We start from the raw sequence: 174,016 nt of genomic DNA on the forward strand, positions 1-174,016 counted from the left end.
ACCGCGTAGAGATACGTATTCCCGTTAAGCGTTTTTAAAGCCGTATCGCCGATACCTGAATCGAGCGCCGTGCTCCCTGTTGCCACTACACTTTCGAACTGAAGCATCACAGCCATCACCTCACACGCCACCCCTGGCAGTTACGGCAAGATGACCAGATGAGCAGACCGAAACCAAAGCAGAATTGTGGTGAAAACGAGAAGTTCGGTTTCAGTTTAACTCAATTTTTTCAGGTCCGATCGCAACGGCAACAAATGGGAAAGACAGATGAGCAAAACGCCAAACAGCACATCCTTTCCTGTTGCGATGATCGCGGACACCACATGCGAGGGCAAGATGACCATAGCACCTGAGGCCAACAATCGTCCGGCGGCTGACTCAACGGACGGAGATCGCAAATCTCAAGTTCAACAATGGATCAATGGAAAGCTTGGTCGTTGGGCGGGTCGAGGCGCGGCTGGCGGCCTTATGTCCACATTGATGGCTTTGCCCGCGTTGTCGCAAGCAACCGTCGAGGAGCTGTACGCCTTCCAGTTCGCAGAAACAATTCCGGGTGTGCGATCCGCCAAACTGCTGAAAAACGGCGATGTTCTTCTGAAAATGGCTGACGGTCGGACGATGATCGTGGCGGCGGAAAACGTACAGGTTTTGGACAGCGGCGCAATCATGATCGCAGAAGAGGCAGTTGCCGAAATCGCCCAGTTCAGCGCAGCTGAAGCCGGAGCGACAGCTGGTGGAATCAGCGGTGCAGGGGCTGCACTGGGTGGCCTTGGTCTGGCCGGTGCGGCTGCCGCCGCAGGCGGAGGTGGCGGTGGCGGCGATTCCTCTGAACCCGTCGCGTCAGAGCCTGAACCCCAACCCCAACCAGAACCGAGCTACACCAGCCTGAACCTGGCCGAACTTCAGGCAACGGCATTGAACAGCGCCATTACCAATGCCACCGCTCCTGAAGGAACATCGACGGTTGAGGTCACGATAGGTTCGCTTGTCAAAAGCGTAACGCCCAACGATGAGGGCAGTTGGAGCGTTTCTCTCACTGCTGCCGAAGCAAATGCGCTTCCGCAAGGCGTCTCTACGGTGACAGTCAGACATCTGGACGATTCAGGCACGGAACTGTCAAGCGAATCCGTTCAGTTCGATATTGATACAATTCCGCCAACCCTGTCGATCACCGGGTTTTCCGATGGCGTTGTTTTGAATTCGATCGAACAGGCAACAGATCTGACAGTCACCGGAAGGACCGATGCAGAAGACGGGCAGACCGTTACCGTCTCAATGAATGGGCAAGACTATTCGGGCACAGTATCCAACGGACAATGGAGCGTTACTGTCCCGGCGGCAGACCTCTCGGCCCTACCTGATGGCTCGACGATTGCCGTTACCGCTGATGTTGCCGACGCGACGGGAAACTCCGCACCACAGGCTAGCGGAAGCTTTGATACTGATTTTACTGCACCAACTGTTTCTCTGGATCCCGTGGCTGGCGGCTCGATAGAACTGATCGACGTAGCCGGCGACCTGGCCTTGACCGGTTCCACCACGGCAGAGGACTGTCAGACCATCATCGTTACGTTCAACGGACAAGTGCATACAGGCACCGCTTCTGGCGGAAGCTGGAGTGTAACGATCCCCAATTCCGATCTGGGCAGTCTTTCCACCGGAGTGCCCGCATCGATTCTGGTTGCCGTCGAAGATGTGTCGGGCAATCCGGCAGTGCCGCTTCTTGTATCGGTTCCCGTGGACCTGACCGGCCCTTCCATTTCGATATCACCGCTTCCTGTTGGTTCCGTACTGAACGAAACCGAAGCCGGATCCGACTTGACCATCAGCGGGCTGACGTCAAATGTTGAGGATGGTCAACAAGTTACCGTAACCCTCGATGGTCAAGCATATTCCGGAACAGTATCCGGCGGGGCCTGGAACGTGACTGTGCCAACTGGGGATCTGGCGTCTCTGCCGGATGGGAGCAACTTCTCTGTTACAGCGGATGTCGACGACGCCAGCGGCGTGACGGCACCGCATGCTGAAGTGACACTTTCCAAGGATGTGACCGCTCCAACACTCAGCATCGACAGTTTCTCGGACGGAGCTGTCATGAACGCATCCGAGCGGACTACAGATCTTTCAATCTCGGGAAGCACGACAGCAGAAGACGGACAAATCATAACTGTCAGCTTGAACGGGCAGTCCTATACTGCATCGGTTTCTGGAGGCAGCTGGAGCGCGACTGTACCTGCTTCGGATCTGACAGGTCTTTCTGACGCGGCGTCCATCACCGTAACAGCGGATGTCTTGGACGCTGCCGGGAATCCAGCTCCACAAGCCAACAACAGCTTTACCACCGATTTCATGCCACCGACGATCGGAATTTCAACCGTATCCGACGGGGCTGTCATGAACGCCGTTGAACAAGGAACCGACCTGACAGTGTCAGGAACTTCCGATGCGCCGGACGGAACAGTTGTTACCGTCGAGATCACGCGCACTGACGGCACTACGGACGTTACCGGAACGGCAACGGTAACCGGGGGCATCTGGACCTATACGGCAACCGTGACAGATTTGTCTGCCCTGCAAGACATCGACACTTACAATATCAATGCGTCGATCTCGGACGCAGCGGGAAACAACAATCAAACCACAACAAGCTTTGCCACTGACTTCACAGCACCTTCAATAACCATAAACAGTCTGCCTGTGGGTGCCGTGTTGGACGTGACCGAGAGGGGCGTGGATCTTGCAATCTCGGGCACAACCACGGCTGAAGATGGCCAGACCGTTTCGGTTACATTCGGTGGGCAAACCTATACAGACGTTGCATCAAATGGGTCTTGGGCAGTTACCGTTCCCACCAGTGATCTTGGACTGCTCTCTGACGGAACGACCTATTCCATTTCCGCCACTGTTGACGATCTTGCCGGAAACAGCTCCGCAGCCGCGAACAGCTCACTCTCCACAGATTTTCGCCCCTTGTTGACGTTGAACGATATCGGGGTCAACAATTCGATTGCTCTGGGCGATGCTCAAACCTCCGGTATTACCCTCAGCGGTTCATCCGCCGGACTGACAAACGGCCAGTCGGTGGATGTCACGTTGAACGGAACTTCGGTCGGATCAGCAACGGTGACCGCAGACGGATCCTGGACATTGTCTGTCGCAGCGTCTGACTTTTCGGCTGTAGAGGCAGGTGAAGACCTTGTTTTTTCGGCGCAGGCGACAGTTGCGGGTGGGCCAGATCCACAGCCAGCCTCCGAGCAAGCCGTTGCGCACGAACCCGCCGCTTACGTGATCTCTGAAGTCGGGCGCACAGGATCTACGGTGACGTTCGCAATCTACGCCGAAGCCGAACGCGATATCTCCAGCGGTTTGGCTTTGACGGCAGAACTCGAATTTGACTCTTCAGTTGCCACATTCAACAGCGCGTCGGTTTCGGAAAACAACGCCTTCGATTTGTTTTTGGCCAGCCCGGGCGCCGGGGACACGATGAATTTTGCCGGCGCCGCGACAACCTTTACAGATCTCTCTCAGCCGCTTGTCATCTTCACGATGACAATCCAGGACGTCAGCCAGCCTATTGAGCTGACAATCAAAACGTCTGATGGCGGACCAACGACAGTTCAGTTTGGCACCAATAGTGATGACACACTCGTCGCCGCGAATACGGACACCATCACTCGCGGCGGTGATGGCGACGATACCATTGATGTTTCTGCGGCAGGACGAGACATCGTCGTCTTCGAAGCAGACCCGGCCAGCAATGGTACAGACACTGTGACTGGCTTCACGATTGGCCCGGCTGCGGATATAACCGACGCACTGATGTTCCACGGGCTGGACACCAATGCGCTTCGCGGTGATGGCACCGGATTCGATTTGCTTTCCGCTGGCGACATGTTGGGCACAAACACCGGATTTGTCGGTCTTGACACAGTACTCACCGACCTCAACCCCAGCACAATCGAAGCTGCTGTCGAGAGTTTCACCGGAGCCATGGCAGGCGATGAGCTTTACGTGATGGCAACCGACGGAACAAACAGTGTTCTGGTCAAGGTAGATTTCCAGGCGCCGGACGATGCCAGCGTTGAAACCGTGGCCACGTTCCAAGACCTGAGCGATCTGAGCGGCCTGACCGCAGATAACATCCTGCACACCGACCCAACTGGGGCAACGGCTTAACCCGACCCGGCGTACGAACGGACGGAATTCAACATCAAGAGGTGGTTATGGCACAGAATGGCTTAACTCCAGTCAGTATTCGACGACATGGTCATCGGTTCTGGAAGAGGTTTACCTCATTCGATTTCGCGCGAAATATGGCAGATTGCCCCGTTGTTGAAGCCGAAATTCTTCAGGCCGCAGCCACTTTTCCAATCATTTTTCGGAAATCTGAATACGGGTATTACCCAATGGCTGTTTTGTCCATGCATCCAGACCCGCCTACACCATTTGTATCGGCGCAGGGCAATTGGCTTGCGACTTACGTCCCATCCGCTTTGCGCTGCGCTCCGTTCCGGCCCCAACTGATTGAACCGGACGGTGACGGCAGCGACGAATTGCTTGTCGACGAAACGTCTGGGCTCATCACTGACAATCCGGATGACGAAGTATTCTTCGACAAATCAGGGCAACTTTCGCCGGAACTGAAAAAAGTCGCAGCTTTCTTTCGCGCTCTGAAAGAGTCGATGAGATACACAACTCATCTATGTCGTGTTCTTGCTGACATGGGATTGTTTAGTCCGCTTACCTCCTTCCAGGGGGTTGAGGTCCCATGCGGGCATTATGGCGTCAAGCAGAACACTCTGGAGAAAATTCCCCGGGCGCACTTGTCACTGCTTACGTCGAATGGGGGCTTGCGACTGATTCACGCTCATCAGATTTCGCTGACCCATTGTATTTGGCTGGCACATGCTCATGCCCGCGCGCATCGAGTAACTGATGGTTCTCTGACACAAAAGACCACCGGTGTTTCAGGGTTTTTGGACGCGTTGGTTGCGGCGCAACAGAAAGAAGAAGCCATGGACCGTTGCAGGCAGGAGGGTCTCCATGCGTTCCAGTAAGGCAATGCTATCTTGGGTTGCGTTCGCTGTGTTTGCGATACTGCTGTCCGCCTGCACACCCCCTCCTGATTTGTCTTCTGTGGCAGTATCCTTTGCACCCAGGACCACCGGTGCCGGTGCAACAAAGCCATCGGCAGAACTTAGTCAAAGCGCGTTCGGGCAACGCGTGCGCCAGGCGGTAGAGACAAGCCCGACACTGGCACAAAGCGATACCAGAATGGATGTCGCATCAGCCAATCGAGATGCAGCTGAAGGCGCATTTCTTCCGCAGATATCGTTGGGGATAAATGCGCGGTCTGAACGGGTTGAGTCGGATATTGCAGATGTTTCACCTTATCTGAGAATCTCGCAATTGGTTTATGACGGTGGGGCCGCATCAGGAGATCTGACGGCAGCGCGAGCACGCGTTATGGAAAGCCGGGGTGATCAGATTCAAACGGCATCGGCCACGGCGCTGGCGGCCGTTGAGACCTATGTACTTGTCCTTGATCAAAGGAAGATACTCCGTATCGCAGCCGACAATGTCTCGGTCCATGAAGAACTGGTACGTCAAATTTCAGACCGTACAGCGGGTGGGGCGGGTTCAAATGCAGATGTTCTGACCGCTCAGTCCAGAATGGCAGATGCGCGCACAAGACTGGCGGATGCACGAGCACGAACTGATCGGGCCGAAGAGCGATTCCGCGAAGTGTTCGGGACTTTTCCCGGCTTATTACCCCCACCCGTGCCCGCTCCTCCGCTGAATAGAAGTGACGCCCAGATTGTGATGAACAGCCCTCAGATACGCAGGGCTGACGCTGGCTTGCTGGCGGCCAAAGCCGAGTGGTCAGCAGCTCAGGCACGGCGTAAACCGAACGTTCGGGTCGCAGCATTTGCCAACCAAGATGACACTCGGGATGCAAATTTTGGCGTGGATCTTTCATTCAACTACGAGTTGGATAGTACTGGTCAACGCCGTGCCGCCATCGCAGCAGCTGAAGCGGAAGTGAAAGAAGCGGAATTTGCACGAGAGCAATTGGTTCGCGAAATCATGCGGGAACTGGGCTTTATTCGATCCGATCAAAAAGCAGGAGCGGAAAGACTGCGTGCGGCCCGTATTGCGGCGACCGCCAATGCCGACAGTGTTACAGCATCCCGCGCGCAGTTCTCAATTGGGCGTCGCAGCCTGATAGAAATCCTGGACGCTCAGCGCGATTACGTAAATGCGCAAGAACGCCTGATCCTGGCCGAGCAGAGCTTTTTTCTGACCAACTACGCAGCTCTGAGCCTCACCGGAGACATTTTGGATCTGCTCGGCATATCGCCCGGCAACTGGAGCGAGGAGAAATGAGCACGTTGAAATCAATGCAAGACCGCCCTCGTTTGACAAGCTTCGAAGCCTGCCTTCTGAATATTGCCACTACACTTGAACGCCCCCTGACCCTCGCAACAATACAGGCGGCACAGACAGGCGCAGACGGGGATCTGACAATTCGTGACATCGTCGCCGTAGCGCAAAACACTGGTTTACAGGCGGGATATGGCGAGCGGCGCATTACGAAATTTGACGAGACGTTGGCTCCGGCCTTGTTGCTGATGGTCGAAAACAAGGCTATTGTGTATCATGGCCGGGCAAAAAACGGGGCCTTGCTGGTCTTTGACCCGGATCTTGGTGAAGGAATCGGTGAAGTTTCGGAAGAACAGTTGACTGAAACCTACACCGGTTACGCAGTCTTGTTCCGCCGAAATCATACAGATGAATTGGACGCTGGTAACGCGCCTTACCGCGGTCATTGGTTTCGCGCGGCACTATCCGCCAATCGATGGACCTACATTCAGGTCGCGCTCGCTGCGGCGCTGGCAAACCTTCTCGGCTTATCGACGTCAATTTTCATTATGGTCGTCTATGACCGTGTGTTGCCCAATGAGGCAACCGAATCGCTCATTGCCTTGACGGCAGGCGTGGCTCTGGCGCTTCTTTTTGACTTCGCGCTAAAATTGCTGCGGGCAGCGTTTATCGACAAGGCCGGGCAAAAAGCCGACTTGCTCATGGGTCGGCGAATTTTCGACCAAGTTCTGAATATCCAGATGAAGTCGCGCTTGGGTTCTACTGGCGCTATGACCAGTACCATTCGTGAGTTCGAGACCCTGCGCGAGTTCTTCACGTCCGCAACGCTTGTTGCTGTCGTTGATCTGCCGTTCATCGGGTTGTTCATATTTGTGATTTATCTGGTCGGCGGGCAACTGGCATTGGTCCCGGCTCTGGCAGTGCCTGTGGTTCTGCTGACGGGTTTGGCGGTGCAGCCGATCCTGTCTCGCATGGCGGAAAAAAGCCTGTCTGATGGGCAATCTAAACAATCAGTACTCGTGGAAGCTGTCTCGGGTCTCGAAACGATAAAGACGACCGCTGCCGGTCGACAAATGCGTTCTCGGTGGGAGCAGGCGATAGAACGGCAATCCTCGCATGGCGCTCAGAGCCGGGCCGTTACACAATTTGCTCTCAACCTGACCGGTTTTACACAACAATCCGCTCAGGTGCTGATCGTTTTTTATGGTGTTTTTCTGATCACAGACGGTCAGACCAGCATGGGTGCATTGGTTGCCTCGGTGATGCTAACAGGGCGGGCACTGGCACCTTTGGGGCAGCTGGCTCAGACGTTGACAAGGCTTAACCAAGCCCGAAGTGCATACCGAAACCTCAACACTCTGATGATGGCGGAAAGCGAACGCCCACAAGGCCGAACATGGGTCAACCGGCCCGATTTCAAAGGAGAGATCGCCTTCAACAACGTGTATTTTTCCTACCCTGACCGAGGGGAAGATACCCTGCAAGGCGTTTCATTCACGATCAAACCGGGTGAAAAAGTGGCGATCCTGGGTCAGATTGGCTGTGGAAAAAGCACCATCGCACGCCTGATGCTGGGATTGTACGCGCCGCGTGTTGGATCTGTTACGTTCGACGGCCTTGATATCCGCCAGATCGATCCTGGCGATCTGCGCCGCAACATCGGATCTATCCTACAGGACATATGGCTCTTTTCCGGGTCCGTCCGGGACAATATCGCAAGTGGCGCAATCCGGCCAAAAGATCAGAAACTGATCGAAGCAGGCCGCACCGCCGGGGTTGAAGATTTCGTGGCCACCCATCCAGGCGGTTACGATCTTCAACTCGCGGAACGTGGCGAAGGACTCTCTGGCGGACAACGGCAGGCTATTGCCCTGGCAAGAGCACTCATCGGCCGTCCGCCGGTTCTCCTGCTTGATGAACCAACAAGCGCGATGGATGTCAAAACCGAAGCCCAAGTTATCCAGCGTCTGAAAAAAAGCTCTGCGGACTCAACCATGGTTGTCATAACGCACAGAACCAGCCTGTTGGAGCTTGTTGACAGAGTCATAATCCTTGAAAACGGGAAAATCGCAGCAGATGGTCCTAAGAGCCTACTGACACAACATGTTCGTCCGACAGGGAGGCACCTGAATGTCGCAGCATCCTGACCTGGCCGCACTGGCTAGAGAGATGCAGGGGCGCTCTCCTGTCCGGAGTTCGTTGCTGCTGCTGGTGATCCTGTTCTGCCTGATCGCCGCCGGATTGTGGGCGTATCTGACTGAACTGGACGATGTCACGCGTGTGGACGGCCGAATCGTGCCTTCAGGGGACATTCAGTTGATCGAAGCCACCGAGCCCGGCGTATTGCAGTCGTTGCATGTTCGCGAAGGTCAATTGGTCGACAAAGGTGCATTGCTGATGGAACTCGACACGACCCAGATTGACAGTCAGCTCAGTCAGGAACAACAACGCGCATTCGGACTTATGGCCCGGATCCAACGTCTTCGGTCCGAAATAGATGGGACACAACTGGAGTTCGATGTCCAACTGATCAATGGCGCGCTGACCCTCGTACAATCTGAAACTGCACTGTACCAAGGGCGACGGGCTGAATTGGAGGCAGAAATCGCCATCCTGGAGCGTCAGCGTCAACAAAAGCAAAGAGAATTTGAGGAAGGCCTGGTCGATCAAGTGACGGCAGACGAAACTCTACTGGTCCTGGCCGAAGAGAGGGCGATCATGGCTCCGCTGGTCGAGCGTCAAATGGAGCCTTCAACAACATTGCTTGCGTTGCGGCGGAGTGAAGCCGAATGGCGTGGTCGCAAGGTTCGGGCAGAAGCTGTAACCAACAGGTTGCAAACGGGCTTGGACGAAATCGACGATCGGATTCAAGCGGTGCGAAGCCGGTTTCGCAGCGCAGCGCTGACGGATTTGGCGCTTGCCACTGCCGAGCTGGCTGCTTTGCAACCCGCCTTGCCCGCTTTGCGCGACCGGGCCTCAAGAGCGCAGGTTCGGTCTCCGGTACGCGGCATTGTAAACCGAATTCATCGCTCAACTATCGGCGGCCTTGCCCGTAGCGGAGAGGACCTTGTTGAAATCGTACCGCTGGACGACACATTGCTTGTCGAAGCTTATGTAAAGCCTGAGGACATCGCGTTTTTGCACGCGGGTCAGCCTGTGAAAGTCAAAATCACGGCTTATGATTTTGCACGATACGGGGCACTGGATGGTGAAATCATTCGCATCGGCGCGGACACGATCACACGATCAGAGCGTAATGATGAAGATGTCTTTGTTGTGGAAATCCGAACCAATAACACCATGCTTGATGGCAATGGCATAGCAGTCGAAATCATACCAGGCATGATCGCTGAAGTGGACATCCTGTCTGGCCGCAAATCAGTGCTGGATTACATTCTGCAACCGGTTGTGAAGATAAAAGATCAGGCGTTGCGCGAATAAGCGAAGGGACGATTTATGTTCGACGAGTCAGTTCCAACACGGGTATCAAGTTGTCAGCAGCTTCAGCATTGAGTGCTCGAAGAGACCAAACAGATATGGAAAACAACTCATCTGACCAAGTTTCGGCCGATTGGATCAGCGCCTACTTCCAACCAACGTCACCCAAGAATATATACCCTGCTCCATAGATCGTCTTGATCAACCGCGGGTTCTTGGGATCCTCTCCCAGCTTGGTACGCAACCTGGAAATCCGAACATCCATCGCCCTGTCAAAACTGTCTCCGGCTGCACCGCCCAGGGACTCTTGCATTTGCCCCCTGCTGATCAGCCGCTTGGGGCTTTCCAGAAACAGACGCAGGACTTCCCCCTCAGCATGGCTGAACGGTGTTTCGTCACCTGATTCATTTTCAAGAACGTATCGGTCAAAATGTGCGGTCCAGCCGTTGAATTCTGCCGTATCCGAATGTGAGGTCTGAGTGCGGGGTGTTCTTAATCTTGCCCTGACCCGCGCCACGACTTCCGCAGGGTCAAACGGTTTTGTAATATAGTCGTCTGCACCAAGCTCCAATCCTGTAACACGATCCTGCACCTGCGCACGCCCTGAAATAATGATCACGGCCGCACCTTGTTCCAGCGCCAGACGATGAACCAACGCCAGCCCATCCGTGTCCGGCAAGGACAGGTCGACCAGACAGACATCAGGCGTCACACGATTGAGCGCAGCCTCGAACTCTCGCGCGCGGGAAAAACTCTGCGTTCGGAAACCGGCATCCTCCAGGGCGTCCGTCAGGATGCGTCGGACTTCGGGTTCGTCGTCGAGGATGGTAACCAGCGGTTGCGTCATCAGGCGGCCTCGGTTTGGATCAGGTCTGACAATTGAGCCTGCGAAAACGGTTTACGCAACACCGGGGCCAACGCAAGGGCGCGCCGGTACAACGGGTCCGAACTGGGCAGTGATGTCATAAGGATACATGGCAATCCCGGCTTCACCTGTCGCAATATGTCCAGACCGGTCCCACTTCCTTCCAGACGAATGTCAGATAGAACAAGAGAAATGTCTTCAACGCTGTTTATCAGCGCCAACGCCTCATCTACCGAATTGGCCTCGATGACGGCGAAGCCCAGCTCTACCAGCATATCCCGAAACTGACCCCGCAGATCTTCACTGTCTTCAACCAGAAGTACCAAACCGTTCTGCACGGGCGGAGCAGGTCGAAATGGAAGCCGCAAAACAACGGACGCGCCTGATGGCGTGTTTTTGAGATGCAAATCGCCACCGGCGAGCTTCACAGTGTCATACACCATGGGGAGACCCAGCCCCGACCCGTCGCTTCCCTTGGTGGTAAAGAAAGGATTCAACGCCTTTTCCAGCGCCTCTGGTGTAAAGCCCGGGCCAGTGTCTGATACGGTGACTTCAATCCAAATTTCTCCGATAGTATGCGCGCTGATTGTAATCTGGCCCGAACTGCCGCAGGCGTCCCGCGCATTCAGCACCAGATTCAGCAATGCATCCTGTACCATTCCCGGGTCCAGCATCAAAGCCCGGTCCGGTAAAGTGTTGACCACTGACAAACCGACGCCGCGCGGTAAAGAAGGCGAGGCCAAAATTCTCAGGTCTTCCAAAAGTGCCCTCATATCCGTGGCCTGAGGCTGTGGCGTACGGTTCCCGGTCATGTCCGCGATCCGGTTCAGCAATTGCCCACCCCGACGCGCGGTTTGCTGAGTCGCGGCAACAAGCTCGTGCGCCTCATCCGACAGGTCCATTTTGTTCAGTTTGGACTGCATCCCAAGGATGATCGTCAGCAAATTGGAGAAGTCGTGTGCCAACCCACTGGTCATTTGGGCGGCCATCGCCCGTCGGCGTGTTTGCTGCAAGACAACGCGCGCCTGCGTTTCTTCGGTGATGTCAACCGACATCACATACACGCCTCCGGCGTCATCCGGAGTGAATGAAACCCGGATGCGGCGGGAATCCTGATCCTCGTTGAACTCGAATACGGAGGTTTCTCCGTCATATGCTTTTGCCAGATGCGTTTCGACCCTCTGAAACGCGGCGGCGCCAAGCGCTTCAGATATGTGAAGCCCCAAAATTTCGGACGGACGTCCGGGCAAGACAGCGCTCAAACGGCGGTTGGAGTAATCATATCGACCAGTGCTATCCAAATGCGCGATATGAGCCGGCATCATTTCAGTCATCATGCGTGTGCGGGCTTCGATCTCGGTCAGCTCGCGTTTGGCCTCTTCCAATGCAGTGATCGTGGCCGCAAGCTTTCGGTTGGTTGCAGACAGTTCTTCGGCGTGGCCGAGCAATTGTTCCGACAATTCTTCCGATCGCGCCCGCAGCAGGTTTTCTGCACGCCGGGTGCCGGTTATGTCGGTGTAGACCGCAACCCATCCGCCCTGCGGCAGTGGCGCGCCTTCAATCGAGATAACTTGCCCGTTGGGTCGTACTCGTTCCATATAATGAGGCTCAAACGCCAAAGCCTGCTCTACACGCAGGTTGACCATTTCCTCCACTCTTTCTTCGTCACCGTATTCCCCACGGCTGGCGAGAAAATGGATGGTATCCCGAAACAAGGCTCCGCGTTCGACCAGTTCATCCGGCAGGTCGAACATTTCCTTGAACCGACGATTGCTCAGCACCAGTTTCAGCTTACTGTCATAGATCGAAAGCGCCTGACCGATGAGGTTCAGCCCGGCAGTCGTCATCGCCTTTATGCGCTGTTCGGTGATGTCCAAGTTGGTCCTCTCCACAACCCATGGGTACCATCAGAATTCATGCGCCGGTAGTGGAATTGATGAACGACAAAATGTCCAAAGCAATTTGCCTTATCCAACAGAAAAGAGGACGAAAGCGTGCAGTGATCCTAATACCTGGAACGGGACTTCGCGCCTTCGGAGGTGATGGAGTGCAACGACAAGGTATGATCCATGTTTCGCATCCGGTGGCGCAGCATCTGTCTGCCCAATCGGGCAAGATCAGCCGAAAACTCGGGGTTTTCCGCAAGATTTTCGAATTCTCCCCGGCCCTGATGATCAAACAGGATCGGCGGGAGGTCAGCTGCAAATTCGATCAACGTGAATCGTTCGTCCCGCAATATTCCCAGACATGAATCGCTGTTTCCCGTTCCCAACCGCTGTTGCCAGACGGTCGGTTCTTCGGGTTCGGAGAAATCCAGCTCGCTGAAGGAATAGCTGCGCCAGTCATCGGGGACGTCGCCATGCAACAAGGGCAGCAAAGAGCGGCCATCCATGGCGTTAGGGGCAGTCTGCCCAATCCAATCAAGGATTGTCGGTGTCACGTCAACGGATTCGGTAGGCACGGTGACTTTTGCGCCGGCCCTTGCCTCGTTCCCCGGCACGCGGATCATAAGCGGAGTGTGATAGGCCGCATCGTACACAGTCATTTTGCCCCAGCTGTACCTATCGCCCAGCATTTCGCCATGATCAGCCGTTATGACCAACATGGTATCGTCGTATTGCCCACTGTCCTTGAGATACTGAACAACGCGCCCGATATGGTGATCGACCTCAGTCGCCAATCCCAGATAAACAGCTCGCAAAGTGCGAACGTTTTCATCTGTTGGCTCAACATCATCGAAGCCATGAACAAACTTATTTGCGGTATAAGAATCCAGCTTTGGCCCGAAAAAAGGATGAAGCGCCTTTTCAGCGGTTTCACTCGGCAAGCGCTGCGGCAGCGGGATATCCGTCGGATCGTACATGTCGTTATACGGAGCAGGTGCGACCAAAGGTGGATGCGGACGGATGTAAGTCAGATGAGCAAACCATCCCTGGCCACGATAAGGTGCAATCCCGTCCAGAAACGCATCGGTCAGGAAGGCCGTGTCGCTGTGTTCAGCCCGATACATGGCCGGGTCGTTCAACTTGGGAACCTGACCATCCGGAGAGACAGGCTTGTAGACATCCCAATATGTCTCGAACGTGTAGCCATTTTTCATCAAATATGATTGCCAGGGATATGACTCTTCCAGGCGCATTTCGACAACTTCAAGGAACCCGTTCATCGATTGCTCATAAGATTTGAGCACGGGATCGTTGAGATCATGGACTCGGGGGTCGGCAGACGTATCTGTGTACCCGAACAGCATCGGCATATAACCCGCCTTTCGCATTTCCGTAGCAATGTTCGGAGTGTCATGACGCAGCGGCGTACCATTTCGCACGGAACGATGGTTCATCGCGTATTGGCCGGTCAAAATCGATGCTCGGGATGGTCCACAGGGATTGGTGACAGAGAAATGGCGCGTAAAGGTCACAGCCTCATCCATGAAGGCCCGCAGGTTCGGTAGTTTTACGTTATCGGCCAGAGCGCCGCTCAGGCAATCTGCCCTCAATTGGTCGATGATGATGAACAGAACGTTCTTGGCGTGATGCATACCGACTTCTCCGAAATTCGCACCCTGGGTTCCGCTGCGGAATGTGTCCCGCTTCCGATCTTCGCGCAACCGATTAGTCGAACAGTCCTGCGTTTTCTCTTCCAGTCTGATTTGACCCGAGAAAAACAACGCTCCCATTTCAAGTTTCGAGTATTCCTACTCACGACCCGGCGTGACGCCAAGGCCATCCTTCGCAGCAAAAACCAGGCCAAATGGCACAAAGTCATTGCGGGCATTGAGTGTTTTACTTCACATGGCACCATGACGCAGCCAACGATAACATCAGAGCGCGACGCCAGCGGCAATCAAGTGCGCATTTCTGGTGAGTTGGTCACCCAATCCCTGCAAACTGTGGAGCGTGATTTTGCTGCAGTCCAACCTTTCGGGGGCAAGGTCGTTTTTGATCTGTCCGGCGTCGAAGCACTGGATACGGGCGGAGCCTGGCTGGTTGCAGACCTTGGCCGGAGGTTCACGTCAAACGGTGCCACACTGGAGTTTCACGGTGTGAAACCCGCACATGCGGCGCTGATAGACACTGTAACCCGCAGTATCCCGGACAAACCCGGAAAGCTCGAGGAACCTCGTGGATTTCTGGACTGGGTCGCTCATGTGGGTCAGGGCACATTCGGAGCCTGGAAGGATACTCTATCGATCCTCGAATTTCTGGGCCTTACCTTGCACCGCTTGTTTCGGTCCCTGGTCATGCCGTGGCGCCTGCGAAAAGCGGCATTGGTGACGCATATGCAGGAAACTGGGGTCAAAGCCCTTCCCATCGTGGCCCTGATGGGTTTTCTGATCGGTGTCGTGCTGGCCTTTCAGGGTGCGACACAGCTGAAACAGTTCGGGGCAGAAATCTTTGTGGTCGAATTGATCTCGATCTCTATTCTGCGAGAGCTGGGAATTTTGCTGACCGCCATTATCGTTGCCGGCCGCTCGGGTTCCGCATTTACGGCCTCGATTGGTTCGATGAAAGTACAGGAAGAGATTGACGCCATGCGGACGCTGGGTCTTGACCCGATCGAGGTTCTGGTCGTTCCACGTGTTTTGGCGTTGTTGATAATGCTGCCCATTCTTGGCTTTGTCGCAGATGTTGCCGGCCTGTTCGGCGGGGCCCTTATGAGCTGGATCGATCTGGGCGTAAGCCCGGGCATGTTTGTCACTCGTTTGAAAGAAAACACCGATGTCTGGCAACTTGCAGTTGGTTTAATCAAGGCACCGTTCTTTGCATTGGTCATCGGGGTTATAGCCTGCTGGCAGGCCATGCAGGTAAAAGGGTCTGCCCAGAGTGTCGGGCAGCGTACGACAGCTTCGGTCGTGCAATCCATTTTCATGGTGATTGCAATCGACGCATTGTTTTCGATTTTCTTTTCAGAAATCGGAATCTGACATGAACGATGGCATCCAACACAAGGCCGCACACACCACAGCGCAGCGTGACGCCGTGATCCGTGTTCGCGGTCTCAGGAACCAATTCGGAACACAGGTGGTTCATGACGACCTGAACCTTGATGTCTGGCGTGGCGAGGTTCTTGGTATTGTTGGCGGGTCCGGAACCGGAAAATCCGTTTTACTTCGTACAATTGTGGGTCTGAACAAACCTGCGGCGGGCAGTATAGAAGTGCTGGGCGTCGATGTCCTGAACGGCCCCGAAGAAGATCGCCGCAGGATAGAACGGCACTGGGGCGTAGCCTTTCAGGATGGTGCGCTGTTTTCATCGCTGACCGTATTGCAAAACGTGATGGCCCCACTGCGAGAACACACGGGCATTAGTGAAAAGCTGATGGAATCGCTGGGCGCGTTGAAGATCAGCCTCGTGGGTCTACCCCAGCTGAGTTGCGGCAAGTTTCCATCGGAACTGTCGGGCGGAATGCGAAAGCGCGCCGCGCTGGCACGGGCACTGGCGCTCGATCCCGAGATCGTTTTTCTGGATGAACCGACTGCCGGGTTGGACCCGATTGGCGCGGCTGCATATGATGAACTGATCCGCGAATTGCAGCAGGCACTTGGGTTGACGGTTTTCATGGTCACTCACGATCTGGACAGCCTTTACGCCATCTGCGACCGCATTGCAGTGCTTGCAGAAAAACGCGTGCTGGTTGAAGGTCCGATTGAGGACATGACCAAAGTGGACCATCCTTGGGTGCAGGAATATTTCACAGGCCCCCGAGCCCGCGCGGCGCAACAGAAGGGTCAGGACAGGTAAAGGCGATGGAAACCAAAGCAAATTACATCCTGATCGGCGCGTTCACCCTTGCGGGGCTGTTGGGCGTTTTCGGCTTTTTCCTGTGGTTGGCGAAATTCGAAGTGACCCGGCAATACGCTTATTACGACGTATTATTCGATAACGTCTCGGGGCTTTCGGCGGCGGGTGGGGTAAATTTCAACGGCCTTCCTGTTGGGCAGGTGCTTTCTTTGAACCTGGACAAGGACGATCCGTCCAAGGTTCGGGTGCGTATAGAAGTGGATGCAGATATTCCGATCACCGAAGAAACGATCGCCCAGCTTCAATCGTTGGGCGTAACCGGCGTAGGTTACATCGAACTTACCGGCGGGTCACCGACCGCCAAAAGATTGCCGCAGGACGGCGTGATCAAAAGCAAGCGCAGCACCATCCAGTCTTTGTTTGAAGGCGCACCGAAGGTGCTGGACGAGGCCGTTACACTTCTGGAAAACCTGAACAAGGTCGTTGACGACAAGAACCGGCAAGCCGTGAGCGGCATTCTGGATAACCTTGCCTCTGCAACCAGCCGGCTGGACAAGACTTTGACAAGCTTTGACTCCGTGGCCAGCGACATAGGCAGCGCAGCCCGAGATATTGGAGAGTTTTCAAAACGTCTGGACCCTCTGATCGAAACGGCCGAGACGACCCTCAAGACCGGCACGGAGACGCTCAATTCAGTTAAGTCCGCGTCCGAGTCAGCCAAGACCGCGCTGGACGAAGCGAAAACGACGATCGAGACAGCAGACCGCATCCTGCAGCAAGACATTCAACCTTTCATCGAGCGCGGATCGCAACTGGCCGAACGGTTGACCGTCTTGTCGGATGAGGGCAGTGTCACACTTGGAATTGTGAATGAAACCGTGTTGAACGCCAACACGACACTTGGTTCGATAACTACTGCAATGGACACAGCCAAAGGCGCGCTGTCTTCGGCAGAAACAGCCTTTGATTCAGCCAATCGCGTCATGGAAGAAGATGTGGCACCCGTTGCGGAAGATATCCGAAAGGCAGCCAACCAGGTAACCGAAACAGTCTCGAACATCACAGATAAGATCGATCAAATTTCGGACGATGTCCTGAGCGCATCGAATTCTGCGTCAGAGCTGCTGGGAACAATTGACGGCATCGTTCAGACCAACCGCCGCCAGGTTTCGGATTTCCTGCGGGTTGGTCTGCCGCAATTTATCCGCTTCGTCGAAGAATCCCAACGTCTTGTGATCAGCCTCGACCGTCTGGTGGACAAAGTCGAACGTGATCCTGCGCGGTTTCTGCTGGGCACCCAAGCATCGGAGTTCCGTCAATGATCAAGCCTGCAATTGCAATACTGACGTTTGCATTGGTCGGTGGATGTGCCGGATTGGGCACTTTGAAACAAGCCGCGAAACCTAACGATCTGTATCTGTTGACACCCAAAAGCACGTTTTCGTCGGCGCTGCCGCGAATACAGAAACAGATCGTTGTTGAAGAACCAACAGCAACCGCCGCTGTGAACACGGATCAGATCGCCATTCAGCCCACCCCGTTTCAGGTTCAGTATTTGCCACGGGCGCGTTGGGTGGATCGCGCACCTCTGATCGTTCAGACGCTGTTGATCGAGAGCTTTGAGAACTCTGGCAAAGTCGCTGCCGTTGGCCGGTCAACGGTTGGATTGCGCGCTGATTATGTGATCGCACCGGACCTGCGCGAGTTTCAGGGCATTGTTGTCGCGGACCCCGAGAACGGAGACAAAATCCGTATCGAAGTACGCATGAACATAAAGGTCATTGATGAATACGACGACAAGATCATCGCTTCGAATTCGTTTCAGGAAAATGTCGTTGCCGCAAGCGACCAGACATCAGATCTGATCAAGGCGTTTGATTTAGCCCTGGGGCGCGCGATGCGGGATGCCGTTGAATGGAGCATTCGCAGGATCAACACGCATGTGGCCAACAATCCCAGATCGAACCCCAGTTAAGCTAAGCCACATGTCAAAACGGTGCGCGCGGGCGCAGTTCGCCCACACGTGTTCTGGGTAAACGGTTTTTTGTTCCGGATCCCGCCTCAGAAAAGAGATGCCGAAGCGCGTTTCCAATCCGCCGCGAATTCCTCGGGAACAACATCCGCCAGCAACGCACCATCCTCCAAATAGGTGTAAAGTTCGCCATAGGTGCGCTCATGCTCGTCCGCCGTACGACGTAGAATGTCGCGTGGATGCAGTTCGGACACTTTTTCCTTCCCCATCGCACCCAAGAGTTCACGGAAGCTTTCCAGTGTAGCGTCGTGATACCGGTGAACGCGCTGCCGCTTTTGCGGGATGTTCACCGCGCGCCCCCGAACTGTGTCCTGGGTGGCGACCCCTGACGGGCAACGGTTCGTGTTACAATGCAAGGCCTGAATGCAGCCAACCGCAAACATCATCGCCCGCGCGGCGTTGCACATATCCGCACCAAGCGCGAATTTCTCGACTATGTCGTATCCGGTCGCCACTTTGCCCGCACAAATGATCCGGATCTTGTCACGCAGCCCAACGCCACGCAGGCAATTGTTTGCGAAAATCAGCGCCTCGTTCAGGGGCATGCCCAGACGGTTGGTGAACTCGACTGGGGCCGCGCCCGTACCCCCTTCTGATCCATCAATAGTGATGAAGTCCGGCAGTATACCTGTCTCGAGCATTGCCTTGCAAATCGACATGAACTCGGACGGGTTGCCAATACACAATTTGAAGCCGACTGGTTTGCCACCAGACATTTCGCGCAGATGTTGAACAAAGTGCATCAACCCCGAGGGCCCTTCAAATGCACTGTGTGTTGGAGGGGAAATCACATCCTGATGCTCGGGCACCCCACGGATTTCGGCAATCTCAGCATCGACCTTGGCAGCCGGCAGAACTCCACCATGCGCTGGCTTGGCACCTTGGGACAATTTGATCTCAATCGCCTTGACCACATCCTTTGTGGCCTTGTCGGCGAACTTGTCCTTGTCAAATCCGCCTTCAGGCGTACGGCATCCAAAATAGCCCGTCCCAATCTGCCAAATGATGTCGCCGCCTTCGGCCAGATGGTGAGGAGACAATCCACCTTCACCGGTGTTGTGGGCGAACCCTCCGTCCTTTGCCCCGCCATTCAGCGCGCGGATGGCGTTGGCGCTCAGCGCACCGAAACTCATGGCCGAAACATTGAGGCGCGAGGCACTGTAAGGTTGTGTGCATTGCGGTCCCCCCAGCATCACGCGGAGTTCACTTTCGTCTACGTGTTTGGGCGCAAGTGAATGATTTGCGCGGTGATAACCAACCTCGTTAATGTCGTATTGGGTCCCGAAGGCCTGCGTGTCCATCTGGCCCTTTGCGCGGGAATAAACTAGCCCCCGAACGATCCGGTTGTAAGGTCGACCGCTTTCATTGGTTTCAACGAAATACTGTCGAATTTCCGGACTGACAAATTCCAGCATATAACGGAAATGCCCCAGAACCGGATAGTTGTTCAGCACATTGTGCTTGGTTGTCAAAATGTCATAAAGACCAATGACCGCGTAGGGCACCAAAAGGATCAAAAGCCAGTGAGCAGGGGGCCAGAAAAAACCCAAAAGCAACACAAGTGGCAGGCAGACATAGCTCAGAAAATAGTAGATCCTGCGTACAATCATGTTCCTGTCTCCTCGTATTTCCGACCGGCCGTTGCGCGTTCCAACAGCACCCAACGTGAAACAGATTGATTTTTAATTGCAAGCTTTTGAGAGAATTTATCCGCTCAAAGACGAAAACGTGAAAACGCGTTACGGCCTCTCAACAGTTGAACAGGGTGTCGCCAGTGGATATGCCACGCATACCAGAAGACGACAGGCACACACTTGACAAAGACGCATTCCCAACCCCGGCGCGACCGAAAGAGCCTTATGTTTCTCGCTGTCTTTGCCGGAGGGGCGCTGGGATCGTTGTTGCGCGAAGTATTCGCACTGGAAATCCCCGGCCTCAGTTTCCTCACGTCGACTTTCGGCATCAACGTGACGGCCTGTTTTGTCTTGGGATGGCTGTATTCAATACGTCACAAGGTGCACGCTCATGTGCTGCATTTGGGCGCAGTCGGGTTTTGTGGTGGGTTATCCACCTTTTCATCTTTTGTAGCTGATCTGGAACGCATTGCCGAAGGTGATCTGTGGGCCGTCCCTGTTGCCGTCGGGTTGGAAATCGCTTTCGGCATTGGCGCTGCGCTGGTCGGAGAAAAGCTGGGCAACCATTTTCATTCCGAAAGGTCACCGTCATGAATGATCTCTATCTTCATGCGATGTTCGCACTGGGAGGAGGCATGGGGGCGGTCCTACGTCATTGGCTGGCTTTGAAAGTGCGGCACGATTTGCCCTTTTCAACGCTGATCGTGAATGTAGTAGGCAGCCTGCTGCTTGGGCTCTGGATTGGCTATCTGGGCGGCCCTGTCGACATCCCCGAAGACCAAAGACGGCTGGTATTTGGTTTTTGCGGTGGGTTTACCACGTTCTCCAGCTTTGCCTACCAATCTCTTGAACTTCGGCGCGAGCGCACTCTGGTTCTGGCAGCTGGCAATATCCTGATCAGCCTGGCGCTGTGCTGGTTCGCCCTGTGGCTTGGGCTGACCTTGACGCGCTAATGCACATGAGCGGCAACATGTGACCCGGGCTTCGGAGCGCGACAAAAGAAAAGCAATAGAATTGTCGCCAAGGCAAGCAGACCCAGATTGTTGAATACGGTCAAATAGGAAATCATCTCGGCCTGCTTCATGATTTCCTGGCCCAGAATGGCAGCACCTTCAGCGCTGTCTGGCGCAAGGCCAAGCGGGCTCAGATACGCCTGGGCCGCGGGGTTATAAGGCGTCACATTCTGGCTGAGCACCGCCGTATTGGTCTGCAACCCGCGTACAACCCATGTGCCGACCAGCGAGATGCCAACCGACGATCCCAATTGCCTTGTCACGTTGAACAGACCAGAGGCTTCGTCCTGCCGGCCTTTACTGATGCTCTCGAAAGCCAGTATCGACATGGGCACGAACACAAGACCCATACCGAGGCCGCTGACGGCCCCCGGCCACGCGAGCTCCCAAAAACCGGCATTGAGGTTGATGGCCCCCATCATGAAATTCCCGACCGCCGTCAGCAACAGACCGATGCCCGCCAGCAGGCGCGGATCAAAGCGGTTTACCAGCACTGCGCCGGTCAGAACCATGGACAGCCCTGCGGTCAGGCCACGCGGAATGAACAGATGGCCCGACGCGATGACAGGGAAATCCAGCAGGCTTTGAACAAGCGTCGGCAAAATCGCGATGCCCCCGAACAGAGACACGGCAAAACCCGCGATGATCAGATTGCAAAGGGCAAAGTTTCGATCTGCGAACAGACGCAGGTCCACAACCGAATTGCGAGAGGTCAACGCGTGAAAAGTGAATCCAAACGCCCCGAGAATTGCTGCGATCACGGCCACCTGGATGACGCGGGACGACATCCAGTCCAGTGTCTCGCCTTGATCCAGAACGAATTGGAGGCACCCGATTCCAAGAGCCAGCAGAGCAAGGCCTTTCCAATCGATCTGGACCTCCTCGGTTTTGTCTTCCGGCAATTCTCCGGCCAGCAGGAGCAGTGCAAGGGCCGCCACGGGAAGATTGACGAAGAAGACCATCCGCCAGGAAAAATATTCGGTCAGGATTGCACCAACTGTTGGCCCCAGAACCGGCGCCACCACGACGCCCAGACCGAAGATGGCCATTGCCTGTCCGCGCTTTTCCCGCGGGAAGGCATCAAACAGAATTGACTGTGACAAAGGGATCAGGAAAGCGCCGAACATGCCCTGAGCCAGCCGAAAGGCAACGATGACCTCAAGGCTCCAGGACATGCCGCACATCATCGACATGACGGCAAAACCAGTCACCGCCGTCAGGATCAACCGTCGTCGGCCCACGCGTCGGGCGACGAACCCTGTCAACGGCATGATGACCACCGCGGAAACGATATAGCTGGTCAGAATCCATGTCGCCTGATCGGTCGTCGCCCCGAATGCGGCCTGGATATGCGGCAACGCCACATTGACAATCGTACTGTCCAAGACTTCCAGAATGGCGCTGAGAACAACGGCGATCACGATCACCATGTTCACATGGCCGGACGCCGCAGGGGTCATTTGCCGTCCACCGGACCTGTTGTATCTACGACAACTTTGCTGCTGCCTCCGACACGCAAGGGCGCATCGGTCGGGTCAAGCTCGATCCGAACCGGAAATCGCCGGGTGACCTTGACCCAATTCCCACTCGCGTTTTCCGAGGGCAACAAGGAAAACGTGTCCCCGGACCCTCGCCCGATTGACGCCACCTTACCTGTAAGCGTCGTCCCCGGGAGCATATCGACACGTATCGTGACCGGCTGCCCCGGACGAATGCGCGCCAATGCGGTTTCTTTGAAGTTCGCGTCCACCCACCAATCGGACGATTCGACAATCGAAAATTGCGGAGCGTTGGCGGACACCGAGGATCCGGGGCGAAGGGTCAGATTGGCGATCCATCCGTCGGCCGCAGCATGGATCTTGGTCCAGGCAAGGTTGGTTTCCGCTATTTCAAGCTGCGCCCGCGCAGACAGGATATCATCCTGTTTCGCCTGCAACCCGCTTTTCAGTGCCAACAGGCTGGACTGGCTGGTCGTCAACCTTGCAGAGGCTTGCGCGAATTCCGATGCCGTCTGATCAAGCGATGCCTGTGCGACATCGCCTGATGCAAACAATGCCTTCGCACGTTCAAAACTCTTCAATGCAGTATCGTAGGCCGATTGGGCGCTGTCCACCGAAGCCTCAGCCGCAGCAATCTGTGTGGAATAGGATTTGGCCTGTTGTATCGCACTATCCAGATTGGCTTTGGCTGCATCCACCGAAGCCTTGAATTGAGTGTCGTCGATCGTGAAAAGCAGATCGCCGTTTTTCATGGGCTGGTTTTCGATCACATGTACATCTGCCACCTGCCCTGTCACCTGCGCAGCGACATAGATGATGTTCGCGCCCAGATATGCATCCTTAGTGGACGGGTACCGCTCTTCGTGCCTCCAGAACAGAACAAGACCGACTGCAATTGCTGCAAGTATCAAAGCCACGGCTGCGATTTTGAGTGGCTTCATTTTCGTATCCCTCTCTGCACACGACCCATGAGCATCACATCACATGCATGTGCATTCTTATTGCCAGATTTCCCAACACCCAGACCGTTCCAAGGATCATGATCAACAAAACCATGGTTGAAAACAGGACCAGGTGCAGGTCTTCCCGGCTGCTGCGCCGACGATCGATGTGCAGGAAATAAACAAGCTGCAGAACAAGTTGGGCCAGACCTAGCAATCCAATGGTCAGGTAAACACCGGTTGTTTCGATCCCAAACAGGTAGGCTGCGCCAAACATTGCCACCGTCAGCAAAAGCGAACCACCGTATCCGATCACATAGCGCCGACGCTCGCGACGGTGCATTTCAGAGCGCTTATCCATAGGTCAGACCTCCGAAATAAACGATGGTGATGATCCCGATCCAGATCAGGTCGAGAAAATGCCAGAACAGTGCCAACCGCACCACGCGGGAGATAACAACATCCGTCATCCCTTTCACGCGCAGTTGGATACCCAGAACGATCAGCCACAAGCATCCTGCGGCGACGTGCACACCATGCAGAGGAACGAGCCCAAAGAAGGCCGACAAGAAACCGCTGCGCTGCGGAATGCCTCCTTTTTCCGCCATGGCCATGAAATCACGCACCTCAAGCACCAGGAAACTGATCCCCAGTAAAAGCGTGACGCCAAACCACAAAACAATGCGACCGCGCGGCAGATTGTATTTCAGCGCCAGCATGGCAAGGCCAACCGTCAGGCTGCTCGTCAACAGGATAAGCGTCTGCGCAAAGACGCTTTTGAGATCAAACAGCTCATGCGGGCCGGGACCACCGGCCTGCGCATCGATCATCGTGATGTAAGTCGCAAACATCAAGCCGAAATAGACCAGGTCACTCATCAAAAAGACCCAGAACCCGAAGGTGACAACCTCGGTCGCCTTATGAGCACTCGCGTGGCGTTCCCCCAGATTGATCCCTGGGTAGCTGTGGGTGGGCGCACGCTTCATGTGATCACCTCCAGATCGGGGCGGGCGAGGCCGCGATTCTCCGGAGACGTCTCGAAATCGCGATCCACCGCTTTTTCGCCGTGAACCCGTGCAAGCCAGGCTTTGTGATCCTTGCGCACTTCTTCCGCTGGTATGGTCAGCTCGGTGCTGTCATCGAACGTCCAGACGATCACCACCAAGATCATCAGAACCGTCATCAATGCTGCCATCCACCAGATCCACCAGACCAGCGCGAACATCCAGACGCCGCTCAGAACACACAGGACAAAGCCAATGCCTGTATTGCGCGGCAATTCGATATCTTCATAAGCGTCAGGCGTTGGGTAGGCTGCACCCTTGTCCTTTGCTGCCGCAAAATCATCCCGATCCGTAACGGTTGGAATGATCGCAAAGTTGTACGGAGGCGGCGGCGACGGGATTGACCATTCCAACGTGCGCCCATCCCATGGATCCCCAACTGGAACGCGGGTCTTTTCGCGGTCGCGGATACTGACCCAAAGTTGGATCAGAACCGAGAACAACGCGCAGGTAATCACCAGCGCCCCAACGATCGCCACTATCATGAAAGGATGGAAGGATGGGTCATCGTAACTGAAAGAACGGCGCGGCATCCCCATGAGTCCGACGAAATAGAGCGGCATGAAGGTCAGCAAAAACCCTACGGTCCAGAGGGCAACCGTGACGCGGCCCCAGAACTCGTTTAGACGAAAGCCAAACGCCTTGGGGAACCAGTAGTTATAGGCTGCCAAAAGACCAAACAGCACCCCCGGCAACAGTACGTTGTGGAAGTGGGCCACCAGAAACAGCGTATTGTGCACCTGATAATCCACAGTCGGATTGGCCAGGATCACCCCGCTCAGGCCTCCGATCACGAACAACATCAAAAACGCCAAGCCATACAACATCGGCACCGAGAACCGGATGCGCCCCCGCCATAGAGTCGCCATCCAGTCATAGACTTTTACACCGGTCGGAATGGCGATCAGCATCGTTGCAATACCAAATACAGCGTTGATCAGGGCGCTCTGCCCCATGGTGAAAAAGTGGTGCAGCCAGACCGTAAACGACAGAACCGCTATCGACATCGTAGCGATGACAAGCGAATTGTAGCCGTAGAGCCGCTTGGCCGAAAAGGTCGCAAAAACTTCGGAGTAGATACCGTAAGCAGGCAGAACCAGCAGGTAGACTTCGGGGTGTCCGAACAGCCAGAACAGATTGGCATAATTCATCATGTTGCCGCCGAGGTCGTTGGTGAAAAAGTGGAAATCCAGATAGCGATCAGCGGCCAACAACAGAGCCGCAACGCCCAAGGGCGGCATGGCAAAGACGATCAGGATCGAACTGCATATGATGGTCCAGCAATACATCGGCAGCCGCATGAACGTCATTCCCGGCGCGCGCATCTTGTAGATCGTAACAGCGAAATTGATCCCGGTGAGCGTTGTGCCAACACCCGAAACAACGATCGCCCAAATCCAATAGTCCGGCCCAACGCCCGGATTGAAGGCTGCACCGGTATACGGCGGGTAGGCCGTCCAGCCACCGGTCGAGAACCGACCCACCACCAGCGAAACCATAAGCATCATGCCAGAGGACACTGTCAGGCCCAGGCTGATCTGGTTCAACCGAGGAAACGCCACGTCCCTCGCGCCGATCATCAGCGGAACTACGTAGTTCGCGATGCCAAAGACAAAGGGCACCGCGACAAAGAAAATCATGATCGTGCCATGGGTACTGAACAACTCGGCGAAGTGTTCAGCCTCCAGGAAGCCATCGCCTGGTCCGGCGGCTTGCTGCGCGCGCATGACGACGCCCTCCAACACGCCACGCGCCAACATCACGATGGCGAAGACGACATACATGATCCCAATCTTCTTGTGATCGACACTGGTCAGCCAATCGCGCCAAAGGGGCGTCCACAACCGAAACCAGCTGAGCAGGCCGACAACGACGACAACGCCAACCAAGACGATTGCGGCAGCGGCGTTGGCAACGATCTCATTTGCGTTCGGGTTCTGGATCAACCCTGTGACCGGAAGCGCATCCCAGTTGAGGCGGCCAAAGAACCCTGTACCCGGTGAAGTCATTTCTGCGCCTCCAGCCCGAATGACGCCGTTCCCGGCTGTTGATCCACCAGAACTGCTTCGCCCCCGTGATAACGGTGCAGAATGCTGTGAAACAAATCCTCTTCCATTGTGAAGTACAACGCATCCTTCGGCATCTTTGCAGTGCCCAGCACAGCCTGAACCTCATCCCTGTCTGTCCGCATCGCAAGCGTCTGATAAGTTGCAGGGTTTAGTTGGATACCATTGTCACGAACTTTTTGGACCCATGCTTCGAACTCATCATTGTGCATCGCTACGGTGCGAAATTTCTGTTTGGTAAAGCCCCGCCCGTTGTACTGCGTGTTCTCGCCCTGCATGACTTCGGGCGCGTCTGCGACCAGATGCAGTTGGGTGGTCATGCCCGGCATCGCGTAAATCTGGCCGGCCAGTGCCGGGATCATGAAAGACTGCATCACGGTATCGGTGGTCAGTGTCATCGCCACCTGTCGTTTGGTGGGAATCCCAAATTCGCCCACACTGGCGATGCCAAGATCGGGGTAGATGAACAGCCACTTCCAATCCAGTCCGACAACCTGCACACGCAAGGCCGGATCTTCACCAAAAGCCGTCGAGTACGGATCAAGCCGATGGGTGGCCTTCCAAAGGTAGAACGAAAGCAGTGCCACAATCAAAACAGGCACGCCCCACATGAGGAATTCCAACTTTGCCGAAAAATCCCATTCCGGACGATAAGCTGCACTGCTGTTTTTTCGCCGGCGATATCGGAGTGCGATCAGCGGCACCAATACCAGAACAGGGACAACGGCCACCATGATCAATGCGGTCGCCCGCAGCAGATGCGTTTTCTGGATGGCGGCAATGGGCCCTTGCGGATCCATGAAACTGTCGCTGGCCGCCACCGTTTGCGACATCGACACCAACAGGATCACGGCCACCATGAGCAGAGGGATTGGGCTGGGCATATTGACTTGTGCCATAACAGACTACCCTTTCCTCAAACAATTTCCATTCGACTATCGGCAAGTGTGTGAATTTTCTCAAGAGTTTTTCCAAACCACAAATTGTCCGGGTCAGTCCCCAATTCAATTTCGGGTGTAACGGGTCCAGGGATGCGCGGTATGTTCCCGTTGACTTGCATTCCCAGCCGGGACAGACAAAACAATGATGCGTATTCTGTTTTTCTCTTTGGGATTAATCCTCCTTTGTCAGCCCACGCTGGCACAGGATCGTGCGGCGATCGAACGCCAGTTTCAGTTGTGGTTGCAGGAAACCATTTGGCCCCGGGCAGAGGCCAAGGGTGTGACACGCGAGACAATGCAAGCAGCCCTCTCTGGCGTGACCCTTGAGTGGAACTTGCCGGATCTGGTGCCGCCAGGTAGCGCACGCAAAACTCCCAAGGTCCAGAAACAGGCCGAGTTTGGCTCACCCGGTCGCTATTTCAATCCGGGGTCGGTACAAGGCGCAACATCGGCAGGACGGAAAATGGCACAGCGCCATGCCGCAACTCTGGCGGCGGTCGAAGCCGAAACCGGCGTTCCTGCCCGCATTGTTCTGGCGATCTGGGGAAGAGAGAGCGGATACGGACAGGTTCCGATCCGGCATGATGCTTTCAGGGTACTGTCGACCAAGGCTTTCATGAGTACCCGTGCAGACTATTTCACCGCTGAGCTTGTTGCTGCCCTGCAAATCGCGGAAGCAGGGCACCAGCCCGCGCGGCAAATGAAAAGCAGTTGGGCTGGCGCTTTGGGCCAGCCTCAATTCATGCCGTCCAACTACTTGTCGTATGCTGCTGACGGCAACGGTGATGGTGCGGCTGATATTTGGGGGTCACCTGAAGATACGATAGCTTCAATCGGAAACTACCTCATGAAACACGCCTGGGTTTCTGAACGGGACTGGGGATTCGAGGTTTTCGTGCCCAATAATGTCTCATGCGCTTTAGAAGGCCCCGATCAAGGGCGACCTATTCAGGAATGGGTTGAGATGGGGATACGTCGCGTCTCGGGCAAACCCTTTCCAGCCCATGAGTTACGTGGTGACGGGTATTTGATGATGCCCGCTGGACGACATGGTCCGGCTTTTCTTGTTACGCCAAACTTCTACGTTCTCAAGGAATACAACAAAAGCGACCTGTATGCCTTGTTTGTCGGCCATATTGGCGACCGTATTCAATACGGTATGGGCGATTTCAGTGACTCCTGGGGGAAGGTCGGCGGGCTGTACAGATCCGATATCGCCAAAATGCAGGAGGCGCTGGAAAAACAAGGGCATGATGTCGGAGGGGTTGATGGGCTACCGGGTTACAAAACACGTCGTTCGATAGGTCGATGGCAAGAGAACCTGGGGATCGCACCGACCTGTTTTCCGGACGCGCCGATGAAAACAAGCTTGGCCCCGTGAGGCAAACCAGAGTGATCAGTAGACACTGCCACCCTGCCCGTTCATTTATCCTTTGCGCCTAGATCAGGCGTTTTCAGAACCTATCGCCGAAACCAAGCGCCAATTGTTGCCCATTCGAAAACAGCGGGTAAGGGGCAAGTTAAAAACTTTGGTGAGTTGCGAAGGGCAGCTAGCAGCCCTTTCGCAAAGGAAAACCCTCGGTCCGTAAAAAACCATTGGCACGGTTTGTCCTTCAGACCATTGATACCCGAATGCGGACAGTATGCGCGGCTTTAAGAGAACTGCGTCTTCCAAGTGGGAAAACCGCATAAAAAATAGCATGATACGTGGAACCGCAACACAGTCGGATCGTTCCTAAGAAAGTGATACTCTGAAGGATACTGCAATCAGATCATTGCATATGCGTTTTCGTGATGGACTGACCATGATTTGCCTCCCTCTACAGGAGGTAAACAGCCAACTATCCAAGCATCTGATGCGCAAGTATTGTATGTATATCGCATCCGACCAGGCTTTTGACTCCTCCTTGGCAAGGTGGCACGATTTGACTGATTACATGCCTGATCCGTCAGGCATCATTGATTGACAGGGTATTGCAGCCTATGAGGACACTCCGGACATTTCCTGCTCTTCTGGCAAAACTTATATATTGAGAGGCACCATGACACGCAAAGTCACCAAAGCGGTTTTTCCAGTAGCGGGCATGGGGACGCGTTTTTTGCCAGCGACCAAATCCGTACCGAAAGAGATTATGACACTGGTGGATCGTCCGCTGGTGCAGTACGCAATTGACGAAGCCCGCGCCGCCGGGATCAAGGAATTCATTTTTGTGACATCACGCGGAAAATCCGCGCTTGAAGACTACTTCGACCACAACCTGGTTCTGGAGCAAGAGCTGAAAGCCAAAGGCAAGAACAAGCTTCTGGAAATCCTGAACAAGACAAATATGGAAAGCGGGGCGATCGCTTATATCCGCCAGCACAAAGCACTGGGACTGGGACACGCCGTCTGGTGTGCCCGACGGCTGATCGGCGATGAACCTTTTGCCGTGATGCTGCCTGACGATGTCATCGCCGCCGACAAGCCTTGTTTGCAACAAATGATCGAGGCATACGAAGACACTGGTGGCAACATGGTCGCGGCGATGGAAGTTCCGAAGGAAAAGACTAGTTCCTATGGCGTACTCGATGTTGGCGACAATATCGGATCCGTCGTCCCCACCAGAGGCATGATTGAAAAGCCCGAACCATCGGAAGCACCTTCCAATCTGGCGGTCATCGGCCGTTACGTGCTTCGGCCTTCCGTTTTGAACAACCTCAACGCAAAAAAAACGGGAAGTGGCGGTGAAATCCAGCTGACCGATGCCATCGCCCAGGACATTGCCGCCGGCGTTCCCGCCTTCGGTTACAAATTCGACGGTCAGCGTTTTGATTGCGGTTCAAAATCAGGCTTTCTGCAAGCCACCGTTGCCTTTGCTCTTGCCCGCGAAGACCTGCGTGATGATCTGAGCCAATATCTGAACGACATTGTCGCCACTGGGAAAGCTGCTCAGTAGCCATGGGTGGTTTTACTTGACTAAAAACATGGCAATACCGTCAGTCACCCGAAGCTCGAAGGAACGTGCATGACCAATACAGTCTACCCCGTCATTCTTTGCGGTGGATCGGGAACACGTTTGTGGCCCCTGTCACGCAAAAGCTATCCCAAGCAATTCGTTCAGCTGGTCGGCGAAACAAGCCTGCTGCAAAATTGCGCGGAACGGATGCTCGGACCATCTCAAGCGCCATATGCAAAGCCCCTGATTCTGACCAACGAGGCATTTCGCTTTATTGTCCCGGAACAATTGACGGCCGTCGGAATTGACCCTGGCCCCATTCTGATCGAACCCGAAGGGCGCAACACGGCCCCCGCCGTTCTTTCCGCGGCCTTGTTTTTGGCAGCGCGTGATCCGGAAGGCATCATGCTTGTGGCGCCGTCAGATCATGTGGTTCCGGACATGGAAGCCTTTCATCAAGCCGTTGCTGAAGGCGTACGGACAATAAGTGAACGGCGCGATCTGGTTACCTTTGGCATCACTCCAACACACGCGGAAACCGGTTACGGCTATCTCAAACTTCGTCATCCTCCGGAATCTACCCATGAAGTTGTCCCATTGGATCATTTTGTAGAAAAACCTGATCTGAAATCGGCCGAGGCGATGCTATCGGATGGAAGTTATCTTTGGAACTCAGGCATCTTCCTGTTTGCAGTTCGCGATATCATAGCAGCTTTTGAACAGCACGCGAGCGAACTGATCCCACCAGTTCAAAAGGCCGTTTCTGAGGCAAAAACAGATTTGGGCTTTCTCCGACTGGACCCAGCAGCCTGGGCGGGTGTGGGCGACATTTCAATAGATTACGCAGTGATGGAAAAAGCCACGAACCTAAGCGTGGTGCCGTATTCTGCCGGCTGGTCTGATGTCGGAAGCTGGACCGCGGTTCAAGAGCTATCGAATCCCGATGAAGACGGTGTAGCAACCAACGGAGAAGTAACCGCAATCGACTGCCGCAACGTGTTGATACGATCCGAGTCGCCCGCGCTGGAAGTCGTGGCAATGGGTCTTGAAAACGTAATCACCATTGCGATGCCCGATGCGGTTCTGGTCGCGAGCATGGACAAGGCCCAGGACGTGAAACAGGCCGTTACGGCACTAAAGGCCAAAGGGGTGAAACAGGCTGAATCATTGCCTGTGGATCATCGACCATGGGGCTGGTTCGAAAGCCTAGTGATCGGCGACAGGTTTCAGGTCAAGCGCATCCATGTTCATCCAGGCGCGTCGCTCAGCCTGCAGTCTCACCATCATCGTTCCGAGCATTGGATCGTGGTCGAAGGCACAGCCAAGGTCACTATCGATGATCAGGAGCGTTTGGTAACCGAAAACCAGTCAGTCTATATTCCACTGGGAGCCACGCACCGAATGGAAAACCCTGGGAAAGTTCCTATGGTTTTGATCGAGGTTCAGACCGGCACCTACCTGGGTGAAGACGATATCATCCGATACGAGGACATTTACGCCCGGGCTTAATTCTGGGCGATCCTAACGCGCGCCTATTCAGTGGCGGTTTCCAAGCTGAGGACCAAAACTTAGCAAAACATTTCTTGGGCGGTCGGCCCGGTCAGACAGGATTGACGCTATTCACGGCAGGGTAGCGCGCAACCGAAGTTTCGGACCGACGCCACAGGAGGACCCCCCGTGTCACAAACATCCCCCCGATTGAACCTGCCTTTACTGCAACCGGCACAAGCGCAAAAACATGTTACCCACAACGAAGCCCTGAGACAGCTCGATTTGGTCGTGCAACTCTCGGTACACTCAACGGATTCCGGAACCCCGCCTGTTGTCCCCGCGCAAGGCGAAGTTCATGCTCTTGGAGCCAACCCGACCGGAGACTGGGCAGGGCATGCCGGCGAACTTGCCGCCTGGTTGGACAACGCCTGGCATTTCGTGACCCCCGGCATCGGCTGGCGCGCCTGGGATGAAGCGACCGGAGTTCTGAAATACTGGACAGGAACTACTTGGGCCCCCCTGCCAGTCAGCACTCAGAACCTTGACGGAGTCGGGGTGGCTACAAATTCTGACAGTACGAACCGCCTGTCCGTTCGCAGCCCTGCGACCTTGCTGAGCCACGAAGGTGGCGGACATCAGTTAAAGATCAACAAAGCCAGCGCAGGTGATACAGCATCGCTGTTGTTTCAATCGAACTGGACCGGTCACGCCGAAATGGGACTGTCTGGCGGCACTGGATTTTCCATCAAAGTGTCTCCCGATGGCAGTTACTGGACGGAAGTGATGACCTTTGATCCTGTTGCCGGAACCGTGTCAGGGACAGCTGTTCAGGCAGATGCCAGTGATACAACCACAGGCCGCCTGATGCGCGCCGATTACGGATACGGACCCGGCAACCTTCTTGGAACAGTGACGGAAAACGCTGGTGTTCCGACCGGAGCGGTCATTGAGCGCGGCAGTAACGCCAAAGGAGATTACGTGCGGTTTGCCGACGGTACTCAGATCTGTACGGCCACGCTTGCTCCCGTGGCCTGCACGACTGCTGAGGGTACTCTTTTCAAAAGCGGCCCAATAACCTGGGGTTTTCCGGCTGACTTTTCGACGCCCCCGAACCTGAACGGCTCTGGAGGCGTTGCGACCCGGTTTACCGGGTTTGATACGCCTTCGTCGTCCCAATCGACATTCATTGTCTTCTCGGCGATCTCGGATTCGGCAGCCCTGACGCCGGCCGTCACAGCCATTGGTCGCTGGTTCTGACAGGCAGGGCCGCCTGGATACCGGATCAGGCGGCCATTCCGACCGAAGATCGGTTGCGACCCGTTCCGCGCCATCCCCGCATCACCGGGTTTGCAGCCTTTCACCACTCTGGAAAAAGCTAGATGGCTGCTGGAACTCCCGCTTAAGGAATGCAGCAAACAACGCATAGAGGGAGGTTGCACCCAGCATACTTGCGCGATCTGCCCGTCTGACGTCTCGTGCCAGGTCGAAACCGCAAACAATATTCGTTTACAATCAATCAGAAGCGGTAGGTCGCCCCGATCACCGGCCCGGACTGACTGAACTCGAAATCGTTGCCGCCGATCTCATGGTCGAAGGCGATATAGCGATATCCGCCACGGATCACCCATCTATCATTGATGGCATAATCTGCCGTCAACAGAACCTGCCAAGTTTCGCTGCCGTTGCGGAAGCCGCCATAGTCAACGAACCCGGTTCCCGTCCATTTTTCAGAGAAGACGAAACGTGCCCTTGCGCCAATGACCGGATCGACCCAATCGCCGTCAACTGTAGTCGTACGCCCCGGTGCCGAGCTGGGCGTCAGAGTGAAATTTGTTTCGGTGCTGAACCATCTGAAACCACCAGCAATGTCCAGTTTAACAGTAGGATCTTCATAGACCCGATAAGCCACGTATCCACTGAGGAATTGGGTGGTAAATGATGTGTCGAGACTGGATCCAGCCGGACCGGATCCGGTGTTGCTAAAAGATAAATTTGTATAGTTGTAGTCTGCCAGCAAGCTCCAACGCCCATTGGATGCCGCAAACGCGCCCATGAAGGCGAAATCCAGGTTGCTCAAAGCGTCAGAAAAACTCAACGTTCCGTCCAATGTCCCCGACGGCGTTTCGATAGACGTTTCTGTTTCAGGCATGAAAAGATAAACCGTAGCTTCATAGGACCAATCGCTTTGCTGCGCGGAAGCGGTTGTTCCAGTCGCCATAACCAAGGCTAAACCGATCCCTTTAATCCCATATTCTATATTCATTTCGTCCCTCCAGTATTTCAGATGTAATTCAACTTCTTAGTGATCCAGAACAGGGTTTCCGCCAACACACCAATTGCGCCGGCCTTGTCCGTTACCACAAGTGTGGTGCCAGAGGTCCCTAACGGGAGCTCATCGATATTCAACTGGTCCGGAACTTCGATCAACACCGGATAACTGGACACACCGGCCAGATCGCTCAGTGATGGGAGGCCCGTACGCAAGTCGACAGCTCCCTCTGCCGCTCCCACGGGAAGCGATACGACTGTCCCAGAATTCTCGCTGCCCGGCAAGGTTCGCAGAGCAAGGCGTATCTTGCTGCCGACGGCAACATTCATACGACTTGATTGCGGTAGGCTTGCGATCAGATAGCGGTCATCGGGGACGATAAAAGAAATAGCCCCCTGTGCAACGGACACACGATTTCCGGGACGTAGAGAAACGGCTGTGACAAAGCCGTCCTCGGGCGCGGGCAGATTTGCGGACTGTTGATCGATTGCAGACATGGCTTCCTGCAACTGGAAGGTTGTCGTTGCCCCTCGCTTTTCGAGATCGACAAAGTCGTCACGGCGCTGGACGCCAAAGGTCAATTGCGCGGTGAGGGATTCAATGTCGGCTTCCGCCGCTGCCAGGTCGGACTGTAACTGATCTGCCGCAGAACGAGCAGATTCAAGACTGGCCGTCCGGCGGGCGACCTCAATCCGAAAAGGCGTATCGTCGATCCGGAACAGCGGATCCCCTTTCGCGACCCGCTCATTGGGGCGAACTGAAACGTCAATGACGGTACCTGACACATTAGGGGCAATGTTGGTGGCAACACCCTGCGCTGAAAAAGGACCAGTCGGCGTGGTGTGGTTGAGGGCCCCGATTACAACCAGAGCAATGATTGCGGCGCCCCCGTAGACTACAGATTTCCAGAACCGGTTCCATGGAAGTAGCCCGAGCTTGGAAAACACCACCCAGATCACTCCGAAAAAGAGCCCTAAAACAACAAGCATACGCTTACTCCGGTGCGCAGAGCTGCTGATACCAGTGAGTTGCAGTTTTGGTTATGGATGCAGCGGGAATAGTACGCCAATGTTGCCCCCTAACTTGTCACTCGCATGACCGCGCATTTCTGTTGATACGCGCGGCCCTGTTTCATTGTTGCACCGAAGATCGTTTGACCATGAAAGCCTCGACTGCCTGTTGAGTTTCCGGTCGCAGGTTTCCAATTCCTTCATACGGCATACCTGTGGCAGGGCCAGTATCTGGATACAGCTCTTTTCTCGCCATGTGGCGTCCCAGTATACGGATGAACTCCTGCCCGCCCCACGCACCAACTTCGGTTGAAACCGGGTACTTTTCGTGCGTGTCGCGCATCACATCAAAGAAATCTGCAATGATCGCATTTTGACCCGGCCCGGGCAGGTTGAGCTTCAGCTTGTCCTTGACGATCGCCTTCGGAGTACTCACCGAATAGATAATCACATGATCACGCCGACCTTTGCTTTCATCTTGAAACAGGATCGAGGCAGATTGATCCACACCGTCAATCAACCGGTCTCGGGGAATATGCTGAACCGCGCCGCCGAACCGAGCCAGTGTCGTATAAAGATCAGACACATGAATAATGTTGTTGATCATGCTGTCTGGTTCAATCAGAGCCGGCCACCTTATGAAAGCGTCCACGCGAACCCCGCCCTCGGTCGTATCGCCTTTGCCTCCGCGATAGACCATTGGCGTAAAGCCGGATTCCGGTGAATACTTGGTGAAATGGCCGTTGTCGCCCATCAACACGACAATCGTGTTTTCCGCCACACCAAGCTTGTCCATGCGCGTGAAGATTTCACCCAAATACGTATCCAACTCTTGCAGTTTGTCGGCGTACAGACCGCCATTCACGCTTTCCGGTCCGTCCCGTCCAGCCCGCGTGTTGTCCAGTGGGATCATCGGCCAGTACTGCAGGAAGAATGGCTCAGTGCCGCCAGCCAAGCGTTCCAGTTCAGCAAGGGTTTTGTCCTGAAAAGCTTGGTTCATCTCGTCATATTTGGCTGCGTTCCAACGTTCACCCGGTTCCATTCGGATTTCACGAACAGGTCCGCCGGCATTTCCTTCGATCACCGTGGCCATGGCCGATGCGTCGGGACGGAACCAGTCGTCGATCGTGTAATCGTCGTCGAAATCTGCAATTCCAACCGAAACCTGTTCGCGGATTGCATCGTCATTGAAAATCGTCAATTGACCCTGCTGATGAACGGCGTGCTGCGCATAGTCGAACCCCTGGTTCATTGCCCAGCTCTCGGCAATGTCACCCATGTGCCACTTGCCGACATGCGAGGTGGCATATCCTTCGGCCTTCAGAACCTCGGCAAGCGTCACTTCCTCTCCGGGCAAACCGAAACCGGCGATGTCGACGGTCGTATCACCCATTCCGATCCGAACCGGCAGACGACCGGTCGTCTGGGCCACACGGGTCGGGGTGCAGGATGGCTCTGTATACATGCGCACCATGCGCATCGCTTCGTCAGAGAAATCGTTGATGTTCGGCGTACTGATACCGCGTACCGCGTTCAATTCTGGGATACCCATATCCCCGAAACCGATGTCATCGACCAGAATACTTATGATGTTCGGAGGATTGCCGCCGTTCTCTTCACGAAACGCCGCGAGAGCCTGATCAACGGCGGTATCATCCTGCTCCCAGGCATCCTTGTTCTGGGCCTGAAGGATATAGAATTCGGAATCATGCGCAATGGGTGCATTCTGCGCGTAGGCTGGTGCGCTGATCGCCAGAGAGCCAAGCAAAAAAAACTTTAGATCCATTTCTTTAGATATCCTTTTTTCTTGGGTTTTCTTCTCGCTCCAGACCCTGTGCGATAAGATCGTGGGCGACACTGGAAAGTGTCTGACCAGTAGACTCCGCAAGACGTGTGAGCCTGTGACGCTGTGAGGGTGTAAGAAGGGTCACGATCCGTTCGGACCGCACTTCCGCTTTCGGAAGCTGAGGGCGGCCACGTTTGGGCGAGGCAAGCGGATCGGGCAATTTCATTTGAACATATTCCTATGTTTCGACTAAGCTTTTCATGCAAACTACAGGGGAGAAATATTGGACCGCATCAAAAATTCGACAAAACAAGACTTGGCGCTGCCAGAAGCACCCCGGTTTTTTGAAGCCACTTTTCGGGATCCGAACCAGATCACCGCAATATCCAAATGGGATATGGACTTCCGTCAGATCGAAGACGGCGAAATGCAGGCGGATTTCAAAGTTAGGTCCAGCCCACTTATTTCCGTTGTAAAGTTTGGCTTCTCTCGGCGTGTGCACCAAATCGGCGCGTCTCCGAAAGGCCATCTCACGTTTGGCATCCCTACCCATTCAAAACTAACGGACTGGAAGGGTATCAGCATTGAAACACCACCGTTTCTGTCCTTCGGCAGCGGCGATGAGTTCGACTGTATCAGCGACAGCGGGTTCGGCGGATATACGATGACAGTTGAAACTGAGTATGCGATGGAAATTGTTGAAAAGTTGGGGATCGCAGCCTCTGATACAGAATTCGGGGCCTTTTTGTTACCTGCAACGCCACCTGATCGCTCAGCTGCGCTTCTGAACGACATTCAGGCTTTGTTGGCGAACCCAAGTTCGTCGGAACAGGGCGAAACCCATTTGATCGAGGAGTTGCTCCGGATCGCTTCGGGGGGCGGGGCGGATCGCAGAGAACCGCGGATTAACCGAAAAGCTCTGGCACTCTCTGCGGCAGTCGATCGGATGACGGCGACCCCGGACGAAAACGTCCCCATCAGCGAGATCTGCGGGGATATCAGTGTGTCATTGCGCACATTGGAACGCGCGTTCAACGAAAAATTCGGAATCGGCCCAAAGGCATATTACACGAGACTCCGCCTCAACTGGGTTCGTAGGTTGCTTGTGGAGCAGGGCAGCGAAATATCAATCTCCGACGCTGCAAACAGATATGGCTTTTGGCATATCGGACAGTTCTCACAGGATTACCGAAAATGTTTCGGCGAATTACCATCGGCTACTGTCGATTGAGCACCATTGTCTTTGTGTTGTCTGTGACCATGGCTTTTCATGACATCAAACCCAAAACGGCGTAAAAGTTCTGCAAGCCAGGCTCTGGCCATATTCCTCTTCAGGCACGTGCGCCGTCATGATCTACAATGTCTTGCTCAACTCTCGCGACTTCGCCGCGGTTCAAAACCCGCTCACGCGTTCTATCAGCCAGTACATTGACACTGACCCGATCCCATACGCGGTCAAAACCGTGGCATTTCTACCTACTGGAAGTGCTACCAGCCGCCAGGCCGCCAAAAGCAAAGTCAAAGCAGCAATAAAACTCAGCTGCCCAGCTTCGACACCGAGGTTAAAGGCCAGCAATGCCGCGGGAATATCGTTGGAGGGCAGTCCGATGTCAGCCAAAGCCCCTGCAAAACCAAGGCCATGCAAAAGACCGAACCCGAAACAGACGATCCAGGGTTTCTGCTTTGACAGCCGGAACCGTCCTTCACCGCCTTTGACAATCTCCATCGCCAGAAACACGATGGACAGTGCGATAACGGCCTCGACCGGTGGTCCAGGAACATTCAAAACGCCAATCGTTGCCAACGCCAATGTTATTGAATGCGCAAGTGTGAACGCTGTTACTGCCCCCACAAGTTTCCACGGATCACGGACCAGAACAAACAGCGCGAAGACAAACAGAAGGTGATCCCAGCCTTCCAGTATGTGCTCGAAACCCAACTGAGAATATGCTGCAAACACTGACCATGTCGACTGTTCAGAAGGTATGATTTGAACACTGACATCCGGGGTAAAACGAAGCGTCGCAGGTTCAGCATCCAGAGGGTGTAAACGCACCAACACATCGTTTCTCTGGGTCTCAAGGCCTTCAATGGCAATGGGTTGACCCGCGATTTCCGCGTGGCACTCGACGATCCAGGATGAAATCCACGCTCGGCTGTCGGAAACAGGATCAGGGCCACGCGCCGGAGTGCAGCCATCTGGCAATATGGCGTCAATCGCCATCGGTTGACCATTCACATCAGGCTTTCGCCAATGAACGCTCCATGTATTGGAAGCGATTTGACGAATTTCCAGATATCCCGGATCAAGCGCATGCGCAGTGGCGAAATTTGCAGACCACACGAACAGCAGCGCAAACAGCAAGCAAATCGCGGCTCTCATTTGGCAGGGCCTGAAAGATCGGGCGCCACAATCTCGTAGTTTTCGGTAAGAGAATCGTATTGCGCTTGCGCCAGAGCTTCACTCATTTCCCGACGCCAATCCCGCAGCAACGCGTCGTGGATTTCAGCCAAAGGAGGTGTTTGACTGGGCTCGATAGCAACGACCTCAACAAGGTGAATTCCGTAACCTGACTGGATCGGCCCCGTCCACTGACCTGTTTCGACCTCTGTGATGCCTTTCGAAAAACCTCCTCCAAAGACCGACTCGATAACCCGCGTCGCGGACAAGGGCATTGACGCCGGCAGCAATGTCGAACCGCCCAAATCGGAAAAGTCTTGCTGCGCGCGCAGGGTGGCCAGTGCTTTCTCGATTTCGGCCTCTCCGGGTTTCTCTCCAAGAAAGACCTGATTAAAGGCAACCATGACAGGCGTTGCATAGCGTTCCGCGTTTTCCTGAAGAAATGCCTCCAGAGCTTCGTCCTCCGGAACTACCGACGTTGCAATGGCTTCAGTCAGAAAGTCCATTTTTTGACTTAACCGGGTCCTTATCAAGGTATCTCCGCGATCCAGACCAAGCTTTCTTGCTTCCCTGACCAGAACCTCTTCCCGAATTGATGCACCGACCAAAGCTTCTAACTCCGCTTTACTTGGCGGGCGTTTCCACTGCGCTTTGAACCGAGCAGACAATAATGCGACGTCATTTTCGTCGATTGTTATCACCTCAAGATCTTCGACGGTCTCGTTGTCCGGTGCAACAATATCGAACCAAATAAAAATTGCCGTTCCAATCAAGAAAAAATGGAACAGAGGTTCTTTCAGTATTCGCATGGAGTCTCCTGCGTAAAACGTGCTCAGGTTCTACGTACAGATGCTGTCATCAACCGGTTGGGTTTTGCAAGAAAATGAGCAATCCAGGTGTTCCGGAAACGTTGTGAATTCGCCGAGGTGGAGATCACCGCCTCGGCTTTCAATTCGTTTGTTGAGCGGGTCACTCTGCCGGTGTGTACCAGATCGGGGACGAATATGCGCGTTCCTGATGGGTAAGCACTGCATCCTCGGGCAATTCGATACCATACCTCAGCTTGTCGTACAGGACCCAACGCGGGGTCGGAATTTCGATGGCGCGGACATAATAAAATGCGCGCGCGTTCGGATCGAAGTCCGGGTCTGACCATACGGTGACAAGTTCGGCCGTTCCGATTGTGTTGGTCCAGCTGGCGGTGTCCACGTCCACAGTGTTCCCGACCGCAGGGACCTTGCCGTTTTGATCAACTTCACGGTTATCCGACCACGCGACGTCATAGACCTTCTCCTGCATGACACCTTCGGAATCGAGCCATCCTTTTATCACTTGAACACGGTCCAGATTGGCACCAACCGGGTCGCGCAGGGCGGCGATCAGGAAGCTTGGCGCACCCTCACCCTCGCGCGGGCGCAGATCCGAGCCCATAGGCACCCCTTTGGTATAGCCAACATTGGCAAGGAAACGGGTTTCAACATCTGCGTCACTGAAATCCCATCCGCCAAAGAACCGCAGACCGATCCGGGGGCCGGTCGTTGCGTAGGTTTCGCGGCGCTTGAACGCATCAAAGATCGCCGCGCGCGTATTCTCGGTAGCCCAGACAGCCGTGTATCCGGAGGCGACGAGCAGGTCACCGGGAATTTCACCAAGGTCATTGGCTATGAACGGATGCTTGATACGCGAGGCTGAGGGCTCGACGCTGACGGATTTTCCAAAGAAATTGTCTTCTTCGGCGGTGGCCAAAGAGGTATGGCTGTCCGTCGCGCCGCCCATACCGAACTTGTATGGGTTCACGCCAAACTTTTCTTCCAGCATCAAACCGCGCTTCAGCGCCTCGCGAGCGTATTCACCAGCCAGCATGTCATCGGTCTTCAACTCGGTAATATCCAGATTGCCGACGTCCCAGTTCTCATAGTCCGCAAATTCGTCATCCGGGCTCAGGAAAGGGTGCGCTTCGCCGTCACCCTTGATCTGCGTGACCTCGTAATGGGGCTCCCATTTCGCGCGGGCCGCGACATATTCCTCGTCAACCTTGCCGCCGTGATACGTGTCTTCGGTTGGGAACATCCATCCGTTCGACAGGTTTCCGTTATGGGCAAAGGCCACTGCACGCCCCCCCGTTTTTTCCTGATACTCTTCAAGCCAAGCGTAAAGCGCCTTTGGATCCGTATCACCGTAGGGAGGCTGCGTGACCGGTGGCACCATTTGAAGCGCCCTGATTGGCCCATCGCGCAGCATGACATTCCGGTGCAAGTTGAACCCTTTCGGCACCGAGGTCCATTCAAAGCCGATGAAAGCAGTAAAGCTGCCGGGATCATTGTGCCGCTCGGCCGCCAGGACAATGCTTTCCCAGGTAAACGCAAAAGCATCGGCACCTGGGCTGTACGCCTCCAACAGGACTTCTGGCAGTGTCATTTGCGAAAAATTGGTAATGATGTCGAAAGCTGCTTTACCGGCTTCTTCCCCGCCGGCTTTGTACCCCTCGTACCACTCCAGTCCTTTCGGATCAGAAAGAACGCCCGGCTTACCGGCCTGCAAATCCGGCGCAAACCCCATCAGGTCCGTGTGATCCGTGAGAACCATCCAATCCAACGGTCGTGACAGTCTTACAGGTTGACCCGTTGAAGAAATGACCTGCTCACCCTTGGCGAAACGCCATGCCTCATCCGGTAATAAGGTGTTCCCGAAAGCACCCGCATCCAGCGAAAGCCCGGTGTGAAGGTGAGTGTCCCCCCATAATGGGCGTTCAGGAAATGTGCGTTGGGCGTAAGGGGAATAGGGCTGATCAGAAAACAATCCCTCAGCAGCATCTTCGCTGGGTACGGCGTCAGCGACAGCAGCAGCAGGGACCAATACGAGTGAGATTATGCAAGCAGATTTCCGAAACAAAGTGACCTCCCAGTTCAGGAATACTTAGCGGTGTGGGCGAATTTCATCGCGCCATTGTTATATTCCCATTTTCTTATATCACATTCTATCGAACAACAGGTTTTTTTAATCTGAGAGCTGCAAACCCGCGCAATCAGGAAATTTGGCGCAAGCCGCTAAGGTGATCGCGAGTCGTGTTCACCTGACAAGACCCGTCGGATCACCTTATCTGATAGTAAAATGAAAGCTTCCGGCTGACGCCCCCAGGCGGGCGCGGGAAAGGTGCGCCGGTTCGAACCTGTTCTTTGGCTGCGCGCTCTATTTCCGGCGAGCCAGAGCTTTCAACGACATCAACCCAAGCCAACGAACCATCCGGGTCAATCTGGAAAAACACACGCGCATAGCCGCGACCGGCAACGTAAACGATTGGCGCTCGATTCAGATGAACAAGAACCTGACCTGCATAGTTCGTGCTGTCCGAGTTTCCCGGCCCCCGCCCGCCTGAACGGGTGCCGCCGCGGTTTTGTCGGAAGGCGTCGATACCCTCTCTTTGATACGTCGCCAGAGGTGATTCAATCGTTTGTTCCGGAAAGCGAAGAGCTTCAAAGTTGTTCGACGGATTCAATGCCCCGCGCAATGCAGGTTGCGGACGGCGGTCTGGAAGACGTGGCCGGAGGGACGAAACCACGGCCTGTTTGGATTCATTCGCTTCTGTATCGGGTATGGGCAGTTCGGCGTCTTCGTCTAAGGGTTCCGATGCTTCATCCGGTATCACAGGTTCAAGTAGTGGCGTATTTTCCGGAGCAACCGGAACCACTTCAACCGGTAACGCGGCAATCTGTTGCTGTTCCTCGGTCACCGGTTCTTCAGCAGAAGTCGGCTCAACTGGAGCAACCGTCTCGCCAGCCGGCACCTCAGGTGTTTCGGCCACTGTTTCAGGCTCTGCGGAGGTGGCTCCGCCAGCCTCATCGGGTTCGCCCTTCTCCTCCAGGTTCTGTTCTACAGGTTCTACGATGACTTCATCCGGTGCCCTCGGCTGAATTATCGTTGAATCGCCGGTGTCCGGTGCGTAAGTCTCCTGCGGGTTCGGCGATGCAACGCGGGCATCGCTTGTCGGAATCTCCGCCTCTTGCGGCTGGGTTGGCGGCTCGACCGGGGGTGTCGGCGGCTCATTCGGCTCGGGCCGAACGGGTTCAATCCTGGTATCGGCAAACTCTTCGAACGCGTTGCTGAGTTCGATTGTGTCTGTACTGTTTTCGTCCGAAGCCTGATTTGACAACTCTGGCACTGTAAAGATCAGGCCCATGAGATGCACCAGCACGGAAATCGAAATCGCAAAGATTGCGACGAAAACGGACCGCCTGATCATTCGAGAGCCTGTTCGGTCACCAGGAATACGGATGGCGCACCCAACCGGCGCAGACTGCTGGTGACCTCCATCAATCGAGGGGCCGACGCATCCCTGTCAGGAACGATCCGCACGGGTCCCGATTCATGCGCAGCCATGAAAGCTTCTGCCTCGATCGGATTGCCGCGAAAACTCAGCGTTCCGTCCCGATGAAGAACAAGCGCATCTGGCGGCTCACGGCCTTCAAGATCCGCAGTGTTCACCAAATTCAGATCAGGATCCAACGGCGGTGCGATGGTACCTGTAATAAGAAAAAAGATCAGGATCAGAAAGACGACATTAATCAGCGGAATGGTGGAATCTCGATTTCGACCGGGTCGGATGTAGCGGATCATTGCCTCACTCCAACACTCTGACCGTCAAACCTTCGCGCCCACGCAATGGAGCAAGCAGGTCCACAAGACGTTGCGCGGATGTCTCAGGATCAAGGCTTACCAGAACCTGACCGGCTTGGACCTGATCCACCAATTCCTCAAGCGACAAGGGTTGACCGTTCAGGACCACACGTGCCGGACCAAATTGCACGAAAAGGCGCTCGGGCGGCTCAACGTCGGCTTTCCTGCCTGTGGCTGCGCTGCTCAACTCGATCTCACTGAATCGCGAAAACGTTGAGGACAGCATGAAAAACAGCAAAAGCAGAAAGATCACGTCGATAAGAGGCGTCATCGACATGCGTCGCCGCACAAAAGGCGCAGTGTTACGCATGTTCTGGGGCGACCGGGACTTGTGCGGCCGCCTCTGTGCTTTGGATGGAATGACCCGGGACCAGAACCGTACGCAAAGCCTTGTCCGCAAAAACACGCTCGCGTGCGGTTCGACTTTCAAGCCAGGACAAAACCATCGATGTCGGCATCGCAACAGCCAGACCTACAGCGGTGGTTATCAGGGCCACCCAGATCCCCCCGGCCAAAAGCGATGGATCAACCGATGACCCCGCGGTTTGCAAGCTTTGGAAGGCACTGATCATACCCAGCACCGTACCAAAAAGACCCAGCAAAGGCGCCAGCTGCGCTACGGTGTCCAACAATCGAAAACCGCGTTCCAACCCGGCAAGCGCCAGACCCGCTTCGGCATCCAGCCGGTCATCGGCCCCGGGAACCCCCGTTGCGTTCATCGCCGCGCCTACAATGGGGGCAAGATAACTGCTGCTGTCCGCCAGTCTTGCACGTGCAGCACCTTGATCTCCTGCATCCCAGGCAGCCAGAGCTTCAGACAGCACTTTGTGTCGCCCGACACCGCAGGCTGCAAATTGCCAGAGCTTGTAGAGAGTGACCGCCAGCGTCAAAACCGACATTGCGATCAATATCGCCACAACTGGCCCACCCAGTTCAAAAATCTCGCGAAGTGCGGCTAGAGGACTCATCCCAACAGCTCCATTTCCACCCTGCTACTCAGCATCAGGGTCCTGTTGCATATGTCGCTTTCGGAACCGTCTACGACGCAGGAGTTCGCGCCATTGATCAACGCTCGTCCCACTGCGTCACATGTTCTGTTTGTAAGGTCAAACTGGCGGACACGAGGCCTGTTGGCAGGCAAATCGCGGAAATCGAACAGAGTGATGTTCAAAACACCACCTTCGGCGTCGAAAATGACGGTTTGAAACACCGCGCGATCGATCGACTGCCCGGTTTCATTCTTGATCAGAAACGTCAACCGGCACGATCCGTCGACATCCTCAGCCGAATTCAGTTCCACAAACAGTCTGGCCGTGGGTTCGGCATCAGATTGCGCAAACGCGGTGGACAACAGACTGCCGGAAAACATGGCCGCGACAATAATGCGACGAAACAGCATGAACAGACTCCGTATTGCAGCGCTGGAACTCTCGGGCAGCAACCGTCAGCTTACCCATCTGCGTTTCTACCTGAGGGGCATGTCACATTAAAGAGCCGCGAATGGTGGCATAGAAAAAGGATCGTAGCGTGTGTTGATGTACATACACACACGGTAAGACATACGTTGCTCGATAAGAATTTCAACTCCGTCCAAGACTGCCCCGCGCATCAGCACAAGCAGGAAGATATTGTCGGGTCAAATCTGAAAAGCCAGCAACTCTCGCACTTTTTTGATACGGGTGCTTAACTCGCAAAAAAGAAGCGAAACTGCGCCAAATCGGGTCTTCAGGGAAGTGTGCCTAAAGCGCTGTTTGAAGGCCGTTTTCACATAAGACTTGCTTAGAATGCGAAAAGTCATGCATATTTGCCTATATTCCTGATGCTTATGAATAATAAAACTATGCTTTTTGAGGGGCAAATTTCGGGCACAGTGCAATTTGCACGTATCAAGACCCATTGGGGGAAGGGGCTCGAGTTTGTCGTTGTTAAAGATTTTCCTGGTTCTATGCGTTGTCGTAATCATACCGTCGCAGACCATCGCCAACATTGGAAAAGTAATAAGCGTCAAACAAGGCGCTCACATCACGCGAGCGGGAAAAATACAACCTGTGTATTCGGGAATGGAGGTTGTGTCGGGCGACGCACTCACCACGGATCGGACAGGCGTAATTCAAATCGTTTTTGTGGATGACACCAAGATTGCCATTGGCCCCAACGCGCGCATGGTGCTGGATGTGACCATGTTGCGAAGTAACCGCAAGGCCAAGAGCTTTGCTGTTCAGGCCTTGGGTGGCAGTTTTCGGTTTATTTCCGGGAAAAGCCGAAAGAGAGCCTACTCGATCAGGACTCCGTCGGCGACAATGGCCGTGCGCGGCACGACCTTCGACATGTGGGTCGTGTCGGAAAAACAAAGCGCGATGCTTGTCCTGCAGGGCACGGTCCGCATGTGCGGCAGCCAGGGCTCGTGCAGATCTTCGGGACGTCAATGCAGCATGTACGCAACAAGCGGAAACGGAGGTGTCGGTCAGCCTGCCGATCAGGCCCAATACGAACAAGCACTGAAAAGCGGATTTCCCTTCATTGAGTCTCAGGAAGGACTGCTGCCCCCTTTGCAGGTGCGAGTCGAAGGGTGTTCAGGTGATGGAGCCCCCATACGGCGTGTCGAGCCTGACCGGTCGGAAGCCCGTAGAGACCCTCCTCAGCAGCGAGAAGCCCAGAATACGGGCGCCGAACCTTCGCCTTCCGCAAACAATGAACCGGAAAGAGAAGAGCCGGATCGCGAGGAGCCCGAACAGGAAGAACCTGAGCAGGAAGAGCCCGATAGCGAAGAACCGGAACCTGACGAGCCAGAGCGGGAAGAACCTGAGCAGGAAGAACCCGAGCAGGAAGAGCCAGAGCGGGAAGAGACTGACCTCTAATTGCTCAAGAACTGCTGTTGCGTACGCAGGCCCGGTTCCATTTATCTGGAGGATGGTGTGAGCGACAAGGTGCGGAGATCCAAGAATGGCCGATGGGCCTTCCGCCTCGTGGGGCTGTGCCTGATCCTCTTGGGTTGCATCATCCGAGCGTGGGACCCGTACCCCGTTCGAATGACGCGTCTGATCTATTTCGACGTTTTGCAACGACTGTCTCCGCGAGAGTTTAATCCCGAACTCCCCGTGCGCGTTGTGGATATCGATGAGGCCTCGCTTGCCAGCTGGGGGCAATGGCCCTGGCCCCGAACATTGGTTGCGCAGATGGTTCAAAATCTGGGTGACTATGGCGCCGCTACGATTGCTTTCGACATGCTGTTTGCCGAACCTGACCGGTATTCGCCATCTCACCTTCTGAACGACCCATCGCTGGCGGGTATTTTGACAGTGGAACGCCATGCCGAAAAGCTGGACAATGACGTCGTGCTGGGGATGGAAATGGCCTACTGGCCCGTGGTTCTGGGCGTGGCTGCGCGATTGTCAGCTGAAGGGGAACCCATTGCGGCTAAGGCCGGAATCATTGAATTCGGGGAGAACCCTACCGAGGGGCTGATCTCGGTCCCTCATTGGACGCCAATCGCGCCACCGTTGGGTCAGGCAGCTGCGGGTGTTGGTGGGGTCAATGTCTCACCCATCGGTGGAACCGGCATCGTGAGACGTGCACCGGTTCTTTGGAACGGTCCGGACGGTCCGCTGCCAAGCCTTGGAATCGAAGCCCTCAGGGTTGCCTTGGGTGAGACCAGTATTTTCGTGGAAGGCGCGCCTGACGAAGCAGGCATCATGCTGGCCGCCGAAATCGCCGGATATCGATTGCCTACAACCGAGAATGGCGAGCTTTGGCTGAAATACCGGCGGGACACCCCCGACCTCTACATTTCAGCCAAGGATGTTCTGGAAGGCTCGGAAAACCCCGAGCTGCGATCTGAAATCGAAGGCAGAATAATCCTGATCGGAACGTCCGCTGCCGGATTATTCGATATTCATCAGACGGCACTTGGCGAAAGCGTCCCAGGTGTTTCAATTCATGCTCAGATGATCGAACAAATCCTGACCGATGAAATGCTCAGCCGGTCCGACGTGACCGCAGCGCAGGAATTGCTGGCCTTTGCGTTTCTCGGGCTTGTCGTGATTGCCGTCATGTCCAGCTTTGGCGCCATTGCATCCTTAATCGCCGGTGGCATAGCAGCCGCTGCTGTTCTTGCCATCAGCTGGCTGGTTTTTCAAAACCAGTCGGTCCTTTTCGATGCCACCTTTCCCCTGATTGGAGGAATCGCAAATTTTGGTCTGCTGGCGGGGTATCTTTTCGTATCGACCGAGCGCGAAAAGCGCGAAATTCGAAAAGTCTTTTCGCATTACGTGGCCCCGGAAATCCTTGATGAAATGGAGAATACGGGTCACCAGCTGCAATTGGGCGGTGAAAGTCAGGAAATCACCGTATTGTTTTCGGATATCCGCGGTTTCACGGCTCTGTCCGAATCCGCAACGGCCACAGAACTTGTTTCGTTGTTGAATGCGCTGTTTTCCAAGCTTGGGGATCAGATCCTGCTTCAGCGTGGTACGATCGACAAGTTCATCGGTGACGCCATCATGGCCTTCTGGAACGCACCTTTGCCCGTTGCCGACCATCCATGCCGCGCAGCGCTTGCCGCGCTCAGGATGCGGGGTGCTTTGGCACAATTCAATGCATCCGACATCATGCGGAACCGAAAGCCGATAGCGCTGGCAACAGGAATTGCCACAGGGCAGGCCTGCGTCGGCAACATAGGATCGCAGAAACGGTTCAACTATACAGTTATCGGAGATGTCGTGAATGTTTCGGCACGTATCGAACAATCCTGTCGAACAGTTGATTATGACATCGTCGTCTCAAACGGGGTTTTTCAAGCTGGACAAGATGACCTGGCATTTCTGGAGGCAGGCCACGTTGATCTTAAAGGAAAAGCCAACCCTGAACCTGTTTTTGTTCTTGTAGGTGATTCCGCTTTGCGGAAGACCACTGCATTCCAAAATCTCCTTGCTCAGCACAGTGATTTGATCTCAGCGCTTAGAACCCGAAAGCCTCAGGGTGACATCGCGCGTTTGTTTCCGCGCTGCGAAAAACTCGCAGAAGATATCGAACCCGGATTACGCCAGTTCTATCGCGCCCTGCCCGGTCGTGCAGCTGATTTCAGAACAGATTCACCATCAGGGCAAGCCATGTTCACCCGATACAATCGAATGAAGGGATCTGGATAGGCGGCGTTCCGCCCCTGTTTAATCCGAAGCTTTGCGTTCCGTCCCATGCAAACAAACACATTCGTTCCGGGCGCGGTATGCATGGGGCCTTGCTGGCCAGATAGCAATTCTGGTCATAAGCCGGAGCCGCAGTCTCGCGATACTCGCGTTCAACTTAGTTGCCCACCTCGTGACAGGTCACGATGAGCAACAAACCCACTCATGGAAGATCGCCATATTCGGACCCAAAAACGCCGACATTGTGCAATGCTCAACTTGAACAAGGTGGCGTGGCAGGAAAAAGACCGCTGATTGAACTTTCAGATCTCACCACAAGGCCCGTGCGATGAATACCGCCTGACTTCGGCAACTCATAAAAAACCCAACACACAAACCCTTCATCATCGGTTGTTATTCGAGACGGGAACCCTGAGGGTCGAAGCGGTAGACCCTGCTCGGTGAATACCCAAACCGGATGCTCTGACCGGCCTCAACCTGATGCTGCCCGAACAGGCGTGCGGTGATCTGGTGATCCTGCATCATGGCAATCACGTTGGTGTCACCGCCCAAATGCTCGACATGGGTGACGTTTGCGGCAACCGGGCCATCATCAGACAAAAACAGGTCTTCCGGGCGGATTCCCGTTGTAATGTTTGCGCTTTCGCCAATCATGCTGGCGGGAAAGAAATTCATCGACGGCGCCCCAAGGAAACCGGCCACGAACTGGTTGGCGGGGTTGTTGTAAAGCTCCATCGGGCTGCCGACCTGTTCCACACGCCCGTCGCGCAGAACGACGATCTTGTCGGCAAGAGTCATTGCCTCGGTCTGGTCATGGGTCACGTAGATCATCGAAGCGTCAAGCTGCCGGTGCAGGTTCGCAATTTCCAACCGTGTATTCATACGCAGAGCCGCGTCGAGATTGGACAGAGGCTCGTCGAACAGGAACAGCTTCGGTTCCCGCACGATGGCGCGACCGATGGCGACGCGCTGGCGCTGACCACCGGACAGTTCGGAAGGATATCTGTCGAGGTAAGGTTCGAGGTTCAGCATCTTGCTTGCCCTGGCAACACGCTCTTCGATGACCTGCCTGCTCTGGCCCTCCTGTTTCAGCGCCAATGACATGTTCTTGCGCACGTTCAGGTGGGGGTAGAGAGCATAGCTCTGGAACACCATTGCGATACCGCGCTTTGAGGGCGGGGTGAGGTTCATGACCTCACCGCCGATGCACACGTCGCCCGACGTCACATCCTCCAACCCCGCGATGACACGCAGAAGGGTGGATTTACCGCAACCCGAAGGGCCGACAAAGACGACAAATTCGCCCTCGTCAACTTCGATATTGATATCCCTGAGGACCTCGACGGTGCCGAAGGACTTGTTCACGTTTTGCAGCGTCAGGGCGGTCATATGCGTGCCTCTTTCAGCGAAATGGGTTGGCCTGTACGGATGCTTTCATCAGCGGCCAGGCAGATGGCCAGCGATTGCACCGCGTCGTTCATGTGGCGGGTCAGATCGATATCTTCGGCGATGGCGCGCAGCATATAGGCTTGCTCGGCGTCGCAGAGTTCCTGATGGCCGGGTTCATCGGGCAGGTCGATCGTCTGGTCACCTTCGGGGCGGTGAACCAGAAGACCGCCGACCTTAGTGTGACCGTCGATATCGGCCGATGCGCCCTTGTTGCCATCAGTGATCGAGACCGAGCCGTTGGGTGAGATGATATCTTTCACGAAGAACGCGGTTTCGGACATCATCGGGCCCCAGCCGGCTTCGTACCAACCGAGCGAGCCGTCTTCGAAGATCACCTGGAACTGGCCGTAGTTATACATATCTTCGGAAATCTCGTCACTCAGACGCAGACCCATGCCATGCACGCGGACGGGATCGGAGTCGGTGATCTGGCACATCACATCGACGTAATGCACACCGCAATCGACGATAGGGGACGTCGTCTGCATCAAGGCCTTGTGCGTTTCCCATTCGGCCCCGCTGCTTTGCTGGTTCAGGTTCAGACGGAAGACATATGGTCCTCCGAGTTCGCGCGCCTCCGCGATCAGGCGCATCCAAGAGGGGTGGTGCCGCAGAATGTATCCGATCACCAGTTTCCGGTCAGTTTCCACTGCTTTTGCGACCACGCGTCTGGCGTCCGCAACCGTCGTGGCCAGTGGTTTTTCAACAAAGACATGCGCGCCTGTTTCCATTGCGGCGCAGGCGAAGTCTGCGTGGCTGTCGGAATAGGTTGCGACGACGACCAGATCGGGGTTTGTCTCGGCCAGTGCCGCCTGAAAATCCGTATAGGCCGGATAGCCTGACAGATCGGTATGATCCACTCGACCTGAGCGGTTGACCAGTCCCACGAGCTGCGCTTCGGGGTGACGATGATGGGCCAAGGCATGGCTCAGGCCCATGTTGCCAAGACCAGCGATCAGAACCCGGGTCATTTGACAGCTCCTGAAGTGATGCCACGGATCAGCTGGCGCGAGAAGATAACGTAGAGCACCAAAACTGGCAGGATCGCCATGCTGAGTGCGGAAAGAACTGCGTTCCAGTCGGTGACAAACTGGCCGATGAAGACCTGGCTGCCCAGCGTCAGGGTTTTGGTCTCTTCAGCGGGTGCCAGAATCAGCGGGAACCAGAGATCGTTCCAGATAGGGATCATGTTGAAAACAGCGACGGTTGCCATGGCAGGCCGAACCAGAGGCAGCACCAACCGAAAAAAGATCGTGTATTCCGAAAGCCCATCGATGCGCCCTGCGTTCTTCAGGTCATCACTGACCTGGCGCATGAACTCGGAAAGGATGAACACGGCCAACGGCAAGCCCTGTGCCGTGTAGACGAAGATCAGGGCCCAGAGCGTGTTCACAAGCCCCGTTGCGACCATCATCTCCAGAATCGCCACTGTGCCGATGCGGATTGGGATCATGATCCCAAGTGCCAGATAGAGTCCCATCAACATGTTGCCCTTGAACCGGTATTCGCTGAGGGCAAAGGCCGCCATGGCACCGAACAGCAGGATAAAGGTCAGTGAAGCCACGGTGACGATCAACGAGTTCTGAAAGTAGAGGAAGAAATCCCCCTGCTTCATCACCGTCTGGTAGCCGATCAGGGAAAAACTTTCGGCATCAGGCAATGCGAGCGGTTCGCGAAAGATGGCACGGCGCGTTTTGAAGCTGTTGATGATGATCACGAAAACCGGGAACAGGGCGATCAGAGTGTAAAGGATCAACGCTCCATGCATTGCGGCGGTATTCAGCGGATTCGAGCGTGCTTTGTTCATTGCAGAGCCCTCACAACTGATACCGTCGCATCCGGGTCTGGATGCCGAAAAGGTAAATGCAAACACCGACAAGGATGATGGCGAACATGGCACCGGCAATGGCGGACCCCATATACGGATCACCCAATTGCAGCTGGAAGCCAAAGAACGTGCGGTACATGAAAGTGCCCAGGATGTCGGTCGAAAAATCTGGCCCCGCCAGCGCGCCCTGAGAGACATAGATCAGATCGAATGCGTTGAAATTGCCCACGAATGTGAGGATCGAGATGATCCCGATCGAGGGCAGGATCAGCGGAAGTTTTACTTTCCAGAAAGCCGAAGCTCCGGTGATCCCGTCAATCTCGCCGGCTTCAAGAATTTCTTCAGGGATCGACAGCAGGGCCGCATAGATCAGCATCATCGGGATGCCGACAAATTGCCAGACCGAGACGAGCGCCAGAGTTGTCAGCGCGTATTCTTCCTTGCCTAACCACGGAGCAAACAGGGATTTCAGGCCAACAGCGTCCAGCATCGAGGGCGCAATCCCCCAAAGCGGAGACAGGATCAGTTTCCAGGCAAAACCCACGATCACGAAGCTCAGGATCGTCGGAATGAAAATGGCCGACCGGTACAGTGCGGCAAAGCGCAGCCTCGGGTGTGACAGGATCGCGGCCAGAGCGATTCCGATGGGGTTCTGCACCAGCATGTGGATCAGGAAGAACCAGAAGTTGTTGCCCAACGCATTCCAGAATTGCTCGGACCACAGCGGATCAAAGAACAAGGTTCGGAAATTCTCCAACCCCACATACACACGTGCCTGATCGACTTCGGTGAACAGCGCGAAGCGCAGTGTATTGAACAAGGGCAGGATCATCACCGCCGTGTAGACCAGCACCGCAGGTGCAAGGAAAACGACGATGTGCCAGCGTATGCGGCGCGTCTGCATGGGATTCTCCGGGGAAAAGTGTCGGGCGCGGCGCGATGGGCCGCACCCGGAGAGAGTGGTTCAGATGTTACTGATGCGGTGCGTACCAGCTGGCCAAACCATCTTGCAGTTTTTTGCCCAAAGCCTCAGAGCTTTCGGTGCCCTTGATGGCTGCAACGGATGCACCCCAGGTCTCGTTTTCAAGGTTGGGTGTGCCGCGTGACAGGATCTGATAAGTCGAACGGATGGTGCTCTCGCACTCATCCCGCCACCCGACGATTTCCTTGGCAAGAGGATCTTCCAATTCAACCGGGGTGTTGGAAAGAGGGAAGAAACCGGGAACCGCATTGCCGAAGATGCTGGCGAATTCGGGGCTTGCGACCCAGGCCAGGAACGTGCGGGCAGCCTCCTGGTTTTCGCTGGCAGCATTCAGGCCGATGCCGATATCGGTATGGTCCGAGATATAGCAGGTGTCACCGGCATTTTGGACCGGCGGCTTGAAGGCGCCCATCTCAAAATCAGCCTGTGTGTTGAAACCTGCAATCTCCCAGCTGCCTGCCGGGTAAATTGCGGCGCGGCCCAATGTGAACAGGTTCTGGCTGTCGGGATAGGTCTGCGCCTCATATCCGTCACCCAGATAATCGGCCCATTTCGCCAAAGTGGCAAAGGGCGCGACCCACTGAGGGTCGGTCAGTTTCTGCTCGCCCCTGATCAATGCCAGTCGGCCTTCTTCACCTTTCCAGTAGTTCGGGCCGATATTGTTATAGCCCATCGTTGCGGCTTCCCACTGGTCATTCGTGCCCATTGACATCGGTATATAGGTGCCGTCTTCCTTGATCTTGTCCAACACTTCAAAGAATTCTGCCTCGGTGGTCGGAACGTCCAGACCCAATTCGTTGAACGCGTCCTTGTTGTAAATGAAACCGTGGATCACCGATGCCATCGGAACACAAAAGCTGGCCGACGCATCGTCTGTCTGCCACGCAGATTTGGCAACGTCCGAGAAGTTGTTCATCGCATCCAGATCGGACAGGTCGGTCAGATGGCCTGCTTCGTAAAGCGCCAGAGAAGCATCGAACGGGCGGCAGGTGATCAGATCACCGGCGGATCCGGCTTCCAGCTTGGAGTTCAGAACGGCGTTGTACTCTGCCGGGGCTGAAGGCGAAAAAACAACTTTGATATCTGGATTGGCCGCCTCGAATGCGGGGATGATCTTTTCCTGCCAGAGAGCGAGGTCATCGTTGCGCCAGCTTTCGATTGTCAGCGTAGCGTCTTGCGCATAGGCGCTTGTGACCAGCGCCGTGCTCATCAGAGCCAGGCTCAGAACTTTGCGTTTCATTTGGTTTCTCCCAGGTTGCTATGTTCGTTATTTTCATTCAGCCGGTTCATCGCGTGACGCAGATGGCCATTCGTTTCAGCCAGTCGCTTTTGAGCATCCTCGGCCGATACGGCACCCGCGGCGACAAGTGCCGCGCATTTCAGGTTCCCATCCGCGGCCCTCAGGGCATCATCAGCACGTTCAGGTGATACGCCGGTCAGTTGGCACACGATTCCGTTGGCGCGTGCGCGCAATTTTTCATTGTCCGCCCGAAGATTGATCATCATGCCGTCCTGAATATGCCCAAGCTCGATGGCCATCAGCGTCGACAACGTATTGAGGGCTATTTTCTGCGCAGTACCCGCCCCCATCCGGGTTGAGCCCGAGATCAATTCCGGAGGGGTCGCAAGCAGAACGGCATGGTCCGCCAGTTGCAACAATTGCGAACCCGCATTGTTTGCAATCCCGATCACGGGCGCTCCCTTGTCGCGCGCCAGTTTCGCGGCTGCAACAGTGTAGGGTGTGGTGCCGCTGGCCGAGACCGCGATGAGCATATCATTGGCATGCATATCCGACATTTCACGTGCAAGCCCATCAACAGCGTCCTCTACATCCCCCGGCATGTCTGCTTTGGTCGGCATTCCACCGGCCATATGAATGCGGATCTGTTCCGAGGGGATTGAGAACGTTCCGCCAAGCTCCAGCGCGTCCGAGGCCGCCATGAGGCCGGAAGACCCCGCCGCAAGATATCGAAGCTTGCCGCCCGACCGGATCGTCTGGGCCATGGCCGTCGCCCCGCTGCAAATCGGACCAAGTGCATCAAGCACTGCCGTCGCCGCTGACACCTGCGACCGCGCCAGCAGGCTGGCCACTTCTGCCAGCGGACGGGTATCAAGCCCATGCGCATCCTGATGCAATTGTTCTGTCGCCGGCGTAATCAAGTGATTCTCCCCCAAGAACTCTCGATATCATACCTTTTAAATACCATTAGTCTACGATTTATTTTTTTTCATATTTTTGGGCATTTTAGCGCGATAATCGCCGCTTTGGTCGCAATTAGGACTTCAAAATACAGAAAAGGTATTATAAAGGTCTTTATATGGTAAAGTCATCAAAACCCATGTTCCTGGCCGCCGACGGGGGTGGAACGCGCTGCCGCGTCGCCGCTTTTGTTGATGGCAAAACACACAGGGTCGAAGTTGGCGCGGCAAACGTGTCTACTGATTTCGACGCTGCTTGCATCGAGTTGCGGCGTGGCCTGGAAGCTCTGGCAGTTCAGACGGGCCGTTCGGCGGAGGAGCTTGCACGAGCGCCCACCTATCTGGGCTTGGCCGGGATAACAGGTGATGCGATCGCCAGAAAACTCGCAGCGGCATTGCCAATTCAGCACGTTCGGATCGAAGACGATCGTGCAGCAGCTTTGCGCGGAGCATTGGGGGCCAGAGACGGGTTTGTCGCACATTGCGGCACCGGTTCTTTTGTCGCAATGCAAAGGGGTGGCGCGATTAAGCTTGCCGGCGGATGGGGTCCGGTTCTCGGCGATCAGGCCTCCGCGCAATGGGTTGGCAAACGGGCGTTGTCCAAGGCGCTGGAGTACACGGATGACATGACGGGCCCATCGGAATTGGCGCAGGATCTGTTGTCTCGATTTGGCGGAGCCGCAGGCGTCGTTCGAGCCGCAGCCGACATGACCCCATCTGATTTTGGCGCCCTCGCTCCGCTGGTTACCAAGCTCTCCGATCACGGCGACAAGCTGGCCAGATCCATCCTGCAGCACGGTGCAGACTATCTGATCGACGTGATGAAAAAGATGGGCTGGAACGTTGGTCTGCCAATTTGTCTGACCGGGGGCATCGGCCCCCTTTACGCGCCGCACCTGCCTTCAGACATGCAATCTGTTCTGGTCCAGCCTGCGGGCGATCCACTGTCCGGCGCACTTGCATTGGCACAGGCGTATCAGGAGGAAATCGAACATGAGCATAGCTGATTTCCTGCGGCCCGAAGGATGGTTGGGGCAAAGCTCGGGCCCGCGCTATGTACAGCTCCGTCAGCGCCTCGAACAAGGGATTAAAGACGGTATCCTGCCTCCCAACAGTTCGCTGCCACCCGAAAGAGAAATCGCCGAGATCACCGACCTGTCGCGTGTGACTGTGCGCAAGGCCATTCATGAATTGGTGCGCAAGGGTGCAATCGAACAACGGCAGGGGTCTGGTTCTTTTGTTCGGGAACCCGTGGCGAAAGTTGAACAGTCGCTGTCCCACCTGACATCTTTCACCGAAGACATGGAGCGGCGCGAGCTCAAGACGACCTCGACATGGCTGGAGCGTGGGATTTTCCTGCCATCCCCGGAAGAAATGATGGCATTGGGCTTGTCGGCAAACGAACAGGTTGCACGTATCTACCGCCTGCGAGAGGCAGGAGGACGCCCGATGGCGTTGGAAAAAGCGGCCCTTCCGCTGGATATCCTGCCAAACCCCACTGAAGTGACGGGGTCGCTTTACTCTGTTCTTGAACAATCTGGTCTGCGACCGGTGCGCGCTATCCAGAAAATCTCGGCGATCAACCTTGAAGCGCCCGAGGCAGAGCTTCTGGACGTTGCGGAAGGTACGGCCGGGCTTCGGATTCAACGCACCTCATATCTGCAAAGCGGGCGGGTCGCTGAATTGACCCGCTCGATCTACCGCGGTGATGCCTATGACTTCGTGGCTGAGCTGCGCCTGTCAAATTGAAAGCCTGGGAAAATGTCTGACACAACCACTCAAATGCGGCAGGAGATCAATGAGATTCCCGACGCCGTAGACCGCCTTCTGACCGAGGGCGCAGATTTGATCGCGCAAACCGCCAACGAGATCCAGACCCGCAACCCGCGGTTTCTGATCTCGGTGGCGCGCGGATCCTCGGATCATGCCTGCAGCTTTCTGAAATACGCCTCGGAACTGCTACTTGGCTTGCCGATGGCTTCGGTCGGACCGTCGGTCAAGTCTATCTACGGTGTCGACATGCACTGCGAGGATGCGATCTGCATCTCTGTTTCACAATCCGGCCAGAGCCCGGATATCGTGCAACTCACGCAGTCGCTCACATCCGGCGGAGCTTACTCGGTCGCGATCACGAACAACACTGCCTCTGCACTGGCCGAGGCAGCCACGGCAACGCTGCCAATTCACGCGGGCCCCGAACTGAGCGTGGCGGCGACGAAGACATTCGTGACGTCTCTGGTCGCCGGGTTGTGGTTGATTGCGCAGGTGAAGCGCGATGATCATTTGTTACGCGCCATCCATGGGCTGCCGGACAGTTTGTCGACTGCAATCGCCTGCGACTGGAGCGCCGTGGCGGACGCGGTGGATGGTCGCTCTTTGTTTACACTGGGGCGCGGCATGTCTTTGGCAATTTCCAACGAAGCCGCGTTGAAATTCAAGGAAACCTGCCAGATTCACGCGGAAAGCTATTCGGCAGCCGAGGTTCTGCACGGCCCTGTTTCCATCGTGGATCAGGGCTTTCCTGTGCTTGCCTTGTCGTCCGGGGATGCAGCAGAGGACAATCTGGCTGAAGTTGCAGACGCACTGGCGTCCAAAGGCGCTGTGGTTTTCGCCACAACCGGCCGCGTGAAGCACGCAACAGAACTGCCGCATGTCCGAACGTCCCATTGGATGACGGACCCCATACCAACAATTGCGTCGTTTTATGGAATGGTGGAGAAGGTTGCCACACAACGAGGGATTGACCCGGACACACCACGCCACCTGAAAAAAGTAACGGAAACGGTATGACCAGTTCTACCATCACCTTTGCGGGCGGCCCGATCTTCGATGGCACTGAATTGCGTGAAGGATACGCCGCACGGTTCAGAAACGGGCTGTTGAATGCGTTGGTCCCCTTGGATCAGATAGCGCATGACGACCAGATCGAGGATCTGCATGGCGACATCCTCAGCCCTGGTTATGCTGATCTGCAGGTGAACGGCGGTGGTGGCGTGATGTTCAACGACGATCCATCGGTTCAGTCACTGACCCAAATCGCACGTGCTCATCGCGCGCTGGGTGCGATGAGCATCCTGCCCACCCTGATCACTGACACGGCCGAGAAAACCCGAGCCGCTATTGATTCCGCCATCAAGGCCGTTCAGACGGGTGTTTCCGGTATTGCGGGCCTGCATCTGGAAGGTCCTCACCTGTCTGAGCGGCGCAAGGGCGCACATGATGCTGCGATGATCCGCCCGATGCGGCAAACCGACCTGGAAACTTTGATCGATGCTGCAAAACACCTGCCTGCGTTGATGGTGACGCTGGCGCCCGAAAGTACAACACTGCAACAAGTTGAAGCATTGAAGCGCGCGGGGGTGATCGTCTCTTTGGGCCACACGGACGCGCCTTTTGAGACTTGCCTGGCGTTCTCAAGGGCCGGGGCGCAGTGCGCAACGCATCTGTTCAATGCGATGAGCCAGCTTGGCAGCCGAGAACCCGGACTGGTTGGCGCGGCGCTATCCTGCGGATCGCTATCGGCGGGCTTGATCGCGGATGGTATCCACGTTCATCCCGACACAATGCGGATTGCCTGGGCCGCCAAGCGCGGACCTGGGCGGATTTTTCTTGTCAGCGATGCGATGGCGGTCGCTGGCACGTCACTGGCGGAGTTTCAGTTGGAAGGGCGCCCCATCCGGCGGGAAAACGGCAGGCTGACGTTAGAGGATGGCACTCTGGCCGGGGCCGATTTGTGTCTGACAACAGCGGTACAGGTTCTGACGGACCAAGCGGAGATCCCGTTTCAAGAAGCACTCGCAGCAGCAACAAGCGTTCCGTTAGCGATGATTTCCGGCAGGAGTGCAGGACAAAAGCCAGCGCTCTCGCAGATGATACTGATTTCCCCGGATTTGTCCCGGGTCAGACCTGTGCAACCCTGATCACTTCCGGAGCCAACGAAATCGCATGTTTCAAGAATGAAACGGATGAACCGAACGTCCAGCCCGCGTAACATTCAGCCGATTTCCGACTGGACCAAACTGGCGTGAGACGGGTTGATAACAAGATCGGCGTCAACCGGCCCAAATCATCGTTGATCCGACCGGTCGTGCAGCGCGTGCGCGATGTCAGCGCTGCGTCCGTTTACTGGCGGCCAAATTTCGATTTTTCAAAACTTCGCGAATAGAGCTGTCACCTTTTTGCGGGTGGTCCGCACCGATCTCTCAGCGCATATTTCAGACATAGGACATTTTTCAGGAGCATGCATGACCGCCAAGTATTTTTCGCCACACGGTGGGCATCCTGGTCAGGAGCAATTGCTGACTGACCGCGCCGTATTTACTGACGCTTATGCAGTGATCCCAAAGGGAACGATGCGGGATATCGTGACCAGTTTTCTGCCGTTTTGGGAAGACACCCGCTTGTGGGTGATATCACGCCCGCTAAGCGGCTTTGCAGAAACCTTTTCGCAATACATCATGGAAGTTCAGCCCGGCGGTGGCTCTGACCGGCCCGAGACCGATCCCGAAGCCGAAGGCGTTTTGTTCGTGGTCGAAGGCACAGCGACCTTGACTGCCGACGGCACAACCTATGAGCTGACGCCCGGCGGCTATGCCTACCTGCCCGCTGAATACAATTGGACCTTGCGAAACCGAGGCGGCGAAATCCTGCGGTTCCATTGGATTCGAAAGGCTTATGAAGCGGTAGAAGGGCTTGACCGCCCAGACGTTCTGGTTCTCAACGAAAACGAGATCACGCCGACGCCGATGCCCGGAACGGACGGCAAATGGGCCACGACTCGCTTTGTCGACCCAAGTGACTTGCGGCACGATATGCACGTGACCGTGGTGACTTTCGAGCCCGGCGCCGTCATTCCTTTCCTTGAAACACATGTGATGGAACATGGTCTGTATGTTCTTGAGGGAAAGGCCGTTTACAGGCTGAACAATGACTGGGTAGAGGTCGAGGCCGGCGATTACATGTGGTTGCGCGCGTTCTGCCCACAGGCCTGTTATGCAGGTGGCCCGGGTAAGTTCCGTTACTTGCTGTACAAAGACGTGAACCGCCATATGGCACTGCGGCCAGGTCCAGCCGCTTACCCGCAGCACCGGCGTCTCAGGACAGCGGCGGAGTAATAGTCCCGCCGATGGCCAGAGTTAACTGATGCGCCGCCTCGATGACGGGGCGGCTTAGTCGCTGAATCTCGACTTCGCTGACGCGACTTGTCGGTCCGGACACTGAAATCCCGGCAACCGCCTCTCGGTTGGTATCGAAGACCGGCGCAGCAATGCACCGCATTCCCGCGTTCTTTTCTTCGTTGTCTATCGAGAAGCCTTGTGCCCGAACCATGGCAAGATCTTCTTTCAGCGCGGTCGGGCTGGTAATCGACCTGTCCGTGAAGGCCTGTAGTTCTGTCTTGGCCAACAGCCGGTCCAACCGATCTTCATCCATATATGCCAACAAAGCTTTCCCGATGCCCGACGCATGCATCGGAGAAAGCGTGCCCGGAGGGAAAAACGCACGAATACTGGCATGGGTTTCCACCTGGCTCAGGAATAATACCATTCCTTCTTTCTCGACCCCCAGGTTTGCGGTCTCGCCGGTGGCCTCCATCAGCTTTCGCATCACGGGTCGGGCCCGGTCCACAAGGCTGGTGCGACGCAGGAAGCGCGAGCCGATTACGAACGCACGAGGACCGATGTGCCAGACCTGCTCGTCGTGATCGAACTCGACAAGGCCCCTGCCCTCAAGTGTAACGAGTATTCGGTAAACTGTGGCGGGCGACTGGCCCATTTCGTCGGATAGCGCGGTTAACGCCTTGCCCTGCGCTTCACTCAAATACTCAAAAACTTCCATCGCACGGTCGAGAGACTTGATCGTGTTTTGCGCTGTCTTGTCATCCCATCCCCTTGGTCTTCCACGGGCTTTTCTGCGGACTTCGCGAGTATTGTCTTGAGAATCCATAAAAACCCTTTGATTATTCGTGAAAGACTAATTCATCATATGAAAAATATAAGGCACTGACAATTATAAATTATATTCGAAGCGTGGCGTTTTGAAAGTCTTTTTCAAAAATATATCAGGCTGAGTGACGGGTGTTTATCGTGTGGTCAACGACGGAAGGAGACCATCCATGAGCTTTCAAAACCCCGTTTTCATCCCGGGTCCGACCAACATCCCGGAAAGCCTGCGCAAGGCCTGTGATATGCCCACGATCGACCATCGCTCGCCGCTGTTCGGGCAAATCCTGCACCCCGCGCGTGCTGGCGTTCAGAAAGTCCTGAAAAGCAACAGCGCCCAAATCTTCATCTTCCCGTCGACCGGAACCGGAGGCTGGGAGACCGCACTGACCAACACCCTGTCGGCCGGTGACAAGGTTCTGGCAGCGCGCAACGGCATGTTCAGCCATCGCTGGATCGATATGTGCCAGCGTCACGGTCTGAATGTCGAGATCGTCGAAACCCCTTGGGGCGACGGGCTGCCAGCCGATCGTTACGAAGAGATTTTGACCGCCGACACAAGCCACGAAATCAAGGCTGTTCTTGCCACGCACAACGAAACGGCAACCGGTGTGAAATCGGATATTGCGGCTGTACGCAAGGCGCTGAATGCCGCCCGACACCCTGCCATGCTGTTCGTCGATGGTGTTTCATCGATCGGGTCCATGGATTTCCGTTTTGACAAATGGGGCGTCGACGTGGCCGTCACGGGTTCGCAGAAAGGGTTCATGCTGCCTGCGGGTCTTGCCATCGTCGGGTTTAGCCAGAGAGCGATGGACGCGACCAAGGCGGACACCCTGCCCCGCACCTTCTTTGATGTTCATGACATGGCCCAGGGGTACGCCAACAACGCCTATCCCTATACGCCTGCCGTTGGTTTGATGAATGGCCTCAACCAGGCCTGCGATATGTTGCTGAGTGAAGGTTTGGAAAACGTCTTTGCCCGGCATCACCGTATTGCCGAAGGAGTACGTGCCGCCGTGGGTGCGTGGGGGCTGGACCTTTGTGCGGCGAACCCGTCGGTATACTCTGACACCGTCAGCGCGATCCGAACGCCAAACGGCTTCAATGCGACGGGTATAGTCACCCATGCCGCTGAAAAATACGGCGTTGCCTTCGGTGTCGGCCTTGGTGAAGTCGCAGGCAAGGTATTCCGTATCGGACATCTGGGCAGCCTGACGGATGTCATGGCTCTGTCCGGGATTGCCACCGCTGAAATGTGCATGGTCGACCTGGGCCTGAACATCCAGCTGGGCTCCGGCGTGGCGGCTGCGCAGGAATATTATCGCGGTCATCCCGGTGCAGTTCAGAAGGATGCTGCGTGATGAAGGACTGCAACATGTACATCCCAACCTACGAGGACATGCTCGAAGCCCACAATCGGATCGAGCCCTTTATCCGCCGTACCCCGGTCCGAACCTCGGACTACCTGAATGAATTGGCCGGGGCGCAGCTGTTCTTCAAATGTGAGAACTTTCAGGAACCGGGTGCCTTCAAGGTGCGTGGGGCAGCAAATGCCGTGTTTGGCCTTGACGACGAACAAGCCAGGAAAGGCGTTGCAACCCATTCCTCGGGCAACCACGCCTCGTGCCTATCCTATGCGGCGATGAAGCGGGGCATACCGTGCAACGTCGTCATGCCACGCACAGCGCCGCAGGCCAAGAAAGACACAGTGCGGCGCTATGGTGGGAAGATCACGGAATGTGAGCCCTCAACCTCGTCGCGCGAGGCCACGTTTGCCGAGGTTCAGGCCGCCACGGGCGGGGATTTTGTCCACCCCTACAATGATCCGCGCGTGATAGCCGGGCAAGGCACCTGCTCGCGCGAGTTCATCGAACAGACCGATGGTCTGGACGCGGTGGTCGCCCCCATCGGTGGTGGCGGCATGGTATCAGGCACTTGCCTGACATTGTCTACTCTGGCCCCAGAAACAGCGATCATCGCCGCAGAACCTGAACAGGCCGACGATGCCTATCGCAGCTTCAAGGCCGGCCACATCATAGCGGATGACGCACCCAAGACGATTGCCGACGGGCTGCTGGTTCCGCTCAAGGACCTCACCTGGCATTTCGTGTCGAACCACGTCTCCGAAATCTACACGGCTTCCGAGCAAGAGATCATCGACGCGATGAAACTGACGTGGAAACACCTGCGGATCGTGATGGAGCCATCTTCGGCCATTCCGCTGGCTACGATCCTGAAAAACCCGGACGCTTTCAAAGGCAAGCGGGTCGGCTTGATTATAACCGGGGGCAATGTCGATCTGGACAAGCTGCCCTGGCTGAACGCGTAACATCAATCCCGACATAGGAATACGGAAATGAAAGATATGACCAATCTCGACAATTTCGAAGTAGGCTTTGACATTCCGGCCAAGCCCGGAATGGATGAAGCAGATATCCAGACTCCCAGCCTGATTCTGGATCTCGACGCGCTAGAACGCAACATCAAGAAGATGGGCGACTATGCGAGGGCGCATGGCATGCGCCACCGCGTGCATGGAAAAATGCACAAATCGGTAGACGTGGCCAAGTTGCAGGAGAAGATCGGAGGCGCCGTTGGCGTTTGCTGCCAGAAAGTTTCAGAGGCCGAAGTGTTCGTGCGCGGTGGCATCAAGGACGTTCTAGTGTCGAACCAGGTGCGTGACCCCGCCAAGATCGACCGTCTTGCCAGCCTGCCAAAGCTGGGCAGCCGCATCATCGTTTGCGTCGACGATCTGGACAACGTTGCAGATCTTTCCGGCGCGGCGGTGGATCATGGGACACAGCTGGAAGTCTTTATCGAGATCGACTGCGGTGCCGGGCGGTGCGGCGTGACAACGACCCCGGAAGTGATCGAGATTGCCAAAGCAGTAGAAGCTGCTGACAACCTGAAGTTCACCGGGATCCAGGCCTACCAGGGGGCCATGCAGCACCTCGACAGCTATGAAGCGCGCAAGGAAAAGCTCGACACCGCCATCGCCATGGTGAACGACGCCGTCGAGGGCCTCAAAGCTGAAGGCATCGAGTGCGAATTGGTCTCGGGCGGTGGCACCGGTTCATACTACTTCGAGTCCAACTCGGGCGTGTACAACGAACTGCAATGCGGGTCCTACGCGTTCATGGATGCCGATTACGGCCGCATCCTGGACAAGGATGGAAACCGGATCGATCAGGGCGAGTGGGAAAACGCCTTCTTCATTCTGACCAGCGTCATGAGCCACACCAAGGCGGATAAGGCGATCGTCGATGCAGGCCTCAAGGCTCAATCGGTGGACAGCGGCCTGCCGGTTGTCTTTGGCCGCGACGATGTCGAATACATCAAATGTTCGGACGAACACGGCATCGTCATGGATCCGAACGGTGCGCTGAAGGTCAACGACAAGCTCAAGCTGGTTCCGGGACACTGCGACCCAACCGCAAATGTACACGATTGGTATGTCGGTGTTCGCAACGGCAAGGTCGAGACCGTCTGGCCCGTGTCCGCCCGCGGACGCGCTTATTGATCTGAACTTGTTCTGTTTGGGAGGGCTGGCTCGGAAGCAGCCAGACAGCCGCCCGCGTGTATGCTCTCCTTCCGGCAGGGGCACGCGGGCGCACGAATGTTTGATTGGAGAAAGAAATGCTGATCGTACCCGAGCGTGAGATCGCTGACCTTATGACCCGACAAGCGGCTTTTGACGCGGTCGAACAGGTCTTTGCTGCAATGGCGTCCGGCGACGCCTACAACTTCCCTGTCGTGCGTGAAGCCATCGGGCACGAAGATGCACTATACGGCTTCAAGGGTGGATTTGACCGCGCTGGCCTGACGCTTGGACTGAAGGCGGGCGGCTATTGGCCAAACAATCTGGAAAAACGCGGGCTGATCAACCACCAGTCCACGGTTTTTCTTTTCGACCCCGACACTGGCAAGCCATCTGCGATGGTCGGCGGCAACCTTCTGACGGCCCTTCGAACGGCGGCAGCATCTTCGGTATCGATCAAGCATCTCGCACGTACGGACGCCAGGGTCATAGGCATGATTGGCGCTGGCCACCAGGCAGCCTTTCAGCTTCGCGCGGCATTGGAGCAGCGCGATTTTGACAAGGTCATTGGTTGGAACTACCACCCCGAAATGCTGCCGAATATCGAAAAGGTCGCCAATGAAGCAGGTGTTCCGTTCCAGGCGGTCAAGCTTGACGAAATGACTGAGGCGGATGTGATTATTTCGATCACTTCGGCCTTTGCACCCTCACTGATGGCGAACCATGTCAGCCCCGGAACTCATATCGCCTGCATGGGCACGGACACAAAAGGAAAACAGGAAGTTGAAACCGCCCTTCTGGCCAAGGCGAGCGTGTTCACGGACGAAGTCGCGCAATCCGTCAGCATCGGCGAAGCGCAGCACGCCGTGGCCGAAGGCCTGATCCAAGAAAGCGATGTGGCGCAGCTTGGCGCGGTCATCAACGGCACCAATCCGGGCCGGATATCGGACAATCAGATCACGCTGTTCGATGGCACGGGTGTGGGCCTTCAAGATCTTGCGGTCGCCGCGTCCGTGGTTGACCTCGCCGTTCGGAAAGGGATCGCGATCGAGGTCGATTTCTGAAGCCGGACGGCAACACCTCCTTGGGCATTGTCTCGGCGGTCCTTTTGGGCGAAGAGCTTTTGACAGCAGATCTCCATTAAATGGTGACAAAACAATGAAACGCGGCGCGCCAAGGCGCGCCGCTTCATGTTTTTTCCAGGACGATCAGTGTATCAGGTCGAACGCATCAGACGTGGTCGTCTTGCTCGATGGACCCAAGACCATGACCGGCCATGCCACCCGAGACCTCTTCCGTCGCTTCGTCGGAAAGTTCTTCGGGAAGAACAAGATTCAATACAATGGCGATGACGGCGGCGGGCAGGATTCCTGATGTCGCCAGAACCTTCAATGTGACGGGCAAGTACTGCAGCGCGTTGGGCTCCAGCTGCAAACCCAGCCCAAGACTCAGGGCGATTGCAAAAATCACCATGTTTCGGCGGTTCCAGTTTACGTCCGACAGCATCGAGACACCTGCCGCCACAACCATGCCGAACATCACGATCACGCCCCCACCGAGAACCTCAATCGGAATGGACGAGATTATCGCCCCGATTTTGGGAATAAGCCCGCATACGATCAGGAAAACCGCACCGATGGTCACGACCATTCGGCTCATGACGCCGGTCATCGCAATCAATCCGACATTCTGACTGAACGACGTGTTTGGCAGCGCTCCAAACAGGCCAGAGATCGCAGTGCCAAGACCATCGGCATAGGTCGCGCCCTGAATTTCCCTGTCGGTTGCTTCTCGCCCAGCGCCCCCTTTGGTGATACCGGATACGTCCCCAACGGTTTCAACTGCGGAAACAAAGGACATTGCACAGAAACCGATGATGGCCGCGACCGAGAATTCAATACCGAAATGCAACGGGTTCGGCAGAGCAAAGGATGCCGCGTTCCCGACGTTGCCCAGGTGGACCTGGCCAAGTAGGAACGCCACGGCGTATCCGACCAGCAGACCGATCAGAACAGCCGACACGGACAGGATGCCCCGTGTAAAGAATTTCAGGCCAAGCGTGACCACGATTACAGTTCCGGCCATGAACCAGTTCAGACCCGAGCCGTATTCCTCGGTCCCAATCGCAGGAACACCCCCCGCGGCATACTGAATGCCAACCTTCACAAGTGCCAAGCCAATCATGGTCACCACAAGGCCCGTAACCAGTGGCGGAAGAGCAAAGCGAATGCGTCCAATGAACAGCCCAAGGAAGGCGTGAAACAAACCACCGACAACAACCCCGCCCATCAGGACGGCAATGGCGTCAACGCCCTTCCCCACCACCAGTGGAATCATGATCGGGATAAAGGCAAACGATGTTCCCTGCACGATAGGCAGCCGGGCACCGACCGGGCCCATGCCAACAGATTGAAACAACGTGGCGACACCCGCAAAGAACATCGACATCTGGATCATATAGATCATCTGCGGGAAATCGGGGCTGTTCGAGCCAAAACCGAAACCAGCCGCACCACAAACGATAATGGCTGGCGTGACGTTTGACACGAACATCGCCAGTACATGCTGAATTCCCAGTGGCACCGCCTTTAGCAGCGGCGGAGTATAATTCGGATCGCGGAGTTGTTCCGGCGTTCCGATGGATGCATCTGACATTTGGTCTTTCCTCCCTTGAAGTTCGCAGCCGACTCCTCATCCGGCAACGCACCTCATTCTGTGATTTCAAAAGCCTCCTCGAACCAATGCTCTTCGAGGTTGGGCCCGGATCCAATTCGGTCGACCACCGCAAAAAGTCCGGGCGCATGAAGCGGGGTCAGAACGCCATGCCAAGTGTTGCGATGATAATTCACACCCTGTCCGGGCGCTGTTTTGAAGGCGATTGGCTGTCCCGGCGTGCCGTCTTCATCCGGGGCCACAACCACGACAAAAGGTTTATCCGACAAAGGCAAAAAGGCCTGGCTGCCATCAGGATGGCGTTCCACCATTTCCAATTTGATCGGCAAGCAGAAGACTTCGGACTGAAAAACGCTGATACCCGCGTGCCCATCATTGAAATCCAACGCGGCCCGGTCGTGATAGCGCGCGCATTTACCCTGATTAATGAGTTTGTCCACCTGGCCAGCCGCCTCGATGACATCGCCGAAAGGTGCAAATGCCTCTGACGTCAAAGGTCGGAGCTTCAAGGCAGCCGTCATTCCGCGAACTTCTCAATCAGGCGCAATTCGGCAATGCGCTCAACCTGACGGCAGGCTTCGGCAAATTCCCTGTCACGGTCATTGTCGATACGACGGCAAAAGGCTTCCAGAATGCTGGCTTTCGTGTTGTCCTTGACCGCGATGATGAAGGGAAAGCCAAACTTGGTTGTGTAGGCTTCGTTCATCGCCGTGAACGTCGCGCGCTCTTCATCGGTCAGCATGTCCAGGCCCGCACCGGCCTGTTCCGCAGTACTTTCCTTAGTCAGGCGGCCGGCGGCGGCCAGCTTGCCCGCCAGGTCCGGGTGGGCTGTCAGAACGCCAAGGCGCTGCTCGGACGAGGCAGAACGGAATATACGAGCCAGCGCGTTGTGGACACCAGCAGCATTGTCATGCGTCGGGCCCAATTCCAGTTCATACGCACCTTCGGCAATCCACGGGCTGTGCTCGAACACGCCACCGAATTCTGACACAAAGGTTGGTCGATCCATTTCGGACGGGGTCAGACCTTGCACAGGTGGGTGTTCCTTGGCCCAATGATCGGCAATCTGCTCGCGCGTTGCGAACCAGACACCGTCGAGTTTCCTGAAGTAATCAAGTGCGCGTTTCAGCGCCATGGCACGACCTGGGCGACCAATCAGACGGCAGTGCAACCCGATCGAAAGCATCTTGGGTGCGCCCGCCTCACCTTCGGCATAGAGCATGTCAAAGCTGTCTTTCAGATAGCTTTCGAACTGTTCCCCATTGGTGAATCCAGCCTGGATTGCAAAGCGCATATCGTTGCAGTCCAGTGTATAGGGCATGATCAGTTGATCCTTGCCCCCTGCCTTGGTCCAGTATGGCAGATCGTCGGCGTAGCTGTCGGCGATATAGGCAAAGTCGCCTTCCTCGGCGGCCAGTTCGACCGTTTTCATCGAACAGCGGCCCGTATACCAACCACGGGGCGGCTGACCCGTAACCTCTGTGTGCAGCCGGATTGCTTCGCGGATCTGGGCGCGCTCTTCTTCAGCGCCCATGTCCTTGTGTTCAATCCACTTCAAACCGTGGCTGGCTATCTCCCATCCTGCGTGCTTCATCGCCGCAACCTGGGCAGGAGCACGGGCCAAGGCGGTTGCAACGCCATAGACTGTAACAGGCAGATCCTGCAGAAGGTGATGCACGCGCCAGAACCCCGCGCGGCTGCCGTATTCGTAGATCGATTCCATGTTCCAATGCCGTTGCCCCGGCCAAGGGGCGGCTCCGGTGATCTCGGACAGAAACGCTTCGGATGCGGCATCGCCGTGCAGAACGTTGTTTTCACCGCCCTCTTCGTAATTCAGCACGATCTGAATTGCGATTTTGGCATTGGCCGGCCAGTTTGCTTTGGGAACTTGCCCACCGTAACCGGTCATGTCTCGTGGATAAGGCTTCACATCGGTTTCCTTCTTCATGAATTGATCAATACCCCAGATAATCAAATATGTTTTTCAAAAAATACTGAAAGCAGCTTCCCACAGACTGCCTTTGCCCCTTGGGGCGAAAACAGACTAGTAACTGTATAACTTGAGGAGTAGCGCAAATGACCGGTTACCTTACAACACATGTTCTGGATACGGCGCGAGGGTGTCCCGCCGAAGGATTGAAGATCGAACTGTTCCGCATTGAAGGTGCAAACCGCGAGTTGCTGAAAACTCTGGTCACCAATGACGACGGCAGGACCGACAAACAAATTCTGCCCGAAGCAGAGTTTTCAACAGGTGAATACGAACTTGTCTTCCATGCCGGAGATTACCTTGATGCCTCTGGCACACCACCTGAAAACCCACGCTTTCTGAACGTCATCCCGATCCGCTTTGGAATGTCCGAACACTCGCATTACCACGTGCCTCTGCTGCTTTCACCCTTCGGATACGCGACCTATCGCGGCAGCTGAACATCCTACCGGGACGTATTTGCTGCCGCAATCGACGACCCGATGCGTTCTATTATGAATTCCATGAAAAGCCGCGTTTTGGGGTCCTGCATACGGCGGTGTGTAAACAGACATGCCATCTGAATTGGTTCCGGCGGCGTCTTCTCTGCCACCGGAACCAGATTTCCCGCCTTGAGATGCTGCGCAATCTCAAATTTCGGCTTCAACGCGATGCCATGCCCGCCAAGCGCCCAGTCTGTCAGCACGTCGCCGTCGTCTGACTCGAAACGTCCGGAAACCCGGAACCGTTTTGGCCCCGCATCGGTCCTCAAGAGCCATTGAAACTCGGTCGCGCCGGGGAACCGCAAATTGAGACACTCGTGCTCATCAGCGATTAACGCGTCGCCGCTTTCGGGCATCCCACGTTTTTTGATGTATTTCGGAGATGCACAAAGCACCCTTTCGACATCGGCGATCTTGCGAATACGCAAGTTGCTGTCTTCTGGCTGACCCAGGAAAAAAGCCAGGTCCAGACCCTCGGTTGTCAGATCAACCTTTCGGTCCGTCAGCCTCAGCCTGACGTTCACCTCGGGGTACTCGGCAAGAAACTTTGGGACCTGCGGTGCTATCAACCGACGCCCAACCCCCAAGGGCGCGGCGACATAGAGTGACCCTTTCAGGTTCTCGGTAAGATTGACGATCTGGGCTTCGGCACTTTCGACTGCTTCTAGGATCTCTGCTGCGCCACGATAGAAAGATTTTCCCTGCTCGGTGGGCGTCAGGCTGCGTGTCGTGCGTTGGAACAAACGCACGCCAAGATGCTCTTCCAATTGCGATATACGCGCCGACGTAACAGCTGGCGAAACCCTCAAATCACGGCCCGCGGCAGACATGCTGCCCAGTTCGTAGACCCGGACAAAGGTTCTGATGTTATCAAGGTAGGACATTTTTTTGCATTTTTTGATACTGCTTGGTCTTTACCAGCAATACCAGAACAAAACACACTCGCATAGAGTAACCGGAACTATAGAATCTTAGGAGCAAAGCCATGTATGACTTGGCCGTAATGTGGGAGTGGATCGCCTTTTCCGTCCGTTGGCTGCATGTGATCACCGCGATGGCGTGGATTGGTGCGTCATTCTACTTTATCGCGCTGGACCTCATGTTGAAGCCAAACCCTGCCTTGCCGGACGGGGCCTACGGCGAAGAATGGGAAGTACATGGCGGCGGTTTCTACCACACCGTCAAGTATCTGGTTGCGCCCTCGCGCATGCCCGAGCACCTGACCTGGCACAAATGGCAGAGTTACACGACCTGGCTGTCGGGCGCGGCGTTGCTCATGATCATATATTGGGTCGGGGGCGAGTTGTTCCTGCTTGATCCGACCAAAGTGGACCTGGCGCTGTGGCAGGGGATCCTGATTTCTGGCGGATCGCTGACCATTGGCTGGCTGCTCTACGACCAGATGTGCAAATCGAAGCTGAGTGATCACCCGACCGTTCTAATGCTGCTGTTGTTCGTGATCCTGGTGATCATGTCGTGGGGTTACAACCAGATCTTCACCGGTCGCGCCGCGCTTTTGCATCTTGGCGCCTTCACTGCGACAATCATGACGGCCAACGTGTTCTTTCAGATCATGCCGAACCAAAGGATTGTGGTCGAAGACCTCAAGGCCGGTCGGACGCCTGATGCCAAATACGGCAAGATCGCCAAGGTTCGATCCACGCATAACAACTACCTGACTTTGCCGGTCGTTTTCCTGATGCTGTCGAACCACTATCCGCTTGCTTTCGGCACCGAGTATTCCTGGATCATCGCCAGCCTGATCTTTCTGACGGGCGTCACCATCCGTCACTACTTCAACTCGATGCATGCAACCGGGAAAGGCCCGCACTGGACTTGGGGGGTGACGGTTCTGCTAATGGTCGTGATCGCCTGGCTGTCTTCGGTGAGAAACACTGAGACATGGGAGGACGCCGAAGCGCGTGACCTGACGCCATACGAACAGAAATTTGCGTCAGCCGCGGGCTTCGAAAACGCCTATGACACGGTCTTGGGGAATTGCTCGATGTGCCACGCCCGCGAGCCGGTGTACGGCACCATGAAATGGGCCCCGAAGAAGGTTTATCTTGAGACACCCGGCGATGTCGCCCGCAACGCCGACCAAATCTATCTGCAAGCCGGCATCAGCCATGCAATGCCACCACCATCTGCAGTGCAAATGGATGAAGAGGCACGCCAAACCATCATCGCATGGGTGCGTGAGGTCAGAGACCAATAGACGCCTGCGCGCAAAACGAAGATTGTTAACCGGGTCGTAAGCCCGGTTTTTTTTCTTTATGCGAAAAAGCGTTTGCTGTGCTGCGCGATGTGTTCGACAAACAGACGCACCTTGGGGTCTTGCAGCTTTTTGTGCGGATAAAGACATCCGAAAATCGTTGGCAATGGGGGCGTCTCGGGCAGGACTTCGACCAGTCGCCCATCCTTTAGAAACTCTCGTACGTCAAAGCGCGGCTTGTTGACGATCCCCCTGCCCGCCAAGGCCCAGTCTGTCAGTACATCACCATCATCCGCGTCGTATTTACCGCGAACTTCAAGTTTTCGCGGACCCATATCAGTGCGGAGCGTCCAGTAGTATTCCGGAGACCTTGGATAACGCAGCAACAGGCAGTTATGGGGCATGTGCAATAAATCGTCTGGTGTTTTGGGCGTGCCAAACTGCGACAAGTAATCGGGCGAAGCGCACAGAACACGATCACAATCCGCGAACTTCCGCAGTTTCATGGTTGAATCACCGGGCTCACCAATGAAAAAGGCTATGTCCAGACCGTCGGCCAGAATGTCCACCTTACGGTCGGACAAACGCATGCGAATCTCTGTTTCCGGGTAGCGATCAGAGAATTCCGGGACAAGTGGCGCAACGATTCTGCGCCCGACACCCAAAGGCGCGGTGATGCGGATGGCCCCCCGAGGCGCGTCGGAAAAGCTGGCGACACGCGCTTCAGCGTGATCAAGCGCCAGCAGGACCGCCTTGGCTTCATCGTAGAAAACCGTCCCCACTTCGGTTGGTGTCATCGACCGGGTCGTTCTGTTGAACAGCCGTACACCCAGATGGTTTTCAAGCTCTTTCAACCGTTTGCTGGCCACCGCCGGGGTCAACCGAAGATCACGCCCGCCAGACGTGATGCTGCCCAGTTCCATCACTCGGACAAAAACACGCAGACTTTCGATGTAAGACATTGGAACCTCCCAGCAGCGAAAGAATGCGTCATGGCTCTATATTTTTCAACGATATGTTGAAAGTATTTGCCGTTTGCGGCGATTTTCCGAGTCAATCTTTGCACCTATGGTTCCAGTGACCGCCCTCCGGAAGGCAGGGCAGAGGGAGAATTCCATGACGCATCGCACCCACATCCGATTTGTCCTGAACGGCAAGGATGTCTCCGTCCCAAACGTCTCAGCAGGCCAGACACTTCTCGATTTCCTGCGCCTGGAACGTCGACTGACAGGAACGAAAGAAGGCTGCGCCGAAGGCGACTGTGGCGCGTGCACCGTGCTTGTCGGACGGCTTGGGCGCACGGGCCTGCACTATGCTCCGGTCAATGCCTGTATCCGGTTTCTTGCCTCTGTCGACGGCTGTCATGTCGTGACGGTTGAACACCTGACCGGACCTGAAGGCCGACTGCACCCGGTTCAACAAGCCATGGTCGATCATCATGGCAGCCAGTGCGGGTTCTGCACGCCAGGCTTCGTCATGGCCCTCTATGCGCTTTGGATGCAAACTCCGGAACCAACCGAAGTGCAGGTTCAAACCGCATTGCAGGGTAATCTGTGCCGCTGCACAGGGTATGAGCCTATCATCCGAGCGGCCATTGCCGTCAGCCGCTACGGCACCCCGGCTTCTGACCATCTGAACACCGAACGCGAAACCATGACGGCGCGCCTGGCGGCCCTGAAAGACGGGCGGCGCGTGGTGTCCGGTCCTGAAGACAACCTGAGCATTCTCCCGTTCAGCGTTGATGATCTTGCCGCATGTCTGCAAGCTTATCCAAACGCCACGATCGTGGCCGGAGCCACCGATGTGGGCCTTTGGGTGACCAAGTTCCTGCGCGACATTGGCCCCGCCATCTTCACCGGTCATCTCGAAGACCTGAAAACAGTTGAAAGACAGGGGTCCCTCCTCCTGATCGGTGCCGGCGCCAGCTACACCGATTGCCAGGACCTCCTGTCTGAACACCTGCCACACCTGTCCTCCTACTGGGATCGCATCGCAGGGTGGCAGGTGCGGAATGTGGGAACCGTCGGCGGGAACATCGCCAATGGCTCTCCCATCGGGGACACGCCACCGGTTCTTATCGCGCTTTGCGCCGAAATCTCGCTGCGCCGTAACACCGAAAGCCGGACGGTGCCGCTTGAGGACTTCTTCATCGATTACGGCAAGCAGGACCGCCGTTCCGACGAGTTTGTAGAAAGCATCCGCGTGCCCCTGCCCGGGCCCAATGATCTGAACGCGGCTTACAAGGTTTCCAAGCGCCGTGACGAGGATATCTCTTCCGTGGCCGCTGGCATCCACATGACCGTCAGGGACGGCATCATCAACAATGTCCGTATCGCGTTCGGCGGCATGGCTGCCACGCCAAAGCGCGCATCGAAAGCCGAGGCGGCGCTGAACGGTCAGCCATGGGCACGCGAAGGCTTTGAAGCTGCCGCTGAAGCACTGGCCGAGGATTTCTCGCCTCTCACCGATTGGCGCGCATCATCTGACTACCGAATGCTCGCTGCCCAGAACCTGCTGCGTCGGTTCTTCCTTGAAAACGACAGCCAAACCGACACCCCCGTTCAACTGGCTTGTGCCTGATCAGGAGACGAAAACATGAAAGACAACGTTTCCATCATTGGATCGACCCATACCAACGTAAACCACGACAGCGCAATCAAGCACGTCACCGGGCAGGCCGATTACACAGACGACATTGCGCTTCCAGAAGGCGCGCTGCACGCGTATCTCGGCGTGTCAGACGTCGCACACGCCAAGATCGTGAACATCGATTTCACCGATGTTCTCGCCACACCCGGCGTGATCGGTGTGCTGACCGCTGATGATGTGCCGGGGGCCAATGATATCAGCCCGACACATCTGAACGACGAACCTGTTTTCCCGACCGACGCCATTCAATTCCACGGCCAGCCGTTGTTTGCGGTGGTTGCCGAATCCCGCGACATCGCGCGCCGCGCTGCGGAACGGGCAAAGATCGACTTCGAAACCCTGCCCCATGCGCTGGATCCGATTGCCGCAAAGAAAGCAGGATATCCGCATGTCACAGCGCCCCTCAAGCTGGAGCGCGGAGACGTCGCACCGGCTCAGGCGGCCGCGTCCAACCGGATCAAAGGCCGGATGAGCGTTGGCGGTCAGGATCACATGTACCTTGAAGGTCACATCGCCTTTGCGATACCGGGCGAAGACGACGATGTGGTGGTGCATTGCTCGACCCAGCACCCGTCCGAGGCGCAGCATATGGTGGCGCATGTCCTTGGGGTGCCGTCCAATGCCGTCGTGGTCAATGTCCGTCGCATGGGTGGGGGATTTGGCGGCAAGGAAAGCCAGATGAACCTGTTCTGCGCAGTGGCGGCCATGGCTGCCAAAAAGTGGAACCGCACCGTCAAAATCCGCCCCGACCGGGATCAGGACATGACCGCAACCGGCAAACGCCACGACTTCGTGATCGACTATGATGTCGCATTTGACGACGAGGGCCGCATTCAGGCGGTCGAAGGCAGTTTTGCTGCGCGCTGTGGCTTTTCGGCAGACCTGTCGGGCCCTGTCACCGACCGGGCGCTATTTCACGCCGACAACGCCTATTTCTATCCGAATGTGCGCCTGAACAGCCACCCGATGAAAACCAACACCGTGTCGAATACCGCGTTTCGGGGGTTTGGCGGCCCGCAGGGCGTGATCGCGGCGGAACGGATGATCGAAGAGATCGCTTATGCCACGGGGCAGGACTCGTTGGATGTTCGCAAGGCGAATTTCTACGGCACCAAGGACCGCAACGTGACCCCGTACCACCAGGAAGTCGAAGACAGCATTCTCGACCGGCTGGTCGGAGAGTTGGAAGAAACATCGGAATACCGCCAGCGCCGTCAGGATATCATCGAGTTCAACAAGACATCGCCGATTCTGAAAAAAGGCATCGCGCTGACGCCGGTCAAGTTCGGCATTTCCTTCACTGCGACCTGGTACAATCAGGCCGGTGCGCTGGTGCACGTCTACAATGACGGATCAATCCACCTGAACCACGGCGGCACTGAAATGGGCCAGGGCCTGAACACCAAGGTCGCTCAGGTCGTCGCCGAGGCCTTCCAGGTCGATTTCAACCGGATCAAGATTACCAAAACAACGACCGAGAAGGTTCCCAACACCTCGGCCACTGCGGCGTCCAGCGGGACCGACCTGAATGGCATGGCAGCGTTGAACGCGGTCGAACAGATCAAGGAACGTCTGGTGAAGTTCGCTGCTGAAAACTGGAAAGTCGCTCCTGAGGAAGTCGCATTCCACGCCAATCAGGTGCATATCGGCCAAGACGTTCTGGCCTTCGATGCATTCATCAAACAGGCCTATCTGGCGCGCGTACAACTGTCGGCGGCCGGGTTCTACAAGACACCAAAAATCCATTGGGACCGAGCCAAGGGGCAAGGCCGCCCGTTCTATTACTTCGCCTATGGTGCGTCCTGTTCGGAAGTCACAATTGATACTCTGACCGGTGAATACCACGTGGATCGGACGGATCTACTGCACGACGTCGGACATTCGCTGAACCCTGTGCTGGACAAAGGTCAGGTCGAAGGCGCCTTTATTCAGGGGATGGGATGGCTGACCACCGAAGAGCTTTGGTGGGACGATGCCGGTCGTCTGCGCACCCATGCCCCATCAACATACAAAATCCCACTCGCATCAGACCGCCCGCGCATCTTCAATGTGAACCTCGCCGATTGGTCGGAAAACCGGGAACTGACCATCAAACGCTCCAAGGCTGTTGGCGAGCCGCCGTTTATGCTCGGTATCTCGGTGTTCGAGGCGTTGTCGATGGCCGTGGCTTCTGTTGCTGATTACCGGGAATGCCCGCGCCTCGACGCACCGGCCACGCCCGAACGTGTCCTGATGGCCGTTGCGCGGTTGCAAGCGGGGCCCTGAACTATGGCAGCACCGCGTTCTCTGAGCGAATTTCTTTCCGCGCAGCTTTGCGTGATCCGCGTTGCGTTGACGCGTGTACGCGGGTCTTCGCCGCGCAATGAGGGAACAGAGATGTTCGTGGCACCCGGATCGTTGTGGGGAACCATTGGCGGTGGGCAATTGGAGTTTATTGCCATCAACGCCGCGCGGGACATGCTGCGTGATGGAGCGTTGCATCGGGACATGGATGTGCCTCTGGGCCCGGAAATCGGGCAATGCTGCGGTGGCAGGGTCGAACTGAAACTGACCCGCATGCGGGCCTCAGACAAACGGGCGGCAAAAGAACGCACCGCCCGGCGCGAAGACGCTTTGCCCAAAGTCTACGTCATGGGCGCGGGCCACGTTGGTCGGGCTCTGGCCAATCTGCTTCAGTACCTGCCGGTGTGCTGCATCCTCGTCGACACCCGGCCCGAAGAGATTGAGCTTTGCACCGCAAATGTCGAAACCCGGGTCAGTGCAATCCCCGAAGCCGAAATCTGGCGCGCACCCGAAGGCAGCGCCTTTATCGTTCTGACCCATGATCACGGATTGGATTTCCTGCTGACGACCGCCGCGCTGGAACGAAAGGATGCCGCTTATGTGGGGATGATCGGTTCCGCAACAAAGCGGGTAAAGCTCAGGAACTGGGCGCAGAAACACTGTGACGGACTATCCGTCGAACAACTGAATTGCCCCATCGGGGCAAGCGGTAGCCGCGACAAGCGGCCCAGCGTCATCGCCGCCTTCGTGGTGGCCGAAGTGATGGCTGAATTGACCTCTGAAACTGCCGCGACCGCCCTGACCGGGGCAAACCAGGCGCCCCTGCGGGCCCACCATCACGACCGGAAAGGGAGATCGGCCTGACACCCGTCGGGCCAACCCGATCACATCAGAGGAGGAGACCGTCATGGACGGGAGGACCTATGAATACAAGCTGTTTACCCGCAGCGACTTCAGCGCTTTCTGGGCGCTGTTCACGGACAACCTTGTAAACCTGCTGATCCTGTCGGGGGTCTGCCAGTTCGTGTTCCAAATGCCAGCGGAAATCGTCTTTGGCCGCATCGTACCCGGCGCCGCCATCGCGATTTTGGCCGGTGTTGCGGTTTACACATACCTCGCCAAATGGGCGGCAAATGCTCAAGGTAAAGACGTAACCGCGTTGCCCTACGGCATCTCGACGCCGGTAATGTTCGTCTACCTGTTCGGTGTGATCGGTCCCATCTATTGGGCAACCAACGATCCGATGCTGGCTTGGCAAGTCGGTATCGGAGCCGGATTCATGGGCGGCATTGTTGCGGCGTTGGGCGCAATCGTGGGGCCATACCTCAAGAAGATCACGCCCCGCGCAGGAATGCTGGGAACGCTTTGCGGGATCGCTCTGGTTTTCATCGGTTCCGTCCCGCTGGCCGAAGTGTTCGAGAACCCCGTCATCGGCTTTACATCGCTGCTGTTTATCCTTTGGGGTCTGATCGGGCGCTTCCGTCTTCCCGGCAACGTACCGGCCGGTCTGGTTGCAATTACCGCTGGTACGGTGATTGCCATCATCCTTGGTGAGTCAAGGATTGATGTCAGCGGCATCGGGTTCTACCCGCCAATCCCTTACATCGGGGACCTAATTGCCGGCGTGCAATACCTTTTCGCCAACCCTGAGCTGTTTCTGGTGCTGATTCCGGTGCAGATATACAACTTCATCGAAACCATGAACAACGTGGAATCGGCCGAGGCCGCGGGGGATCACTACCCTGTTGGGCTGTGCCAGGTCACTGACGGCGCGGGCACGATGCTGGGTGCTCTGTTTGGGTCGCCATTCCCGACAACCGTGTACATCGGCCATCCGGCCTATAAACGACTGGATGCGCATGCGGGGTATATTGTCGGTGTGGCCATTGTAATTGCCGCCGCCGCCTTCCTTGGGTTCCTGTCATTCCTTGCTGGCCTGATCCCGATCGCCGCAGCTGCACCAGTACTGGTCTTTGTCTCAGTCAGCCTGATCACCAACACGGCATGGGCTGTCAAACCGATGCACATGGCTGCGGTATCCTTTGCGATCCTGCCCCATATCTCGGCCTTCCTGATGGTTAAATGGGGATCTTTGATGAACGCCCTGCGCAGCAGCGGTGTCGAAGGACTGCCGTCTTTGGGAGATGCAAATCTGACCTCGGCCCTTCTCATGGAAGGGGCTCATTACGAGGGACACCTTGCCCTGAGTCAGGGGGCGATCATCACCGGACTGGTCTGGGGCGCCATCGTGGCCGATGTGATTGACGGACGCTTCCGGATGGCCGGCGCGTTTGCCGTCGCAGGTGGGCTGATGTCTTCGATCGGCATCATCCATTCCTACACGCTACAGATGCCTCAGTTCGACGGGATAACCATCGGCTATCTGATCATCGGCGCATTCCTCTATGTCTACCCGATGTTCGCACCTAAAGAGGATCTCGAACATCGTATCATCGTACCGGATGAGCCCGATCTCATCGATGACGATTCACCCGCTCAACAAGCCTGATCGACAGCGGGGCAGTCGCACGGCTGCCCCAAAAACCTTCCAGTCCCGTTCAATCAAGGTCGTTCGCGAGGCAGAGATTGCTCTGCGACCGCTTGCCGATCTTTCTCTCGCCTTTCTCCGGGCGACGGCATGTGGTTCGGAAGGGTCTTCCAGCGGATCACCCATGGCGGTTTCTCACAACACAACTGCACCGCCTTGACTCCGTCCATCAAGAACACGATCAAAGCCTTGGCTGAGGTTACATAAAACAAACGACCGCAAGTGATTTGCGCGAGGTTATGAGCCTCAACTGTGGGCCCCGCGATCGGCCGTCAGCCGATCAAACGTGGCGAATTTTGTCGTTTGCAGGCTTTTCTGTCGCTTTCCCGCTTGTCGCGGCAAGCTGGTATGAACAAGAATACCTGCTTATGAAGAGTTGTTTTCCAAATCCTATGGACCGCCGTGCCACCGGCTGTGACCTTGTGATCCTAGCCTGATTTCAGGGCCCCTGGCCCATATGCATCAGGCTGTGACTACGGATTTTTCGGATAACCTCATGACAACTCAAGCGCTGCGCCTGGCCATCGATATTGGCGGCACGTTCACGGATACGGTTCTTGTCTCTGGCGAAGAGACGATACTTGCCTCGACCAAAACCCTGACCACGCATCACAACCCCGCCGACGGCGCCATGCAAGGCGCAGCGCGCGTAATGCAACAGACTGGGCACCATCTGAGCGAGGTCACCGGTTTTATTCACGGCACCACGCTGGCCACCAACGCACTGATCGAAAAACGCGGTGCGGTCGTGGCAACCGTGACCACCGAAGGGTTCAGGGACATTCTGGAAATCGCCTACGAGCGGCGCTATTCGCAATACGACATCAATCTGGAAAAACCTGATCTTCTGGTCCCACGTGAGCGCGCGCTGACAGTCCGCGAACGCGTTTCGGCGGATGGCAAGGTATTGATTCCGCTGGAAGGCACAGCCATCGACGCGTTTCTAAAGGACATCGACGTCAGCGGAGCGGAAGCCATCGCCATCTGCCTGATGCATGCTTATGCAAACCCCGAGCACGAGCGCAGGCTGCGCGATAGACTCGCAGACAGGCGCCCCGATCTGACCGTCTCGATCTCGTCGGACGTCAGCCCCGAGGCGCGCGAATTCGACCGGCTGTGCACGACAGTCGCCAACGCCTATATCCAGCCTCTGATGGAGACGTATCTGGCCCGGTTTGTCGAACAATTCGAGGCCCGGGGCGTCACCTGTCCGATCCTGATGATGACGGCAGGTGGCGGAATGTGCACCCTGCACACCGCCGCGCGGTTTCCGATCCGGCTTGTAGAATCCGGCCCTGCCGGCGGAGCCATTCTAGCCGCCCGCGTCGCCGCCCGCGCCGGTCTGGATCAGGTACTGTCCTTTGACGTCGGCGGCACAACCGCCAAGCTGTGCCTGATCGACAACGCCCATCCGCAGACTTCACGCCAATTCGAGATTGCCCGCGCCGCCCGGTTCATCAAAGGATCCGGAATGCCGGTACGTATACCGGTTATCGATATGATCGAAATCGGCGCCGGAGGCGGTTCGATCGCCGAGGTTGATCGGTTGGGACGGCTGACCGTGGGGCCAAAATCAGCGGGATCCGAGCCCGGCCCCGTCGCCTTCATGCGCGGTGCAACCGAACCCACGGTGACGGACAGTGATATTACACTGGGTTATATCGTACCGGACACGTTTGCCGAGGGGCATATTCAGCTTGATTCCGAAGGCTCGAAACAGGCGCTGAGCCGGTTAATCGGGTCGAAGTTGGAGCTGGAGGCCGTCGGAGCCGCCGATGGCGTCAGCCGTATCGTCGACGAAAGCATGGCCAGCGCGGGGCGGATGCACGCGGTGGAATCCGGCAAGGACCTTGGCCCACGAACAATGATTGCTTTTGGGGGCAACGGGCCATTGCACGCCAGCCGGGTGGCGCGATCCGCCGGGGTCAGCCGCATAGTGATCCCACCCAATCCGGGCGTCGGCTCGGCTGTCGGTTTCCTGTTCGCTCCGGTGTCTTTCGAGATCGTCCGCTCGCGCTATTCGTTGCTGGGCAGCATGGAGCTGAACGGAATCAACGCTTTGTTCGAAGCCATGATTTCCGAGGCAAGAGACGTCGTCTTCCAAGGGTCCGGTGAGGCCCCGACCGAGACGTCGCGTACTGCCTTCATGCGCTACCACGGACAGGGACACGAGATCGAGATCTCCCTTCCTGACCGCCCTCTGACCGCCGAAGATTTCGTGCCGCTGACCGCTGCATTCGAACAGGAATACCGCAAGCAATTCTCGCGCCCGGTACCGGGAATGCAGATCGAGATTCTCAATTGGGCAGTACGGGTCGCGACCTGTGACAGCGTCGTGCCGGCGGTTCCTGAAACGCCCCGGTTGAAGACAATCTCGGTGTCGGAAACCCGTCCGATCACGTGTGACGTGGACGGAGTATCAAAGCCAGCGGCCTTCATCGCGCGAGCGGATCTGAAGCCCGGCGACCACCTTCACGGCCCCGCACTGATCACCGAGCCGCAGACAACCACGCTCGTATCCGCCGACTTCTCGGTGCATGTGGATGCCCTTGGAAACCTCGTCCTCGTTCAGGACCAGAAAGGAGGCGCATGATGTCAGCCGATCTTTCACATGATCTGTCGCCCGCCCGAATGCAAGTGATGTGGAATCGTCTTCTGGCGGTGGTCGAAGAACAGGGCCAAACCCTGATCCGCGCCGCCTTCAGCCCGATTGTACGCGAATGCGGTGATATCTCCGCCGGGATTTTTGATGCCGATGGCCGAATGCTGGCGCAAGCCGTGACCGGCACACCGGGGCACATCAACACCATGGCCGAGGCAGTGCAGCACCTGCGCCGGGTTTTCCCGGTTCAGACCATGAAGCCGGGCGACATCTACATGACAAACGACCCATGGCTGGCCTCGGGACACCTGAACGATTTCCTGCTGATGATGCCCGCATTCAAGGATGGCAGGGTGGTGGGCTTCACCTCCTGCACCTCGCATCTCGTTGATCTGGGTGGGTTGGGCATGGGCCCCGAAGGATCCGATATCTATGACGAGGGTCTTCTAATCCCGCCCTGCAAGCTGGTTGAAGAAGGCACTCCCAACGCTCTGCTTCTGGACATCATCCGTGCCAACAGCCGCGAACCCATTGCCAATGATGGCGACATCTATGCGCTGATCGCCTGTTGCGAGGCCGGTGTTACAAGACTGCTGTCGATGATGGAGGAATTTGGCCTCGACGATCTGGACACGCTCGGCGCCTACATCATCGACACGTCGCGCCGCGGTACGCTGGAGGCCATCGCCGAAGTGCCCGAAGGTGTCTACAAGAATGTTCTGAAAATGGACGGTTATGAGAATGAGCTGGAATTGCACGCCACCCTGACCGTGAAGAAGGATGGCATGCATGTGGATTTCTCCGGTACCTCGGGCTGTTCACGCAAGGGCATCAACGTGCCGCTGAACTATGCCACCGCCTACACGGTGTTTGCCTTGCGCTGCATTGTCGGCTCGGACATTCCCAACAATGCGGGATCACTGGAGCCGTTTACCGTTGACGGGCCCAAAGGCTGCATCCTGAATGCGCAGCGCCCGGTGCCGGTTGCGATGCGGCACACGCTGGGTCAGGTCACGCCCGATCTGGTTCTGGGCTGCCTGCATCAGGCCCTGCCCAATACGGTCCCCGCCGAAGGCGCAAGCTGCATGTTCGACCTGCCCATGCGCCATGCCCCTGAAGTCGCACGAGAAGGCGGTCGCGAATTCGCTGTGGAACCCGTGCACAATGGCGGAACCGGCGCGAGACCTCATGCCGACGGTCTGTCGGCCACGGCCTACCCGTCCGGCGTGTTCGGCAGTCAGGTCGAAATCACCGAAAGCGTCGCACCTGTGACGATCTGGCGGCGCGAACTGCGCCCCGATTCCGGCGGCGCGGGCAAGTATCGCGGCGGTCTGGGGCAAAGGATCGAGATAACCTCGTCCAACGGTGCACCCTTTATCGTTTTCCTGTCGGTTGAACGGCTGAAATACCCGGCGCTTGGCCGTATGGGCGGCAAACCCGGCGCGCCCGGCCGCATCCGTTTCAGGGACGGTGCAAACGATATTCCGGGCAAAGGCGAATTGCGGGTGGAACAAGATGATTACCTGATCTTCGATACTCCGGGCGGTGGCGGCCTTGGTGACCCCGCCGAACGCGACCCGGATGCGCTGGCGCTGGACATCAAACGAGGGTTGGTGAGCGAAGAGGGTGCCAAGACTTACAGAGGTGATGCATGATCCGACCGGTTCCTTACGTTGGCGCCATGGGCGCTTATGCGCTGGCTGATCCGAGCGGCGCAGATACGATTTCACTGGCGCAGAACGAAAGCGCCTTTCCCGCAAGCCCCGCCGCCATTGCGGCTGGGCAGGCAGCGCTGGCGGATCTGGCCCTTTATCCTGATCCGGAGTGGGCCGAAATGCGCTCGGCCATTGCCGAAATACACAAGCTCCACCCGGCGCACATTTTATGTGGGGCAGGCTCAATGGAACTGATTGGCTGTCTGATCCGCGCCTTTGCCGGGCCAGGAGATCAGGTGCTGGGCACACAATATGGCTATGCCTTTGTCGCCTCGGCTACAGCACAGGCGCAGGCCGAATATGTGGCAGCGCCCGAGGTCGATTTGACCGTATCGGTGGACGCGCTTCTGGCAGCCGTCACACCTGCCACCCGCATCGTGTTTGTATGCAATCCGGGCAACCCCACCGGCACGCTGATCCCGAATGACGAAATTGTCCGCCTCCGATCGGATCTGCCCGGCGAGACGCTGCTGGTGGTGGACCAGGCCTATGCGGAATTTGCCGATGCCACGAACGATCCCGCGCAAATCTTTGCGCTGATGGACCGGGGCGACACCGTGATCACGCGTACATTTTCCAAAGCCCACGGGCTGGCTGGGGCGCGGGCCGGCTGGGGCTGTTTCCCAAGCGAAATCTCGGGCGGGGTCCGCAAACTTCTGAATCCCAACAATATCTCTATTGCCTCGCAGGCAGCAGCGGCGGCGGCGATGCGCGATCAGGCCCATATGCGCAACGTGGTCGCACGGACAGGCGAAATTCGGGACCGGTTTGCGCAGGAATGCCGCGAACTGGGCCTGAGCGTGCCGAAAAGCCACACCAATTTCGTGCTGATCCGCTTTGCGTCGACCGCGCAGGCACAATGCGCCGATGCGGCCCTGCGGGCGGAAGGCCTGCTGATGCGCGGCATGAACGGCTATGGTTTGTCGGACTGTTTGCGCGCCACAATCTGTGCGCCCGGCGTGATGGACAAGGCCCGCGACGTGTTGAAAGGAACGCTGAGATGACCGAGACCCGCACAGCCGCCAAGATCGGTATTCTGGTGCCCTTCACCAACACCAATCTGGAACCGGATATGGAGATGCTGCGACCGCCAAACACCACTATCCATTTCCAGCGTATGGGCGGCTATGACGTGGATGAAATTCCCGGCTCGGATCAAATGGCAGGTTTGGGCGCTTCGGATATCAGCCACGATCTGCGTATGATCTCAGGGGTGCGGCCCGATGTGGTGCTGTACGGCTGCACCTCGGCCACCCTGACCCATGGACCGTCTTTCGACGCTGAGCTGGCGCAACAGATCAAATCCGGATCCGGGGCGCTGTCGCTGACCGCGGCCGGATCATTGATCGCCGCAATCAAAACGCTGGAGGCCACAAAGGTCGGCTTTTCCTCGCCCTATCTGGGCGAAATAAACGCACAGGCGATGGATTTCATGGCCCAGAACGGAATCCAGACCGTTCGATGCGCCGATGTGGGCCGCAAGCTGGGCAATTACGGTCAGGGCGAGCTGACACCGGATGAAGTCTATGATCTGGCCTGTCAGGCCGATCACCCGCAGGCGCAGGCCATAATTCTCAGCTGCACCGACATGCGCGCGGTCGAGGCTATCGACCGGATTGAAGCAACGCTTGGCAAGCCGGTGGTCACCTCAAATCAGGCGATGATGTTCTGCCTTATGCGGGCTCTGAACCTGCCGCGTCGCGACGCGCTTCCAGGGCGATTGTTCGACCTGCTCTGAACGGATCAGGGCACAAGGCGACAGTGTAAAGGAGCAAGCTCGCCTCGTACACTTCTTGGATCAGCTAGGCTTGTTGCCAGCTTCAGTTGCGCGCCGCGGCGTGTTCTTGACCGAAGCTGCCGCCCAGATTTCCCGGAGCAGCCAGTCGCACAGCATCGGTCTTCAAACCCCTGTTTCGAAGCGTGACATCCTGTAGGCGGCTCCAAACAGCGCCTTGGCGTTCTGTTCAACCTGTGCAGCGGGCAGCAAGACCGGGGTCATCGCCGCCATCAGGATCCAGGGTGCCGATGTGCTGGTCGGAATGCGTTTCAACGGCATCTTCGGCAGATTTTACGTCTGGTCGGCGGGGGCGTAGATCAACGCGCCAAGGTCTGAGAATTTCGAACCTGGCGCACTCAGTCCCATAACCGCATCACGAATGGCGGCAGCACGGGATGCACCCAGCGATGGTGTCGCAAATTCCATGAACTTGTCGATCACTTCTGCCTCGTCCATTGGTGCCTCGGGTCCGCCGCGTGCGTGTACGTCGCCCGACTCAAGTATCCGCCCGTCGGTCAGGGTGATGCTGACATCGGCAAACCGGCTTTTGGGGAAACGGTCGGAATGGCGTGCTGCCTCTGCTACCGAGATGCGCTCGACGACCGAGGCGACCAAAGGGTCGGCCAGACCCGCCCCGGTGATGCTTTCGACCCCGATCCGGCCATGCGCAACCATCGTGGCGACGGCAAACGGCAGCGAATACTGCGCCTTGGACGTATCATCCGGCATGCCTTGAAAGAGGCAGGCGCTTTCCCGAAACGTGTTAACCTGGATCGCCGCAATATCCTGATGCGCTAGGTCGTTTTCACGCATCAGCGCCCGGGTGGCGTCAATCGCCGCATGAGCCCAGCGGCAAATCGGATAGGGTTTCACATATTGATGTTCCATCTGCCAGAAATGGCCCAGATCTTGCCAATGCGGGGCAACGTCTGCCGCTTCGATGGTGATGGCTGGTGCCCCGGTAAAACCTTTTTCGGCCAAAACCGCTGAAGAAATGCCAACCAACGCGCCCCAGCCCGAACCGTCATGTAGCATTGTGGGATTGGCGATCTCGCGCATCATCTGGCTGCGCGGGCCGTGGTATTCGGCAATCCCCATGGCTTGCCGCATCTGCTCAGCCGTAAATCCGCGCATGCGCGCCGCCACAGCCACCACGCCAAGCGCGTTCCAAGCTCCGGATGTGTGATAATCGCTGACAGTGTCATGCAAAGAAATACCCGCTCGTCCCGCGATCTCGTATCCAACGATCACCGCCGCCAATGCTTCGGCCCCCGAGAAGTCTTGAACAGTTTCAGCCAGTGCCGCCAATGCCGGAATAACGGCAACTCCGATGTGGCCTTTGGTTGGATTGTATCCATCATGGCCGTCCAGATTGTCGGTCTGTGTGGCTGCTGCATAGGCCGCGCCCGCGACACTGACGCGGCGACCGTCGAAAAGCATACGCGCGCTCAGCCCCGGGTCGCCCACGCCAAACAGCGCTGCCGCACTCTCGCACGCAATCCGTCCGGCCTGCATTGGGCCCGATCCTATGGTGATCCCCAGCGTATCCAGCAGCATCAACGCCGCAGCCTTACGGGCTGTTTCGGGAAAACCCTGCGCCGCACGACCCAGCGTAAAATCTGCAACGGTCTGAAAGGTATCTGTCACGGTGTCCAGTCGAGGTTTTTCTTTCGGGTTCCGGTTACAAGAAAAAGCCTATGTGAGTTTGCGCATAGCGGCACGAAAACAATCATGGGGCAATGGCCCCGGATTATTTGTGACTAGGACCAGATCGCATTTCGAGTCAGAACCATTCTTGTGAGTCGCTCATGGGCAAGACAGCAAGCTCTGGGCTTTTTAATTCTTCGCGATGTTCCTTGCCTGAGAAAAGCCTGTCATGATGAATCTTCCACACCTGACCTTTCTGCGTTCGTTCGAAGCGGCGGCACGGCACCTGAGCTTCACCGCTGCTGCCGAAGAGTTGAACTGCACTCAATCTGCCGTCAGCAATCATGTCCGCTCGTTGGAAGAGTTTTTGCAGCGCCCCCTGTTCGTGCGCCATCCCCGATCCCTGTCGCTGACAGATGTGGGAGAGGCCTATCTGCCGTCAGTGCGCCATGCCCTGCAGGAAATCAACGCCGCAACGCAATCGGTCATCGTACGCTCGCATACCCGCAAAGTGGTGGTATCTTGCCCGGTCAGTCTGGCCGAGAACTGGTTGCCGGAAGTGATCCGCGGTTTCAATGCGGTGCATCCCGATATTGATCTGACGGTTCATGGCACTGTCTGGGCGGATGTCGAACAAAATGTTTCGGATATCTCGCTGACAATCAATCATATCGACGATGTTACGCCGGACACACAACAGTTATGGGTCGAAAAGCTGGCCCTGGTCTGTGCACCCGGTTTTCTGGTCGATGGCATTCCGCTTACCGACCCCAAGCAATTGCAGAATGTACCGCTGATCCATATCCTAGGCCGCCCCTCCTATTGGGAGCATGCGGCACGGCATTTCGGATTGTCCGACCTGAGCCAGAAGGACGGTTTGCGGACAAATGCCTCGAATCTGGCGATGGAAATGGCGGCCAAGTCACTGGGGTGCGTCGTCCTGCCCCGGTCTCTGGCTCGGTCTTATGTCGAGCGGGGGCTGCTGATCGAGCCTTTCCGGTTTGATCTGAACAGCCCCTGGACTTATTTCATGCGTCTCAAGGAAAAACCGGTTTCACCACCGGTCCGGCTGTTTCAGAACTGGCTGTTGCAAGCCGCCGCTGAAATGGACAGCTGATCGACCGGTCATTTGCCGGGGCATGTCACGCGGCCCCTATTATCCCTTGCCAGCCAACTTGTTGGTGGCGAGTACGCGCAATCACTTCCGCGTGTCATCAATACCCAAGGCAGGGGCTATTCCAGCCATCAATAGCACCCTCTGTGCAACCGAGTTTCGACACCAACCGGTTTTTCCTGGTCCTCGGTTTCGCTGAACAAAGCCGACATGATCGCGATTTCGAAGGGCTTTGCACCTTCTGCGTTCTTATTGCCTCAATATCCGCAAGAATCTATGGGATGCACCACGCAACTGCTGGCAGCCATTGAAACCGGCGTCAGTTTCTTTGATTGTGCCCACGCCGTCCGTGGTAATTGGTAAGAAGGATTTTTTGGATGCGTATTGCAATGATCGGCACCGGTTATGTTGGTTTGGTGTCCGGTGTGTGCTTTTCGGACTTTGGTCATGACGTGATTTGCGTCGACAAGGCTGAGCAAAAGATCGACATGCTCAAGGCCGGAGAAGTGCCGATCTATGAACCGGGCCTGGATGTGCTGATGGCAAAAAACGTTGCTGCGGGTCGCCTGAGTTTTTCAACCGATCTGAAAACAGCAGTTGATGGTGCCGATGCGGTTTTCATCGCGGTCGGAACTCCGACCCGACGAGGAGACGGCCACGCGGATTTGACCTATGTGATGGCCGCGGCGGAAGAAATCGCCCTAGCGGTTACCGGGTACACGGTCATCGTTACCAAATCGACCGTGCCGGTGGGAACAAACAGAAAAGTTCAGGAGGTCGTTGCGGCAGCCAACCCCACAGCCGAATTCGACGTGGCCTCGAACCCTGAGTTTCTGCGCGAAGGCGCTGCAATAGATGACTTCATGCGCCCCGATCGCGTCGTGGTGGGTGTGGAAAAAGATCGCGCCGCCGAAGTGATGGCCGAGATTTACCGACCGCTGTATCTGCGTGACTTTCCGATCCTGACTACCGATCTGGAAAGCGCCGAGATGATCAAATACGCTGCCAACGCATTTCTGGCGACCAAGATCACCTTCATCAATGAAATCGCGGGCCTGTGTGAAAAGGTCGGTGCGGATGTCAAGGAAGTTTCACGCGGCATCGGTCTGGACGGACGAATTGGCAACAAGTTCCTGCACGCCGGGCCAGGCTATGGTGGCTCTTGTTTTCCGAAGGATACGGCCGCGCTGGCGCGGATCGGACAGGATCACGCTTATCCGATGCAGATCACGGAAACCGTCATTCGGGTGAATGACGAGGTCAAGAAACGGATGATCGAGAAAATCCGCGACGCCTGCGACGACCGCCTCAATGGCAAGACGGTGGCGGTTCTGGGTGTCACCTTCAAACCCAACACCGACGATATGCGCGACGCGCCATCACTGTCCATCATTCCCGCTTTGATCGGTGGAGGGGCCAAAGTGCGCGTCGTCGATCCGCAGGGCAAAGCGGAAGGCGATGCACTGTTGCCCGGAGTCGAATGGTGCGACGACCCCTATGCAGCAGTTCAAGGGGCTGACGTTGTGGTGTTGCTGACGGAGTGGAACGAGTTCCGCGCGTTGAACCTGGCCGAGTTGGCCGGTTCCATGAACTCCGCGCGAATGGTAGATCTGCGCAATATCTATTCGAAGTCACAGGCGCTGAAATCCGGCTTTGAAACTTATGTCGGCGTTGGACGCTGAACGCACACCGCCTGTTGGATCAAACACGCCCACCGGACCAGCTTGGGTCCGGCAGGGCTCAGCCTTCACGGGCTATTCGGCGGCCCAGATATTGCGGCGGCGTTCCTTGACCATTTCATTGCCTTCATCGGTGCCGTCGTGGAACGTGTTGAACCATTCATCCCAAGGGGTTTCCCAGGTGCCGTAGTTGCAGTCAAAAAACCGGTGATGCAGCTGATGAAAGAAATCCCCGACCTGCAACTTGGCCTTGTTGCCGAACTTCACATGCTCGAACCCGGCATGAGAGGTTGGTGCACCGATGCCGTGATGGAACAGCAGGAAAATGGCGTGGATCGGATGCGACGGCAGCAGAAAAAAGATCATCGTGTCGAACATCAGAAAAAAGCTCTCGACCGGATGCATCGCAAGCCCCGACCAAGGGCCGGTGTTGATATTGCGGTGATGCCAAGCGTGGACTTTTGAATAGAGCACACCCACGTGCAGCAGCCTGTGCAAACAGTAGAAATGGAACCCGGCCCAGATCGGCAAAAAAACGGTCACGGCGATGAACCAGATCGGGTTGCTGTCAAGTGTGATCATCGTGATCCAGCCATTGGCATAGGAGTATAGGATCAGACATTCCCAGAACGTCCAGAACGTCAACGCCGGGCCCAAGGTCCAGAACATATTGTCCCAGACCTGGTTTTTGAACGTGAATACCTTTGCGCCCTTCATCATCGGGCGCATGTCATAGCGGTATTCGTCCTGTTGCGTGCGGAACCTCCAAAGGGCCAGGTGCAAGCCGCCTGCGACCACCATCAGGATGCAGAAATTACGGAACCAGATTTCCACAACCCAGTCCCAGCCGAAGTTCTCAATCCTGCTCAATGAAGGCGTCAGATAGGTCCAGGTGATGACCGCAAAGACCAGCAGCAGCGCCCGCAATTCAAGTGGGTTCCAGCTTTGCAACAGGTATTTCAACGCGGCCAGAGGTTTCATCGGCCAATCCCAGTAGGGCGCAGTCTGAATCGGCAGCTGGGGCGTGTAGTTCCAGATCTTGCGCTTGGCACGTGGCGGCAGGTCGGGGTCTGACATAGTGGGCTCATTTCATCAGTTCACTGATCACAAGCCTAAGGCCAAGGATCAAAAGCTCAGACCATAATGTCTTGCCGGTGAGGCTAAGTTTTGCTTAGCCTGCTGAAATGAACACCCGTGTCCCTTCCCTCAACTGGCTGCGAGTATTCGAGGCTGCGGCCCGAACCGAAAGCTTTGCTCGTGCCGCGACCCAGTTGAACATGACACCTGCTGCCGTCAGCCAGCAGGTCAAGGCGTTGGAGACAAGACTGGGCACACCCTTATTTCACCGTCACGCGCATGCGGTTACGTTGACCGAGACCGGGCGCGCCTATCTGCCGTCGGTACAGCAATCATTGCTCATGCTTGAAACAGCAACCACCGGTCTGTTTGGCGAAACCCGCGAGCAGAGGCTTTACGTGCAGTCGGTGCTGCTTTTTGCACATGGCATTCTGGCCGGGGGCGTTCCTGAATTTCAGGCGGCACATCCTCAGATCAACCTTTCGCTTTCGACGGGCAATGTTGTGTCGGACTTTGCCAATCGGTTTACTGACCTTCAGATCGTGTTCGGTAACCCTGCGCTGTTCGGCTCGGAAAGTGACGAGTTGATGCGCGAACATCTCTATCCCATCGCCCCACCTGAGATTGCTGCTCAGATTCAAGCACCAGAGGACTTGTTCAAGTTCACCTTGGTCGAAGTTTCGACGCACCGTGCAAGCTGGCCGCATTGGTTCGAACACCTGCGGCTGCCAGCGGGACAGGCACGATACTTCTTTGCCGACAATTCGGTGATGGCGGCAGAGCTCTGTGCCAGCGGATGCGGCATTGCATTGGCGCGCGCGCCGGCATCAGATCGGATTATGAAGCTGTCCGGTTTGATCCCCTGCCTGCCAGACATCTCATGTCCGGGGCAAGAAGCCTATCACCTGGTCTACCCTTCCCGAACGGCGCTGCGCCCGGCAGCGCGTACGTTTCGCGATTGGCTGATGGGCTACAGCCCCGCCGTCCAGACGCGGTAACGCCCCTGCCCGGTGACCTCGCGAACCAGACCCCGCTGCGCGAACAGGTCGAAGTTGCGCTGTACCGCCGCACGAGAAGCCTTGGTCAGTTCTTCGGCCAACGGCGCTGACACCATGGGCCAAGCTGTCAAAGCGTCGATCAGGCGCGGTGGGGTGCGACCGCTCAGATCCTGCGTGACCTCTCTGGCCTTGTCCTCCCAGGCGCTGATCCGGTCCAGATGCAACAACCCTGCAAGGGCAGCCTGCCCTGCCCCAAGAATCCAAGCACTCAGTTTTCCCGTCGGATCCCCCGATCCGCGCAGCGCGCCGGGCCCGGACAAGGCCAACGGCATGAACAGCGCACCGCCACGCCCCATGGACGCTGCATGCCGCGCGGCAATGACGGCTGCTTCCGTGTCCTGTCCGATGCCTTGTGACACCGCCCGCCACGCATGAAACGCAATTGCTGACTGCGTCACGGGATGCAACCCTTCCGCGTTTTGCATGACCTCAGCCAGATCAACAATAGATTCAGGGGTGGCGTCTGCCCCCTGAGCAAGCCTGTCAAGAAACGCAGTCAGACCAGTTTCCCAGCCGCCGGCGGCAGGTGCTGCACCCGAACTCAGGCGCCGAACCGCCCATCCCGCCCGGAACAACGCCTGCACGTCGTCATGCGTCGCACCGATCCGCAAACCTGTCCACAAAGCCAACCGATCAACGCTGATCCGGTCTCCCGTCCACCATCCCAGATCGGATGTCTCCATCAATGCCAAGCGGTGCGTCCACCCTTCGGGACCTGCCCGCAGCCGTTCGTCCAGCGCCCCAAAAGTCAGGGTCAGATCGGCAAGTTCCGCAGAAAGTTCGGACTGCGCGGCACGCCAATCGCGCGGATCGAACAGCAGGCGCTGTTCGGGCCGCGGTCCGGGCAGGAAGAAATCATCGTCTGCCACGTCTTCATCCGGCGGCAAGAACCAAAGGTCGTCCTCTTCGGACGGATCCCCGTCAAATATACTGGCGGGGCCAAGATCTTCGGCCTCGTCTTCAGGAAGGGGCAAGGGTTTCTTCGGCGTCATACCGCGCATTCTTCGGACATTCCTGTCGGTTCACAAGGGGTATTCCGTCAGCCCGCAAAGGTTCGGGTCAGAACATCCAGTTCGCCACTTAAATCGGTCTGCGGAGAGCTACCCAACAGCATGTAACCATAGCCATCCTGTGCCCAGGTCGCTGTTGCCAAACCACTCAGAACGGCCTGCTTGACCTCTGCCTTCGGGGCGTTTGGCCCCTGACGGATAACACAGAAGGCAAAAGGTTGACCCTGCTCATCGGCGAAAACGACCTGAACCAAGGGCTTTCCCTTGAACGACAAAACCTGTGCACGCTTCAGCGCCAAACCCGGCAGGGATTCCAGCGCTTCACGGTTCAGAGACCTGCCAAGTGCTGCCTCGGCCATCGCGAACTGTTTGTGCAGCGATGCCTCGGAACTGTCCAGCGAGACAATCGTCTCGGGCACATAAAGCGACTGATAGATCGCCGCTTGCTGCGCCCAGCCCAGTTCTACCGGGCGCGTTGCCCAGAACGTCAGGGCGACGGCTGCGACCCCGGCACTCGCGGCCACGGCCAGAAGGCGCAAAAATCCGCCATTGGCGTGATGCGCCACGGGTTCCGGAAAATCGACCTTCGGCGCCTCGGTGGGCAGTTTCTCAAAAACGTCCTGAACGACAGGCGCGAACGGATCCAGCGCCATCAAGCGGCGTTCAAGCTCAACGTCATCCTCAACTGCAGCCTCGATGGCGCAGCTCTGAGCTTCATCCAGTGTGCCTTCCAGATACGCCAACAGCGTCTCGTCGGAAAACGTCATTTGCCACTCCGTCGCGCGGCGACTGCCGCATCAAACTGCATCACGGTTTTCAGTTTCTGCCGGGCATTCGACAGCCGGCTCATGATTGTGCCGATGGGAACGTCCAGCAGAGCAGCGGCTTCGCGGTAGCTGTACCCTTCGACGAACACAAGCATGACCGTTTCCCGCTGCGCTTCTGGCAGCTGCATCACTTGAGTAAACACTTCAGCCGCAAAAATATTCGTTTCTGAATCCGGCCCGATTGCGACCAGTTCCGCTTCCGGCGTCACCGACAGCGCCTGTGCCCGCCGGACAGATCGAGACCGCACTTCGTTCAACCAGATTGACCGGCAGATCGTCATCAGCCAACTGTCCAGACGATCATGCGACGTCACTTGATGATGTCGCTCAAGCGCACGCAGGCATGTGGCCTGCACCAGATCGTCCGCCACATCCGATGCCCCCGACAAAGCCAGAGCAAACCGCCAGACGCGTTTTGAATGCGCCTGCACCGCTTCTCTGACGGCCTGTTCGGAAGTCATCTCGGCACTCATCGAATAAAATGCGACCTGTGTGTGTTTGTCAGTAACGGACCCGGCCCGCAGGGCCAGAATTGACATAAACTGCGGAGGAAAGAAATGAAACTTCTGTTGAAGGCTGTCACGTTTGCGTCGGCAATTGTTGCAACACCCATTTGGGCGGAAGGATGGCTACTGGATTCCGAACGCTCGCATCTGGCCTATGGGTCGATCAAGAAAGACTCGGTGGGCGAGGTCAACAGTTTCACCAACCTCAACGGGCACGTCCGGGATGGCATGGCTGAAATCGAAATCGACCTGTCCTCGGTCGAAACCAATATCGATATTCGCAATGAACGAATGATCGAATTTGTCTTTCGCCAGGCACCCACTGCATCCCTGACTGCCGAATTCGATATGGCAAAGGTTTCAGACCTGGCCGTCGGTGAAACTACGACGGTAGATGCTGCATCCGTGCTTTCGCTGGCCGGCACGGATGTTGAGTTTGACGCAGAAATGTTCGTCGCGCGCTTGTCTGAAACTTCGGTACTTGTTTCGACAAACGACATGGTGTTTCTCAGTACGGAAGACGCCGGTCTCAACACGGGCGTGGTCACGCTTATGGAGCTGGCAGACTTACCCGGTATCACCCGAACGGTACCAATCACGGCCCGGCTGATCTTTCACAGCGATGAGGAACAGGCCGCAGCGGCATCGGATGCAACGGCTGTTGTTGCTGCCGCAACTGTCCAAGGTGACCCAACAGCCGGCAAAAAGGTCTTTCGCAAGTGCAGCGCCTGCCACAAACTGGAAGAAGGCCGCCATGGCGTCGGTCCGTCCTTGCACGGTATCCTCGGCGCAAAGGCTGGTCAGGCAGAGGGATTCAAATACTCGACAGCACTGAAAGGTTCCGACATCGTCTGGACGCATAGGACCCTGAGCGCGTTCCTGGCGGATCCCAAAGGCTATCTTCAGGGCAATCGAATGCAGTTTCGCGGCCTGAAAAAGAACGAGGATATTGTCGACCTTCTGGCATATTTGCAGGGAGAGGGGTGACAGCGACCCGTAAGAGATATGGTCTTTGCGCCAAATATCGACGTCAAACAACTGGACCCAGTAAAGGTCAGATACCTGGCCTGCGCCCGTCTCCTGTCTGTTTTCTGGACCAGTAAGGATTCAAAGTAGTCCGATATCCAGAAAACAGAGCTCTCTGTTAGCGGATTCTTGCCGAACGTTGCGAATCCTTAGCTGCGGGGCAAATCACATTTTGCGGTTTTTTTGCAAATCCAAGCATGCACCAATCTTGTCCGCACCTATACAACGGGGCAAATCGCGATGTCCATCGCTGCCTCCCGCTCTTGTCCGATCTTCAACCAGCTACTATCTAGCGAGGGTACATCTCAGATAGTCGGGATGGGCCGCTCTGCCGCAGCGTGGAATCTGTCCTTTAGGCCCGACAAAATATAGGTTATCTGAGCGTGCGCACAGTTTCACGATTTGGAGAACGCAATGATGAAGCGCGCCTGGAACAAGTGGCGATCAGGCTATATGGGCCGTCTTGTAGGTGAAAGCTTTTACGCGCAAGGCAGGCTGTATGGTGTTGCGATTCTGGCTATGATTGCCGTGGCCGTCACAACGGCCGGTTCCGCATACATGATGGAGTACATTGTCGATGCCATGACCAGCCCCGATTTGCAGGGCTGGGCGCATGTCATTGCGCTGGGGGTCGTGCTCCTGTTTTTGGTCAAAGCGATCGCATCCTATATTCAGGCAATCTACCTTGCCCGCGCAGGCAATCGGATCGTGGCAGAGCAACAGGACAAGGTTTACCGAAAACTGCTCAGACATGGCGTCTCCTTTTTTTCGAACAATGAATCATCGGACCTTCTGATGCGCACCACCCATGGCGCACAGGCGGCCAGAAACCTGATCGATGTGCTGGTCACCGGGTTTGTGCGCGACTCCCTGACTCTGGTCGGGCTGGTTGCGGTCATGGTGTATCAGCAACCCGTTTTGTCCGTCTTGTTCTTTGTCGTGGGTCCGATTGCCTTGTTGGGCGTTCGCTATCTGTTGAAGAGTGTGCGCACGATCATGCAGGCCGAATTCAAGTCGCTGGCGGAAATCATTCGGGTGCTGCAGGAGACCTCGGCAGGGATCAAGGTCATCAAAGTGTTCTCACTCGAAGACCGAATGATCAACCGCATGGATACCGCCATCCGGAAAGTTGAACAACGCTCGAACGACATCGCCAAGTTGCAGTCCATTGCCAGCCCTCTTATGGAGTTTCTGGCTGGCCTCGCCGTGGCAGGTGTACTTGTGGTCAGCACGATGGGCATCGCAGGCACCGAACAGCCCAGCGCAGGCCAGTTGATGTCCTTTATCACGGCGTTGCTGATGGCCTATGAACCGGCCAAGCGGCTGTCGAAAATGCGTGTTCAGATCGAAACCAACATGGTTGGTGTCGGCATGTTGTTCGGCCTGCTGGATCAGGACGACACAATGGTGGAAAGCCCAGAAGCCCATGACCTGATCGAAGGCCCCGGCCAGATCACGTTGCGCAATGCAACTTTCGGCTACCAGGGTGCCGTATCTGTGATCGAAGATATGAATGTCACGTTCGAGGCCGGTAAAACCACGGCGCTCGTCGGTCAGTCCGGCGGTGGCAAGTCTACGTTGTTTGGACTGATCATGCGGTTCTACGATCCAGATGAGGGCAGCGTCGAGATCGATGGTCAGGATCTGCGCGAGGTAAGCTTTGCGTCCCTGCGAAAAAAAATCTCTTATGTCGGGCAGGATACGTTCCTGTTTTCGACGTCGATCATGGACAACCTGCGCTGCTCGGCCCCCGACGCTTCGGATGAAGACGTTGTTGACGCAGCCAAAGCCGCACATGCGCATGAGTTCATCATGGAACTACCGCAGGGTTACGAAACGCAAGTCGGTGAAAACGGAACCTTCCTGTCAGGTGGTCAGAAACAGCGAATTGCAATTGCGCGCGCTATTCTGAGAAAATCAGAAATTCTGCTTCTGGATGAGGCCACAAGCGCATTGGATGCCGAGTCGGAATCTCTGGTCAAAAAGGCGCTGGACACCCTGACGAAGGATGTCACTGTCGTTGTCATTGCACACCGTCTGTCGACTGTTCTGGAAGCGGACAAAATTTACGTGGTTCAGGATGGCTCTATCGTGGAACAGGGCAGTCTGGAAGAGTTGATGAAAAAGAACGGAAGTTTCCGCAACCTTTTCGATCAGCAATTCAAAAAACACGAACCCAAGGCGGAAGTGGCCGAGTAACCCCGGTCTTTGGTCCGGTATTCGATTTTTTTCCCGGGCATGACCTGTCCGGGAAAATGGGCACATGTACCTCCAGAACTCCGGGGCCAATATTTTGGTCCGCGCGACGCAAGGAGAAGTACATTATGTATTTCGACATATGAGTTCTTCCAACGGAACCGGTGGGCCAAAAACGCCTCTGCGATGCCGGAGAGTCGCGCTGCTCCCTTATGAGACGAACGGCCCTTATGCACACAGGATCAGAGGTGGTGATCTTCGGCGGCACCGAATTGAACTTGGGGACATGATCGATCAGTCGCATTCAGAGTCAGCGCCTTTACATCAAACCTTAAGAAGTACGTCGCACGCGCGCGCCGCTCATATCGGCGCTTCGGAGAGGTTAAAAACCGTGGCGCAGATAGACACTGCCGCATTGACCACCGTCACAGCACGAACAAAGCAAACCTGTTGCACTATAGCGGGTACAGACACGCAACCTGATGCGTTTCTCCGTCCAGTTCGGGCAATGTTGCCCTGCACTGATCAGTTGCCAACCAACATCTTTGCGCGAAGGCGCAACCATTTGGAATATTCATCGGCGAAGGCAGTTCGCCCTCAAGCTTGATCCGTTCTTTTCGGGCCGTAGGATCGGCCCGGGGAGTCGTGGACAACAACGCCTTTGAATAGGGGTGACGCGGCGCGGCAAACAGTTGCTCTTTGGGCGCTTTTTCAACAGCGCGCCCCAGATACATGACGATCACTTCGTCGGCAAAATGCCGGACCACCGAAAGATCATGCGAAATGAACAGATAGGCGAGGTCAAGCCGTTCCTGTAAATCCACAAGCAGGTTCAGGATCTGCGACTGGATTGAGACGTCCAGTGCTGAAACCGGCTCATCCAGGACCAGGACCCTGGGATTCAGCATAAGCGCACGTGCAATGGCGATCCGCTGACGCTGCCCGCCAGAAAACATATGCGGATAGCGGTCATAATGCTCGGGGCGCAAGCCGACCATCTGGATCATGTCGCGCGCTTGTGTCTCGCGGTCTGCGGCGGACATGTCCGGACGATTGATGATCAGCGGCTCCTGCAAGATCTGACCGATGCGTTGACGTGGATTCAGTGATCCATAAGGATCCTGGAACACGATTTGCACCGTCTCTCGCATCTTGCTCCATTGCGACGGGGTAATGTCGACACCGTCAATCCTCAGCCTGCCCGACGTCGGTTCTTCAATCATCGTTATCAATCGCGCCAACGTTGACTTGCCGCAGCCGGACTCTCCGACGATGGCCAGTGTCTTTCCCGGTTTCAGTTCGAAATCCACCCCCGACAGGGCCCTTACCGTCGCTGACTTGGACAGCAACCCGCCCTTCACCGTGTAAAACCGGGTCAGATCTTTTGCCTGAACGATTGGGTCGGTCATGCCAATTCTCCGGCAGCAATTCTTTCAACGTGGTGGCAGCGTGCTTTGCCAAAGGCCTCGGCATGAGGGGTCGGTGGCTTTTCCGCGCAAGTTGCATCGGCAAACCGGCATCGCGGGCTGAACAGGCACCCTTTGGGGCGATCGAACTGCCCCGGCACAACGCCGGGAATCGTCGGAAGGACCTTTGAGGTCGCGCGCTCGGGCAAAGCGCTCAGCAGGGCCGATGTGTAGGGATGACGCGGCGTGCGGAACAAATCACGCACGGGCTGCTCTTCGACTTTTTGTCCAGCATATTGCACCTGAACCCGTTCGGCGGTTTCGGCCACCACCCCCATGTCATGGGTGATCAGTACAAGGCCCATGTCGTTGTCGTCACGCAAACGAACCAGCAGGTCGAGAATCTGCGCCTGAATGGTTACGTCCAGCGCCGTGGTCGGTTCATCTGCAATCAGAAGCTTGGGCTTGCAGGCAATTGCCATCGCGATCATGACGCGCTGGTTCATGCCGCCCGACATCTGATGTGGAAAGGTGTTCAGGCGACTTTCAGGCGCGGGGATGCCGACCTGTTCGAACAGCTCAATCGCGCGCTGGTGGCGGTCCTTGCGGTTCAAACCCAGATGGATGCGCAAAGCCTCTTTGATCTGGAATCCCACCGTAAAACAGGGGTTCAGCGATGACATCGGCTCCTGAAAGATCATCGCCATGTCCTTGCCGATGATCTTGCGGCGCTCACCGGCCGAAAGACCTGCCAGATCGAGCCCTTCAAAGCGCATCTCGTTAGCGGTGATCGTCGCGGTCCAGGGCAACAACCCCATCAGTGCCAACATCGACACCGATTTACCCGAGCCGCTTTCACCCACGATGGCCAGCAACTCACCCTTGTCCACCGACAGATCTACACCATCCACGGCGCGGAACTTGCCCGAGGCAGTGGCGAATTCAACAGTCAGGTTGCGGATCTGCAAAAGGCTCATGCGATCAGCTCCGTTTCAGTTTCGGGTCCAGCGCATCGCGCAGGCCGTCGCCCATCAGATTGATGGCAAGTACGGTGACAAGGATTGCCAGACCGGGGAAGGTAACCACCCACCAAGCGCGTAGAATGAATTCGCGCGCTTCGGCCAGCATGGTGCCCCATTCCGGTGTGGGCGGCTGTGCGCCCATGCCCAGAAAGCCCAGGGCGGCTGCGTCCAGAATCGCTGTCGAAAAGGACAACGCCGCCTGTACGATGATGGGTGCCAGACAATTGGGCAGCACGGTGATGAACATCAGCCGTGACCTGCCAGCACCGGCCACACGCGCCGAAGTGACATAATCCTTCTGACGTTCCGCCAGAACCGACGCGCGGGTCAGGCGCACGTAGTGGGGTTGGAAAACAATGGCGATGGCAATCATCGCGTTGGTCAGCGACGGGCCAAGGATGGCCACCAGCACCAGTGCCAACAGCAGCGACGGAAAGGCCAGAACGATATCCATCACCCGCATGATCAGCGTATCGACCCATTTGGGGGCAAAGCCCGACAGCAGGCCCACCATCACGCCGCCTGACACGGCCACACAGACGACAACGATCCCGACAAAGAAGGAATAGCGTGAGCCCATGATCAGGCGCGACAGCATATCGCGACCCAGCGGATCCGTACCCAACGGGAAAGCCCAGCTTCCGCCCTGCTGCCATGCAGGCGGCTGCAGGATGTGGTCGCGGAACTGTTCGGTTGGGTCATATGGGGCCAGAAGGGGCGCAAAAGCGGCGCAGAATACAAAAGCGGCAAAAACCCACAGCCCAATGACAGCGCCGCGGTTTTCGCTGAAGTAATACCAAAACTCGCGCAGGGCGCTGGGGCGGTCTTCCGTTCTGGGCGGGGTTGAAGATAGTTCGGCCATCACCGCCTCCGAATTTTGGGGTTGATGATGCCATAAAGGACATCGACCAGCAGGTTCACCAGCATCACGATCACCGCGATCATCAGCAATCCGCCCTGAACAACCGGGTAGTCTCGGCGGAAAATGCTGTCGACCATCCACTTTCCTATGCCCGGCCAGCTGAAGATGGTTTCGGTCAGGATGGCTCCTGCCAGCAACGTGCCCACCGACAGGCCGATCACAGTGACAACCGGAATCAGCGCGTTACGCAGCGCGTGCAACCCGTTGATCCGCGTTGGCGACAAACCCTTGGCGCGCGCGGTGCGGATGTAGTCTTCGCCCAGAACTTCCAACATCGCCGACCTGGTCTGGCGTGCGATAACCGCCAGCGGAATAGTCCCCAGCACAATCGTCGGCAAAATCAGGTGGCGCACGGCTGATCCGAATGCCCCTTCCTGACCCGACAACAGGCTGTCGATCAGCATAAAGCCGGTGACGCTGGGAAAGTAATACAACAGGTCGATCCGACCCGAGACCGGCGTCCAGCCCAGATTGCCCGAGAATACAATGATCAACAGCAGCGCCCACCAGAAGATAGGCATCGAGTATCCGACCAGCGCCGAGGACATCAGCGCCCTGTCAAAGAACTTCCCTCGGTTCACCGCCGCGATCACACCTGCCGGCAGACCCAGCGCAACGGCGAAGATCATGGCGCACAGGGACAACTCCAGCGTTGCGGGGAACAGCGAAAAGAACTCATCCCATACGGGTTTCCTGGTGACAAAGCTTTCGCCCAGATCACCTTGAAGGACTCCGGTGAGGTATTCCCAATACTGCTGCAACACCGGCTTGTCGAAACCCAGCTTTTCGACCATTTCCCGATAACGTTCTTCCGTCATGCCGCGTTCACCGGCCATCACGATGATCGGATCGCCGGGCAGCACCCGGATGAACATGAACGAAATCAGCGTCACGCCCAGAAATGTCGGAACAAACAGGCCAAGACGGGTAAGGAAATAGCCAAGCATCAGCGACCTATGATTGTAAGTTCTTTGGGAAAGCGGGTCAGTGACCGACAACCATCCCCGGTGACAAGAACATCATCTTCTATGCGAACGCCGAACTTGTCCAATTCATACAGGCCGGGTTCGTTGGTCCAGACCATGCCCGGCAGGATTATCTGACTGTTGCCGCGCATGATATACGGCGCCTCATGCACATCCCGGCCCAGACCGTGACCTGTCTTGGTCCGGATACGATCGGCAAAGGGCGAGGCCTCAAGCACGCCTGTGACGGCGTCGTCGATGTCATGCGCTGTCACGCCGGGGCGGCAGGCTTCGAACCCGGCTTTGTTGGCGCGCAAAACCGTGTCGTAGACGTCCCGGCCTTCGTCCGGGACGTCCTGTACGAAAAAAGTTCGCGTGATGTCGGCCGCAAAACCATGTTTTCGAGCGCCAAAGTCGAACAGCAAGGCGTCGCCTGCCTTGATCCGGTAGTCGGCGCGCGCCTTTCCGTGCGGTCGTGCCGAGTTGTCCCCCGCAGCCACGATGGGGGAAAAGGCCAGCGACTCGGCGCCTTCCGCGAAAAGCGCCTGTATCAGCGCCTGCTCGATCTGTTTTTCGGTCTGACCTGCACGAACACCCGCAACCACACTCTCCAACGCGCGTTCCGAAATATCGATGGCCGCTTGCAGCGCCGCGATATCTTCTTCGGTTTTGATGATGCGAAGGCCTGAGATTTCGCGTTCGGCGTCCACAATCCGCAGATCCGGAATTGCGCGGGTAAACGCGTCTGACACGAAAACCCGCATCACCTGACCTTCGACAGCCAACGATCTGATCGGACTATGCGCTGCCAGCGCGGAAAAGGCAGCGTCATAGCCGGTCTGATCGCGCCAGTCGAACGCGGCACCCTCAAATCCGACCAGATCCCATGAGGCGAGTTCCAGATTGGGCACGATCGCCGCCGGATCACCCACGGCCGGAATCACCACGACAAAAGGGCGCTCGTGGCTCATGAAGGATTTGCCCAATGCACGGGTGAAATTCGGACCGGGCACCAGGGCCACTGCGTCCACTGACATATCCATTGCCAATTGGCGGTATTCGGACAAATCCGGCATTCAGCCCGACCTCCTCAATAAGAAAGCCGGAGCCACCAATCAGGCGGCTCCGGTTGGTGAGTGGTGGTTTATTCGACGCTCACACCATAGAAGATGTGGCCGCCCAGCGGGTGCACTTTATAGCCTTGCACCTTGTTGCTCATCGGCATGTAAACAACTGAATGCGCGATGGTTGCCCACGGAGCCTGCTCTTTGAACACAACCTGCGCTTCTTCATACAGTTTGGTCCGCTCGGCCTGATCCGTGCTTTGCTTGGCCTTCAGGATCAGGTCTTCAAAGGGCTGGTGACACCACTGCGCCCGGTTGGATGCTTCGACCCCGTCACAGCCCAGCAAAACCGCCAGGAAGTTATCCGGGTCGCCATTGTCCCCGGTCCAGCCCAGCAGAACGGCACCGTCCCGGTTCAGTTCTTTCGAGCGAGACAGGTATTCACCCCATTCGTACGAGACGACTTCGACACCCACACCGATCTTGGCGAAATCCGCCTGGATAAGCTCGGCCATACGACGGGCATTCGGGTTGTAGGGGCGCTGGACAGGCATTGCCCAGATTTTCATCGACAGGTCCGAAATACCTTCGGCCTCCAGCATCGCTTTGGCAGCTTCGGGATCATAGGGATCGTCCACGATGGCGTCATTGTAGCCCCACATGGTAGGCGGGATCGGGTTCTTGGCCACTTGGCCCGAGCCCTGGAAGACCACGTCGATGATCGCCTGCTTGTCGATCGCCATGTTCAGCGCTTTACGCACCTTCGGATTGTCGAACGGCGCCATCGTGGTGTTGTAGGCCAGATATCCGACGTTCAGGCCCTCTTGTTCCAACATGCTTATGTCCGGATCATCCTTCATTGCCTGAATGTCAGCAGGGTTCGGATAGGGCATCACGTGACATTCGCCGGCTTTCAGCTTTTGATAACGCACAGATGCATCCGGTGTGATGGCAAAGATCAGGTTTTCGACCTGCGCCGGGTCTTTCCAATACTCGCCATTGGCCGCGTAACGGATCACCGCGTCTTTTTGATAAGCCACAAACGAGAATGGTCCGGTACCGATGGGTGCTGTATTCAGTTTTTCCGGCGTTCCGGCCTCCATCATTGCCTCGGCATATTCCGCGGACACGATCGAAGCAAAGTCCATCGCCATATTGGCGACAAATGGCGCTTCTGGTTTGGACAGAGTAAATTTCACTGTGTAGTCATCGATTTTTTCGATGGACTCGACCAGATCAGGCATCCCCATTCCCTGGAAATACTCCCAGGTTCCACCCGATATTTGATGATAAGGATGGGTTTCGTCTTTCTGACGCATGAACGAAAAAATTACGTCATCCGCATTGAAATCGCGGGTCGGAGTAAATTCTTCGTTCGAATGGAACTTGACGCCCTGACGCAATTTGAAAGTGTATTCCAGACCGTCATCGCTGGCCTCGACACTTTCAGCCAGACCGGGGACCACATTGGTCGTGCCCGTTTCAAATTCAAGCAACCGATTGTAGATCGGATGTGAAGAGGCATCAAAGGTTGTGCCTGCGGTGTATAGCGCAGGATCGAACCCTTCAGGCGATCCTTCGGAACAATAAACCAGAGTATTAGCCTGCGCCACGGCACCCGTCAGAGCGATCGCAGTGGTTGCGGCCAGAAGTTTGAGTTTCATGATTTTCTCCCAGAAAAGGACTTTTCAAGACAATCGCATGGCTCTTTGTCGTCAGAGCATTCAGTGACAGCATAGGTCGTTGCGATCCCTCTGCTTAATGTATCCAAAATACAAAATGTAATGTCAACAGTGTCTTTCTGCGGATGTCTCTGACGACCGTTTCTGCCGCCGCTAACTGCGTCGGGGATTTCATTCTAATCTCCGATACGCAACTAGCCTATTCTGTTCCGAGGGCGGTGATCGCAGACACTCATTGTCCGAACGCTCACTTTTTGTTTGTATGAGTAACCGCGCGCCAATCTTGTGAAGGAGGGCTTGCCAAAAGCTTTGCTGCGCGCCCCTTCATGGCTGCGGACGCAGGATCCCCGCCCCGTTCTTCATCGGCCACCTCAAACAATGCTATGGCCTGCTCGAAGTGGCATGCTCGATAATACGCAAGACCTTTTTCGTATGTCTCAATCCACTCAAATGATCCTTCAAAACTATCGGCCATCGCAATCAGTTCATAGACGACCAGTTCTTCGGTCCGTCCGAAAACTGTAAGCGTGTCCAGCTCTCGCACGACAATTGCATCCGCCGCTTCGCGCCTCGTCTCGGGACCAATCAGAATGCGTGTGCCATAATCCTTGTTCGCCCCTTCCAAACGGCTGGCAACATTCACAACGTCGCCTATAGCGGTGTAATTCAACCGCTGTTCTGACCCAATGTTGCCAACCAAAGCTTCACCGCTGTTCAGCCCGATCCTGACACGCAGGGAATTTCCGGCCTCGTCCTCGATGCCCGCATCTTCCACGGTCGCGACAAGATCCAGTGCCGCGCGGCAGGCATTCTCGGCATGGAGGGCATCCATACGCGGCGCCCCCCAGATCGCCATAACCGCGTCACCCATGAATTTATCGATCGTCCCGTCATGACGCGCGACGGCTGCAGCTGCCGCCGTGAAAAAAGGCTCCATCAACTGGATGATTTTGGGGCCGAGCTTTTCCGACAACCCGGTGAATCCGGTCACATCACAGAACAACACGGAGATCTGCTTCATATCGCCGCCTGGCTGTGTCTTGATACCCTCGGCGACCAGCATCTTCACAAGATCGGTAGGCACGTATTTTCGGAACGCGGACAATCCTGCGGCCATGCTGGCAGTGGCTGCTGATAGATTGGCCAGCTCGGACAGGTTTGAAGGCCTGCGTGAAATGTGTTCAACATCAAAGCGTTCGATTTTGCTCAGGTCTTCTGCGATGCGCGCCAATGGGTTGGCCACAATTCTACGGATCAACCAGATCGCCAGAGCGGTTGAGACGATCACGACCCCGATCAGGATATAGATCAAGTCTATCAAGGTTTCATCGATACCCGACAAGAAGGCCGATTCCGGAATGACCGTTGCGACGCGCCACCCGTAAAAACCCAAAGGCGTAAGGGCTACCGCATAAGGAACGCCATCGATCACCACGCGTTTCGTCGAACTGCCCGCAGTTTTGCCATCCGGGTCACCCAACAGTTTTTCCCCCGAAATCTTGGCAACCTCGTATAGCTCGCCCTCTCCCATGCGCGCAGGTGTAACTTCGTCCGCTTTTGCGTCGGGAACAGCTATTACTTTGCCATCGGCATCCAGAATAAAGGCGGCTCCAAATTCGCCGGGCTCGAGCGTCGCCAGAAACCGTGACAAACGGTCGGTTTCGATTGCGACCGCAAGGACACCCTGCCGTGTCCTGCTTGCATCAATCGGTCCTGCGAATGCGTATACAGTCTTGTCACTGCCCGGCAGATCGCGCGCTTCGATCCATCCCATCGTGTCCAGAGACATAAAATTACTGAACCAGGCATGATCGCGAGGATCATAGGACGTCTGAGCGAACTTCCTTTCTTCGAACTGGATATCCCCGGGGATAAAAATATACCGGTCGGTTCGCAGTTTCCGGTCGCGGATATCCTTGTCGATCTCCATCATCTCAAGCCCGCTGTCGCCCAACCGGTGCGACGCGAAAAAATTGCCGTCCGGCCAACCAAAGAAAATCCAGGAGATATTCGGCTGCGCCTGTAACTGAGATAAAAAAACGAACTCTCTCTTATCGGCCTGCCGTGTTGCGATGACATTCTGTACAAAGATCGTGCGCACCGCCGACCATGCAGCTTCGGCGGATCTGAGGGTTGCCCCGACTTCGATGCGAACGGCATTCGCAATCTGGCTGTTGATCTCAGCTGCAAGCATGCGGCTGTTGTCACGCGCGGTCGTCCACCACAGCGAATGAACAACAAATGTCGACACACCGATGGATACGGCGACCAGCATAGATACAGCAATGCCGACGCTAAACCGCATGAAAACCCCGCAAAAGACTGACTTGTACCACAGTATTCGATTGAGATCGCAAGAAGAGCAAAGCTTACTTTGCTCCAGCCCTGCAAAATCACGCAACTGTTAAGCTGATGTGTCTTCCCCGACAGGAATTCAGAGCAGTTGGTCACCTCATCCGAGGGGAAGTATGATCCACGCAGACGGCCATTAGCCAAAGCCCAGAGGCCAGACCTTGGCCGTGCCTCAATTCAATAGCCTTCTGACTGGGATTTGCGGCGTTTGGGGACTGCGTTGCCACCTTTGGCGGACTTTGTGGCCGCAGCGCGTGCACGGTTTTTCTTGCTGCTTGGCTTTCCCTTCGGCGGCGGTGGGCCTTTCGGGGCATCTCCGGTTGGCTTGGCGCGACCACTCTTTTGCTCTACGCTCCCGGCCTTGCGCTTTTTCGGTTTCGCGCCCGAAGCCTTGAACTTACTTTTTGTATCGTCGTCTGACGCTCGGAGGGTTTCTGTTGCGCGCACGGTCTTTGCCGACTGGGCCTCGGGTTTGGGCTGGCGGCGAGGGGCTTTCCGCTCAGCCGGAGCAGCGTCCCTTTTCTGTCCCGAAGGCCTGCCTTTGAACTTGCGATCAAGACCGGGCCGACCGGTTGACGACAGGTCTGGTGCCTTGTCCAACCGTACAAGGTCCTTGGTCCCTTCTATCTTCATATCTGGACCAAGGCTGGTCAGAAATCTGTCGACACTGCCTTCGCGGATTTCGACATAGGTTACATCATCGGCAATCCGGATGGCTCCGATATCATCTTTCGTGAGATCGCCCGCCTTGCATATCATCGGCAGCATGTGACGTGGGGATGCGTTCTGATTGCGCCCCTCGGACACTGAAAACCAGACGCTGGGGCCAAAAGATGCGCGCGGTTTTGGCGCGCGTTGATCGACCGCTGACAGCTCCTCCGGGGCGGAATGGCGCAGTTTGTATTGCCTGAGGTAGGCGGCTGCGATTTGTTCGGGCGTAAAACTTTCAATCAGTTTCTCAACCGACGGGCGTTCGCTTTCCGTGATTTCAGCCTGCCAGTCCTCTGATGCAAACATCCGGGCCTGATCGCGATCGTTCACCTCTTCGGCGGACGGGGCCGATCCCCAATCTGCTGTCAGCTTGGCAAATTTCAGAATACGCTCCGCCTTTTTGCGCGATGATGGCTCTACGATCAGTGTACTGACACCCTTGCGCCCAGCGCGGCCTGTACGGCCAGAACGGTGCAGCAGTGTTTCATGGCTGTTGGGCAGTTCGGCATGGACCACCAGATCAAGGTTGGGCAGATCGATGCCGCGGGCCGCAACATCGGTTGCCACGCAGACGCGGGCTCGCCCATCGCGCATTGCTTGCAACGCGTTGGATCGTTCGCTCTGGGTCAATTCACCGGACAGGGCCACGACTGAAAAGCCGCGGTTTGACAGGCGCGCTGTCAGGCGCGAAACCATCGCACGGGTGTTGCAGAAAACGATGGCATTGGGGGCCTCGTAATACCGCAGCACATTGATAATCGCGTTTTCACCGTCACGCGGGGCCACCATCATGGCACGATACTCGATATCCGCGTGCTGTGTCTGTTCGCTGACCGTGCTCACACGCGCTGCGTCGCGCTGATACCGCTTGGCCAGATTGGCAATTGCGCGTGGCACAGTGGCAGAAAACAACAACGTCTGACGATCTGCAGGTGTTTCATCAAGGATGAACTCAAGATCCTCGCGGAACCCCAGATCCAGCATTTCATCGGCTTCGTCCAGTACAACCGCGCGGATAGCGGTCAAATCGATTGAACCCCGATTGATATGGTCACGAAGTCGCCCCGGAGTGGCCACAACGATATGGGCGCCTCTGGCCAATGCGCGACGCTCATCCCGAATGTCCATACCCCCGACGCAGGAGGCCAGAAACGCACCTGCCCCGGAATACAACCAGCCAAGTTCCCGCTTCACCTGCAGTGCCAGTTCCCGGGTCGGCGCAACAACCAGCGCCAACGGCGCTTCGGGCTTGCCGAGCGTTTCTGCCTCCCCCAGCACCCTGTGCGCAATTGAAAGTCCAAACCCAATGGTTTTCCCTGATCCGGTCTGGGCCGATACCAGCATGTCGCGCCCTTCCAACTCGGGCTGGGTGACAGCGCGCTGAACTTGGGTCAATGTTTCATAGCCCTTGCGCGCTAGCGCATCTGCAATGGTTTGTTTCACGGTGGTGGTTCTTTGTATCGGCCAGGTGATAGAAGCTGTGCGGAATTGCGATCAGCGGATCATCCAAGGGTAAAGACAGCCCCATACCGGTTGCCATCCCTATTGTATAGACAGGAATACGGACATTTTCGCCGAGAAGCTTCCCAGTTGGGAACACCGAGGCGGATCGGACGCCGCGCCCCCCGACAGAACCAGACAGCGTCAATTTTCCCGCAACGCCGTCTCAATGTTTAACATTATTGACGGCGGATGACTGACGTCGAACGTCGGAATTCCGCCCCGGACGTTCACGATCATGCCGATCACTTCGATGACACGGCCCTCGTCGACCCTCTACGGACCAAACAGGGTCGGAGCGGGCTCGTTCTTGATCTTATTGAACCGAACTCAAGTCCCCGTCGCCCAATGAAGAACTCTACCCCGGGTCAAGCCATTCACTTTTTCGACGATGGCATCGGCGTCAATACAGTGGTGGCGATAGAGATCACCGATCGTTCCTGTCTGACCAAAGTGTTCGACGCCCATCGGAATGGTCTGATGCCCGCCCACAGCGCCCAGCCACGACAATGTTGCAGGGTGCCCATCAATCACGGTGACCAGATTGCAGTGCGGCGACAGGCCAGACATCAGGGTTTCGATGTGGGAAAGTGCTGCCGGGTTGCCGCGCGAGCGCGCGCGTTGCGCCGCCGTCCACCCTGCATTCAGCCGATCCGCAGACGTCACGGCCAATACGCCGATATCGCGACGGCCTTCACCAATCATGCCAGCGGCCTTGATTGCTTCGGGCGCGACCGCTCCCTGATAGACGATTGCAACTTCGCAATTTGGTCCCGGTTTCCGTAACCAGTATGCGCCGTCTATGGCGCCCTGTCGAAACTCGTCATCCACGCGTTTGCCCGGTTGTTCAATCGGGTTGGTCGTCAGACGCAGATAGACGGAGCCACCGGTTTCGTCTCGCAGCCAGGTGCGCTCGTCCGGTTGTCCTTCACCGTCGCGTTGCAAATAGTCGAAGGCCCATTCCATGATCACCGCCAGTTCATCAGCAAAGGCCGGTTCGAATGCGGCCAGCCCGTCTTGGCTCATCCCGATCAGCGGAGTGCCAATGGATTGATGCGCGCCGCCTTCAGGCGCCAGCGTGACGCCCGACGGCGTTCCAACCAGAAGAAAGCGTGCATCCTGATAGCAGGCGTAGTTCAACGCATCGAGGCCGCGACTGACAAAGGGGTCGTACACGGTGCCAATCGGAATCAATCGCTTGCCGAAAAGGGAATGCGACAGACCCGCCGCGCCCAGAAGCAGCATCAGGTTCATTTCGGCGATCCCAAGCTCTATATGTTGCCCTTCCGGCGTGAACTCCCATTTCGCAGTCGATGGGATACGGTGTTCAATGAAGGCGTCGGCTTGCGTGGATCGGGCAAACAGCTTACGCCTGTTTACCCAGGGTCCCAGGTTTGTTGTGCCGGTGACATCCGGGGAGGTTGTCACGATGCGCTCTGCCAGCGGGCCGTCGCCTTTTGACAGATCGTCAAGGATCTTGCCAAACGCCATCTGGGTCGAGATTTCACGGCTGGTGTCGATCTCGATCCGTGGCACATCCAACTTGTCATCAAAATAACGGCGCTGACCTTTGGCAAAGAAAGGCGTATTCGTGAGGAAATCCTTGAGCTTTTCTGGGTTCTGTACTGTCGCAAGCGGCTCCCATTCCTTGCCTTTTGGCACGCCCATATGCGACTGCCACGCGGCGAACTGACTGTTGTTCATCAGCCCGCCGTGATTGTCCTTGTGGCCCGCGATGGGTGTGCCCCATCCTTTGACTGTGTAGGCAAGGAAACATGTCGGGCGATAATGATCGATGGCGGCAAATGTCTGTGCCATGGTCTCGACGCAGTTGCCGCCAAGGTTTTCCATCAGCGCCGCAAGGTCGGCATCCGTCCGCCGTTCGATCAGAGCGGTCACATCCCCCTGATCACCCAGATCATCCATGAGGCGCTGCCGCCAGACCGCCCCACCCATGAAGGTCAAAGCCGAGTAGTCCTGATTGGGACATGCGTCGATCCAGTCGCGCAGGCGCTCGCCGCCCGGTTCTTCAAAGGCCGCGCGTTGCAGAACCCCATATTTCACGCGCACGACATCCCAACCGAACGCATCGAAGATTTTCTCGATCCGTTCGAACAGCCCTTCACGGACGATACCGTCCAGTGACTGTCGGTTGTAGTCAATGATCCACCACGTATTGCGCAGGTCGTTCTTCCAGCCTTCCTGCAAAGCCTCATACACATTGCCTTCGTCCAGTTCGGCATCGCCAACAAGGGCCACCATTCGCCCCATTGGCGCGTCTGCCCCCCAGCTTTTGGCCTTGATGTAATCCTGAATGATCGAGGCAAACGAGGTGATCGCGACACCCAAACCCACCGAGCCGGTGGAAAAATCAACGTCGTCGATATCCTTGGTCCGGCTGGGATAGCTTTGCACACCGCCAAAACCACGGAAATTTTCCATCTTCTCGCGGGTCTGATTGCCCATGAGGTATTGCATCGCATGAAAAACCGGAGAGGCATGGGGTTTGACTGCTACCCGGTCTTCAGGGCGCAGCGCTGAAAAATAGAGCGCGGTCATGATCGACACCATCGAAGCAGACGATGCCTGATGGCCACCAACTTTGATCCCATCCACCTTTGGCCGGATGTGGTTGGCATGGTGGATCATCCAATGCGACAACCATAGCAAGCGCTGTTCGACGATCTTCAACTGGGTGGGATCAATGTGCATGGCGGTCTCCGGGTTCAGGCGGCGCTGCGGGCAGGATAGGGCAAAGCTTGATCCAGGTCTGCGAGGATATCTTCGACATCTTCAAGCCCGACGGACAAACGGATCAAACCATCGCTGATCCCATGCTCGGCCCGTTCTTCCGGAGTATACGTCGAATGAGTCATGGATGCAGGGTGCTGGATCAGCGTTTCGGCATCGCCCAAGGACACCGCGCGCTGGATCATGTTGAGGCGGTTCATGAATTCAATCCCACCGGACAGGCCGGACTTGATCTCGAACGCGATCATGGCGCCGGATTGGGACATTTGCCGCTGCGCGACGTCGTGCTGGGCAAAGCTTTTCAGCCCGGGGAAATAAACCTCGGCGACGGCGGGATGGGCTTCGAGGAAATCTGCAACGACCCTGGCGGACGCACAGTGACGATCCAGACGCAGGTTCAGTGTTTTCAGTCCGCGCAGGATCAGCATCGCGTTGAAAGGGGCCATGACCGCACCGGTCATATCCTTCATACCGACCAGGCGGATTTCGGCAATCTGTTCGGCGGTGCCAACAACCAGACCGGCGACCACATCGCCATGCCCGCCGAGATATTTGGTGGCAGAGTGCAGAACGATATCCGCCCCGTGCTCGATCGGGCGGGTCAGATAGGGGCTGGCATAGGTGTTGTCGACGACAACCGTTGCGCCTGCCGAATGCGCAATCTCGGCGCTGGCGGCAATGTCCACCAGACGCATGTTCGGGTTGGCCGGAGTTTCGAAATAGACAACGCGGGTATTCTCGGAAACCGCCGCCTTCAGGTTCTCGGGGTCTGTCATGTCGACATGGGTGATTTTGACCCCCCATTTTGCCAAACCGTGGCGCATGAAAGCGAAGGTGCAGCCATAGAGTGTTTTGTCCACGATGACTTCGTCCCCTGGCGACAGCAGCGTCCAAAGCACTGCCGTTATCGCCCCCATGCCGCTGGAAAGGGCCAGTCCGGCCTCGGCACCTTCAAGCACGGCAATGCGTTGTTCTAGAAGGTCACATGTGGGGTTCGAAATACGGCTGTAGATATGACCTGCGCGTTCACCGGCGAACATCTCTCCACCAGCCTCTGCGGTTTCGAAGGTAAACGTGGACGTCAAATGCAGCGGTGGCGTAAGCGCGCCGTCATTTTCCAAAGGGTTATAAGCGTGGTGAATGGCGCGGGTGGCAAATCCGGTTGAACGAGTCATTGCAAGCTCCTGTTTCAAGCTGACGCCAGTTTGAGCTTTTACTTTGGGCTTTTGCTTGCAAATAATACCAAGAATACGATTATTATTGGTATTTTCTGCCAAGATTGAGGTTGAAATGGACGATAAAGACAGACAGATCATTCGGGCGCTGCAAAAGGACGGGCGCATGACGAACCAGGATCTTGCCGACGAGGTGAACCTGTCTCCATCGCCGTGTCTGCGCCGGGTCAAGAACCTCGAGGCTCGCGGAATCATAAAGGGTTACAGCGCAGATGTGGACGCCGCCGCGTACGGCATAGGCATTACCGTTTTTGTGCGGATCCGGTTGGAGCGGCACAATGAAACGGACGTTCAGAATTTCGAGAAACGCGTTCGGATGATCGACGAAGTTCTCGAATGCCACGTGCTGACCGGGGCGATGGACTACCAGTTGCGGGTGCTGGTATCGGATCTCGAGGCATATGAGGAGTTCATTCGAAACAGAATTCACCCGATCGGTGGGATTGCCTCGATCGACACAAGCTTTGTTTATGGAACGGTAAAGAAGACCGCTGTTTTTCCGCCCTGACGGACGCGTCCGCTTAATCTGCGAACTCAGGCTGAGGTGCATGTTTAACAGGCGCTGGAATCAGGATTCACAGCCAATAGATGACGATGGCGACGCGGGCGAGAGGACCTTTGAGCCTCTGTGGCACAGGGTTGCGACACGCCGCCAGTCCTTGAGCCTGTCAAACATGGCCTTGACGCGATTGGGCCGCTGGGTGTGCTTCGCAGGCAACCAACACTGTTTGCGACCCTGGACTCAGGCGCGCATCAAGGATCAGACATGTTCAGCGCTCGTTTTTCGAACCGTGAACACGCTGACCTGCCAAATTCAATGGGTTCCGGGTCTAGTAGGCGACCATCGTCAACAGCTCATATTCCGCGACCATTTCATCATCCTGCTGAGTCAGGGTGACATGCCAGCGGACTTCGCCGTACTCTTCGTTCCGCTTGGTCTTGGCCTTGACCGTCAACCGCACCTTGATGGTATCACCCGCCTCGACAGGCTTCATGAATCGCAATCCGTCGAGGCCAGTGTTTGCCAGAACCGGGCCCTCGTTCGGTTCAACAAACAATCCGGCTGCAAATGACAAAAGCAGGTAGCCATGGGCCACTCGGCCCGGGAAGAACGGGTTCCGTTCCGCCGCTGCCTGATCCATATGCGCGTAGAACGTATCGCCGGTGAAATTGGCAAATTGTTCGATGTCTTCCATCGTGATTGTACGTGGCGCCGTGTGGATGGTCTCGCCAATCGCCAGCTCATGGAACCGGCGCGTGAACGGATGGGCTGGTCCTTCGACCTCGGTCGCGCCGGGAACCCATGTATTCCCGATTGCGGTCAGCAGATCGGGCGATCCCTGAATGGCTGTCCTTTGCATGTAATGCTTCACGCCACGCACACCGCCCATCTCCTCGCCGCCACCAGCGCGTCCGGGACCGCCGTGAACCATATGCGGCAGCGGAGAGCCGTGGCCGGTAGATTCCTTCATCGAGTCGCGATTGTTGAAGTACAGGCGCCCATGATAAGCCCCTGCCCCCATGGCAACGTGCCGTGCCACATCGGCGTCACGGGTTATGACCGACGCCACCAGCGACCCTTGCCCGCGATTTGCCAGTTCGATCGCATGGTCGAGATCGCGATAGCCCATCACAGTGCTGACCGGGCCAAAAGCCTCGGTTTCGTGGACACGCCGGGCCGCATCCGGATTGGCGCAATGGTACAGCATCGGCGGCAGGAACGCGCCTTTCTCGGCATCTGCCCCATCAACCACAAAATCATCAGGGTTTCCGAAAACGCGTTCGGCTTCTTGCCCGATGATTGCCACCTTTTCCAGGACATCGCGTTTCTGACCGTTCGAGACCAACGCACCCATGCGTGTCGTTTCCAGCCTAGGGTCACCGATGACCGTTTTGGCCAGCCTCGCGGACAGGGCTTCGATCACCGCCTGCACCAGAGGCTCTGGGGCCATGATCCGACGGATTGCGGTACATTTCTGCCCAGCCTTCGTGGTCATCTCGCGCTGGACTTCTTTGACGAAGAGGTCGAATTCCGGCGTGCCCGGTTCGGCATCAGGGCCGAGGATCGAGCAGTTCAGACTGTCCTGCTCGGCCACGAAACGAACTGAATTCTCCAGAATCACCGGGTTGGAACGCAGTTTTGACGCCGTTTCTGCAGATCCGGTGAAACTGACTACGTCCTGCATGGTCAGACGATCCAGCATATCGCCCAAACCACCCGAAACCAGCTGCAACGCGCCCGCAGGCAAAATGCCGGAGTCCAGCATCAGCCGGACGCATAGTTCGGTTACGTAGCACGAGTTCGTTGCCGGCTTTACGATGGCCGGAACGCCTGCCAAGAGTGTCGGGGCCAGCTTTTCCAACATCCCCCAGACAGGAAAGTTGAACGCGTTGATATGAACCGCCACGCCGTGCAACGGGGTGCAGATGTGTTGCCCCAGAAAGGTGCCATTGCGGGACAGTTGCTCAACCTCACCGTCCAGGTAGACATGTCCGTCCGGCATCTCACGTCGGCCTTTCGAAGCGAAGACGAACATCGTGCCGATGCCGCCGTCAATGTCGATCAAGTGGTCCGACTGTGTAGCACCTGTGCTGAAAGACAGGTCATACATTGCCTGCTTATGCTGACCCAAATGAATGGACAATGCTTTGAGCATCTTGGCCCGTTCATGGAACGTCATCTTCCGCAGCGCCGGCCCACCGACATTGCGCGCATAGTCAAGCATCCCCTGCACATCCAAGGCGCTATTGCCGGCCGCGGCGATCACCTCGCCTGTGACCGCGCTTGTAATATTGCGGGCACCCGCACCGGGCGAAACCCATTCACCGGCTGCGAAGCTGGAAATCTGTTGGATTGTCATGAGCGTCTCCTCATCTGCTGTGTGATCTTCGCGCGGCCGTATGCCCGTCTCACGAAATCATAATATAAACCGTACGGTCGGTGAATAAATTGGCGAATTGGAATCGAAACCGTACATCTCAGACTTGCGCTGGCAGTCGCGCGAAACCCCGAAATCGAATGCGCCCGCCTCGTTCAGCGCCGTCAGTGATGCGATAGGTCGGAAATCGCGCCAGAAACCGTCCGACGGCCACGCGTCCCTCCATACGCGCCAAGGTCAGGCCAACGCAGGTATGGGGGCCTCCGGCAAACGCATGATGCTTGTTGGGGCGTCGATCCAATACAACTTCATCAGGTTGTTCAAACTGCCGCGAATCGCGATTGGCTGCGCCGATGCACAGGTGAATGTCTGTACCTGCTGGAATGGTCTGACCATGGAACGTCACATCTTCAGTGGTCAGACGGTTGCCAAATTGATTTGGGCTTTCCAGCCGCAGGAACTCGTCCACCGCCGTGTTGATCAGATCCGGATTGGCCAGCAGCTCGGCCCGTTTGTCGCGGTGCCGTTCCAACAGTTCCAATGCGTTGCCGATCAGGTTGGTGGTGGTCTCGTGCCCCGCATTCAGAATGAAAATGCAGTTCTGGTAGAGCTCGACCTCGGTCAGGCCACCATCGGTGTCATCCTGCATCAACCGTGTCAGGACATCCGTCGCAGGATCTCCGGGGTTGGCCCGGCGATCTTCAATGATGTGCCGAAGAAAGTCCTTGAAATCAGAAACCGAGCGGTTGCCCCACTCTTCCTGCTCGGGCGTCAACTGAGGCTCCAATGCGCCCAGTATGGCCAGAGACCAATCCCGCAAAGGCCCGCGTTCTGATCGGGGAATGCCAAGCAGGTTGCCGATGATCTCGATCGGGATGGCCCCGGCGAAATCCTCGATCAATTCTACCGGGCCCTTGGCTTGCATCTCGTCCAGCAACCCATCGACAAGTTGAACCAGGCCCGGTTCCATCTGCGCCAGCGCCCGTGGGTTCATCGCGCCAACCATGACCTTGCGGACGCGGGTATGCAGGGGCGGGTCATTGAACACAAGGCTGGTGGTATGGTGTTCGTACAGCGGGCTGTCGATCCCGTATTTTGGGCCGAAAACCGCCTTTTTATCCGATATGAAACGCACCGTATCCCGGTAAACCAGATCCAGGTCATCATGTCGCGACAGGATCACCGATCCGTCGGGCTGCCAGCAGACGGGCGTGTCTTCGCGCAACGCGGCGTAGGTTGGATAGGGATCCGTATGAAACCCGTCCGGGAGCGCTGTCAGAGAGAACATCAGTGACCCATCGCTCCCATTTGTTCGGGAAGGACCAGAACCAGCCAGGGCACCAGAACAATCAGGGCCAGACGGAAGATGTCTGCCACCCAGAACGGGGTGACTCCTTTGAAGATTGTTCCGGTCGATACGTCCCCGACCACGCCTTTCAGAATGAACACGTTCAGGCCCACGGGCGGCGTGATCAAACTGATCTCGGTCACGACGACAACGACAATGCCGAACCAGATCGGATCATATCCCAGTGACGTGACCAATGGGAAAAAGATCGGCACCGTAAGCAACAGCATCGACAGCGATTCAAAGACGCACCCCAGAATAATGTAGATCCCGAGGATCATCAGGATCACGACGAAGGGTTCCACCTCATACGCGGTGACCAGAGCGATCAACGCTTCGGGCAGACCAGCCAGGTTGATGAAATTCGAGAAGATCTGCGCCCCGATCAGAACCGAGAACAGCGCCGCGGCGGTGAAACTGGTTTCCTTCAGCACTTCAAAGGTCGAACCAAGTGTCAGCCCACCGCGCGACAATGCAATCAGGAATGCACCCATCGCGCCCATACCGGCAGCCTCGGTCGGGCTGAACGTCAGGTTCAGAGGATAGAAATCGAACACTCCGTACAAACCGCCGATCACCAGGAAGAACAGCAGCAACACGGCCCAGACCGAGCGCAACGCCGTAAGGCGCTCGCCCCAGCCGTGGCGTTCACCTGCAGGGCCGGACTCGGGCCTGCGCCAAACAGTCCAGCGCACGGCGAACAGATAAAAGAGGATACCAAGTACGCCTGGGATGATGCCAGCAACGAAAAGTTTGCCGATCGAGGTTTCGGTCAGCAGGCCGTAGATCACCAGAATAACCGACGGTGGGATCAGGATGCCCAGCGTGCCACCGGCGGCAATCGACGCCGTTGACAGCTCATCCGCGTACCCATAGCGTCGCATTTCCGGCATCGCGACTTTGGACATGGTCGCAGCCGTTGCCAGCGAGGATCCGCAAATGGCCGAAAAGCCACCGCACGCGGCGACCGTCGCCATTGCGATACCACCGCGGAAGTGGCCCAGAAAAGCGTTTGAAACCGCGTATAGTTCGCGCGCGAGCCCGCCCTTGTTCACGAACAGGCCCATGAGGATGAACAGTGGCACGACCGACAGGCCGTAGTCCTGTGCCGTGTCCGTAATCTGACGACCCACCATCGACATCGCGGCCTTCAGTCCGCGCTCGGACAGGATGCTGCCACCGCGCTCATATGCGAACCCAAGCGTCCCCACTAGACCCATCGCAAACACAATGGGCAAGCGTACCAACACAAGAACCAGGACAAGGGCGAAACCGATCAGTGCGGCAGTCATTAGGCGTGCTCCGACAAGGTTTGGGGGGCAAAAATGTACAAAAGACCGGTGATGAACATCGCAACGGCCGTGATTGCAGTGAAGGCGGCGATGAACCAACCAACATAAAAGACCGGGATTGAGAGGTATTCGGTAACGTCGCCGTAATCCCGTGCACGTTCAGCCAAAATCCAGACGCGCTGAATCGGCCAGATCAGCATGATGCCGGACACCAGATAGACGATCGCATCGCGCGCTCTGCTCAGCCGCAAGCGTGAGAAAATTCCATCCGTCAGGTCGACTGCGATTTGCCCCTTCCCTGCCGAGATCATCGGCAAGACCGAGAACACAAGGATCGCCATCAGAATCCGCGTCAGTTCGGTTGCCGCCTCGATCGGAGCATTGAAGACAGAGCGCAGGATAACGTCAAAAAAGGTCATCACCATCAGGATGAACAGCGCCACACAGGCCAGCACCGTCGGAATGATACTGACGCGACGCGCGAAGGTCACGATAGATTGCATGATTGGCCCCCAACGGGTGAAATTGGCTGGCGGGTCAACCCCGCCAGCCGGGCTGCGTTACTGAGCGGCCATTTCGTTAACGATCATGTCATATGCGGCTTGCGCATCAACACCGGTGCCATTGACCTCTTCGATGACCCTGGCGCGCACATCGGCAGCAATCGCATTGAACTTTTCCAGATCTTCAGCGGACGCTGCATTGATCGCGTTGCCCTCGGTCTGTTCGGTCGCCTCACGGCCGATCGCGTCGATCTCATCCCAGATTTTACCGATTTCGCGGCTCAGCGGTTCACCGAAAACCTTTTCTTCCAAAGCAGCCTGCATATCGGCGGGCAGATCCGCAAACGTGTCTTCGTTCATGATAAACGCAAACGACCCGCGATACAGGCCACCCGGAACTTCATAGACATTTTGCGCCACTTCAGTCAGCTTGAAGCCTTTGCGGGATTCAAACGGCATGACGACACCATCAGCAGCTTTCGAAGCGAGTGTCTCGTATACTTTCGGCGCAGGTACCTGGATTCCGGTTGCGCCCAGCGCCGTGCCGACGTCGCCGCCCACACCACCTGGGATACGAACCTTGAGACCCGCCACTTCGTCAAGCGTGGTCACGGGGCTGCTGGAGTGAAGCTGTGCCGGGCCATGGGTGTGCAGCGCGACCACTTTCACACCGCGATGTTCGTCCGCCGCCTTGAGATACTGGTCGTATGTACGCCAATACGCGACCGAGGCCGCTTCGGCCGAGCCCTCATATCCGGGCAGCTCAATCATCTTGGTGGTGACGAAACGACCGGGCTGGTATCCATGAAAGATGATCGAAGCATCCGCTGCGCCATCCATGATCAGGTCCATCTGCGCCGGCGGCGGGGCAATTCCCAGCTTCAATTCTGCAGTGACTTTGCCGTCGGTAGCTTCTTCGACCATTTCCACGAATTTCGGCCACATCTTCGCGTTGATGCCGTGGGTTGGCGGTGCCCAGCTGGAAATCGTCAGCGTATAATCCGCCGCCAGTGCCACTGTGCCCGATACGGCCATCGCGGCCGAGGCCAAAAGAGTGCTCAACTTGGTGAATTTCATGGTTTTGTCTCCTCCCTGTGAAACATGACTCGAGAATGCGTTAATGGTCACTTTTGTAACCATCAACATGTTAATAGTTTTCGGATCGACCCGCGACACGCCACGAACCGGGGCTTTCTTTCGCTACGGTTAGCATATTTGCGTTGGACCGGCTGTTTCCGATTTCATTGCAATAGTTCATCGGCCCTCCTCTCCAGCGCGGGAAGCCGTATCCATGGATTTGAACCATATCGACGACTTCTGCGTTTTCCGCGGTCCCTTCTTCAATGATCAAAGCGCCTTCGTTGGCCAGAACCGCCAGCAGTCTTGAAGAGATATCCTCGTCCGAAAAAGCCCGCCGGGTGATGCCCTGCTGGTCAGAATAGGCTTCGATCAATGCCTCAACTTCGGAATCCCGAACTGAGTTGCGACTGCCTTCTTCGTAGCGATACCACCCTTTGCCAGTACGCTGGCCAAAACGCTCCATCTCACAAAGCTGGTCTGCGATGGTGACATAGCGTTCATTCGGGTCGCGGTGTGCTGCATTGCGTTTGCGGTTCGCCCAGGCAATTTGAAGACCGGTCAAGTCCTGAAGCTCATAAGGACCCATAGGCATCCCGAACGCCCGCATCGCATGATCCACCTGATAGGGAAGCGCCCCATCTGCCAGCAGATAATCGGCCGCGCGCCGATAGGCTGCCAACATGCGGTTCCCAATGAACCCATCGCAGATACCCGACAGCACCGAAACCTTGCGGAGCTTTTTCCCAAGCGCGAATCCCGTTGCGACAACTTCGGGAGACGTTTGCGGAGTGTGCACGACCTCGAGCAGCTTCATGACATGGGCCGGGCTAAAGAAATGCAGACCTATGCAACGGGTCTGATTAACGACGCCCGCGAAAATCTCGAGCGGGTCCAGATAGGACGTATTGGTGGCCAAAATAGCATCGCAGCTCATATGCCTGGCCAGCTCGTCAAATACCTGCTGCTTGACGGACAGGTCTTCAAAAACAGCCTCGATCACCAGTTCAGCATCCGCAGCTTCTGAATACCGGTTCACCGCACGAAACGAAGCAAGGCGATCCCGAAGCTGCGCCTCGGACATCTTACCTCTCTTGACCGAGCCTTGCAGCAGATTCTCAACCCGATCGTGCGCTGCCGCCGCGGCGTCCGCGTCTCGCTCGATCAACGTCACGGACAGCCCGCCGTTCAGGGCCGCAGTTGCGATCCCTGCCCCCATTAATCCTCCTCCGACAACGGCTATCCGTGTTATGTCACGGGCGGCCACCCCTTTGATCAACGAAGGTTTGGACACGGCACGTTCAGCAAAAAACGCGTAGCGCAAAGCGCGGCTTTCCGGGCATTGGCGCAACTCCAGATGGCGCGCGCGCTCTTTCGGTTGTGCGGTGGTAAATGGCTCAACCGACCAACCAAGCGCCGTCAGGTTTTCCAACGGCGATTTCTGACCCTTGGCGCGCTTCTTCAAAGCCTGGCGGCTCGCCTTCAACAGATCCGGCGCAAATTCCGCCACAGCACGCTGGCTGACAGGTATTGGGCGTTCGGGCAGGTCGGCAACCAAGTCCAGAACAGCACTCTTAGGGTCTTCGGCGACGCGGTCGACGCCGCCAAGCTCGGCCAGTGTCTCTGCCTTGAGAATTTTGCCCGAACAGGCCATGTCAATTGCAGCCCGCATCCCGACCAGACGCGGCAATCGTTGTGTGCCCCCTGCCCCGGGGATCAAACCCACATTGACTTCCGGCAGGCCAAAACCTGTTCTCGGCGCTGCGATCCGCCATGCACAGGCCATGGCGATTTCGAACCCGCCACCCAGCACGTTGCCATGCATGCAAGCGATGAACGGAACCTCGCTGTCTTCGATTTTCTGAACCACGTCAGGCAAATGTGGCTCGACCGGCGGTGCGTCGAATTCGGACATGTCGCCGCCCGCGACAAATGTTTTACCAGCGCAACACAGCACGGCCACGCGCGCGCCCTTGACCGCATCAACCGCGTCAGACAGCCCCTGGCGAACACCTGTCGACGTCGCGTTTACCGGCGGGTTGTCAATTGTGACCCACGCCACGTCGCCCTTAAATTCAACGCTCACCAGCGACGACTGCGACATTTGCAATCCCTTTGATCGGTTCAGATTCGGTTCGGGTTTATATATTGACCAACCGTTCGGTTAATGCAATGATTAAGTTGAAACGAGAACAGATGAGACAGTCATGAACGATACGATTCTTGTACAAGACAACGGGAACTGGGTCGAAATCACCCTGAACCGCCCGGACAAGTTGAACTCGTTCAATGAAGAAATGCACATGGCGCTGCAGGATGCACTGAAAGCCGCGCGCGACGGCGGCGCCCGCGCGGTATTGCTGACCGGTGCCGGGCGTGGCTTTTGTGCTGGTCAGGACCTCGGTGATCGCGATCCGTCGAAAATGGATGGCCCGCCGGATTTAAGCAAGACGGTACGCACGTTCTATGGCCCTCTTGTCCGTTTGATCCGGTCGATGAATATCCCGGTGATCTGCGCCGTGAACGGAGTAGCAGCCGGGGCGGGTGCAAATCTGGCGCTGGCCTGTGATATGGTTCTGGCCGCGGAAAGTGCGAAATTCATTCAGAGCTTTTCCAAGGTGGGCCTGATTCCAGACACGGGCGGCAGTTGGCACTTGCCGCGTCTGTTGGGCGAGGCACGCGCCAAGGGGCTGGCCCTGACAGCCCAACCCCTTCTGGCCAAACAAGCCGAAGATTGGGGGTTGATCTGGAAGGCAGTGGCCGACGATCAATTGATGACCGAAGCGCGCGTTCTTGCCGCGCAATTGGCAAACGGCCCCACCCTCGGGCTCGGGCTGACCAAACAGTGCATTCAAACCGCTGCCACCACGTCCCTCTCGGATCAGCTTGAGATCGAAGCGGACGCAATGAAGACCTGCGGGGAAAGCGCGGATTACGCCGAAGGCGTATCCAGTTTTCTTGAAAAGCGGGCACCGAATTTCAAGGGACACTGATGATGACACCCAAGGAACGTGCCACGAGATCCGCTGAAGCGATGTGGGCGAATGACCAAGCCAGCAAATGGTTCGGGATGAATCTGGTCGAAGTCGACGAAGGCCGTGCAGTCCTGACCCTGACAGTCGCGGACCATCACTGCAACGGGCACGGCATTTGCCACGGGGGCGTCACTCATGCCCTGGCCGACAGCGCCTTTGCCTTCGCCTGCAACAGCCGCAACGTGGCAACCGTCGGCCAGCATACGATGATGAGCTATCTCGCGCCCGGAAAAAAAGGGGACCTTCTGACCGCAACCGCGACAGAGGTTGCCGTCACCGGTCGCAGTGGCATCTATGACGTTCGCGTCACCAATCAAGACAACACCCTGATCGCCGAGTTTCGCGGAATGTCCCGCGCGGTTGGCGGGCAGAATTTTCAGGAATAGCTTCGCGACTGGAGGAGTGACGCGATGGAAGACCTTTCCCCAAACAAAGCGGATCTGGACCCGATCGAGATCGCCTCGGTCGACGAAATCCGTGCGACGCAGCTTGAACGCCTCAAATGGTCCGTACGCCACGCCTATGAAAACGTGTCGATGTACAAGCAACGGTTCGACGAATCCGGTGTGCATCCTGACGATCTTCAGCAGCTCTCGGATCTGGCGAAGTTTCCGTTCACGTACAAGAATGATCTGCGTGATAGCTATCCGTTCGGCCTGTTCGCCGTTCCACGCAGCCAGATCATTCGTCTGCACGCCTCGTCCGGTACGACAGGCAAACCGACAGTGGTGGGCTACACAAAAAACGACATCGACAATTGGGCGGATCTGGGCGCAAGGTCCCTGCGCGCATCGGGGTTGCGTAAAGGTGACATGGTGCACAACGCCTATGGTTATGGGTTGTTCACCGGCGGTCTTGGCGCACATTACGGGATCGAGCGGCTTGGCGCGACCGTCGTCCCCATGTCCGGCGGGCAAACCGAAAAGCAAGTCAACCTGATCAACGACTTCCGGCCCGACGGGATCATGGTTACGCCCTCCTATATGCTCAATATCCTTGAGCAGTTCCACAAGGTGGGACTCGACCCGCGTGAAAGCTCGCTGAAGGTTGGTGTGTTCGGTGCTGAACCCTGGACTGACGCAATGCGTGCCGAAGTCGAGGCTGCGTTTGATATGCACGCGGTCGATATCTATGGCCTGTCCGAAATCATGGGGCCCGGGGTGGCCAATGAATGCGTTGAAACCAAGGACGGGCCGGTGATCTGGGAAGATCACTTCCTGCCTGAAATCATTGATCCCGTAACCGGAGAGGTCTTGCCCGATGGCGAAACCGGCGAGTTGGTGTTCACGACCCTGACCAAGGAGGGGTTGCCGATGATACGCTATCGAACCCGCGACCTGACCTGCCTGCTGCCGGGTACAGCACGGTCCATGCGCCGCATGGCCAAGATCACCGGTCGCAGCGACGACATGATGATCCTGCGCGGTGTCAACGTCTTTCCCAGCCAGATTGAAGAACAGGTCATGGCAACAGGGGGCCTTGCCCCTTATTATCAGATCGAGCTGTACAAATCCGGCCGCATGGACGCCATGCGGGTTTTTGTTGAATCGTCCCCGGATTCCACCGACGAACTGTCCAAGACAGCCGCAGCACGGATGCTGACGAAGCGGATCAAGGACGTCGTTGGCGTCTCAACGGAAATTGTTGTAGGTGACCCCGGCGACGTCGAACGCTCTCAGGGCAAGGCGAAGCGCGTCGTCGACAATCGCGATAAGGAATAAGCCGTGGCCCGTACAATCGCTAAAGACCACGACCAGAAGCGGGAACAAATCCTTAAAACGGCAGCCAAAGTGTTCGCCGACCAAGGGTTTGATCGCGCCTCCATGACCCTGTTGGCAAAAGAGTGCGGGATTTCCAAGGCAAACATCTACCACTACTATGACAGCAAGGATGCCATCCTGTATGACATCCTCGAAACCTACCTGCGCGAGCTTCGCGACCGCATCTGCAATGTGGACCTGAATGGCCTCACGCCTGAGCAGAAGCTGCGGAAAGCGGTACGCGAAATCCTGTTTGCCTACCAAGGCGCAGATGACGAACACCGGGTGCAGATCAGCGGCATGAGCGCATTGACCGAGGAACAACAGAAGCTTCTGCGCGGGTATCAGCTGGAATTGGTGAATTTTGTGCGCGACATCCTGAATGAACTGTCTCCGGGAGCCTTCAACGACAACAGGGACAAGCTGCGCGGCGCCACGATGTCAGTTTTTGGGATGCTGAACTGGTATTACATGTGGAACACCGGAGCAGGGTCCAGGGCCCGCGAAGACTATGCTGATCTGGTCAGCACTCTGACCGTCCATGGTATCCACAAGCTTTAGCTGTGGCCTTCGGACAAAGCTGTTCGAAATCTATCGCAGGTATGCCTGCCTTTGTCCCGTTGCCACAGTGCCAGTTTCAGGGCCGTAACGCGGTTCCTCATCCTGACCAGTCAATGCGGAACTCTTCCCGAAAGGCAAAACGCACCAGATGAGCCTCAATTACCCGTTGCCATCCGGCCAGATCACCGCGCGCCCGGGTGGCGGCGGTTACGGCCAGGCTAGTAGCGCTTGCTGAAAGGGTGACGCGGTTCCCGTCTGGAAAGCTTACACTGCCCCGCGTTTCATCGAATGTTACCTGGGCCTTGTGCGACCAGTGTTTGCAAAGCTGTTGCAGGTATTTCGACGCCGCGCCTGTATGCGCAATTCCCGAAGCCACCTGATCGGGCAGCAGGCTGAGCCCATCAGCGGCAGCGGCCCGGATCGCCTTGGCAAACAAGGTCACATCGATATCAGTGGCCACGAATGTTGCCCCCAGATCCAGACATTTTCGCTGCATGACCGGATCCAGCGACAATATCCCTGCTGCCTTGCCTGCCGCAACGATGCGCTGGATCGCATCCAGCACGGCCTCGATCACGTCCGGGTGCCCGGCATTGCCGATATGGCCCATATCAGCGGCCAAATCCGACGGGCCGACGAACACCCCATCGACTTCGGTCGCCAGAATGTCGCCCAGCGCCTCCAGCCCAAGCCTGTTTTCGACCTGCACCAAAAGACAGATCTGCTCGTCCGCCGTTTTCAGATAATCCGGGATAGCCGCAAAACGCGAGGCCCGCGCCAAGGCGGAACCTACGCCCCGAACGCCACGAGGTGGATACTGCACGGCCCGCACCAGTTCGCGCGCCTGATCGCCGCTTTCCACCATCGGCACCAAAATGTTCTGCACGCCGGCATCAAGGTATTGCTTGATCATCCAGGTCTCGCCAATTGGCAGGCGTGCGACGGGGGTACTGCCAGATCCTTCAATCACCCTCACTTGCTCGAGGATCGAGCGCAGATCGTTTGGCGCATGCTCTCCGTCGACCAGCAGCCAGTCAAATTGCGCGGTCGCGGCGATTTCGGCGGTGTAGGCATTGGCCAAGCCGACCCAGCACCCGATCAAAGGGGTTCCCGACGTCAGCGCGGCCTTGAACGTATTGCTTGGTGCGGGCATTGGCGAACCTTTCAGGCGAAATTGATATCGACTGAGCCGAACGGCCCGAAATCCGCGTGGATTTCTGTTCCCGAGGGGCATTCGACCGGGCGGATAAAGCTGCCTGACAGAATAACTTGGCCCGGCGCGATGCTTTGACCGTATTGCGCCATACGGCGCGCCAGCCAGACGACGCTTTCGACCGGATCGTTCAGCACCCCCGCGCCCAGACCGGTTTCTTCGATTTCACCATTGCGGAAGGTCAGCGCACCAACCCATCGCAGATCAAAAGCATCGACCGGATGACGTTCTGCACCCAGAACGATACCTGCATTGGCGGCATTATCACTGATAGTGTCAAACACCGTGCGGGCCTTGCCGGTTTCAGGATCCACACGTTGAATCCGTGTATCCAGAATTTCGATGGACGGCGCGACGCAATCCGTCGCAGCGATGATTTCTTCGCGGGACACGTTTTCTCCGCCAATGGCCGATTTCATCACCAAGGCAATTTCAGCCTCGATCCGGGGCTGAATGAATCGCCCGGCCGGAACGGTGGCACCCCGTTCAAACACCATGTCGTCAAACAGAATCCCACTATCAGGAATGTCGATGTTCAGCGCGTATTGCATGGCTTTCGAAGTCAGGCCGATCTTCCACCCAATCACTTTGCGCCCTTCGGACAGTTTCTGGCGATAGATGGCGTTCTGCACATCATAAGCGTCATCCATGTCCATCTCGGGGTGGCGCAGACTGAGCAGGCCAATCTGTTCATGCGTGCGTTCTGCCTGCAAAAGGTCAGCGGCCGCGCGCACATGGTCTTCGGGCGTCATACCTTTTCATCCTCAACCGTGTTTCGCAGCGTACCGATGCCTTCGACCCAGACCTCGACCACATCACCGGGTGCCAGATATTTCGGCGGGTCGAACCGCGCGCCCGCCCCGGTAGGTGTACCGGTCACAATGATATCGCCGGGCAGAAGCGTCATGAAAGTCGAAATATACTCAATCTCGCGCCGGATCGGGAACATCATGCGGTTCAGTGTATCATCCTGCCGCAACTCACCATTCACGCGGGTTTGAAGACGCGCCTCATCCAGCTGGGCCGCATCCGTGAAAGGAACCAGCCACGGGCCGATGGCCCCAGAGCGGTCCCAGTTCTTGCCTTGGGTGACATTGAACTTGGCGTGCCGAACCCAGTCGCGAATGGTTCCTTCATTACACAGCGTCAGCGCGGCGATGTGGTCATACGCGTCCTGCTGCGAAATGCGGCGGCCAGCCTTGCCAATCACGATGGCCACTTCGCCTTCGTAATCCAGCGTGTGGTTTTCCGGCGGGCGGATCAAAGGCCGGTTATGGCCGGTAAACCCACTGGCGAAACGCGGGAACAGCGACATGTGTTTTGGCTGCACGCTGTCATCCTTGTATTCCGCATTCCGGTCGGGAAAGTTCACCCCGACGCAAAGGATACGTCGCGCATCCGGCATCACCATGTCATATGTAAACTCGGAATGGGTGACAGGTTTGCCGTCGGCGGCTTCTGCCAGTTGATCAAATGCACCGGCAGCGATCACCTCGTAGAGGCTGGCGTATTCGGGGAAGACCGGATTCAAAGCAATTGCACCACCGTCGGTGATTGCCCCAAAAAAACGCTCATCACCCGAAAAGAAAGTTGCAAACTTCATTCAATAGTCTCCCACACGTCCCGGATCACGTCCGCCGCCATCAGCACGTCATCGCGGGTGGTATCGAACTGCCCGACCTGAAAGCGGATGATTTTGCGGCCATCGAACAAGCCTTGGGTCAGGTAAATCCGGCCATCGTCATTCAGCGCGTCCACCAGACGCTGTTGCTGGGCGTCGTCCCCGGGACAGCGGAAGGAAAACAAGCTGAGGATCGGGCCGGTTGTGATCTCGAACCCCTCGATCGAACCGATCTTTTCCGCCAGTTCGCTGGCCCATGTCACGTGGTTGCGGATGCGTTCGCGCAATCCTTCCAACCCGTATGACCGCAACAGGAACCAGATTTTCAACGCCCGGAACCTGCGGCCCAAAGGGATGGTCCACTCAGAGTAATTTGTCACCTCTGCACCGGTTGTCTTGAGGTATTCCGGTTCAATTTTCAGCGTATTGAGCTGGGGCGCGGCGTCTCGCAAGAACTGGATGGCACAATCGAATTGCGCGCCCATCCATTTATGCGGGTTGAAGACAATGCTGTCATAGCGACCGGCCCCCTGCCACAAAGCCTTGCGAAATTCCGGGCAGATCATAGCCGATCCCGCCCAAGCGGCGTCGAGATGGGTGTAGAGGTCGTATTTTTTCGCAATGTCAGCTACGGCCATAAGGTCGTCGCAAGCCCCCACTCCTGTGCCGCCGGTAATGGCAACGATCCCGGCCGGAATATGCCCGGCGGCAATGTCATTCTGAATGGCGGCCTCAAGCGCCGAGGGAACAATCCCGAAGTTCGGCCCCTGTGTGGGCAATTTGACCAGATTGTCCTGACCAATCCCAGCGATCCAGCAGGCCCGGTCAATCGACGAATGCACCTGATCCGAACAATAAATCCGCAATGCACCCTTCGCGTTCAGACCTTCTCGGTTGCCGGTAAAGCCGGTGGCCCGTTCCCGCATGGTCAGCACTGCTGATAACGTAGCCGAAGAGGCGCTGTCCTGAATGACGCCGGTCATGCCCTCAGGCAATCCAAGGGCCTGCCGCAACCATTCGACCATGACGCCTTCAACCTCGGTTGCGGCAGGCGATGTCTGCCACAACATGCATTGCGCTGCGATAGTCGTCACCAGCATCTCGGCCAACATGGACGGGGGCGCAGCATTGGCCGGGAAATACGCAAAGAAGCGTGGGTGCTGCCAATGGGTGATGCCCGGCATCACGATCCGTTCGAAATCGGCCATGATGGCGTCCATCGGCTCGCCTGTTTCGGGTGGTACTGGCACAAGCTGGGCCGCGATTTCCCCCGGCGCGGTCTGCGCCCGCACGGGACGTTCAGCAAGTGTCTTGTGATAATCCGCCGCCCATTTCGAGATGTGCTGACCCCAATACGAAAACGTGTCCCAGTTCATCTACTGACTTTCCTTTGTGACGGGATCACCGCCAAGTCCTCGTGTTCCGTTGCTTGCGTCACACCGAAAAGCTGACATTTGCCTGACCGGTGCCAGAGCTGCCGAAATACGGGGTGTAAATGTCAATTTCACCTTTGTAGCTTCCCCAACCCAACGCACCAAACAGCAAAGCGGTGTCATTCATGGCGCATTCGCCAGTGCATTTCTTTGCATAGTCCGGCAGCATTTCAAGGAACTCTTCAAACCTGCCCTGCTGCCACAACTCCAGAACGCGCGTGTCCATCTGGCGGTTGAACTCGCCATTCACTGCATTCAACCCGTCGACCGAGCGTTCATTCGGCGTGAAGTCGTGGCTGAGCGAGCCGGACGCCAGAATGGAAACATTGCGGTCCGAACGTCGGATGCCTTCGGCAATGGCCTCGCCCCAGGCCCGGTTTTCTGCAATCGACGAGAATTGATTGACTGCCACCGGCAATACCCGGGCATTCACACCATCGTTGATGAAATGCATCGGCAGCAGGGTGCCGTATTCCATGCCCATGTCGGGGTGCGAATGGCCCAGCGCCCGCTCTCCCCGTTCGCGCAGAACGTCAAGGATGGTTTCCCCCAGTTCGTGATCGCCGCGATAATCGAACTCCATATCCGCCAACATATGCGGCAGTTCGTGACTTATGAATCGACCCTTGTGACGTTCTTTCGTATTCAGGTGAAACCCTTGATTGGTGATCCAATGGGTGTCGAACACAATGAACGTCTCGACCCCGCGATCTATCGCGTCCTGACGCAGGCGTTCATACCCATCAATGGCAGATTGCCGGATGCCTTTGTATTTTGGCATCGTGTGGGACATCCAGATGCTGGGTACATGCGTAATCTTTGCGGCCTGTACTATCTTTCCCATGGCAATTCCTCCTCGTGAAATGGGCTTGCCCCAGCCGGGGTCGGCCTATGAGATCTACTTACCCAACTGCATGATCTTGTGCTGACCAGTGGCAAAGCCAATGTGTTTCTGTTCCATATAGAATTCAAAGCTCCAGTCGCCGCCATCCCGGCCGATGCCGGACGCCTTGACCCCTCCGAACGGCGTTGGCAAGTGACGTACGTTCTCCGAATTCACCCAGATCATTCCAGCCTCCAGCCTGTCTGTAAACCGAAGCGCGCGGGTCAGATCATTGGTCCAGACATAGCCGGTCAGGCCATAAGGTGTGTCGTTGGCGATCTTCAGCGCCTCGTCCTCGGTCGAGAACGGGATCGAGGTCAGGACAGGGCCAAATATCTCTTCCCGTGCGATGCGCATCTGGTTGGTGGCATTGGTGAACAGGGTCGGCCGGACAAAAAAGCCCGCATCCCCCACCTTGACGCCGCCAGCGGCGACAGTTGCGCCATCTTCCTTGGCGACGTCGAAATAGCTCGTAACCTTGTTGTAGTGTTCTTCAGTCACCAATGGCCCAATCTCGGTCTCCGGGTCCAAGGGGTGGCCCACCTTGATGCTGTTGACGCGTTCAATCAGTCTGGCTTCGAATTCTTCCTTGATCGTGTCCTGCACCAGAAGTCGCGAAGACGAGGTGCAGCGTTCGCCATTGATCGAATAGATCATAAAGATCACGGCATCCAACGCGCGGTCCAGATCTGCATCGTCAAACACGACAACGGGGTTTTTTCCGCCCAATTCCAAATGGTTGCGCTTATGGGTGTCTGCGCCTTGCTTGACGATCAGACTGCCAGTACGGCTTTCGCCCACAAAAGCAATGGCCTTGATCAGTTCATGCTCGCACAAAACCTTGCCAGCGTCGGGGCCAAATCCGTTGACCGTGTTCAGTACACCTTTGGGTAGCCCTGCCTGTTCGGCGATTTCCACCAGCAGGCGAGCCGTCAGAGGGGAATCCTCGGCGGGTTTATGAACCACCGTGCAGCCCGCAGCCAACGCAGGCGCGATCTTCCAGGTCGACAGCATGAACGGCGTGTTCCACGGGGTGATCACGCCAACCGGGCCAATTGGCACACGGGTCGTAACATTTATCAGTGTCGGAGACTTCAGGTACTGCCCGTCCCGTGCCTGAATCACCTGATCCGCGAAATACCGGAAGTTCTCCGCGCCCCGTAACGCTGCCTTTGACATGAAGCGCAGAGTCTGCCCTGTGTCCCAGCACTCGCACAGTGCTATTTCCTCGGCGCGGGCTTCAATGCCATCAGCCACATTCAACAAAATGCGACGGCGTTCGGTGGCGGGAATGTCTCGCCACTCTGCAAAGGCTGCATGAGCGGCCTTGGCTGCCGCGTCAATATCATCACCCGTGCCATGGGCAACATCACAGATCACGGATTTATCGACGGGCGAGACAGACTGAAACACTCCGGCAGATCCGTTCCGATCTTCACCCGCGATACGGTTGCGGATACCAGTTTCCCGGAACCGGTCCAGAAAGCCGTTCAACTTTTCGATGTTTGTGTCCAATGCACTCATGCGTCAGGTCTCCTGCGTGGTCGCCACCAGGTGGTCGCGGATCGTACCAACCTTGGGCGACAGCTTGGGGTCGATGTCACGCATCTCAAGCGAGAGCGCGATGGAATGCTGTGAAAAAACCGGCGCCAGATATGCTTTGACCGCCTCAAAAATGCGCTGGGTGGCGTCATGTTTGACATCAGTGGGCCGGCCTGCCCGCAGGCGGATCGAGATATCAATAAACCCATGCGCCGGGTTGCCGTCCGCTATGGCGTAATGATCGACCCGCGTCGCGCGCACACGAATGCCCGGCATCGGAAAGGTCTCAATCTCAGCAGCCGTTGCCCGAATGCATTCGCATAGGCCATCCATGTCGATCCTGTCTTCCAGATTACCGGAGTATTCGACGTGGAAGTGGGGCATGGTTTCTCCTCTATTAGTTAACATGTTTAGTATTTAATGCAATCCCTGTCAAGAGATTGCTTTGTTAATCTTTGCAATTTCCGAGATGACATTCTAGAAGGCCGCATGAACACTCAAAGCCATTCCAAAAGCACCGCCCGGTCCCTTCCGATCGCGCTGCTGCGAGCCCGCGAAACCGTCATGGCTCCGATCCGGGACATGCTGCAAGGCATCCAACTGACCGAGCAGAAATGGCGCATCCTGCGTGTTCTGGACGAGCTGGGCGAAGTGGAACAAAGCACCATCGCGCACGAGGCATGCCTGCTGCTACCCAGCGTGACCCGCATTTTGCGCACGATGGAGGCCGATGGCCAGATCACCCGCCGTCAGGATAGCGACGACAAGCGCCGCACCATGGTCAAGATCACGGATTCAGGCCGCTTTATCCTCAAGGAGAACCTAACCACATCACTCGCCATCTCTAGTAATATCGAAGCGCAGATGGGCACCGAGAAACTGGATCAACTGCTGGACCTGCTCGAGGAATTGCAGGCCATCAAAGCCTGACCCCGCCCCAACAGGACGGGGTCGTTTGAATACTTACAGGGTCCCCAATCCAGCGTCCAAAGCCGATAGAATTCTAGTCACATCTTCCGAAGTGACGATCAGCGGCGGCGACAGAATGATGTTGTTGCCTGATACGCGGACCATCACGCCGTCTTCATATGCAGCTTTCTGAACCTGTAGCGGCAGGTGTTTTGCGATAGGTGCCTTGGTCGCCCGATCCGAGACCAGTTCCAATGCACACATCAGGCCCTCACCGCCCCGCACGTCCCCGATCGCGTCATGCTTGTCGGCCAGCTTTTGCAAGCCGGCAAACAACTCATCCCCGCGCGCGGCAGCGTTTTCCCAGATCCGTAGGCGGTTGATCTCGGACAGGGCGGCCAAAGCTGCGGCCGCCCCGACCGGATGGCCGGAATAGGTATACCCCTGATCGACGGATGCCAGACCCGTAGTGTCACTTTCAAAAACCTCTGCGACCGCGCCCGAAATCATGGCCGCGCCAAAAGGGAAATACCCATTGGTGATCGCCTTTGCCGTCGTCATGATATCCGGCTGGACGCCCCAGTGCCGCGCACCGCTTTCACTGCCGGTGCGACCAAAAGCGGTGATAATCTCGTCCGAGATCAGCAGGATGCCGTGTCTGGAACAGACCTCGCGCACCATGGGCATGAAACTCTTGTGCGGCGGGATTACGCCTCCTGCCCCGAGAACCGGCTCCATGATGAAGGCCGCAACAGTGCTTGCACCCTGGAATGCGATCTCGGCCTCAAGCGCCTTGACACAAAGCTGCGCCAGACGCTCGGGATCGGTTTCGTCAAACGGATTGCGATAGGTCCAGGGGGCCGGCACGTGGTAGCAGCCCGGCATCATCGGCTCATACACCGCGCGGAACTTCTGGTTGCCGTTGACAGAGGCGGCAGCAAAATGAGTGCCGTGATAGCCCTGCTTTAGGCTGATGAACTTGGTACGTCCGGCTTCACCCCGGACTTTGTGATACTGGCGCGCAAGTTTCAGAGCTATTTCGACAGAATCCGACCCACCCGACGTAAAGAAAGCGCGGGTCAGCCCGTCAGGCTCAAAGAACTGGGCCAGTTCATAAGACAGCTCAATCGCCTTGTCGTTGCTGGTGCCCCGAAAGGTGGAGTAGTAAGGCAACGCATTCAGTTGATCCGCTATGGCCCGCTTCACCGGTTCACAGGAATAGCCCAGATTGACGTTCCACAGCCCCCCTACGGCGTCCAGCGCCCTGTGGCCATCGACATCAATGATGCTGACCCCTTCACCACCGCTGAGAATGGTCGGCGGGTTCTTCCGGCTGTCGGCGGGATGCGCCATCGGGTGCCAGAAGTATCGGGCGTTGTTTTCCTTCAGAAAGTTGGAGTCTTTCATGTCGCGGGTCTCCGAGTGTTGAATCCGCCCCGGGTCACGGGTGGAATTCGGTTGGAAAGGAGTCGGGCAACTGGCCGCCAAAACCAGCGGTCAGATCAGCCGAAAGTGAATGCAACGTTGACAGTATTGCCGGAAGGCGGTCGCTGGTTGCCCGGGTTTCAGGGACAGCTATTGCGATGGTTCCCAGTGCAATCTGATCGATGCCGAAGATCGGCGCGGCATATCCAAAAACACCTTCTTCGTAACTGCCGCGGCTGTCGGCCCAGCCTGAAACTCTGATCTTTGCGACCCGCTCTTTGATGAGCTTCGGATCAGTAAGCGTGGCTTGTGTAAACCGTGCCTGCACGTCCTGATCCAACTGCTCCAAAAGGTGAGTCGGTCCGAAACTGAGCATGCACAGACCGGAAGCCGTCGCATTGAGCGGAAGCATCTCGCTGGGATCAAGACTGACCCGGACACTGTGCCGCGTTGTTTCCACCACCAGCGCTGTCTGTAATCCCGTTTTCTCCAGCAAGGACAGATGCAGGGATTCACCGACCATCTGCATTGCGGCCTGCATTTTTTGGCGCGCGCCCTCAATGCCGGGTCTGGCGATCTCTCGCAGTGCGGCCAAACGCAATGCCGCCGGCCCGATGGCATAAGTTTTTGTCATCGGATTCTGTTCGATCAACCCGAACTCCTCAAGCGCGCGCAGGTGGCGCAATGCCGTTGCCTTGTTCAGCCCGGACAACCGCGCCAGGTGACTCAGCCCGATCTCTGGGCGGGCATTGGAAAAGTAATCCAGCATTTTTAGGGCGTTAAGGGCTGTGCCCATGTGCGTATCGTCCTCTTGCTCAGGTAATACTTGACAGAACTAACTTAACAAAGCAACATTATTATTGTTAACGCGGTTCAAATATTGAACCACTAACGGGAGGTGTCAATGAAGAAATTTCTAACAGCCGCCGCTTTTGCAGCTTCGGCCACTGTCGCACTGGCAGAGTACCCTGAGAAGCCGGTAAGCTTTGTCGTACCTTGGCCTCCGGGCGATCTGGAAGATGTCCTTACCCGGATGATCGCCGACGAATTCCAGGCCATGTACGGTGTGCCTGCTGCTGTCGTGAACAAACCCGGAGGTGGCGGTGGCCCATTCCCCGGCGCTGTCGAGGTGGCAACCGCTCCGACGGATGGTTACACCATCGGCTCTTTCGTCATCGGAGTACCCGTCATTGGCCCCGAGATCGGAATTCCCGAACTCAACCCGAATCCTTTCGATCCAATTGGCATCTTCCTGACTTATCCCTTCGTCATCGCAGCGAGCAAAGACGCACCGTTTTCAAGCTGGGAAGAACTGGCCGAATACGGCAAGGAAAATGACGTGGCGCTTGGCCATTTCGGATCGGTTCTGCCGCCCACTCAGGTCACCTTTGCAGCAGCCGTCGGCAGCGGGTTCGACTTTGCCAGCGAAGCGGCATTTGACGCCCTGGATTGCAACACGCTGGCCTCAGGCGACGTGGATGTAATCAATACGACGCTACAGCTTATCCTTCCCTGCCTTGATCAGGTGAACGTCCTTGCCAGCATCGGTGGCGAGCGGATTTCACTGGTTCCGGATACGCCGACGATCGTGGAACTCAATCCGGACCTGCCATTGGCTCTTTGGAACGGGCTGTTTGTGCACAAAGACACGCCTGCCGACGCGCGTGAAAAGATCTCGGCTGCCGCCCAGAAAGCGTTGTCCTCGGACAAAGCCAAGAAGCTGGCTGAGGAAACAGGCGCACTGATCTACTGGCAGGACCCGGACGCATCCAATGCTCAGATCGAGCAGGACAAAGCCTCTTTTGCCAAGATCGAAGAGATTCTGGGCGAATAGTCCGAAGAAGGCCCGGCAAGGTCGAACAACGCCGGGCCTTTTTCTTTCAAACAGGAGGCCAAAATGATAGCAAAGACGCTGCAAGACATGTTCCGACGTTATCGACGTCCTGGCGATATTGTCTTTGCCTTCCTTTTCTTCGGTTTCTCCCTGTTCCTTCTCAGCCAGATCGGCACTGAGACTCAGGCTGTCAAACGAACCAAGTGGTTTGCCCAGCCCGCCCTTTGGCCCCAGATCGCGATCTGGGGCATGGTTTTGTTCAGCGGCCTCCACTTGCTGAGCTCTTTCCTGTCCCCGCGCATTCCCGGACGTTTGCGAGAGGTGACGTTCTGGTTGATGTCCCTCGAATACGTTGCCTACTTCCTGATCTATGTCGTGGCGGTTCCGTGGCTTGGGTATCTGCCCTCCACCATGCTTTTTGCGGCCCTGCTGACGATACGATTGGGATTTCGACTGCCTAGAGCTTTTTGCGTTGCACTTACCTTCGGCGCGGTCGTGGCCGTCGTCTTCCGCGCGCTGCTTCATGTGAACATTCCTGCCGGTCGGATATACGAATTCTTGCCCGATGGGCTGCGCGCCTTTGCGCTGACCTACCTGTGAGGCCAAGATGGACAATCTGATTTCCGGCTTTGCAATTCTGGCACAGTGGCAGGTCGTCGTGGCACTAGTCATCGGATCGGTGGGCGGCGTCATCATCGGCGCGTTGCCCGGCGTCGGCGCTGCTGTGGCAATTGCCATTCTGCTGCCCGCCACCTTCGCGTTTGAGCCCATCGTCGGCCTGACCCTTCTGTTGGGCATTTACGGGTCGTCCATGTATGGCGGTGCAATTCCTGCCATTCTGATCAACACGCCTGGCACGGCCGTCAACGCACTGACCACCTATGACGGCTATCCCATGACCAAGCGCGGCGAGGGACACCGAGCCCTGTCGCTGGCCTATTCGGCGTCGTTTTTCGGCGGCATCTTCTCGATCCTCTGTCTGATCATCCTATCGCCTGTGTTGGCCTGGGTTGCCCCACATTTCGGAAGCCGCGAAATATTCCTGGCTGCGTTAATGGGTATCCTTCTGGTGATCCTGGCCCATCGCGGGCAGACCTTTTCGGCCGCGATGCTGGCGTTCTTCGGCATTTTCCTCAGCACCGTCGGTCTGGAACCCGTCAAATACACCAAACGTTTTACCTTTGACCAAACCTGGCTTTCGTCAGGTGTCGATCTGATCGTGGTGGTTCTTGGGCTGTTCGCCATCAGTCAGGCGCTGCTGCTGCTGGTCGACAAAGAACACGCGCCGGGCGAGGCCCATGTGCGCGGCAGCATCTTCGCGGGCCTCAAAGAACTACTAGGCCTGAAACGCATCGCAACGGTGTCGTCATCGCTGGGTGTGCTCATGGGCATGGTACCGGGCACAGGCGAATTCACATCACAGTTCCTCTCATACACATACGCACAGAAAACCTCTGAAGACCCCGACAAATTCGGCGATGGGTCACCAGAAGGTCTGGTGGCGTCCGAGGCGGCCAACAATGCCGTTCCTGGGGCCGCAATGATTCCGCTGCTGGCGCTGGGTATTCCAGGCGAAGCGCTGACCGCGATGATGCTTTCGGTCTTCTATGTTCACAACGTGATTCCCGGACCACAGCTTTTTGCCGATCAGATGGATTTTGTTATGGCACTGTACATGTCGCTGATCCTGCTCAATGTGATCGTTCTGGTCTTTTTGTTGTTCTCGACCAATCTGTTGCTGAAGATCATTCAGATCCCGACGCGCTTTCTGGGGATCATGATCCTGACGCTTTCCTTTGTCGGTGTATTTAGCCTGCGCAACTCAGTCACGGACTGCGCCATTGCCGCCGGGTTCGGCGTGTTCGGGCTGATCCTGAAGCGCCTGAACCTGCCCATTGTTCCGATCATTCTGGGCATGGTTCTGGGCGGGATCATGGAAGTCAAACTGCGCAGCGCCATGGCGCGGGTGAAGACACCACTTGATTTCATTGACCGGCCGATTGCCGCAATACTATTCATCATGATCCTTGGGATCATTCTGCTCCACGTTCGCTCGCTGATCAAGGAACACAAGGAACGCATCACACCGCAACCGGTTCTCGACGAAGACTCAACTCAGCAAGGATAACCCCCCATGGACCAATCCTCGATTGATGCGCTGCGTGCGCAGGACATTGCTCCGCGCGGGCATTTCATAAACGGCCGCTTTCAGGATGGCGAAACCGGGGCCCGGCATCAAGTTCTGTCTCCGATCAACGGTCAGCCTCTGGCGCTGATCGCCGAGGGCACGCCTGCGGATGTCGAGTCAGCCGTTCGTGCGGCGCGCCTAGCGTTCGAGGATGGGCGATGGGCGCGCATGGCCCCTGCCGACCGCAAGAAAGTATTGCTGAAACTGGCTGACCTGATCGAAGCACGCGCGCTTGAGCTAGCCGTGCTGGGCGTGCGCGACAACGGAACCGAGATCACCATGGCTTACAAGGCCGAGGCACTCTCGGCGGCGGCCACTTTCCGGTATTATGCCGAGGCGATCGACAAGATTTACGGACAAATCGCCCCGACAAGCGATGACGTCCTGGGTCTTGTGCATCACGCTCCGGTCGGGGTTGTCGGGGCCATCGTGCCCTGGAACTTTCCACTGATGATCGGCAGCTGGAAAATTGCACCGGCACTGGCCGCAGGCAATTCCGTCGTGCTGAAACCTGCCGAAAGCGCCTCACTCAGCCTGCTGAAGATTGCCGAGCTTGCCGCAGAAGCCGGAGTGCCCGATGGGGTGTTCAACGTCGTGACCGGGCGTGGCTCGGTCGTGGGTGAGGCGCTGGCCCTGTCGATGGATGTCGACATCATGGTGTTTACCGGGTCGGGCACAACCGGGCGGCGGCTACTGGAGTATTCGGCGCGGTCGAACCTGAAACGCTGCTATCTGGAACTGGGGGGCAAGTCCCCGAACATCGTTTTTGCCGACGCCCCTGATCTGGCCGAAGCGGCCAAGGTCTCAGCCGCTGGCATCTTCCGCAACTCTGGTCAGGTCTGTGTCGCCGGATCGCGCCTGCTGGTCCAGCAAGAGATTTACGAAGACTTCGTGACCGAGATCAGCCGCCACGCTGAAGGCTTTCGCGTCGGCGACCCGCTGGATCTGAACAGCCAGATCGGTGCGGTCCACAGCCTGCCGGAACTTCAGGCCAATCTGGATTTCGTCACCAAGGCCGAGGCCGAAGGCGCCGAGCGCCGGACCGGCGGAAACCGCACCCTGGCAGAGACCGGCGGCTATTACATGGCGCCGACCGTCATGGCCAACGTGAAAAAGACCGACACCCTGTTCCAGAACGAAGTCTTCGGCCCTGTTCTGGCCGTCACGCCTTTTGCGGACGAAGACGAAGCGATCCGCCTTGCCAATGCCACCGTTTATGGGCTGGCCGGTGGTGTCTGGACCTCGAACCTCGGCCGCGCGCATCGCATGGTGGCCGGCATTCGCGCCGGTGTTGTGCACGTCAACACATATGGCGGTGCCGACCTGACTGTGCCGCTGGGCGGGATTCGCCAGTCGGGCAATGGACACGACAAATCTCTGCACGCACTGGAAAAATACTTCGATCTGAAAACCGCATGGATAAAACTCTGAGAGAAGGCCGACCTCATGACTCTTCCAGCGAAATCTGTTGAACTCATTGAGCGCCGGGCCAGGCTATTGGGCCCTAACGTGTCGACGTTCTACGACGAGCCGGTTCATTTTGTGAAAGGCGAAGGCGTCTGGTTGTGGGATGCGGACGGGCGTAAATATCTGGATTGCTACAACAACGTGCCACATGTGGGTCATTGCAATCCGCGCGTGGTCGAGGCGATCTGTCGTCAGGCGCGCACGCTCAACACGCACACCCGGTATCTGCACGACGGGATTCTGGACTATGTGGAAAAACTGACCGGGACGATGGATGCAGCGCTGAATACGGCCATCCTCACCTGCACCGGTTCCGAGGCAAATGACATTGCTTTGCGAATGGCAGAGGCAATGACCGGAAAACGAGGGATCATTGCCACTGACGCCACTTATCATGGAAATACAGCGCTGGTCAGCCAGTTGAGCAAATCGAACATCCCGACAGTCGGCTTCGGGCTGAGCAAGTATTTCCGTTTTGTCGGCGCGCCCGACAGCTATCGCGATCCCGACCCGGACGGGTCAAAATTCGCCGATGCCGTGGCGGAACAGATTGCCGAGCACGAAAAGGCCGGCACCGGTTTTGCCGCATTGATCGTCTGCCCTTATTTTCTGAACGAAGGCTTTCCAGACAATCCGGACGGTTGGCTGGCACCCACGGCCAAGGTGGTACGCCAGGCCGGCGGCCTGTTGATCTGCGACGAGGTGCAATCAGGCTTTGGCCGAACCGGCACCCATATGTGGGCGCATCAGAAGATGGGCGTTGTGCCGGATGTCATGACTTTGGGCAAACCCATGGCCAACGGCCATCCGGTGGGCAGCGTGGTCACACGTTCCGAGATCATTTCGGCGTTCCGCAAGGGATATCGGTACTTCAACACGTTTGGCGGAAACCCTGTTTCTTGTGCTGCAGCGATGGCGGTTTTGGAAGAGATCGAAGACCAGAGCCTGGTCGCACATGCCAAATCCGTTGGCGACCATGCGCGAAAACGACTGAAGCTTTTGAAAGAAAAGTATGACGTCATCGGAGACATACGCGGCTCGGGGCTGATATTCGGGGCCGAAATGGTCCTTGATCGCGACAGCAAGCAGCCCGCCAGTGAATTCACTGACCGTATCATCAACGCCATGCGCCAGCGCGGGATTATTCACTCCAAGCTTGGACGCCATAAGAATGCTCTGAAAATTCGACCACCCATGCCATTCTCTATCAAAAACGCGGATCTTCTCTTTGACACGCTGGACGAAGTTTTGGCGAAAACGCCACTGGTCGCATGAAGCAGATCGTGGAACAGGCGCTGACCCTTTGGGAACTGGTCGATAGCGAATGGTCTCTCGTGGCTGCTCGGGAAAACTGCGTCTATCGCGTTCAGGCAGGCCAGACCGCCTATGCTCTGCGACTGCATCGCAAAGGGTTGCGAACGGATGTCGAACTCCGTTCAGAGCTACAATGGATGGCCGTTCTCGGCAAAAACGGGGTCGGAGTTCCAACTCCTGTCCCGGCCGCAGATCGACGCTATCTGCATCTGGTGGACGGCATTCAGGTCGACATGCTCAACTGGTTGCCGGGCAGCCCTTTGGGTGCGACCGGATCAGCCTTGGAGCAGCGCGACAGAAACGGCGTCTTCCACACAATTGGCAGAGAAACGGCGCGACTGCATGACATCAGTGACCAATGGACTCGTCCGCACGACTTCACGCGTTGGTCATGGGATCGTAGCGGGCTGCTTGGAGACACCCCTCTCTGGGGTCGATTCTGGGAGAACCCAACGCTTGGGAAAACGGACCGGTCACTTTTCCTGGCGTTCCGAGACGTTGCAGATCGTGACCTTCAGCGCGTGGAAAACCAGTTGGATTACGGGCTGATCCACGCCGACCTTGTCCGCGAAAACATCATGGTTGATGGTGACAAACTGTGGCTGATCGACTTCGACGATGCCGGTTTCGGTTTTCGCCTGTTTGATATCGCGACAATACTCCTCAAGAATCTGCGCGAACCGGATTTCAACCAGTTGCACGATGCTTTGCTGGCCGGGTACCGATCGGAACGAACGATCTGCACCACGCAACTTGACCTGTTCATGGCACTTCGCGCGGCAACATATGTGGGATGGGTTGCATCCCGCCTGAATGAAGAAGGATCGGACATACGCAATGTGCGGTTCATTGAAACCGCCCGAGGGTTGATGACCAAATACCTCGAACGCCACACTTAGACGGGAGGCACCAATGGCCAAAAAGACAATCCTGCTGATTGGTACTTATGACACCAAAGAGCCCGAGATGCGGTTCATCGAAAAGGCGGTCAGAGCGCAGGGTGCCGACGTCCTGACCATGGATGTCTCGGTTCTGGGTGATCCGTCCGATCCAACTGATATCTCTAAGCACGACGTGGCCGCAGCCGGTGGCATGGCCATTGAAGAAGTCATCGCGCAAGGAGACGAAAACAAAGCCTTTCGCGCAATGTCGGCCGGGGCAGCAAAGGTCGTTGCAAAGGCTTATTCAGAAGGTCGGTTTGACGGAATGCTTGCCACGGGTGGAACCATGGGCACGGACCTTGCGCTGGATTGTGCGCAGGCGCTGCCGATGGGCGTTCCCAAATACATCGTATCAACGGTCAGCTTCTCACCTCTGATTCCTCCGCATCGGCTTGCACCTGACATTCAGATGATCCTCTGGGCCGGCGGCCTGTATGGCATGAACTCGATCTGCAAGTCTTCGCTCAGCCAAGCTGCCGGGGCCGTCGTGGGCGCAACCAAAGCGGCGACCGCCCCCGATCGCAGCAAACCTCTGATCGGTATGACCAGCCTTGGTTCGTCCTGCCTGCGTTACATGAAAACTCTGAAACCGGCATTGGAAGACCGCGGGTTTGAAGTGGCCGTGTTCCACTCTACCGGCATGGGCGGCATGGCTTATGAAAAACTGGCAGGCGAAGGCGCGTTTGCCTGCGTGATGGACTTCTGCATGCAGGAATTCGGCAACCTGATGGCGGGTTCCGTTGTCTCCAGCGGCGATGACCGTGTCACCAATGCCGGACGTGTAGGAACACCACAGATGGTGGCCCCAGGTGCGCTGGATCTATTGGACTTTGCGGGTTGGCAGGATATCCCCGAGCAATACGCTGATCGCCCGTTCCATGAACACAACCGCCTGATCAAAAGCTCGGTCTTCAACGGGGCTGAACGACGTTCCTGGATTCGGGAACTCACGAACCGGCTGGAAGCCGCAACCGGGCCCGTGCATTTCTTTTTGCCCGTTCAGGGCGTCGAGGATTGGGACAAGGAAGGCGAAGAAGCGCATGATCCAAAGGCACTGGCCGAAATGGTGGATGAAGCGCGCAAGGTCATGCCCGGTCGGGTACCGATGACAGAACTGGACGTTCACATCAACGACGCGGCTTTCTGCGAAGCAGTTCTGTCCCGGTTTGACAGGTGGGTTGAAACCGGGGTTGTCAGAACAGACTGAACGCCATTGGAAGTAGTGGGAAAGGGGAAAAAGACACCCTGCGCATTGTCTGATAAACGTATTATGGGATCTGGCCGGATTTGTGCGGCTTGATTCTGTGAACCTCTGGCACCCAGTCTTCAGACGGACGGTTCCAGAACTTGTTGGGGTTGTCTTCGTCCATCCCGGCCCGGTGCAAGGTGCGCCACGCGGACCGGATCAGAATGACCGGCTCTTCATAGGGATGCTGTGCAAAAAGCGTTTCCACAACGTTTTTAACGATTTGATGATCGGCAACGAAGAACGAGAGTTCGACGCAAGGCACTTCGACCACTTGATCGGTCGCAGCGTTTCGCCCTCCCGGTAAGGAACGAAACCGTTGAGTGCCGACCTCAGTCTGAAAAGAAACATGGTCGTAGTCGCCATAGTCAAGCGCGGTCACCTGGTAAACAGCCTGAAGCAGAGCTTTTGCATGTGGTTGCGGAACCTGCACGGTAATTTCGAAACCCGCTTCGAGGTCGAAACGATTGGATTGGATTTGCCAGATCATGGTGTCCCCTTAGTTTTGGCAAGTCATGGTCGGGGACACCGGCCTTCGCTACTATGAACAGTTCGCCTCCGGCCGAAGTTCAAGTGACTTCAAAGCTACGAAACAACATGTCTTTGGAGATGCCAAAATACAGCTCGAAAGCAGCAAGACCTTTCGGCTCGATGTACAAAGCCCTGCCGTTGCGCGGGCGGGTTACCCATTTCCTTGACAGTGCCTGATCGAGAAGATTGACCCCGAACGGCCCGGAAAAATGGTGGCGACGCTCGGACCAGTCCAGACAGCATTTGACCGGTAGAGATGATGCAGCGTCAGACAGAATTCCAATACGCTTCAGATGCGCACCTCCGCTTTGGGTCAGGCGCGCGCTTGTCCCTTCGACAGACATCCAGCCTTGGTCCACAAGTCGCCGGGCCAAGACGACTCCAAGACGACCGGCGATGTGGTTGTAACAGGTCCGCGCCACCAAATCAGGCGGACATTCCCCGTTTCGACCTCTGTACAGATGATCGGTGGGCGACAATGCAGACAGCTGTTCAAGAGTTTCCGCGACCTCATCGCTGGCGATGCGGTAATAGACGCACCGTCCGCTTTTCTCGGCGACGATCATATCTGCACCCCGAAGTTTCGACAGGTGCTCACTTGCGGTGTTCGGGGCGATCCCGGCAACGGATGCCAGTTCTTTTCCGGTGTGCGCCCGACCATCCATCAACTCGCACAGAATGCGGGTCCTGCTTGAATCCGCAAGTGCAGCGCCGACAATATCCAGCCTGGGTTCATATGACATGCCGCAGCTTAACCGAAACAACCTGTTTGGCACATGTTTCGTTGTTCGGTGATTGTCGAACTGAACTAGGAACGGAGGTCATTGAGTTTGGATCGAACAGCGAAACCTCAAGACAATCAATGAGCGACCAGACGTGCTTTGAATAATTGTACCGTCCGATAGCCGGGTAGAGGCGCATGCCGATTGCAGCCCGACGGAACTTTTTTGTGGTTGTTGGATACAATATCCGTTATTCGTGTTCACATCTTTTGATTCAGGGAGGATCACATGCTCAAGAAACTCGTCGCACTGGCGGCCTTCACTACTTTCACAACAGGTCCTGCGATGGCGGACACGCTCGACGATGTCGTGGATCGCGGCACTCTTCGATGTGGCGTTGTTCTGGACTTTCCGCCGATCGGGTATCGCGACGCCAACAACGAACCGGCGGGTTTTGACGTGGAATACTGCAATGATCTGGCTGCGGCGCTTGAAGTTGAGGCGGAAATCCTTCCTTTGACCTGGGCCGAGCGCCTGCCGGTCATCGTGACCGGGCGCGCAGATGTCGTGTTCGGTGCGACCTCGGACAGCCTCGAACGGGCGCGGACCGTAGGCTTTTCCATTCCCTATGCAATCTACTACGCGCAGGGCGTCGTGAACGCGGACAGTGGGATCGAAACCTTCGAAGACATCCGCGGTAAACGGGTCGCCGCCGCGATTGGCACAGTGCCAGAGCAGGAATGGCTAAAGATCGCTGCCGAATGGGGTGAAGAAGGCAACTATCAGGGCTACCAGTCGGAAAACGAGGTGTTTCTGGCGGTCGCACAGGGCAAGGCCGATATCGGTATCACCACCAACACCGCCGTTCTGCCGATCACCCAGCAGTATGAAACCGTGCTGGCCGGTCCGCGTATGCCCTGGACCACCGATTACACCTCGGTCGTTGGCAAAAGACAGGACGTCACCTGGCTGAACTTCCTGAACCTGTTTGTTACACATCAGGTGCGTTCGGGCCGTTATCAGGAACTGTGGGGCAAATATGTCGGAGGCGAAACACCCGAGCTGCGCATTCCCGGTGTGATGTACTGATCCCACTCCCAAACACTCTTTCGCCGGGCTTCTGTCGGGCGAAAGAACTGGGTAACTTCGGAAAAGAAACCTGTGTTCGATTATAACTTCCACTGGCGGCCGGTCATGAAAAGCCTGCCGGACTTGCTTGAGGCATCGCTGCTGACCTTGCAAGTCGCGGTAATGGCGATGATCCTCGGCATCATCATCGGCCTGTGTCTGGCATTGACGCGCATGCACCTGAAGGGGCCGATGTATTGGTTTGCTTCAACCTGGGTCGAACTGGCACGTAATACACCTGCTTTGTTCCAGCTGTTCTTTTTCGGCTTTGGGCTTGGCGCATTCGGCCTGCACCTTTCGCCTTACTTCATTGTGCTGGCCGCGTTGACATTCAATTGTGCCGGCTATCTGGCCGAGAACTTTCGCGGAGGCTTTCAGGCCGTTCCCGAGACTCAGTTACGCGCCTCTCGTTCTCTGGGCATGACTGCGTGGCAGGCTTACACACGCGTGGTGATCCCACAGGTGTTTCGCATTGTCTATCACCCAATCACCAACCAGATGGTCTGGGCCGTCCTGATGTCATCGCTGGGCATGCTGGTCGGCTTCCGGGAACTGTCAGGAGAGACGCAGTTCTTTGCCTCACGCACCTTCCGCATCTTCGAATATTTCGCCGTCACGGCGGTCATCTACTACGTGATCGTCAAAATCATTCTCGGAGCCTCACGCCTGCTGGCGACCCGGCTCTTTCGCTACTGAAGGACGCTCGGATGCAACCCACTGTCAGCTTTTTCAGCAGCTTCAACATCAATGATCTGTGGTTTCTGGCCGAAGCCGCCCTGCGGACACTCTGGATTTCAGTTCTGTCAATAACCATCGGAACGTTTCTTGGAGTGGTGTGCGGGTGGATCCTTTACGAAGGCAAACTGGCAGCCACCCTGACAGTGGCCCCGTTTCTGGACATTTTTCGTTCGGTGCCGCTGATCATCCAACTGGTGCTGTTCTACAACTTTGCGCCCATTGTCGGGCTTAACCTGGACCCGTTTGCCTCGGGCGTGGTGATCCTGTCGATCTACACTGCGGCTTTGGTTGCGAATGTCGCGCGCGGCGGGATCGAGGCCGTCGGTGCGCCGATGCGCCGTGCCGCGCGCAGTCTGGGCATGACCTATTGGCAGGACTTGCGCTATGTCGTCTTCCCTATCGGCGGACGCGCAGTGTTCCCGGCATGGGTCGGTGTTGCACTGGGTGTGATGAAGGACAGCGCATTGGTGTCGGTATTGGGCTACGTCGAATTGCTCAAGGCTAGCCAGATCCTGATCACCCGAACGCAGGAACCCTTCTTGATCCTGACAATCGCGGGCGCGTTCTACTTCGCGCTCAGCTATCCAATTTCGCGCTATTCCGCGTCTCTTGAAAAAAGGTGGGCCCAATGATCGAAATTCGCGACCTGCACAAGTATTTCGGCGCGCTGCATGTGCTGAAAGGTATCGATCTGGATGTGCAGAAAGGTGAGGTCCTGTCGGTGATCGGCGCGTCGGGTTCCGGCAAATCGACCCTTCTCTATTGCATCAACGGGCTGGAACTGATCCAGCAAGGCTCGGTCAGGGTCGATGGCACCGATGTTCATGCGAAGGGCACCGACATCAACAAGCTGCGCACAAAGCTGGGGATGGTATTTCAGCAATGGAACAGCTTTCCCCACCTGACAGCGCTGGAAAACGTCGCGCTCGCCCCCAAAATCGTCAAGAGATTGTCAAAGCAAGAGGCCCGTGATGTCGCGGCCAAACAACTGACCCACGTCGGCTTGGGCGAAAAGCTCAACGCCTACCCCTCGGCCCTGTCCGGCGGCCAGCAACAGCGTCTGGCCATCGCCCGCGCGCTGGCGATGGAACCGGAATACATGCTGTTTGATGAGGCGACGTCGGCGCTGGATCCCGAACTGGTGGGCGAGGTTCTCGACACGATGCGCCTTTTGGCCGAAGAAGGGATGACCATGATCTGTGTCACGCACGAGATGGGTTTCGCACGAGATGTATCGGACCGGGTTGCTTATTTCCATCAGGGTGTGATGGAAGAGATTGGCCCACCCGGGCAAGTATTCGGTGATGCGCAATCCGAAAACACCCGTAAATTCTTGGCCAATGTGCGCTAAGTGCACCGGCCCCCTGAAACAACGAGGAAGATCACCTTCATGTCCAAGAATATCTTCACCGGCACCATGCCAGCCCTGATGACCCCCTGCAAAGCCGACCGGACACCGGATTTCGATGCTCTGGTCAAAAAGGGCAAGGAAATGATCGAGGCAGGCATGTCGGCCGTCGTGTATTGCGGCTCTATGGGCGACTGGCCGTTGCTGTCAGTTGCCGAACGCATGCAAGGCGTCGAACGCTTGATCGAGGCAGGCCTGCCCGTCGTCGTCGGCACAGGTGCGATAAACTCGAAATCTGCCGTGGCCTTGGCTGCGCATGCGCAAAAGGTCGGCGCGGCAGGGCTTATGGTCATCCCACGTGTGCTGTCGCGCGGATCGTCCATCGCGGCACAGCGTAACCACTTCAAGGCAATCCTGTCAGCGGCGCCGGATATCCCGGCTATCATTTACAACAGCCCCGTTTACGGCTTCGCCACCCGCGCCGATTTGTTCCTGGAATTGCGTGCGGATCATCCGAACCTGGTTGGATTCAAGGAATTCGGCGGCAAAAGCGATCTGCGTTATGCGGCGGAACACATCACCTCGAAAGATGATCAGGTGACACTGATGGTGGGCGTGGATACCGAAGTTTATCATGGCTTCGTCAATTGCGGCGCCACGGGTTCGATTACCGGCATCGGTACCGCCTTGCCCAAAGAGGCACTTCTGCTGGCTGCCCTGTGTCAGAAAGCGGCGGCGGGTCATACCGAAGCGCGCCTGCGCGCGCGTGAGCTTGAAGAAGCCTTTGGCGTGCTGGCCAGCTTTGACGAAGGCACCGATCTGGTGCTGTATTACAAACACCTGCTGGTCCTGAACGGCGAAGAGGAATACCGTTTGCACTTCAACGAAACCGACGAACTGACCGATGCCCAGCGCAACTATTGCGAACAGCAATACAGCCTGTTCCGCACCTGGTTTGCCGACTGGTCCAGCCAGGGTGGGGTCATCGCTGAATGCATGTGATCGACAGCCATACCGGAGGCATGCCCACGCGGGTTATCCTGGACGGCGGCCCCGATCTGGGGTCGGGCCCGCTGGCCGAGCGCGCACAACGCCTGGCCACCGAGCATGAGGCTTTCTACAAATCGGTCCTTCTGGAGCCGCGCGGTCAACCCGGCATGGTCGGGGCGCTTCTTGTCACCCCGGAAACGTCAGGCTGTGAGACCGGCGTGATCTATTTCGATGCCGACGCCGTTTTGGGCATGTGCGGCCATGGCACCATCGGGCTTGGGGTCACTCTGGCGCATCTGGGCCGGATTGGGCCGGGGACGCACAGGGTTGAAACGCCGGCCGGCGTCATCTCGGTTGACCTGTTGGACGCCAACACCGTGCGCGTCACCAATATCGAAAGTCGCCGGGTCAGGGCCTCTGTATCTGTTGATGTCGACGGCCATGGAAAAGTGACCGGCGATCTGGCCTATGGTGGCAACTGGTTCTTCATTGTCGATCCCAGTCCGATAGAAGTGAACCCCGGCAACATCCGAGCCCTCACCGACCTGACCATTGCAATACGCGAAGCCTGCATCGCGCAAAACCTGCGTTGTGAAAACGGGGAACCGGTGGACCACGTGATCTTGCAGGACAAATCCCCTGACGAAAACGTTCACAGCCGGAACTTTGTCCTGTGCCCGGACGATCAATACGACCGATCCCCGTGCGGGACCGGCAGTTCGGCGCGTCTGGCCTGTCTGGCGGCGGATGGGGTTCTGGTTCCCGGAGTAGAGATCGTGCAGGAAAGCGTGATCGGCAGTTCTTACCGACTAAGCTATCAGCCCGGCCCCAATGGCGGCGTCATCCCGACCCTGACCGGGCGGGCCCATATCATGGCCCAGGGCAAAATGATTTTCGCGCAAAACGATCCGTTCCGCAGTGGGATCCTTCTTTGACAAAACTATCGGGGATTGGCGCAATCCGGCCCCCGGTACTGAACCACAGTTTGAAAAGATCTGGCCATGCTGCAAGACAACCTGACGGATATTGTTGTGATCGGCGCTGGTATCATTGGGATCAGCACGGCACTGGAATTGCAAAAGCGCGGCAAACAGGTTCTGGTGTTGGATCGCGAAGGCGTAGGAACTGGTGCCTCGAAAGGGAATGCCGGAGCTTTTGCGTTTACCGACATCGTGCCGTTGGCCACCCCCGGGATCATGCGCAAAGCTCCGAAATGGCTGTTTGATCCATTGGGTCCGCTTTCAATCCCCCCCTCTTACGCTTTGAACATCGCACCGTGGATGCTGAGGTTCTGGCGGGCCAGTTGGCAGGATCGCTATGCTGCTGCTCTGTCTGCACAGGCTGCTTTGATGGATCACAGCCGCGCGGCGCTGGAACGCCAGATTGCGGATGTCGACGGCGAAGCGCTAATGCAACGCGAAGGCCAGTTGCAGTTGTTCGAAAGTGAAAGCGAATTCCGCGCCAGTCTTCCCACGTGGGATATCCGCAAGGATCACGACATCCCCTTTGACCTGCTGGACAGCCCCGACGCGATTGCGGAAATCCAGCCTGGGCTTCACCGACGATTTACCCACGCGGGATTTACGTCCACTTGGATGAACACAGTCGATCCGGCCAGTTGGACAAGACATTTGGCCACCCGGTTCACTGCGCGTGGCGGTCAAGTTGAAATCGCGGCAATCAACGCGCTCACACCGATGGATGCAGGCGTACACCTGACGACTTCGATCGGTGAAATTGATGCAAGACACGTGATCGTGGCCGCCGGGGCCTGGTCTCACCAACTCGCGAAAACCCTGGGCGATCGCATCCCTCTTGAAACCGAGCGCGGTTATAACACTACCCTGCCCGAAGGGGCCTTTGACCTGCGCACGCATCTGACCTTTGGTGGACATGGGTTCGTGGTGACACGGATCAACGGCGGTGTGCGCATCGGTGGTGCGGTCGAGTTGGGAGGGCTGGAACTGCCGCCCAATTTCAAGCGGGCCGACACGCTGCTGGCAAAGGCCGGGCGCTTCATGCCTGATCTGAACCTAGAAGGCGGTACGCAATGGATGGGGTTCCGGCCATCGCTTCCCGACAGTTTGCCGGTGATCGACCGCTCGGCCCGTGCGTCACAGGTTTTTTATGCCTTTGGACACGGTCATCTGGGCCTGACGCAATCCGCAGGCACGGCGGATCTGGTCGCGGATCTGGTCACGAACGCCAAGCCCGCGCTCGACATGAAGCCTTTCGCATCCACACGCTTCTGATCTGGAGAACATCACATGAAAATCACCGCACTGAACGTATATCAGGTGGATCTGCCGCTGAAGGAAGGTCGTTACAACTGGTCCAATGGCAACTATGTCGAAGTCTTCGACAGCACCGTTCTCGAGATCATCACGGATGAAGGTCTGAAGGGTTATGCCGAATGCTGCCCGCTGGGGTCGGCTTATCTTCCGTCCTTCGCACTTGGCGTCAGGGCCGGGCTGGCCGAATTATCGTCACATCTGATCGGGCAGAATCCGCTTAATATAGGCCAGATCAATCGCACCATGGATGCTGCCCTGCGTGGCCACCCCTATGCCAAGGCTCCTGTTGATATTGCCTGCTGGGATCTTCTGGGCAGGGCGACAGGGCAACCGCTTTACACCCTTCTGGGCGGCGCGGCACAGGAGGATGTGGTGCTTTATCGTGCGATCAGTCAGGAAGCGCCGGACATCATGGCGCAAAAGATCGAAGGCTATGCAGCCGAAGGCTACACGAAGTTTCAACTGAAAGTGGGCGGCGACGCCAATGACGACATCGACCGCATTCACGCCACCCGCGCGGTTCTGAAAAAGACCGATCTTCTGGTGGCAGATGCCAACACTGGCTGGACCCGGCACGAGGCTGCTCGTGTCGTGGGCGCGGTCTCGGGTCTGGATGTCTATGTGGAACAACCCTGTTTGACCTATGAGGAATGCGTTTCGATCCGCCGCCGTACTGCTCTGCCGTTCGTGATGGATGAGGTCATCGACACTTCCAACACATTGGTTCGCGGCATTGCCGAAGACGCTATGGATGTGATCAATCTGAAAATCTCCAAAGTCGGTGGTTTGACCAAGGCAAAACTGATGCGGGATCTGTGCGTGGCGCACGGTATTCCCATGACCATCGAGGACACATGGGGCGGCGACATCACCACAGCCACCATCGCCCATCTGGCACGGTCAACACCGTCCGAGTTCACATTCTCGGCCACCGATTTCAATTCCTATGGTATCGTGGACATCGCCGAAGGCGCACCAAAGCGTGTCAATGGCCGGATGACCGCAGCAGATCGTCCCGGTCTGGGCGTGACACCGATCTTCGACGCGCTGGGTGCCCCTGTCGCGCAATATAGCTGAGGTAAACATGCGCAGCAGCAAAACCGTACATGTGATCTCGGCCCATGCCGAAGGTGAGGTTGGAGATGTCATCGTCGGAGGTGTCGCCCCACCGCCGGGCGACACTCTCTGGGATCAGCGAAGCTTCATCGCGCGGGATCAAACCCTGCGCAACTTTGTTCTGAACGAACCTCGCGGCGGTGTGTTCCGGCATGTAAACCTTCTGGTTCCGCCAAAACACCCCGAGGCGGACGCCGCCTGGATCATCATGGAACCCGAAGACACGCCGCCCATGTCGGGGTCCAACTCAATCTGTGTCTCAACCGTATTACTGGATAGTGGGATCATTCCGATGAAAGAGCCGGAAACTCATATGGTGCTGGAGGCACCGGGAGGGCTGGTCCGGGTACGTGCGGAATGCCGCGATGGCAAGGCACAACGCATCTTTGTCCAGAACCTGCCCAGCTTTGCCGACAAGCTGTCGGTCCCGCTCGAGGTATCCGGACTGGGCACGATCACGGTAGATACCGCTTATGGCGGCGACAGCTTTGTGGTCGTCGATGCGCAGACGCTTGGGTTTGCAATCGTAGATCATGAGGCCCGCGACATAGCCCGGTTGGGGGTAAAGATCACAAACGCCGCCAATCAACAGCTTGGGTTTTTTCATCCCGAGAACCCGGACTGGGATCATATATCGTTCTGCGCCTTTTGCGGCCCGCTGAGCGAGACGGAAACCGGTCTAAGCGGCAAGTCCGCCGTGGCGATCCAGCCGGGTAAGGTTGACCGTTCGCCGACGGGTACCGCGGTGTCTGCCCGCATGGCGCTGATGGCAGCCAAAGGGTTGATGAAACCCGGCCAGACCTTCGAGGCGGTTTCGATCATCGGATCACGATTTACCGGTCGGATCCTTGACACAGCGCAGATAGGTGGCCGCCCGGCAATCGTTCCTGAAATCAGCGGTCGCGGTTGGATCACCGGAATTCATCAGCACATGCTGGACCCTGACGACCCGTGGCCGGGTGGTTATCGACTGTCTGACACCTGGGGTGTCTGAGATCTGATGTCGCGCAATTTTCGTTGATGGCAAAGTCTGCATATCCGCGACCCGAGTTTGGTAGTTCGGGATAACTCAAGGCTCTGGCCGCCGATAACCGTCCCACCAACACTTGGGGTTAAGGACGGTTGATCTTGTTTCAAACCTGCTTGCCTTCACTTTGACAGAGGTGGGATTGATACATCCTGGATGATGGATTCATCACCAGATCCATACTTTTCAAACGCTCTGAAATGGGTCGAAATCCAAGTTCGGCTTGGAAAAGTCGGTGATTACGGGTAATTGTATCCAAAAAACCGCGGTGGGATATTGGAAATGGCAGGAAAACGCGCGATCACGAAACAAAGCCTACCGGACGTCATCGCAAATGATCTGCGTGAACGTATCCTGAGCGGCGAACTCGCCGAAGGTGAGACGATCCGGCAGGAAGCACTGGCCGAGGAATATGATGTCTCGCGTATGCCAATCCGCGAGGCGCTGAAACGCCTGAATGCCGAAGGCCTGGTACAATGGGCCAACAATCGCGGCGGCTCGGTGACCAAACACTCCCTCGACGAAATCGGTGAGATTTTCGATCTTCGTATCCTGATCGAAGTGGATCTGTTTCGCCGAGCCATCCCTAATATGGGCCCAAGGGAATTTGCTCGTTGCGACGAGATTCTCAAACAGATGGAAGCGTCATACGATGAAAATGACGTCGGCAAGTGGGGGATATTGAACTATCAATATCACTCGGCGCTTTATGCGGCTTCACAGCGGAAGCTGACCAACGAATTGCTGGACCGCGTCAACCTGCAATCGGATCGCTATGTAAGGATGCACCTGAGCGTGATGAAACAGCGCGAACCCGCAAAAAAGGAACATCGTGATCTGTTGCGGCTGGCCCGGGAAGGCAAGGTGGACAAAGCATGCGAGGTCTTGACGCAGCACATACGCCGGACGAAGGAACAGCTTCTGGAAATGATCGCCTCGAAGCGCGGGACAGACGAACCCTAGGGCGGTCTTGCATGTCCTGTCATTTTGGATACATTATCCATTAGACTGGACATCATGAAATACGAGGCCCAAATGAACTTTACTCCGCATGGCAAGCATCTGATCGCAGGCAATTGGATTGCAGGTGACGATTTCTTTGCATCACAACCCGCACATGGGCTATCGCATGACTATTCGAAAGGTCGCATTTCAGACGTCGATGCCGCTGCGCAGGCCGCGGAAGATGCCTTTTGGAGTTATGGCTATTCCACTCGGGAAAAACGTGCTGCCTTCCTGAACACCATTGCCGACGAGATCGAAGCGCGCGCCGATGCAATCACCGAGATTGGCGCACAGGAAACCGGCCTGCCCGAAGCTCGGTTGCAAGGTGAGCGAGGCCGCACGTCGGGGCAGCTAAGGCTGTTTGCAACGCATATCATCAGCGGCGATTATCTGGACCGGCGCCACGACGGCGCGCTGCCGGACCGTGCACCCCTGCCCCGGCCCGATCTGAAAATGATCCAGCGTCCGATCGGCCCGGTTGCAGTGTTCGGCGCATCAAATTTCCCGTTGGCATTTTCCACCGCCGGGGGGGACACCGCCGCCGCACTGGCTGCCGGCTGCCCGGTTGTCGTCAAAGGCCACAGCGCCCATCCTGGCACCGGCGAGATCATCGCTGAAGCAATCTTCGCTGCTGCCCGCCGTTGCAACATTCATCCCGGTGTTTTCAGCCTGATCCAGGACGGCGGGCCGGCTGTGGGTTCAGCCTTGGTGCAGCACCCTCTGATCAAGGCAGTCGGGTTCACCGGGTCGCTTACGGGCGGCCGCGCCCTGTTCGACCTGTGCGCCGCGCGCCGCGAACCGATTCCGTTTTTTGGTGAGCTTGGATCGGTCAACCCCATGTTCATTCTGGATGCGGCACTCGCGAACCGGGGCGAAGACATCGCCAAAGACTGGGCCGGATCGCTGACCATGGGCGCAGGTCAGTTCTGCACCAACCCGGGCGTCGTCGTGATACCGGCAGGTGAAGCAACAGACCGTTTCGCCGAGATCACACGGACCGCATTGACCGAAGTTCCGGCGCAGACCATGCTGACCGACGGCATCGCCGAAGCCTATCGCAACGGTCAGGCCCGCGTCGCGGAAAACGGTGGCGTTCAGGAGGTTCTGACGTCGACATGCGACCAGCGCAACGCAGCCCCCTTCCTTTACCGAACAAGCGCCGCGACATGGCTGGCCAACGAAACCCTCGCAGAAGAGGTGTTTGGCCCGTTGGGCATCATCGTTACCGCCGAAACATCCGACGAGATGCGCGACGTCGCGCGCAGTTTGCACGGTCAGTTGACCTGCACGCTGCAAATGGACGAGGCCGACATGGACATGGCCCGGTCCCTGCTGCCGATCCTTGAACGCAAAGCCGGGCGCGTGTTGTCCAATGGCTTCCCCACGGGGGTCGAGGTGTGCGACAGCATGGTCCATGGCGGCCCCTACCCGGCTTCGACCAATTTCGGTGCCACATCTGTCGGCACATTGTCGATCCGACGTTTCCTGCGTCCTGTTTGCTATCAGAACCTGCCGGATGCCTTGTTGCCGGAACGATTCTCGTAGAGCTTCGGGGGAACGCCCGCTCGCCGACACTCTGAGAGCAATAAGCACTGCAGAGGCTGGTGGTTGCATTTGAAGCCAACCGTCAGCCTCTGACGAGCGATCTTGGTTCATCCTTTCTGTTTCAGCGCCCGCGTAAAAAGGATGGGGCAGAACCGCCACCTTTAAGCCTGCATGTTCAACCACGGTATTCTGGTGTTGCGTCCGATCAAATGAGAGCTTTGGCACCGAATTGCTTGAAGAACGGCAAAGGAAAAGGGAGCACGCCCTTCGATCCGATTGCGCAGTTTTATTTGGGTAACAGTGCGCTTGCTCATTCGCTGCATGCCAACGCAGACACCGCCCAGTGCGTTGGCACCATGGTCAACTACCTGTATGATTTGACCCGCGTGTCCCTGAACCACGAACAATTCGCCAACACCCATGAGATGACCGCCTCAACCGAGACAAAATTCTCCGCTGCATGCACCTCTCTCTCCATGCTTCAAGAAAGGTAAACCTGATGGCTAACCCCCTCTATGACGGCCTGTTCGGCATTCATGCTGGCAAAGGCACACCTTTTTTGCGGCTGCTGGACGGGACAACGATTTCCCATCAGGACTTTCTCGGCAAAGCGGCGCAGATTGCACATGTGGCCAAGCATCTGGGCCTGAACCCCGGTGATCGCGTTGCGGCGCAGGTTGAGAAGTCACCCGAGGCGCTGGCGCTTTATGCTGCCTGCGCCCAGGCCGGTCTGGTGTTCCTGCCCCTGAATACCGCCTACACGGTCGATGAATTGACCTATTTCATTGAAAACAGCGGGGCCGCGCTGATTATCTGCGACACCGAAAGTGAGGAAAAACTCACCCCTGTCGGCGCGCAGCTGGGCGCCCGGGTAGAGACGCTGAACGCGGATGGCAGCGGGTCTCTGACAGATCTGGCCGCAACCATGCCAACACGTTTTGAAACCGTCCCCCGCGATGGCGAGGACCTGGCTGCGTTCCTCTATACATCGGGAACCACAGGCCGGTCCAAGGGGGCCATGCTGACCCAGAACAATCTGCTGTCGAACGCCCGGACACTGGTCAGGGAATGGCGCTTCAACTCGCAGGATGTACTGCTGCATGCCCTGCCGATCTTCCACACGCACGGGCTGTTCGTCGCGACCAATATCATGCTGGCCGCGGGTGGATGCATGATCTGGCTGCCCAAGTTCGATCTGGACCAGATCATCGACAATTTGCCCTGTGCCACGTCGATGATGGGCGTCCCAACCTTCTATACGCGCCTGTTGGACGACCCGCGTTTTACCAGGGAACTGGCCACCCATATGCGCCTGTTCGTTTCCGGATCGGCACCGCTGCGGGCGGAAACCCATGCGCAGTTCGAAAAACGAACGGGGCATCGCATCCTTGAACGCTATGGCATGACTGAAACCAACATGAACACGTCAAACCCGTATGACGGCGAGCGGCGCGCCGGAACGGTCGGGCACCCGCTGCCCGGAGTCGAACTGAAGATCTGTGATTCAGACGGCAATACCCTGCCTGCGGGCGAGATCGGCACAATTGAAGTGCGCGGGCCCAACGTCTTCAAAGGGTATTGGCAGATGCCTGAAAAAACCGCTGCCGAACTGCGCGACAACGGCTTTTTCATCACCGGTGATCTGGGCCGCATCGACGAGGATGGCTACGTTCATATCGTTGGTCGCAACAAGGATCTGATCATTTCGGGCGGTTACAACATCTACCCAAAAGAGATCGAGATGGTTCTCGATGATCAACCCGGTGTTCTGGAAAGCGCCGTGATCGGCGTGCCGCATCCCGATTTCGGTGAAACGGTTGTTGGTGTCATCGTGGCTGAGCCCGGCCAGACCCCTGATCCGGATGCGATAACGGGCGCGGTCCACGAAAGTCTGGCCCGGTTCAAGCATCCGCGCAAGCTGATCGTTCTGGATGAGCTGCCCCGCAACACGATGGGCAAGGTTCAAAAGAACATTCTGCGTGACCGATACAAAGACCTCTTCATGACCGTATGAGTGGGTCTCGGCAAAGCGGGGTTCAGCGGATGCAGCCCCTGAAAAGAAAACCAGGCGAGGGTGTCCCCGCCTGATTTATTCATGAGTCAGGCAACCAGATCGAACCGGTCGTTGTTCATGATCTTGGTCCATGCCGCCACAAAGTCGCGCACGAACTTCTCGGCATTGTCGTCCTGAGCGTAGACCTCAGCATAGCTGCGCAGGATCGAGTTCGAACCGAAGACCAGATCTGCGCTGGTTGCGGTGAACTTGACCTCACCCGAGGCGCGGTCGCGCAGCTCATAGGTGCCTCCGTCAACCGGATGCCAGCTCAGCGACATATCCGTCAGGTTGACGAAAAAGTCGGTTGTCAGCTGGCCCACCCGGTCAGTGAAGACACCATGCGGCGATCCGCCATGGTTGGCACCCAGCACACGCAGACCACCGACCAGAACGGTCATCTCGGCCGCGGTCAGACCCAGCAGTTGCGCACGATCCAGCATCATCGCCTCTGGCGAGACCGCGTATTCCTTCAGCTGCCAGTTGCGGAACCCGTCCGCCAGCGGCTCAAGTACCGAGAAACTGTCCACATCGGTCTGCTCGTCCGACGCGTCGCCGCGACCGGCCGAGAACGGAACCGCCACGTCAAAGCCTGCGGCCTTGATCGCCTGCTCCAGCCCGACATTGCCCGCCAGAACGATCACGTCGGCAATCGAGGCACCGGTTTCAGCCGCGATCGGTTCCAGCACACCCAGCACTTTTGCCAGACGCTCTGGCTCGTTGCCTGCCCAGTCCTTTTGCGGCGCCAGTCGGATGCGCGTCCCATTTGCGCCACCGCGCTTGTCCGAGCCACGGAAGGTGCGGGCACTGTCCCAGGCGGTGGTGATCATCTCGACCGCGGTCAGGCCGCTGTCTGCGATCTTGGCCTTGACGGCATCAATGTCATAATCTGTCGAACCCGCCGGGATCGGATCCTGCCAGATCAGGTCTTCTGACGGCACGTCCGGTCCATAATAGTTGACGCGCGGACCCATGTCGCGGTGAGTCAACTTGAACCAGGCACGTGCGAATGTATCGGCAAAATAGTCCGGATCCGCCATGAATTTCTGACAGATCGCGTTGTAGGTCGGGTCGACCTTCATCGCCATGTCCGCATCGGTCATCATCGGCATGCGACGAACAGTGGGGTCGGTCGGGTCGACCGGCTTTTCGTCTTCCGGCATGTTGACGGGCTGCCACTGATGGGCACCGGCGGGTGATTTTCCCAGCTCCCATTCATAGCCGAACAGATAGTCGAAATAGCCCATGTCAAATTTCAGGGGCTCTTTCGTCCACGCCCCTTCGATCCCCGAGGTAAAGGCATTGGCCGCTTTACCGTTCTGATCAGGGTTCTCCCATCCCAGACCCTGGCTGGACACGGGGCAGGCTTCGGGCTCGGCGCCGATATTGTCGCCTGGCATCGCACCATGGGCCTTGCCGACCGTATGACCACCGCAGGTCAACGCCGCGGTCTCTTCGTCATCCATCGCCATACGGGCAAAGGTTTCACGGATATGCAGCGCGGTTTTGGCCGGATCCGGATTGCCGTTCACGCCTTCGGGGTTCACATAGATCAGGCCCATATGCACCGCACCCAGAGGGTTTTCCAGCGTGCCGGGGGTTTCCAGATCGCCATAGCGATTCTCGGACGGGGCCAGCCACTGGTTTTCCGACCCCCAGTAAACATCTTTCTCGGGCCCCCAGATATCTTCGCGACCAAACCCAAAGCCAAAGGTCTTCAGCCCCATGGCTTCATAGGCCACCGTGCCCGACAGAACGATCAGGTCAGCCCAGGACAGCGCGTTGCCGTATTTCTTTTTCACCGGCCACAACAGACGCCGGGCTTTGTCCAGGCTTGCATTGTCCGGCCATGAATTCAGCGGCGCAAACCGGATGTTGCCTGAACCGGCGCCACCTCGACCATCCCCCAGACGGTAAGACCCGGCCGAGTGCCACGCCAGACGGATCATCAGCCCACCGTAGTGACCCCAGTCTGCCGGCCACCAGTCCTGACTGTCGGTCAGCAGCGCCTCGACATCGGCACGAACCGCCTTGAAGTCCAGGCCCTTGACCGCTTCTCGGTGATTGTAATCCGCATCCATCGGGTTGGTGCGCGTGTCGTGCTGGCTCAGAATGTCCAGGTTCAGCGAGTCCGGCCACCACTTGGTGACGGAATTGCCCGTTCCAGTATTGCCGCCATGCATGACGGGGCAGCCGCCGGATTGATGATTGTGGGGGGTACCGTCCATTGTAAATCTCCTGAGTATTTACCTAGGGGTTCAGATATCTTGACTCGTACCGTACAGCTTCGATAATTGGAAATTTGTTATTACTATCGTTGTGATTAGTTTTTCATATGAAAACACTGACCCTCAAACACCTGCGCTATTTCGAGGCGCTCGCCACGCATGGCCACTTTGGCAAAGCGGCTGCGGCCAGTGCGATATCGCAGCCCGCGCTTTCCATACAAATCAAAGAGCTGGAAGCAATCATGGGTGGGCCGCTGGTCGAACGCGCGGCCCGGCAAACCCGCCTGACAGCGCTTGGTGAAGACGTGCTGAAACATGGCCGCGAAATCCTGACCCGGGTCGAGGATTTGGGGAAATTGGTGCAATCCCCCTCAGGCCCTTTGTCCGGCCGCATCAGAATCGGGGTCATTCCCACGGTTGCACCTTATTTGCTGCCCTCGATCATCAAAGCTTTGTCGCAACGTTTCCCGCAACTGACCATCGAACCAAAGGAAACGATAACCAAGACGTTAATCGGTGAAATACTGGATTCAAAACTGGATTTTGGCGTCGTTGCCCTGCCTGTCTCGGAACCCAACCTCCGAGAATTCTCGCTGTTCAACGAAGACTTTCTGTTGGTTCGCCCGGCGCAGGATGCCAACCTGCCGATGCCAAGTTCCTCGCAGCTCAGAACCATGCGCCTGCTGTTGCTGGAAGAGGGGCATTGCTTCAGGGATCAGGCCCTGTCCTTCTGCTCAATCCGCAATATCGAACCGCAGCACATCATGGAGGGCAGTTCGCTTTCTACACTGGTTCAGATGGTCGGCGCCGGCATCGGTGTAACTCTGATACCGGAAATGGCGGTTGGGCTGGAAACCCGATCCGCGGATGTGTCCATTGCCCGGTTTCAGGACACACCGCCGACGCGGACGATTGGTCTGATCTGGCGAAAGACCAACCCGCTTAGCGAAAATCTATTGAAGATCGGCGCGATCATCCGCAAAACAGCAGAAGAAAACACGTGGGGCATGAAACCACCGCAACCCAAAGCTATCAGCTGACCCCCAAAACGTTGTTCCACAGCGCGGAGCCAGACCCGCCGCAACCCATCAGTCGTCACCCGTATAAAAGCCGATCACATCATTCTCGGTCGTTGCGCCAAGACCGTTCAGCAATCGGTTGGAATAGTTGAAATAGGCGCAGACCTGGTTGACCTCCAGGATCTCTCCGTCTTCACAGCCTGCGATCTTGAGCACTTCGAAGTCGGACTTGACCATTTTACCGACATCCTTCGTCAGCTTGGCGGCATAGCGCAGCAGCGCCAGTTCTTTGCCTTCGAATTCATCCTCGGGCCGATGGGCCTTGAGCGCGACAAAAATCCGGTCGCTGCGCGGCTGGTCCTTCAGCAGGTTGCGCACGTTCATGAAGTGATGGGTCAGTGAATAGGTGCAATCATTCAGGATCGAAGTATAGCTGGCGACAACCTCGAGAAACCAGAATGGCAACTGGTTGTCATCGGAATGCAGGACCGAACGATACAGCGTCACATGCCCGTTCATCGTTTCGGGGCGCAATGAATGCACACGCATGACCGTGTCAACGGTGCCATGAGGGGTGCGGGCCTTGTCCAGCAGCTCTTTCAGGCGGCCGTCGGCCTTGCCGTCCGAGATCATCTCGATCCAAGCACTCATTGCTATGTCTCCTGTCCTGTTCGGGCCCAGCTTATGAACAAAGCCCTCAAGCATGTCAGTTAATTTTTTTCTTAAGGTGAAATTTTTTCTGGATCACAGAAACGTGAAAGATGTAAAACACCAACGCGGGGGATTTGTTGAGGATCAGCGGAAATGCACAGTCCAGATCTCATGGCGGGTGCTGAAAACCTGTTGTTCAGATGCGGTGGCCTGACGGCGGGCAACCAGTTGCTTGTGGTCTGCGAAGATGCGGCCAACGGTTATTATGATGCCGAGATCACAGGGGCTATCGTCGACTGTGCCCGACAGAACCGGATCAAAACCGCAGTTCGAACTCTCCCATTCGAACCCATGGGTCCCTTGGTGCCTGAAGAGCTGAAATCGGCGATGAAGTCGGCGGACTGCACCCTGTTTCTGTCCCGCACCGGCGATCAGATAAGGTTCGACGCGGGCATGGAGGACGTTCGGCCCATCATGTCGTATGCGCTGGACGCCGGAATGCTGGCGTCGGGTTTCGGGCGAGCCAACTACACCGGGTTCGTCGAGCTGAAAAACGCTGTCAACACGCTGCTGGCCAACGCCGGGCGCATCCACGTGACCTGCCCGCTTGGCACCAACTTCGCTGGCCCGGGCGCCGCCTTCCCGCCATCAGGCGCCACGGATGTCAGCATCACGCGTTTTCCGATGTCGGTTTTTGCCCCGGTTCCCGCGCAGGGGTTCTCTGGTGTGCTGGTTCAGGACGGGTTTCTGGTCGGCACCGGATCGAAGTTCTATGAACCATACGGCTGTGACCTGCGAGAACCGCTGATCATCGGGTTCGAAAACAACCGCCTGACCGGTTTTGACGGCCATCCCATGGATGTGCATTGCGCGCAGATGCATTATGAAAAGGTCGGTCGGATGTTCGGTCTTGATCCCCTGACCATGCATTCCTGGCACGCAGGTATCCATCCGGGCTGCGCCTATACCACCCCTGCCCAAAGCAGCTTTGAACGTTGGAGCGGATCTGCCTTTGGCAATCCGCGCCTGCTGCACTTTCACACTTGCGGGCATTATGCGCCGGGTGAGATTTCACTCAACGTGCTGGATCCCACGATCCGGGTGGATGGTGTTGCAATCTGGGATGCCGGTGTTCTCCGGGCCGATTTGTTGCCAGGTGGAACGGAAATCCTCGAACAGTATCCCTGTATCAAAGCGGTGTTCGACGACCCGGCCCGACTCGTAGGCCAGGGCGCGAACGGGCGCTTGTCGGCCGGTTGATCAGCCAGCCTCCTGCGCAATCAGTTTTGCAACCCGCGCGCGGAAGCGCATCGCGCCCGCGTCCAGCCCGAGGTTGATATAGCCGGTCTTGCGCCGTGCCATACCTGTTTGGACGTATTCCAGAACCTCTTTGTCCTCGTTGAAGGCCATGACCGCGCCCTCAAACATGCGCTGCGACATGGCTGCGTCATCCGCGTGCATGTTGCGGTGCTGGAACCAGAAATACCGAGAGGTTTCCGCATCGACCGGCGTGATGAAATTGTACGAAATGTTCACAAAGGCATTGGGCGACATCGGTCGATCCGCCCCGCCCTCACCCGTCGGAGTGTAAACGGACATGTTGATCGCAGTGGACGGCAGACGGCATTCGTAATGCTGCATGCGGTCACAACTTGGCCCAAACGGCAGTATCGGCGCGTAGTAGGGCGGCGCGGGTTCGTCCGCGATCCAGCGCGAAACAATGACACCGCTTTCGGTTTCTTCAAGATCCAGCGGGCGGTTGTCGGTCCCTGCCCCGGCAAACGAGGTCAGATGCACCCAGGCCACATGGCTTGGATCCAGCAGGTTGTCGATGATGTAAAGGTAGTGGCACGCCATCTCCATCGCTCCGGTCCGGGTCTTGCCCCAGGACGGGTTGTCGAAATTGGGGATGTCGATGATATCGTCAGTGCTTGAGTTATCCGGGTCTCCCATCCAGAGCCACAGAAACCCCCAGCGATCTTCGGCAGGGAAGGCATGCACGGCGGCGCGGCGCGGAGGATTGTCCAGCTGTGTGGGGGCGCTGACGCATTCACCGCCGCAGCCGAAAGTCAGACCGTGATAGCCGCAAACCACATGGTCCCCTTCAATGGTGCCCCGAGACAGCGGCAGCTTTCTATGCGGGCATGCGTCCTCCAACGCGATCGCTTTGCCTGTTGTGTCACGATAGACTACTATCTCTTCGCCCAGCATTCGCACGGCGCTCAGGCTGCGGCCAAAATCCTCGGACCGTCCGGCGACATACCAGCTGTTGCGAATAAACCCCTCTGCTCCGGCCAGATCAGGACGCATGTTTCTTACTCCGAAAACACATCAAAAGCATTGAGCGCCTTGGCGCTATACGCATAGGACGGCCCTCCGCCCATATAGGTGGCCATGGCCAACGCCTCGCACATCTCTTCGCGGGTAGCGTCCAGCCGGACCAGCGAACGCACATGAAATCCAATGCAACTGTCGCAGCGGGTCGCGATCGCAATGCCAAGCGCCATGAACTCCTTGGTTTTCTCGCTCAGCGCGCCATCGGTCTTGGCGGCCTTTCCCATGATGCCAAAGCCGCGCACTGTTTCAGGCACCTCCTTTGAAAAGGCCCCGATATTGGCCTCGGTCTCGGCCATGAAATCTTTCCAGTCCATTTTTTGCTCCTTATCCGCGCTCGTCCGCGCCCATACGACGCTCCAGCCAGCGCACCCCGGCTGAGATGATCAGAACCAGGATCAGATACTCGAAAATCAGCAGGGTATAGATTTCCAGCGGGCGGTATTCCGTCACCACCAACTCATTCGCGCGGCGGGTCAGTTCCTGCATCCCGATGACGCTGGCGAAGGCGCTCATCTTGACGATGTAGATGAACTGGTTTGCCAGCGGCGGCAGAATACGCCGGATTGCCTGTGGCAGGATCACGTAGCGCATGGTCTGCACATAGTTCAGCCCAATGGTTTGCGCCGCCTCGCGCTGGCCTCGGGCAATGGACTGAATCCCCGCGCGGTAGATTTCGGCAGTAAAGGCACTGTCAGAAATCGCCAACGTAAGGATCGCACCCCAAAAGGGATCAATGGGGATGTTCACCCCCATGGACTGAAACACGATCGGCAAGCCGTAAAACACCCAAAACAACATCGGCAGCAGAGGGATGGCGCGGATGAACTCCACGTAAATTCGGTTAAGCATCCGCCAGCCGCGTTTCTCGGACAACCCCGGCAAGGCGACCAGCAGCCCGATGGCGATCGAAATAACGGCGGCAATCAACGAAATCTGGATCGTCGCGCCCATGCCCGAGATCAAGAATTTCACATTGGTCCAACCCGACGCCGTGGTCGGATCGATCACGTACCAGCCCCAGGTCTGGGACGACGAACATCCTGCCAGCAGAAAAAGTGGAAGAATCAGAAGGGTTTTTTTCATCGGCTCAACTCAGTGCTGCAAAATCTGGCTGAGGAATTGGCGGCACCGTTCGGATTGAGGTGCCGTGAAGAAATGTTCGGGGTTGCCTTCCTCGACAATTTCGCCTGCATCCATGAAGATCATCTTGTCCGCCACCTTGCGGGCAAATCCCATCTCGTGCGTGACAACCACCATGGTCATGCCCTCATTCGCCAGTTCGACCATCACATCCAGCACTTCCGAAATCATCTCGGGGTCCAGCGCCGAAGTGGGTTCATCAAACAACAAGACGCGCGGCTCCATGCACAGGGATCGCGCTATGGCGACGCGTTGCTGCTGACCGCCCGACAACTGAATGGGCTTTTTTTCGGCCTGATCGGGAATATGCACCCGATCCAAATAATGACGTGCTTTTTCCTCTGCCTCTTTGCGGCTTAGACCGCGCGCTTTGACCGGGCCCAATGTCAGGTTCTCCAACACGGTCAGATGAGGGAACAGGTTGAATTGCTGGAACACCATGCCGACCTCGGACCGGATCCTGGCCACGGATTTTGCGTCATCCGTCAACTCGATCCCATCTACGCGAATGGTTCCTTTCTGGTGCTTTTCCAACTGGTTGATACATCGCACAACAGTGGATTTTCCTGACCCTGAAGGTCCGCAGATCACCACCTTTTCGCCGCTGTTAACTGTCAGATTGATATCTTTGAGAACGTGAAACGTGTCGAACCACTTGTTCACGCCCACAAGGTCGATTGCGGCGTCTGGCATAAGCTGAGCTGCCCCTGTTTTAGTCCCAGTATAATATTTTCTTGAGGTTATCTTTCCCTTTGGGCTTAAATCAATGAAGAATACGGCCACAAGGTCGAAACGCCACCAACGGGAGAAACCTATGAACACTTTTTGGAAAGCTGCGGCAGCCGCTGCGCTTGGGCTTGTATTGTCAGGCGCTGCCAACGCGCAATCTGCACTGAACGAGGTGCTGGATTCCGGCGTGCTCAAGGTTGGCACCACGGGCGATTGGAACCCCATGTCCCTCCGCGACCCTGCAACCAACAGCTACAAGGGGTATGACATCGACATCATGAACGAGCTGGCCGCCGATCTGGGTGTTGAGGTCGAATATGTCCCTACCGACTGGAAAACACTGGTCAACGGTGTGGTGGCAGGCAAGTATCACCTGACCGGGTCAGCTTCGATTTCGCCACCGCGTATGAAGGTCGCGGGCTTTTCCGACAGCTATATTTCAGTGGAGCTCTTCCCATACACGACGAAGGATAAGGCCGACAAATTCGACGGTTATGACTCGATCAACCAACCCGGAGTGGCGGTTGCAACGACTTTGGGCACCACATTCGAAAAACGAGTCCGCGAGTGGTTCCCGAATGCTGAGATCAAGGTGGTCGAGGCGCCGGCCCGCGGTTTTCAGGAAGTAATCGCCGGTCGGGCCGACGTGTTCATCACGTCGAACATCGAAGGTTCGACCCTGGAGGAAAAGTTTCCCATAGTACGCGTCAAAAACGCGGGTCCCCGTTCGCCGTCGCCCATCGCGATGATCCTGCCGCAGGCGGATCAGGTCTGGATCAACTATGTGAACAACTGGATCGAAGTGAAAAAGGCACAAGGGTTTTTCGAAGCAAATCGCAAGAAATGGGGTCTCTGACCCTTTTCACATTGCTTTGTTCCCCGAACGCCCGGCCCTGTTGCCGGGCGTTTTCAATTGTCGCCCGACACGGCTTTGGAAACCACGGTGACAAAGCTGACCTTGTCTGTTTTCAACTCGATCGGCCCGTGGGTGGCATTTGAATCAAAACTCAGGCTGTCGCCCGGACGCATATGATAAGCTGCTTCACCGCAACCATAAACCATCTCACCAGCTGTAACATGGATGAATTCGACACCCTGGTGTTGGTAAAGCGGACGTTCGTCCAACGGGCCTTCCAATGTAACGCTGAAACTCTCGAAACTGACATGTTTTGCTTCCGCCCGACCGATCAGCTTGTAACTGTGCCCAAAACCGCTGCCCAACCGTTGAACGGTTACGCCTTCGCCTGCGGCCACAAATGACACGTCCGTGCGTTCGACCGTACCAGCGAAAAAGTTGATCAGGGGAACGCCAATCCCTCCTGCCAGGGCCTCAAGCGTCGCCAGTGAAGCAGACACCTGACCGCGCTCGATCTTGGAAATCATCGCCGTGGATACACCGGACCGCTGAGACAGTTCGGCCAGAGTCAACCCTGTCAGCGTCCGGTGAGTCTTAACTGCTGACCCAACCAGTTGATCCAGAGGCGGTTTTTCGGCGGAAAGAACAGGTGAATCTTCCATTTGCGAAGCCTATCGACACGAATGAAAAAGGCAAAAGAAATGTCATCGAACCACTCGCATAAATTCGACGGCAACCCCTTAACCTCCGTTCAGAATGTCTCCTGTAAGATCATTCAACTTTGCCAACCCGTCCCGCAAATGATCTTCGGGCAGGGCCGAGCTGAACCGAAAATGACTCTCGACCCCGAACCGCGACCCAGGAATGACCAACACGTCTTTCTCGCGCAACAGGCGCATGCTGAAATCCTCCGATGCGATCGGTAGATTGAACCGCACGAACGACATGGCCGACGCCTGAGGTGGTACAACGGAAAACACCCCCTGATGCCGCGCCAGTTCTTCCGTCAGAACGTCAAACCCCGTGCGGATCAGACGGCGCGCGCGGGCTTTCAGTTTGGATCGCGCTGGTTCGGCAAGTGCCTTGTCCGCCAGTTCCATCGACAACATGGATGCCGCGATCGAAGCATATTCGTGCCGCCGCCAGCATTGCTGAATAATATCTTCCGGCCCCACAAGCCAACCCAGCCTCAGACCCGGAAGTCCATAGGCCTTGGACATGGAGTTCACCACAAGAACCCTGTCCGTACTCCCCCAGAAGGAGGGCGTTTCAGTATCTCCTTCCCGCTCGGTTCCAGCATATACCTCGTCCGAAACTATCCAGGCGCCGACTCGCTCGGCTGCCGACACGATACGCGCGCGGTCCGCTTCGCCCAGAATTCGGCCCGTTGGATTGTTCGGATTGACCACATGAATGATGCGGGTCCGGTCATCGACGGCCCGCTCAAGCGCCTCGGCGTCAATGCCCCACCCTGCGGATTCGATCAGATCGACCCAGCGCACCTCGTTTCCACGATTGGCGGCGTTTCCTGAAATCTGCTCATAGGTCGGTCGAAAACACACAACATTGTCGCCGGGCCCTAACACCGTATTGGTGACCAGAGTGTTCGCTTCGGTTGCCCCGACCGTGACCATTACCCCATCCGGAGAAGCCCCCGGGTAAAAATCTGCGATGGTTTCGCGCAGGGATTGCTTTCCATTGACTTGCGGGTAATCGATCATCGTGGTCAGCAGAGTATCGAGATCAATCTGTGCCAGATCCATCAATCCCTGGAGCGACATAGGGTGTACGCCGCTTTCCGAGAAATTGAAGACCACTCCGTGCTCTGTGTCGGATAGGAACTGTTCGACGCGAAAAGGCTGAAAACTCCGGTTGATCATGACTCATCCTTTGTTCGGGTGGGCTTCGTGCCCGCCGCCCTTAATCGGCCGCTTCTATACGAACCGTTCTGATACTGGGATCAACGCGACTGTAAGCGGCCAGCAATCGCGCCGTCCATTTCTGTGCAATGTAGTCAGCCATAAACCGCGAGGGCGCAACCAGGGTGACGCTTCCCCCTGCCCTTTCCGCCTCGGACAGGTGTCGAAACCAGCTCGCCCACAGCTCGGGATCACGCCCGTGGAGAATCGATTGCACCTGTGACCAGACATCTTCAGCCGCAACTTCAGGTCCCACGGGCTTTGCCGCGAAAGGCACGACATTTGTAACGGGCTCGGAATCTTCACTCATCCGGGTCTGGAAATCGGGTCCTATGATCGGCCAGACCTCCTGCGTATCAATCATGATCTGTTTAAGGTCGATTTCGTAGACAGCGACCCGACCCCGAGCAGCAGGACGTTTTACCGTTACCCAGCCTAATGCGCGAAAATTGGCCATTTCGCGCTTTACGGTCCTTTCGTTCACTGCCCACAGGCGCGAAATTTCTTTACGCCCAATCGATAATTCATTGTTCCGCCAATTATATCGGGTCGTAATCATGGCAATGATGCGCAGTATACTTCGCTGTCGATGCTTGTCGCCTGACAACGCGTAAATGGTGAGCGCCGATAATATATCGTATTTTAAGGCCGCCGCATTTCGCCCGACCGGTTTAGCCAGCTGCATACCCGTTCTCACCGCTCTGTCTGCCTCGGACGGGTGTGCCCCGTCTATCTTGCGCTGTTTGCCAACGCTTTTCGTCATCTTGGCCTAATTAGCGTCCAAAGCTTCGATTCTGTCAAGAAGAGTCTGAAAACGGTCGGAAACTTGCGCCAATCCAGATCAAAAAATAAAAGAAATCTGGTGAAGTATTGGTGAGGGGGGACATATAGGGTGTCCCCTTATTCTTGTATTATGTCCCCCTATATGTCGCCGATTCATGACAAATGCCCCCCTAAATGCGGTTGAGGGTTCCATGCGAATCGTCGCCCTACATCTTTCGACCGCCCGAATCGGATTCAGGCTTGTAGGCCCTTGTTTTCTTACCCGTGGGTAAGGTTGTAGTTTCATCATATTTTCTTTTGCGTAAAGCGCAAATCAAGCGTAAATAACAAATGAACAGAAATTTACGTTCTAAGCAAAGAGACATGAGGCATGTACACGCACGAAGACCTGAATGCATTGCGCAATCAATCTCTCAAACTACAGGGGTGGATTCGTCAGCAGACTTTTAGCCCCGAGATGGAGAAGACACTCCGCCGGTTCTCGAGCTGGGAGGTTTCCGAGCTGATCTTCCGGGTCAACCAGTCAACTTTTCGCGGAAAGCTTGCCGCTGATCCATCTCTGCCTGGTGGCGAAGTTGAGCCCGAGGGACGGCAGCGCTGGTTTAGCCTGGAAGAAGTGAATGAGTTGCGACGGCGGCTCAAAGTGAATCGCAAGTCCCTTATGCCACCTCGTCCCGAGGGTAAACGTGCCATTCGTGCGGCTGTGGCAAACTTCAAGGGCGGTGCGGGCAAGTCGACCGTAGCGTTGCATCTTGCTCATGCGGCCGCGCTTGATGGTTATCGCGTTCTCGTCGTGGACTTCGACCCTCAGGCAACGTTGAGCCATTCGATGGGTCTGACCGATGTGGCCGAAGACTATACTGTCTGGGGGATCATGGCGCGTGACCTGATCCGCGAGACGGAACGTATGAACAACCGGCCCGCAGCCGCGGAGTCTGGAACCGCCCTACCCCACCGGGAGTTGCCGCCGGCGATTACGGATATGGGGCTTGGTGACCTGCGGATCAGCGATTTCATCAGAAAGACATCATGGTCCACCATCGATGCAATACCATCCTGTGCGAACGCTGCCTTCGTCGAGTTCGCCTCAGCGCAATATCGCCACCTGAACCCAGAATGGTCTTTCTTTGCTGCGGTGTCCCGCTATCTGGATCAAATCCCTGATGATGCCTATGACCTGATTCTGTTCGATTGCCCTCCTGCCATTGGATATCAGTCAATGAATGCGGTGTTCGCGGCGGACATGTTGTACATCCCGTCCGGCCCGGGGTATTGGGAATATGATTCGACCACATCCTTTATCGGTCAGCTGGCCGAGGCTTTAGAGGATCTGGCTTACGGGTTCGACAAAACCTTACCCACGGGTAAGATCGGCCTTCCCAAAACGTTCTGCGAGTTGCGGTTCCTGCTCACGCGGTACGAGCCCGGCAACGCTTTGCATCTGGCGATGTTTGATGCCTTTCAGAAAGTTTTCGGGGACCACGTAGCCCAGCACCCGGTTGAAATGACCCGCGCGGTTGAACAATCGGGCCGCTTTCTGAGCTCAGTCTACGAAATGGATTATCGCGAGATGACCCGGGAAACCTGGCGCCGGGCGCGTTCGACTTTTGACAATGTTTACGAGGAATTCCGGGGTGTGATGCTGTCTGCCTGGGACAAGCTGGAGGATGACGCATGAGCCGTAAGCGCAGAATGTTTGATATCGACCTACCTGCAATGGATGATATTCCTGTCGGCATGGTTCCGGACAAGGTTCTTGAAAAGCGGCGCGGCCCGATGGCTGCGGCCATTTCGGAAAATGCCGATGCGCTGCGCGACCAGCAATCGACGGAAGAATCAATTCGTGCAGAGAATGATCGCCTTGCGCATGAACTGGTTCGCCTGCGGTCCGAAGGTCTGGTAACGGAACGGGTGGCATTGGCTGACATCCTTTTTGAAAAGCTGACGCGGGATCGCAAGCCGGGACCGGATCCTGAACTGGACGAACTAAAGGCGTCAATCCGGGAAATCGGATTGTCCAACCCGATCCGACTTGAGCGTCGTTCAGATGGTCGATTTGAATTGATCCAGGGAATGCGACGCCTGTCAGCCTATCGGGCCTTGTATGAAGAAACGGGCGATGAGTTCTACGGCAGAATTCCGGCGGGTATCTCAGAGGCGGGCGATCTCGATACCAGTTACCGGCGCATGGTGGATGAGAACCTGGTCCGCAAGGATATCTCTTTTGCTGAAATGGGCGCTCTCGCACGCGCGTATGCCGAAGACCCGGCAAATGATTGCCCGGATGTAGACAAGGCGGTTTCCACGCTGTTTAAATCTGCCAGTTATACAAAGCGGAGTTACATCAGATCATTTGCCAGTTTGCTGATGATGTTGGACAAGGTGCTGAAACATCCGAACGAAATTCCGCGCAACGTAGGCGTTGAGCTGAAGCGCAAACTGGATGCAACGCCAGGTTTGGTGCGCCAGGTGAGTGACGCGGTCATGAGCGAGCCGGACCGAGACGGAGCGCGGGAGGTCGCAATTCTCAGGTCTTTTCTGGGCGCTCCGGAAACAGGCGTGGCAAAGAAGGTTCCCGTTGAAAGTGCCGGCAAACCACGACGTGCAAAGACCACGTTTCAGGTATCTGGGCGGGCAGGGATCGCGAAATGCTCTGCTTCCAGCGGCCGAATTGAGTTGCGATACGATTTGGACTTTACGCGTGTCGACCGCAGCAAACTTGAGGCGGCGATTGCTGCTCTGATTGATGCTCTCCCTGAAGAAGATGATCTTACCCATGGGTAAGATTCTGTTCGAAGGTTCGAAAAAGGGCGCCGGATCAAACCGACGCCTGAGTCTTTTCGCAAAAGCCTAGCGGGTACCAACAAAAGCTTCCTGCCCACAAGGCTTCTAGGTTTGATCCATTGTCCCGGGGCGAGCGTGACGAGGGGCTTGAGAGCGCGAGGCTTCAGCCATTTGTTCAGAAGTGGTGGTTTCACGGGATGTTGTAGCTGCCTAACAACACAAAGTTCAGGTCGACGCGAGTATGTTTTTATTGGCGAAGGGTCTCCGGCAACTGCTTGAGCTTGCCGCTTGCAAAGGATGGAACGGAAGGTGCCAAGGTCACATGACAGCCAGTCTGCGCCAGATGTTCGGCGAGGCAAATTATATCTGATAAGGGATACTTATCGGATGTAATAGGGAATCTGAATGGCTGCGAATGTAGTGCGCAAAAACTACTTATTTTGCGCGTAAAAAGGGTGGGGCATTTGTATCACGGTACACGGATGTGTCGCAAACTATGAGGTCCAATTGACGAACATGGGTAATCTGACGATTGTTCCCGCCGAATAGTTTTCGAACAGGTTTCAGTATAATCGGATGTGTCGCAAATTTTTGGAGCGGCCAGCGACAGCGACTTATCAGACAAACTTATCCTACGATCTCTGCAAATAG

At 56.6% G+C, this 174,016-nt stretch carries 150 protein-coding genes (1 of these 150 running past the window's edge); 73 read left to right on the forward strand and 77 right to left on the reverse strand.

Annotation, left to right across the window (positions count from 1 at the left end; all coding sequences use genetic code 11):
- Window positions 1–107: the beginning of a dockerin type I domain-containing protein gene (locus AC2FJB_RS10950; RefSeq protein WP_496718451.1), read on the reverse strand. The gene continues 1,942 nt to the left of window position 1, outside the view; the window shows 107 of its 2,049 coding nt (coding positions 1–107); its start codon is at window positions 105–107; its stop codon lies beyond the left edge, outside the window.
- A gap of 160 nt (window positions 108–267) precedes the next feature.
- Here AC2FJB_RS10950 and AC2FJB_RS10955 point away from each other — a divergent pair, with 160 nt between their 5' ends.
- Genes AC2FJB_RS10955 through AC2FJB_RS10975 form a run of 5 tightly spaced genes read left to right on the forward strand, consistent with a single transcriptional unit; the run spans window position 268 to window position 9,825 of the window.
- Window positions 268–4,176, forward strand: a complete 3,909-nt coding sequence (locus AC2FJB_RS10955) for an Ig-like domain-containing protein (RefSeq protein WP_496718450.1) — start codon at window positions 268–270, stop codon at window positions 4,174–4,176.
- 47 nt (window positions 4,177–4,223) lie between these two features.
- Window positions 4,224–5,057: a SapC family protein gene (locus AC2FJB_RS10960; protein ID WP_496718449.1), complete on the forward strand. Its 834-nt coding sequence runs from the start codon at window positions 4,224–4,226 to the stop codon at window positions 5,055–5,057.
- Complete coding sequence (locus AC2FJB_RS10965; RefSeq protein WP_496718448.1) at window positions 5,044–6,387, forward strand: TolC family protein; 1,344 nt, start codon at window positions 5,044–5,046, stop codon at window positions 6,385–6,387. The genes AC2FJB_RS10960 and AC2FJB_RS10965 overlap by 14 nt, the downstream gene beginning before the upstream one ends.
- Window positions 6,384–8,531, forward strand: a complete 2,148-nt coding sequence (locus AC2FJB_RS10970) for a type I secretion system permease/ATPase (RefSeq protein WP_496718447.1) — start codon at window positions 6,384–6,386, stop codon at window positions 8,529–8,531. Before AC2FJB_RS10965 ends, AC2FJB_RS10970 begins: the two co-directional genes overlap by 4 nt.
- A complete protein-coding gene (locus AC2FJB_RS10975; protein ID WP_496718445.1) occupies window positions 8,515–9,825 on the forward strand; it encodes an HlyD family type I secretion periplasmic adaptor subunit in 1,311 nt (436 codons plus the stop codon). The genes AC2FJB_RS10970 and AC2FJB_RS10975 overlap by 17 nt, the downstream gene beginning before the upstream one ends.
- A gap of 142 nt (window positions 9,826–9,967) precedes the next feature.
- On the opposite strand, the gene AC2FJB_RS10980 is transcribed toward AC2FJB_RS10975, so the two are convergent.
- The 3 genes from AC2FJB_RS10980 to AC2FJB_RS10990 form a co-directional block, all read right to left on the reverse strand.
- Window positions 9,968–10,669, reverse strand: coding sequence for a response regulator transcription factor (locus AC2FJB_RS10980; RefSeq protein ID WP_496718444.1), 702 nt, complete (start codon window positions 10,667–10,669; stop codon window positions 9,968–9,970).
- On the reverse strand, window positions 10,669–12,564 hold the full coding sequence (locus tag AC2FJB_RS10985) for a PAS-domain containing protein (protein ID WP_496718442.1): 1,896 nt from the start codon (window positions 12,562–12,564) through the stop codon (window positions 10,669–10,671). The genes AC2FJB_RS10980 and AC2FJB_RS10985 overlap by 1 nt, the downstream gene beginning before the upstream one ends.
- Before the next feature lie 128 nt (window positions 12,565–12,692).
- On the reverse strand, window positions 12,693–14,225 hold the full coding sequence (locus AC2FJB_RS10990) for an alkaline phosphatase family protein (RefSeq protein WP_496718493.1): 1,533 nt from the start codon (window positions 14,223–14,225) through the stop codon (window positions 12,693–12,695).
- A 261-nt stretch (window positions 14,226–14,486) separates the two neighbouring features.
- Between AC2FJB_RS10990 and AC2FJB_RS10995 the strand changes: the two genes are divergently transcribed.
- From AC2FJB_RS10995 to AC2FJB_RS11010, 4 genes are read left to right on the forward strand one after another with little or no spacing between them, the layout of a single operon-like run.
- Complete coding sequence (locus AC2FJB_RS10995) at window positions 14,487–15,611, forward strand: ABC transporter permease (protein ID WP_117874086.1); 1,125 nt, start codon at window positions 14,487–14,489, stop codon at window positions 15,609–15,611.
- A gap of 1 nt (window position 15,612) precedes the next feature.
- On the forward strand, window positions 15,613–16,428 hold the full coding sequence (locus AC2FJB_RS11000) for an ABC transporter ATP-binding protein (RefSeq protein WP_496718441.1): 816 nt from the start codon (window positions 15,613–15,615) through the stop codon (window positions 16,426–16,428).
- Between the two features lie 5 nt (window positions 16,429–16,433).
- Window positions 16,434–17,750, forward strand: coding sequence for an MlaD family protein (locus tag AC2FJB_RS11005; RefSeq protein ID WP_496718440.1), 1,317 nt, complete (start codon window positions 16,434–16,436; stop codon window positions 17,748–17,750).
- Window positions 17,747–18,403 (forward strand): ABC-type transport auxiliary lipoprotein family protein, encoded by a 657-nt coding sequence (locus AC2FJB_RS11010; protein ID WP_117873719.1) that lies wholly within the window; start codon window positions 17,747–17,749, stop codon window positions 18,401–18,403. Before AC2FJB_RS11005 ends, AC2FJB_RS11010 begins: the two co-directional genes overlap by 4 nt.
- Window positions 18,404–18,489: 86 nt before the next feature.
- On the opposite strand, the gene AC2FJB_RS11015 is transcribed toward AC2FJB_RS11010, so the two are convergent.
- Window positions 18,490–20,070, reverse strand: coding sequence for an FMN-binding glutamate synthase family protein (locus AC2FJB_RS11015; protein WP_496718439.1), 1,581 nt, complete (start codon window positions 20,068–20,070; stop codon window positions 18,490–18,492).
- Window positions 20,071–20,319: 249 nt separating this feature from the next.
- On the opposite strand from AC2FJB_RS11015, the gene AC2FJB_RS11020 reads away from it, so the two are divergent.
- Together AC2FJB_RS11020 and crcB are read left to right on the forward strand one after the other, a co-directional pair.
- A complete protein-coding gene (locus AC2FJB_RS11020; protein WP_496672829.1) occupies window positions 20,320–20,688 on the forward strand; it encodes a fluoride efflux transporter FluC in 369 nt (122 codons plus the stop codon).
- The gene (gene crcB, locus AC2FJB_RS11025; RefSeq protein WP_496718437.1) at window positions 20,685–21,047 is read left to right on the forward strand and encodes a fluoride efflux transporter CrcB; all 363 of its coding nucleotides are present in this window, start codon (window positions 20,685–20,687) and stop codon (window positions 21,045–21,047) included. The genes AC2FJB_RS11020 and crcB overlap by 4 nt, the downstream gene beginning before the upstream one ends.
- Here crcB and AC2FJB_RS11030 read toward each other — a convergent pair.
- From AC2FJB_RS11030 to AC2FJB_RS11055, 6 genes are read right to left on the reverse strand one after another with little or no spacing between them, the layout of a single operon-like run.
- Window positions 21,044–22,567, reverse strand: coding sequence for a DHA2 family efflux MFS transporter permease subunit (locus AC2FJB_RS11030; protein WP_496718436.1), 1,524 nt, complete (start codon window positions 22,565–22,567; stop codon window positions 21,044–21,046). The two genes, crcB and AC2FJB_RS11030, sit on opposite strands and share 4 nt — an antisense overlap.
- A complete protein-coding gene (locus AC2FJB_RS11035; RefSeq protein WP_496672822.1) occupies window positions 22,564–23,547 on the reverse strand; it encodes an HlyD family secretion protein in 984 nt (327 codons plus the stop codon). The genes AC2FJB_RS11030 and AC2FJB_RS11035 overlap by 4 nt, the downstream gene beginning before the upstream one ends.
- 34 nt (window positions 23,548–23,581) lie before the next feature.
- Complete coding sequence (locus AC2FJB_RS11040; protein WP_254683856.1) at window positions 23,582–23,908, reverse strand: cytochrome o ubiquinol oxidase subunit IV; 327 nt, start codon at window positions 23,906–23,908, stop codon at window positions 23,582–23,584.
- Complete coding sequence (locus tag AC2FJB_RS11045; protein WP_299897301.1) at window positions 23,901–24,533, reverse strand: cytochrome c oxidase subunit 3; 633 nt, start codon at window positions 24,531–24,533, stop codon at window positions 23,901–23,903. Before AC2FJB_RS11045 ends, AC2FJB_RS11040 begins: the two co-directional genes overlap by 8 nt.
- Window positions 24,530–26,620, reverse strand: a complete 2,091-nt coding sequence (locus AC2FJB_RS11050) for a cbb3-type cytochrome c oxidase subunit I (RefSeq protein WP_496718434.1) — start codon at window positions 26,618–26,620, stop codon at window positions 24,530–24,532. The genes AC2FJB_RS11045 and AC2FJB_RS11050 overlap by 4 nt, the downstream gene beginning before the upstream one ends.
- Window positions 26,617–27,576: a cytochrome ubiquinol oxidase subunit II family protein gene (locus AC2FJB_RS11055; RefSeq protein WP_496718433.1), complete on the reverse strand. Its 960-nt coding sequence runs from the start codon at window positions 27,574–27,576 to the stop codon at window positions 26,617–26,619. Before AC2FJB_RS11055 ends, AC2FJB_RS11050 begins: the two co-directional genes overlap by 4 nt.
- A 187-nt stretch (window positions 27,577–27,763) precedes the next feature.
- On the opposite strand from AC2FJB_RS11055, the gene AC2FJB_RS11060 reads away from it, so the two are divergent.
- The 4 genes from AC2FJB_RS11060 (at window position 27,764) to AC2FJB_RS11075 (ending at window position 33,302) form a co-directional block, all read left to right on the forward strand.
- The gene (locus AC2FJB_RS11060; RefSeq protein ID WP_496718492.1) at window positions 27,764–28,999 is read left to right on the forward strand and encodes a lytic murein transglycosylase; all 1,236 of its coding nucleotides are present in this window, start codon (window positions 27,764–27,766) and stop codon (window positions 28,997–28,999) included.
- A 661-nt stretch (window positions 29,000–29,660) separates the two neighbouring features.
- A complete protein-coding gene (locus AC2FJB_RS11065) occupies window positions 29,661–30,554 on the forward strand; it encodes a UTP--glucose-1-phosphate uridylyltransferase (protein WP_117873737.1) in 894 nt (297 codons plus the stop codon).
- Window positions 30,555–30,623: 69 nt separating this feature from the next.
- Window positions 30,624–32,063 carry a mannose-1-phosphate guanylyltransferase/mannose-6-phosphate isomerase gene (locus tag AC2FJB_RS11070; protein WP_496718431.1) on the forward strand — a complete coding sequence of 480 codons (1,440 nt, stop codon included), beginning with the start codon at window positions 30,624–30,626 and terminating at the stop codon, window positions 32,061–32,063.
- A 168-nt stretch (window positions 32,064–32,231) separates the two neighbouring features.
- Window positions 32,232–33,302: a DUF2793 domain-containing protein gene (locus tag AC2FJB_RS11075; RefSeq protein ID WP_496718430.1), complete on the forward strand. Its 1,071-nt coding sequence runs from the start codon at window positions 32,232–32,234 to the stop codon at window positions 33,300–33,302.
- A 259-nt stretch (window positions 33,303–33,561) separates the two neighbouring features.
- On the opposite strand, the gene AC2FJB_RS11080 is transcribed toward AC2FJB_RS11075, so the two are convergent.
- The 4 genes from AC2FJB_RS11080 to AC2FJB_RS11095 all read right to left on the reverse strand — a co-directional run bounded on the left by AC2FJB_RS11080 (window position 33,562) and on the right by AC2FJB_RS11095 (window position 37,336).
- Window positions 33,562–34,308, reverse strand: a complete 747-nt coding sequence (locus AC2FJB_RS11080) for a porin family protein (RefSeq protein ID WP_117873743.1) — start codon at window positions 34,306–34,308, stop codon at window positions 33,562–33,564.
- A gap of 17 nt (window positions 34,309–34,325) precedes the next feature.
- Window positions 34,326–35,303: an HlyD family secretion protein gene (locus AC2FJB_RS11085; RefSeq protein WP_496718429.1), complete on the reverse strand. Its 978-nt coding sequence runs from the start codon at window positions 35,301–35,303 to the stop codon at window positions 34,326–34,328.
- A 142-nt stretch (window positions 35,304–35,445) separates the two neighbouring features.
- A complete protein-coding gene (locus AC2FJB_RS11090; protein WP_299897321.1) occupies window positions 35,446–37,110 on the reverse strand; it encodes a sulfatase-like hydrolase/transferase in 1,665 nt (554 codons plus the stop codon).
- A gap of 4 nt (window positions 37,111–37,114) precedes the next feature.
- A complete protein-coding gene (locus tag AC2FJB_RS11095) occupies window positions 37,115–37,336 on the reverse strand; it encodes a hypothetical protein (protein ID WP_117873753.1) in 222 nt (73 codons plus the stop codon).
- Between the two features lie 57 nt (window positions 37,337–37,393).
- On the opposite strand from AC2FJB_RS11095, the gene AC2FJB_RS11100 reads away from it, so the two are divergent.
- Window positions 37,394–38,341 carry a helix-turn-helix domain-containing protein gene (locus AC2FJB_RS11100; RefSeq protein ID WP_496718428.1) on the forward strand — a complete coding sequence of 316 codons (948 nt, stop codon included), beginning with the start codon at window positions 37,394–37,396 and terminating at the stop codon, window positions 38,339–38,341.
- Between the two features lie 162 nt (window positions 38,342–38,503).
- Here the strand turns inward: AC2FJB_RS11100 and AC2FJB_RS11105 are convergent, their stop codons facing one another.
- From AC2FJB_RS11105 to AC2FJB_RS11140, 8 genes are all read right to left on the reverse strand, one after another.
- Window positions 38,504–39,493: a HupE/UreJ family protein gene (locus AC2FJB_RS11105; RefSeq protein ID WP_496718427.1), complete on the reverse strand. Its 990-nt coding sequence runs from the start codon at window positions 39,491–39,493 to the stop codon at window positions 38,504–38,506.
- Window positions 39,490–40,320 carry a peptidyl-prolyl cis-trans isomerase gene (locus AC2FJB_RS11110; protein ID WP_496718425.1) on the reverse strand — a complete coding sequence of 277 codons (831 nt, stop codon included), beginning with the start codon at window positions 40,318–40,320 and terminating at the stop codon, window positions 39,490–39,492. The genes AC2FJB_RS11105 and AC2FJB_RS11110 overlap by 4 nt, the downstream gene beginning before the upstream one ends.
- A 160-nt stretch (window positions 40,321–40,480) precedes the next feature.
- Entirely contained in the window at window positions 40,481–42,403 is a 1,923-nt protein-coding gene (locus AC2FJB_RS11115; RefSeq protein WP_496718423.1) for a DUF3604 domain-containing protein, read from the reverse strand.
- Window positions 42,404–42,602: 199 nt separating this feature from the next.
- The gene (locus tag AC2FJB_RS11120) at window positions 42,603–43,751 is read right to left on the reverse strand and encodes an energy transducer TonB family protein (protein ID WP_496718421.1); all 1,149 of its coding nucleotides are present in this window, start codon (window positions 43,749–43,751) and stop codon (window positions 42,603–42,605) included.
- Window positions 43,748–44,125, reverse strand: coding sequence for an ExbD/TolR family protein (locus AC2FJB_RS11125; RefSeq protein WP_117873765.1), 378 nt, complete (start codon window positions 44,123–44,125; stop codon window positions 43,748–43,750). Before AC2FJB_RS11125 ends, AC2FJB_RS11120 begins: the two co-directional genes overlap by 4 nt.
- A 4-nt stretch (window positions 44,126–44,129) precedes the next feature.
- Window positions 44,130–44,456 carry an ExbD/TolR family protein gene (locus tag AC2FJB_RS11130; RefSeq protein WP_496818314.1) on the reverse strand — a complete coding sequence of 109 codons (327 nt, stop codon included), beginning with the start codon at window positions 44,454–44,456 and terminating at the stop codon, window positions 44,130–44,132.
- Between the two features lie 31 nt (window positions 44,457–44,487).
- On the reverse strand, window positions 44,488–45,153 hold the full coding sequence (locus AC2FJB_RS11135; protein WP_496718419.1) for a MotA/TolQ/ExbB proton channel family protein: 666 nt from the start codon (window positions 45,151–45,153) through the stop codon (window positions 44,488–44,490).
- Complete coding sequence (locus AC2FJB_RS11140) at window positions 45,150–45,584, reverse strand: hypothetical protein (protein ID WP_496718418.1); 435 nt, start codon at window positions 45,582–45,584, stop codon at window positions 45,150–45,152. The genes AC2FJB_RS11135 and AC2FJB_RS11140 overlap by 4 nt, the downstream gene beginning before the upstream one ends.
- Before the next feature lie 661 nt (window positions 45,585–46,245).
- Between AC2FJB_RS11140 and AC2FJB_RS11145 the strand changes: the two genes are divergently transcribed.
- Both AC2FJB_RS11145 and AC2FJB_RS11150 read left to right on the forward strand, forming a co-directional pair.
- Window positions 46,246–47,043, forward strand: a complete 798-nt coding sequence (locus AC2FJB_RS11145; protein WP_496818354.1) for a FecR family protein — start codon at window positions 46,246–46,248, stop codon at window positions 47,041–47,043.
- A gap of 57 nt (window positions 47,044–47,100) precedes the next feature.
- Window positions 47,101–49,332 carry a CHASE2 domain-containing protein gene (locus tag AC2FJB_RS11150; RefSeq protein WP_496718414.1) on the forward strand — a complete coding sequence of 744 codons (2,232 nt, stop codon included), beginning with the start codon at window positions 47,101–47,103 and terminating at the stop codon, window positions 49,330–49,332.
- A 390-nt stretch (window positions 49,333–49,722) separates the two neighbouring features.
- Here AC2FJB_RS11150 and AC2FJB_RS11155 read toward each other — a convergent pair whose 3' ends face one another.
- The 6 genes from AC2FJB_RS11155 to AC2FJB_RS11180 form a co-directional block, all read right to left on the reverse strand.
- Entirely contained in the window at window positions 49,723–50,718 is a 996-nt protein-coding gene (locus AC2FJB_RS11155; protein WP_496718412.1) for an ABC transporter ATP-binding protein, read from the reverse strand.
- Window positions 50,715–51,749, reverse strand: a complete 1,035-nt coding sequence (locus tag AC2FJB_RS11160; RefSeq protein ID WP_496718410.1) for a Gfo/Idh/MocA family protein — start codon at window positions 51,747–51,749, stop codon at window positions 50,715–50,717. The genes AC2FJB_RS11155 and AC2FJB_RS11160 overlap by 4 nt, the downstream gene beginning before the upstream one ends.
- A complete protein-coding gene (locus tag AC2FJB_RS11165) occupies window positions 51,746–52,585 on the reverse strand; it encodes a carbohydrate ABC transporter permease (protein WP_117873776.1) in 840 nt (279 codons plus the stop codon). The genes AC2FJB_RS11160 and AC2FJB_RS11165 overlap by 4 nt, the downstream gene beginning before the upstream one ends.
- 10 nt (window positions 52,586–52,595) lie before the next feature.
- Complete coding sequence (locus tag AC2FJB_RS11170) at window positions 52,596–53,510, reverse strand: carbohydrate ABC transporter permease (RefSeq protein WP_496718409.1); 915 nt, start codon at window positions 53,508–53,510, stop codon at window positions 52,596–52,598.
- Window positions 53,511–53,577: 67 nt separating this feature from the next.
- The gene (locus AC2FJB_RS11175; protein ID WP_299897344.1) at window positions 53,578–54,828 is read right to left on the reverse strand and encodes an ABC transporter substrate-binding protein; all 1,251 of its coding nucleotides are present in this window, start codon (window positions 54,826–54,828) and stop codon (window positions 53,578–53,580) included.
- Complete coding sequence (locus AC2FJB_RS11180; protein WP_299897346.1) at window positions 54,825–55,748, reverse strand: N-acetylmuramic acid 6-phosphate etherase; 924 nt, start codon at window positions 55,746–55,748, stop codon at window positions 54,825–54,827. The genes AC2FJB_RS11175 and AC2FJB_RS11180 overlap by 4 nt, the downstream gene beginning before the upstream one ends.
- Window positions 55,749–55,906: 158 nt before the next feature.
- Here AC2FJB_RS11180 and AC2FJB_RS11185 point away from each other — a divergent pair, with 158 nt between their 5' ends.
- The 5 genes from AC2FJB_RS11185 to AC2FJB_RS11205 all read left to right on the forward strand — a co-directional run bounded on the left by AC2FJB_RS11185 (window position 55,907) and on the right by AC2FJB_RS11205 (window position 60,901).
- Window positions 55,907–56,794, forward strand: coding sequence for a glucosamine kinase nucleotide-binding domain-containing protein (locus AC2FJB_RS11185; RefSeq protein WP_496718408.1), 888 nt, complete (start codon window positions 55,907–55,909; stop codon window positions 56,792–56,794).
- Complete coding sequence (locus AC2FJB_RS11190; RefSeq protein ID WP_496718406.1) at window positions 56,781–57,536, forward strand: GntR family transcriptional regulator; 756 nt, start codon at window positions 56,781–56,783, stop codon at window positions 57,534–57,536. Before AC2FJB_RS11185 ends, AC2FJB_RS11190 begins: the two co-directional genes overlap by 14 nt.
- Before the next feature lie 12 nt (window positions 57,537–57,548).
- Window positions 57,549–58,577 (forward strand): SIS domain-containing protein, encoded by a 1,029-nt coding sequence (locus AC2FJB_RS11195; RefSeq protein ID WP_496672756.1) that lies wholly within the window; start codon window positions 57,549–57,551, stop codon window positions 58,575–58,577.
- Window positions 58,574–59,707 (forward strand): N-acetylglucosamine-6-phosphate deacetylase, encoded by a 1,134-nt coding sequence (nagA, locus tag AC2FJB_RS11200; RefSeq protein ID WP_496718405.1) that lies wholly within the window; start codon window positions 58,574–58,576, stop codon window positions 59,705–59,707. Before AC2FJB_RS11195 ends, nagA begins: the two co-directional genes overlap by 4 nt.
- A gap of 324 nt (window positions 59,708–60,031) precedes the next feature.
- Window positions 60,032–60,901, forward strand: a complete 870-nt coding sequence (locus AC2FJB_RS11205) for a bifunctional allantoicase/(S)-ureidoglycine aminohydrolase (RefSeq protein ID WP_496718403.1) — start codon at window positions 60,032–60,034, stop codon at window positions 60,899–60,901.
- Here AC2FJB_RS11205 and bhcR read toward each other — a convergent pair.
- A complete protein-coding gene (gene bhcR / locus AC2FJB_RS11210) occupies window positions 60,882–61,730 on the reverse strand; it encodes an HTH-type transcriptional regulator BhcR (protein ID WP_496718402.1) in 849 nt (282 codons plus the stop codon). The two genes, AC2FJB_RS11205 and bhcR, sit on opposite strands and share 20 nt — an antisense overlap.
- 169 nt (window positions 61,731–61,899) lie before the next feature.
- Here bhcR and bhcA point away from each other — a divergent pair, with 169 nt between their 5' ends.
- The 4 genes from bhcA to bhcD all read left to right on the forward strand — a co-directional run bounded on the left by bhcA (window position 61,900) and on the right by bhcD (window position 66,331).
- Complete coding sequence (gene bhcA, locus AC2FJB_RS11215; RefSeq protein WP_496718401.1) at window positions 61,900–63,090, forward strand: L-aspartate--glyoxylate aminotransferase BhcA; 1,191 nt, start codon at window positions 61,900–61,902, stop codon at window positions 63,088–63,090.
- Window positions 63,090–64,058 carry a beta-hydroxyaspartate dehydratase BhcB gene (gene bhcB, locus AC2FJB_RS11220; RefSeq protein ID WP_496718400.1) on the forward strand — a complete coding sequence of 323 codons (969 nt, stop codon included), beginning with the start codon at window positions 63,090–63,092 and terminating at the stop codon, window positions 64,056–64,058. The genes bhcA and bhcB overlap by 1 nt, the downstream gene beginning before the upstream one ends.
- 27 nt (window positions 64,059–64,085) lie before the next feature.
- Window positions 64,086–65,249 carry a 3-hydroxy-D-aspartate aldolase BhcC gene (gene bhcC / locus AC2FJB_RS11225; RefSeq protein ID WP_496718399.1) on the forward strand — a complete coding sequence of 388 codons (1,164 nt, stop codon included), beginning with the start codon at window positions 64,086–64,088 and terminating at the stop codon, window positions 65,247–65,249.
- 116 nt (window positions 65,250–65,365) lie between these two features.
- The gene (gene bhcD, locus AC2FJB_RS11230) at window positions 65,366–66,331 is read left to right on the forward strand and encodes an iminosuccinate reductase BhcD (protein WP_496718397.1); all 966 of its coding nucleotides are present in this window, start codon (window positions 65,366–65,368) and stop codon (window positions 66,329–66,331) included.
- A 166-nt stretch (window positions 66,332–66,497) separates the two neighbouring features.
- Here the strand turns inward: bhcD and AC2FJB_RS11235 are convergent, their stop codons facing one another.
- From AC2FJB_RS11235 to puuE, 3 genes are read right to left on the reverse strand one after another with little or no spacing between them, the layout of a single operon-like run.
- Window positions 66,498–67,922, reverse strand: a complete 1,425-nt coding sequence (locus AC2FJB_RS11235; protein WP_496718396.1) for a uracil-xanthine permease family protein — start codon at window positions 67,920–67,922, stop codon at window positions 66,498–66,500.
- 53 nt (window positions 67,923–67,975) lie between these two features.
- Window positions 67,976–68,461 carry an ureidoglycolate lyase gene (locus AC2FJB_RS11240; protein ID WP_496718395.1) on the reverse strand — a complete coding sequence of 162 codons (486 nt, stop codon included), beginning with the start codon at window positions 68,459–68,461 and terminating at the stop codon, window positions 67,976–67,978.
- A complete protein-coding gene (gene puuE / locus AC2FJB_RS11245; RefSeq protein ID WP_496718393.1) occupies window positions 68,458–69,888 on the reverse strand; it encodes an allantoinase PuuE in 1,431 nt (476 codons plus the stop codon). The genes AC2FJB_RS11240 and puuE overlap by 4 nt, the downstream gene beginning before the upstream one ends.
- Window positions 69,889–70,016: 128 nt before the next feature.
- Here puuE and uraH point away from each other — a divergent pair, with 128 nt between their 5' ends.
- Window positions 70,017–70,370, forward strand: a complete 354-nt coding sequence (uraH, locus tag AC2FJB_RS11250) for a hydroxyisourate hydrolase (RefSeq protein ID WP_117873808.1) — start codon at window positions 70,017–70,019, stop codon at window positions 70,368–70,370.
- Between the two features lie 5 nt (window positions 70,371–70,375).
- Here the strand turns inward: uraH and AC2FJB_RS11255 are convergent, their stop codons facing one another.
- Window positions 70,376–71,296 (reverse strand): LysR family transcriptional regulator, encoded by a 921-nt coding sequence (locus AC2FJB_RS11255; RefSeq protein WP_117873810.1) that lies wholly within the window; start codon window positions 71,294–71,296, stop codon window positions 70,376–70,378.
- 101 nt (window positions 71,297–71,397) lie between these two features.
- Between AC2FJB_RS11255 and AC2FJB_RS11260 the strand changes: the two genes are divergently transcribed.
- A complete protein-coding gene (locus tag AC2FJB_RS11260; protein WP_496683717.1) occupies window positions 71,398–72,630 on the forward strand; it encodes a urate hydroxylase PuuD in 1,233 nt (410 codons plus the stop codon).
- 56 nt (window positions 72,631–72,686) lie between these two features.
- Here the strand turns inward: AC2FJB_RS11260 and AC2FJB_RS11265 are convergent, their stop codons facing one another.
- Window positions 72,687–73,589: a LysR family transcriptional regulator gene (locus tag AC2FJB_RS11265; protein WP_117873814.1), complete on the reverse strand. Its 903-nt coding sequence runs from the start codon at window positions 73,587–73,589 to the stop codon at window positions 72,687–72,689.
- A 154-nt stretch (window positions 73,590–73,743) separates the two neighbouring features.
- Here AC2FJB_RS11265 and xdhA point away from each other — a divergent pair, with 154 nt between their 5' ends.
- The 8 genes from xdhA (at window position 73,744) to AC2FJB_RS11305 (ending at window position 86,162) form a co-directional block, all read left to right on the forward strand.
- Entirely contained in the window at window positions 73,744–75,207 is a 1,464-nt protein-coding gene (xdhA, locus tag AC2FJB_RS11270) for a xanthine dehydrogenase small subunit (RefSeq protein WP_496718392.1), read from the forward strand.
- 15 nt (window positions 75,208–75,222) lie between these two features.
- On the forward strand, window positions 75,223–77,541 hold the full coding sequence (gene xdhB / locus AC2FJB_RS11275; protein WP_496718391.1) for a xanthine dehydrogenase molybdopterin binding subunit: 2,319 nt from the start codon (window positions 75,223–75,225) through the stop codon (window positions 77,539–77,541).
- A gap of 3 nt (window positions 77,542–77,544) precedes the next feature.
- Entirely contained in the window at window positions 77,545–78,423 is an 879-nt protein-coding gene (xdhC, locus tag AC2FJB_RS11280; protein ID WP_496718390.1) for a xanthine dehydrogenase accessory protein XdhC, read from the forward strand.
- A 43-nt stretch (window positions 78,424–78,466) separates the two neighbouring features.
- Window positions 78,467–80,068 carry a xanthine/uracil/vitamin C permease gene (locus AC2FJB_RS11285; RefSeq protein ID WP_496718389.1) on the forward strand — a complete coding sequence of 534 codons (1,602 nt, stop codon included), beginning with the start codon at window positions 78,467–78,469 and terminating at the stop codon, window positions 80,066–80,068.
- Between the two features lie 535 nt (window positions 80,069–80,603).
- On the forward strand, window positions 80,604–82,700 hold the full coding sequence (locus tag AC2FJB_RS11290; RefSeq protein WP_496718388.1) for a hydantoinase/oxoprolinase family protein: 2,097 nt from the start codon (window positions 80,604–80,606) through the stop codon (window positions 82,698–82,700).
- Complete coding sequence (locus AC2FJB_RS11295) at window positions 82,700–84,364, forward strand: hydantoinase B/oxoprolinase family protein (protein ID WP_496718387.1); 1,665 nt, start codon at window positions 82,700–82,702, stop codon at window positions 84,362–84,364. The genes AC2FJB_RS11290 and AC2FJB_RS11295 overlap by 1 nt, the downstream gene beginning before the upstream one ends.
- On the forward strand, window positions 84,361–85,428 hold the full coding sequence (locus AC2FJB_RS11300) for a pyridoxal phosphate-dependent aminotransferase (protein ID WP_496718386.1): 1,068 nt from the start codon (window positions 84,361–84,363) through the stop codon (window positions 85,426–85,428). Before AC2FJB_RS11295 ends, AC2FJB_RS11300 begins: the two co-directional genes overlap by 4 nt.
- Window positions 85,425–86,162, forward strand: a complete 738-nt coding sequence (locus AC2FJB_RS11305; RefSeq protein WP_496718385.1) for a maleate cis-trans isomerase family protein — start codon at window positions 85,425–85,427, stop codon at window positions 86,160–86,162. The genes AC2FJB_RS11300 and AC2FJB_RS11305 overlap by 4 nt, the downstream gene beginning before the upstream one ends.
- Before the next feature lie 162 nt (window positions 86,163–86,324).
- Here the strand turns inward: AC2FJB_RS11305 and AC2FJB_RS11310 are convergent, their stop codons facing one another.
- Window positions 86,325–86,474, reverse strand: coding sequence for a hypothetical protein (locus tag AC2FJB_RS11310; protein ID WP_162896902.1), 150 nt, complete (start codon window positions 86,472–86,474; stop codon window positions 86,325–86,327).
- Window positions 86,475–86,492: 18 nt separating this feature from the next.
- Window positions 86,493–87,848: an MmgE/PrpD family protein gene (locus tag AC2FJB_RS11315; RefSeq protein WP_496718383.1), complete on the reverse strand. Its 1,356-nt coding sequence runs from the start codon at window positions 87,846–87,848 to the stop codon at window positions 86,493–86,495.
- Between the two features lie 229 nt (window positions 87,849–88,077).
- Between AC2FJB_RS11315 and AC2FJB_RS11320 the strand changes: the two genes are divergently transcribed.
- Together AC2FJB_RS11320 and AC2FJB_RS11325 are read left to right on the forward strand one after the other, a co-directional pair.
- Window positions 88,078–88,965, forward strand: a complete 888-nt coding sequence (locus AC2FJB_RS11320) for a LysR substrate-binding domain-containing protein (protein ID WP_496718382.1) — start codon at window positions 88,078–88,080, stop codon at window positions 88,963–88,965.
- 374 nt (window positions 88,966–89,339) lie between these two features.
- Complete coding sequence (locus AC2FJB_RS11325; protein ID WP_496718381.1) at window positions 89,340–90,644, forward strand: UDP-glucose dehydrogenase family protein; 1,305 nt, start codon at window positions 89,340–89,342, stop codon at window positions 90,642–90,644.
- A gap of 72 nt (window positions 90,645–90,716) precedes the next feature.
- Here AC2FJB_RS11325 and AC2FJB_RS11330 read toward each other — a convergent pair whose 3' ends face one another.
- The gene (locus AC2FJB_RS11330; protein WP_496718380.1) at window positions 90,717–91,718 is read right to left on the reverse strand and encodes a sterol desaturase family protein; all 1,002 of its coding nucleotides are present in this window, start codon (window positions 91,716–91,718) and stop codon (window positions 90,717–90,719) included.
- A gap of 107 nt (window positions 91,719–91,825) precedes the next feature.
- Between AC2FJB_RS11330 and AC2FJB_RS11335 the strand changes: the two genes are divergently transcribed.
- On the forward strand, window positions 91,826–92,716 hold the full coding sequence (locus AC2FJB_RS11335; protein WP_299641106.1) for a LysR family transcriptional regulator: 891 nt from the start codon (window positions 91,826–91,828) through the stop codon (window positions 92,714–92,716).
- Here AC2FJB_RS11335 and AC2FJB_RS11340 read toward each other — a convergent pair.
- Genes AC2FJB_RS11340 through AC2FJB_RS11350 form a run of 3 tightly spaced genes read right to left on the reverse strand, consistent with a single transcriptional unit; the run spans window position 92,689 to window position 95,074 of the window.
- Entirely contained in the window at window positions 92,689–93,768 is a 1,080-nt protein-coding gene (locus tag AC2FJB_RS11340; protein WP_496718379.1) for a helix-turn-helix domain-containing protein, read from the reverse strand. The two genes, AC2FJB_RS11335 and AC2FJB_RS11340, sit on opposite strands and share 28 nt — an antisense overlap.
- 47 nt (window positions 93,769–93,815) lie before the next feature.
- Window positions 93,816–94,553 (reverse strand): hypothetical protein, encoded by a 738-nt coding sequence (locus AC2FJB_RS11345; RefSeq protein WP_496718378.1) that lies wholly within the window; start codon window positions 94,551–94,553, stop codon window positions 93,816–93,818.
- The gene (locus AC2FJB_RS11350) at window positions 94,550–95,074 is read right to left on the reverse strand and encodes an RNA polymerase sigma factor (protein WP_254683861.1); all 525 of its coding nucleotides are present in this window, start codon (window positions 95,072–95,074) and stop codon (window positions 94,550–94,552) included. Before AC2FJB_RS11350 ends, AC2FJB_RS11345 begins: the two co-directional genes overlap by 4 nt.
- A gap of 96 nt (window positions 95,075–95,170) precedes the next feature.
- On the opposite strand from AC2FJB_RS11350, the gene AC2FJB_RS11355 reads away from it, so the two are divergent.
- A complete protein-coding gene (locus tag AC2FJB_RS11355) occupies window positions 95,171–96,106 on the forward strand; it encodes a c-type cytochrome (RefSeq protein ID WP_496718376.1) in 936 nt (311 codons plus the stop codon).
- Between the two features lie 453 nt (window positions 96,107–96,559).
- Entirely contained in the window at window positions 96,560–98,344 is a 1,785-nt protein-coding gene (locus tag AC2FJB_RS11360) for an ABC transporter ATP-binding protein (protein WP_496718375.1), read from the forward strand.
- Window positions 98,345–98,796: 452 nt separating this feature from the next.
- Here the strand turns inward: AC2FJB_RS11360 and AC2FJB_RS11365 are convergent, their stop codons facing one another.
- From AC2FJB_RS11365 to AC2FJB_RS11410, 10 genes are all read right to left on the reverse strand, one after another.
- On the reverse strand, window positions 98,797–99,750 hold the full coding sequence (locus AC2FJB_RS11365; RefSeq protein WP_496718374.1) for an ABC transporter ATP-binding protein: 954 nt from the start codon (window positions 99,748–99,750) through the stop codon (window positions 98,797–98,799).
- On the reverse strand, window positions 99,747–100,724 hold the full coding sequence (locus AC2FJB_RS11370; protein WP_496718373.1) for an ABC transporter ATP-binding protein: 978 nt from the start codon (window positions 100,722–100,724) through the stop codon (window positions 99,747–99,749). Before AC2FJB_RS11370 ends, AC2FJB_RS11365 begins: the two co-directional genes overlap by 4 nt.
- A gap of 4 nt (window positions 100,725–100,728) precedes the next feature.
- Window positions 100,729–101,631 (reverse strand): ABC transporter permease subunit, encoded by a 903-nt coding sequence (locus tag AC2FJB_RS11375; RefSeq protein ID WP_496718372.1) that lies wholly within the window; start codon window positions 101,629–101,631, stop codon window positions 100,729–100,731.
- Window positions 101,631–102,638, reverse strand: coding sequence for an ABC transporter permease subunit (locus AC2FJB_RS11380; protein ID WP_496718371.1), 1,008 nt, complete (start codon window positions 102,636–102,638; stop codon window positions 101,631–101,633). Before AC2FJB_RS11380 ends, AC2FJB_RS11375 begins: the two co-directional genes overlap by 1 nt.
- Window positions 102,638–103,732, reverse strand: coding sequence for a M24 family metallopeptidase (locus AC2FJB_RS11385; RefSeq protein ID WP_496718369.1), 1,095 nt, complete (start codon window positions 103,730–103,732; stop codon window positions 102,638–102,640). The genes AC2FJB_RS11380 and AC2FJB_RS11385 overlap by 1 nt, the downstream gene beginning before the upstream one ends.
- Window positions 103,733–103,800: 68 nt before the next feature.
- Complete coding sequence (locus AC2FJB_RS11390; protein ID WP_496718367.1) at window positions 103,801–105,384, reverse strand: ABC transporter substrate-binding protein; 1,584 nt, start codon at window positions 105,382–105,384, stop codon at window positions 103,801–103,803.
- Between the two features lie 265 nt (window positions 105,385–105,649).
- Entirely contained in the window at window positions 105,650–107,707 is a 2,058-nt protein-coding gene (locus AC2FJB_RS11395; protein ID WP_496718366.1) for an adenylate/guanylate cyclase domain-containing protein, read from the reverse strand.
- Between the two features lie 224 nt (window positions 107,708–107,931).
- Window positions 107,932–109,908 carry a DEAD/DEAH box helicase gene (locus AC2FJB_RS11400; RefSeq protein WP_496718364.1) on the reverse strand — a complete coding sequence of 659 codons (1,977 nt, stop codon included), beginning with the start codon at window positions 109,906–109,908 and terminating at the stop codon, window positions 107,932–107,934.
- A 387-nt stretch (window positions 109,909–110,295) separates the two neighbouring features.
- Window positions 110,296–112,677 (reverse strand): thiamine pyrophosphate-binding protein, encoded by a 2,382-nt coding sequence (locus AC2FJB_RS11405; RefSeq protein ID WP_496718363.1) that lies wholly within the window; start codon window positions 112,675–112,677, stop codon window positions 110,296–110,298.
- A 14-nt stretch (window positions 112,678–112,691) separates the two neighbouring features.
- Window positions 112,692–113,891: a methionine gamma-lyase gene (locus tag AC2FJB_RS11410; RefSeq protein ID WP_117873866.1), complete on the reverse strand. Its 1,200-nt coding sequence runs from the start codon at window positions 113,889–113,891 to the stop codon at window positions 112,692–112,694.
- A gap of 115 nt (window positions 113,892–114,006) precedes the next feature.
- On the opposite strand from AC2FJB_RS11410, the gene AC2FJB_RS11415 reads away from it, so the two are divergent.
- Window positions 114,007–114,459: an Lrp/AsnC family transcriptional regulator gene (locus tag AC2FJB_RS11415; protein WP_171233299.1), complete on the forward strand. Its 453-nt coding sequence runs from the start codon at window positions 114,007–114,009 to the stop codon at window positions 114,457–114,459.
- Window positions 114,460–114,781: 322 nt separating this feature from the next.
- Here the strand turns inward: AC2FJB_RS11415 and paaZ are convergent, their stop codons facing one another.
- From paaZ to AC2FJB_RS11445, 6 genes are all read right to left on the reverse strand, one after another.
- A complete protein-coding gene (gene paaZ, locus AC2FJB_RS11420; RefSeq protein WP_496718362.1) occupies window positions 114,782–116,812 on the reverse strand; it encodes a phenylacetic acid degradation bifunctional protein PaaZ in 2,031 nt (676 codons plus the stop codon).
- A gap of 118 nt (window positions 116,813–116,930) precedes the next feature.
- A complete protein-coding gene (locus AC2FJB_RS11425) occupies window positions 116,931–118,118 on the reverse strand; it encodes a cytochrome P450 (RefSeq protein WP_496718361.1) in 1,188 nt (395 codons plus the stop codon).
- Window positions 118,118–119,470, reverse strand: coding sequence for a TRAP transporter large permease (locus AC2FJB_RS11430; protein WP_496718360.1), 1,353 nt, complete (start codon window positions 119,468–119,470; stop codon window positions 118,118–118,120). Before AC2FJB_RS11430 ends, AC2FJB_RS11425 begins: the two co-directional genes overlap by 1 nt.
- Window positions 119,470–119,973 (reverse strand): TRAP transporter small permease, encoded by a 504-nt coding sequence (locus AC2FJB_RS11435; RefSeq protein WP_299897473.1) that lies wholly within the window; start codon window positions 119,971–119,973, stop codon window positions 119,470–119,472. Before AC2FJB_RS11435 ends, AC2FJB_RS11430 begins: the two co-directional genes overlap by 1 nt.
- Before the next feature lie 57 nt (window positions 119,974–120,030).
- Window positions 120,031–121,050 (reverse strand): TRAP transporter substrate-binding protein, encoded by a 1,020-nt coding sequence (locus tag AC2FJB_RS11440; RefSeq protein WP_117874106.1) that lies wholly within the window; start codon window positions 121,048–121,050, stop codon window positions 120,031–120,033.
- 70 nt (window positions 121,051–121,120) lie between these two features.
- Window positions 121,121–123,154, reverse strand: a complete 2,034-nt coding sequence (locus AC2FJB_RS11445; protein WP_496718358.1) for an FAD-dependent oxidoreductase — start codon at window positions 123,152–123,154, stop codon at window positions 121,121–121,123.
- A gap of 103 nt (window positions 123,155–123,257) precedes the next feature.
- Between AC2FJB_RS11445 and paaG the strand changes: the two genes are divergently transcribed.
- The 4 genes from paaG to AC2FJB_RS11465 are packed head-to-tail and all read left to right on the forward strand — an operon-like array spanning window position 123,258 to window position 126,406.
- The gene (gene paaG, locus AC2FJB_RS11450) at window positions 123,258–124,043 is read left to right on the forward strand and encodes a 2-(1,2-epoxy-1,2-dihydrophenyl)acetyl-CoA isomerase PaaG (RefSeq protein WP_496718357.1); all 786 of its coding nucleotides are present in this window, start codon (window positions 123,258–123,260) and stop codon (window positions 124,041–124,043) included.
- A 2-nt stretch (window positions 124,044–124,045) separates the two neighbouring features.
- Entirely contained in the window at window positions 124,046–124,471 is a 426-nt protein-coding gene (gene paaI / locus AC2FJB_RS11455) for a hydroxyphenylacetyl-CoA thioesterase PaaI (RefSeq protein WP_117874108.1), read from the forward strand.
- Between the two features lie 24 nt (window positions 124,472–124,495).
- The gene (gene paaK / locus AC2FJB_RS11460; RefSeq protein ID WP_496718356.1) at window positions 124,496–125,806 is read left to right on the forward strand and encodes a phenylacetate--CoA ligase PaaK; all 1,311 of its coding nucleotides are present in this window, start codon (window positions 124,496–124,498) and stop codon (window positions 125,804–125,806) included.
- A gap of 3 nt (window positions 125,807–125,809) precedes the next feature.
- Window positions 125,810–126,406 carry a TetR/AcrR family transcriptional regulator gene (locus AC2FJB_RS11465; protein WP_117873884.1) on the forward strand — a complete coding sequence of 199 codons (597 nt, stop codon included), beginning with the start codon at window positions 125,810–125,812 and terminating at the stop codon, window positions 126,404–126,406.
- Between the two features lie 97 nt (window positions 126,407–126,503).
- Here the strand turns inward: AC2FJB_RS11465 and AC2FJB_RS11470 are convergent, their stop codons facing one another.
- Genes AC2FJB_RS11470 through AC2FJB_RS11500 form a run of 7 tightly spaced genes read right to left on the reverse strand, consistent with a single transcriptional unit; the run spans window position 126,504 to window position 133,482 of the window.
- Entirely contained in the window at window positions 126,504–127,559 is a 1,056-nt protein-coding gene (locus AC2FJB_RS11470) for an aldolase/citrate lyase family protein (RefSeq protein ID WP_496718355.1), read from the reverse strand.
- 11 nt (window positions 127,560–127,570) lie between these two features.
- Complete coding sequence (hpaH, locus tag AC2FJB_RS11475) at window positions 127,571–128,371, reverse strand: 2-oxo-hept-4-ene-1,7-dioate hydratase (RefSeq protein ID WP_496718354.1); 801 nt, start codon at window positions 128,369–128,371, stop codon at window positions 127,571–127,573.
- On the reverse strand, window positions 128,368–129,222 hold the full coding sequence (locus AC2FJB_RS11480; protein WP_496718353.1) for a fumarylacetoacetate hydrolase family protein: 855 nt from the start codon (window positions 129,220–129,222) through the stop codon (window positions 128,368–128,370). The genes hpaH and AC2FJB_RS11480 overlap by 4 nt, the downstream gene beginning before the upstream one ends.
- On the reverse strand, window positions 129,219–130,616 hold the full coding sequence (locus AC2FJB_RS11485) for a pyridoxal phosphate-dependent decarboxylase family protein (protein WP_496718351.1): 1,398 nt from the start codon (window positions 130,614–130,616) through the stop codon (window positions 129,219–129,221). The genes AC2FJB_RS11480 and AC2FJB_RS11485 overlap by 4 nt, the downstream gene beginning before the upstream one ends.
- A 58-nt stretch (window positions 130,617–130,674) precedes the next feature.
- Entirely contained in the window at window positions 130,675–131,517 is an 843-nt protein-coding gene (gene hpaD, locus AC2FJB_RS11490) for a 3,4-dihydroxyphenylacetate 2,3-dioxygenase (protein ID WP_496718350.1), read from the reverse strand.
- Window positions 131,518–131,571: 54 nt separating this feature from the next.
- Window positions 131,572–133,080 (reverse strand): 5-carboxymethyl-2-hydroxymuconate semialdehyde dehydrogenase, encoded by a 1,509-nt coding sequence (hpaE, locus tag AC2FJB_RS11495; protein ID WP_496718349.1) that lies wholly within the window; start codon window positions 133,078–133,080, stop codon window positions 131,572–131,574.
- Between the two features lie 3 nt (window positions 133,081–133,083).
- Window positions 133,084–133,482 (reverse strand): 5-carboxymethyl-2-hydroxymuconate Delta-isomerase, encoded by a 399-nt coding sequence (locus AC2FJB_RS11500; protein ID WP_496718348.1) that lies wholly within the window; start codon window positions 133,480–133,482, stop codon window positions 133,084–133,086.
- Window positions 133,483–133,587: 105 nt separating this feature from the next.
- Here AC2FJB_RS11500 and hpaR point away from each other — a divergent pair, with 105 nt between their 5' ends.
- Window positions 133,588–134,028, forward strand: a complete 441-nt coding sequence (gene hpaR, locus AC2FJB_RS11505) for a homoprotocatechuate degradation operon regulator HpaR (protein ID WP_496718347.1) — start codon at window positions 133,588–133,590, stop codon at window positions 134,026–134,028.
- A gap of 33 nt (window positions 134,029–134,061) precedes the next feature.
- Here the strand turns inward: hpaR and AC2FJB_RS11510 are convergent, their stop codons facing one another.
- Entirely contained in the window at window positions 134,062–135,414 is a 1,353-nt protein-coding gene (locus tag AC2FJB_RS11510; protein ID WP_496718346.1) for an aminotransferase class III-fold pyridoxal phosphate-dependent enzyme, read from the reverse strand.
- A 34-nt stretch (window positions 135,415–135,448) separates the two neighbouring features.
- Window positions 135,449–136,228: an IclR family transcriptional regulator gene (locus AC2FJB_RS11515; RefSeq protein ID WP_496718345.1), complete on the reverse strand. Its 780-nt coding sequence runs from the start codon at window positions 136,226–136,228 to the stop codon at window positions 135,449–135,451.
- A gap of 108 nt (window positions 136,229–136,336) precedes the next feature.
- On the opposite strand from AC2FJB_RS11515, the gene AC2FJB_RS11520 reads away from it, so the two are divergent.
- From AC2FJB_RS11520 to AC2FJB_RS11550, 7 genes are all read left to right on the forward strand, one after another.
- A complete protein-coding gene (locus AC2FJB_RS11520) occupies window positions 136,337–137,266 on the forward strand; it encodes a tripartite tricarboxylate transporter substrate binding protein (RefSeq protein ID WP_496718343.1) in 930 nt (309 codons plus the stop codon).
- Window positions 137,267–137,329: 63 nt separating this feature from the next.
- The gene (locus AC2FJB_RS11525) at window positions 137,330–137,866 is read left to right on the forward strand and encodes a tripartite tricarboxylate transporter TctB family protein (protein ID WP_496718342.1); all 537 of its coding nucleotides are present in this window, start codon (window positions 137,330–137,332) and stop codon (window positions 137,864–137,866) included.
- 7 nt (window positions 137,867–137,873) lie between these two features.
- The gene (locus tag AC2FJB_RS11530) at window positions 137,874–139,394 is read left to right on the forward strand and encodes a tripartite tricarboxylate transporter permease (RefSeq protein ID WP_299897517.1); all 1,521 of its coding nucleotides are present in this window, start codon (window positions 137,874–137,876) and stop codon (window positions 139,392–139,394) included.
- 6 nt (window positions 139,395–139,400) lie between these two features.
- Window positions 139,401–140,885: an aldehyde dehydrogenase gene (locus AC2FJB_RS11535; protein ID WP_496718341.1), complete on the forward strand. Its 1,485-nt coding sequence runs from the start codon at window positions 139,401–139,403 to the stop codon at window positions 140,883–140,885.
- Window positions 140,886–140,900: 15 nt separating this feature from the next.
- Window positions 140,901–142,196: an aspartate aminotransferase family protein gene (locus AC2FJB_RS11540; RefSeq protein ID WP_496718340.1), complete on the forward strand. Its 1,296-nt coding sequence runs from the start codon at window positions 140,901–140,903 to the stop codon at window positions 142,194–142,196.
- A complete protein-coding gene (locus AC2FJB_RS11545) occupies window positions 142,193–143,134 on the forward strand; it encodes a phosphotransferase enzyme family protein (RefSeq protein WP_496718339.1) in 942 nt (313 codons plus the stop codon). The genes AC2FJB_RS11540 and AC2FJB_RS11545 overlap by 4 nt, the downstream gene beginning before the upstream one ends.
- A gap of 13 nt (window positions 143,135–143,147) precedes the next feature.
- Window positions 143,148–144,383, forward strand: a complete 1,236-nt coding sequence (locus AC2FJB_RS11550; protein WP_496718338.1) for a Tm-1-like ATP-binding domain-containing protein — start codon at window positions 143,148–143,150, stop codon at window positions 144,381–144,383.
- Window positions 144,384–144,444: 61 nt separating this feature from the next.
- Here the strand turns inward: AC2FJB_RS11550 and AC2FJB_RS11555 are convergent, their stop codons facing one another.
- Together AC2FJB_RS11555 and AC2FJB_RS11560 are read right to left on the reverse strand one after the other, a co-directional pair.
- Entirely contained in the window at window positions 144,445–144,912 is a 468-nt protein-coding gene (locus tag AC2FJB_RS11555; RefSeq protein ID WP_299638431.1) for a YqfO family protein, read from the reverse strand.
- A 79-nt stretch (window positions 144,913–144,991) separates the two neighbouring features.
- The gene (locus AC2FJB_RS11560) at window positions 144,992–145,696 is read right to left on the reverse strand and encodes an ArsR/SmtB family transcription factor (RefSeq protein ID WP_299638429.1); all 705 of its coding nucleotides are present in this window, start codon (window positions 145,694–145,696) and stop codon (window positions 144,992–144,994) included.
- Window positions 145,697–145,963: 267 nt separating this feature from the next.
- Here AC2FJB_RS11560 and AC2FJB_RS11565 point away from each other — a divergent pair, with 267 nt between their 5' ends.
- The 13 genes from AC2FJB_RS11565 (at window position 145,964) to AC2FJB_RS11625 (ending at window position 158,880) form a co-directional block, all read left to right on the forward strand.
- Window positions 145,964–146,764: a transporter substrate-binding domain-containing protein gene (locus tag AC2FJB_RS11565; RefSeq protein ID WP_299638427.1), complete on the forward strand. Its 801-nt coding sequence runs from the start codon at window positions 145,964–145,966 to the stop codon at window positions 146,762–146,764.
- Between the two features lie 72 nt (window positions 146,765–146,836).
- Window positions 146,837–147,499 (forward strand): amino acid ABC transporter permease, encoded by a 663-nt coding sequence (locus AC2FJB_RS11570; protein ID WP_299897537.1) that lies wholly within the window; start codon window positions 146,837–146,839, stop codon window positions 147,497–147,499.
- An 11-nt stretch (window positions 147,500–147,510) separates the two neighbouring features.
- Window positions 147,511–148,173 (forward strand): amino acid ABC transporter permease, encoded by a 663-nt coding sequence (locus AC2FJB_RS11575; RefSeq protein WP_117873924.1) that lies wholly within the window; start codon window positions 147,511–147,513, stop codon window positions 148,171–148,173.
- Window positions 148,170–148,892, forward strand: coding sequence for an amino acid ABC transporter ATP-binding protein (locus tag AC2FJB_RS11580; RefSeq protein WP_299897540.1), 723 nt, complete (start codon window positions 148,170–148,172; stop codon window positions 148,890–148,892). Before AC2FJB_RS11575 ends, AC2FJB_RS11580 begins: the two co-directional genes overlap by 4 nt.
- 39 nt (window positions 148,893–148,931) lie before the next feature.
- Window positions 148,932–149,891 (forward strand): dihydrodipicolinate synthase family protein, encoded by a 960-nt coding sequence (locus AC2FJB_RS11585; RefSeq protein ID WP_117873928.1) that lies wholly within the window; start codon window positions 148,932–148,934, stop codon window positions 149,889–149,891.
- Window positions 149,882–150,814 (forward strand): 4-hydroxyproline epimerase, encoded by a 933-nt coding sequence (locus AC2FJB_RS11590; protein WP_496718337.1) that lies wholly within the window; start codon window positions 149,882–149,884, stop codon window positions 150,812–150,814. Before AC2FJB_RS11585 ends, AC2FJB_RS11590 begins: the two co-directional genes overlap by 10 nt.
- Before the next feature lie 66 nt (window positions 150,815–150,880).
- Entirely contained in the window at window positions 150,881–152,131 is a 1,251-nt protein-coding gene (locus AC2FJB_RS11595) for an NAD(P)/FAD-dependent oxidoreductase (RefSeq protein ID WP_496718336.1), read from the forward strand.
- Between the two features lie 15 nt (window positions 152,132–152,146).
- A complete protein-coding gene (locus AC2FJB_RS11600) occupies window positions 152,147–153,250 on the forward strand; it encodes a cis-3-hydroxy-L-proline dehydratase (protein WP_496718335.1) in 1,104 nt (367 codons plus the stop codon).
- Window positions 153,251–153,257: 7 nt separating this feature from the next.
- Window positions 153,258–154,283: a trans-3-hydroxy-L-proline dehydratase gene (locus AC2FJB_RS11605; RefSeq protein ID WP_496718334.1), complete on the forward strand. Its 1,026-nt coding sequence runs from the start codon at window positions 153,258–153,260 to the stop codon at window positions 154,281–154,283.
- A 315-nt stretch (window positions 154,284–154,598) separates the two neighbouring features.
- Window positions 154,599–155,279: a GntR family transcriptional regulator gene (locus AC2FJB_RS11610; protein WP_117874114.1), complete on the forward strand. Its 681-nt coding sequence runs from the start codon at window positions 154,599–154,601 to the stop codon at window positions 155,277–155,279.
- Window positions 155,280–155,351: 72 nt separating this feature from the next.
- Window positions 155,352–156,866, forward strand: a complete 1,515-nt coding sequence (locus tag AC2FJB_RS11615; protein ID WP_496718490.1) for an aldehyde dehydrogenase (NADP(+)) — start codon at window positions 155,352–155,354, stop codon at window positions 156,864–156,866.
- Window positions 156,867–156,925: 59 nt separating this feature from the next.
- Window positions 156,926–157,360 (forward strand): malonyl-CoA decarboxylase domain-containing protein, encoded by a 435-nt coding sequence (locus tag AC2FJB_RS11620; RefSeq protein WP_496718333.1) that lies wholly within the window; start codon window positions 156,926–156,928, stop codon window positions 157,358–157,360.
- 5 nt (window positions 157,361–157,365) lie between these two features.
- The gene (locus AC2FJB_RS11625) at window positions 157,366–158,880 is read left to right on the forward strand and encodes a malonate--CoA ligase (RefSeq protein ID WP_496718332.1); all 1,515 of its coding nucleotides are present in this window, start codon (window positions 157,366–157,368) and stop codon (window positions 158,878–158,880) included.
- An 86-nt stretch (window positions 158,881–158,966) separates the two neighbouring features.
- On the opposite strand, the gene katG is transcribed toward AC2FJB_RS11625, so the two are convergent.
- Window positions 158,967–161,147: a catalase/peroxidase HPI gene (gene katG / locus AC2FJB_RS11630; RefSeq protein ID WP_496718331.1), complete on the reverse strand. Its 2,181-nt coding sequence runs from the start codon at window positions 161,145–161,147 to the stop codon at window positions 158,967–158,969.
- Window positions 161,148–161,254: 107 nt separating this feature from the next.
- Between katG and AC2FJB_RS11635 the strand changes: the two genes are divergently transcribed.
- Window positions 161,255–162,187, forward strand: a complete 933-nt coding sequence (locus tag AC2FJB_RS11635) for a hydrogen peroxide-inducible genes activator (RefSeq protein WP_496718330.1) — start codon at window positions 161,255–161,257, stop codon at window positions 162,185–162,187.
- A 48-nt stretch (window positions 162,188–162,235) separates the two neighbouring features.
- Here AC2FJB_RS11635 and AC2FJB_RS11640 read toward each other — a convergent pair whose 3' ends face one another.
- Complete coding sequence (locus AC2FJB_RS11640) at window positions 162,236–162,817, reverse strand: carboxymuconolactone decarboxylase family protein (RefSeq protein ID WP_496718329.1); 582 nt, start codon at window positions 162,815–162,817, stop codon at window positions 162,236–162,238.
- Between the two features lie 153 nt (window positions 162,818–162,970).
- Between AC2FJB_RS11640 and AC2FJB_RS11645 the strand changes: the two genes are divergently transcribed.
- Window positions 162,971–164,077, forward strand: a complete 1,107-nt coding sequence (locus AC2FJB_RS11645) for a hypothetical protein (protein WP_496718327.1) — start codon at window positions 162,971–162,973, stop codon at window positions 164,075–164,077.
- Here the strand turns inward: AC2FJB_RS11645 and AC2FJB_RS11650 are convergent, their stop codons facing one another.
- From AC2FJB_RS11650 to AC2FJB_RS11665, 4 genes are read right to left on the reverse strand one after another with little or no spacing between them, the layout of a single operon-like run.
- Window positions 164,078–165,127, reverse strand: a complete 1,050-nt coding sequence (locus tag AC2FJB_RS11650; protein ID WP_496718326.1) for an aromatic ring-hydroxylating dioxygenase subunit alpha — start codon at window positions 165,125–165,127, stop codon at window positions 164,078–164,080. It abuts the gene before it with no gap.
- Window positions 165,128–165,132: 5 nt separating this feature from the next.
- A complete protein-coding gene (locus tag AC2FJB_RS11655) occupies window positions 165,133–165,468 on the reverse strand; it encodes a carboxymuconolactone decarboxylase family protein (RefSeq protein WP_496718325.1) in 336 nt (111 codons plus the stop codon).
- 10 nt (window positions 165,469–165,478) lie between these two features.
- On the reverse strand, window positions 165,479–166,237 hold the full coding sequence (locus tag AC2FJB_RS11660; protein WP_299897579.1) for an amino acid ABC transporter permease: 759 nt from the start codon (window positions 166,235–166,237) through the stop codon (window positions 165,479–165,481).
- Window positions 166,238–166,246: 9 nt separating this feature from the next.
- Window positions 166,247–166,987 (reverse strand): amino acid ABC transporter ATP-binding protein, encoded by a 741-nt coding sequence (locus AC2FJB_RS11665; protein ID WP_496718323.1) that lies wholly within the window; start codon window positions 166,985–166,987, stop codon window positions 166,247–166,249.
- 121 nt (window positions 166,988–167,108) lie between these two features.
- On the opposite strand from AC2FJB_RS11665, the gene AC2FJB_RS11670 reads away from it, so the two are divergent.
- A complete protein-coding gene (locus AC2FJB_RS11670) occupies window positions 167,109–167,879 on the forward strand; it encodes a transporter substrate-binding domain-containing protein (protein ID WP_299897582.1) in 771 nt (256 codons plus the stop codon).
- Between the two features lie 53 nt (window positions 167,880–167,932).
- On the opposite strand, the gene AC2FJB_RS11675 is transcribed toward AC2FJB_RS11670, so the two are convergent.
- The 3 genes from AC2FJB_RS11675 to AC2FJB_RS11685 all read right to left on the reverse strand — a co-directional run bounded on the left by AC2FJB_RS11675 (window position 167,933) and on the right by AC2FJB_RS11685 (window position 170,255).
- The gene (locus AC2FJB_RS11675) at window positions 167,933–168,541 is read right to left on the reverse strand and encodes a helix-turn-helix domain-containing protein (RefSeq protein WP_117873956.1); all 609 of its coding nucleotides are present in this window, start codon (window positions 168,539–168,541) and stop codon (window positions 167,933–167,935) included.
- A 78-nt stretch (window positions 168,542–168,619) separates the two neighbouring features.
- The gene (locus AC2FJB_RS11680; protein ID WP_496718322.1) at window positions 168,620–169,759 is read right to left on the reverse strand and encodes an aminotransferase class I/II-fold pyridoxal phosphate-dependent enzyme; all 1,140 of its coding nucleotides are present in this window, start codon (window positions 169,757–169,759) and stop codon (window positions 168,620–168,622) included.
- Between the two features lie 40 nt (window positions 169,760–169,799).
- On the reverse strand, window positions 169,800–170,255 hold the full coding sequence (locus AC2FJB_RS11685; protein ID WP_496818349.1) for a DnaA N-terminal domain-containing protein: 456 nt from the start codon (window positions 170,253–170,255) through the stop codon (window positions 169,800–169,802).
- A 696-nt stretch (window positions 170,256–170,951) separates the two neighbouring features.
- On the opposite strand from AC2FJB_RS11685, the gene AC2FJB_RS11690 reads away from it, so the two are divergent.
- Both AC2FJB_RS11690 and AC2FJB_RS11695 read left to right on the forward strand, forming a co-directional pair.
- The gene (locus AC2FJB_RS11690; RefSeq protein ID WP_117873962.1) at window positions 170,952–172,259 is read left to right on the forward strand and encodes an AAA family ATPase; all 1,308 of its coding nucleotides are present in this window, start codon (window positions 170,952–170,954) and stop codon (window positions 172,257–172,259) included.
- On the forward strand, window positions 172,256–173,365 hold the full coding sequence (locus tag AC2FJB_RS11695) for a ParB/RepB/Spo0J family partition protein (RefSeq protein ID WP_496718320.1): 1,110 nt from the start codon (window positions 172,256–172,258) through the stop codon (window positions 173,363–173,365). The genes AC2FJB_RS11690 and AC2FJB_RS11695 overlap by 4 nt, the downstream gene beginning before the upstream one ends.
- Window positions 173,366–174,016: the final 651 nt, after the last annotated feature.

The sequence above is a fragment of the Ruegeria sp. CDSC085 genome, from assembly GCF_059610465.1.

What these genes read in the sequence shown, in the direction of transcription:
- AC2FJB_RS11335 (WP_299641106.1), top strand. Translation starts at nt 91,826, where the DNA reads ATGAACACCCGTGTCCCTTCCCTCAACTGGCTGCGAGTATTCGAGGCT.
- AC2FJB_RS11500 (WP_496718348.1), bottom strand. Translation starts at nt 133,482, where the DNA reads ATGCCCCACTTCCACGTCGAATACTCCGGTAATCTGGAAGACAGGATC.
- AC2FJB_RS11130 (WP_496818314.1), bottom strand. Translation starts at nt 44,456, where the DNA reads ATGACGCCTCTTATCGACGTGATCTTTCTGCTTTTGCTGTTTTTCATG.
- AC2FJB_RS11540 (WP_496718340.1), top strand. Translation starts at nt 140,901, where the DNA reads ATGACTCTTCCAGCGAAATCTGTTGAACTCATTGAGCGCCGGGCCAGG.
- AC2FJB_RS11060 (WP_496718492.1), top strand. Translation starts at nt 27,764, where the DNA reads ATGCGTATTCTGTTTTTCTCTTTGGGATTAATCCTCCTTTGTCAGCCC.
- AC2FJB_RS11135 (WP_496718419.1), bottom strand. Translation starts at nt 45,153, where the DNA reads ATGAGTCCTCTAGCCGCACTTCGCGAGATTTTTGAACTGGGTGGGCCA.
- AC2FJB_RS11170 (WP_496718409.1), bottom strand. Translation starts at nt 53,510, where the DNA reads ATGCAGACGCGCCGCATACGCTGGCACATCGTCGTTTTCCTTGCACCT.
- AC2FJB_RS11415 (WP_171233299.1), top strand. Translation starts at nt 114,007, where the DNA reads ATGGACGATAAAGACAGACAGATCATTCGGGCGCTGCAAAAGGACGGG.
- AC2FJB_RS11610 (WP_117874114.1), top strand. Translation starts at nt 154,599, where the DNA reads ATGGCAGGAAAACGCGCGATCACGAAACAAAGCCTACCGGACGTCATC.
- nagA (WP_496718405.1), top strand. Translation starts at nt 58,574, where the DNA reads ATGACCAGTTCTACCATCACCTTTGCGGGCGGCCCGATCTTCGATGGC.
- xdhA (WP_496718392.1), top strand. Translation starts at nt 73,744, where the DNA reads ATGACGCATCGCACCCACATCCGATTTGTCCTGAACGGCAAGGATGTC.
- AC2FJB_RS11670 (WP_299897582.1), top strand. Translation starts at nt 167,109, where the DNA reads ATGAACACTTTTTGGAAAGCTGCGGCAGCCGCTGCGCTTGGGCTTGTA.
- AC2FJB_RS10965 (WP_496718448.1), top strand. Translation starts at nt 5,044, where the DNA reads ATGCGTTCCAGTAAGGCAATGCTATCTTGGGTTGCGTTCGCTGTGTTT.
- AC2FJB_RS11000 (WP_496718441.1), top strand. Translation starts at nt 15,613, where the DNA reads ATGAACGATGGCATCCAACACAAGGCCGCACACACCACAGCGCAGCGT.
- AC2FJB_RS11035 (WP_496672822.1), bottom strand. Translation starts at nt 23,547, where the DNA reads ATGAAGCCACTCAAAATCGCAGCCGTGGCTTTGATACTTGCAGCAATT.
- AC2FJB_RS11665 (WP_496718323.1), bottom strand. Translation starts at nt 166,987, where the DNA reads ATGCCAGACGCCGCAATCGACCTTGTGGGCGTGAACAAGTGGTTCGAC.
- AC2FJB_RS11615 (WP_496718490.1), top strand. Translation starts at nt 155,352, where the DNA reads ATGAACTTTACTCCGCATGGCAAGCATCTGATCGCAGGCAATTGGATT.
- AC2FJB_RS11125 (WP_117873765.1), bottom strand. Translation starts at nt 44,125, where the DNA reads ATGATCCGCTACATCCGACCCGGTCGAAATCGAGATTCCACCATTCCG.
- AC2FJB_RS11080 (WP_117873743.1), bottom strand. Translation starts at nt 34,308, where the DNA reads ATGAATATAGAATATGGGATTAAAGGGATCGGTTTAGCCTTGGTTATG.
- AC2FJB_RS11680 (WP_496718322.1), bottom strand. Translation starts at nt 169,759, where the DNA reads ATGATCAACCGGAGTTTTCAGCCTTTTCGCGTCGAACAGTTCCTATCC.
- AC2FJB_RS11015 (WP_496718439.1), bottom strand. Translation starts at nt 20,070, where the DNA reads ATGATTGTACGCAGGATCTACTATTTTCTGAGCTATGTCTGCCTGCCA.
- AC2FJB_RS11390 (WP_496718367.1), bottom strand. Translation starts at nt 105,384, where the DNA reads ATGAAACTCAAACTTCTGGCCGCAACCACTGCGATCGCTCTGACGGGT.
- AC2FJB_RS11425 (WP_496718361.1), bottom strand. Translation starts at nt 118,118, where the DNA reads ATGTTCTCTCTGACAGCGCTCCCGGACGGGTTTCATACGGATCCCTAT.
- AC2FJB_RS11695 (WP_496718320.1), top strand. Translation starts at nt 172,256, where the DNA reads ATGAGCCGTAAGCGCAGAATGTTTGATATCGACCTACCTGCAATGGAT.
- hpaE (WP_496718349.1), bottom strand. Translation starts at nt 133,080, where the DNA reads ATGAGTGCATTGGACACAAACATCGAAAAGTTGAACGGCTTTCTGGAC.
- AC2FJB_RS11445 (WP_496718358.1), bottom strand. Translation starts at nt 123,154, where the DNA reads ATGTCGCAGTCGTCGCTGGTGAGCGTTGAATTTAAGGGCGACGTGGCG.
- bhcB (WP_496718400.1), top strand. Translation starts at nt 63,090, where the DNA reads ATGAAGGACTGCAACATGTACATCCCAACCTACGAGGACATGCTCGAA.
- AC2FJB_RS10995 (WP_117874086.1), top strand. Translation starts at nt 14,487, where the DNA reads ATGACGCAGCCAACGATAACATCAGAGCGCGACGCCAGCGGCAATCAA.
- AC2FJB_RS10955 (WP_496718450.1), top strand. Translation starts at nt 268, where the DNA reads ATGAGCAAAACGCCAAACAGCACATCCTTTCCTGTTGCGATGATCGCG.
- AC2FJB_RS10960 (WP_496718449.1), top strand. Translation starts at nt 4,224, where the DNA reads ATGGCACAGAATGGCTTAACTCCAGTCAGTATTCGACGACATGGTCAT.
- paaI (WP_117874108.1), top strand. Translation starts at nt 124,046, where the DNA reads ATGACACCCAAGGAACGTGCCACGAGATCCGCTGAAGCGATGTGGGCG.
- AC2FJB_RS11685 (WP_496818349.1), bottom strand. Translation starts at nt 170,255, where the DNA reads ATGGCCAATTTTCGCGCATTAGGCTGGGTAACGGTAAAACGTCCTGCT.
- AC2FJB_RS11175 (WP_299897344.1), bottom strand. Translation starts at nt 54,828, where the DNA reads ATGAAACGCAAAGTTCTGAGCCTGGCTCTGATGAGCACGGCGCTGGTC.
- AC2FJB_RS11105 (WP_496718427.1), bottom strand. Translation starts at nt 39,493, where the DNA reads ATGAGAGCCGCGATTTGCTTGCTGTTTGCGCTGCTGTTCGTGTGGTCT.
- AC2FJB_RS11305 (WP_496718385.1), top strand. Translation starts at nt 85,425, where the DNA reads ATGACCGAGACCCGCACAGCCGCCAAGATCGGTATTCTGGTGCCCTTC.
- AC2FJB_RS11370 (WP_496718373.1), bottom strand. Translation starts at nt 100,724, where the DNA reads ATGAGCCTTTTGCAGATCCGCAACCTGACTGTTGAATTCGCCACTGCC.
- AC2FJB_RS11260 (WP_496683717.1), top strand. Translation starts at nt 71,398, where the DNA reads ATGTATGACTTGGCCGTAATGTGGGAGTGGATCGCCTTTTCCGTCCGT.
- hpaD (WP_496718350.1), bottom strand. Translation starts at nt 131,517, where the DNA reads ATGGGAAAGATAGTACAGGCCGCAAAGATTACGCATGTACCCAGCATC.
- AC2FJB_RS11560 (WP_299638429.1), bottom strand. Translation starts at nt 145,696, where the DNA reads ATGTCATATGAACCCAGGCTGGATATTGTCGGCGCTGCACTTGCGGAT.
- AC2FJB_RS11405 (WP_496718363.1), bottom strand. Translation starts at nt 112,677, where the DNA reads ATGCACATTGATCCCACCCAGTTGAAGATCGTCGAACAGCGCTTGCTA.
- bhcC (WP_496718399.1), top strand. Translation starts at nt 64,086, where the DNA reads ATGAAAGATATGACCAATCTCGACAATTTCGAAGTAGGCTTTGACATT.
- AC2FJB_RS11255 (WP_117873810.1), bottom strand. Translation starts at nt 71,296, where the DNA reads ATGTCCTACCTTGATAACATCAGAACCTTTGTCCGGGTCTACGAACTG.
- AC2FJB_RS11410 (WP_117873866.1), bottom strand. Translation starts at nt 113,891, where the DNA reads ATGACTCGTTCAACCGGATTTGCCACCCGCGCCATTCACCACGCTTAT.
- AC2FJB_RS11300 (WP_496718386.1), top strand. Translation starts at nt 84,361, where the DNA reads ATGATCCGACCGGTTCCTTACGTTGGCGCCATGGGCGCTTATGCGCTG.
- AC2FJB_RS11545 (WP_496718339.1), top strand. Translation starts at nt 142,193, where the DNA reads ATGAAGCAGATCGTGGAACAGGCGCTGACCCTTTGGGAACTGGTCGAT.
- paaK (WP_496718356.1), top strand. Translation starts at nt 124,496, where the DNA reads ATGGAAGACCTTTCCCCAAACAAAGCGGATCTGGACCCGATCGAGATC.
- uraH (WP_117873808.1), top strand. Translation starts at nt 70,017, where the DNA reads ATGACCGGTTACCTTACAACACATGTTCTGGATACGGCGCGAGGGTGT.
- AC2FJB_RS11430 (WP_496718360.1), bottom strand. Translation starts at nt 119,470, where the DNA reads ATGACTGCCGCACTGATCGGTTTCGCCCTTGTCCTGGTTCTTGTGTTG.
- AC2FJB_RS11070 (WP_496718431.1), top strand. Translation starts at nt 30,624, where the DNA reads ATGACCAATACAGTCTACCCCGTCATTCTTTGCGGTGGATCGGGAACA.
- AC2FJB_RS11205 (WP_496718403.1), top strand. Translation starts at nt 60,032, where the DNA reads ATGACCGCCAAGTATTTTTCGCCACACGGTGGGCATCCTGGTCAGGAG.
- AC2FJB_RS11020 (WP_496672829.1), top strand. Translation starts at nt 20,320, where the DNA reads ATGTTTCTCGCTGTCTTTGCCGGAGGGGCGCTGGGATCGTTGTTGCGC.
- AC2FJB_RS11285 (WP_496718389.1), top strand. Translation starts at nt 78,467, where the DNA reads ATGGACGGGAGGACCTATGAATACAAGCTGTTTACCCGCAGCGACTTC.
- AC2FJB_RS11240 (WP_496718395.1), bottom strand. Translation starts at nt 68,461, where the DNA reads ATGACGGCTGCCTTGAAGCTCCGACCTTTGACGTCAGAGGCATTTGCA.
- AC2FJB_RS11365 (WP_496718374.1), bottom strand. Translation starts at nt 99,750, where the DNA reads ATGACCGACCCAATCGTTCAGGCAAAAGATCTGACCCGGTTTTACACG.
- AC2FJB_RS11645 (WP_496718327.1), top strand. Translation starts at nt 162,971, where the DNA reads ATGCACAGTCCAGATCTCATGGCGGGTGCTGAAAACCTGTTGTTCAGA.
- AC2FJB_RS11155 (WP_496718412.1), bottom strand. Translation starts at nt 50,718, where the DNA reads ATGACCGCCCTGACGCTGCAAAACGTGAACAAGTCCTTCGGCACCGTC.
- AC2FJB_RS11660 (WP_299897579.1), bottom strand. Translation starts at nt 166,237, where the DNA reads ATGAAAAAAACCCTTCTGATTCTTCCACTTTTTCTGCTGGCAGGATGT.
- AC2FJB_RS10970 (WP_496718447.1), top strand. Translation starts at nt 6,384, where the DNA reads ATGAGCACGTTGAAATCAATGCAAGACCGCCCTCGTTTGACAAGCTTC.
- AC2FJB_RS11185 (WP_496718408.1), top strand. Translation starts at nt 55,907, where the DNA reads ATGGTAAAGTCATCAAAACCCATGTTCCTGGCCGCCGACGGGGGTGGA.
- AC2FJB_RS11290 (WP_496718388.1), top strand. Translation starts at nt 80,604, where the DNA reads ATGACAACTCAAGCGCTGCGCCTGGCCATCGATATTGGCGGCACGTTC.
- AC2FJB_RS11440 (WP_117874106.1), bottom strand. Translation starts at nt 121,050, where the DNA reads ATGAAATTCACCAAGTTGAGCACTCTTTTGGCCTCGGCCGCGATGGCC.
- AC2FJB_RS10980 (WP_496718444.1), bottom strand. Translation starts at nt 10,669, where the DNA reads ATGACGCAACCGCTGGTTACCATCCTCGACGACGAACCCGAAGTCCGA.
- AC2FJB_RS11190 (WP_496718406.1), top strand. Translation starts at nt 56,781, where the DNA reads ATGAGCATAGCTGATTTCCTGCGGCCCGAAGGATGGTTGGGGCAAAGC.
- AC2FJB_RS10975 (WP_496718445.1), top strand. Translation starts at nt 8,515, where the DNA reads ATGTCGCAGCATCCTGACCTGGCCGCACTGGCTAGAGAGATGCAGGGG.
- AC2FJB_RS11485 (WP_496718351.1), bottom strand. Translation starts at nt 130,616, where the DNA reads ATGAACTGGGACACGTTTTCGTATTGGGGTCAGCACATCTCGAAATGG.
- AC2FJB_RS11575 (WP_117873924.1), top strand. Translation starts at nt 147,511, where the DNA reads ATGCAACCCACTGTCAGCTTTTTCAGCAGCTTCAACATCAATGATCTG.
- AC2FJB_RS11650 (WP_496718326.1), bottom strand. Translation starts at nt 165,127, where the DNA reads ATGCGTCCTGATCTGGCCGGAGCAGAGGGGTTTATTCGCAACAGCTGG.
- AC2FJB_RS11045 (WP_299897301.1), bottom strand. Translation starts at nt 24,533, where the DNA reads ATGAAGCGTGCGCCCACCCACAGCTACCCAGGGATCAATCTGGGGGAA.
- AC2FJB_RS11340 (WP_496718379.1), bottom strand. Translation starts at nt 93,768, where the DNA reads ATGACGCCGAAGAAACCCTTGCCCCTTCCTGAAGACGAGGCCGAAGAT.
- AC2FJB_RS10990 (WP_496718493.1), bottom strand. Translation starts at nt 14,225, where the DNA reads ATGCATCACGCCAAGAACGTTCTGTTCATCATCATCGACCAATTGAGG.
- AC2FJB_RS11160 (WP_496718410.1), bottom strand. Translation starts at nt 51,749, where the DNA reads ATGACCCGGGTTCTGATCGCTGGTCTTGGCAACATGGGCCTGAGCCAT.
- hpaH (WP_496718354.1), bottom strand. Translation starts at nt 128,371, where the DNA reads ATGACGCCCGAAGACCATGTGCGCGCGGCCGCTGACCTTTTGCAGGCA.
- AC2FJB_RS11690 (WP_117873962.1), top strand. Translation starts at nt 170,952, where the DNA reads ATGTACACGCACGAAGACCTGAATGCATTGCGCAATCAATCTCTCAAA.
- AC2FJB_RS11110 (WP_496718425.1), bottom strand. Translation starts at nt 40,320, where the DNA reads ATGCGAATACTGAAAGAACCTCTGTTCCATTTTTTCTTGATTGGAACG.
- AC2FJB_RS11385 (WP_496718369.1), bottom strand. Translation starts at nt 103,732, where the DNA reads ATGCCGGATTTGTCCGAATACCGCCAATTGGCAATGGATATGTCAGTG.
- AC2FJB_RS11330 (WP_496718380.1), bottom strand. Translation starts at nt 91,718, where the DNA reads ATGTCAGACCCCGACCTGCCGCCACGTGCCAAGCGCAAGATCTGGAAC.
- AC2FJB_RS11345 (WP_496718378.1), bottom strand. Translation starts at nt 94,553, where the DNA reads ATGACGTTTTCCGACGAGACGCTGTTGGCGTATCTGGAAGGCACACTG.
- AC2FJB_RS11375 (WP_496718372.1), bottom strand. Translation starts at nt 101,631, where the DNA reads ATGGCCGAACTATCTTCAACCCCGCCCAGAACGGAAGACCGCCCCAGC.
- bhcD (WP_496718397.1), top strand. Translation starts at nt 65,366, where the DNA reads ATGCTGATCGTACCCGAGCGTGAGATCGCTGACCTTATGACCCGACAA.
- puuE (WP_496718393.1), bottom strand. Translation starts at nt 69,888, where the DNA reads ATGAAGAAGGAAACCGATGTGAAGCCTTATCCACGAGACATGACCGGT.
- AC2FJB_RS11590 (WP_496718337.1), top strand. Translation starts at nt 149,882, where the DNA reads ATGCATGTGATCGACAGCCATACCGGAGGCATGCCCACGCGGGTTATC.
- AC2FJB_RS11480 (WP_496718353.1), bottom strand. Translation starts at nt 129,222, where the DNA reads ATGAAGTTTGCAACTTTCTTTTCGGGTGATGAGCGTTTTTTTGGGGCA.
- AC2FJB_RS11295 (WP_496718387.1), top strand. Translation starts at nt 82,700, where the DNA reads ATGTCAGCCGATCTTTCACATGATCTGTCGCCCGCCCGAATGCAAGTG.
- AC2FJB_RS11005 (WP_496718440.1), top strand. Translation starts at nt 16,434, where the DNA reads ATGGAAACCAAAGCAAATTACATCCTGATCGGCGCGTTCACCCTTGCG.
- AC2FJB_RS11140 (WP_496718418.1), bottom strand. Translation starts at nt 45,584, where the DNA reads ATGCTGTTTCGTCGCATTATTGTCGCGGCCATGTTTTCCGGCAGTCTG.
- hpaR (WP_496718347.1), top strand. Translation starts at nt 133,588, where the DNA reads ATGAACACTCAAAGCCATTCCAAAAGCACCGCCCGGTCCCTTCCGATC.
- AC2FJB_RS11145 (WP_496818354.1), top strand. Translation starts at nt 46,246, where the DNA reads ATGGAGGTTGTGTCGGGCGACGCACTCACCACGGATCGGACAGGCGTA.
- bhcR (WP_496718402.1), bottom strand. Translation starts at nt 61,730, where the DNA reads ATGGATTCTCAAGACAATACTCGCGAAGTCCGCAGAAAAGCCCGTGGA.
- AC2FJB_RS11595 (WP_496718336.1), top strand. Translation starts at nt 150,881, where the DNA reads ATGCTGCAAGACAACCTGACGGATATTGTTGTGATCGGCGCTGGTATC.
- AC2FJB_RS11195 (WP_496672756.1), top strand. Translation starts at nt 57,549, where the DNA reads ATGTCTGACACAACCACTCAAATGCGGCAGGAGATCAATGAGATTCCC.
- AC2FJB_RS11635 (WP_496718330.1), top strand. Translation starts at nt 161,255, where the DNA reads ATGAAAACACTGACCCTCAAACACCTGCGCTATTTCGAGGCGCTCGCC.
- AC2FJB_RS11435 (WP_299897473.1), bottom strand. Translation starts at nt 119,973, where the DNA reads ATGCAATCTATCGTGACCTTCGCGCGTCGCGTCAGTATCATTCCGACG.
- katG (WP_496718331.1), bottom strand. Translation starts at nt 161,147, where the DNA reads ATGGACGGTACCCCCCACAATCATCAATCCGGCGGCTGCCCCGTCATG.
- AC2FJB_RS11555 (WP_299638431.1), bottom strand. Translation starts at nt 144,912, where the DNA reads ATGATCTGGCAAATCCAATCCAATCGTTTCGACCTCGAAGCGGGTTTC.
- AC2FJB_RS11655 (WP_496718325.1), bottom strand. Translation starts at nt 165,468, where the DNA reads ATGGACTGGAAAGATTTCATGGCCGAGACCGAGGCCAATATCGGGGCC.
- AC2FJB_RS11550 (WP_496718338.1), top strand. Translation starts at nt 143,148, where the DNA reads ATGGCCAAAAAGACAATCCTGCTGATTGGTACTTATGACACCAAAGAG.
- AC2FJB_RS11265 (WP_117873814.1), bottom strand. Translation starts at nt 73,589, where the DNA reads ATGTCTTACATCGAAAGTCTGCGTGTTTTTGTCCGAGTGATGGAACTG.
- AC2FJB_RS11525 (WP_496718342.1), top strand. Translation starts at nt 137,330, where the DNA reads ATGATAGCAAAGACGCTGCAAGACATGTTCCGACGTTATCGACGTCCT.
- AC2FJB_RS11320 (WP_496718382.1), top strand. Translation starts at nt 88,078, where the DNA reads ATGATGAATCTTCCACACCTGACCTTTCTGCGTTCGTTCGAAGCGGCG.
- AC2FJB_RS11095 (WP_117873753.1), bottom strand. Translation starts at nt 37,336, where the DNA reads ATGAAATTGCCCGATCCGCTTGCCTCGCCCAAACGTGGCCGCCCTCAG.
- AC2FJB_RS11535 (WP_496718341.1), top strand. Translation starts at nt 139,401, where the DNA reads ATGGACCAATCCTCGATTGATGCGCTGCGTGCGCAGGACATTGCTCCG.
- AC2FJB_RS11235 (WP_496718396.1), bottom strand. Translation starts at nt 67,922, where the DNA reads ATGTCAGATGCATCCATCGGAACGCCGGAACAACTCCGCGATCCGAAT.
- AC2FJB_RS11675 (WP_117873956.1), bottom strand. Translation starts at nt 168,541, where the DNA reads ATGGAAGATTCACCTGTTCTTTCCGCCGAAAAACCGCCTCTGGATCAA.
- AC2FJB_RS11355 (WP_496718376.1), top strand. Translation starts at nt 95,171, where the DNA reads ATGAAACTTCTGTTGAAGGCTGTCACGTTTGCGTCGGCAATTGTTGCA.
- AC2FJB_RS11600 (WP_496718335.1), top strand. Translation starts at nt 152,147, where the DNA reads ATGAAAATCACCGCACTGAACGTATATCAGGTGGATCTGCCGCTGAAG.
- AC2FJB_RS11530 (WP_299897517.1), top strand. Translation starts at nt 137,874, where the DNA reads ATGGACAATCTGATTTCCGGCTTTGCAATTCTGGCACAGTGGCAGGTC.
- AC2FJB_RS11065 (WP_117873737.1), top strand. Translation starts at nt 29,661, where the DNA reads ATGACACGCAAAGTCACCAAAGCGGTTTTTCCAGTAGCGGGCATGGGG.
- AC2FJB_RS11510 (WP_496718346.1), bottom strand. Translation starts at nt 135,414, where the DNA reads ATGAAAGACTCCAACTTTCTGAAGGAAAACAACGCCCGATACTTCTGG.
- AC2FJB_RS11585 (WP_117873928.1), top strand. Translation starts at nt 148,932, where the DNA reads ATGTCCAAGAATATCTTCACCGGCACCATGCCAGCCCTGATGACCCCC.
- AC2FJB_RS11090 (WP_299897321.1), bottom strand. Translation starts at nt 37,110, where the DNA reads ATGGATCTAAAGTTTTTTTTGCTTGGCTCTCTGGCGATCAGCGCACCA.
- AC2FJB_RS11605 (WP_496718334.1), top strand. Translation starts at nt 153,258, where the DNA reads ATGCGCAGCAGCAAAACCGTACATGTGATCTCGGCCCATGCCGAAGGT.
- AC2FJB_RS11350 (WP_254683861.1), bottom strand. Translation starts at nt 95,074, where the DNA reads ATGACTTCCGAACAGGCCGTCAGAGAAGCGGTGCAGGCGCATTCAAAA.
- AC2FJB_RS11120 (WP_496718421.1), bottom strand. Translation starts at nt 43,751, where the DNA reads ATGATCAGGCGGTCCGTTTTCGTCGCAATCTTTGCGATTTCGATTTCC.
- AC2FJB_RS11010 (WP_117873719.1), top strand. Translation starts at nt 17,747, where the DNA reads ATGATCAAGCCTGCAATTGCAATACTGACGTTTGCATTGGTCGGTGGA.
- paaG (WP_496718357.1), top strand. Translation starts at nt 123,258, where the DNA reads ATGAACGATACGATTCTTGTACAAGACAACGGGAACTGGGTCGAAATC.
- AC2FJB_RS11565 (WP_299638427.1), top strand. Translation starts at nt 145,964, where the DNA reads ATGCTCAAGAAACTCGTCGCACTGGCGGCCTTCACTACTTTCACAACA.
- AC2FJB_RS11395 (WP_496718366.1), bottom strand. Translation starts at nt 107,707, where the DNA reads ATGCGGTTTAGCGTCGGCATTGCTGTATCTATGCTGGTCGCCGTATCC.
- crcB (WP_496718437.1), top strand. Translation starts at nt 20,685, where the DNA reads ATGAATGATCTCTATCTTCATGCGATGTTCGCACTGGGAGGAGGCATG.
- AC2FJB_RS11640 (WP_496718329.1), bottom strand. Translation starts at nt 162,817, where the DNA reads ATGAGTGCTTGGATCGAGATGATCTCGGACGGCAAGGCCGACGGCCGC.
- AC2FJB_RS11055 (WP_496718433.1), bottom strand. Translation starts at nt 27,576, where the DNA reads ATGGCACAAGTCAATATGCCCAGCCCAATCCCTCTGCTCATGGTGGCC.
- AC2FJB_RS11165 (WP_117873776.1), bottom strand. Translation starts at nt 52,585, where the DNA reads ATGAACAAAGCACGCTCGAATCCGCTGAATACCGCCGCAATGCATGGA.
- AC2FJB_RS11380 (WP_496718371.1), bottom strand. Translation starts at nt 102,638, where the DNA reads ATGCTTGGCTATTTCCTTACCCGTCTTGGCCTGTTTGTTCCGACATTT.
- AC2FJB_RS11085 (WP_496718429.1), bottom strand. Translation starts at nt 35,303, where the DNA reads ATGCTTGTTGTTTTAGGGCTCTTTTTCGGAGTGATCTGGGTGGTGTTT.
- bhcA (WP_496718401.1), top strand. Translation starts at nt 61,900, where the DNA reads ATGAGCTTTCAAAACCCCGTTTTCATCCCGGGTCCGACCAACATCCCG.
- AC2FJB_RS11360 (WP_496718375.1), top strand. Translation starts at nt 96,560, where the DNA reads ATGATGAAGCGCGCCTGGAACAAGTGGCGATCAGGCTATATGGGCCGT.
- AC2FJB_RS11050 (WP_496718434.1), bottom strand. Translation starts at nt 26,620, where the DNA reads ATGACTTCACCGGGTACAGGGTTCTTTGGCCGCCTCAACTGGGATGCG.
- AC2FJB_RS11520 (WP_496718343.1), top strand. Translation starts at nt 136,337, where the DNA reads ATGAAGAAATTTCTAACAGCCGCCGCTTTTGCAGCTTCGGCCACTGTC.
- AC2FJB_RS11030 (WP_496718436.1), bottom strand. Translation starts at nt 22,567, where the DNA reads ATGACCCCTGCGGCGTCCGGCCATGTGAACATGGTGATCGTGATCGCC.
- AC2FJB_RS11470 (WP_496718355.1), bottom strand. Translation starts at nt 127,559, where the DNA reads ATGCCCGCACCAAGCAATACGTTCAAGGCCGCGCTGACGTCGGGAACC.
- xdhB (WP_496718391.1), top strand. Translation starts at nt 75,223, where the DNA reads ATGAAAGACAACGTTTCCATCATTGGATCGACCCATACCAACGTAAAC.
- paaZ (WP_496718362.1), bottom strand. Translation starts at nt 116,812, where the DNA reads ATGACAATCCAACAGATTTCCAGCTTCGCAGCCGGTGAATGGGTTTCG.
- AC2FJB_RS11625 (WP_496718332.1), top strand. Translation starts at nt 157,366, where the DNA reads ATGGCTAACCCCCTCTATGACGGCCTGTTCGGCATTCATGCTGGCAAA.
- AC2FJB_RS11325 (WP_496718381.1), top strand. Translation starts at nt 89,340, where the DNA reads ATGCGTATTGCAATGATCGGCACCGGTTATGTTGGTTTGGTGTCCGGT.
- AC2FJB_RS11580 (WP_299897540.1), top strand. Translation starts at nt 148,170, where the DNA reads ATGATCGAAATTCGCGACCTGCACAAGTATTTCGGCGCGCTGCATGTG.
- AC2FJB_RS11040 (WP_254683856.1), bottom strand. Translation starts at nt 23,908, where the DNA reads ATGGATAAGCGCTCTGAAATGCACCGTCGCGAGCGTCGGCGCTATGTG.
- AC2FJB_RS11515 (WP_496718345.1), bottom strand. Translation starts at nt 136,228, where the DNA reads ATGGGCACAGCCCTTAACGCCCTAAAAATGCTGGATTACTTTTCCAAT.
- xdhC (WP_496718390.1), top strand. Translation starts at nt 77,545, where the DNA reads ATGGCAGCACCGCGTTCTCTGAGCGAATTTCTTTCCGCGCAGCTTTGC.